General features: G+C 67.5%; 171 protein-coding genes (2 of these 171 only partly in view). 55 read left to right on the plus strand and 116 right to left on the minus strand.

The window, feature by feature from the left end:
- The 6 genes from ACLJPD_RS19150 to ACLJPD_RS19175 all read right to left on the minus strand — a co-directional run.
- Positions 1-1,515, minus strand: partial view of a serine/threonine-protein kinase gene (locus tag ACLJPD_RS19150; RefSeq protein WP_410873750.1) — the 5' portion only. 57 nt of this gene lie to the left of the window's left edge; the window shows 1,515 of its 1,572 coding nt (coding positions 1-1,515); the start codon lies at positions 1,513-1,515; its stop codon lies beyond the left edge, outside the window.
- 131 nt (positions 1,516-1,646) lie between these two features.
- Complete coding sequence (locus tag ACLJPD_RS19155) at positions 1,647-2,081, minus strand: hypothetical protein (RefSeq protein WP_410873752.1); 435 nt, start codon at positions 2,079-2,081, stop codon at positions 1,647-1,649.
- Between the two features lie 50 nt (positions 2,082-2,131).
- On the minus strand, positions 2,132-3,859 hold the full coding sequence (locus tag ACLJPD_RS19160) for a hypothetical protein (protein WP_410873754.1): 1,728 nt from the start codon (positions 3,857-3,859) through the stop codon (positions 2,132-2,134).
- Between the two features lie 27 nt (positions 3,860-3,886).
- Positions 3,887-4,243 (minus strand): hypothetical protein, encoded by a 357-nt coding sequence (locus ACLJPD_RS19165; protein ID WP_410873756.1) that lies wholly within the window; start codon positions 4,241-4,243, stop codon positions 3,887-3,889.
- Positions 4,244-4,353: 110 nt separating this feature from the next.
- The gene (locus tag ACLJPD_RS19170) at positions 4,354-4,662 is read right to left on the minus strand and encodes a DUF6802 family protein (protein ID WP_410873758.1); all 309 of its coding nucleotides are present in this window, start codon (positions 4,660-4,662) and stop codon (positions 4,354-4,356) included.
- A gap of 93 nt (positions 4,663-4,755) precedes the next feature.
- The gene (locus tag ACLJPD_RS19175) at positions 4,756-4,947 is read right to left on the minus strand and encodes a PspC domain-containing protein (RefSeq protein WP_410873759.1); all 192 of its coding nucleotides are present in this window, start codon (positions 4,945-4,947) and stop codon (positions 4,756-4,758) included.
- Between the two features lie 197 nt (positions 4,948-5,144).
- Between ACLJPD_RS19175 and ACLJPD_RS19180 the strand changes: the two genes are divergently transcribed.
- Both ACLJPD_RS19180 and ACLJPD_RS19185 read left to right on the plus strand, forming a co-directional pair.
- Positions 5,145-6,731, plus strand: a complete 1,587-nt coding sequence (locus ACLJPD_RS19180; RefSeq protein WP_410874497.1) for an ABC-F family ATP-binding cassette domain-containing protein — start codon at positions 5,145-5,147, stop codon at positions 6,729-6,731.
- Positions 6,732-6,735: 4 nt separating this feature from the next.
- A complete protein-coding gene (locus ACLJPD_RS19185) occupies positions 6,736-7,158 on the plus strand; it encodes a hypothetical protein (protein ID WP_410873761.1) in 423 nt (140 codons plus the stop codon).
- Here ACLJPD_RS19185 and ACLJPD_RS19190 read toward each other — a convergent pair.
- From ACLJPD_RS19190 to ACLJPD_RS19215, 6 genes are all read right to left on the minus strand, one after another.
- Positions 7,155-7,511, minus strand: coding sequence for a hypothetical protein (locus tag ACLJPD_RS19190; RefSeq protein WP_410873763.1), 357 nt, complete (start codon positions 7,509-7,511; stop codon positions 7,155-7,157). The genes ACLJPD_RS19185 and ACLJPD_RS19190 overlap by 4 nt on opposite strands.
- Positions 7,512-7,645: 134 nt before the next feature.
- A complete protein-coding gene (glmM, locus tag ACLJPD_RS19195; RefSeq protein WP_410873765.1) occupies positions 7,646-8,983 on the minus strand; it encodes a phosphoglucosamine mutase in 1,338 nt (445 codons plus the stop codon).
- 165 nt (positions 8,984-9,148) lie between these two features.
- Complete coding sequence (rpsI, locus tag ACLJPD_RS19200) at positions 9,149-9,673, minus strand: 30S ribosomal protein S9 (RefSeq protein ID WP_410873766.1); 525 nt, start codon at positions 9,671-9,673, stop codon at positions 9,149-9,151.
- Positions 9,670-10,113, minus strand: a complete 444-nt coding sequence (gene rplM, locus ACLJPD_RS19205; protein ID WP_101468214.1) for a 50S ribosomal protein L13 — start codon at positions 10,111-10,113, stop codon at positions 9,670-9,672. Before rplM ends, rpsI begins: the two co-directional genes overlap by 4 nt.
- Before the next feature lie 224 nt (positions 10,114-10,337).
- Entirely contained in the window at positions 10,338-11,693 is a 1,356-nt protein-coding gene (locus ACLJPD_RS19210; RefSeq protein WP_410873768.1) for a hypothetical protein, read from the minus strand.
- Positions 11,694-11,763: 70 nt separating this feature from the next.
- On the minus strand, positions 11,764-14,280 hold the full coding sequence (locus ACLJPD_RS19215) for an FHA domain-containing protein (protein WP_410873769.1): 2,517 nt from the start codon (positions 14,278-14,280) through the stop codon (positions 11,764-11,766).
- Between the two features lie 159 nt (positions 14,281-14,439).
- Here ACLJPD_RS19215 and ACLJPD_RS19220 point away from each other — a divergent pair, with 159 nt between their 5' ends.
- Positions 14,440-15,834, plus strand: coding sequence for a metallopeptidase (locus tag ACLJPD_RS19220; protein WP_410873771.1), 1,395 nt, complete (start codon positions 14,440-14,442; stop codon positions 15,832-15,834).
- Here ACLJPD_RS19220 and ACLJPD_RS19225 read toward each other — a convergent pair.
- A complete protein-coding gene (locus ACLJPD_RS19225) occupies positions 15,831-17,153 on the minus strand; it encodes an FHA domain-containing protein (protein WP_410873773.1) in 1,323 nt (440 codons plus the stop codon). The two genes, ACLJPD_RS19220 and ACLJPD_RS19225, sit on opposite strands and share 4 nt — an antisense overlap.
- Before the next feature lie 143 nt (positions 17,154-17,296).
- Between ACLJPD_RS19225 and ACLJPD_RS19230 the strand changes: the two genes are divergently transcribed.
- The 10 genes from ACLJPD_RS19230 to ACLJPD_RS19275 all read left to right on the plus strand — a co-directional run bounded on the left by ACLJPD_RS19230 (position 17,297) and on the right by ACLJPD_RS19275 (position 30,677).
- Entirely contained in the window at positions 17,297-18,496 is a 1,200-nt protein-coding gene (locus ACLJPD_RS19230) for a hypothetical protein (RefSeq protein WP_410873775.1), read from the plus strand.
- Positions 18,497-18,562: 66 nt separating this feature from the next.
- Entirely contained in the window at positions 18,563-19,759 is a 1,197-nt protein-coding gene (locus ACLJPD_RS19235; protein ID WP_410873777.1) for a hypothetical protein, read from the plus strand.
- Entirely contained in the window at positions 19,756-20,985 is a 1,230-nt protein-coding gene (locus ACLJPD_RS19240) for a hypothetical protein (protein WP_410873778.1), read from the plus strand. The genes ACLJPD_RS19235 and ACLJPD_RS19240 overlap by 4 nt, the downstream gene beginning before the upstream one ends.
- Positions 20,986-21,057: 72 nt before the next feature.
- Positions 21,058-22,584, plus strand: coding sequence for a serine/threonine-protein kinase (locus ACLJPD_RS19245; RefSeq protein WP_410873780.1), 1,527 nt, complete (start codon positions 21,058-21,060; stop codon positions 22,582-22,584).
- Between the two features lie 286 nt (positions 22,585-22,870).
- The gene (locus ACLJPD_RS19250) at positions 22,871-24,103 is read left to right on the plus strand and encodes a hypothetical protein (protein WP_410873781.1); all 1,233 of its coding nucleotides are present in this window, start codon (positions 22,871-22,873) and stop codon (positions 24,101-24,103) included.
- A 10-nt stretch (positions 24,104-24,113) separates the two neighbouring features.
- Positions 24,114-25,340, plus strand: a complete 1,227-nt coding sequence (locus ACLJPD_RS19255) for a hypothetical protein (protein WP_410873782.1) — start codon at positions 24,114-24,116, stop codon at positions 25,338-25,340.
- Between the two features lie 5 nt (positions 25,341-25,345).
- Positions 25,346-26,557 carry a hypothetical protein gene (locus ACLJPD_RS19260; RefSeq protein WP_410873783.1) on the plus strand — a complete coding sequence of 404 codons (1,212 nt, stop codon included), beginning with the start codon at positions 25,346-25,348 and terminating at the stop codon, positions 26,555-26,557.
- Positions 26,558-26,650: 93 nt separating this feature from the next.
- Positions 26,651-28,249, plus strand: a complete 1,599-nt coding sequence (locus tag ACLJPD_RS19265) for a serine/threonine-protein kinase (RefSeq protein WP_410873785.1) — start codon at positions 26,651-26,653, stop codon at positions 28,247-28,249.
- Between the two features lie 100 nt (positions 28,250-28,349).
- Complete coding sequence (locus ACLJPD_RS19270; RefSeq protein ID WP_410873787.1) at positions 28,350-29,492, plus strand: hypothetical protein; 1,143 nt, start codon at positions 28,350-28,352, stop codon at positions 29,490-29,492.
- 3 nt (positions 29,493-29,495) lie between these two features.
- Positions 29,496-30,677 (plus strand): hypothetical protein, encoded by a 1,182-nt coding sequence (locus tag ACLJPD_RS19275; RefSeq protein WP_410873789.1) that lies wholly within the window; start codon positions 29,496-29,498, stop codon positions 30,675-30,677.
- Positions 30,678-30,786: 109 nt separating this feature from the next.
- Here the strand turns inward: ACLJPD_RS19275 and ACLJPD_RS19280 are convergent, their stop codons facing one another.
- The 4 genes from ACLJPD_RS19280 to eccCa (ACLJPD_RS19295) all read right to left on the minus strand — a co-directional run bounded on the left by ACLJPD_RS19280 (position 30,787) and on the right by eccCa (ACLJPD_RS19295) (position 37,080).
- Entirely contained in the window at positions 30,787-31,092 is a 306-nt protein-coding gene (locus ACLJPD_RS19280; protein WP_410873791.1) for a WXG100 family type VII secretion target, read from the minus strand.
- A gap of 42 nt (positions 31,093-31,134) precedes the next feature.
- Positions 31,135-31,458 carry a WXG100 family type VII secretion target gene (locus tag ACLJPD_RS19285; RefSeq protein WP_410873793.1) on the minus strand — a complete coding sequence of 108 codons (324 nt, stop codon included), beginning with the start codon at positions 31,456-31,458 and terminating at the stop codon, positions 31,135-31,137.
- A gap of 118 nt (positions 31,459-31,576) precedes the next feature.
- On the minus strand, positions 31,577-33,043 hold the full coding sequence (locus tag ACLJPD_RS19290) for a type VII secretion-associated protein (protein ID WP_410873795.1): 1,467 nt from the start codon (positions 33,041-33,043) through the stop codon (positions 31,577-31,579).
- A complete protein-coding gene (gene eccCa / locus ACLJPD_RS19295; RefSeq protein ID WP_410873797.1) occupies positions 33,040-37,080 on the minus strand; it encodes a type VII secretion protein EccCa in 4,041 nt (1,346 codons plus the stop codon). Before eccCa (ACLJPD_RS19295) ends, ACLJPD_RS19290 begins: the two co-directional genes overlap by 4 nt.
- A gap of 189 nt (positions 37,081-37,269) precedes the next feature.
- Between eccCa (ACLJPD_RS19295) and eccD (ACLJPD_RS19300) the strand changes: the two genes are divergently transcribed.
- The 3 genes from eccD (ACLJPD_RS19300) (at position 37,270) to ACLJPD_RS19310 (ending at position 40,961) form a co-directional block, all read left to right on the plus strand.
- Positions 37,270-38,736 carry a type VII secretion integral membrane protein EccD gene (eccD, locus tag ACLJPD_RS19300; RefSeq protein WP_410873799.1) on the plus strand — a complete coding sequence of 489 codons (1,467 nt, stop codon included), beginning with the start codon at positions 37,270-37,272 and terminating at the stop codon, positions 38,734-38,736.
- On the plus strand, positions 38,733-40,151 hold the full coding sequence (gene mycP / locus ACLJPD_RS19305; RefSeq protein WP_410873801.1) for a type VII secretion-associated serine protease mycosin: 1,419 nt from the start codon (positions 38,733-38,735) through the stop codon (positions 40,149-40,151). The genes eccD (ACLJPD_RS19300) and mycP (ACLJPD_RS19305) overlap by 4 nt, the downstream gene beginning before the upstream one ends.
- 63 nt (positions 40,152-40,214) lie before the next feature.
- Entirely contained in the window at positions 40,215-40,961 is a 747-nt protein-coding gene (locus ACLJPD_RS19310; protein ID WP_410873803.1) for a potassium channel family protein, read from the plus strand.
- 1 nt (position 40,962) lies between these two features.
- On the opposite strand, the gene eccB (ACLJPD_RS19315) is transcribed toward ACLJPD_RS19310, so the two are convergent.
- Positions 40,963-42,444: a type VII secretion protein EccB gene (gene eccB, locus ACLJPD_RS19315; RefSeq protein ID WP_410873805.1), complete on the minus strand. Its 1,482-nt coding sequence runs from the start codon at positions 42,442-42,444 to the stop codon at positions 40,963-40,965.
- Between the two features lie 113 nt (positions 42,445-42,557).
- On the opposite strand from eccB (ACLJPD_RS19315), the gene eccE (ACLJPD_RS19320) reads away from it, so the two are divergent.
- Entirely contained in the window at positions 42,558-44,201 is a 1,644-nt protein-coding gene (gene eccE, locus ACLJPD_RS19320; RefSeq protein ID WP_410873807.1) for a type VII secretion protein EccE, read from the plus strand.
- Between the two features lie 15 nt (positions 44,202-44,216).
- Here the strand turns inward: eccE (ACLJPD_RS19320) and ACLJPD_RS19325 are convergent, their stop codons facing one another.
- On the minus strand, positions 44,217-44,777 hold the full coding sequence (locus ACLJPD_RS19325; RefSeq protein WP_410873809.1) for an NADPH-dependent FMN reductase: 561 nt from the start codon (positions 44,775-44,777) through the stop codon (positions 44,217-44,219).
- A gap of 84 nt (positions 44,778-44,861) precedes the next feature.
- Between ACLJPD_RS19325 and ACLJPD_RS19330 the strand changes: the two genes are divergently transcribed.
- Entirely contained in the window at positions 44,862-45,863 is a 1,002-nt protein-coding gene (locus ACLJPD_RS19330) for a GAF domain-containing protein (RefSeq protein ID WP_410873811.1), read from the plus strand.
- Here ACLJPD_RS19330 and ACLJPD_RS19335 read toward each other — a convergent pair whose 3' ends face one another.
- Entirely contained in the window at positions 45,864-46,718 is an 855-nt protein-coding gene (locus ACLJPD_RS19335) for an S-methyl-5'-thioadenosine phosphorylase (RefSeq protein WP_410873813.1), read from the minus strand. It lies immediately after the preceding gene.
- Positions 46,719-46,852: 134 nt separating this feature from the next.
- Here ACLJPD_RS19335 and ACLJPD_RS19340 point away from each other — a divergent pair, with 134 nt between their 5' ends.
- Complete coding sequence (locus tag ACLJPD_RS19340) at positions 46,853-47,179, plus strand: metal-sensitive transcriptional regulator (protein WP_410873815.1); 327 nt, start codon at positions 46,853-46,855, stop codon at positions 47,177-47,179.
- 152 nt (positions 47,180-47,331) lie between these two features.
- Complete coding sequence (locus ACLJPD_RS19345; protein ID WP_410873817.1) at positions 47,332-48,708, plus strand: ATP-binding protein; 1,377 nt, start codon at positions 47,332-47,334, stop codon at positions 48,706-48,708.
- 16 nt (positions 48,709-48,724) lie between these two features.
- Here ACLJPD_RS19345 and ACLJPD_RS19350 read toward each other — a convergent pair whose 3' ends face one another.
- From ACLJPD_RS19350 to infA, 10 genes are all read right to left on the minus strand, one after another.
- A complete protein-coding gene (locus ACLJPD_RS19350) occupies positions 48,725-49,648 on the minus strand; it encodes a nitrilase-related carbon-nitrogen hydrolase (protein ID WP_410873819.1) in 924 nt (307 codons plus the stop codon).
- Between the two features lie 114 nt (positions 49,649-49,762).
- Positions 49,763-50,701, minus strand: coding sequence for a helix-turn-helix domain-containing protein (locus ACLJPD_RS19355; protein ID WP_410873821.1), 939 nt, complete (start codon positions 50,699-50,701; stop codon positions 49,763-49,765).
- A gap of 39 nt (positions 50,702-50,740) precedes the next feature.
- The gene (gene truA / locus ACLJPD_RS19360) at positions 50,741-51,553 is read right to left on the minus strand and encodes a tRNA pseudouridine(38-40) synthase TruA (protein ID WP_410874499.1); all 813 of its coding nucleotides are present in this window, start codon (positions 51,551-51,553) and stop codon (positions 50,741-50,743) included.
- Positions 51,554-51,641: 88 nt separating this feature from the next.
- Positions 51,642-52,157, minus strand: coding sequence for a 50S ribosomal protein L17 (gene rplQ / locus ACLJPD_RS19365; RefSeq protein WP_410873822.1), 516 nt, complete (start codon positions 52,155-52,157; stop codon positions 51,642-51,644).
- Positions 52,158-52,178: 21 nt separating this feature from the next.
- Entirely contained in the window at positions 52,179-53,237 is a 1,059-nt protein-coding gene (locus tag ACLJPD_RS19370) for a DNA-directed RNA polymerase subunit alpha (RefSeq protein ID WP_056818293.1), read from the minus strand.
- 90 nt (positions 53,238-53,327) lie between these two features.
- On the minus strand, positions 53,328-53,933 hold the full coding sequence (rpsD, locus tag ACLJPD_RS19375) for a 30S ribosomal protein S4 (RefSeq protein WP_410873824.1): 606 nt from the start codon (positions 53,931-53,933) through the stop codon (positions 53,328-53,330).
- Between the two features lie 24 nt (positions 53,934-53,957).
- Positions 53,958-54,371: a 30S ribosomal protein S11 gene (gene rpsK, locus ACLJPD_RS19380; RefSeq protein ID WP_019045110.1), complete on the minus strand. Its 414-nt coding sequence runs from the start codon at positions 54,369-54,371 to the stop codon at positions 53,958-53,960.
- A gap of 9 nt (positions 54,372-54,380) precedes the next feature.
- On the minus strand, positions 54,381-54,752 hold the full coding sequence (rpsM, locus tag ACLJPD_RS19385) for a 30S ribosomal protein S13 (protein ID WP_266296680.1): 372 nt from the start codon (positions 54,750-54,752) through the stop codon (positions 54,381-54,383).
- 177 nt (positions 54,753-54,929) lie between these two features.
- Positions 54,930-55,043 carry a 50S ribosomal protein L36 gene (rpmJ, locus tag ACLJPD_RS19390; RefSeq protein WP_056818299.1) on the minus strand — a complete coding sequence of 38 codons (114 nt, stop codon included), beginning with the start codon at positions 55,041-55,043 and terminating at the stop codon, positions 54,930-54,932.
- A gap of 176 nt (positions 55,044-55,219) precedes the next feature.
- Complete coding sequence (infA, locus tag ACLJPD_RS19395) at positions 55,220-55,441, minus strand: translation initiation factor IF-1 (RefSeq protein WP_003418601.1); 222 nt, start codon at positions 55,439-55,441, stop codon at positions 55,220-55,222.
- A 363-nt stretch (positions 55,442-55,804) separates the two neighbouring features.
- Between infA and ACLJPD_RS19400 the strand changes: the two genes are divergently transcribed.
- Positions 55,805-59,128: an AAA family ATPase gene (locus ACLJPD_RS19400; protein ID WP_410873826.1), complete on the plus strand. Its 3,324-nt coding sequence runs from the start codon at positions 55,805-55,807 to the stop codon at positions 59,126-59,128.
- A gap of 55 nt (positions 59,129-59,183) precedes the next feature.
- On the opposite strand, the gene ACLJPD_RS19405 is transcribed toward ACLJPD_RS19400, so the two are convergent.
- Positions 59,184-59,684 carry a DUF4254 domain-containing protein gene (locus ACLJPD_RS19405; RefSeq protein ID WP_410873827.1) on the minus strand — a complete coding sequence of 167 codons (501 nt, stop codon included), beginning with the start codon at positions 59,682-59,684 and terminating at the stop codon, positions 59,184-59,186.
- 173 nt (positions 59,685-59,857) lie between these two features.
- Here ACLJPD_RS19405 and ACLJPD_RS19410 point away from each other — a divergent pair, with 173 nt between their 5' ends.
- Together ACLJPD_RS19410 and ACLJPD_RS19415 are read left to right on the plus strand one after the other, a co-directional pair.
- Positions 59,858-60,667, plus strand: a complete 810-nt coding sequence (locus ACLJPD_RS19410) for a GntR family transcriptional regulator (RefSeq protein WP_410873829.1) — start codon at positions 59,858-59,860, stop codon at positions 60,665-60,667.
- Positions 60,664-61,254 (plus strand): GNAT family N-acetyltransferase, encoded by a 591-nt coding sequence (locus ACLJPD_RS19415; protein ID WP_410873831.1) that lies wholly within the window; start codon positions 60,664-60,666, stop codon positions 61,252-61,254. The genes ACLJPD_RS19410 and ACLJPD_RS19415 overlap by 4 nt, the downstream gene beginning before the upstream one ends.
- Here the strand turns inward: ACLJPD_RS19415 and eccCa (ACLJPD_RS19420) are convergent.
- Genes eccCa (ACLJPD_RS19420) through eccD (ACLJPD_RS19430) form a run of 3 tightly spaced genes read right to left on the minus strand, consistent with a single transcriptional unit; the run spans position 61,232 to position 68,237 of the window.
- Positions 61,232-65,341 (minus strand): type VII secretion protein EccCa, encoded by a 4,110-nt coding sequence (eccCa, locus tag ACLJPD_RS19420; RefSeq protein ID WP_410873833.1) that lies wholly within the window; start codon positions 65,339-65,341, stop codon positions 61,232-61,234. The two genes, ACLJPD_RS19415 and eccCa (ACLJPD_RS19420), sit on opposite strands and share 23 nt — an antisense overlap.
- Before the next feature lie 2 nt (positions 65,342-65,343).
- On the minus strand, positions 65,344-66,762 hold the full coding sequence (mycP, locus tag ACLJPD_RS19425) for a type VII secretion-associated serine protease mycosin (RefSeq protein WP_410873835.1): 1,419 nt from the start codon (positions 66,760-66,762) through the stop codon (positions 65,344-65,346).
- Positions 66,762-68,237, minus strand: coding sequence for a type VII secretion integral membrane protein EccD (gene eccD / locus ACLJPD_RS19430; protein WP_410873837.1), 1,476 nt, complete (start codon positions 68,235-68,237; stop codon positions 66,762-66,764). Before eccD (ACLJPD_RS19430) ends, mycP (ACLJPD_RS19425) begins: the two co-directional genes overlap by 1 nt.
- Before the next feature lie 131 nt (positions 68,238-68,368).
- Between eccD (ACLJPD_RS19430) and eccA (ACLJPD_RS19435) the strand changes: the two genes are divergently transcribed.
- Entirely contained in the window at positions 68,369-70,177 is a 1,809-nt protein-coding gene (eccA, locus tag ACLJPD_RS19435) for a type VII secretion AAA-ATPase EccA (protein ID WP_410873839.1), read from the plus strand.
- Positions 70,178-70,217: 40 nt separating this feature from the next.
- Here eccA (ACLJPD_RS19435) and eccB (ACLJPD_RS19440) read toward each other — a convergent pair whose 3' ends face one another.
- Positions 70,218-71,714, minus strand: coding sequence for a type VII secretion protein EccB (gene eccB, locus ACLJPD_RS19440; protein WP_410873840.1), 1,497 nt, complete (start codon positions 71,712-71,714; stop codon positions 70,218-70,220).
- Positions 71,715-71,817: 103 nt separating this feature from the next.
- Here eccB (ACLJPD_RS19440) and eccE (ACLJPD_RS19445) point away from each other — a divergent pair, with 103 nt between their 5' ends.
- Complete coding sequence (gene eccE, locus ACLJPD_RS19445) at positions 71,818-73,512, plus strand: type VII secretion protein EccE (protein WP_410873842.1); 1,695 nt, start codon at positions 71,818-71,820, stop codon at positions 73,510-73,512.
- 63 nt (positions 73,513-73,575) lie between these two features.
- Here eccE (ACLJPD_RS19445) and ACLJPD_RS19450 read toward each other — a convergent pair whose 3' ends face one another.
- The 15 genes from ACLJPD_RS19450 to ACLJPD_RS19520 all read right to left on the minus strand — a co-directional run bounded on the left by ACLJPD_RS19450 (position 73,576) and on the right by ACLJPD_RS19520 (position 87,048).
- Positions 73,576-73,884, minus strand: coding sequence for a hypothetical protein (locus ACLJPD_RS19450; RefSeq protein ID WP_410873844.1), 309 nt, complete (start codon positions 73,882-73,884; stop codon positions 73,576-73,578).
- A gap of 44 nt (positions 73,885-73,928) precedes the next feature.
- Entirely contained in the window at positions 73,929-74,255 is a 327-nt protein-coding gene (locus ACLJPD_RS19455) for a WXG100 family type VII secretion target (protein ID WP_410873845.1), read from the minus strand.
- A 62-nt stretch (positions 74,256-74,317) separates the two neighbouring features.
- Positions 74,318-75,106 carry an ESX secretion-associated protein EspG gene (locus ACLJPD_RS19460; RefSeq protein ID WP_410873847.1) on the minus strand — a complete coding sequence of 263 codons (789 nt, stop codon included), beginning with the start codon at positions 75,104-75,106 and terminating at the stop codon, positions 74,318-74,320.
- 3 nt (positions 75,107-75,109) lie between these two features.
- A complete protein-coding gene (locus tag ACLJPD_RS19465; RefSeq protein ID WP_410873849.1) occupies positions 75,110-76,108 on the minus strand; it encodes a PPE domain-containing protein in 999 nt (332 codons plus the stop codon).
- Entirely contained in the window at positions 76,080-76,376 is a 297-nt protein-coding gene (locus tag ACLJPD_RS19470; protein WP_410873851.1) for a PE family protein, read from the minus strand. Before ACLJPD_RS19470 ends, ACLJPD_RS19465 begins: the two co-directional genes overlap by 29 nt.
- Before the next feature lie 9 nt (positions 76,377-76,385).
- Positions 76,386-77,738, minus strand: coding sequence for a hypothetical protein (locus ACLJPD_RS19475; protein WP_410873853.1), 1,353 nt, complete (start codon positions 77,736-77,738; stop codon positions 76,386-76,388).
- A complete protein-coding gene (locus ACLJPD_RS19480; RefSeq protein ID WP_410873854.1) occupies positions 77,738-78,052 on the minus strand; it encodes a hypothetical protein in 315 nt (104 codons plus the stop codon). The genes ACLJPD_RS19475 and ACLJPD_RS19480 overlap by 1 nt, the downstream gene beginning before the upstream one ends.
- A gap of 150 nt (positions 78,053-78,202) precedes the next feature.
- Entirely contained in the window at positions 78,203-78,598 is a 396-nt protein-coding gene (locus ACLJPD_RS19485; RefSeq protein ID WP_410873856.1) for a YbaB/EbfC family nucleoid-associated protein, read from the minus strand.
- Positions 78,595-78,933: a hypothetical protein gene (locus ACLJPD_RS19490; RefSeq protein ID WP_410873858.1), complete on the minus strand. Its 339-nt coding sequence runs from the start codon at positions 78,931-78,933 to the stop codon at positions 78,595-78,597. The genes ACLJPD_RS19485 and ACLJPD_RS19490 overlap by 4 nt, the downstream gene beginning before the upstream one ends.
- Complete coding sequence (locus ACLJPD_RS19495) at positions 78,930-79,715, minus strand: ESX secretion-associated protein EspG (RefSeq protein ID WP_410873860.1); 786 nt, start codon at positions 79,713-79,715, stop codon at positions 78,930-78,932. The genes ACLJPD_RS19490 and ACLJPD_RS19495 overlap by 4 nt, the downstream gene beginning before the upstream one ends.
- The gene (locus tag ACLJPD_RS19500; RefSeq protein ID WP_410873862.1) at positions 79,712-81,991 is read right to left on the minus strand and encodes a hypothetical protein; all 2,280 of its coding nucleotides are present in this window, start codon (positions 81,989-81,991) and stop codon (positions 79,712-79,714) included. Before ACLJPD_RS19500 ends, ACLJPD_RS19495 begins: the two co-directional genes overlap by 4 nt.
- A gap of 28 nt (positions 81,992-82,019) precedes the next feature.
- The gene (locus ACLJPD_RS19505; protein ID WP_410873864.1) at positions 82,020-83,153 is read right to left on the minus strand and encodes a hypothetical protein; all 1,134 of its coding nucleotides are present in this window, start codon (positions 83,151-83,153) and stop codon (positions 82,020-82,022) included.
- Positions 83,154-83,208: 55 nt separating this feature from the next.
- Positions 83,209-83,988 (minus strand): ESX secretion-associated protein EspG, encoded by a 780-nt coding sequence (locus tag ACLJPD_RS19510; RefSeq protein ID WP_410873866.1) that lies wholly within the window; start codon positions 83,986-83,988, stop codon positions 83,209-83,211.
- A 13-nt stretch (positions 83,989-84,001) separates the two neighbouring features.
- A complete protein-coding gene (locus ACLJPD_RS19515; RefSeq protein WP_410873868.1) occupies positions 84,002-86,704 on the minus strand; it encodes a hypothetical protein in 2,703 nt (900 codons plus the stop codon).
- Between the two features lie 32 nt (positions 86,705-86,736).
- Positions 86,737-87,048: a hypothetical protein gene (locus ACLJPD_RS19520; protein ID WP_410873870.1), complete on the minus strand. Its 312-nt coding sequence runs from the start codon at positions 87,046-87,048 to the stop codon at positions 86,737-86,739.
- Between the two features lie 4,468 nt (positions 87,049-91,516).
- Here ACLJPD_RS19520 and ACLJPD_RS19525 point away from each other — a divergent pair.
- Positions 91,517-91,699, plus strand: a complete 183-nt coding sequence (locus tag ACLJPD_RS19525; RefSeq protein WP_410873872.1) for a hypothetical protein — start codon at positions 91,517-91,519, stop codon at positions 91,697-91,699.
- A gap of 278 nt (positions 91,700-91,977) precedes the next feature.
- Here the strand turns inward: ACLJPD_RS19525 and ACLJPD_RS19530 are convergent, their stop codons facing one another.
- Positions 91,978-92,448: a YbaB/EbfC family DNA-binding protein gene (locus ACLJPD_RS19530; protein WP_410873874.1), complete on the minus strand. Its 471-nt coding sequence runs from the start codon at positions 92,446-92,448 to the stop codon at positions 91,978-91,980.
- A gap of 230 nt (positions 92,449-92,678) precedes the next feature.
- Here ACLJPD_RS19530 and ACLJPD_RS19535 point away from each other — a divergent pair, with 230 nt between their 5' ends.
- Positions 92,679-94,571 (plus strand): non-ribosomal peptide synthetase, encoded by a 1,893-nt coding sequence (locus tag ACLJPD_RS19535; RefSeq protein WP_410873876.1) that lies wholly within the window; start codon positions 92,679-92,681, stop codon positions 94,569-94,571.
- 9 nt (positions 94,572-94,580) lie between these two features.
- On the opposite strand, the gene eccCa (ACLJPD_RS19540) is transcribed toward ACLJPD_RS19535, so the two are convergent.
- From eccCa (ACLJPD_RS19540) to eccD (ACLJPD_RS19550), 3 genes are read right to left on the minus strand one after another with little or no spacing between them, the layout of a single operon-like run.
- Entirely contained in the window at positions 94,581-98,654 is a 4,074-nt protein-coding gene (eccCa, locus tag ACLJPD_RS19540; RefSeq protein ID WP_410873877.1) for a type VII secretion protein EccCa, read from the minus strand.
- Between the two features lie 11 nt (positions 98,655-98,665).
- Complete coding sequence (gene mycP / locus ACLJPD_RS19545) at positions 98,666-100,075, minus strand: type VII secretion-associated serine protease mycosin (RefSeq protein WP_410873879.1); 1,410 nt, start codon at positions 100,073-100,075, stop codon at positions 98,666-98,668.
- Positions 100,072-101,532, minus strand: coding sequence for a type VII secretion integral membrane protein EccD (gene eccD, locus ACLJPD_RS19550; protein WP_410873881.1), 1,461 nt, complete (start codon positions 101,530-101,532; stop codon positions 100,072-100,074). The genes mycP (ACLJPD_RS19545) and eccD (ACLJPD_RS19550) overlap by 4 nt, the downstream gene beginning before the upstream one ends.
- A 158-nt stretch (positions 101,533-101,690) precedes the next feature.
- Here eccD (ACLJPD_RS19550) and eccA (ACLJPD_RS19555) point away from each other — a divergent pair, with 158 nt between their 5' ends.
- Positions 101,691-103,532, plus strand: a complete 1,842-nt coding sequence (eccA, locus tag ACLJPD_RS19555; protein WP_410873883.1) for a type VII secretion AAA-ATPase EccA — start codon at positions 101,691-101,693, stop codon at positions 103,530-103,532.
- 11 nt (positions 103,533-103,543) lie between these two features.
- On the opposite strand, the gene eccB (ACLJPD_RS19560) is transcribed toward eccA (ACLJPD_RS19555), so the two are convergent.
- Positions 103,544-105,052, minus strand: coding sequence for a type VII secretion protein EccB (gene eccB, locus ACLJPD_RS19560; RefSeq protein ID WP_410873885.1), 1,509 nt, complete (start codon positions 105,050-105,052; stop codon positions 103,544-103,546).
- Between the two features lie 105 nt (positions 105,053-105,157).
- Between eccB (ACLJPD_RS19560) and eccE (ACLJPD_RS19565) the strand changes: the two genes are divergently transcribed.
- Positions 105,158-106,909, plus strand: a complete 1,752-nt coding sequence (gene eccE, locus ACLJPD_RS19565) for a type VII secretion protein EccE (RefSeq protein ID WP_410873887.1) — start codon at positions 105,158-105,160, stop codon at positions 106,907-106,909.
- A 230-nt stretch (positions 106,910-107,139) separates the two neighbouring features.
- On the opposite strand, the gene ACLJPD_RS19570 is transcribed toward eccE (ACLJPD_RS19565), so the two are convergent.
- The 15 genes from ACLJPD_RS19570 to ACLJPD_RS19640 form a co-directional block, all read right to left on the minus strand.
- Positions 107,140-107,433: a WXG100 family type VII secretion target gene (locus ACLJPD_RS19570; RefSeq protein WP_410873889.1), complete on the minus strand. Its 294-nt coding sequence runs from the start codon at positions 107,431-107,433 to the stop codon at positions 107,140-107,142.
- Between the two features lie 31 nt (positions 107,434-107,464).
- Complete coding sequence (locus ACLJPD_RS19575; RefSeq protein ID WP_410873891.1) at positions 107,465-107,791, minus strand: WXG100 family type VII secretion target; 327 nt, start codon at positions 107,789-107,791, stop codon at positions 107,465-107,467.
- Between the two features lie 43 nt (positions 107,792-107,834).
- Positions 107,835-108,626 (minus strand): ESX secretion-associated protein EspG, encoded by a 792-nt coding sequence (locus tag ACLJPD_RS19580; protein ID WP_410873893.1) that lies wholly within the window; start codon positions 108,624-108,626, stop codon positions 107,835-107,837.
- Entirely contained in the window at positions 108,623-109,600 is a 978-nt protein-coding gene (locus tag ACLJPD_RS19585; RefSeq protein ID WP_410873895.1) for a PPE domain-containing protein, read from the minus strand. The genes ACLJPD_RS19580 and ACLJPD_RS19585 overlap by 4 nt, the downstream gene beginning before the upstream one ends.
- Positions 109,600-109,902 (minus strand): PE family protein, encoded by a 303-nt coding sequence (locus ACLJPD_RS19590; RefSeq protein ID WP_410873897.1) that lies wholly within the window; start codon positions 109,900-109,902, stop codon positions 109,600-109,602. The genes ACLJPD_RS19585 and ACLJPD_RS19590 overlap by 1 nt, the downstream gene beginning before the upstream one ends.
- Positions 109,903-109,929: 27 nt before the next feature.
- Entirely contained in the window at positions 109,930-111,294 is a 1,365-nt protein-coding gene (locus tag ACLJPD_RS19595; protein WP_410873899.1) for a hypothetical protein, read from the minus strand.
- Positions 111,295-111,296: 2 nt separating this feature from the next.
- Positions 111,297-111,608: a type VII secretion target gene (locus tag ACLJPD_RS19600; RefSeq protein ID WP_410873901.1), complete on the minus strand. Its 312-nt coding sequence runs from the start codon at positions 111,606-111,608 to the stop codon at positions 111,297-111,299.
- A gap of 100 nt (positions 111,609-111,708) precedes the next feature.
- The gene (locus ACLJPD_RS19605) at positions 111,709-112,005 is read right to left on the minus strand and encodes a YbaB/EbfC family nucleoid-associated protein (protein WP_410873903.1); all 297 of its coding nucleotides are present in this window, start codon (positions 112,003-112,005) and stop codon (positions 111,709-111,711) included.
- 24 nt (positions 112,006-112,029) lie between these two features.
- Positions 112,030-112,362, minus strand: coding sequence for a hypothetical protein (locus tag ACLJPD_RS19610; protein WP_410873905.1), 333 nt, complete (start codon positions 112,360-112,362; stop codon positions 112,030-112,032).
- A 29-nt stretch (positions 112,363-112,391) separates the two neighbouring features.
- Positions 112,392-113,174 (minus strand): ESX secretion-associated protein EspG, encoded by a 783-nt coding sequence (locus ACLJPD_RS19615; protein ID WP_410873907.1) that lies wholly within the window; start codon positions 113,172-113,174, stop codon positions 112,392-112,394.
- Positions 113,171-114,940 carry a hypothetical protein gene (locus ACLJPD_RS19620; RefSeq protein WP_410873909.1) on the minus strand — a complete coding sequence of 590 codons (1,770 nt, stop codon included), beginning with the start codon at positions 114,938-114,940 and terminating at the stop codon, positions 113,171-113,173. The genes ACLJPD_RS19615 and ACLJPD_RS19620 overlap by 4 nt, the downstream gene beginning before the upstream one ends.
- Positions 114,941-115,106: 166 nt before the next feature.
- A complete protein-coding gene (locus ACLJPD_RS19625; protein WP_410873911.1) occupies positions 115,107-115,583 on the minus strand; it encodes a YbaB/EbfC family nucleoid-associated protein in 477 nt (158 codons plus the stop codon).
- Between the two features lie 97 nt (positions 115,584-115,680).
- Complete coding sequence (locus tag ACLJPD_RS19630; RefSeq protein WP_410873913.1) at positions 115,681-116,880, minus strand: hypothetical protein; 1,200 nt, start codon at positions 116,878-116,880, stop codon at positions 115,681-115,683.
- A 16-nt stretch (positions 116,881-116,896) separates the two neighbouring features.
- Complete coding sequence (locus tag ACLJPD_RS19635; protein WP_410873915.1) at positions 116,897-117,643, minus strand: hypothetical protein; 747 nt, start codon at positions 117,641-117,643, stop codon at positions 116,897-116,899.
- A gap of 21 nt (positions 117,644-117,664) precedes the next feature.
- Positions 117,665-136,561 carry a hypothetical protein gene (locus ACLJPD_RS19640; protein WP_410873917.1) on the minus strand — a complete coding sequence of 6,299 codons (18,897 nt, stop codon included), beginning with the start codon at positions 136,559-136,561 and terminating at the stop codon, positions 117,665-117,667.
- Between the two features lie 387 nt (positions 136,562-136,948).
- On the opposite strand from ACLJPD_RS19640, the gene ACLJPD_RS19645 reads away from it, so the two are divergent.
- Genes ACLJPD_RS19645 through ACLJPD_RS19655 form a run of 3 tightly spaced genes read left to right on the plus strand, consistent with a single transcriptional unit; the run spans position 136,949 to position 138,280 of the window.
- Positions 136,949-137,332 (plus strand): hypothetical protein, encoded by a 384-nt coding sequence (locus ACLJPD_RS19645; RefSeq protein WP_410873919.1) that lies wholly within the window; start codon positions 136,949-136,951, stop codon positions 137,330-137,332.
- Between the two features lie 19 nt (positions 137,333-137,351).
- The gene (locus ACLJPD_RS19650) at positions 137,352-137,837 is read left to right on the plus strand and encodes a DUF6301 family protein (RefSeq protein ID WP_410873921.1); all 486 of its coding nucleotides are present in this window, start codon (positions 137,352-137,354) and stop codon (positions 137,835-137,837) included.
- Positions 137,834-138,280 carry a TY-Chap domain-containing protein gene (locus ACLJPD_RS19655; protein WP_410873923.1) on the plus strand — a complete coding sequence of 149 codons (447 nt, stop codon included), beginning with the start codon at positions 137,834-137,836 and terminating at the stop codon, positions 138,278-138,280. Before ACLJPD_RS19650 ends, ACLJPD_RS19655 begins: the two co-directional genes overlap by 4 nt.
- Positions 138,281-138,309: 29 nt before the next feature.
- Here the strand turns inward: ACLJPD_RS19655 and ACLJPD_RS19660 are convergent, their stop codons facing one another.
- The 3 genes from ACLJPD_RS19660 to ACLJPD_RS19670 all read right to left on the minus strand — a co-directional run bounded on the left by ACLJPD_RS19660 (position 138,310) and on the right by ACLJPD_RS19670 (position 141,436).
- The gene (locus ACLJPD_RS19660) at positions 138,310-138,627 is read right to left on the minus strand and encodes a hypothetical protein (protein WP_410873925.1); all 318 of its coding nucleotides are present in this window, start codon (positions 138,625-138,627) and stop codon (positions 138,310-138,312) included.
- 116 nt (positions 138,628-138,743) lie between these two features.
- Positions 138,744-139,538 carry an ESX secretion-associated protein EspG gene (locus ACLJPD_RS19665; RefSeq protein ID WP_410873927.1) on the minus strand — a complete coding sequence of 265 codons (795 nt, stop codon included), beginning with the start codon at positions 139,536-139,538 and terminating at the stop codon, positions 138,744-138,746.
- Positions 139,535-141,436, minus strand: coding sequence for a hypothetical protein (locus tag ACLJPD_RS19670; protein WP_410873929.1), 1,902 nt, complete (start codon positions 141,434-141,436; stop codon positions 139,535-139,537). The genes ACLJPD_RS19665 and ACLJPD_RS19670 overlap by 4 nt, the downstream gene beginning before the upstream one ends.
- Before the next feature lie 254 nt (positions 141,437-141,690).
- Here ACLJPD_RS19670 and ACLJPD_RS19675 point away from each other — a divergent pair, with 254 nt between their 5' ends.
- Positions 141,691-143,190, plus strand: coding sequence for a hypothetical protein (locus ACLJPD_RS19675; protein ID WP_410873931.1), 1,500 nt, complete (start codon positions 141,691-141,693; stop codon positions 143,188-143,190).
- 81 nt (positions 143,191-143,271) lie between these two features.
- Entirely contained in the window at positions 143,272-143,715 is a 444-nt protein-coding gene (dtd, locus tag ACLJPD_RS19680) for a D-aminoacyl-tRNA deacylase (protein ID WP_410873933.1), read from the plus strand.
- Positions 143,716-143,801: 86 nt separating this feature from the next.
- Here dtd and map read toward each other — a convergent pair whose 3' ends face one another.
- The 10 genes from map to ACLJPD_RS19730 form a co-directional block, all read right to left on the minus strand.
- The gene (map, locus tag ACLJPD_RS19685; RefSeq protein WP_410873935.1) at positions 143,802-144,599 is read right to left on the minus strand and encodes a type I methionyl aminopeptidase; all 798 of its coding nucleotides are present in this window, start codon (positions 144,597-144,599) and stop codon (positions 143,802-143,804) included.
- Between the two features lie 26 nt (positions 144,600-144,625).
- On the minus strand, positions 144,626-145,171 hold the full coding sequence (locus tag ACLJPD_RS19690; RefSeq protein ID WP_410873937.1) for an adenylate kinase: 546 nt from the start codon (positions 145,169-145,171) through the stop codon (positions 144,626-144,628).
- Complete coding sequence (gene secY / locus ACLJPD_RS19695) at positions 145,168-146,490, minus strand: preprotein translocase subunit SecY (RefSeq protein WP_410873939.1); 1,323 nt, start codon at positions 146,488-146,490, stop codon at positions 145,168-145,170. The genes ACLJPD_RS19690 and secY overlap by 4 nt, the downstream gene beginning before the upstream one ends.
- Positions 146,491-146,654: 164 nt before the next feature.
- Complete coding sequence (gene rplO / locus ACLJPD_RS19700; protein WP_056818375.1) at positions 146,655-147,098, minus strand: 50S ribosomal protein L15; 444 nt, start codon at positions 147,096-147,098, stop codon at positions 146,655-146,657.
- Between the two features lie 2 nt (positions 147,099-147,100).
- Positions 147,101-147,280, minus strand: coding sequence for a 50S ribosomal protein L30 (gene rpmD, locus ACLJPD_RS19705; protein ID WP_056819257.1), 180 nt, complete (start codon positions 147,278-147,280; stop codon positions 147,101-147,103).
- Between the two features lies 1 nt (position 147,281).
- A complete protein-coding gene (gene rpsE / locus ACLJPD_RS19710) occupies positions 147,282-147,947 on the minus strand; it encodes a 30S ribosomal protein S5 (RefSeq protein WP_410873941.1) in 666 nt (221 codons plus the stop codon).
- A 31-nt stretch (positions 147,948-147,978) separates the two neighbouring features.
- A complete protein-coding gene (gene rplR / locus ACLJPD_RS19715; RefSeq protein WP_410873943.1) occupies positions 147,979-148,386 on the minus strand; it encodes a 50S ribosomal protein L18 in 408 nt (135 codons plus the stop codon).
- A gap of 2 nt (positions 148,387-148,388) precedes the next feature.
- Positions 148,389-148,928, minus strand: a complete 540-nt coding sequence (gene rplF, locus ACLJPD_RS19720; RefSeq protein ID WP_410873945.1) for a 50S ribosomal protein L6 — start codon at positions 148,926-148,928, stop codon at positions 148,389-148,391.
- A 15-nt stretch (positions 148,929-148,943) separates the two neighbouring features.
- Entirely contained in the window at positions 148,944-149,342 is a 399-nt protein-coding gene (gene rpsH, locus ACLJPD_RS19725; protein WP_410873947.1) for a 30S ribosomal protein S8, read from the minus strand.
- A gap of 253 nt (positions 149,343-149,595) precedes the next feature.
- On the minus strand, positions 149,596-150,327 hold the full coding sequence (locus ACLJPD_RS19730; RefSeq protein WP_410873949.1) for a YoaK family protein: 732 nt from the start codon (positions 150,325-150,327) through the stop codon (positions 149,596-149,598).
- A gap of 347 nt (positions 150,328-150,674) precedes the next feature.
- Here ACLJPD_RS19730 and ACLJPD_RS19735 point away from each other — a divergent pair, with 347 nt between their 5' ends.
- Positions 150,675-152,234 carry an alpha/beta hydrolase gene (locus ACLJPD_RS19735; RefSeq protein ID WP_410873951.1) on the plus strand — a complete coding sequence of 520 codons (1,560 nt, stop codon included), beginning with the start codon at positions 150,675-150,677 and terminating at the stop codon, positions 152,232-152,234.
- Here ACLJPD_RS19735 and ACLJPD_RS19740 read toward each other — a convergent pair.
- The 7 genes from ACLJPD_RS19740 to ACLJPD_RS19770 all read right to left on the minus strand — a co-directional run bounded on the left by ACLJPD_RS19740 (position 152,227) and on the right by ACLJPD_RS19770 (position 156,727).
- The gene (locus ACLJPD_RS19740) at positions 152,227-152,484 is read right to left on the minus strand and encodes a hypothetical protein (RefSeq protein ID WP_410873953.1); all 258 of its coding nucleotides are present in this window, start codon (positions 152,482-152,484) and stop codon (positions 152,227-152,229) included. The genes ACLJPD_RS19735 and ACLJPD_RS19740 overlap by 8 nt on opposite strands.
- 157 nt (positions 152,485-152,641) lie before the next feature.
- Positions 152,642-152,827 (minus strand): type Z 30S ribosomal protein S14, encoded by a 186-nt coding sequence (locus ACLJPD_RS19745; protein WP_056818387.1) that lies wholly within the window; start codon positions 152,825-152,827, stop codon positions 152,642-152,644.
- Between the two features lie 4 nt (positions 152,828-152,831).
- On the minus strand, positions 152,832-153,395 hold the full coding sequence (gene rplE, locus ACLJPD_RS19750; RefSeq protein WP_056818389.1) for a 50S ribosomal protein L5: 564 nt from the start codon (positions 153,393-153,395) through the stop codon (positions 152,832-152,834).
- Position 153,396: 1 nt separating this feature from the next.
- Positions 153,397-153,714: a 50S ribosomal protein L24 gene (gene rplX, locus ACLJPD_RS19755; protein WP_056818391.1), complete on the minus strand. Its 318-nt coding sequence runs from the start codon at positions 153,712-153,714 to the stop codon at positions 153,397-153,399.
- A 2-nt stretch (positions 153,715-153,716) separates the two neighbouring features.
- Positions 153,717-154,085 carry a 50S ribosomal protein L14 gene (gene rplN, locus ACLJPD_RS19760; RefSeq protein WP_056818394.1) on the minus strand — a complete coding sequence of 123 codons (369 nt, stop codon included), beginning with the start codon at positions 154,083-154,085 and terminating at the stop codon, positions 153,717-153,719.
- 268 nt (positions 154,086-154,353) lie between these two features.
- Positions 154,354-154,683, minus strand: a complete 330-nt coding sequence (locus ACLJPD_RS19765) for a hypothetical protein (protein WP_194825884.1) — start codon at positions 154,681-154,683, stop codon at positions 154,354-154,356.
- Positions 154,684-154,879: 196 nt separating this feature from the next.
- Complete coding sequence (locus tag ACLJPD_RS19770; RefSeq protein ID WP_410873956.1) at positions 154,880-156,727, minus strand: ABC transporter ATP-binding protein/permease; 1,848 nt, start codon at positions 156,725-156,727, stop codon at positions 154,880-154,882.
- A 169-nt stretch (positions 156,728-156,896) separates the two neighbouring features.
- Between ACLJPD_RS19770 and ACLJPD_RS19775 the strand changes: the two genes are divergently transcribed.
- From ACLJPD_RS19775 to ACLJPD_RS19805, 7 genes are all read left to right on the plus strand, one after another.
- Complete coding sequence (locus ACLJPD_RS19775) at positions 156,897-157,874, plus strand: ABC transporter substrate-binding protein (protein ID WP_410873958.1); 978 nt, start codon at positions 156,897-156,899, stop codon at positions 157,872-157,874.
- A 33-nt stretch (positions 157,875-157,907) separates the two neighbouring features.
- Positions 157,908-159,257, plus strand: coding sequence for a SagB family peptide dehydrogenase (locus tag ACLJPD_RS19780; RefSeq protein WP_410873960.1), 1,350 nt, complete (start codon positions 157,908-157,910; stop codon positions 159,255-159,257).
- 770 nt (positions 159,258-160,027) lie between these two features.
- Complete coding sequence (locus ACLJPD_RS19785; RefSeq protein ID WP_410873961.1) at positions 160,028-160,594, plus strand: DUF3558 domain-containing protein; 567 nt, start codon at positions 160,028-160,030, stop codon at positions 160,592-160,594.
- Between the two features lie 16 nt (positions 160,595-160,610).
- Positions 160,611-161,003 carry a hypothetical protein gene (locus ACLJPD_RS19790; protein ID WP_410873963.1) on the plus strand — a complete coding sequence of 131 codons (393 nt, stop codon included), beginning with the start codon at positions 160,611-160,613 and terminating at the stop codon, positions 161,001-161,003.
- Positions 161,004-161,035: 32 nt separating this feature from the next.
- The gene (locus ACLJPD_RS19795; RefSeq protein WP_410873965.1) at positions 161,036-162,397 is read left to right on the plus strand and encodes a PPE domain-containing protein; all 1,362 of its coding nucleotides are present in this window, start codon (positions 161,036-161,038) and stop codon (positions 162,395-162,397) included.
- Positions 162,394-163,176, plus strand: coding sequence for an ESX secretion-associated protein EspG (locus ACLJPD_RS19800; protein WP_410873966.1), 783 nt, complete (start codon positions 162,394-162,396; stop codon positions 163,174-163,176). Before ACLJPD_RS19795 ends, ACLJPD_RS19800 begins: the two co-directional genes overlap by 4 nt.
- A gap of 44 nt (positions 163,177-163,220) precedes the next feature.
- Positions 163,221-164,678 (plus strand): ATP-binding protein, encoded by a 1,458-nt coding sequence (locus ACLJPD_RS19805; protein ID WP_410873967.1) that lies wholly within the window; start codon positions 163,221-163,223, stop codon positions 164,676-164,678.
- 96 nt (positions 164,679-164,774) lie between these two features.
- Here the strand turns inward: ACLJPD_RS19805 and ACLJPD_RS19810 are convergent, their stop codons facing one another.
- Genes ACLJPD_RS19810 through ACLJPD_RS19830 form a run of 5 tightly spaced genes read right to left on the minus strand, consistent with a single transcriptional unit; the run spans position 164,775 to position 180,088 of the window.
- Entirely contained in the window at positions 164,775-169,334 is a 4,560-nt protein-coding gene (locus ACLJPD_RS19810; protein ID WP_410873969.1) for an amino acid adenylation domain-containing protein, read from the minus strand.
- A 55-nt stretch (positions 169,335-169,389) separates the two neighbouring features.
- Positions 169,390-174,618 carry an amino acid adenylation domain-containing protein gene (locus ACLJPD_RS19815; RefSeq protein WP_410873971.1) on the minus strand — a complete coding sequence of 1,743 codons (5,229 nt, stop codon included), beginning with the start codon at positions 174,616-174,618 and terminating at the stop codon, positions 169,390-169,392.
- Positions 174,619-174,631: 13 nt separating this feature from the next.
- Positions 174,632-178,033: an SDR family NAD(P)-dependent oxidoreductase gene (locus tag ACLJPD_RS19820; protein WP_410873973.1), complete on the minus strand. Its 3,402-nt coding sequence runs from the start codon at positions 178,031-178,033 to the stop codon at positions 174,632-174,634.
- Positions 178,026-179,339: a polyketide synthase gene (locus tag ACLJPD_RS19825; protein WP_410873975.1), complete on the minus strand. Its 1,314-nt coding sequence runs from the start codon at positions 179,337-179,339 to the stop codon at positions 178,026-178,028. Before ACLJPD_RS19825 ends, ACLJPD_RS19820 begins: the two co-directional genes overlap by 8 nt.
- A complete protein-coding gene (locus ACLJPD_RS19830; RefSeq protein WP_410873977.1) occupies positions 179,336-180,088 on the minus strand; it encodes a thioesterase II family protein in 753 nt (250 codons plus the stop codon). The genes ACLJPD_RS19825 and ACLJPD_RS19830 overlap by 4 nt, the downstream gene beginning before the upstream one ends.
- 257 nt (positions 180,089-180,345) lie before the next feature.
- Between ACLJPD_RS19830 and ACLJPD_RS19835 the strand changes: the two genes are divergently transcribed.
- Positions 180,346-181,002 carry a GNAT family N-acetyltransferase gene (locus ACLJPD_RS19835; RefSeq protein WP_410873979.1) on the plus strand — a complete coding sequence of 219 codons (657 nt, stop codon included), beginning with the start codon at positions 180,346-180,348 and terminating at the stop codon, positions 181,000-181,002.
- Between the two features lie 63 nt (positions 181,003-181,065).
- Here the strand turns inward: ACLJPD_RS19835 and ACLJPD_RS19840 are convergent, their stop codons facing one another.
- A complete protein-coding gene (locus tag ACLJPD_RS19840; RefSeq protein ID WP_410873981.1) occupies positions 181,066-182,349 on the minus strand; it encodes a SidA/IucD/PvdA family monooxygenase in 1,284 nt (427 codons plus the stop codon).
- A gap of 104 nt (positions 182,350-182,453) precedes the next feature.
- Between ACLJPD_RS19840 and ACLJPD_RS19845 the strand changes: the two genes are divergently transcribed.
- Together ACLJPD_RS19845 and ACLJPD_RS19850 are read left to right on the plus strand one after the other, a co-directional pair.
- Positions 182,454-183,161 (plus strand): siderophore-interacting protein, encoded by a 708-nt coding sequence (locus ACLJPD_RS19845; protein ID WP_410873983.1) that lies wholly within the window; start codon positions 182,454-182,456, stop codon positions 183,159-183,161.
- A 114-nt stretch (positions 183,162-183,275) separates the two neighbouring features.
- Complete coding sequence (locus ACLJPD_RS19850; RefSeq protein WP_410873985.1) at positions 183,276-184,622, plus strand: alpha/beta hydrolase family protein; 1,347 nt, start codon at positions 183,276-183,278, stop codon at positions 184,620-184,622.
- A 40-nt stretch (positions 184,623-184,662) separates the two neighbouring features.
- Here the strand turns inward: ACLJPD_RS19850 and ACLJPD_RS19855 are convergent, their stop codons facing one another.
- Positions 184,663-186,393, minus strand: a complete 1,731-nt coding sequence (locus tag ACLJPD_RS19855; RefSeq protein WP_410873987.1) for an ABC transporter ATP-binding protein — start codon at positions 186,391-186,393, stop codon at positions 184,663-184,665.
- Positions 186,390-188,222 carry an ABC transporter ATP-binding protein gene (locus ACLJPD_RS19860; protein WP_410873989.1) on the minus strand — a complete coding sequence of 611 codons (1,833 nt, stop codon included), beginning with the start codon at positions 188,220-188,222 and terminating at the stop codon, positions 186,390-186,392. Before ACLJPD_RS19860 ends, ACLJPD_RS19855 begins: the two co-directional genes overlap by 4 nt.
- A gap of 408 nt (positions 188,223-188,630) precedes the next feature.
- On the opposite strand from ACLJPD_RS19860, the gene ACLJPD_RS19865 reads away from it, so the two are divergent.
- The 5 genes from ACLJPD_RS19865 (at position 188,631) to ACLJPD_RS19885 (ending at position 194,165) form a co-directional block, all read left to right on the plus strand.
- Positions 188,631-189,206 carry a putative glycolipid-binding domain-containing protein gene (locus tag ACLJPD_RS19865; RefSeq protein ID WP_410873991.1) on the plus strand — a complete coding sequence of 192 codons (576 nt, stop codon included), beginning with the start codon at positions 188,631-188,633 and terminating at the stop codon, positions 189,204-189,206.
- 70 nt (positions 189,207-189,276) lie between these two features.
- Positions 189,277-190,218, plus strand: coding sequence for an RluA family pseudouridine synthase (locus tag ACLJPD_RS19870; protein WP_410873993.1), 942 nt, complete (start codon positions 189,277-189,279; stop codon positions 190,216-190,218).
- Positions 190,219-190,344: 126 nt separating this feature from the next.
- A complete protein-coding gene (locus ACLJPD_RS19875; RefSeq protein ID WP_410873995.1) occupies positions 190,345-191,079 on the plus strand; it encodes a CPBP family intramembrane glutamic endopeptidase in 735 nt (244 codons plus the stop codon).
- 206 nt (positions 191,080-191,285) lie between these two features.
- Positions 191,286-192,122 (plus strand): SDR family oxidoreductase, encoded by an 837-nt coding sequence (locus tag ACLJPD_RS19880; protein WP_410873997.1) that lies wholly within the window; start codon positions 191,286-191,288, stop codon positions 192,120-192,122.
- Positions 192,123-192,257: 135 nt separating this feature from the next.
- On the plus strand, positions 192,258-194,165 hold the full coding sequence (locus ACLJPD_RS19885) for a helix-turn-helix domain-containing protein (protein ID WP_410873999.1): 1,908 nt from the start codon (positions 192,258-192,260) through the stop codon (positions 194,163-194,165).
- 151 nt (positions 194,166-194,316) lie between these two features.
- Here the strand turns inward: ACLJPD_RS19885 and rpsQ are convergent, their stop codons facing one another.
- From rpsQ to rpsJ, 11 genes are read right to left on the minus strand one after another with little or no spacing between them, the layout of a single operon-like run.
- The gene (rpsQ, locus tag ACLJPD_RS19890) at positions 194,317-194,586 is read right to left on the minus strand and encodes a 30S ribosomal protein S17 (protein WP_056818470.1); all 270 of its coding nucleotides are present in this window, start codon (positions 194,584-194,586) and stop codon (positions 194,317-194,319) included.
- A complete protein-coding gene (gene rpmC, locus ACLJPD_RS19895; protein WP_056818473.1) occupies positions 194,583-194,822 on the minus strand; it encodes a 50S ribosomal protein L29 in 240 nt (79 codons plus the stop codon). Before rpmC ends, rpsQ begins: the two co-directional genes overlap by 4 nt.
- Positions 194,822-195,238 (minus strand): 50S ribosomal protein L16, encoded by a 417-nt coding sequence (gene rplP, locus ACLJPD_RS19900; RefSeq protein ID WP_056818475.1) that lies wholly within the window; start codon positions 195,236-195,238, stop codon positions 194,822-194,824. The genes rpmC and rplP overlap by 1 nt, the downstream gene beginning before the upstream one ends.
- A gap of 3 nt (positions 195,239-195,241) precedes the next feature.
- Positions 195,242-196,036, minus strand: a complete 795-nt coding sequence (gene rpsC, locus ACLJPD_RS19905; RefSeq protein WP_062982459.1) for a 30S ribosomal protein S3 — start codon at positions 196,034-196,036, stop codon at positions 195,242-195,244.
- Position 196,037: 1 nt separating this feature from the next.
- Positions 196,038-196,451, minus strand: a complete 414-nt coding sequence (gene rplV, locus ACLJPD_RS19910) for a 50S ribosomal protein L22 (protein ID WP_378903835.1) — start codon at positions 196,449-196,451, stop codon at positions 196,038-196,040.
- Positions 196,448-196,729 (minus strand): 30S ribosomal protein S19, encoded by a 282-nt coding sequence (gene rpsS, locus ACLJPD_RS19915; RefSeq protein WP_056818481.1) that lies wholly within the window; start codon positions 196,727-196,729, stop codon positions 196,448-196,450. The genes rplV and rpsS overlap by 4 nt, the downstream gene beginning before the upstream one ends.
- Positions 196,730-196,743: 14 nt before the next feature.
- On the minus strand, positions 196,744-197,580 hold the full coding sequence (rplB, locus tag ACLJPD_RS19920) for a 50S ribosomal protein L2 (RefSeq protein ID WP_387211617.1): 837 nt from the start codon (positions 197,578-197,580) through the stop codon (positions 196,744-196,746).
- A 32-nt stretch (positions 197,581-197,612) separates the two neighbouring features.
- Positions 197,613-197,918, minus strand: coding sequence for a 50S ribosomal protein L23 (rplW, locus tag ACLJPD_RS19925; protein ID WP_067448314.1), 306 nt, complete (start codon positions 197,916-197,918; stop codon positions 197,613-197,615).
- Positions 197,915-198,589: a 50S ribosomal protein L4 gene (gene rplD, locus ACLJPD_RS19930; protein WP_410874002.1), complete on the minus strand. Its 675-nt coding sequence runs from the start codon at positions 198,587-198,589 to the stop codon at positions 197,915-197,917. Before rplD ends, rplW begins: the two co-directional genes overlap by 4 nt.
- Positions 198,586-199,251 (minus strand): 50S ribosomal protein L3, encoded by a 666-nt coding sequence (gene rplC / locus ACLJPD_RS19935; RefSeq protein WP_266296847.1) that lies wholly within the window; start codon positions 199,249-199,251, stop codon positions 198,586-198,588. Before rplC ends, rplD begins: the two co-directional genes overlap by 4 nt.
- Before the next feature lie 14 nt (positions 199,252-199,265).
- Positions 199,266-199,571, minus strand: coding sequence for a 30S ribosomal protein S10 (gene rpsJ / locus ACLJPD_RS19940; RefSeq protein ID WP_040804197.1), 306 nt, complete (start codon positions 199,569-199,571; stop codon positions 199,266-199,268).
- A gap of 582 nt (positions 199,572-200,153) precedes the next feature.
- Here rpsJ and ACLJPD_RS19945 point away from each other — a divergent pair.
- The 4 genes from ACLJPD_RS19945 (at position 200,154) to ACLJPD_RS19960 (ending at position 203,999) form a co-directional block, all read left to right on the plus strand.
- Complete coding sequence (locus ACLJPD_RS19945; protein ID WP_410874004.1) at positions 200,154-200,630, plus strand: hotdog fold domain-containing protein; 477 nt, start codon at positions 200,154-200,156, stop codon at positions 200,628-200,630.
- Positions 200,631-200,695: 65 nt separating this feature from the next.
- On the plus strand, positions 200,696-201,574 hold the full coding sequence (locus ACLJPD_RS19950) for an ABC transporter ATP-binding protein (protein WP_410874006.1): 879 nt from the start codon (positions 200,696-200,698) through the stop codon (positions 201,572-201,574).
- Complete coding sequence (locus ACLJPD_RS19955; RefSeq protein ID WP_410874008.1) at positions 201,571-202,749, plus strand: ABC transporter permease; 1,179 nt, start codon at positions 201,571-201,573, stop codon at positions 202,747-202,749. The genes ACLJPD_RS19950 and ACLJPD_RS19955 overlap by 4 nt, the downstream gene beginning before the upstream one ends.
- Before the next feature lie 65 nt (positions 202,750-202,814).
- A complete protein-coding gene (locus ACLJPD_RS19960) occupies positions 202,815-203,999 on the plus strand; it encodes a lycopene cyclase family protein (protein WP_410874009.1) in 1,185 nt (394 codons plus the stop codon).
- Between the two features lie 51 nt (positions 204,000-204,050).
- Here the strand turns inward: ACLJPD_RS19960 and ACLJPD_RS19965 are convergent, their stop codons facing one another.
- The 3 genes from ACLJPD_RS19965 to ACLJPD_RS19975 are packed head-to-tail and all read right to left on the minus strand — an operon-like array spanning position 204,051 to position 206,700.
- Entirely contained in the window at positions 204,051-204,893 is an 843-nt protein-coding gene (locus ACLJPD_RS19965; RefSeq protein ID WP_410874011.1) for an ABC transporter permease, read from the minus strand.
- Complete coding sequence (locus ACLJPD_RS19970; protein ID WP_410874013.1) at positions 204,890-205,693, minus strand: ABC transporter permease; 804 nt, start codon at positions 205,691-205,693, stop codon at positions 204,890-204,892. Before ACLJPD_RS19970 ends, ACLJPD_RS19965 begins: the two co-directional genes overlap by 4 nt.
- Positions 205,694-205,698: 5 nt before the next feature.
- Positions 205,699-206,700 carry an ATP-binding cassette domain-containing protein gene (locus tag ACLJPD_RS19975; RefSeq protein ID WP_410874015.1) on the minus strand — a complete coding sequence of 334 codons (1,002 nt, stop codon included), beginning with the start codon at positions 206,698-206,700 and terminating at the stop codon, positions 205,699-205,701.
- 313 nt (positions 206,701-207,013) lie between these two features.
- Between ACLJPD_RS19975 and ACLJPD_RS19980 the strand changes: the two genes are divergently transcribed.
- A complete protein-coding gene (locus tag ACLJPD_RS19980) occupies positions 207,014-208,507 on the plus strand; it encodes an aldehyde dehydrogenase family protein (RefSeq protein ID WP_410874017.1) in 1,494 nt (497 codons plus the stop codon).
- On the opposite strand, the gene ACLJPD_RS19985 is transcribed toward ACLJPD_RS19980, so the two are convergent.
- The 4 genes from ACLJPD_RS19985 to ACLJPD_RS20000 all read right to left on the minus strand — a co-directional run.
- Positions 208,493-209,731, minus strand: coding sequence for a TetR/AcrR family transcriptional regulator (locus tag ACLJPD_RS19985; protein WP_410874018.1), 1,239 nt, complete (start codon positions 209,729-209,731; stop codon positions 208,493-208,495). The genes ACLJPD_RS19980 and ACLJPD_RS19985 overlap by 15 nt on opposite strands.
- Before the next feature lie 143 nt (positions 209,732-209,874).
- Positions 209,875-210,897, minus strand: coding sequence for an alpha/beta hydrolase (locus ACLJPD_RS19990; RefSeq protein WP_410874533.1), 1,023 nt, complete (start codon positions 210,895-210,897; stop codon positions 209,875-209,877).
- A 248-nt stretch (positions 210,898-211,145) separates the two neighbouring features.
- A complete protein-coding gene (locus tag ACLJPD_RS19995) occupies positions 211,146-227,924 on the minus strand; it encodes an amino acid adenylation domain-containing protein (protein ID WP_410874020.1) in 16,779 nt (5,592 codons plus the stop codon).
- A gap of 122 nt (positions 227,925-228,046) precedes the next feature.
- Positions 228,047-230,686: the 3' portion of an amino acid adenylation domain-containing protein gene (locus ACLJPD_RS20000; RefSeq protein WP_410874022.1), read on the minus strand. Its footprint extends 4,911 nt past the window's final position; the window shows 2,640 of its 7,551 coding nt (coding positions 4,912-7,551); its start codon lies off the right edge, out of view — the gene reads right to left on this strand; it ends in the stop codon at positions 228,047-228,049.

Here is a 230,686-nt window from a genome sequence, read left to right on the forward strand (position 1 = left end):
CACCGGGTCTTCAGTCTCGACTCCGAGATTGACCGTGATGGCGTATCGAGACATGTCAGGGTCATCAGGGAACGACGTGGCGTGCAGGGGTGGAGCCCCGCGCAGTGTGGATACTGCGACCGCTACGCTCTGTTGGCACCCCTGATGGGATTCGCGTTTGGTCGACCCCGCGATTTGGATCAGGCTGGCTTGGGCATTCCATGAATCGACATATTCCGAGACGACGTAGACCATCCGGTTTTCTGACGTGCAGCGCACCGAAGTCTTGATCGGCCATGTCGCTTCATGCGCCGCACATGTCGCATCGCGATACCCGGAGCCCAAGGGACTGCCCTCCGCACCGACCAGCCCGGGAAACTTCCCCTCTACGGTCTGCGACTGAGCGCTCTCGGCCTCCCTCGACGTCGCAGCACTATTGACATAGGTGACGATCACGCCGGCCGCACACAGGACGACCCCCGCGAGCGCCGCGGTCCGAAGCAATCGGCGACGTGGCCGAATTGACCTGGACGATTCGTTTGCGGTCTCGGGATCCGCCCTCGACATAGTCACCGGGTCAGGGTCGGACGTTGCGAGACGTGATCGGTGAAGCGATGGTCGCGGGGCCAGAGCTCCTCCGACCGGCACAACCAACGTCGGCTGTACCCGACTCGCCGGAACTGTCGCCCACGCCGCGGCCGCGCTGACACGAGACCCGCTGAACACTCGAGTCACGGCAGCCGCGAACTCGCTGCATGAAGCGAATCTGTTGTCCGGCTCCTTCGACATCGCTTGCCACACCACTGCGTCCAAGCCCACCGGCAGCCCTGACCGCATCGCCGAGATCGACGGCGGAGCAGCGGACATGTGCGCCTGAATCACCGAGACTGGGTTCGTCGCTGCGAATGGAACCGATCCTGTGAGTAGAGCGAATAACGTACAAGCAAGCGAATATTGATCGCAGCGCGGGTCAAGCGCTGATCCCGACAACTGCTCAGGCGCCGCATAAGCCAATGTGGCGGTGAACGATCCGGTCTGCGTGAGCCGGTTCTGATCGAGATGCAACCGCGCGATTCCGAAATCCGCGAGCATCACTCTTTCCGTGTGCTCGGGTTCGGATACGCCGAGCAGTATGTTCGCCGGCTTGACATCTCGATGTAGTACACCGTGACCGTGCGCAAAGTCGAGCGCTGCGGCGACCTCAGAGACGATACGGACAGCCCGTGTCGTCTCTAGCAGACCCAGGGCCCCCGCATCTGTGCCCTGCACGTACTGCATGGCGATCCACGGCCGCCGATCCTCAACGCCTCGGTCGTACACGGCGACAATATTCGGATGATCCAAGCGTGCAGCGAGATCGGCCTCGCGCGCAAACCGCGCTCGGGCTTCCATATCACCGAACATGCTCTCGCCCAGCAGTTTCAGCGCCACCGACCTAGGCAATCTAGGATGCCTGGCAAGATACACGGTCCCCATGCCGCCTCGACCGAGCACGCTCTCCAGTTGGTATCCGGCGACCGATGTGCCCACGGTCATGCCGCCCCCTTCGTCATCCCAGATCGGCGGGTCCATCCTGACGGCCGCCACGTCATCGTGCCCTAGCTCGGCTCTCTCGCCCCAACGCACGGCCGACATTCAATCGACAGTCGGCAGGCGATCGGCCCAGTTCAGTCCAACCAGGTCGAGCGGCGGTAGTACTCGGATTCAGAGTCGAAGTCACCGTCCGACGGGGCGACTGTCGACTGGGCTTGTCGGGCGGCTTTCGCGCGGGCGACCGCCGCCCGAATCTCGGCTTGCTGCAGTTGTTCTGGAGTCCAGCGGGGGTCGGGTTCCACCGTAGTCGGCGGCGGAACCTGTTGGCGCGCTGCGGGTTGAGTCCATTCCTCGCGAGTCGAGGGCTGCACGGCCGGGTCGGGCTGGGCTTCGCTGTCGTCCCTGTCGTCCTGTTCAGCCAGTTCCCGAAGCCGATTGCCCGCTTCGATCGCGAACTCCTCGGCACGGATTGTGGTTTGGCGGTTGATCTCGTCGATCTCCTCCATCAGCACCGCCGACCGACGACGCGCTTCGAAGGCGATCTGTTCAATCTCTGCTGCGTAGTCCACGGTCGATCATTCTCCGGCCGTCGATCGTGGAACGCCAAGTGCCGCCGTTGTCACAAGGGGCCTGCCTCGGACAGGACCGCGCCCGAGTCGCCCGGGTTGCTCGGCTCATGGTCGTCGATGCTCGGGGTGTGCTCGCCATCGGTTTCCTGCTGGGATGAGCGCGGTGCGGCCGGTACCCCGCCGGCACCGGGGCCTGACGACGGAGCGTCATCGCCGGTCCCATCGGTGACAGGCGCGTTGGTCGGATCTGGAGTTTCGGCAGTGGGCGGAGTGGCCCCCTCCGCACCCGGCGCGGATTCGGCAAGGCCCGCTTCGCCTTGTTCGGTGCCGGATTCCGGTGTGCCCGAACCCGACGCGCCGTTGGAATCGTCATCAGTCGCGGCAGGATCGGCAGAACTCGACTCCTGCTCGAGGACCGGCAATCCGTTGTCGTCCAACGTCAGCCGGTATTGCTGGCTGTCGCCGTTGGCGTCGGTGGTCGTCAATGACAACCCGTTCTCGCCGGCCTCGATACTCACCTTGGTGTCGCCGAGCTGGAACGACGCCTCGTGCTCGCCCGACAACAGACTGCTCGCCTGTTCGGTCATCTGCTCGATACCGTCGCTGATCGAGGTGCCCACCGATTCGGCAGCCGAAGTGAGGGTGTCGCCGAGGTCGCCGGTCAACGCACTCGACAAGGTGGTGCCCAACTCGCTGATCGCCGAGGTGAGGGTACTCAGTGCACTGCTTGCGTCCGTGTCGTCATCGGTGCTGGTGTCATCGGTCGTAGTGTCGGTGTCGGTGTCGGTGTCGGTGTCAGGCGTTGCGGTCTTTGCGGGCGACCCAGCCGACGCCGAAGCGTCCTCGGTTTTGGTCGCGGCCGCCGTGGTTCCTCCGCCGTTGCCGTCGGTCTTGCTCCCGCCGGTTGCGGCCGCGCCGTTGTCCTGAGACTTGTCGCCGGTCGCCTTCGACGGGTCCTCGGTCGATTTGGCCGGGTCACCTTCGGGCTTCGTTTCGACCGGCACAGCCCCCGAGGCCATCGGATACTTCGGATCCTCGGGCAGCAACTTTCCCGCCTCGATGATCTTCTGATAGATCGCTTGGACCTTGCCTTTGTATTCCTCGCAGATCTGCACGAATTTGGTCCGCTTGTCAACGTAGTCCGGCCGGAAAATTGTGTTGATCCACTGGTCGCAGAGGTCCTTGGTTGCCTGCTGCGTCCGCTCGGTCGACTGCCCCGCACCGAAAGGCGTCCGAAGGAGCTTCGACCACACGGTCTCGCTGAGTTCGCCGCTGTCACGCGCCGTCAGGATCGCCTCGATATCGCCGTCCGACATACCTGCTACCTCGACCAACCCAGACTCCGGCATCAGACGAAGAATCGCATCGACCTTCGCACTCACGACGGTGGGCAACTCGATCCCGGCTGTGAATATCGCATCGGAGAGCTGCTTGAAGTGCTCGATGTCGTCGTTGGCCTCCTGGATCATCCTCGTCAGCAGATCCGTGCCCTGCGTGCCTGCCTCGCCTTGCCAATTACCTTTCAGCGCAGTCACTGCTTGCCTCTGCACGTCGCGCTGCGCGCCGGCCGCCGCGAGAAGGCCGCTTGTCGCATTCCAGGTTGCGCCGGTGAGCTTTTCCGTGTTCATGCCTTGCTCGGCGTTGTAAATTTCCCCGAACTTCTCGCGCGGCCAACCATCGTCGGTACCGAACGCGCGAATATAGACGGGTGTGAGATGCCAGAAGTAGTTGAGGGCTCTCGCGCCCTTGGTGAGCAGATCATCCACAGCATTGACCATCGCGGAACTCCTTCGCCAGTACTGCGGTCAGCTCGACGGCAGAGCCGCGGCTTTGCCGTTGAGATCGCGCGCGTTGGCGCCGTCGACCTCGGTGAGCGAGATCGCTGCTCCACCGGTGACACCGGCAGTCACCTCGGTGGCAGTGGCCCACACCTTCACCCACGTGACGGTCCGCTGGAGCGCAGCGGCGATGGCCGCGCCCTCGGTTTCATACCCGCGACCTGCCTCGCAGTTCGCCCCGCTCTTGCCGTTCCCCCAAATATTCGCATCGACGGCTCGCCCGGCCGTCCGGAGTTCGGTAACAGTGCCGTTCAGCTCGCCGACTGCCCGCTGTACCGCAGCATTATCCAACGTAAAGCCGCCCGAAGCGTTCACACCGGTCATTCCCCCACCTCCATCGCCGTGTGCGCCGGCCGGCGCCCTACCTAGTCTGACGCGCCCCGAGCCCGACTGGTTCCATCAATCGGCAAATCGGCAACGCGCGGGCGGCTTGCCTACTTCTCCAGATTCCCCTGGTCGGTCTTGCGCCACTCCGACGTGCCGTCCGGATGGCGGTGGTACTCCCAGGCGGCGTAGTCGCCGTCTTCCTCGACGACTGTGACGTGGTCGGCCAGACCGTCGTGGTCGTAGTCGGACCAGATGCTGGTCGAGTCGGTGTCGCCGGTGGAGAGGGAGTCGGCGACGCCGTCCTGGTCCAGGTCGAGGGATGGGTTGTTCAGTTCCACGGCGCCGAGGCCGCCCAGGGATGAGTGGGCGTCGATGTCGGGTAGGCCGAGGCCGGAGAACTCGCCCGAAGTGACCATGACTGCTCCTCCAACGTAAAAACTCGCGGATGACGACGTGGCGGGGTTGGCCACCATCTTGTCATCCGCGAGTGGGAGGCACGGGGTTCGGGGCTACTTCTGGGGGATGAGGATCCACATCGCCAGGTAGATCAGGAACTGCGGGCCGGGGAGCAGGCAGGAGACCACGAAGACCAGGCGGACAACGCTGGGGTTCCAGCCGTAGCGCTCGGCGAGGCCACCGCAGACGCCTGCGATCCACTTGTTGCTGGTCGAACGGGTGATGCGGCGGGCGGGGGCGGTCATGGTGTTGCCTTCCTGTGGAGCGGTGATATCTCCACTGTGCCGCCCGAGGACCCCACCCGCATCGGTCCACAGACCTATCCGCACCCTGATTTCGCCGGGCCCCGACCTCAGGGTCAGACCCCGAGACGGGCACAATTGTCGAGGTGAGCACGACATTGCACGCCAGCGGCCTGTCCGCGGGGCACGCCGAACGGACCCTGTTCGCCGACCTCGATTTCACTCTCGCCCCCGGCGATGTGATCGGGCTGGTCGGGGTGAACGGCGCGGGCAAGTCGACGCTGCTGCGGATGCTGGCCGAGCGCGAGCCGGGCGAGGGCACCATCGCGTTGAGCCCGCCCGACGCGACCGTCGGCTATCTGACGCAGGAACCGGAGCGCGTCGAGGGCGAGACGGTGCTCGAATTCCTTTCGCGCCGAACCGGAGTCGCGCACGCGCAGCAGGTGATGGACGCGGCGGCGGAACGTCTCGGTGATGGTGGCGACGACGATTATTCTCCCGCGCTGGAACATTGGCTGGCGTTGGGCGGCGCGGATCTCGATCAGCGTGCCGAAGAGGTCGCCGCCGACCTTGGCCTCACCAAAGGCTTGGCCAGCGGCCTGGATACTCCGATGACCGGCCTGTCCGGCGGTCAGGCCGCACGCGCGGGTCTGGCCTCGGTGTTGTTGTCGCGCTTCGACATTCTGCTGCTCGACGAGCCGACCAACGACCTCGATCTCGACGGCCTCGACCGGCTGGAACGGTTCGTCACCGGTGTACGAGTACCGCTGATGGTGATCAGCCACGATCGAGAGTTCTTGGCGCGCACCGTCAACAGCGTCCTCGAACTCGATCTGGCGCAGCAGCAAACGGGCTTCTACGACGGCGGCTACGACGCCTACCTCGCCGAACGCGAGATCGCCCGCAAGCACGCCCGCGAGGCCTACGACGAATTCGCCGACACGAAATCGGGTCTGGAGTCGCGTGCGCAGATGCAGCGCAACTGGCTCGAGCACGGCGTGCGCAACGCCCGCCGCAAGGGCAAGAACGACTCCGACAAGATGGGCCGCAAGACCCGCGCGGAATCCACCGAGAAGCAGGCCGCCAAGGCCCGCCAGACCCAGCGCCGGATCGAACGCCTCGACGTGGTCGATGAGCCGCGTAAGGAGTGGGAGCTGCGGATGGAGATCGCCACGGCCCCACGCAGCGGCGCGGTGGTCGCCACCGCCAACAACGCCACGGTCTCGCGCGGTGAGTTCACGCTCGGCCCGATCACCACCCAGATCGACTGGGCCGACCGGATCGTGCTCACCGGCGCCAACGGTTCGGGCAAGTCGACCCTGCTCGGACTGCTGCTCGGCAAGATCGCACCCGATTCCGGTTCCGCCGCACTGGGTTCCGGTGTCGAGATCGGCGAGGTCGACCAGGCCCGCGGGCTGTTCCGCGGCGACGACGCGCTGGCCGACACCTTCGCCGCGGCGATGCCCGACTGGCCCGACGCCGAAGTCCGCACGCTGCTGGCCAAATTCGGCCTGCGCGGGCCGCACGTGACCCGCGCCTGCGACACCCTGTCCCCCGGTGAACGCACCCGCGCCGCACTCGCCCTGCTCCAGGCGCGCGGTGTGAACCTGCTGGTCCTCGACGAACCGACCAACCACCTCGACCTGGCCGCCATCGAACAGCTCGAGCAGGCGGTCGAATCCTTCACCGGCACTTTGATTCTGGTGACACACGATCGCCGAATGCTGGATTCTGTTCGTGCGACCCGTCGTTGGCACATGTCCGGTGGGCTACTCACCGAAGAATAGGCGCATGGACTTATTAGGTATCGATACCCGAATCACCCTGCTCATCAGCGGATTAATCTTTCTGAGCGCGTTGTTGCTCGGGGTCTGGAAATACCACGGCATCCGGGCGCACGGCGCGGCGCACGTCTATGTCGACATCGCGCATCGCGCCGCGCTTATGTATTCCTTCGCGGGAATCCTGCTCGCGGTGTTCACCGAGCTCAGCGCTTGGCCGACGATCGTCAACCTGACCGCCGACCTGGTCGTGCTCGCGTTCTTCGCGGGCGCGATCGCCAGCTACGCCCTGCACGGGCTGCGCCGTGACACCACCAACCAGTTCGACGGGCAGATCCCCACCGAACTACGGCTGTCGATGTATGGGCTGATCGCGGGCGAGATCGGTGGATTCTCGGTGCTGTTCAGTGGTTTCGTCGCCGGGCAGTTCTAGAACGGCTGCACCACGACAGGTTGCGAAGCGCCGAACAGTTCGATATCGGAACCGAATTTCGCCCCGATCAATCCGGCGCCCACGGTGACGCCGAGCACCGCGACCACCGCGATGAGCGAGCGTGAGCGTGGCACCCGTGGCGCCGCGAACGGGCGCGTGCGAGGCGCCTCGGCGACCGGTTCGTATTGGCCGTAGCCTTCGTCGCGAATCGGCACCGTGGGCGAATACCCTTGCGGCACTTCGCGGCACCCCGGTCGTCCACAGGCCCCACCACAGCGGTGCGGCTGGTCGGGTTCGCCGTACTCGTACGGGTACTGCTCCTGGTAGTTGCGGGCAGGCAGCGGCGGAACCATGATCGGCCCCCTTCGAATCGTGCTGCGCGCCGAGATAACCGCCTGCGCCGAGCAGCACACACGCGCCAGGGGCACACAGGGTCCTTACGGCGTATCCCGATTCTAGTTGTACCGAACCCGAACCCGCCAGGTGACTAGACCGCCGCGACCCGCTTCGCCAGATCGTCGGCCAACTGCCGCGCCTGCGCGGGATCGGTGGCCTCCACCATCACCCGCACCAACTGCTCGGTCCCGCTGGGCCGCAACAGAACCCGTCCGGTCTCCCCCAGGATCCGCTCGGCCTCGGCCACCGCGTCGAGCACCTCGGGAGCGGCCGCGACAGCGCCCTTGTCCGACACCGCGACATTGATCAGTACCTGCGGCACCGTGGTCATCACCGAGGCGAGGGCGGCCAGCGAGGACTTGGTCTGCGCCATCCGCGCCATCAATCGCAGACCGGTGAGCACACCGTCGCCGGTGGTTCCGAACCGCGGGAACACCACGTGCCCGGACTGTTCGCCACCGAGGCTGAACCCGCCGCGCCGCAGCTCCTCGAGCACGTACCGATCGCCGACCGCGGCGGTGATCACGGTGATCTCGGCCGCACGCATCGCGATGTGCAGGCCCAGGTTGCTCATCACGGTCGCGACGAGCGTGTTGTCGACCAACTCGCCCGCCTCACGCATCGCCAGCGCGAGCACGGCCATGATCGCGTCACCGTCGACGACAGCACCCGACGCGTCCACCGCGAGGCAACGATCGGCATCACCGTCGAGAGCGATGCCGAGGTCGGCGCCGTGCGCGAGGACCGCGCGCCGCACAGCGTCCAGATGTGTCGAGCCGCAACCGTCATTGATGTTGAGCCCGTTGGGTTCGGCGTTGATCGCGATCACCGTCGCGCCCGCTTCGCGATACACCTGCGGCGCCACTTCGGCACCCGCGCCGTGCGCGCAGTCGACAACGACGGTCAGCGAGGACAGGTCCTGGCTGGTGGATTCGAGCAGATGCTCGACATAGCGTTCGTGGGTGCCCTCGACGGTGTAGTCGCCACGGACCCGGCCGATGCCCGCGCCGGTCGGGCGCACGGTGACGCCTTCGGCGATCAGGGCTTCGATCCGTGCCTCGATGACGTCGTCGAGCTTGTGCCCGCCCGCCGCGAAGATCTTGATGCCGTTGTCGGGCATGGGGTTGTGCGAGGCGGAGATCATCACGCCGAAGCACGCGTCGTACAGACCGGTCAGGTATGCCACGGCCGGGGTGGGCAGCACACCGACGGAGAGGACATCGACGCCGACGGAGGTCAGGCCCGCGGTGACCGCGGCCTCGAGCATCTCGCCGCTGGCGCGCGGATCGCGACCGAGCACCGCTACCGGGCGCTTCCTGCCGCGCGAGAGCACCTGTGCCGCCGCGGCGGCGACGCGCATCGCCAGTTCCGGGCTCAGCGACTCGTTGGCGAGCCCGCGAACACCGTCTGTGCCGAATAGCCGTCCCATAAAAACCCTCTACCAGTCGTAGGTCCCCGAATACAGCACGAGAGCAGGCAACCAGCGGTGCTGGAAGCCTGCCCTCGCACACACGCTCCGCCGATCAGGCTCATCCCCACTCGCGCGGGGAGCATACCTAGCGTATGCGAAAGCCGATGACCGACAGTGCGTAAATCAGCGCTTCGAGTACTGAGGCGCCTTACGGGCCTTCTTCAGGCCGTACTTCTTACGCTCGGTGGCACGCGGGTCACGAGTCAGGAAGCCGGCCTTCTTGAGGGCAGGACGGTCGTCCGGGGTGACCACGATCAGCGCACGGGCGATACCAAGACGCAGGGCGCCTGCCTGACCCGACGGGCCGCCACCGACCAGGCGAGCGAAGATGTCGAAGTTCTCGACACGCTCGACCAGGACCAGCGGGGACTTCACGAGCTGCTGGTGCACCTTGTTCGGGAAGTAATCCTCGATGGTGCGGCCGTTCAGTTCGAACTTGCCGGTGCCGGGCACCATGCGAACGCGAACGACGGCTTCCTTACGACGGCCGACGGTCTGCACCGGGCGGTCGATGGAGAGCGGCTCGAAAGCGAGCTCTTCCTCGACGTACTCGCCGTCGTCGTAGGCTTCGCCGTCTTCGACGATCTCGACTACGACCTCATCGGTGGCGTCGAACTCTTCGGCTGCGAACTCTTCAGGAGCGGTCACTGGGCCACCTGCTTGATCTCGAACGGAACCGGCTGCTGCGCGGCGTGGGGGTGGTTCGGGCCTGCGTAGACCTTCAGCTTGCCCGCGATCGCGTTACCCAGCTTGTTCTTCGGGATCATGCCCTTGACGGCCTTCTCCACCAGACGATCGGGACGGGTCGCCAACACCTCGCCGACAGTGCGCGACTTGAGGCCGCCCGGGTGTCCGCTGTGGTGGTGGATGAGCTTGTCGTTCTTCTTGTTGCCGGAGATGGCAACCTTTTCCGCGTTGATGATGATGACGAAATCGCCACCATCGACGTGGGGTGCGTAGGTCGGCTTGCCCTTGCCGCGCAGCAGGCCAGCGGCCTGCACGGCGAGACGGCCGAGGACTACGTCAGTGGCGTCGATGACGTACCACTTGCGGGTGACGTCACCCGCCTTGGGGCTGTACGTAGGCACAGTGGTTCCCTGTCTGTCGTCGGTGTTGCCGGCCACTGATGTGTGGATCGAGGCTGTCCTGGCGGCCGGTGGAGACCCAGGACATCGAGGAGACGCCGATCCGCGAACGGTTCGACGTTCCACACGCCAACGGGCAACGATACCAGCCACGCATCACCGAGCCACCATCGGGCGATGCCGACGACCACCGACGCCAAGACCACCGCCGATACCGGCCCGTGGTGCTAGATCACTACCGGCGGACCGGGGTCGGTCGCACGCGCGGGGCCGGGAATCAGGTAGCGCAGGGTGTCGATGCCGGGCGTGACGCAGGCGGGATCGTCGACGAGCGAGCCGTCTGCTGTCTCGATGCCCTCGCGCGGGACCGTGTTCGTGTACGGGGTGAACGCGCAGCTCACCGGTTCGGCGGCCGAGGCGACGGCGGGCTCCGGCTGGAAGGCGACCAACGCCAGCGCGCCGACCACAGCCGGGGTGCCGAAGAAGCCCTTCTTCACCTTGCCGAGCAGTTTGCCGCGGCGGTCGTCGTCCTCGGCATCGTCGTGTTCGAGCGCGTGCCGCGGTGCACGAGCGGGTGGACCGGAAGGCGGCGGTTGCGCGGCGGGCGGACCGGCGACGAAGCCGGCGGGCCCGGGCGGTTGCGCTGTCGGCGGTGCCGTGGGTTGCGCACCCCACCCGACCTGCGCGGCGACCGCCTGACCAGGATGTCCGGAGGCCGGATAGTCGTCCTCCTCATCGTCGGGGTCGGGCTCGGTGACCAGCAGATGCGCGGCACCGAGGACCAGCGCGTGCATCGGATGGTCGGCCACGTGCAGCCGCTGGCCGAGGTGATTCTGGAAGGCGAGGCGCAGGGCGTCGTTGAAGCAGACATTGCCCGCGAGCAGCACCGTCGAGGTGTCGGCGCCGATCGAGCGGGCCGCGGCCATCGCCTCGATCACCACGTTGTCGGCCGTGCGGGCGTCGCGCAGCGCCTCGGCGGTGACCGCGACCTCCGTCGATTCGGTCGGCTGCTCGTCGTCGCCGTGCACCGCGACCACCAGCAGCGAGCGCCCGTCGGAGTAGATCCCGGTGGCGCCGACGCCGGTGCGATGCCGCTCACTCGGCGGGGAGACCAGACCGAGAGCGCGCACATAGCCCGAGAGCGCGACACTCTCGGGCAGTGGTTCCACGACCACGTCGAGCTGTTCGACGAGCGCCGCGTAGACGTCGACCTTGTCCTCCGGCCAGCTGTCCGGATACGGCAGCGCGACCAGTTGCGGCTTGCCCTGCAGGTACTTGCCGATCGCGGCCAGTGGGTTGTAGAGCCGGGCCCGGAAGACGAGCTCGGCGGGCCAGGTGGCACCGGCGATCACGATCTGCGGGTGGCCGAGGATGTCGCGCACATCGGCGATCGCCATCCCCAGATCCGGTCGCTGCCGGTCGACACCGGCGGTGTGCAACCTGCCCGCGGCATCGGCGAGCAGGTAGGCGGGCGGGGTGTAGGTGCCCTCGACCTGTACCGGGCGGATCGGGGTCACGCCGCCACCGGCGGCCACGGACACCACGTCCCACCCGAGATGAAGGGCCCCAACTCGAACGGTCACAGGCTCAAGTGTGCCCGGTCGGCGACAGACACGCGCATCTTGCCCGCCGAAATGGTGTTGACCTGGCCGATCATGCCTGTGACTTCTTCAGCCGGAGTCGGCTCCAGGTGATCAGGGCGAGGATCGAGGTGATCACGATGAGCATCGCGATGTCGAGAAGCCAGATGCCGACGGTGTGGTCCCACAGCACATCTTCCTGCGAGCCGAAGACCAGCGTCTTCAGATCGACCGTCGACGCCCCCGCCGCATAACCCCAGCGCGAGGGGAACAGGTACGAGATCTGTTCGAGGCCGACCCGGTCGGTCACCGGAATCAGGCCGCCCGCCATCACCAACTGCACCATGATCATCACCACGAGCATCGGCATGACCTGCTCGTTGGACTTGGCCAGGCTCGACATCAGCAGGCCGAACACCACACAGCACACCGCGGTCATCGCGATATCGAAATACAGCTCGACGCTGCCGTTCGGGATCAGCGCACCGGCGCCCGGGGCCTTCTTGCCGAGGAAGGTGATCCCGATCAGCACCGCCGACTGCAGGAACGCGGTCACGCTGAACACGACGATCTTGGCCATCAGATACGCCGAGGGCAGCAGGCCGACCGCGCGCTCGCGCTGGAAGATCGATCGTTCACCGACCAGGTCGCGCACGCTGAGCGTGGCGCCCATGAAGCACGCGCCGAGGATGAGCACCACCAGCAACTGCTGGGCCTCACCACCGCTTTCCCGCCCGAACGAACCGTCGGGCAGCTGCACCAGCGCGCCCTCCGTGAACCCGTCACTACCCGGCACCACCAGCGACAACGCACCGAGGATGAACGGCAGCACCACCAGGAAGATCAGATATCCACGGTCGGAGAAGATCAACCGCAACTGCCTGCGAGACAAGGTGCTGAACTGCCGCATCGCGCTCGACTGCGGCGGCGCGCCCACGTTGCCGCGGTTCGGCTGCGCGGGCGGCGGTGGCGGCACGTACGCCTGCCTCGACCTATACGCCGCGAAGGCCTGATCAGGATTCGCCGCGACATTGGCGAAGATCTCCGCCCAGTCGCTAGTTCCCATCGCCGCACCGACACCGCCCGGATGACCGGCGAACGCCGTCTTACCGCCGGGCGCCAGCAGCACCACCTGGTCACACATATCCAGGCAGGCCACCGAGTGCGTCACCACGATCACCACGCGACCGGCATCGGCCAGCTCGCGCAACATCTGCATGACCTGCCGATCCAGGGCCGGATCCAGGCCCGAGGTCGGCTCGTCGAGGATCAGCAGCGACGGACCGGTGAGCAGTTCCATCGCCACCGACGCGCGCTTGCGCTGACCACCGGAGAGCCGGTCCACCCTGGTATCGGCGTGCTGGGTGAGCGAAAGCTCTTCCAGCACACCGTCGATCACCTTGCGCCGGTCGACCTTGGTGGTATCCGGCGGCAGCCGCAGCTCGGCCGCGAAGCCGAGCGCCTGGCGCACGGTGAGCTGCCGGTGCAGCACGTCGTCCTGCGGCACCATGCCGATGCGCGAACGCAGCGCCTCGTACTCGGCGTGCAGATTGCGACCCTCGAAGGTCACCACGCCGCCGGAGGGATGGGTATTGCCCGCGATCAACTTCGACAGCGTCGACTTGCCCGCGCCCGACGGCCCGATCAGCGCGGTCAACGTCCCACGCCCGGCCGTCATGTTCACATCGACGAGCAGTTGCTTGTTGTTCTCGACCGTGAACCCGACCCCGTGCACCGACAGTCCCTGCTCGGCGACCGGCTTCTGCCGGTGCGCCAGCGCGCCCTGGGTGACGACGAAGTCGATGTTGCCGATGGTGACGATGTCGCGCTCGCGCAGCACAACGCGCTGCTGGCGGTGACCGTTGACGAAGGTGCCGTTGGCCGACCCGAGGTCCTCGATCACCAACCCCTCGGGCGCGGACATCAGCTTCGCGTGCGCACGCGAGGCCAGCGGATCGTTCACCACGATCTGGTTGTCCGAGGTGCGGCCGATGCTCAGGCCACCGGGCGGAACGCGGTCACCGCGCGCGACCGGTTCGGTCGAGGCGGCCTTGCGGACCGGCGGCAGCATCGACGAGTCGGCGCGGCGGGTCATATTGATGTTGTCCTGCGGCTGCGCGGGCAGTTGCGAGGTGGGCACGTACTGCGGTTGCGGTGGGCGCGACGGCGGCTGGTAGCCGGGGTAGGGCTGCTGCGGACGAGGCTGTTGCTGATGGGGCTGTTGCTGGTGCGGCTGCGAGGGCGGCGCGACCATGGTCGCCGCGTGGCGCACCCCAGGCGCCGCGGGGACCAGGTGCAGCAGCGGCCCGGTGATAGCGTCACCCAGACGCACCTGAGTGGGCCGGTCGATCGACACGGGCTGGTTCAGCCTGCGCGCGTCGACGAACACCCCGTTCGTGCTCCCGTTGTCGGCGAGTACCCAGGCGCCGTTGCTGAATCGCAGAGTCGCGTGCACACGCGAGACCAGCGGACTGTCCACGAACAGGGTGACCTCGGGCGCGCGGCCCATGGTGATCTGCTGACTCGCTTCGAAGACTCGTTCGGTTCCATCATGGCGCACGGTGATGGTCTGCGCCCCCGGTGAAGACATGGAGCGGATACTATGCCATCGCCCGGACATCGGCGGTGCCCCCGAGACGGCTTCATTCGGCGATCCGGCGATCTACCTGCACGTGTATCCGGCTGACCAGGGGGACCGATGCCGAAAGCCCAAGTGTTCATTGCGATTTCCGTGGCGCTATGTGCGTTGATGGGGGTGGGTTGCACGCGGGCGATCGACGGTCACGGGGTCTCGATCTACGACGATCCGTTCCAGGTGGCGGGGCTGCCGACCACCGGCGGGCCGAACGGGCCACGTCCCGGCGTCCCCGATTCGGCGCTCACCGCGTCCAACGGCGACGGTGGCGAGGTGGACACCCTGGCGCTCAACGCGATCGACGACATCCAGTCCTACTGGCAGGCCGGCTTCGGCACCGAATTCCCCGGTGAGACCTTCGACCCGGTCGAGAAACTGATCTCCTGGAACGCGCGCGCGCCCCGCGGCCAGTCGGTCGAATTCTGCTCCGAAACCACCTACCACCTGGTGAATGCCGCCTACTGCCGCAGCGACAACTCCATCGGCTGGGACCGCGAGATGCTGCTGCCGACCATGAGCGAGACCTTCGGCACGATGTCGGTGGTGATGGTGCTCGCCCACGAATACGGCCACGCCATCCAGACCATGGCCAAGATGGTCACCAAGAAGACGCCGGTCCTGGTGAAGGAACAGCAGGCCGACTGCTTCGCGGGCGCGTTCATGCGCCACGTCGCCGAGGGCAAATCTGAGCACTTCACGATCAACACCTCCGACGGCCTGAATTCCGTTCTCGCCGCGACTGTCTCGATTCGCGACTCCGATCCCGACGACCCGGAGAGCGTGCACGGCTCGGCCTTCGAGCGCGTCACCGCCGTGCAGATCGGGTTCACCGACGGACCGCGCGGCTGCAAGGGCATCGATGAGAACGAGATCGACTCACGCCGTGGCAGCCTCCCGCAGAGCTTCTCCGGTGACAGTGGCCGCGGCGAATACCCCGTCTCCAAGGAAAACCTCGTCGAGCTGAGCAAGGCGCTGCAGGCGATCCTGCCGGTGCGGGACGCCCCGACCTATGACTACGCGGGGTCGCGCATCGACTGTAAGGACGGCGCGGTCACCGACCCGGTCACCTACTGCCCCGCCAAGAACACCATCGCCACCAACGTGCCCGGCCTGGCCGAGCGCGGCGCCATCGATACCGACGACGACGGCCCGCTGCCGGTGAAGGTCAGCGGCGACTACAACGGCTACGTGGTGTTCATCTCCCGCTACACCCTCGCCGTACAGCGCAGTCACGGCCAGCAGCTGACCGGCGCGAAGACCGGTCTGCGCGCGGCCTGCCTGTCCGGAGTGGTCACCGGCGCACTCGCCCGATCCGACCGTCCCGTCAGCCAAGGCGACATCCAGCTCTCCGCGGGCGACCTCGACGAAGCGGTCTCGGGTCTGCTCACCGACGGACTGGCCGCCAGCGACGCCGAGGGCAACACGGTCCCCAGCGGATTCTCCCGCGTCGACGCCTTCCGCGCAGGCGTCCTCAACGGCGAAACCACGTGCCTGTCCAGGTATTCCTAGCCGAACGGCGGTGGCGCGGCCGGTTCGTAGCGCAGGACCCGGTTGCCGATCATGACCTCGGTGCCGGGGACGAGCACCATCGGCTGGTTCGGCGTGAGCCGCACCCAGTCGCGATAGCCGGGGTGCCTGCTGCGGGTTCCGTTGGTGGAACCGCGATCGATGAGCTGCACGTCCCAATTCACCAGGTGCACTTCGGCATGCGCGCGTGACATGCCACCGGAGGTGTCGTCGATGCGCAGCGGGATGAGGCCACGCAGGGCGGCTTCGGAGTTCTCCGGGTCGCGCCCGATCACCGCGTCGGCGGCCATCAGGTAGGTCATGCCGTCGTCGAGCACCAGCATGCCGAGCGGCGGGCGGACCACCTCGGCGAGCGCCTGCGTTTGGTCGACCGGCATGCCGCACACCGTGCAGAACGCCGAGCGGGGATCGCTGGGATGCGCACGCGCGCACTTGAATCCCATCACCTTCACCGCGAGCACCGTCGACTTGGCCGTGGTCTCCAACCTGCGCTGCAGGTCGGGATCGGGTTCGGGCGCGGGATTGGTTCCTGCGGTCCGCGTTTCGGCGGTGTGTGGGTCGGCGATGGGGGTGTCGACGGTGCCGTGCGCGGTGCCGGTGACGGCGTCCAGCATCGAGGTCGCGGGCTGCATCCCCGTCGCGGGCCGCTCGGCCGGCCTCGAATCAGGTTGTGGCGCTTGCGGTTCCCGATCGATGCGCGCGGTGGGCAGTGGGGGCCGTCGGGTGTGGCCCACCGGTTCCGCGGTTCGCAGGTGGCTGCGCACGTCGTTGGACCACATCACGGCCCCGCCCGCCTGTGCGATTCCTTCGACCAGCCAACCGATTCCGCGTTCCGGCGGCAGATCCGGGATGCGCCCCTTGGCGTCGTCGACGAACAGCGCGACCGCCTTCGCGGGCTCGGAGGCCACCCGGTCGACGGTGAAAGCCGCGTCACTACCGCGGTAGTACTCCGGCCCCCGCTCATCGGCGAGCACCGCCGTCACCGAACCGTGCAGGAAGATCGCCACGCCACCGTTGTCGGCGGCCGAGAGCACCCCGAAATCGATCGGCACACCGGGCGAGATCTGCTCGGCGTACTTCATCAGCCAGCGGGTCGCCTCGCGCGCCACCACCGAACCCGGGCCCGACGGCGCCTGCTCGTGCGCGTCACGCACCAACTCCGCCAACGATTCCAGCGCGATCGCCGCGGTATCGACGGGCGTGAGCTTGCCCGGCCCGCGATGGGCGACCACGATCACGGCGCCCGCGACCCGCGCGACCGCGTGACTTCCGAGCACCACTTCGACCTGCCGATCCCTCACAGGTATCGGCCTCCACCGGAACCGCACAGCAGGAGGGTCGCCATGCCGTCCAGAGTATGGCAAGCACCCCACATCGGTCCCCCTGGGCGGGTTCGGTCCGGTAACTTCATAGGTGTTGTGGGAGGAACATCGAGGGGTACCTGATGATCGGTTCGACCAGAATTTCCGTCGCGCTCGCCCTGGCCGGGGCCCTCGTCGCCCTCACCGGCTGCGCTGTCAGCGGCACACCCGTCCCAGGCGAACCCGATGTGCGAGGTCTGGAGACCGGGACCTTCGCCACCGATCGGCACACCTATACCGACACCGCGGGCGACAAGGGCGCGCTGGTCGAGGGTGCGCGGATGTCGGCGGCCGTGGTGCCCGCGGTGCGGATCGATCCGTCGCTGTCGCACGGACGCGGCGGGGTGGTCGTGCCCGATGTCGAACGCGCATTGGATTTCGTCGCGAACGTGTCCAGACCTGTTCTGGAGAAACACAAATTCGTCACCGGCTATGTCGCGCTCGGCGCCGACCAGGCCGACCCCGACGGCGAGACCCGTCCCGGCCCCGACGCGACCGCCCTGACCACGGCACTGTTCCGTTTCCCCACCGCGGCCGCCGCCGCCCTCGCCGCGCGCGAACTCGAGGACGTCGACCTGGCCGTCTCCCCTGACAACCGCAAACTCGCCTCCACCGAATACCCCGACGCGTACCTCCATTGGCGCCCCGGCGTGCCGACCATCGGCGCCTTTCTCGCCCACAAAGAGTTCGTGATCTCGCTGTTCATCCAGCGCCCCCGTGCCGACGCGGCCGACCTCACCGCGTGGATCGACACGAACCTCGCCGCCGAACTCGCCCAACTCGCGAAGTTCGACCCCACGCCCACCGCGAAGATCGCCGACCTGCCCGTCGACCCCGCCGGACTGCTGGCCCGCGCCGTCGTCGACGACCGTTCCGCCATGCGGCCCGGCCAGTACACCTTCGCCTCCTACGCCCCAGAACACCTCATCAACAAGGCAGCCGACCTCACCACCCGCCAAAACCTCGTCACCGCAACTGGAGTCGACGCCCACGCGGTCGTCGAAGGCGGCGCCATCACCCGGGTACGCGACCAGTCCGCCGCCCATTCCCTCATGCAAGGCCTCATCGACTCGGCGGGCAACTACGACCCGATCACCGCCCCCGCCGACGTCCCCACCGCGACCTGTCTGAAACTCAACGACAACGGCAACAAGGAAGACGACTACGTCTACCGGTGCTATGTCGCCTACAAGCGCTATCTCGCCATGGTCAGCGCCGACGGCGAGCCCGAGGTCCGCCAGAAGATCACCGCCCAGTACGCCCTGCTGGCCAACAGCCTGTAGGTTCGCCCGGCCCCACTTCCCGAAGGCGGTGACGTAGGATCTCGCCGACAATCGTTTCGGGGAGGAATGATCGCGTTGCGCGTCACGAAAGTCGTCTGCGTCCTGGCGACCACGCTGTTGACCAGTGTCGCCGCCTGCGGTGGTCCCGACGCGATCACCGCCACCGACGCCCCCGTCGACCTCGCCACGCTCGACGTCGGCAATTATCCGACCGAACCCCGCCAGGTCGGCACGGTCGCGAACCTGGACCAGGGCCGATTCATCGAGGCCGAACGCCTCGGTGACTACGTGCCGACGCCCGCCGACATCGATCCGCGGTTCATCCACACCAACCCATCGATCGCCTCTGTCTTCCTCGACGCCGAGGCCTCGCTGGGCAAGATCATGGCCGTCGACCGTTTCGCCGAGGTCGCCCCTGATTTCATCGGCGGTTTCGTGAGCTCGGCCGCGACCGAGCCACAGAATATGGGCATCGACATGGTCAACGCGGTGATGATCTTTCCCGACGCGCAGAAGGCCGCGACCGCCGCCACCGAGCTGGAAAAACTCGATTTCGGCTACGCCCCGAACAATCAGCGCATCGAGATCCCCGGCTACCCCGCGGCGAACGCGCACTGGCAGCCCGACCAGCAGTCGATCGGCTCCTGGTTCGCCACCGGCCATTTGGTGATCTACACCTGGTTCTACGACTATCTGAAGATCTACCTGGAGAAGGTCGACAAACAGGCCCTGCTCGACCTCACCCGCAAGAGCCTCGACACGATCGTCCCCTCTGTCGCGAAGTTCATCCCCACGCCCAGCACCGACCTGACGAGCCTGCAACGCGACCGCGACGGCATGCTCGGCCGCACCGCACCGCGCCCCCGCGAGGATTCGTGGATCAACCCACCCGGCGTCTACGCGGGCCGCACCGCCCGCCACTTCCTCTCCGACCCGGTGAGCACCACGAAAATGATCGACGACTACGGCGTAGACCTCTACGCCAATGACGGCGCCGATGTGTACCGAGCGCGCGATATCGCGGGCGCCAACGGCGTGCGCGACGAACTCGGCGGCCTCACCCGCAAATTCACCGCCTCCGCCCCACCGAAGAATCTGCCGAGTGCCCTGTGCAAGGAATACATCGGTCGGCAAAAGCTCGCGATCCGCTTCTACTGCTCGGTGTCCTACGACCGCTACGCGGCCTACGTCTGGTCGCACCAACTCCTCGACGCACAGCAGCGAATCTCCGCCCAATACGCATTGTTGGTGAACGCGAAATGAGAATCCGCTACGCCATCCTGGCCGCTGCCGTGGCCGCGGTTCTGACCGCGTGCAGCTCCGCGCTGTCGGGCACGCCGGTTCCCGGCGAAACCGACATTCGAGCCCTCGACACCGGCTCCTACCCCATCGAACCGCTCAATGCTCACGACGACGATCCGGTACTGCCCTTCTACGAGATGTACGAGGTAGCGGCGCTGCGCCTGGCCGACTACGTGATCAGCCCGGGCGACATCTCTTCCGAACTGATCTACGGCACCTCCGCGGCCACCGCATGGCGGTCGGTGGTCCCCAGCTGGCTCGGCAGAGGAGCCGGCGATATCGCGGTGCGACACAAGCTCCTCTACGGCTTCGAAGTCGGCGGCGCTTCGATCGACAAAAGCATCACCTCGTTCGACTGGCCGTCGAAGGACCCGAGCAACAAGTTCACCGGCAACACGGTCGTCCTGCAATTCCCCGACTCCCAGCGCGCCACCGCGGCCGCCGAAGAGCTCTACGACGCGGACTTCGGCCTGCAGGAGGGCCGCAATCAGCCGGTCACCCTGCCCGCTCATCCCAACGCCCGCGCGCATTGGCGACCCGACTCCCCCTTTCTGCGCACGTTCATGCCACACGGCTCCTACGTGATCGGGTTGCTCCTCTCAGTGCCGACCCCCGACCGCACGGCACTCACAACCCTCGCCGAATCGGCTTACACCAAGCAGATCGAGGCACTGTCCAGGACGACCCCGCTCACCGAGGAAGAGGTCATCACCCTGCCCTGGGACGCCGACCATCTCCTCATGCGCACCCTGAACCCCGACCAGTCGACCAAACCGGACAGCGTCGGTACCGGCTACCTGCGCACCGGCAAACCCGGCGCCCTCCACTACGCCGCAGGGCGCCTGCTCCCCCGCGACCGCGCTTATGTCGACAAACAACTCACCGCCATGAACGCCGAACAGATCGCCATCGCCGCGGGCACCATCGTGATCCGCACTCCCGACCCCGAATCCGCCGATCGCGCCGTCTCGGAAAAGCTCTTCCCTTGGCAGGTCAGACTAGGCGCTGACCCCGCCCCCAAGGTCCCCGACACCACCTGCGTCGAGAACCGCCCGACAGACTCCGTGAAACGCTTCAGCTGTCTACTCGCCTACAACGAATACGTCGGAATCGTCAGCAGCAGCCAGCTTCTGGACGCCCACCAACGTGCGGCGGCCCAATACGCGATCTTCGCCAACACCAGATAGTCGCCCCATGTCACGCCCAGTATGCTCCGCCGAAACGAGTGTGCGGGGCAACGAACCAGGAGATCGAGAACGATGACGATGAGCCCGGGCACCGTCGTCGGTGGCTACCGAATCATTCGCAAATTGGGTGCGGGCGGCATGGGCTCGGTCTTTCTCGCCGAGCATCCGAGCCTGCCGCGCACCGACGCGATCAAGATCCTCAGCACCGACCTGAGCCTTGATCCCGAGTTCCGGGCACGGTTCCAGCGCGAAGCCAACCTCGCCGCCGGACTCGACCACCCCAACATCGTTTCGGTCTTCAACCGCGGTGAGGAATTCGGCCAGCTGTGGATCGCGATGCAGTTCGTCGAAGGCACCGACGCCGCCGCCGAACTGGCTCGTGACCCACACGCGATGACCCCGTTGCGCGCCCTACGGATCACCACCGAGATCGGCAAGGGCCTGGATTTCGCGCATCGTCGCGGGCTGCTGCATCGCGATGTGAAACCGGCGAACTTCCTGCTGTCCAACGTCTACGGTGACGACGAGCGGGTGTTGCTCACCGATTTCGGCGTGGCGAAATCGGCAGACGATGTTTCCGAACTCACTCAGACCGGCAACTTCCTCGCCACCATCGCCTACGCTCCCCCGGAGCAACTCGCCGGCGGCGCGCTCGACCATCGCGCCGACATCTACAGCCTCGCTTGCGCGTTCTTCAAACTCCTCACCGGCCAGAATCCTTATCCCGCAACGCAACCCGCCATGGTGATGATGGGGCACCTGCACGAGCCGCCACCGCGCGCGACCGCTGTTCGCGCCGGACTGCCGCCCGCGATCGACCAGGTCTTCGCCCGCGCGATGGCGAAGAATCCGCACGAACGGTTCTCGACCTGCAAGGAGTTCACCGACGCAGCCACCGCCGTCCTCGTTCCTGGATCGGCGCCCACCGGCAACTTCACCTCACCGACCTATCCGATCCAGATCCCGCCACAGTGGACGAATCCCGCCGCCGCAGTTAACTCACCGGAAACCGTTAGCGCGCAACGGAATCCGAAGAACAAGCTCATGCTCGTCGTCGGCGCCCTCGTTGCCGTCGTAGCTGTCACCGTCGGCGTCGGTCTCTGGGCCTCGGGCGGCGACACACCACCAACCAACCCCACCACCAGCCCCTCGCAGGCGGCACTGAGCCCACTCGAGCAAGCCCGTGCGGACAATCCGGCCTTCGCCGGTAAAACGATCTTGATGGTCGACGTGGACGCCGACAACAAGGTCGCGACCTACCTCGGCGGCACCCTGCAGACCAAGTTCCTCGAGGACCTCGGTTTCGTCTACAACTTCAACTACACGAAGACCGGCGACGAACCATCACCACGCCCCGTAGCCAACTCGTACGACCGCTTCGACACCCCCGAGGACAGCTATATCCTCGCCGTTCGCAGCGACGCCAAGGCAGGCGGCGGCGGCCTGCTCGGCCTGCCCTTCCAGATCGCCGGCTCCCGCGCGAAAGTCATCCCGATCGACAATCCCCTCGCGGTGACAGCCATCCGCTCCTGGACTTCGAGCTCCGAACAAACCCTGCTCTCCCGGCTGGTCCCCGTGCTGCAGAGCCAAGTGAAATAGGGGGCAGTGCTGCGGTTATGTCAGATAGATCAGGAAATTTCGGACCCCGTATTCCGCGATTTCGGGAAGCTGCGCACGTCGAGCGGGCCGCGCGTCCGGAAGTTGGTTCACCGAATCTGCGGGACTGGATGGTTCCAGGGCAGCGCGCGCTGAAGCCCTCCGCGTAGCGCTGTTCGACGGGATCGCCGAGGTGGGTGTGCGCTACGATGCCCGCGAACCAGATCACCGGGGAAGTGATGGGTCTACGGGCTCATGATCGGATCAAATGTTAGTTGGAGGGGGAGGCGTGAGGCTCAAACGTGGGGTATCGATTACCCGAGTCGCCGCTCAGGCAGCAGTCGCCGCCGTTGTCACTGCCACAGTCGCCGGGTGCGGCGGACAGGTTTCCGGCTCCGCGACTCGGGTCGCGCCGGACACGGTGGATCTCGACTTCGGCAACTACCAGACCAAGCCACGCACAGTCGGCAACGCCAAGAGCATGACCCAGGCGCGCGCGTGGGAAGCCCAGCGGCTCGGCGACTACGTTGCGGTGCCGTTCGAGGTTGACCCGGCGTATGTCCGGGACGCCCGGTTCGAATCGTTCGTCCCGAGCGCGCAGATCGTGCTGAATCGGAAAGGTCTCGGCGGCCTCATCGTCAACGACACCTTCGACGAAGTGGCCGAAGATCTCGTCGCGGGCTGGCTGAACTCGTGGGCCACCGCCCCCAACGCCGAGAACAAGCAGCGCAAGCTCCACCTCTCGGTGCTGATGTTCCCCGACGCGAAGACCGCGGAGTCGGTCGGACCGACACTGGAAAATGACGATTTCACCTTCAACACCGATAACGTCAAGGTACCGATCACCAAGTACCCCACGACATCTGCGCACTGGCGCCCGTCGGTGTCGTCGGTCGGTGCATGGACCGTGCACGACCGCTACGTCATCTTCATGAAGATCGACGATGAGACCAGCGCCCCAGATCTGGGATCCCTCACCAGGCAGGTCGAGCGAGCACTCGAAGTACAGATTCCGCTGCTGGACAAATTCCAGCCGACCCCTTCGGACAAGCTCGAGCACGTACCGCTCGACCCGACCGGCCAGCTCGGCCGGACATTGCCGTCCGACCCGGCGGCTCCGGTACGCGAACAACCCGACGGCTACTCCACCGGCCGAGTCGCGCTCAGCTTGTACAAGGATCCATCGCCCGAGATCCTCTCGGACTTCGCCGAATACGGCACCGAGCTGATCACCTTCGGCGAGACGGTCGTCTTCCGGTCAGCTACTGCCGCCGGCGCGAACGGCATGTACCAAGAAGGAATCACTCCGGACAAGGACATGAAGGAAGTTCAGGCTCCGTCGAAGCTGACCGTGCCGATCAAGTGCTTCGCCAATACCTTCGAGTCGCTGGGCGAGATCAGAACGGCCGACCATATCTGTTTCCTACATATCGACAGATACGTCGTGCAGGTCCGAAACAAGAACCTGCAAGACCTGCACCAGCAGGCGACCGCTCAGTACATTCTGCTCTCAGCCCGATGAGGATCTCGCGATGAAGAACACCCTGCGGCTGACCGCACTGTTCGCCGTCCTGATCGTCGGATCAGGTTGTGCCGGAACAATTTCAGGCCAGGCCAAGCCGGGAACCACGCCGGTGGACATAGCCACGCTCGAGACCGGAGCCCAGGTCACCGAACCCACGCCGTTCATAGAAACGTTTCCCTCTTTCACTTCGGAAAGAATCCGGTTGATCGAGGGTAGGCGACTGCTCAACACCCTCGTCCACCCCAACGACATTCTGCCCTCGTTGTCGGAACTGGGCTACACGAGGATCTTCGCGAACGATACCGCGATGACGAAGACCGGCAGCCTTCCCGCCCAGTTCACCGAGGCCGTCTTCACGAACAATCTGGTAGTCGGCGTCACCGAAACCCGGACGAATGGCAGCGTCCGAGATCTCGAGATGATGCTGGTCGGCGTGCTGCAATTCGCTACTGAGCAGGACGCCGAAAACGCCGCGGCTGCCATGTACCAGGTGGGGTTGGCGGGTGAGCGACCTCGGCATCCGGTGACCGTCCCCGGCTATCCTGCTGCCAACGCTTCCAGCGCAGACGACATGGGTGTCAATGCTTTTCAGCAGCACGGCCCGTTCGTGATCGTCAACTCGGTGGCCAAGGCGACGCCCGATGCGGCAGGGCTGGCAGGCAAAATCACAATGTCGATGGACCTGCAGATCCCCGCGCTGGACGCCTTCAAGGTGATCGCGCCCGACGATCTGATGGACCTGCCACGTGATCCCGACGGCATCGTGCGGCGAACCATGGACAAGTCGCCCGCGGGCGACCCGTACGGGATGAGCTTCTACCAAGAGGATTTCGGCACGTTCATGCCGTCGGGGATGCTGCACTACGAGCGCAACCCGCTCGAGCTCCGCAAGGTGTTCGAGGACACCGGTGTGGACCTGGTCGGACGGCGCTACAGCACTGTGTACCGGACCCGCGACGTCGAGTCCGCGTTCACACTGCAGACAGCCCTGGCGAAGCGGGGCAAGGACGACGGCATTCTCGACCCACCGCCCGGCATTGCCGACGCGCAATGCGTTCGGCTGTCCGAGGCCGACAAGAACCGCAACTTCAACGGATTCTGCGTCCTCGTCTACGGCCGGTACGTCGCGGTGGTGATGTCGATGGGATCGCTGTCCAAGTCGGCGTTGCAGGTCGACCCGACGCTGCAGGAACGAACCGCCGCGCAGTACGCGATTCTCGAGAAGAGCGAGTAGAGAACATGCGAAAACTCCGCGTGAGCGGCGCAGTGGTGGCGCTCGGACTTCTGCTGAGCGCGTGCGGCGAAAGCTCCGATGCCGCGACCCCGCCGACCCCGAAGATAGACATCGCCACCTTGGATTCCGGCAACTATCCGACAACGCCGGTCGACGTGGAATCCACTCGGGTGCCGGCGTCCGGAGCCCTGCGTGAGGCGATCCGCATCGGCGCCGCGACTCCCGCTCCCTTCCAATACGATCCGCGATTCGTCTTCGCGAACGGATTCTCGGGTGGTCGCCACATCACCCCCGCCGATCCACCGTATTTCCCTGGTGCCGGGATCGAGAACAAAGACTTCGAGGCCACGATCCCCGGTCTCGTCGCCGGGTGGGAAAGTTCAGCGGATCGCCGGGACGAGATGAACGCGGGGCGGACGGTCGCGACCATCACCGTCCGTTTCCAGACGACCGATCAGGCCAGACACGCGGCTGTCGAATTGTCCAACCGCGCAACGGGTTCGGCCTACTCGATCCCGAGCTATTCCGACGCGCTGGCCAAGTTGGAGCCCAAGCCCACACCGATGCCGGTGCAGAATCTCCGCGTCTGGCTTCCCCGCGGCGACATGGTCTACTTCATCGAGGTCGCCGACTGGCTGGGTCTGCCTTACGATCCGGCCGCCGACGCTGCTGTCGCCCAGAAATTCTTCGACAAGCAGATCGAGATGCTTCGCTCGTTCACGCCCACGCCCCTGAGCGATATCGACAAACTTCCACTCGATACCGAGGGCTTGCTGAGCCGAACGCTGCCAACCGAAGCCGCGAAGCGTTCCAAGACCAGCACCAGCAGCGCCGCCGTCTACCCCGCGCAGGCCGCTCTGCACCTCGAAGAGCATCCGGCGTCGGCGAGTCCCGCGTATACCGACGCGGGCCTCGACTACGTGGCGTTCGACATAGGGTCGGTGCGTCGCGCACGTGACGAAGCTGCCGCTGCACGCTTCCACGCCTGGCTGGACAGCGAATTCAACAGCGACACAGCCTTTGTCAAGGCCGATGCCCCACCGAATATGCCGACCTTCACCTGCTTCGCCGTCGATCCGAAGTCGTCGAGCTCCATCTCAGAGCCCACCTGCCAAGGAACAATCGGTCGCTATGTCATCGGTGCCTCGGCACGTAGCCTGCAGGACGCACACCAGCGAATCGCTGCCCAGTACAGGCTTTTGAACGGATTCAGCTGATGCCCGCGTGCACGGTGAGGTAACGCAGCACCTGTTAGATTGCCCTGGTCGGCACGTGCACTCCGGGGCGCGCGAAGGATTGAGGAGACGCGAATGGCCTTGCGGCCCGGCGCAATTGTGGGTGGCTATCGAGTGATCAAGGTGCTCGGTGCCGGCGGGATGGGCACCGTCTACCTTGCCCAGAATCCCAGCCTTCCCCGGCGCGACGCCCTCAAGGTGCTCAGCGGCGATCTGTCCACCGACCCCGAGTTCCGCGGGCGTTTCGAGCGCGAAGCCAACCTCGCCGCCGGCTTGGACCATCCCAACATCGTCGCGGTGTACAACCGCGGCGACGAGGACGGCCAGCTGTGGATCGCGATGCAGTACGTCGACGGCACCGATGCCTCAGCCGAGGTGGCCAAAGGCCCATCCGCCATGCCGACACATCGCGCCCTGCGCATCATCGGTGAAGTCGGCAAGGGCCTGGACTACGCGCACCGTCGTGGCCTGCTCCACCGCGATATCAAGCCCGCCAACTTCATGATCGCGGCAGCAGAGGACGGCGACGAGGAACGTGTCCTGCTGACCGACTTCGGTGTCGCCAAGTCCGCCGACGACCGCCAAGAGTTGACCGCCACGGGCAACATCATGGCCACCATCGCCTACGCTCCCCCGGAGCAACTGCTGGGCGGCAAGGTCGACCACCGCGCCGACATCTACAGCCTCGGCTGCTCGCTGTACAAGCTACTCACCGGCCAAAACCCTTACCCCGCAACCGTAACGGCCATGGTCATGATGGGCCACCTCCACGAACCGCCGCCCCGCGTCACCGCAGTGCGCCCCGACCTCCCGCCGGCCATCGACCGCGTCATCGCCAAGGTCATGGCAAAAGACCCGGCGCATCGCTACGCCACCTGCCGCGAGTTCATCCACGACGCACAGGCCGCACTGTTCGGCGCCCCGATGCAAGCACCCGCCTCCCAGAGCTTCCACACCGCATCGAGCATGCCGACGGCCTCCCCCGTCACCGCCGCCACCGATGCGCTCAGGCCTACACAGTGGGGCACCGACCCGAGTCGCCCGGTGGCGGCCTATGTCGGTCCCGGTGGGGGCGTCTCCGAGCAGGACGTCATCACCTCCCGCAACCCCTCCCCCCACCGCAGTCCGAACAGAACCCGGAAGATGTTGCTGTCCGGGCTGATCGGACTCGTCGTCCTGGCGCTCGTCGGCTCCGGCATCTTCATATTGACCAGGCCTGATGGAGGATCCGCCGGTGGTGGAGATCCCATGGCGCAGGCCCGCACCGAACACCCAGAGTTCAGCGGCAAGACTGTCACTGCCTACAACTTCGGCAACTCCAGCCTTTCTGTTGTCCTGAACCCGAGCGACCAGTGGAAGTTCCTACGCGACCTCGATTTCGACTACAACCCTGATTTCAAAGCTGTCGGTGCGGAGGAGAAATCACCGAGGGCGCTGTCGGTCGGCGACTACAACGTCAAGAACAACACTGATGTGGTCATCGTTTTCCGCACCGACAGTCAAGCAGGAAATGGTGGATTCCGTGGTCTGCCCTACTCACTGACAAGCGGAAGCGGCAAGGTCGTCGTCGTCGATGACCCGTCGACCGTCCAGGCTTTCCAGGTATGGAGCAGTCAGTCACAGGCGATTCTCCTGGAGAAAATGGTCCCGGTAATTTCAAAGGCCCTCAAGTAGGACATTCCCGAGCGGCTTAAATGGATGATGGGGGGATTCAATGAAAAAATGGCTTGTGCTCGCGGCTTCCGCAGCCGTAGTAGCGTGCTGCAGTTGTGGCGTGACAATTGCAGGAAACCCACAGCCCGGCGCCACCGCGGTCGATATCACAGAACTGCGTCCCGGACCGTTCAACAGCGAACCTACATCATTTCAGCTGGATACGGGTTACGGAGCGCCAGAGCGGGTTCGACTGATCGAGGCTCGACGATTGCTGAACTACCTCATACTGCCCACGTACGTCGATCCGGACGCCCACAAGCAAGAGTCGACTGGAGTATTTGCCAGCCACCTCGGACTTCCGGTATCCGAGGGAATATTGGACGCCCACAAGCAAGTTATCAAAGACAACGTCAAATTTATTGCCGGTGTCGCGTCTATCCGAAGCAATGGAAGTGCTCGACGCCCCAAGGAAGTCAGCGTCGCGGTCTTGCAATTCGAGTCCGATTCGGAGAGCAGCTGGGCGGCCAAAGAGCTCAACAATATCTCGATGACCGTTGGCGCACGAAATAGTCTTGATATACCTGGGCACCCAAATGCACATTCATCCAGTTCAGAAGGCAACGCGCAGATCGATACTTGGCAGCCACACGGTCCATACGTAGTATTTATCAGTACGAAACAACCCCCAGGGGAGTCCAACACGGCGATTTCGAGAGTAAAGAATTCGCTCGAAGAACAGAATCGCGCACTGGATACGCAGCGACCGATACCGCTGGATGATGTTCTGGACCAGCCTCTCGACCCAGACAATATCGTCAGACGTACGATGGATCGCGAGAGCCGGGACGCCATACCCTCGACCGATGATTTCGGAACGTACCTGCCAGCAGGCATCCTTCACTACCAAAATAATTCGGTAGATGCGCGTAAAGAATTTGAAACGGCCGGCGTGGATTTAGTCGGGCGTCGCGCAAGCACGGTATACCGAACGCGCGATGCTGCAGCAGCATTCGGCTTGCAGGCTTTCCTCACACGCCGAGGCAGGGACGACACACCACTTACGCCACCATTCGGGATTGCGGACGCGCAGTGTGTTCGATTCGATACGTTCGACGATCGAGAGAACAATGCGATATGCGTCGTTGTGCATGGCAGATACGTAGCTGTGGTTTCTGCAAAATCTACGGGTTACTCCCAAATCGATATCGGACTCCAAGAACGCACGGCAGCCCAATTCATCATTCTGGAGAAGTGCGAGTAAGCGATGCGAAGAAGATACGTAGCGATTGCCGCCTCTGCCCTTCTCGCGGTAGGGGCATGCAGCAGCGAACAGGAACCGACTAGATCTTCCGTTGACATCACCAAGCTTGATGCAGGGAACTACCCGACGAAGCCTATTGATGTTGAGGCCCTCCGCGACTCTTCCTCCGGTTCGGTTCGCGAATCCGTCCGCATTGGAAATTCAACTCCTGTGCCATACGAGTACGACAGCAGGCTCGCGTATGGACTCGACTACAACCGAAGCCAAATTATTACACCAGCCGAACCTCCATACCCAGACGAGGTCGGAATCAAAGTTGAGCGAAAAAATTTCACCAATGAATTCCCCGGCCTGGTTGCCGGATGGCGAACACACGCAACCCGACGGTCGAATTCAGGCGAGGGTCGGGGCATAGACACATGGTCGGTTCGCTTTGATACGCCTGAAAATGCCCGAAATGCCGCCGCCAAGATGGCGGGTCTCATCCCCGGCAGTGCACATACGATAGATGGGCACCCTGGTGCACAAACCAAGGTAACGCCAGCAGAGCCAGGGGACATCACGCCGAAGATGCGCTCATGGCTAGCGCACGAAGATATGCTGATTTACCTGCAGATCAGCGATCCAGTCAGCAGGCCATTCGAGATTCCTGATAACGCCGAAATTGTCAAGAAATTCTACGACAAACAAATCGAACGGCTGCGCGGATATTCCCGCACACCTATACAGGAAATTCCCAGAATTCCACTCGATGTAGATGGCCTCCTGAGCCACACGCTCCCAGCCGATAAGGTGACGAGTCGAATCGGCGTCTACCCCACACACGTCGTCGTGTCGCAAGCAGCACTGCCAGTAGCTGCGGCGTCGGCATATGCCGACGCCGGCGTCGACTATATCGTTTCAAGTGGTGCGTTCGTCTATCGCGCCAAAGATGCAGCCGCTGCTGAACGACTCTCCGCTGCTTTCGTCGGCGGAACACTTTCGCCCGAGCTTGTGACTGCTGAGGCCAGCCCGCCGCCACATATGCCGAACGCCAAATGCAACAGCGGTGATCCCAACCGATCCACCCCGCCAAGTTGTAGCTATACAGTGGGCAGATACCTTGTTCGGGTTGGTGGCGCAAACCTGCAAGACGTCTACCAACGCGCCGCGGCCCAGTATCTCCTGCTAGCCGATCTTGGGTGATCGACGTCCGATAGCGGGCGAGCCACCACACTACCCACGATTTCACAACAAACGAGCAAGGGGTGGACTCGACAAATCGTCGAGCCCACCCCTGCCATTCTTTTGCCGACTACTGCGCCAGCATCTGAGCGAGGCGCACGTCGGTGGCGCGCATGCCCTCAGAGCCGGACAGTGTCGTCGCACCGATTTTCTGCAGGCTCCCGTTCAGTGCCAACGAGTCATTCGACCACTTGGTCTGCATGATCGCGAAGGCAGCGGAGCCTTCACCTTCTGACCAGTTGGACTCGATAAAGCGTTGGAATTCGTTCTCGTAGTCCTGGAGAGCAGAGGTGATCTGCTGCGCCTGAGTCTTGAGGCCCGAGCCCGCATCGTCAATCGCGCCGAAGTCATACCTAATCGAACCGATGTCAGCCATTGTGTTCCTTCCGAGTGGTCTTAGGTGTGATGGGGTTCGCGATTACGCGTTTTGCTCGTTCATGTTCAGCTGTGCGCCCTGGATGATCTGCTGAGCATTGTCGAGTTCCGTGTCGTCGATCTGACCAGCAATCTGGGAGACCGTGTCGGACGCGGCGTAAAGCCCCTCGTTCAGCTTCTTGGCGTTCGCCAGGTACTCCTGCATCGAGTTCTGGAAGGCCTGGCCTGCCGCGCCCTGGAACGCCGGGCTGTTGACATCGCTGGCGTGTCCCTCTGCCCGCGTGATCATCCCCTGAATCGCGTCGTGCTTGTCCTTCATACGGCCGGAGAACGCCCGGATCTCGTCAGGAGTTGCGTTGAAACCCATTCTGGCTCCTTCGTGGTCAGTGGACCAGACCCCCCTGCTGGCGATCTGAGCCCTTCATCTGGTTAGACGCACCGACGGTGTGATCGGTTCCGTCATTTTCGGAGAAAATTTCCAGGCTCTACGGCGTGATCGCGACGGATCTCATCACGTCCTCGCACGCAGATCTGACAGTCCCCCATCCTTCTGCTCCATGCTGGCAACCAACGTTGGTCTGGACACCATGGTCGAGTAGGACATACCACCTGACGACGGACCCGTCGCCAGGATGTTCTTGGTAGCCAATCCCCCGGCGCCCGGCGAACACCACGTCACGTTCCGGCGAACCGAACCGTCCGGGTGCTGCCCGATCGATTCGCGAAGTGATGTCCCTTAGCACTTCATCATACCCAGCACCCTCCGCAACAGTGTTGTATGTCACAGTGATTCGGGCGGGCGTAGCCGATGTCGGGGTCAGCGTGGCACGTTCAGGGGTTGGACCTGCGCCGAGCTTCCAGTCTGCTGGGATGTCGAACGCGATGCGCCCCATCACGTGACGTGGCGACGGCTTGGCTGCCCCGGTGGACGGCGGGAGGGAAGTTGCCGATGGGGATGGCGGTATCGGTGTCTTCGACCCTGTGGGCGCGCGATCAACCGATTCGGCTGTTGCCGCGGCGTCTGTGCCGCTGCCGCCGGTTGTGGCTATGACAACGACGCCCACGGTGAGCACAGTGAGGATCACCGCGGCCGCCGCGACAACTTTCGCGGTTCCGATCCACGGGGACGGGGCGGATGCGGCTGCACGATCGCGCAGTGTGCCAACCCAATCCGACTGCCCCTGCGGACCCGTGGGTACAGGTTGGCCGCTCGGGGCGGATGGCGGGTGCAGCAGTGCGGTGAAGGCCACCGATTGCACGGGAGGCGGCTGCGCGCTCCAGGACTCGGTGACGAAGTCACGCAGCAGTTCCAGCAACCGCTCGTCGTGCTGGCCGACGACGATCACCGTCGACGGGCGGTGACCATCGACGGCCTGCCGAATCATCGCGGTCAGGCGATCGATGGTCGCCTCGCCCACTTCGTCTGCGCCCATGGTTGGTTCGTGCTCGCAGGCAGCGAGTTCGACGTGATCCCGGGATCGAGCGATGGCGCTGACCGTGAGATGCAACGGCTCGAGTTCCACCACTGCGATCAGCTCGGATGCCCCTGCGGACTGCCGCAGCGACGCTATGCGCGCGGCAATAGGTTCCAGAACAACAAGATTCGAGTACCGGCCGAGGGAGCGCTCGACCGAGGTGCGTTGCGATGACGACCAGGAGCTGGGATGCGCGACAGTGATCGTCGAGCCCGGACTGACCGAGCCCAAGTCCGCGAACAGCTTGTCGATCACCGCATCCGTGGCGGCAACGAGCGAGACCGGCGCGGGCTCGAACCCGATCCACGCCGATTCGCCCATGGTGACAACGGAAGCCGACGGCTGGTTCGCTCCGACGGCGACACCGACTGCTATCCCACCGTCAACGGGCATCACCGACGGAACGACATCCGAGTGCCGAGTGGCGGTGCGCGCCCACATGCGCGCACCGCTGATCACGACATCGACGTCGCTCACAAGGCCGGCGCCCATGCCAACTGCACGAGATCGACGGCGTTCCTGGTAACCAGGGTGCCTCGGCCGGGCGGCATCGCACTGGCGCGCACGTTGCCGAACAGCTGACCTTCGTCGCGGCTACCGCTCATCACCAGACCGATGCAGCCGACATCCTTCATCCGCGAGATCACCGGCTCGTACATCGCACGGGAGGCGCCACCGGAACGGCGGGCGATGATCAGGTGGAACCCGATGTCCTTCGCGTGCGGAATGAACTCGACCAACGGCGAGAGCGGGTTACCGGAAGGCGTCACAACTAGGTCGTAGTCGTCGATGATCAGGTAGAGCTCGGGGCCCGTCCACCATGAGCGCGCGCGCAGCTCCTGCTGGGTGATGTTGGCGCCGGGCATACGGGACTTCAGGATCCCGACCACCTGCTGGACGAACGGCCCGAGCACTTCCGACGAGGGGGCGTAGCCTGCCAGGTGGTTGCCTTCAACCGTGCCGAGCAGCGTTCGGCGATAGTCGCCCAGGATGATCTTCGCTTGCGCCGGCGTATTGGACTCGACGAGCCCCTGGCAGATACCGCGCAGCAGCGCGGTCTTACCGCATTCACTGTCACCGAAGACCAGGAAGTGCGGCGTTTCAGCGAGATTGAGAGTGACCGGAGCCAATTCGGACTCGTTGACACCGATCGGCACCTGCAAATTCGGGCGCGACAGATCGATCGTCGTGGGCCAGTTGTTCATCGAGCGCAGCAGCGCCGCGCGATCCAGCTCGTCCGGCAGTGTCCGAGTGCCCGGTGCCGGACGGCCCGGCGTACGTTCGGCGAGCAACTCGACAGCGTGCGCGACGCCTGTGGCGATATCGAGTGGGTCGGAACTGCCGTCAACCCGGGGCAGCGCCATCAACATGTGGAGGGCATCCGGCGTGATACCGCGGCCTGGCCGCCCTTGCGGCACGAGCGATGCGAATTTGCGGCCGATCTCGGAATCCATCGGGTCACCGAGACGCAGCTCGATGCGGGTGCCGATCTGATCCTTCAATGCGGGGCGGGCTTCCATCCAGCGCGAGATGCCGATAACGACGTGGACGCCGTACGAAAGTCCTTGCAAGGCAAGGTTTGTGACCTGCTGTTCGAGTGCTTCGTAGTCCTGACGGATGGTGCCGAAACCGTCGATGACGAGGAACGCGTCACCGTAGGGGTCCTCATGAGCGCCAGCGGCAGCCGGACTGCTGTTCGGGTCCATCGCCCGCAAGCGCCGGAATTCGACCATCGACTCGATACCGAGCTGATGGAATCGACGCTCACGCTGACGGACCAGCGACGACATCTCCGCCACCGTTCGGCGCACCTTGTCCGGATCCATCCGACTGGCGACCGAGCCGACGTGCGGCAATCCCTGCAGGCTGGACAATGTTCCACCACCGAAATCGAGGCAATAGAACTGCACTTGTTCAGCCGTGTGAGTCAGCGACATCGCCATCACGAGCGAGCGAAGTGCCGTCGACTTGCCCGACTGCGGCCCTCCGACGATCGCCACGTGGCCACGCGAGCCGGACAGATCGAGCATCAGCGGATCGCGGCGCTGGTCATAGGGCCGGTCGACGATGCCGATGGGCGCACGAAGCGTCGCGGCCGCTGAGTACTCGCCCGTGAGGATCGAGCGTGGGATCAACTGATCCAGAGTCGGCGCCTCATCGAGTGGCGGCAACCAGATCTCGTGGGCCTTGCGAGCCTGGGTGTAGCCCTGGATACGCGAGACCAACATGTTCAGGTTCGACACCTGGTCGTTCTCGTCGCCGACCGGCTCCGGGTCGAACTCGGCCTCGACCGGCAGCGGGACCCGGTCGGCGGTGCGGAAGCCGACGTGGGTGGCGGCGAAAGGTCGGGCGTTGACGTCGATTTCGCCGCCGACGATGCCTGCGCTGGTGACCTCGCGCGCCGATCCACCACCGACATACGGGCCCGATACGTAGGAGGCTTGGAAACGCTGGATCTCGCCCGAGTCGGATTTGAGGTAACCGCCACCGGGGGTGCTTGGCAGGTTGTAGGCGTCGGGGACGCCGAGGACCTGGCGGGATTCGTTGGCGGAGAAGGTTTTCAGGCCGATGCGGTAGGACAGGTGCGATTCCAGGCCCTTGAGCTTGCCTTCCTCGAGACGCTGTGAGGCGAGCAGGAGGTGGACCTGCAGTGAGCGGCCGAGGCGGCCGATCATCACGAACAGTTCGGCGAAATCGGGGTGCTGGGTGAGCAGTTCGGAGAACTCGTCGAGCACGACGAACAGCGCGGGCAGCGGGTCGAGGTCGGCGCCTGCCGCGCGGGCCTTCTCGTATTCGGAGACGTTGGCGAAGTTTCCCGCCTGACGCAGGACTTCCTGGCGGCGGTTCATCTCGCCCGCCAGTGCGTCTTTCATGCGGTCGACGAGGTCGGCTTCGTCTTCGAGGTTGGTGATGACCGCGGCGACGTGCGGGACGCCGTCGAGGCCGAGGAACGTCGCGCCACCCTTGAAGTCGACGAGGACCAGGTTGAGCTGGTCGGGCGAGTGGGTGGCGAGCAGGCTGAGCACCAGGGTGCGCAGGAATTCCGATTTACCGGAACCGGTCGCGCCGATGCACAGGCCGTGCGGGCCCATGCCGTTCTCGGCGGCTTCCTTGATGTCGAGTTCCACCGGGGCACCGTCGGCGCCGATGCCGAACGGCACGCGCAGGCGTTCGCGGCCGTAGCGGGGACGCCAGGCGCTGGCCGGGTTGAAGTTGCCGATATCGCCCAGGCTCATCAGCTGCGACCAGGTGGAGATCGTCTCGGACTCATCGGTCTCGACATCGCTGCTGCGCTGGGTGGCCGCGCGGTAGGGCGCGAGCCTGCGGGCGAGCTGCTGGGCCTGCTCGGCGCTGACGCGGTCGATGGTGGCGAAGCGTTCCTGGTTGCCGGTGGCGCCGCGGCCGAGGCACTCGCCGTCTTCGACGACCATCTTGATGCCGCGCGAAACGGCAAGGCGCGGTGCGTAATTGCACAGGTCGATGATGGTGACACCCTCGTACCCGGACTCGCGCAGCTGGTCGTCCTCGGCCTCGAGCAGGCCACCGTCGACGACGATCACCACGTGCACCATGTTCGGGTTGTTGGGCTGGTTACGCGAGTAGCGCACCCGGTTGCCGAGCAGCGGATGCAGGCCGCTCATCGCCTCGCGGATGGAGCCGTAGAACATGCGCTGGGTGCCGACGCCGTCCTGCACCTCGGGGTGCTGGGTGTGCGGGAGCCACTTGGTCCACTCCCACTCGCGGGCGGTGTCGGGGCCGCAGACCACGGCGACAAGCACCTGGTCGGGCGCTTGGAACATGCACAGCTGCAACAACATCGCGCGCGTCATGTCGCGCGCCTGGGCGCGGTCGCCGTCGAGGGCGACGGTGCCGAAGCCCTTCACCGCGATGGCGGTGGGCAGATCGGGAACCGTGGAGTGCGCACGCACGAAGCGGCGCAGCGAGACCGCGGCGATCGGCTCCAGCTCTTCGACGGGGCCGGTTTCGGGGGCCACCAGCCTGGTCGCCAGGCGCTGGCCGCCGAGGCCGATACGCGCGTGGCAGAAGTCCTTGTCGCCCGAGCGGCGCTCCCACATCCGGCTGGTGCCGGCGAGCATCCAGATCAGGCCGGGCTCGGGGTGGCTCCACTCGACTGCGGCGCGTTGCTGTTTGGCGGTCTCGTCGACATCTTTACGGACCTGATCGAGGTAGCGCAGGTAGTCCTTGCGGTCCTCGTTGGCCTCCGCGGCCTTCGCGCCCTTGCCGCCACCCTGTCCGAACATGGTGACCATCGACATGATCATCATCATCGGGAACATCATCGACATCGGGTTGGACAGCATGCCGCTGCCCTGGGTGAACATCAGCGCCATCATGCCGACCATGCCGACCACCATCACGACGGGCATCAGCTTCATCAGCAGGCTGCCCGGGGTGATCCGCGGGATCTCCGGCGGCGGCTGCAACGTGACCTCGCCGCCCGGTGTACGCGGCATCTCGCGCCGGGCACGGCGCTGGAACCTGACGGTGCTCATGGTCGAAGACCCCCCCTGCTTTGACTACATCGCTCATCTTTCGTCGCGACGGGCTCAGTGTAGAGGTCGCGGCCGACATGTCGTATGGTTCGTCAGGCATTCTGCTGTCCGAACGGTGGGTTCCGCAAACTGTCGATCGTTAAGAGCGGTCGAGCGGAAACACGAGGTAGAGACGGAACTGGGGGAGTTTTGACGCACGCGCGACTCGATCATGTGGAGGAGGACTCCGCGCGCGGCATCGTACGCGCGCCGGACCTCGCCCGAGTAACCATCCTGGCCAAGCACACGCAGGTGGACATGGCTATTCCGGTCGACGTGCCGGTCGCCCTCGTCATTCCCAGCGTGGTCGACATGGTCGCGCAGCACAGCCGTTCGAATGATTTCGACAACGACGGCGAACGCTACGAACCCGCCGAATGGGTGCTCGCGCGCATCGGCCACCCCCCGTTCTCGAACTCGCTGAGCCTGGGCGAACAAGGCGTGCGCGACGGCGAACTCCTCATGCTGGAGAGCGCCTCGCACGCGGCGCCGACGCCGCTGTTCGACGACATCATGTACAACGTCGCGGTCGCCGACGCCGAGCACTACCGCAGCTGGACGCCGAAGACGGCCCGCATCACCGGTTCGGTGCTCGCCGCGGTGACCATGCTGGTCGGTTGCTTCGGCCTGCTGGCAGCGCCGGATGCGTTGCCGTTCTGGGTTTCCGGGTCGCTGGCGCTGTTCGTCGCGATCCTCTGCGTGGTGGCGGGCACGGTGCTCAGCCGCATGTACCGCGACACCTCGGCCGCGCTCGTCCTCGGCGGCTGTGCACTGCCGACCGCGTTGACCGCCGGCTTGCTGCTGGTCCCCGATCATTACGGCGCGGCGCATCTGCTGCTCGGATTCGCGCTGCTCGGCTCCATCGCGGTGCTCGCCTGGCGGGTCACCGGCATCGGGCTTGCGCTGTTCATCGGGGCGGCGACCGTCTCGGTGTTCGGCGTGCCCGCCGCACTGGTGGGATTGCTCACCGATCAGCCGGTCAAGGCGATCGGCGCGGTCGTCGCCGCGCTCGGATTGGCGGGACTCTCACTCTCGCCGCGTGTTTCGATGCTGCTGGCCAAGCTGCCCTTGCCGCCCGTCCCCTCCCCCGGCACCCCGATCGATCCGACCGAGGACGACCCGGACGACCACCGCGCCCTGCCGACCCTCGATGCCTTGCGCGCGCGGTCGGAGCGGGCACGTAACTACCTCGCCGGCCTGGTCAGCGCGACCACACTGGTCACCGTCGTCGGCGCGCTGCTGGCGATCAACGCCGGTGCCGAGGATCCCTACTGGCCCGGCATCTCGCTGGCGCTGGTGTGCGCGGTGGTGCTGATGTTCCGCAGCCGTACCTACGCGGGTGCCGAACAGGCCATCGTGTTGATCGCGGGCGGCTCGTCGATCGTGTTGATCATGCTGGTCGGCGTCGCGCTCGAAATGCGCCAGCCCCTTGTGGTTTTCGGTGCCGCGCTGGTGATGCTGATCTCGGCGCTGGTGATGGGCCTGATCTTGCCGAACCAGTCCGCGACCCCGCCGATGCGCCGGGCCGTCGAACTGCTCGAATACGCGTTCGTCGCCGCGGTGCTGCCGCTGGTGTTCTGGGTCGCCAGTCTCTACTCGCTGGTTCGCGGGCTGTGAGGCTCGGCCTTCGACTGACGGCCGTTGCTCTTGTCGTCGGTCTGAACGCCGGGTTCGGGGTATCCGGCACCGCGCATGCGGACCGGCCGCCTGCGATCGACCCCGGGATGCTGCCCGCCGGTGATCCCGCCGCGCCGCCGGACAAGACCGAAAGAGGTAGCGGCACCAACGGACTGTGCTTCCGTACCCAGGCGAGCACGGCGACTGCGGTGATTCCGCCCAGCCAGCGTTCGCTCGATCTGGAGCGGGCATGGCAATTCTCCCGTGGCGCAGGACAACTCGTCGCCGTGATCGACACCGGCGTGGAACCGCATCCCCGCCTGCCCGACCTGTGGGCGGGTGGCGACTATGTGGCCGCCGGTGGCAACGGCACCGAGGACTGCGATGTGCACGGCACGGTCGTCGCCGGGATCATCGGCGCGACCCAGGTCGAAGGCCAAGGATTCTCCGGGGTCGCGCCCGAGGCCCGCATCCTCAGCATTCGTCAGACCAGCTCGCTCTACCAGTCCGAGGGCGCCGGGCGGAACAAGGGACCCGACGACTTCCCCGAGGGCTACGGCAAAGTCTCCTCGCTCGCAGGCGCGATCCGCCGGGCGGCCGACTTCGGCGCTCGGGTCATCAATATCTCTCTCGTCGCGTGCAACAGCGGTTCCCCGGCCGGTGAGGCGGCGTTCGGCGCGCTCGGCGCGGCCGTGCGGTACGCGGCGTTGGAGAAGGACGTAGTGATCGTCAGCTCGGCGGGTAACTCCGACAATGCTTGCAAGTCAGGCAATCCCGGGCCCGATCCCCTCAAGCCGGCACAGGATCTGTGGAGCACGATCCGCACCTACGTGAACCCCGCCTGGTACGACGAGTACGTGCTGTCGGTCGGCTCGATCGGCGCCAACGGCGCACCGTCGACGTTCACCGTGCCGGGCCCCTGGGTCGGCATCGCCGCACCGGGAGAAGGCATTACCTCGCTCGACGCCAGGACCACCGGTATCTCCGACGGCAAGTACGACAACCAGGGCAAGTACATGGCTTACAGCGGAACAAGTTTCGCGTCGCCGTATGTCGCGGGTGTCGCCGCGCTGGTGCGCGACCGGTTCCCCGATCTGACCGCCAAACAGGTGATCGAACGGTTGCAGGCCACCGCCCACGCACCGGCCGAGGGTTGGAATCCCTATATCGGCTACGGCGCGGTCGATCCCGTCGCGGCGCTGACCAACGAAGTGCCCAAACAACTTCCGCCGAAGCAGGCCAGTCCGGCCCGCAGTCTGCAGCTCCCGGTGCCGGCACCGCCGCCGCCCGCGGACAACACCGCGCGCGATGTGGCCCTGATCGGTTCCGGTGCCATCGGCCTGATCCTGGTGCTCGGAGTGCTGGCGTCGTTCCCGATCCGCCGCAAGTTCGGGATGTCGGCCGACGATCTCTGACCTGCTCGACCACAGAGCAGGGTACGGTCCTGGGGCCGAAGACTCATCGACCCAGGTAGCCGCATGAATACAAGCGAACGCCCACTCACCCGCCGACAACAGTGGGAACGCACGACCAATCTGCCGTTGATCGTGCTCGCGGTGGTGTTCGTCATCATGTACGCGTGGCGGGTGCTCGACACCGACGCGTCACCGCGGCTCGATGCGAGTCTGCTGTGGGCGGATATCGCGATCTGGGCGGTGTTCGCCGTCGACTTCACGGTCAGGTTGTGGTTGTCGGGCGACCGGCCGCGCTTCCTGCGCAAGCACCCACTCGACCTGCTGGTCGTCCTGGTGCCACCGTTTCGCCCGCTGCGCTTGCTCCGCGCTTCCCTGCTCCTGCTCGACGCCCTCAACCGCGCGACGCACCCACGCACCCGGCTGGTGACCTTCGTCGGCACGAGTTCCGTGCTGATCCTGCTGCTGACGAGCCTGGCCTTCTTCGACGCCGAATACGGCGCACCCGACAGCAAGATCGAGTCCTTCGGCGACGCACTGTGGTGGTCGGCGGTCACGGTGACCACCGTCGGCTTCGGCGATGTCTACCCGGTGACCACCGAGGGCCGGTTCGTCTCCCTGATCCTGATGACATTGGGCATCGGCCTGATCTCGTTCGCCATCGGCACCATGACCAGCTGGGTCGTCGAACAACTCAAGACGGTCGATGACGCCGCCGACCGCGCCGAGATCACGCTGCGCGAACTGGTCGACGAGGTCAAAGCCCTGCGGACCGAGGTCGCCGAACTACGTTCGACGAGCCCGCCCGACTGACTCACTTCACTTCGGCGACAGGCTTTTTCGCCGGTGACGGATCCGGCGCGACACCGTCGTGCGCGACCATCGCCTCTTCCCGACCCATCGTCGGCCCACCCGCGAGCAGTCCGACGATCGGCCACGGCGCCGGCTCGGCGGTGACTTCCTCGAGGCCGAGTGCCTTGACCGCATCGGCGTTCTTGATACCGAAACGGACGCCGGTATCAGCGATGTAGAACAGGCTGTCCTTGCGACGACTGTTCGGTTCGATACCGGTGGACTGCACGTAGGCGCCCGAGGCAGGCGGGATGAAGACCGTGTCGGCATTGGGGCCCGCACCGTCGGCCTGCGCGAGATCGACCAACTTCGCCTTGTCCGGGATCGGCAGGTCGATGCCGGTGAGCAAGGTCAGTTCGGCGCGCGCAGTGGCGTCGGCGTTGTCGGTGGCGCCCGCGATCGGCTTCCACGACATGCAGCTGACGGGCTGGTCCTTGGCGGTGATCAGCGTCGGCCGATCACGCGGATAGTCCTGCACCTTCAGCGGATTGCGCAGGATCGGTGCGTAGGTGCGGTCGGTGGTCTGAATGGTGGTGCCGGGCATGGTCGTCGGATAGAAATTACGAATGATCTGGGCGGTCACCGCCGTGATCGGCTGCAGCCCGTCCTGGAGCACCACATAGTTCTGGTTGGACTCGTTGAAGACCTGGACCACGTCACCGATCTTGTGTCCGCTCACGTTGTATGTCGGGATGGCACCGGGGTTGTCGATAGTCGGCGTGATGATCGGCAGCACTTCGGGAATGGCGTTTAGCAGGCCCTCGCTGATCGGACGCGGGGTCACGCCCGTGACTCCGAGCGCGTGGGTGACGGCCGGATCGTCCATTTTCACGCGGGCACGCTTGCCGTCGTAGACGAGGTAAACAGCGTCTTTGCCCTTGACGAGCACGGCCTTGCCCTCGTCTACCTTCGACGCCTTCGCGCCCAGACTCGGGTCACCGGCCAGCACCGACGTGGTCAGATCGGCACTGCCGTCGGCTTTGAGCTGGTCGCACACCGTCCACGTGCGCCCCTTGCCGCCCTTGTCGTACATGATCGACGACGGTGCGCCAGGAATACCGATCAGCTGACCGCGCGGCTTCTTGCCCAGTTCGGATTCCTTGACGATCGCCGCCTTGGACGCCTCACCGGCCGCCAACCGGGCCGAGGCCAGGTTCAGCGCGGGATGCACGACGTTCTCGACGACCACATAGACGCCGCCGGATTCCTTGGCGATCAAGATCTTGCTGTCGCCGATCTTGTCCTGTGGGCGCAGCAGCGCGAGGATGCCGCAACCGGCCAGGACCACCAGGCCGAGCACCAGTCCGACCACGTAGGCACGGGTCTGCGCGCGCATCGGATCGTGCAACATTCGCACATCCCGGCGTACCAGGGCGTGCTCCATCCGGCGCACCAGGAAGCGGTATCCGCTGACCTGCCAGCGCGTGGTGGGTTTTGAAGGCATGGTTCCTCCCCCGAACAGTGCTCTCGTCCGGGCAACACAGTACAGTTCCCGGCAGCAGTTGTTCGCATTCGGCCATCGGCCGATGAGCAATCGGGTACCTGGGGGAGGAACGAATGGCTGAGTTCACCGGCGCGGGACCGCGCCCGCTGTTCGGTCGAATTACGTTGCCGCACCTACTCACCGCGCAGGTCCTCGGCCTGATCGCGGGGATGGTCGCGCTGATCTGCGGGCTCGATCCGCTGCCGTCGCTCGGCATTGCGATCGTGGTGGCACTGGTGCCGCTGATCCCGTTCGGCAAGCGCCCGATCCTCGACTGGATCTCGACGATTCGCCGGTACACCGGCAAGCGCGACTACACCCTCGGCGACACCGTCGACTTCCGTGACACCGACGGCCGCTCACTCGGCCTGTACTGGGACGGCAGTCGCGTGGTCACCGTCGTCGAGGTGCTGGCGCCGCGTGGTGGGCTCACCCGCATCGCCCGCACCGCCGTGCACGCCTCACACCTGTTGCCGCTGCCCGAGTTGGCCGCCTGCCTGCACCAGCACGACATCCTGCTCAGCGGAATCGACATCATCAGCCACGGCCACCGCAGTCGGTCCGGCACGCCGGCGGGCGCGATCTACGAATCGCTGCTCGGCCCGCTGCCCGCGACCGCGCACCGCACGGTGTGGCTCGCGATCAGCTTCGACGCGGTGGCCTGCCCGGACGCCACGGCTCGTCGCGGTGGCGGCACCGACGGCGCATCCCGCTCGGTCACCATCGCCACCCAGCGGATCATGCGCACGCTCGAAGACGCCGATTGCAACGCGCGCATCCTCACCGCGCCGGAGATCCGCAAGGCCGTACAGCAGATCACCGCCGGTCTGGATCCGCGCACGCTGAGCCAGCGGTGGAAGTACGCCGAGATCGGTAACGCCGTGAACATCGGCGCCGCAGTGGATCCCAAACAACTGGGTTCGGATCTGCTCGCACAGCTGTGGGTCGCGCCGTCGCGGGGCACCACGGTGGCCGTGCGGCTGCGTCCCGGTAGCGATGCCGACTCCGTGAGTGTCGGTGCCGCATGGCGATTGACCGCGCGTGAGCTGCCGGAGAAGACCAAGGCCAAGGGCATGGTGTCGATGAGCGGTCGTCATCGCGACGCACTGCTCGCGCACCTGCCGATCGCGGTGCCCGGTGTCGACGACACGATCCCCACCATCGAGTACCCGATCGACGTCATCGGCGCGCTGCATCTGCCGTCGTCGGGTTGTGGGCAGCTGCTCGGCTCCGATGACGAGGGCAACGGCGTCGCCACCAGGATCGTCGGCGCCGGTATCTCCACCGTGTACGTGGCCGGTGAGCTGTATCTGGCCCAGCAGCTGGTGTTCCGCGCGCTCGCTGTCGGCGAGCGGGTGCTGGTTCGCACCGACCGGGCGCAGGCCTGGGAGCAGTTGGTGACCACCGTCGGTAATCCGGAGCGGCTGACCATCGCGGTCGAAACACACCAGTCCGATGCGGGTTTCACCGCGACGGTGGTCGACGGCGTGCTCGCGCCCGCCCCGCACGCCGGTGTCACCACGATCTATCTCACCGGTGATCCGAACGGCTGGCCCGCTTCTCGCCCCGACCTGGAGATCTTCCAGCCGGGCGCGATCGGCAACCGCGTCGTGCTGCGCACGGGAACGACCAGGGTGAACCTCACGCTTGTCTCGATTCCGCGTGAGTCGACCTACATCGGTCAGCCGCGTGGGCAGCGCGCGATGGCCAGCGCCTGACCGGTCGGCTACAGGTCAGCCCGGATAGGGTTCGACAGTGCGGGCGGCACGCAAAGTTGTTCCCCACCAAGCCAATTGGTTCAGCATCCGGTCGCAGGCGTCGATCGCGGCGTCGTCGTCGGTCATGCCGGTCTTGTCGAAGCGGCGCTTGGCCTGGGCGAAGCTCACCGATTCGCGCACCGACACCATGTGCAGTTCCGCGACCACCTGACGCAACTGCTCGACCGCGCGCAACCCGCCGGACAGCCCGCCATAGGACACGAATCCGATCGGCTTGGCCCGCCACTCGTGCTTGGCACTGTCGAGCGCGGTTTTCAGCGAAGCCGGGTACCCGTGGTTGTACTCGGAGGTGACGACGACGAACGCGTCCGCCGCAGCCAACCGAGCCCGAAAAGCCCCGACCTCCGGTGTGTCGGTGAGGTCGACCGGCAGCGCTAGATCACGCAGGTCGAGTACACCCACCGCGAAATCCGGCCGCTCCCCCAGCGCGGTGACCAGCCAGCCTGCCACCACGGGCGCGAATCGCTCGGGCCTGGTGCTGGCGACGATGATCTCCAACCGCAGCGGTGCGTTCATGCCCGCGAGCTTATCGACACCGGAATGCCCCGGTCCCCGAGCCGTCGGCCGACTCGTGCACGATAGGGCTGTCGGGTTTCATTCATGGGGCGCAGGGGGTCGCGCGTGATTGTCGGACGTTGGCAACTGGTGGAGACGCTGGGGACACCACACACTTGGTCGATGCTGACCGCGGGCACCAAGCCGCGCGAGTGGGCGTCGTATCACCGGGCGATTCCCGCCCGGCTGCAACCATTGATCGCGGCGGCGCACGATACGCGCGCACCGGTGGACGAAATGCTGCCGAAATCGCGAAATTCGTGGTCGGAGTTGCGATTTCGAGCCGTGCCGGTGTTGTGGCCGGATTCGCCTCCGCATGCGGTGAAGGTGTGGGTGGGGCCGCAGGTCCCGGACGACGAACTGAGCGTCGCGCCGTTCCAGGTCGACGCACGCCGCCGCATCGTGCGCACCCGACCAGCCGGGCTCGGGCCCCATTTCGGTTCGGCACCAGCCGAATACAGCGGTGCGGAGCCGTTCGAGCGAATCGAGCGTTTCGATCACGGGCTGGAATTCGTTGCCGCGCTGCAGCGTTCGGAACCTCGGAGCCGATGGTCGGGGGTCGCCACCGTGCATTCGAGGATCGGGCCGCGTTCATTGTTGGTGGCCGCGCGTAGCGGCGGCGGCGAGCAGCGGATCGCGTGGCGTGGGGTCGCCGTCGATGTCACCGACAGCGTTGCCCCGCAACGCAAGTCGTTCGAGGCCGCGACGCTCGACTTGCTGCGCGAGTCCCAGCCGGGGCTGTATCTGGTCATCCTCGACACCGCGCAGGTGCGGGCGGTGCGGTGGGTCACCGAGCCGGTGCCGGGGCTGACATGGCGCGGGGTCGACGAGCGGACCGTCCCGCATCCCGACGACCGTTCCAGGATCGCCGCGCTGCGCGCCGAGGTGCTGGCCGGTGCGACACGCGCCGGGCTGAGCGGACTGCGTCTGGCCGCGGACGACGGTGGCTGGCTCACCGTCGACGTCGAGGTGTCTCCGCTGCCGGGGGGCGGCGCGGAGCCTGCCTTCATGCTCGCTCAGCTGCAGGTCACCGCGGCGACGGGGTGATCATGGCAGTTCGAAGGGCAGCGATACTCCGGCGTGCACGCGGCAGCGCTCGCAGGTATCGGTGCCATCGACCGCGGTGACCGCGCGACGCATGAGTTCTTTGAACGGTCCGAGGTTCTTCTTGAACTCGGCGAACACGTCGACCGCGTGCACACCGTCGCCCTCTTCGAGGCCTGCGTCGAGGTCGGTGACGAGAGCGACTGCCGCGTAGCACATTTCGAGTTCACGGGCGAGGACGGCTTCGGGGTGTCCGGTCATATTGACCAGGTCCCAGCCCTGCGCGGCGAACCAGCGACTCTCGGCGCGGGTGGAGAAGCGCGGCCCCTGCACGACCACCATCGTGCCGGAAGGCTCCACCCGAAGATCACCGGCGGACTGCACTGTGTCTACTGCTGAGGGTCCTGCCGCCGCCGGGCCGGCCGCTCGCACCGCTGCGGCGCGCAGATCATCGCAGTAGGGGTCGGCGAAGGAGACGTGTACGCCGCCGCCGTCGAAATAGGTCTGCGGACGACCCGAGGTCCGGTCGACGAGCTGATCCGGCACCGCCACGGTCCCCGGCCCCCAATCGGCGCGCAGGCTGCCGACCGCACACGGCGCGAACACCCGGCGCACCCCGAGCGAACGCAGCGCCCACATGTTCGCCTGGTAGGGCAGGGTGTGCGGCGCGAACTCGTGCTGCTTGCCGTGCCGGGGCAGGAAGGCGACAGCACGGCCGTCGACCTCGCCGATCGCGACCGGCGCACTCGGCGCGCCATACGGTGTGTCGACCTCGACGTGCATCGCGTCGTTGTCGAAGAAGTCATAGAAGCCGCTGCCGCCGATAACGGCGAGTGCGGGCCGGGGAAGCGAACTCATGGACCCGATTCTTCCGCCAGGGCCGACCGCCCGCGGCACCGGGACCAGCCATCTGACAATCGCGGTGCGAAACTGTACCCTAGGGGGGTATTAGTTCGCCAGGCGAGCTACCCAGGCAGGCGAGGAGACCTTCGGTGACCACACCCACCCCCGACACCGCGACCGGCGACGAGCACGCGGGCCACGGCTACATCACCGCCAAGGACGACTACCTCAAGCGACTGCGCCGCATCGAGGGCCAGTCCCGTGGACTCCAGCGGATGGTCGAAGAGGAAAAATACTGCATCGACATCCTCACCCAGGTCTCCGCCATGACCAAAGCGCTGCAGGCCGTCGCGATCGGCCTGCTCGAGGACCACATCTCGCACTGCGTCGTCGACGCCGCGGTGGCCGGTGGGCCCGAGGCCGAAGCCAAGATCAAAGAGGCCACCGACGCGATCGCCCGCCTGGTCAGATCCTGATGTAGTCCCGCCCGTCGGTCCACCGAATGACCAGCCCGAGATTCGCTGTGAGCACAGCGACCATACCGGTTCGGGGGTCTCAACCCGTCTCCGTGTTCTACTGATGGTTGCCAGCAGGATGCTCGTCGACGCATCACCGGGAGGACACGCCCATGTCTGCCGCTTCCGCCGTTCTGTCCGCGCGCTCCGAGGACGGCCGCTCGTTCGTCGTCGACAACGCCGCGAGCGGTCCCTTTTCCGCCGGATCCCTGATCGTGGTCAGTTGCGAAGGGCGCAGGCAGCTCGCACTCGTCGAAGAACGCAGCGCGACGGTGCCGGTCGGGTTGCGCGGCAGATTGATCGGCGAACTCATCGACGGCGGGATCGACATCAGGGCCAGTCATGCCTTCGACGGCGGACAGGTGAGTCCGGCAGACCGTGACCAGGTCGCCGCGCTCCACCACACCACCGGCGCCGAACTCGAGGTCGGCGAGAGCATCTCCGCGCCCGGCGGCCCGGCTCGACTGCTCCCTACCCGCTTCAACCGGCACACGTTCTGGTGCGGGCAGAGCGGCTCGGGCAAGACCTATGCCCTCGGCGTCGTCCTCGAACAATTGATCGCGCATACCGCGCTGCCGATCGTCATCTTCGACCCGAATTCCGACTTCGTACGCATCGGTGAGGTGGTGCCCGGCGCCTCCGGCCCGACAGCGGAAGCTCTGCGCGAGCGCGACATTCGCGTCCTGCGTCCGAAGGCCGAACCACCGGATCGCCTGCGGGCGAAGTTCATCGACATGCCACTGACATCGAAAGCCGCAGTGCTACAACTCGATCCGCTGGCCGACCGGGAAGAGTTCAACGAATTGATCCATCTCTCGGCGGTATTGACCGGCGAGCTCGACGACGTTCTGGCCGACTTGCGCTCCGTCGACACCTCGGCTCGCCGCCGCCTCGCGATGCGAGTGGAGAATCTGGGACTGCTCGACTGGGAGGTGTGGGCAGGCGCCGATCGTGCGGTCACCGAGATCGTCGCCGAGCGCCCGGACGTGACAGTCCTCGATCTCGGCGGATTCGCCACGCCCGCACAGCAACTCGTCGTCGCCCTGTCGCTGCTCGACGATCTGTGGGCCAGACGGGAAGAACGCCGCCCGGTCCTCTTGGTGATCGACGAGGCCCACAACCTCGCCTCGCCCCGACTCGAATCACCGGTGGCCGTCGCCGTGCGCGAACGGTTGATCCAGATCGCCGCCGAGGGCCGCAAATTCGGTCTCTGGCTCCTGCTTTCGACCCAGCGTCCGTCAAAGGTGCATCCGGGCATCATCTCCCAGTGCGACAACCTCGCCCTGATGAAAATGACCTCACCAGCCGACCTCCAGGAACTCGGCACCTACTTCGGATACGCGCCGAGCGGCCTACTCGCCCAGGCACCCTGGTTCCGGCAGGGCGAGGCGCTGCTCGCAGGCGGTTTCGTTCCGACACCCACGCTGGCCAAGGTGCACGCGCGGCTCACCCGTGAAGCGGGCACCGACGTCTCGGTGCCACTGCGATAGGGCCGTGCTTCAACGGTCACGCCGATTCGGCGACTACCGCACGTCCCGGGTCGCGACGGGAGACTCGGCCACTCGAGACCCGCGCGCATTCGCCGAGCCCGGAGCGCGGTGACCGGATGTCGAGGTCGGCGAAGAGCAGGCCCTCCTGTCCCTCGGCAAGTGGGGTGGCCAGTTCCAATCCCCCTGGGCCGAAGATGCGTGAGACGCCACCGCCACCGCGCAGCAGGCGCCGGTCAGGAGTGCGCGCGTCGACCACCTCCCAGCCTGCCACCGGCACGACCGCGACCGGAGCGATGACATGGGTCGAGCCGTCCATCGCGTAACGCACGCTGGCGGCGGTGTCGAGTTCCTTGCCCCACTCCTTGTCCTCGCCGTAGTACACGGTGAAGCCGGGCCAGGCGGCGATGTGAATCTGTTCGCGTTGCTCGTGCATGCGGGCACGCAGGTCGGCACGCAGATGGTCGGTGCCACCGAGGACGCCGATGCGGCCGAGTCCGGTGTCGCGGACCAGCAGGCAGTCGTCGGCAGTGCTGAACACGGTGCGCTCCAGCCCCGTCGGATCGGCCTTGCGCACGACCGCGATCTTGCCGTCGGTGTCGATCAGCGCCTGCGACATGAACACCTCACGGCCGGCGCGCTCGGCGAACCCGATCGCGACGTGAATCCCCTTGCGGCGCGCGGCATAGGCGACCGCCCGCAGTTCCGGCCCGTCGGCGGTGAGTGCGTTCGCGAGATAGCGGGCCAGAAAGTCCCCACCCCAGTCGACCGAATTCAGCCACATCCACCACGGAAAGCCGGGGAGGAAAGTCTCGGGAAAGGCAACCAGCTGCGCATCGCCATCGGCGGCCGCGTCGATGTACCCGATAACCTGTTCGACCCCCGCCGACAAGTTCAACCACTTCGGCTCAGCTTGCACCGCCGCTACGCGTACCTGACTCATCGTGCCCCCTGTCGCTCATCGGAGTAAGTGTCTTCGTTTCACTCTCTCTCAGAATCGCGCAGCACAAACTGTCATTTCGTGCCAGTCAACTGACCATTTGTGCCAACCGCCGGTTCACCGGCACCCGACTGCCGCGGCCAGACGGTACTCGCGAGGGGTCATGCCCGTCTCCTCGCGAAAAGCTCGGAAGAAATGCCGTTCTGACGAAAACCCGGCGGACGCCGCGATCGACGCCGTCGACTTCAGCGAGTCGCCCACCAGCATGGCTTTCGCGCATTCCACCCGCATGCGCCGCAGCACCGCGCTCAGCCCCTCACCCACCTCGTCGAACAGGCGATAGAGGCCACGTCGCGATACCAGGCAGGCCCGGGCGATGGCATCGATGGTCAAGCTCGGATCGGTACATCGCGCACGCATGAAGGCGAGTACCTGCTCCCGGGAAAGCGCCTGTGCGGGTTCACCGGTTGGCAGTTCACCCGCGGCCAGCCGAACCGCGGAGGCGAGCAGGGAGACTCCGTTGTCGGCGAGTACGGCGGCCTGTTCCGGTGCGGCCCGCTGCACCGCGGCCAACTGACGAAAGAACCCGGCCACCACTCCGCCCGCACTGTCGGCGGCCACGGTGACCGCGGTCGGCAGGCGGGCACTCTCGGTACCCATCTGGGTTCGCAACTCCGCCAGCGGAGCCTGGACCACGACCTGCGCCCACGATCCCTCGATGTCCCAGTGATAGGGGCGAGTGGTGTCGTAGAAGACCATCTCGCCCGGACGCACCGCGGCGATCCTGCCGTCCTGATGCAATCGGCCGAATCCCTCGGTCACGATGGAGGCCAGCAGGAACTCACCGTCGGTTCTGGCGATCCCGCGTTTGGTGCGCCGAATGCGCTGTCCGCTCCCGCTGACCGTCGACAGATCGAAGTCGCGTAGTCGGTGTCGCTGGATTCGGCCGTGAAAGGGCTGGTCACGCTGCGCGTCGACCGCCAACGGCACATAACTTTCCGACAGCTTGGACTCCCACTCGGCGAAGTGCTCGCCGCTGCTCGCAGGCAACACCATAGCTATTACCTCACTCCCGATTCGACCCTCTCGGTTCCATCATTCCCCGCAACAACCGCCATCGGCGACTGGAACGGTTCGTGTCTCGCGAGTTTGGACATTTCGGGCGGCCAGGTCGGCGTCGGCGGGGTAGTCGACGGCGATCAGGCTCAGGCCGTGCGCGGGGGCGACCGTGACCGAGCTGGACCGTTCCGTTTCGGCGAGCAGGTTCGTGGTCCATTCGGGGACACGGCGACCTTCGCCGACCGCCAGGACCGCGCCGACGAGGCTGCGGACCATCGACCAGCAGAAGGCATCGGCACTCACGTAGGCGGTGAGCAGATAGCCGTCGCGTTGCCAGTCGAAGCGCTGGAGTTCGCGGATGGTGGTTGCGCCCTCGCGGCGGCGGCAGAAGGCGGCGAAGTTGTGCAGGCCCAACAGGTTTCGTGAGGCGGCACGCATCGCCTCGAGGTCGACGCCGGGCTTGCACGCCACCACACCGCGCGCCTGCAACGGCTGGGCGCCGTAGGGGGCGGTGGTGAGCCGGTAGGCGTAGTGGCGGCGCATCGCGGAGAATCGGGCGTCGAATTCGGGAGGGGCGGTGCGGATTTCGGTGATCCGCACGTCCTTGGGCAGGAACTTGGCCATGCGGTACATCAACTTGTCGGCGTCGAATTCGGACTCCGCGTCGAAGTGCGCGACCTGCCCCTCGGCGTGCACACCCGCGTCGGTGCGCCCGGCGACCGTCAACTGCAGCGGTTCACGCAACACCTTCGACAGCGACTCCTCGAGCACACCCTGCACCGTGCGCAACCCGGGCTGACGCGCCCAGCCGGTGAAATCGGTTCCGTCATAACTGATCCCGAGCCGCACCCGAGTCATCTCGTCCTCCTGAAGTCGCGCAGAAAGAACCGAGCCCGCCACCCACGAAGGGTGACGGGCTCGGCAGAACTCCTGGGAATCAGGCGTCCTTCTTGTCCTCGGTGGCCTCGTCGGCGGCCGGAGCATCAGCCACGGTCTCGTCGGCGACGGTCTCATCGACGACCTCAGCGGCCGGAGCCTCTTCGGTCTTCTGCGAAGCGGCGACACGACGGGCCCGATCGGCCTCGTTGGTCACGGTCTTCTCGCGGACGAGTTCGATGACGGCCATCGGCGCGTTGTCACCCTTACGCGGCAGCGTCTTGGTGATGCGCGTGTAGCCACCTTCGCGACCCTCGAACGAGGGGCCGATGTCGGCGAACAGGACATGGACGACGTCCTTGTTACGGATGTCCTTCATGACCTCACGACGGTCGGCAAGACTGCCGGCCTTCGCCTTGGTGATGATCTTCTCGGCGTAGGGACGCACCGCCTTGGCCTTGGCCTCGGTGGTCGTGATCCGACCGTGCTCGAAAAGCGCCGTGGCCAGGTTGGCGAAGATCGCCTTCTGGTGCGACGCCGAGCCGCCGAACCGGCGGCCCTTCTTGGGCTTGGGCATTGTGGGTTTCTCCTGGGCGTATTAAAGCTGTTCGGTTTCGGCGTAGTCCTGCTCGCCGCCGTCGGTATCACTGAACGTGCCGCTGTCGCTCCACGTTCCGGTGCTCGCGTCGTAACCCACCACGGAGGACGGGTCGAACGACGCCGGGCTGTCCTTGAGCGAGAGGCCGAGCGTGTGCAGCTTGACCTTCACCTCGTCGATGGACTTCTGGCCGAAGTTGCGGATGTCGAGCAGGTCCGACTCGGTGCGGGCAACGAGCTCGCCCACCGTGTGCACACCCTCGCGCTTGAGGCAGTTGTAGGACCGGACGGTGAGGTCCAGGTCCTCGATCGGCAGACCGAACGAGGCGATGTGATCCGCCTCGGCCGGGCTGGGGCCGATCTCGATGCCCTCGGCTTCGACGTTGAGCTCACGGGCCAGGCCGAAGAGCTCGACCAGGGTCTTACCGGCCGAAGCCAGCGCGTCCCGGGCCGTGATGGAGTTCTTGGTCTCCACGTCGAGGATGAGACGGTCGAAGTCGGTGCGCTGCTCGACACGGGTGGCCTCGACCTTGTAGGTCACCTTGAGCACCGGGGAGTAGATCGAATCCACGGGGATCCGGCCGATTTCCGCACCGGTCGCCTTGTTCTGCACGGCGGGCACGTAACCGCGGCCCCGCTCGACGACGAGCTCGATCTCGAGCTTGCCCTTGTCGTTCAGGGTGGCGATGTGCATGTCCGGGTTGTGCACGATGACGCCGGCAGGCGGGACGATGTCACCAGCGGTGACGGTGCCCGGGCCCTGCTTGCGCACGTACATGGTGACCGGCTCGTCCTCTTCGGAGGACACGACCAGGCCCTTGAGGTTCAGGATGATGTCGGTGACATCTTCCTTCACGCCGGGGACGGTGGTGAACTCGTGCAGGACACCGTCGATGCGAATGCTCGTGACCGCAGCCCCCGGGATGGAGGACAGCAGGGTACGACGCAGCGAGTTACCGAGGGTGTAACCGAAGCCCGGCTCGAGGGGTTCGATGGTGAACTTCGAGCGGTTCTCCGCCACAACCTCTTCGGTCAGTGTCGGACGCTGGGAAATCAGCATGGAGATCTACTTCCTGTCAGGGCATCCACTATTTGATGCCTAATCAGTGATTGCGGGGGCCGCCGCGTAGCGACCCCCACCGTTGAGCGATTACTTCGAGTAGTACTCGACGATGAGCTGCTCGGACAGCGGCACATCGATCTGCGCGCGCTCGGGCAGCTGGTGCACCAGGATGCGCAGGCGGCCGGGGACGACCTGCAGCCAACCGGGAACCGGACGGTCGCCGACGGTCTCGCGAGCCACCTGGAACGGCAGCGTCGAGAGCGAGGTCTCCTTGACATCGATGATGTCGTACTGGGAGACCTGGTAGCTGGGGACGTCCACCTTGACACCGTTGACGATGAAGTGACCGTGGCTGACCAGCTGACGGGCCTGACGACGGGTACGAGCCAGACCGGCGCGGTACACGACGTTGTCCAGACGCGACTCGAGCAGACGGAGCAGGTTGTCGCCGGTCTTACCCTTGAGGCGGTTGGCCTCTTCGTAGTAGCGACGGAACTGCTTCTCCATGACGCCGTACGAGAAGCGAGCCTTCTGCTTCTCCTGCAGCTGCATGAGGTACTCGGATTCCTTGATCCGCGCGCGGCCGTGCTGGCCGGGCGGGTAAGGACGACGCTCGAACGCCTGGTCGCCTCCGACGAGGTCGACGCGCAGACGACGCGACTTGCGGGTGATGGGGCCTGTATAACGTGCCATTTTAAGCTTTTTCCTTTCCCGCTGTTAGACGCGACGCCGCTTGGGCGGACGGCAACCGTTGTGCGGCTGCGGAGTGACATCGGAGATCGAGCCCACTTCCAGGCCTGCGGCCTGCAGCGAACGGATCGCGGTCTCGCGGCCCGAACCCGGGCCCTTCACGAACACGTCGACCTTCTTGACGCCGTTCTCCTGCGCCTTGCGGGCAGCGTTCTCGGCAGCGAGCTGCGCGGCGAACGGGGTGCTCTTACGCGAACCCTTGAAACCGACGTGACCCGACGACGCCCACGAGATGACATTGCCCTCGGGGTCGGTGATCGAGACGATGGTGTTGTTGAACGTGCTCTTGATGTGCGCGTGGCCGTGCGGGATGTTCTTCTTATCCCGGCGACGCGACTTCTGAGTCTTCTTCGGGCCAGCGGCCCGGCTCTTCGGAGGCATACGCTATCCCTACTTCTTCTTGCCGGCGACGGTCTTCTTCGGACCCTTGCGCGTACGCGCGTTGGTCTTGGTGCGCTGACCACGAACGGGCAGGCCACGACGGTGGCGGATGCCCTGGTAGCAGCCGATCTCGATCTTGCGACGAATATCGGCCTGCACCTCGCGGCGCAGGTCACCTTCGACCTTGTAGTCCGTGGCCTCGATGAACTCGCGAAGCTTGGCCAGGTCGTCGTCGGTCAGATCCTTGGAGCGCAGGTCCGGGCTGACGCCCGTCTCGGCCAGGATCTGGGTGGCGCGGGTGCGCCCGATTCCGAAAATGTAGGTCAGCGCGATCTCCATGCGCTTTTCGCGCGGGAGATCAACGCCCATCAGACGTGCCATGTGGCAGGTTCCTTAATGGTTTCGGAGGTCTGCTCCCCGTCCGTCCCCCCGTGTACAAAATGGGGGCACCGGCCTCCGTGCCGGTGGATGGCGCGCACACGTGCGTACGCGCTGGAGCTGGGAGTGCTTCTTTCGGTCAGTCCGATCAGACGATCGGTGCCCGGTGGTGAGGCTGGATCAGCCCTGACGCTGCTTGTGGCGCAGGTTGTCGCAGATCACCATGACCCGACCATGACGGCGGATCACCTTGCACTTCTCGCAGATCTTCTTGACGCTCGGATTAACCTTCACGTCAGTCCAATCTTGTATTGGTCCACACAGGTGGTGTGAACACAGTTTTTCCCCAGCCTGAGGACTGGGGAAGTCTGGGGTGCGTCCCGGGCTCATCCCCGCTCGCGCGGGGAGCGTGGCTCGCCGGGACACTGTGCGACGCCGCGCGCCGACAGGGCTCGCGACGTCGGCAGGCATCACTTGTAGCGGTAGACAATCCGGCCGCGTGAGAGGTCGTACGGCGACAGCTCGACGACCACACGGTCTTCCGGGAGGATACGAATGTAGTGCTGCCGCATCTTTCCGCTGATGTGCGCGAGAACCTTGTGACCGTTCTCGAGCTCGATCCGGAACATCGCATTGGGCAGCGGCTCGACAACTCGACCCTCGACCTCGATGGCCCCGTCTTTCTTCGCCATATCCTCCGCGATCCCGGTTACGCTCAACCTGAGTTTTGATTACCGTGCTGTTCACTCGCAACGGCCGACAACGAACGGTCGGCATGCATGCGAACAGTCGGCGCATAGGTGCACCGCCGCTCAAGCTTACCGGGCCTGGCGGCCAGAGGCAAAAGTGCCCCGAACCGTACACCTCGATCAGGCCTCGCGCTGCGCTATCGACGGGCCGACTCTCCCCGATCCGGCAGGCTGACGGCGGGCGTTCCAGGGTCGGTGCCCAGAGTTGAGGCGCCCACCACGTTGTCGTGGTTGTCGCGTAAACTCCACGAGGTCGGATAAGTGGGTCGATCAGAATCGGGGGACCCTGGTGAGCGAGGCGTGCCGGTGAGCCGCAACAACGACAGCCTCCCCATGCTGCCGCCGTGGCTGTCGGAGAGCGACGTCACACAGGTCGGTTACGAGGCTCCGGTCGAGAATCTGCCCCAGGACGACGAGATCGACGAGGCACCCAAACGCCGCCGCTTCATGGGCCGTGGCGACGACGCTCCGCGTAAGGAAAAGGGCAGGCGCCGCCGCAAGGCCGAGGAAGAGGCCGCTCAACAGTCCGCGCCACCCGTCGACCCGCGACGCCCTGCCGAGCCGACGCACCAGTCCAGCTGGGCCACCCCGCCGCCCGCGGACCCGTTGATCCCCGGCCCCTCCCACCGGCAGCACCGCAACGAAGAACAGCCACGCCAGCAGCCCACCTACGAGCAACAGCCCGGCCGCGACTTCCCACAGCCGCCGAGCCGCGAGCAGTCGGCGCCACCGCACGAGCCGTCCCCGCCCCGGCAAACAGGCCGCGATGCGACGCCGCACCAGTTGCCCGGGCAGCCGAGCGCGGGCTGGCAAGCTACGCCGAACCCGCTCGCACCGCCGCCGAACGCGCCGTCGCCGACCGAGGCGACACCGTTGTCGAACGCCCATGGACCGTCCGCGACCCCAGGTCCCGCAGCGAGCGACTCGGGGCCGTGGAACACCGGCCAGTCAGGGGCGGCGGCACTCTCGCCGACGAGCGCCGCACCCACCCATGCGGGGCCGGTACTGCCGGCACCGCCCGCCGAATCGACGGAGCACGGCGCAGGTGCCCTCCCGACGCGCACCCCGGCCCCGCCGTCGAACGGCTTCACCCCGCTCGGCCCGACCCAACAGCGCCCCGACCTCCCCCCACCTCCTCCCCTGCCGGACCCACCCGCCCGGCCGACCCAGGCCCCGCCACGCCTGACCGCTCCGCCACAGTCTGTCGCCCCTGACCGCGACATCGAGCAGCCCGCCGACTCGGTATCGCAGCCGGTGCCGCCCCGCGACGAGCACCGGCAAGCCGCGACCGGCACACCGACCGCGCCTACTCACGATGAGACGGCTTCCTCTCTTCACGAGGTGCCGCAGTCCGACTCCGGATCGCGGCCGATGTCGCCCGACGAGATCGAGCAGGCCGCGCCATCGACGCAGGCAACCGGTGCGCCCGAGTCAGCTTCGGCGACAACCGCCGCGGCCGCCGAGCTGACGGAGTCGCCGTCGACCGGCGCGCGTCATGCGGTCGGCGGATGGTCGATGCCCGACGAGGACGCGCCCGCGACCACTACCCCGCACACCACCGAAACCCCCGCGACCACCGTCGAACCGCAGGCATCCTGGGATCCGTTCGCCGACGGCACGCCCTCGCCGACACCTGCTCTCGCAGCCGAGTCGCCCTCGACGTCGGCGGACTCCACGGGTCCTGACCCGCAACCGGATGCCACGCAGACGGGTCGCCGATCTCCGCACGCCACCGGCGAATCCGCGGCACCGCACGGGTCTCCCTACAGCTCCGGTGAATCCGTCGCTTCGCAGCAGTCCGCGGAGCAGCGATCGCCGTATGCCTCAGGCGAGACCGCACAGCCTTCGACTTACTCTGCGACGCAGTACAACTCGGTTCCCGGCGATCCAACGCCGGTCGCGCCGGTGCATGCGCCGGATGGGCGGACCGAGGTGTTCCGGTCCGACGATCCGCGGCTGCAGGGTCGGGTGCCGGGCGAGGAACACGCGAGCAGGCAGGGTGGCGCGCCCGCGCCGGAGCAGGCACGCGCCGCGCAAACCGGTTACCGCTCGGGCGAATTCGTGCAGGCGGCCGATGCCGTCTCGCCGTATCCGCGTCCCGACGGCACCCCGGCGCAGCATCAACAGCCCGACGGCCTGCCCACCTACGGGCCCGATGGTGTCGCGGTGCGACCAGACGGTGCGGCGCAGCAGCGGCCCGCGGTTGCTCCCACCCAGCACCAGCACCCAGACGGCTCACCGGCACAGCAGTATCAGCCCGACGGCAGCCTGAATCCCCAGTACCGACAGCCGAATCAGGCTGCGCAACAACAGTTCCTACCGAACGGTCCGTCGCAGCCATACCAGCCCGACAGACCTCCTGCGCAACAGCAGCCCCACGGCCCCGGCCAGCAGTACCTGCCCGACGGCACGCCCATACCGCAGCAGCCCAACGGACCGAGCCCGCAGTTTCTGCCCGATGGCACGCCCGCGCCGCAGTATCAGCAGCCGATCGGACCGGGCCCGCAGTTTCTGCCCGACGGCACGCCCATGCCGCAGTATCAGCAGCCCAACGGACCGGGCCCGCAGTACCTGCCCGACGGCACCCCCGCACAGCAGTACCAACAGCCCAACGCAGCACCGCATCAGTACCAGCAGCCGGGCAACTACCAGCAGGGCCAGCAGCCTTATGGTCAACCGGGTTGGGGCGCACAGCCACACGGCTACCAGCCCTCACTCGACAATGTCCCGGTCAAGCGCGCCAAGAAGGCGCCGGGCAGCGGTTGGCGCAAGGCCGTGCACCACGTGTCCGGTGGCGCGATCAACCCCGGCATGTCCGCCGAGGAGCTGCGCCTGCAGGAACTCGTCGCCCGCATCCGCCAACCCGTGCGTGGCGACTACCGCATCGCGGTGCTCTCGCTGAAGGGCGGCGTCGGCAAGACGACCACCACCACCGGTCTCGGCTCGATCTTCGCCTCGATCCGCGGCGACCGGGTCATCGCCGTCGACGCCAACCCCGACTTCGGCACCCTGTCACAACGCGTCGCCATCCAGACTCGCTCGACCGTGCGCGACCTGCTGCTCGACCCGTCGATCCAGCGCTACTCCGACGTGCGCAGGCATACCTCCCAGGGTTCGAGCCGCCTGGAAGTGCTTGCCAGCGAACGTGATCCGGCCGCGTCGGAGGCGTTCAACGACGAGGAATACCGGGCCGTGGCCCGGATCCTGCAGCGCTTCTACAACATCATCCTCACCGACTGCGGCACCGGCCTGATGCACTCGGCAATGAGCGGCGTCCTCGACCTCGCCCACTCCCTGGTGCTGATCTCCTCGGCCGCCATCGACGGCGCCCGCAGCGCCGCCGCTACCCTGGACTGGCTGTCCCTGCACGGCCACGACCACCTGGTCCGCAACGCGGTGGTCGTCATCAACCTCCCCCGCGAGGGCTCACCCAACGTCGGCATCCAGCAGCTGCGCGAGTATTTCCTCTCCCGCTGCCGGGCGGTGCACATCATCCCCTTCGACGAACACCTCTCCGAGGGCGCCGAAATCGACCTGCACCGCCTACACAAGGGCACCAAGCGCGCCTATGTCGAACTGGCCGCCACGGTGGCCGACGAGTTCGGCGCACAGCATCACCGCCTCGGCTGACACGCACCACGCCCACGAGTGCACAACGCGGGCGTGGTGAGCGCGTCGAGCTGAGTCACCACGCGGGCAAACGTCTGCGCCCGGCCACTACGTCACGGACCAGATCGTCGTAGGCGTCGGCCAGTTCGGCCAGGTGGTGCCACGCGCAGTGCAACATCTCGTCGTGGGCGGCCAACGTCATCAGGGCGTGGTGCGCACGCACCGATGCCTCGGCCATGCGGTCGATCACCGCGCCGACGGTCTCGGTGTGCAGCGTCGCGCCGAGCCGGTGCTGCGGTACCGCACGCAGCACCCAGTCGTCGATCGCCAGCACCAGTTCACCACGGCGACAATCGATTTCGCGCAGTACTTCCGGGTCGGTGTCGACCCGTCCGCCGCGCCCGACCACCCGTTTCTCGTGCAGCACGGCCAGGTCGCGCGCGAACCACAGCAGCGGTCCGCCGACCACCCGATGCCCACGACACGCCCGGACGAGAATGTCGGAGAGGGGTAACAAACCAGTAGCGGGCGGCAGCCCGGCGGTATCGACACTTCGTACAGTGTCGGGGAAAGCCATTACAACTGTAGAACTCTCCGAACCAGCCACGTTGCCTCGCCGTCATCGCCGCAGAGCACCGGATCAGGACGTTCATTACAATAAACCTCGCAAGCTACCTGTCAAGCATTACTCGGCCGTAGGTAACCGATACGAGTACACTTCGTTACCTGCACGACCTACCGAGGAGCATGATGGCGGACGGTCCGACCTATCTCCGGATCGCGAACCTTCTCCGTGAGGAGATCCGCGCGGGCACATGGAAACCGGGCGACCGGCTGCCGAGCCACTCCGAGCTCGCCGATCAGATGAGGGTCTCGATCACCACCTCACGCAACGCGATTCAGGTGCTCGTGGCTGAAAATTTGGTCTACACAGCGACTTCCCGCGGGACCATCGTGCGCAACCAGGAAGTCCTGGAGTCGGTGGTCACCGACCATATCCGGCGCGATCGGCCCAAGTCGGCACACGACATCTTCGAAGAGATCGCGCGCTCGGCCAACCGTGAACCGTCCAAGCAATTCAGCACCAGGATGGAACCGGCGAACACCGAGGTCGCGCGCTGGCTCGGGGTCGCCACCGATTCCTGGGTGCTCGCCCGCACCGTGGTGCAGTACCTGGACAACGAACCGTGGTCGTGGGAGGTGAGTTTCTACCCCCGCGACCTGGCCGAAGCCGCGGGCATCGACTCCCCCCATGACATTCCCGAGGGCACCACCCGCCGCCTGGCCGACCGCGGCTACGGCGAAACCGCCCACCGCGACACCGTGCTGGCCCGCGCCGCCACCGCCGAAGAAGCGGCGGTACTCGGCGTCGCCACCGGCACCGTCCTGCTCGACCACCTGCGCATCGGCGCCAACCACGAACGGGTCACCCGGGCGACCCGGCACCGTTCCCAGGCGGGCCGCAACCGGCTGGCCTACCAACTCGGCGACACGACAGGTACCGACGTGATCGCCCGTACCCTCGGCATCGCACCCGGGCCTGCCGTCGCCTTGACATGACGGTGGGCATCCGGCCGGCGACCCTGGGTGACCTGCCGCTGATCTGTCGGCTGCGTGTGCAACGCACCGCGTGGCTGACCATCCGAGGCTCCGATCAGTGGACGGTCGCGGGCCGCGGCCGTCCGATCGAGATCTTCGCCGCCGCTGTCGGCACGGCACTGGACCGGGGCGAGACCTGGATCGCCGAGTTCGAGGGCGAACCGGCAGGCACCATCACCGTCAACCACCGGGCAGACCCTGACCTCTGGTCGTGCTGGGAGCTGGCCGAATCGGTCATCGTGCACTTCATGATCGTCGACCTGCGTTTCGCGGGCCGTCAGGTGGGTCAGCGGATGCTCGCGCACGCCGCCGCGCTGGCCGTGCGCGAACACCGCGACTGGGTCCGCCTCGACGCGTGGACCGGCAACCACGAACTCCATGACTATTACCGACGCGAAGGGTTCACCCTCGCCCGTGTCGCGGGGTCGATCGGCCCGTCGTGCGCGCTGTTCGAACGGCACACCGACAGCTGGTTACTCGACGCGGAGGCGGTGCCCGCCCTCGGCCGCCGCGACAAGGCGCCGGTCACAGCGGAGGCAGGTAGCTGACCTGCACCATCTGGTTCTCGCCTGACCGCGAGACCAGCGTGCCCCGGCCGGGTGCCAGCTTGCCCGAACGCACGTCGCCGAGCAGTTTGCCCTCGTCCTTGGGCGCCGACATGAGCAGCGCGTCGACCGACAGGTCCTTGAGCATCCCGAGAACCTTGTCGAACAGCGCCCTCGACGCGCCGCCGGAGCGGCGGACCACCACCAGGTGCAGCCCGATGTCGCGGGCCTGCGGCAGGAATGGCAGCAGCGGCTCGAGCGGGTTGCCACCGCCGGTGACCACCATGTCGTAATCGTCGACCACGACGTAGATCTCGGGACCGGTCCACCAGTCGCGATCGCGCAACTGCTTGGGCGTGATGTCGGGGCCGGGGATGCGCCGGGTGAGGTAGGCGGCGACCTCTTGGATCATCGGCACCGCGGTCTGCGCCGAGGTCGAGTACCCGGACAGCTGTTCACCTTCGATGATGCCGAGCATTGTCCGGCGGTAGTCGAGCAGGATGACCCTGGCCTCCTCGGCATTGGAGTTCTCGGTGACGCCGAGGACGATATTGCGCAGCAGTGTGGTCTTGCCGCATTCCACGTCGGCGAAGGCCATCAGATGCGGCTGGCTGCCGAAATCCAGCACGATCGGGGCGAGTTCGTGCTCCCCCAGACCGATCACGGCGTGTGTCTTGTCGCCGACGATGCCGCGGGCCGCGGCTTCGGCGAGCACTTGCTCGCGCGGGATCTCCAACGGCAGCATCCGGACCGCCGGGGCCTTGCGGCTGCCGTACAGCTCGGTGAACTGTCTGCGGGCCAGCGCGATTCCCTCGGGCAGGGTCATCGGGTCGGAGCTCGAATCCAGTCGCGGTAGGGCCATGAGCAGGTGCAGCTTGTCCGCGGTCAAGCCGCGGCCGGGCCGTCCCGTCGGCACCAGGATCGCAGTGCGTCGGTCCATCTCGGAGTCACCGGGATCGCCGAGGCGCAGTTCCAGCCGGGTACCGATGAGGTCTTTCACCGCGGGGCGGATCTCGGGCCAGCGGGTGGCGGCGATCATCAGGTGAATGCCGTAGGACAGGCCCTGGGAGGCCAGCGCGGTGAACGCGGGTTCGAGGCCCTCGTATTCCGCGCGGATGGTCTGCCAGCCGTCGACGACCAGGAAGACATCACCGAATGTGTCCTCCGACAACGGATCCGCTGCCCGCTCGGCGGGAGTCGCCTGTGCCAGTGCGGCTTTGCGGCGACGGAACTCCTGGATCGATTCGATGCCGAGCTCGCGGAAACGCTCCTCCCGCCTGGCCAGCAGGGTGACCATCTCGGCGAGCGTACGGCGGATCCGGTCGACCTCCATGCGGCCCGCGACCGAACCGACGTGCGGGAGGTCGGCGATGCTGGTCAGGGTGCCGCCGCCGAAGTCGAGGCAGTAGAACTGGACCTCTTCGGGTGTGTGGGTCGCCGCGGCGGCCATGATGACGGAGCGCAGCGCGGTGGATTTGCCCGACTGGGGACCGCCGACCACAGCGAGGTTGCCCTGGGCGCCGGACAGGTCGACGACCAGCACATCGCGACGCTGCTCGTAGGGCTTGTCGATGACACCGATCGACATGATCAGCTGTCCGTTCTGATTGCTCGCCGCGCGCCAGTCGGGATCGGGCAACAGCATGTCGATCGACGGCGATTCGTCGAGCGGGGCCAGCCAGACCTCGTGGGCGGGGCGACCGTGTCCGCGCAACCGGTCGACGACCACGGAGAGCAGAGTCTGGCGGCCGTCACCGACCGTCGCGGCGGTGTCGTCGGCTTCGTCGAGTGCCGCGGCTTCGGGGGAACCGGGCGGCGGCGGCAGGGCGGGCAGCTCGCGCCGCGCCGGCGCCGCGGGTCCGCCCGCCTCGGTGGTCTCCGCTATCGCCGGTGCCGTGGTCTGCACAGGGGACGCGGTGAAGATCACCGGTGTCTCCTCGGCCGGACCGCTGCCCGAGGTACGCGCCGTGCGGCCGGAGCTCGGCGAGGTGTAGGGGCCCGAGACGTAGCAGGCGTTGAAGCGCAGCGGGTCGTCGGCGTCGCTTTTGAGGTAGCCCGCGCCGGGTGCGCTCGGCAGGTGGTAGGCGTCGGTGATGCCGAGTACCGCACGCGATTCGTTGGCCGAGAACGTCCGCAGACCGATCCGGTAGGACAGGTGCGAGTCCAGCCCGCGCAGCTTGTTCTCCTCCAGGCGCTGGGAGGCCAGCAGCAGATGCACCCGCAGGGAGCGGCCCAGACGCCCGATCATGACGAACAGATCGGCGAAATCCGGTTTCTGCGACAGCAATTCGGAGAACTCGTCGACCACGACGAACAGCGCGGGCAGCGGGTCGAGCGGCGCGCCTGCCGCCCGCGCCCGCTCGTACTCGGTGACGTTGGCGAAGTTGCCCGCCGAGCGCAACAGTTCCTGGCGCCGGGTCATCTCGCCGGAGAGCGCGTCTTTCATACGGTCGACGAGGGAGAGTTCCTCTTCCAGGTTGGTGATCACCGCGGCGACATGGGCCAGCGACTCCAGACCGAGGAAGGTCGCGCCGCCCTTGAAGTCGACCAGCACCATGTTGAGCTGATCCGGGGAGTGCGTGGTGACCATCGAGAGCACCAGGGTCCGCAGGAACTCGGACTTACCCGATCCCGTCGCACCGATGCACAGCCCGTGCGGGCCCATCCCGTTCTCCGCCGACTCCTTGATATCGATCTCCACCGGTGTCCCGTCGGGAGTGATACCGATCGGCACCCGCAGGCGCTCACGATCACTGCGCGGGCGCCAGACCGTCGCGGGGTCGATCTGCGCGGCGTCGGGGATCTTGAACAGGTCCATCAGTCCCGGCACCGCACGGGATTCGTCACCGAGGCTGACGATCTGCGCGGCGGTGGCGAGCCGATACCGGGCCAGCGCCCGTGCCAACGTCGTGGCCTCGGCCAGCATCACGGTATCCGTTGCGGCGAATTTCTCTACTCCCGCAGGCGATTTCGCGGCAACCATGCCGTCGACGCACACCAGTTGCAGGCCACGGCGCACGGCCAGCCCGGTCTGCGGTGCGGTGAGGTCGATGACGGTGACCGAGTCGAGTCCGGCGTCGCCGACGATGCGCTCGGTGCCGCCGACGAATCCGTCATCGATGATCACCAGCAGGTGCAACCTGCCCGCGGTGGGCTGGGCGTTGCGCATGAAGCGACCGCGTTCGAGCAGTTCCCCGGCCATCGTGGTCTCCAGCTCGGCCAGCGACCGGTACGTCATCCGCACCGGACCGACACCGTCGAAGGCCGTCGGATGCGCCACGTGCGGAAGCCATTTCACCCACGACCAGTTCGGGTGATCGGGGTCGGCGCAGATGACGGCCACCGCGACCTGGTCCGGGCCGTGGAAGGTCACGAACTCCAGCAGCATGGCGCGGGTGAGCATCCGGGTCTGCTCGATGTCACCTTCGATATTGATGGCGGGGAAGGCGCGCAGCGAGATCGAGGTCGGCAGGCCGTGCACCACCGAGTGGGTGCGCACGAATCGGCGCAGCGCCACGGTCGACACCGGTTCGAGGTCTTCGACCGGGCCGGTCTCGGGCCGCGCGAGTTTGGTCGCCAGCCGATGGCTGCCGACGCCGACGCGCACATGCCCGAAGTCGGGATCGTTGGGCCTGCGTTCCCACATTCGCCGTGTGCCGACGACCGAGGCAAGGTCGGCCGGGTCGGGATGACTCCAGATCAGCGATTGCCGCTGCGCCAGGCTGGTTTTGCGAACCTCGCCGCGGGTCTGGCCGAGGTAGCGGAAGTAGTCCTTGCGCTCTTCGTCGATCTCGGCGGCCTTCTTGGGACCGCCCGTGCCACGCATCGACAGCATCATGCCGAACATCGACAGCAGCATCATGACCGGGAACATCAGCATCAGCGGGTTGGCGAGCAGGTTGCGGCCCACCATCACCATCATCGCCAGCATGCCGATCATCGCGACCACCATCACCACCGGCAGCAATCGCATCAGCAGGCTCGGCGGCACCGGACGCTGGACCTCCGGCGGCGCGCTCAGCGCCACCTCGCCGCCGGGAGCCCGGGGCGGGGCGATCCGCGGACGCCGGACGAAACCTTCGGTGCGCATGTCTACCGTCCTTCTGGCACAGCGGGGTCCGCGAGATCGTCGGATTCGGTGTCCTCGCGGCGCAACATGATCGACACGCCGTAGCCGATGGCCAGCGCCGCCAGCAGGGTGCCGGAGCCGACGATCGCGACCAGGCGCGGCAGCGGATCAGGTCCGGGCTCTGGTGCCGGGGCAGGCACGCTCCGGGGAACGGAGATATCGTCACCGGCGGTGGTCAGGGTCGCGGTCAGCGCGGCGACCGGGTCGATCAGGCCGTAACCCACGCGGTCGTCGCGGCCGGTGCCCGGGTTGTGCGCGGTGCGCTGGATGCGCTCGATCACCTGGGCCGCGCTCAGTTCCGGGAACCGCGCGCGGACCAGCGCCGCCAGACCGGAGACGTAGGCGGCCGAGAAACTGGTTCCGTCCACCGACATCATGCCGCGGGCGCCCCGCAGCGCGTCGACCAGTCCGGTACCGCCGGGTCTGCTGTCCAGGGAGACGATGCCGCGTCCGGGGGCGGCGATGCCGACCCACGGACCATGGATCGAGAACGGCGAGACCGAGCCGTCGGCTTCGGTGGCGGCCACCGTCAGCACGTACGGGGAGAACCAGGCCGGGCTCACCACGAGTCGCACGTTGTCCCAACCGGACAGTTCGTTCTGGGCCGCGCAGACCGACTGGTCGAGGTTGCCCGCGGCGGCGATGACGACCACATTCTGCTCGGCGGCGTACTTCACGGCCGCGCCGAGCGCGCCGTCTGCCGCACCCGCGCCGGGCGCCGAGCACGACACCTCGGAGATGTTGATGACGGTCGCGCCCTGCTCGACCGCGCGGAGCACGGCCGCGGCCATGGTGAGCACATTGCCGTAGCCGCCCGCGGCGACCTTGCCCGGTTCGGCACGACCACGGTCGTTCTCGGCGTCGAACTGGAGGCTGAGCTGACGGATCGCGAGAATCTGCGCGTCGGGGGCTACCCCGGCGAAGCCGTCGCCGGGGTCGGCGCGGCCGGCGATGAGGCCGGCGACCAGGGTGCCGTGGCCGTCGCAGTCCACGGTGCCGTCACCACCCGCCTCGACGAAGTCGCCGCCGGGGCGGACATCCAGGCGCGGGTGGCGGTTCACCCCGGTGTCGATCACCGCGACGAGTTGGCCGGCGCCCCTGCTGAATTGCCAGGCGGCTGGCAGGTTGAGCAACTGCTGTGGCAGCGGCGCGTCCTTGGGCTTCTGGCCGATCAGCGACGGCTCGACGCACAGCGCGCGCTGCACGGTCGGCTCTGGTGGTCCGCCGCCCGCGTTCACCGCACGCGCCGTGCCGAGCGCCGCGTCATCGATGGCAGGTGGCGCGAGCGCGGACACCGGTGCCGGGTTCGCGAGGGTCCACGCGCCGAGCACGGCGACCGCGGCGAGGACGCCGCGCAGACGGGCGGGTTGCGTCGCTGCCATCAGAAGGTGAGGTTGCGGGCTGCCGAATAGAGGTCGAGCACCCACAGCGCCAGCGGCACGATCACGATGATCAGCAGATATTCGAACAGCTCGACAGCTCGTCGCGACACCGGTGAGACCTCGGTGTGCGGACCGATCACGCCGAAGCCGACCGCGGCGAAACCCGCAACGAGCACCAGGCCGGCGCCCATCAGATACTGGTCCGGTCGGGCGAACGCCATTCCGGTGATCAGCGCGAAACCGGTGAGGATGCCCGCGCCGATCAGCGCCGAGGCCTGGACCATGTCGGCGTAGGCACGGCCGCGCAGGCACAGCACCACCGCGACGATGGCGACGAGCACCGTGTTCTGCCACCGGCGGTCGCCGAACGGATCGGCGGCGACCACCGCGCCGGCCGCGGTGAGGATCGCGGCGGCCATTTGCAGACCGGACTGGAACTGGTTGGCCGCGCGGGCCCGCTGTTCGAGACCGGCCGCCGAGGGCAGCGCGGTCGCGCCGATCGCGCCGATGTCCTCGATGGTCGGGCGCGGCTCGTGATCGGCCGGATCGATGGCGGCACCGGCGGTGGGCACCGGCGGCACCGGCAGGGCGGCCGCGCCGACCGCCAACCGAGGCGCCATGGTGATCAGGATCAGCCCGGCCAGCAGCACCCCGACTGCGAGATCGGGGACCGCGAAGCCCCAGATCATCCGGACCGTCGCCGCGACCGCGAGCACCGCCGCGATGGGCACCACCGCCGCGGTCACCAGCGCGCCCGCCTTGGCTCCGGCGTAGATCACCAGCGCGGTGGCGAGGGTGGCGACCGCGCCGAACAGCAGATGCGGCGCCCCGAGTTCACCGGGAGTGAACAGCGCCGCGCTGGTGCCGAGCAGCAGAGTTCCGTAGAGCCCGACCACGATCACGATCAGCCGCTGCTCCGGATAACGGCGACCGGCGAGCATCGAGGCACCCCCGGCGAGCAGCCCGGCCACGAGTGGGAGCAGCCCACTGAGGACGCCGGTGCCCTTGTGCACCAGCAGCAGACTCAGCGTGGCCAGTACCGCGACCAGGCCTGCGCCCAGACCCATCGCCCGCGCCGAATGCGTTGACCAGCCGCGCATTTCGTCGGCACTGAGCCGCGCGACCGCGTCGATCACGTCGTCGAACAGGGCGGGCAGTTCCATGGCGGTCACCGAGCGCAACACCAGCAGCTCACCGTCATAGATCTCGGCCTCGGCCAGGCTCTGATGCAGCGGGATCGGGTCGCGGCCGAGCTTGGCCAGGGTCCAGTGCACGGTGACCGGAGAACTGCCCTCGTCGGTCTCGGTCAGATCGGGATCACGCGAGTCGATCAACCGCACCACGTCGGCGATATAGGCGGAGACCGGGACTGTCGCGGGCAACCCCATATCGAGTTGCGTGTTTCCACCGATGACCGAAACTCGACACAAATTGGGATCGACGGCCACAGCGCCGTTGTTCGACGATTCCGTCACGAGTTGCAGAACTCCTACTGATCGCGCTGTCGCGTTATCGCAACGGGCACAGCGTAACTGATAATCGGCAACGTGGCAGCGGCTAAACTGCGGCATCGACAAGCGTTATTCTTTTTAAGGGGTCCTGCCGCATGACCGGTAATCGCCAAGCACAGCGCGCCTTCGACGCCGGTGTCCTGTCCCTCGGCGTCGCGGTCGACGGACAGGAATCAGTGCGCGATCTGGAGTACGCGCAAATGGCCTTCCAGCGGGCCACCGAGTGGGACGCCGACATGTGCGACGCCTGGCTCGGCCGCGCCGCCGCGGGCGAGGTCACCGCCGAAGTGATCTTCAACACTTTTCGGACCAGCACCACCACCCTGTTCCGTGAGCAACGCAGGCTCGGCCTGCCCGCACGCGCGCTGGCGGGCCGGTTCCTGCTCGGCCAGTACGTCGACTACCCGCTGGCCGGTTACGTCGAGATCTGGCTCGCGCAGGCTGCCCAGCTGATCGGCAACGGTGACTACGACGAAGCCGAACGAGTCCTCGACGAACTCGATCGATACCGGGCGGACAAGCCGACCGACCACAACGAGGAGCGCGTGTGCGCCTATACCCGTGGGGTACTGCACTACACGACGCAGCGCTGGTCGGACGTGATGTCGGTGCTGGCAGGATCGGCTGACTGGAAGGACAAGTACCTGGCCGCGGGCGCCAACGTGATGGTCGGGACCGCGTGCGCGCAACTCGGCTTGTTCGGTGAGGCGATCAAGCGGCTCGAAGCCGCCGAGAACGGCCCGATCGCGGCGGCGGCGACCACCGCCCGCTTCTGCCGCGGCCTGTGTCTGCGCGAGACCGGTGAAGAGGACGCTGCCAGGGCGCTGTTCGAGAAGGCCTTCTCGGAGGCGCCGGACTTCGAAGCCAACGCCTCGGCCATGCGCAGCCCGAAATTTCGGATCACCGTGACGTCAAAGGAACTCATCGACGCGCGGACCGACCGCTGGGATCCGGCCTCGGCGCCGACCGCCGAACAGGTCGAGAGCGCCGAGTGGGGTGACCGGGCCAAGGAGTTGCTGGCGACCGCGCGCGCGGAGCTCGACCAGCAGATCGGCCTGGCCGCGGTGAAGACGCAGGTGGCGAAACTCCAGGCGAGCGCGCAATTGGCGGCGATTCGCGCGGAGAAAGGAATGTCGAGCGCGCCGCGTGGTCAACACCTCGCGTTCACCGGCCCGCCAGGAACTGGTAAGACAACAATTGCCCGCGTGGTGGCAAAAATTTACTGCGGGTTGGGTTTGTTGAAATCTGACAGACTTATCGAGGCGAAACGTGCTGACTTCGTCGGGCAACATTTGGGCAGCACCGCGATCAAAACAAACGCATTGATCGATTCCGCGATGGACGGTGTGCTTTTCATCGACGAGGCGTACACACTCATCCAGACCGGACTGTCCGGCGGCGACGCCTTCGGCCGCGAGGCCGTGGACACCCTGCTGGCCAGGATGGAGAACGATCGCGACCGGCTGATCGTGATCATCGCGGGTTACGACGGTGAGATCGAGCGGTTCCTGGCCGCCAACGACGGCCTGGCCTCCCGCTTCGCCAAGCGAGTGAAGTTCGACTCCTACACCCCGGTCGAGCTCGGGCAGATCGGCGAGTTCATCGCGCGCAAGCGTGATTCGCAGGTCTCGGAACAGGCGCTGGCCCGGTTGATCGAGGCCTGCGAGGTGCTCTACGCGCGGGACGTGGTCGACAGCGGCGGTGCGCGGCACCGTGCGATCGACCTGGCAGGCAACGGCCGCTTCATCCGCAACATCATCGAAGCCGCCGAGGAAGAACGCGAATTCCGTTTGGCCACCGACGAATCCATCGATCTGGCCGAGGTGGACGAAGAGGTGCTGATGCGCATCGAGGTCGCCGACATGGACGCCGCGCTGCGCGCGGTACTGGCCACCCTGCGCTGACGGGTGCGCGAAGCGGCCCCGCCCGGCGATCGGGGACTGGTCAGTTGCCCGCCGTGACCGGTCGCGCGCACTCCCCGGCGCGCCGGGCTGTGTCGGGACACTGCGGCAGATTGTCGTGACTGGTCAGCGCGTCCTGCAACGCCAGCACGGGGCCCGGAGCGACCGCGTCGATGAGCGACTTGGGCACCGGCTTGGGTTCCGCGGGCAGACCGAGCGCCTGCGCGGTGGCCATATCCGGAATGCCGAAGCGAATTCCGGTGTCCGCCAGATAGAACATCGCGCCCGCGGCGTTCGTGCCGGGCGTGGACGCCACCGAACGGACGAACTCACCGGTGCCCGGCCGGACGTAGACCGCGTCGACCCGGTCGCCGACACCGTCGGCGGTGGCGGGCAGCACCGGTGTCGCGTCCTTCGACAGCGGGAGCCTGCGCCCGGCTGAGAGCAGCGTCGTTGGCGAACCATCGTGGTTCGCCCGCACCCAGCTGAGGCATAAGACCGGCTCGTCCGACGCCGAGCTGAGCGCCGGAGTCTGTTCGGGGAACTGCCGCACCGGCAGGTCGTCGACCACCGGCATGCCGAGGATGCGGTCCGGCGGCACCGAACGGATATCGGTCATCCCTTGCGAGTTGGCGTTGCGGATGATCTCCGCGGCGAAGGTACTCACCGGCTGCACGCCACCGGCGAGCACCACATAGAGCTTGTCGGCGTCGACCGCCCTGACTCTGATCAGTCCGCCGATCGGGATGTCGGCGAGCCCGCCGGGTCCCGGCTCGCCGAGCCGGTCGATCCGCGGTGCGCGCAGCGGTGGCACCGGCTCGACGGCGTTGAGCAGCGCCGCGCTGATCGGGGCAGCCTGCTGATCGGACAGCTCCATGGTCCGCAGCAGCACCGCGTCCTTCGGATCGAGTTCGGCGCGCTTGCCCTGGTAGAGCAGATAGGTGCGACCGGAATTGGTCACCAACCGCGCTCGATCGGACGGCAGTGGCCGCGCGCGGTCCTCGGTGGTGTCCAGTTCGCCCGCGATCATCGTCGTGTAGACCCCGGTGGCACCGGCGGCGCTACCGGTCGCCGAGAGCGGCACCGTGTCACACAGCGCCCACCGCGCCGTGTCGTTGTCGCCCGAGCCCGGCGTCGCGCCGGGTGCGCCGGGGATTCCGAGTAGCGGACCACGACGCAAGGTCAGTTTGCTGTCCTTGACAGTGGCGGGCGCGGCGGTCGAACCGGTGATCAGCCGCGCCGAGGCGAGGTTCAGGACGGGGTGCAGGGTGCCGTCGACCACGACGTACAGCGCGCCGGAGTCCTTGCCCACCACGATCTTCGAATCACCGATCGCCCCCTGTGGTTTCAGGAAGGCGAGGATGACCGCGCCCGCGATCACCAGCACCCCGAGCACGATGCCGACGATCAGCGACCGAGCGTGCGAGCGCATCGGATCGTGCAGCATCCGCACATCCCAGCGAACCAGTGCGTGTTCGTACCGTTTGAGCAGGAACTGATGACCGTTGACTTGGGCCCGGGTCGTTATCTGCGCGGGCACACATGCCTCCGAAATCGCTTGAATTGCACCGATATCGCGACCGCCTGCGGTCACCGACGAACATAGAGTAGCGACCACGCCGAGTTCGGTCCATGATGAGCGCATGAGCACCACGGCGGTTTCCGAGAACGCGGCGACCGCACCGCGTCTGCATTCCACACAGTTCTGGTTCTTTCGCCTGATGCCACTGAGCCGCACCGTCCCCGTAGTCGTGCTGGCGACGGTAAGTGCGCTGGTAACAAGGGTTTTCACGCCGACATGGTGGGCTCCGGTACTGGCCGCGATCGTGGTGTCCGCGCTGGCCCTCACGCCGCGCCGCGGTGTCAATATCGCCGGCTATCTCGGACGGAAATTCACTGTCGCCCGACAGAAATTCAGGAATGGTTCGCTAGCCGTTAACAATTCGCCGTTCGATGTTCCATTACCCGACGGCGGCAGTTGTGGAATGCGCTGGGACGGTGCGCGATTGATCACAATTCTGCGTATCGAAGCACAACCGCGCACCGTGATACGCCTGAGCCCGGACGGCCTGCTCGGCGACGACAGGCTGCCGCTGGCCGAGATCGCGCGCTGCCTGAACCAGTTCGACATCGAACTGGCCTCGATCGACATCATCTGCGCCGGGTCGCGCAGCGGGGGGAAGGGTGCGGTGGCCCGCACCTATGAGAGCGTCCTCGGCCCGCTGCCCGCGGTGGCCCATCGCACCGTGTGGGTGGTGTTGCGGCTGGACCCGCTGACCAACGCCGACGCGGTGCGCAGGCGCGGTGGCGGCCCGACCGGTGCGCTGCGCGTGGCCACGGTCGCCACCAGGCGGGTCGCCAACCGGCTCGCCGCCCGCGGGCTCTCGGCCGCGGTACTCACCGCCACCGAGATGAGCCAGACGGTGAGTCAGTTGACCCACGGAGCACCGCTGGACGCTTTCACCGAGAGCCCGGGCAGCGTCGAACACGACGGCCTGCACCACACCACCTACCGGGTCACTCCGGAAGGGTTGGGCACCAAGGGAATAGCCGAGATCTGGTCGACCCCCACGGTGTCGACCACCATCACCGTGCGGATGCAGCGGGCGCCCGCGCCGCAGGCGACCGACAACGGTCAGGTCGCGGTCAGCGCGACGGCGCGGTTCACCACCAGGCAGGCCGTCGTCCTGCCCGATTCGCCCGGTCTGCGCCCGCTGACCGGTAGTCAACGACGCGCCATGATGTTCGGGATGCCCGCGGCCGTCGGGGTACCGACACTGCCGCTGGAACAGTATCTCGGCCAACCCGACGCCCTGCACGACATCCCGTTGCCGATCGCGGGCTGCGGCCAGCTGATCGGCGCCGATGCCGCCGGGATGGGGGTGGCGCTGCCGCTGATGGGACGCCACGTCCGCCGGGTCGAGATCATCGGGTCACTGCTGGTGGCCAAACAGGTGATCCTGCGCGCCATCGCCCTCGACGCCAGCGTGCTGGTGCACACCACTCGCCACGACGAGTGGAAACCGATGCTCGCCTTCATCGACGAGCCGCAGGCCCTGACCTTGGCCGCCTGGTCGGCGGGTTCCCAGCAGGCGAGCTCCCACCGGTTCGCCACCATGGTCGTCTTCGACGAGATCGCCCCCACCGGACACTATTCCGATACCACCGTGGTGCTGTTGCGTTCGGCCGACAGCGAGGCGGGCGACTTCGACCCCGACATCACCCTCATCGAGGATCTCGACACCGCCAACCTCGTCACCGTGCGCACCGCGTCGGACGAGACCAGCGTGCACATGGTCGCCACCCCGGAGGAACTTCGCTACGTCGGCGCGCAGTAGCGGCCACCGACGCGAAACGGCCCGTTCGATCCGGCGGATCGAACGGGCCGTCGCTTCCTCGCCTCAGCCGCCGAAGCCGGCCGAAACTTTGCCGTCAGCCTGGAAGGCGTTGATCAGGGCCTGCTGGACGGCCTTCGACAGCGCGTCCATGGTGCCGATGGTGCTCTCGGGATCGGCGCCGACATCGGAGCCGAACTCCATATCCCACTTGGCCTTGACATTGGCGAACGAGGCGAAACCCTCGTTGCCTTCCCAGGCGACCGAGAGGCGCTTGGCGGCGCCCTGCAGATTGCCCGACTCGGTCAGCAGCGCGGTACGGTGCGCGGCCAGTTCGTCGGAGAGGGTCTGGAGCGCACCCTTGTCGTACAGCATGAGAAGTCCTTTCGTGGGCCGACCCCGTTGGGGCGGCGCGGGTATCAGAGGTTGGTGTGTCCGCCGCCGGCACCGGCGGAGGTGACCAGGTCCGAGTTGCTGGCGTCGAGGTTGACGTAGGTGGTGTTGCCCTCGCCCACGAGCACGGCGAGCTCGTCGAGGATGGCGTTGAGGCGGGTGGACTCGCCTTCCCAGGTCGCCACGGCCTTCTGGCAGGCGCCGCTGGCGTCACCCTGCCAACCGGAGCGCGAGGCCTCCAGCGAGGTGTTGACCCGGCCGATGATCGCCTTGATCGCGCTCACCGAGTCGGACATGTCGCTCTGCGCTTGCGCGGTGAGCTGATCATCATTATTGACTTGCTGTCCGGTCATCGGACATCCTCATTTCTCTATCGAGTGACTGCAGATGGTGGCTGGTTGACACCGGAGCGGAGCTAGGGCATCCACCCCCCGCCGGGCAACGTCTGGACCAACGCCGAGATCGCTTGTGCGACACGATGGTCGGATCCCGGCGTGAAAGTGGTCCATACCCGGAGGTCCGGCGCGGCGTTCGGACTCGCCGCGATCCGGCCACGGGCGGTGTCGTACACCGCCACGGCGCCGGAAGATCGGGTGGTCTGCCCCGCGTCGTAGGCGTAGGCGACGATCTCGGCGTGGGCGTGGCACTGCGCCATCGCCATACCGAATGCGACAGCCCCGCGCTCCTCGACGCCGATGTGGTGCGGCACCGCCGCGTAGTCGGTACTGGCTCGCGCGGCATCGACCCGGCGGGCGAGGTCCTCGGCGAGCCCGCTGAAATTGGCCACCTCGGCAGGCGCGCACTCGCCGAGCACGGCGAGGACAGGCTGGGCCAGCCCGGCGCCCGCGCCGTCGCACCATGTCGTGGCGACCTCGATCCGGTCCCCGACGCGCACCGCGACCGCGTGCGCGGCACCACGGCGAGTCAGACAGACTCGGCGCGGGCCGTCCTCTGTGACGATCCGGGCGGCGAGCTCGCGTTCGGGTCTGGCCAGCACGCGCAGGGCCGCAGCCAGTTCGGCGTCGACATCGCCGTAGTCGTCCACCAGTTCGCGCGACCGCAGCTCGGCCAGCGCCGACTCGCGCGCCGCGGCGAAGGACTCGAACGAATCCTGGTGTGGTCCGATGCCGAGGACCAGCGGCATGGTCTGGATGTCGAGCAACGCGCACAGTGCGAGGACGCTGTCGTCGGTCAGCACGGTCATGGGCTACTCCGCCGGAATTCCGGTGGCCGAGGCGGTGGGTTGCGGACCGCCGAGCACCGCGGGGACCGCGGTGATGCCCGCGTCCAGCTCGAGCGCGGCTCCCGCATCGAGTTCCGCCGCGCCCGCGCTCGGTGTGTGCTCGTCCTCCCCCGCTGCCGCGGCACCCGCGAGAGCGGCCGGGGGCAACAACTGGCCGACCCCGCCGCTGACCGACGTCGTCGGCGCCTGCGTCGCGACCACGAGCTCGGGGCCGGTGCGGACCGGCACGACCGCGCGCACACGCGCACCGGCGAGCACTCGCGGCACCACCGACGGCACCACCATCGGCGGCGACGAGATCGGTGACGGCCCGCGCAGCGGACTCGAATCCGGTGCTACCGCGGTCTGTTCAGCGGCGAGGGCCGCGGGCGAGGCGAGCACGGGCGGCGCGCTGTGCTGCCAGGGCGCGGCGAGCGGTTCGGTGGCCGACTCGTAGGTGCGCATGACCCGTGCGGCGGTGGTCTTGGCCACGTCGTTGTCGGCGTCGACCTCAGCGATATTGCCGACCAGCGGCCCGCCCAGCGACGTACCGACGGCCTGCAGGGTTCGCAGTGCGTCGTGCAGTGCGGCGATCTCGGCGATGTGCGGCATGGCCAGCCGGGCCACTTCGAAGGACGCGGCGTGGAAAGCGGTGTGCTCCGCGTTGCGGGTGGCCGCGGCCGCGATATCGGTCAACCAGGTCCGCATCGCCGAAAGCCGTTCCACCACATCGTCACTGGTGTCGGACTGCCAATGCCCGCGGATACCGGCGATGATCCGGTCGTACTCACCGACCGCCGCGCCGAAACTCGCGGCCAGCCCGGTCCACGCCGCGGCCGCTTCGACCAGCGGGACCGAACCGGGCCCACCGGTCAGGTCACGGGCCAGCTGATCGGTGGGTCTGGCTTCCCAGACCACACCGGTGAATCCGGGTGTCGGTGGTTCGATCATCGAATCACGACGCAGCGCCCAGGTCGGCGGCATTGCCCTGGTCCATCGCCGCCAGCTCGCGCGCCTGGGTCCGCAGCGTCGCGGCCAGTCGGCGCAGCTCGAGCACACCGTCACCGGCCGAGAAGCCGAAGTCCTCGGCGACCGCGCGCAGCGTCTGCGCCGCCTGCTGGGACACTTCGTCGAGACCGGGTGCGGCCACCGGCAGGGCGGGCTGATGCGCCTGCAGATCGGTTTCCAGCCGACCGGCGAGCTGATCGAGCTCCGCGGCGACACGGACTGCTTCGACGGGATCGAATCGCATGACGAACTCCTAGAGGGTGAGTGCCTTGTCCGGGGAATCCGGGTCGATGTCAGGGGCGACTGTGCTGTTCTCGGTCACTCCGACGACCGGTACCGCGATACCGGTGATCGCGCCGACCACCTCGTTGCCGTGCTCAGCGGTCACCAGGTCGGTGCGCAGGCTCGCAGCGCCATCGGTGGCCACTCGCGCCGCGCCCGCCGCGCCCATCGGCCCCGGCGCCATCGGCACCATGCCCGGGGTCGACGTGGTGGTCGTGGCGACCGGGCCTGCCGACCCGACGGTGGTGCCACCGCCGAGCGCGGCCGCGGCCCTGGCCTCCTGCAACGGTGCAGGCGTGGATGCCACGGCGCCGCCGCCGCTCGGTGTCGCGCCGAGCACCGGAGCTGACGTGGCCACCGCGGCCACCGGCAGCGCCACCGCGGCCGACGGGTCGGCGGTGGTCGGCGTCGACGACTCGATGACATCCTGCGCCACCTGGACACCGGTCGTGCCGACCGACATCAGCGTCTGCACCAATTGCACTGCCTGCGAGACGTATTGGGACGGATCGAGCCCGCCCGCCGCGGTCGTCGCCGACGTGGTCAGCGACCGTGCGGTGTCCACCGACGCGCCCGCCGACATCGGCGCCGCGACGGTGTCGGCGACCATCGTGCTCGACCGCGCCACCCCCGACGGGACCTCGGTGACCTCCACCTTCCGGCCGTCGGCGGTCATCTCGGCGCTGTGCGCGGTGAGTTCGACACGGGTGCGCCCGATCACCGCGAGCACCTGAGCCGTCGTCTGGGCCGTGGACGCCGCGACGAACGCCTGCCCCGGCGGGGTCGCGAGGAAGACACTCGAGGCCGCAAGGGTGGCGAGATAGTTCGCGATGATCGCGGTCACCTCGGTGTAGCCGGTGAACACGCTGGCCGCCGCGGCCGCGTGGTCGGCGTTCATCTTGGTGCCCTGCGCGGCCACCTCGGTGGTATCGATCGCGGCCGAGGTGGCCTTCTGCGCGGCCGAGGTCGCGCCGGCGCCCTCCCACAGCGACATCGCCGTCTCGATCGCGGTTGTTCCCAGCTGCGTCACCTGCTGCAGTACCGAGACCACCTGGGTGAGCACTTCGCTCGGGTCGAGTCCCGAGCCAACGGCGGGGATCCCGGTGCCGAAACTGCCGGCCAGGTCGGTCATCGGCTTGATCAAGGCACCCAGATCGAGAACCGGCAGCGGTGGCAGCTCGGGTAGCGGCACCGGCGGGGGAAGCTGTGGGAGGCCGGGCAGTCCGAGCGTGCTCAGCACCTCGGCCACCGGCCGGTCCACGACCGCGCCCAGCGCGCTGTCGCGCAGCAAGGAGACGATCGAGGGGTCAAGCGGCGCGCTCATCACGCGTTCCCGATAGTGCCCAGGGTCTCGGCGCTGGCCAGGTCGGTCGCGGCGTAGTGGGTGGCACTGTCGACCGCGGCGAGCGCGGTGCCCGCGTGCACGGCGGCCACTTCGGCGACCGAGCTCAGGTGGCTGGCCTGCGCGCCCGCGTAACTGGCCAGGAAGTCCTGCCCGATCAGCCCGAACACCGGCACCGAGGCGGCGATCACGGCGAGCTGGTCGACCGTGCCCGCCGCCAGCGTCTTCGCCGCCAGCGCCGCGGAGGCGGCGCCGTACTGCAGGATGGCTTCGGGGTTTGCTATCAGATCTGCCATGAAAACCTCTGCATGAAAGCCTGTTCGGCGCAACCACCGAAAACGGTTGAGTGACTCCGTTATTGGACCAAGTCACGGCGGAGATTGGCACGCCAGCAGGTTAAGAAGATCGGTCGCAGCGATGAACAACCAGTACCGCTCGCTGAGACGTTACGAATTCTGCTGACTGTCAAGCACTTTCGCATCAGGCGACGAGTTGAACTCGGTCACCAGATCACCGAAACGCGCATAGGCCACCGCGGTGGCGCGCCGCACCGTATCGACCACCGCTGTGTCGAACTGCTCCGGGGTCCAGCGTTGCACCGCAGAGGTGAGCACCAGGTCGAGCAGCGCGCCGTTACCGTCGACTGTCACTGTGACGACGCCGTCGGGGCTCGATTCGCGCACCCGGATCGCCGCGAGTTGCTCACCGAGCGCGTGCATCCGGTCCACCCGCCGCTGGGCCGTGGCCACCAATTCGTCCATCAGCGCCTCGGCCAGCGCCCCTGGCGAATTCGCGTAGCCCGCCAGGTGTGGCGGCAGCGAAGGACCGCCGGGCCCGGTCACAGTGCACGCAGCCAGGACTGCGGCTCGACGTCGTAGTCCTGCTCGTCGAGGAGCTCACGGCGCTCGACCTCGGCTGCGGTCGGCAGCCCGGTCAAGGCCAGCAGATCCGAACTCACCCCGGCCGCCGCCAGCTTCGCGCGCTGCCGCGCCCCCGCCCGATCGGCCGCCTGCCTGCACAGCCTGACCACCTCGGCGGCCAGATCCGCTGGTTCCCTACGCAATTCGGCCGGTTCGACCCGCACCCGCACCGGCATGCCCGTTTCCGTCGTCGCCACGGTGACAGCGCCGGAACGCGACGTCACCACCGTTGTCGACATGTTGTCGAGTTCACTCACAGTCGTTCATCCTTGATCGCTCGTATCACAGTGATGAGTTCGGCGTTGATCGCCGCGATCACGCCCTGCCGATCGGCCGCGGCCACCGTGACCGGCGGCCCCGCGGTGACCACATGGCGGCCGTCGTCGGGCAGATCGCGCCATTGCAGCCACCGCACGGACCGGCCCTTCGGGCCGAAACGTGAAATGCCCTGGGCGATTTCGATCACCCCGACGCGCTCCGGTGTCGTGTTCACGAACCGGCGGGCCCGCACCTCGGGGGTTTCGTCGTAGCCGTCCCACAGCCGCGAGGTCACCTCCCACTCGTCCGCCGGGTCGCTGGCCCCCTCGTCTGGCAGGGTGAACGCGCCGCCACGACCCGCGGCGGCCGCGGGGAGCGCGTCGGCGACCAGATCCGCCAGTCGCACCGCGTCGCATTCGGTCAGGGTGAACCCGGCGCTGTGGTCCACGGTCCGGCCGGGAAGCTGGGTCAGCAGATAGCCTCTGGACTCACGCCGCGCGGCGAGCAACCGGATGCTCGCCGCGGGATTCGCCGGATCGCGGCCATCGACCCCGCGCACCCGGAGCACGATGTCGGGGCGCGCGATGTCGGCCAGGGCCGCGTCCAGTGCCGGATCTGGCTCGGCGAGCACCTGGTCGAGCATTCGCACCCGCGCCCGCTGGAAATCGTCCTCGTAGGCGATGTCGGTGGTGAAGACGAAGGGGTGCGGGAGCGAGTCCTCGCGTAGTCGCTGCCACCGCACCACGAATTCGAGATCGGGGAAGCTCCAGCGCGGGGTCATCGTTCCACGACCGGCCGGACCACGGCGGGAGCGTCGCCGATGGCGTCGTCCAGGTGGTCGGTGGATTCGAGGAAGGTGGCCCGGCGATGCTGGTTGCCGCCCTGTCCACCCGCTCCGGCGCCGGCGCCGGCCGCACCGGCGGCACCGGGCGGGCCGGGTGTGGCCATCGGGTTCGCGCCGCCGTCGACGGTGGAACCGAACTGGATGCCCGCGCCGACCGGCGCCACGGCCGCCACCCGGGGAAGTAGGGGTGACGATGCCAAGGCGTCGTGGGTGATCGGTCCGGCCAGACTGGCACCACCACCACCGCCGCCGCTACCACCGCCCGCGCCGGCCAGCAGGGATTCGATATCGAGGGGACTCCCGCCACCGGTGCCGCCGAGACCCGGAATCTTGTCCAGCCCGGCCAGACCGAGCAGCTCCTGCTGTTCTTCAGGGGTGAGCGCGCCGGTCAGTTCGGTGAAGGTCTCCTGTAGCTGGGTCCACCCGTCCTGTGCCGCGGTCAGCAGTTCCTTGATCATCGAGGGCAGGTCGGTGCTCTGCCCTGTGCTCTCCGGGGTCATCGTCGACGAACTGCCCGCCAGGTCCGACCCGGCGGACGCGGACAGCGGCTCGAGCTCGCGCGAGGTGGTCGAGCCAGGACTGCCTGCGGTCTTCTCACCGGTCGAACCGCCGTCGACAACCGGCGCGGCCCTGTTCGACATCGCGCCGTCGATTTCCTCGGCACTGCCCGATTCGACCCCGAGGCAGGAGCTTTCCTGAGCCAGCCCCTCGATGGCGGCGTCACCGGCGAACAGTTCGGAGGTGGCCTCGGAACTGCCCAGGACGGACTGACCATCGTCCTGCCCGCCGGTGGTGGCAGCAGCGCCCCGGACGGGTGAACCCGCGCCGGACTCGTCGCCGGGTCGATGACCGCCGGACCCACCGCCGGCTCCCCGGCCGCCGGACCCGCCACCATGACTACCGGACCCACCACCAGACCCTTGACCACCGGACCCGCCACCAGCACCTTGACCACCGGACCCACCACCGGATCCCCCGCCACCGAACCCACCACCGGATCCCTGACCACCCGGCTCACCACCGGTCCCCTGACCACCGGACCGACTACCGGATCCCCCGCCACCGGACCCACCACCAGAGCCCTGACCACCGAACTCGTCGCCGGTCGCGGCGAACACGGCCGGTGTGACAACGGGCTTCGGCTCACCGGATGTGCTGTCGCCGTTGATGATCACGCTCGATGGCAACTGCGGGTACGCAGTCTGGATGCCGCCGAAAGCACCATCGGCGGCGGGCAACGTCGGCACGTGCGTCGAGGACAGCGTCAACCCGGTGAGATAGGTGTTGCGGAAGTTCTGCCGATAGATCGGCAGGTCGTTCGTACTCGCGGGGGGAACGGCGGAGACCGTGTCTGCCGGGTTCGTCGCTGTCGGCGGCATCGACCGCTGCGTCGAATCCAGCCAGCCCGCCGTGAACCGCACCAACTCACCGACCCCGCGCACCCCGGCCGACAACCGCGGCACCGCGAGCGCATATGCCTTGACCGCCTGCACCGCGACCTCTTTGCCAGGACCGGTCCACTGCTCGACAGTCACCGTGTCGACGCGGTCGACGAAATCGGCGAAGACTCCCTCGAGTTCACCCGCCGTCCACAGCCATCCCCCTGACTGGTCGGCGAGGGTGGCGACCACCTGGTTCACCCTGATGTAGTTGCCCACCTCCCACAGCGCCGACCAGCTCATCCCGTCGGCGCTCTCGCCGGCGATCGCCGTCGAGTCGACAGCCTGCGAGCCACTCAGCGAGTCGGGCAGAGCCACCGTGGTCGGCACGACCGGCGGTGGGGTGTGCGCCGGGTAGTCGTCGAACACCGTCTTGCCCGGTGGATCGCGCTGGATCCCGTCGAGCAGATCGGCGTTGAAGCCGTCCATGTCACCGTAGGCCTTACCGGCCGCGACGAATGTGTCGATCATGTCGGTGAGAATCGACTTGTGGTCGGCCAGAATGCCGTCCAGCTCGGTCGCCTTCCGGCCGAACTTCGTGCCGAGCGCCACGCCGGAGCCCAGACCCGACACCGGTTTGCCCGTCCCGAGACTCACCAGATGCTCGCGAAGACCATTGATGCCCTGGATGACCAGCGAGGCGGCGGCCGCGAGATCGCGGGCCACCGACGGCTCGAATCGCAGTGGGTCGACCGACCCCGCCGGATGCGAGCGGGCATACTCGCTCAGGCTCGACCAGGGACTTCCGGTGAACGTCGGCTCGTCGGTGCTCATGGTCACGCTCCTGGTAGAAGTGCGGCGATCACGGTTCGACGATCGCCGCACCGGACATGGTCAGCTGGTGCATCGCGGAATCGATATCGGCGTCCGCGCCGAACACCGCCAGCACATGCCCGCGGGTGAGGGCGCCCTCATAGGCCGCGACGAGCAGATCGGCCACATGATCGGCGGCCAGGCTGCCGGGACCGGCGCCGATCAGACCGCGGACCACCAGCTCGGCCGCGTCGTCGCTCCAGATACCGGGCATCGCTTCGTCGATCCGGTCGGTTTCGCTCCCGGCACCGCGATACCACCGGTCCTCCAGCCACCAGTAGCAGAACGAGACCATTCCGGTGGCCGCTCGGGCGTTGAGCACCTGATCGGTCACCCAGGCCGGCGCGCCCGCGTACACCGGCGGTAGCTCGGATCCGTTCCGGTAGGCGGCACGTAACGCGTCCGCCTCCCACACACCGCCGGACAGCACCGCCCGCGCGCGCGGCAGCAGATACAGCGTCGCGCCGGATCGCTGCGCACCCTCGAACCAGCCGAAGGACGGCATGATCCGGGGACCCCACTCCGAGCGCACCGCGACGAAGGCCGCCGACAGCACGGTCCAGCGCACCCAGATCGCGGGCAGCTCGGGCAGCTCGTCGTGCGTCGCCACCGCCGCTGTCCCGCTCTCACGATCCGCCCTTGCCCGCTCGGCCGCGACGGCGGGTGAGCGCGTCTGCCGATCATCGTGGAACAGATAGGCGGACAACCACATCGGCAGCTCGCGGCGCGGATACTCGGCCAGGTCGGCCAGATAGGCCTCGGGAGCGAACAGCTGGTCGTCGGGGAACGGGTCATCGCCGTAGTCGTAGTCGACCTCGAGTTCGCCCTCGGTGTCGAGCCGCATCAGCAGTCGCCACCACGGCCCGTCTCCGGCATCGGCCGAGACCACCCGTTGCTCGGCGGCCAGCGCCAGCACATCCTCGGGCACCGAGGCCTGCAACACCTGTTCCTCGGCATCGACGTAGTTGACCTGCCCACCGCCGAGCGCGACGGTCATCGTGAAGACCGCCGACAGCTCCTGCCATCCCGGCGGGCCCATCTCGCCCAGCGCCCGCGCGATGCGGATCACGAGCTCGCGCGCCCGTTCCTCGGACGTGGACTCCGGGACGCTCGGCGCGCTCATCGCCGGTCTTCCGTTCGCATCGGCATCGCGGGCCGACCGCACCGCAGTTCGTCCATCAATGATCCACTTCGTGGAAGTCGTCCATGCGCTCGAGAATTCGCTCGATCTCGCCGTCGACCCATTCCGACAGACCCGCGCCCGACATACCCACCGCGGTCGGTGCCGCGTGATGCAGCTCCATCACATACCGACCGTCACCGGGCAGGTCGCGCCACAACCTGCCGCCGCGGGTGATGCCGCGCGGGCCGTACATCGATCTGCCCTGCACCACCTGCACCACGCCGGTCGACTCGGCCGGGATCGCCAGAAACCGCGCGCTGGGAAACCCACGGGACTCCTCGTCCGCGACCAGCGAGCCGAAGCCGAAGCCGGCCGACTCCGGCTCCAGCTCGATGGCGATCGGTCCGCGCAAACCCGCGACCGCGGCGGGCATATGCGCCATGACCGCATCACCGAGACCTCGCGGATCACAGGTGGAAATCGTGAAACCGCCTGCGTGGTCGAGAGTCCGGCCCGGTTTCTGCACGGCCACATAGGCGCGCGAACCCCGTCGGCCCGCATGGACAAGGGTCCACTTCTCCGGATTGTCGAAATCCGCGTCGTCCCACGCCTGCGCACCGACCACGACGGTCGGCGCGGCGAGAGTGTCGATGATGATCTCCAGATCGCGGTCCATCCGCCGGGCCAGGTCCTGCCTCGTAGCCAGGCAGGCCCGCTCGAATTCTTCGAGCTCGCGGATATCGCTGGTGAAGGTGAACGGGGTCGGCAGTTCACCGCCCACATACTGATCACACAGCACCTTGAACTCGAGATCGGTGAAGTTCCAGGTGCTCACCGCCGTACTCCCGTCATGGCTCGATCACCGGTTTGACCCGAAACGGCGTGTCGCCCAAGGCTTCTTCCATCCAATCGGTCGAGGTCAGGAATCTCGGCCTGCGATGCCCACCGGCCGCACCACCCGCACCCGCGCCCGCACCCGGCGAACCGGCCGCGCCGGGGGTGCCCGGCTGACCATAAGGACTCGAGCCCGTCGCCGCGCCCATGGCCGTACTGGAGGCATCGCCCGCGGTGGTCGCGGATGCGAACAGGTTCGTGTGCCGGGGCTCGGCGAGTAGCTGCGCCGGCTCGACGCCACCGCCACCACCGCCGCCACCGCCACCGGCATCGCCGCCACCGGCACCGCCGCCACCGGCCATGCTGGGGTCGAGACCGGCGGCGATATCAGCCAGCCCTTCCATGCCAGGGATCTTGCTCAGCCCGTCCAGCTGGGTCGCCAAGCTCTCGGCGGCCGCGGGGTCGAGCACACCGGACAGGAAATTGCCGAAGGCCTCGAATCCGGTGCCGATGAGTTCACCGATCTTCGAGATCAGGTCGGAGCCACCGGAAGTCGCGAGATCGAGCAGATTGCTCCCGTTCTCACCCAGTACAGCCTCGAGGCCACCGGCCTCGGCGATGCCGGGCAACAGTTCACCCAGCGCCGCGGACTGTTCCTCGGTCAGTGTCGGCAGCAGTTCACCCAGCTGCGCGACCTGATCCGAACTCAGCGTCGGCAACAACTCGCTCAGCGAACTCAGCGCCTCGGGACTGAGATCCTGGAACAGTTCGCCGAGCGCGGCGGTCTGCTCCGGGGTCAGGTTCGACAGCACGTCGCCGAGGGCGGTGGCCTGCTCGGGGGTCAAGCTCGGGAGCAGGTCGGTCAGCGCGGCGCCTTGCTCCGGACTCAAGCCAGGAATCAGCTCGTCGAGCGAGGGTGCGCTGCCGTCGGTGTCGGTATCGCCGCCGCCGCCGATGATGTCGTCGATGATGTCCTGCATCGACGGTGGTTTCGTGCCCTTCGAACCCGAACCCGAACCCGAACCTGAACCTGATCCCGAGCCCGAGCCCGAGCCCGATCCTGAGCCGAGGCCGGAGGGAATTGCGCTGCCGCCCTGAGGGATCGGGGAATCAGCGTTCGAGGTGTCGCCGGTTTCGCCGCCGGCTTGGCCGAGCAGTTCCGAGAGGCTGGGAACTGGGCTGCTCCCACCGGTTCCGCCACCGGTTTCGCCGCCACCGGTTCCGCCACCACCGGTTTCGCCACCACCGGTTCCGCCACCCGTGCCGCCACCGGTTCCACCGCCGGAACCGAGTATGTCGTCGAGACTGGGAATTGGGTTATTGGATCCGCCACCCGTGCCACCACCCGTGCCACCACCGGTTCCACCACCACCGGTTTCGCCACCACCGGTTCCGCCACCCGTGCCGCCACCCGTGCCGCCACCGGTTCCACCGCCGGAACCGAGTATGTCGTCGAGACTGGGAATTGGGTTATTGGATCCGCCACCCGTGCCACCACCGGTTCCACCACCGGTTCCGCTACCACCGGTTTCGCCACCACCCGTGCCGCCACCACCGGTTCCGCCACCTGTGCCACCACCAGTTCCACCACCACCGGTGCCGCCACCGCCGGTTCCACCACCACCGGTGCCGCCACCGCCCGTGCCGCCACCACCAGTTCCGCCACCGCCGGTTCCACCACCGCCGGCATCTTGTTTGGTAGGAATCTCGATCGTCGGGATCGTCGACTGGGTCCGCTTGATTCCCTCCGCGTAGTACTTGTTGAAACGGTCGCGGTACTTGCCGGTCTGGTCCTTACACGCGTACTTCTTCGGCGAGTCCGGGGCGGGCATCTCGTTCTTGGTGACCGTCAACCACTGACTGGTATAGAGCAGGCTGCTGCCCGTGGTCTTCGTCGCGGCGACCAGGTCAACCGTGCTGTTCTTGTACTTTTCCACCGCATTCGCGGCTGCCTCCGACGAAGCACCCCGCCAAGAGGTCTTCAGGTTGTTTATCTGGGTCGCGTATGTCTGGAGATGATGCTCGATCTTGCCCGCGAGCCACAGCCAGTGGGAATGCATTTCGTAGGCCTGCGTCGGCATGATCGACTGCCCGAACGCCTTCAGGTCGTCGAAGTGCAGACTGTCCGCGTTCTCGATCGTGATGTTGACCGTATCGGTCTTGCCGCCATATCCCTGCACTGCCTGGGGAAAGGTCGGCATGGTGTAGGAGAAATCTGAATATCCGCCGCCGGCCCTGGACTCGTCGCCGATGTCGAACTTTTCGAACTCCTCTTCGTCACCACCGGTTCTCGTGACATCCGGCGCACCGGTGGACGCAGGCGGGTTGAGATTCACCTTGACATCTTTGACCTTGGTCAACGTATCGAAATTGACCTTGCTGCTGTTCTCGGCTGCCGCGAACGCCTTGCCGGCTGCGACGAACGTATCGTACTGATCCTCGACGATATCCACGTGATTGCGCAGCGAATCATAGAGCGCTTGGCCGTGCGCACTGTAGACCTTCGCCAGCTCACGGCTCGACGCCAGATTACTGAACGCGCCGACGGAATTCAGACGCTGTTCGTAGACGATATCCGCGAGACGGTCCAGGTCCGCGATCAACTGGGCCGCGGCCTTGGTGGCCGCGACAACGTCGGTATCCTGGAACTGGAGCTGCCCGCTGTTGGCAGCACCGAGAATCGGTCCCCAGGCAGTCACGGGCGCCGGCGCGGTCATCGCTTATGCTCCTGCGTCATTCGGTCCACCGGTCACTCTTTCTCGTCGGAGGCGATCATGAGTAGGGCTGCCTGCACCTGGCCATCAGCGAAACCGACTGCCCCTGATGCCAAGGCGTCACCGCTTTCGAGAAGGCTCTTGCGCGTCACCTTGTAGCCCTTCGTCCCACCGGCGAACTTGCCGCCGAAAGAGTCGTTCCCCCAAGGGAAATTGGTCGTATCGGATTCCAGTGCGAGCGCACCACGAAGTTTGGTGACTATTCGCTTGAGCTCCGCCGCGGCATCGACAGTGATGGCCGACGCTCGCTTCAGCTCGTAAGGGTCGACTTCGATACGTTCCGCCATCGGACTACGGCCTCACTATCAGTGCTATCGGATTCATGTCAGATTGAAAGGTTTGTCCACACCGCCACCGGGCGGAGCCCCCGCGGCGGCCCCGGGATCCGGCTGAGCCTGCGCCCCGTCCGCAACACCCGGCTCCACCACCACCGCACCGCCAGGCTGCCAGTCATGCTTATCCGCCAAATCGGTTGGCGCGGTGTACGCCGGCGGAAAAACAAAGGGCATCGGATACCACTTGGCCCGAGTCTTGGCCCTCATGTCCTTACCGTCACCGAACCCTGGTGAGAGCACGACGTTGTGCCCCCTCCTCAGATCGAACACGGTAAAGGTGTCCGAGTTCACACCAGGAGGTCGTGGCGTCACACCAACGGGAGGCGCCGGGGTATTCGGACCACCAACAGGAGGCGCAGGCGGAGTACCCGCACCATCAGTGCCGACCGGCGGAGCACCCGACCCATCAGTACCGACCGGCGGAGCACCCGCACCATCAGTACCGACCGGCGGAGCACCCGACCCATCAGTACCGACCGGCGGAGCACCCGCACCATCAGTACCGACCGGCGGAGCACCCGACCCATCAGTACCGACCGGCGGTGCACCCGACCCATCAGTACCGACCGGCGGTGCACCCGACCCATCGGTTCCGACCGGCGGAGTACCCGCACCGTCGGTGCCGACCGGCGGAGTACCCGCACCGTCGGTGCCGACCGGCGGTGCACCCGACCCATCAGTACCGACCGGCGGTGCACCCGACCCATCGGTTCCGACCGGCGGAGTACCCGCACCGTCGGTGCCGACCGGCGGTGCACCGGACCCGTCGGTGCCGACCGGCGGTGCACTCGACCCATCGGTGCCGACCGGCGGTGCACCCGCACCATCGGTGCCGACCGGCGGAGTACCCGCACCATCGGTGCCAACCGGCGGAGTACCGGACCCATCGGTGCCGACCGGCGGTGCACTCGACCCATCGGTGCCGACCGGCGGTGCACCCGCACCATCGGTGCCGACCGGCGGTGCACCGGACCCATCGGTGCCGACCGGCGGAGTACCGGACCCATCGGTGCCGACCGGCGGGGTACCCGCCCCGTCGGTGCCAACCGGCGGAGTACCGGACCCGTCGGTGCCGACCGGCGGTGCACCGGACCCATCGGTGCCGACCGGCGGTGCACCCGCACCATCGGTGCCGACCGGCGGAGTACCGGACCCGTCGGTGCCGACCGGAGGGGTACCCGCCCCGTCGGTGCCGACCGGCGGAGTACCGGACCCATCGGTGCCGACCGGAGGGGTACCCGCCCCGTCGGTGCCAACCGGCGGAGTACTCGACCCATCGGTGCCGACCGGCGGTGCACCGGACCCATCGGTGCCGACCGGCGGAGTACTCGACCCATCGGTGCCGACCGGCGGTGCACCCGCCCCGTCGGTGCCAACCGGCGGAGTACCGGACCCATCGGTGCCGACCGGCGGAGTACCCGCCCCATCGGTGCCAACCGGAGGGGTACCCGCCCCGTCGGTGCCAACCGGCGGTGCACCCGCACCATCGGTGCCGACCGGCGGAGTACCCGCACCATCGGTGCCGACCGGCGGTGCACCCGCCCCGTCGGTGCCAACCGGCGGAGTACCGGACCCATCGGTGCCGACCGGCGGAGTACCGGACCCATCGGTGCCGACCGGCGGCGCACCCGCACCATCAGTACCGACCGGCGGCGCACCCGCACCATCAGTACCGACCGGCGGCGCACCCGCACCATCAGTACCGACCGGCGGTGCACCCGCACCATCGGTGCCGACCGGCGGAGTACCCGCACCATCAGTACCGACCGGCGGCGCACCCGCACCATCAGTACCGACCGGCGGCGCACCCGCACCATCAATACCAACCGGCGGAGCACCCGCACCATCGGTACCGACCGGAGGCGCAGGCGGAGTACTCGACCCGTCAGTGCTCGGGCTCGTCACGCCACGGGTGTTCGTTCCACCAGCGCTCGTCCCACCGCCGACACTCTTCCCAGCACCGGTGCCTGTTCCACCGCCGGTACTCGAACCGCCGCCGGTGTTCGGCGCCCCACCGGTGCTCGGGGTACTCAGCGCCCCACCAGTACTCGGGCTCGGGGTACTCGGCACGCCGACAGGGGAGGGGGTACTCGACCGATCACCGCCGACAGGAGGCGGATCAGTGCCGACGCGAGGCGGCGCACCCACACCATCAGTACCAACCGGAGGAGTACTCGACCCGTCGGTACCGACCGGAGGCGTGCTCGCCCCATCGGTACCAACCGGGGGCACACCCGCACCATCGGTACCGACCGGAGGAGTACCCGCACCATCGGTACCAACGGGCGGAGTACTCGACCCATCGGTGCCGACCGGCGGTGCACCCGCACCGTCGGTGCCAATCGGCGGTGCACCCGCACCATCGGTTCCAACCGGAGAAGTACTCGCCCCGTCGGTGCCGACCGGCGGTGCACCCGCACCATCGGTGCCAACCGGCGGCGCACCCGCACCATCGGTTCCAACCGGAGAAGTACTCGCCCCGTCGGTGCCGACCGGGGGCGCACCCGCACCATCGGTGCCAACCGACGGCGCACCCGCACCATCGGTACCAACCGGCGGCGTACTCGCCCCATTGGTACCAACCGGCGGAGCACCCGCCCCATCGGTGCCGACCGGGGGCGCACTCGACCCGTCGGTGCCGACCGGAGGTGCACCCGCACCATCAGTACCAACGGGCGGAGTACTCGACCCATCGGTACCAACCGGCGGTGCACCCGCACCGTCGGTGCCGACCGGCGGTGCACCCGCACCATCAGTACCGACCGGCGGTGCACCCGCACCATCGGTACCGACCGGAGGTGCACCCGCACCATCCGTGCCAACCGGCGGTGCACCCGCACCATCAGTACCAACGGGCGGAGTACTCGACCCATCGGTACCGACCGGAGGTGCACCCGCACCATCCGTGCCAACCGGCGGCGCACCCGCACCACCGGTACCGACCGGCGGTGCACCCGCACCATCAGTACCAACCGGAGGTGCACCCGCACCATCGGTACCAACCGGAGGTGCACCCGCACCATCCGTGCCAACCGGCGGCGCACCCGCACCATCGGTACCAACGGGCGGAGTACTCGACCCATCGGTACCGACCGGAGGTGCACCCGCACCATCGGTACCGACCGGGGGTGCACCCGCACCATCCGTGCCAACCGGGGGCGCACCCGCACCATCGGTACCGACCGGCGGTGCACCCGCACCATCGGTACCAACCGGAGGTGCACCCGCACCATCCGTGCCAACCGGCGGAGCACCCGCACCATCCGTGCCAACCGGCGGAGCACCCGCACCATCAGTACCAACGGGCGGAGTACTCGACCCATCGGTACCAACCGGAGGTGCACCCGCACCATCCGTGCCAACCGGGGGCGCACCCGCACCATCGGTGCCGACCGGCGGTGCACCCGCACCATCGGTACCAACCGGAGGTGCACCCGCACCATCCGTGCCGACCGGAGGTGCACCCGCACCATCCGTGCCAACCGGCGGAGCACCCCCACCATCAACACCAACCGGCGGGGCACCCCCACCATCAACACCAACCGGCGGAGCACCCACCCCACCAGTGCCGACGGGAGGCGGCGCGGAACCAGTGGTCAGGCCTGCAGTGACCACTGGAACTCCAGGGCCGGGGGTGAGTGGGATGCCTGCACCTGTGGCGGGGGTCGGGGTGCCGCCACCGAACATGTCACGCACTTTGTTGAAGCCCAGGCTGGTGGTTGTTCCCTTGTGCCAGACGTTCGTCCGGACTTCACCGCTCGATATCGGTGTGAATCGGTGGGAGATACCTCGCGCACCACCGACCATCGCACCACGCGCGACAGCACCGGTCCACCCATGGGGCGAGGCCATGGAAGTGAGATCTCCGGTGACCATAGCGGCGCCGAGATTGCTGAACACGTTGCTTACCGCGCCGGAGGCGCCACCGATCACCGCACCGTGTACGAACATGCCCGTGCGGAAAGGTGCGTTGCCCAGATTGCCGAGGCCGGTCGGTTGACGCCATGGAAAATGCTTGTCGACCTTGGGGAAGATGAGCTTGTTGGAACCATGGCCGAGCACACGGGCGAATTCGCGACCGAAAGGAGTAGAGACCGCCGCACCCATCACCGATGCGCCGAACTCCTTTCCGTTGAACTTCCGGCGCTTCCCCTGCCCCATCTGACCGACCTGGATAGAGGCGTTGATACCGCCGGCGACGAGCACCGCCTCACCGATCTTGATCGTGTATACCGAGAGGCCCCTCGAGGACGGCAGCGTATTCTTCCAGCCGGGACTGGCGATCTTGGACTTCCAGTCGAGAATCCAGTACTTAGATGTCCGGGTTCCGTTCGCCACACCTGCGGTCAACGAATCGGCGTGGTGAATGAATTTGATCTTCGACAGTTGCTTTTGGATACCGCCCTGGAGGGTGTCCTCGATGACCCGCAGAATCGATCGAGTCGTAGTGATGGCCGCGGCCTCGACAGCAGGCGCTGTCGGCGGGAACACCCACGCCCAGATGATCTCCAGCAGCAGCCAGATCAACGAAATGATGATGTTCAGCTTTGCCGCTTGGAGTTCGGTGCCCATGTCGAAGGTGGTGTCGGACAGGCCCTTGTAGAGATCGGACAGCGCCTTGATCGACTGCTCCCCCACCAGGAACTTGTCGAACATCAGGCCGATCTGGTCCGCACCCTCCCCGGCGGTGTAGGCCCCCATCGCCGCGGTCTTCGCGGACTCGAACTGGCCGATCGCCGTGACGAGTTCGGTGCTGGCCGCCTCCCAGGCACGGGAGACATCCCACATCTTGTCTTCGTCGCCGTCAGGCCACGAGGCGCCGGCGATCCAACCGAGCCAACGCAGCTCCGGCGGCAGATACAGGGTCATGGGGTGGCCGACTCAATCGTTGTCGGAGACCATAGAGCGCGAGCCGGTTCCAGGATCGGAACCCGCTGGGGCTGCGTCGTATTCGCGCATCCCCTTCGGTGCCGGTGGCTCGACCGGCATCCGCGAGCCGAGGTCGGGGGCGCCGTCGATCAGGTCCGACAACTTCGGCAGCGCGGCCTTGCGCTCACGCAGCGGCGCGAGCAGTTTCTCGCTGAGCGAGCCGACCTCGGTCGCGGCCTTCTGCACAGCCTCGGTCATGCCCTCGGCGATCTCCTCGTAGCTGAGTTCGGCGATATCGTCGGCGAAGACCGTCTGGATCAGCAGACCATCGGCGTTGACGGTCACCGTGATCCGCTCTTCGCAGGCAGTGCCGGTGGCGGTCAGCCTCGACCGTTTCAACTGAATCTCGGCGATGCCGCGCATCTGCTCTCCGAGCCCGTCCAGCATTGTCATCATGTCGGCACGTAGGCGCTCGTTGACCATCGCAAGACCTCCAGACTTCGTTGATCAAGAACACCGCATCACAGTGAATCCGACATGGCGCGAAAGGAAACTGCGCGGAACGAGCAGACCGATACCCCTTGTCGCAGTGTGGAATCGAGCGTCTCCATGCCCGTCGCCGGAAGGCCGGTGGCATCGAATGTCAGCCGCGCGTCATCCCCGATTCACCTTCCCGGTTCCCCTCGGTCGCCCGTTGAGGCGAGCCTGATCCGATGTCCGGCACCCTGGTCGATCTGCTGACCGCGTTGCACGCCAGCGAGCGAACCATCACCTTCGACACCGGGAAGACGCTCGCGCACCGCGACGTGCCCGCCGCGGCAGGTGACATCGCGCTGCGTCTGCGCGAACTCGGTGCGGGCCCCGGCGACGTCGTCGGCCTGCTCATGCCTACCTGCCCGGCCTGGGTCACCGGGTTCTTCGGCGCGATCAGCACGGGCGCGGCGGTGACGGGCCTGCCGCTGCCACCGATCGCTCCCGCGGCCGCTGTCGCACAGTTGGCCACGATCGTGCAGACCGGCGAGGTGCGGTATCTGCTCACCGCGGGAATCGGCACCGAGGTGGGAAAGGCTCTGGCCGAACGGATTCCGACGCTGCGGGTCATCGACCTCGACACCCCCACTTCGCACTCCGGCAGTTGTCCGCCCGCGGTCACTGTCGCGCCGGACGCGCTCGCGGTGGTGCAGTTCAGTTCCGGAAGCACCGCGCGCCCCAAGGGCGTTCGGTTGACCCACGCCCAATTCCTGTACGGGGTGGCGGCACTGGTGGACCACGCCGAGGTCACCACCGATGACGTTCTCGTGCAGTGGGTTCCGCTGTTCCACGATATGGGTCTGGTCTCTCTGATGACCTCCCTGCTCGTCCCCTACGACGCGCACCTGTTCAGCGCCAAGACCTTCATCACCGACACCGCCGACCTGCTCCGCTACATCGCACAGGTAGGCGGCTCGATAGTCTGCGGGCCGAACTTCTCCTTCGACCGATTCCTCGGCGCGGCCGCCGAAGCTTTCGGCGCCGACACCACCGACGCGCCCCTGGCTCGCTGGCGGCTGGCCATCAACGGGGCCGAGCAGGTTCGTCCGCACACCGTTCGCGAATTCGCCCGTGTCTTCGGGCCACTCGGCGTGCCGGTCTCGACGATGTCTCCCTGCTACGGCATGGCCGAAGCGACGCTGGCCGTCACCATCCCCCGTCCGGGCTGCGTGCCCCGGGTGCTGACCGTCGACCGGAACGCGCTGGTGCCGGGACAGCCGTATCGGGTCGTGGCCGCCGATGCGCCGAACGCTCGGGAGATCGTCGGCGTCGGTGTGCCTGTCCCCGGTATCTCGCTACGGATCGCCGATATCGACGGCACGGTGCTGCCCGACGGCTGTGTGGGTGAGATCCACATCCACGGCCCCGCGGTGACCTCGGGGTACCTCGGCGCGGACGGGTCGCAGATCGTCGACGGCTGGCTGCGCACCGGCGATCTCGGGCTGATCGAGTCCGGCGAACTCGTGATCGTCGGCCGGGTCAAGGAGATGATCATCGTCGCCGGCCGGAATTTCTTTCCCGACGATGTCGAGGAGGCGGCCCGCACGACTGCCGGGGTCTACAAGGGGCACTGCGTCGCGGTCGCGGACAGTGCCGCCGAACGCATGATCGTCGTCGCGGAGTCCGAGGCCAGGCCCGGCTCCGCGGCGGCCGACGCGGTGATCACGCAGATCCGGCGCGCGGTGTCGGGCACGTTGGCCCTGTCCGCGGTGACGGTGCTGCTCGTCGCGCCGAAGTCGTTGCCGCGCACCACCAGTGGGAAATGGCAGCGCGCGCTGATCGCCGAGCACGTCCGTCGCGAGCTGGCCGACCGCAGGCCCGCCGAGATCACCCGGGTGCTGCGCGCGGAACTGGCGCGCCGGTTCGCCTGCCGGGTCGACGACATCGATCTCGCCGCGCCGATCACCGAACTACCCGGTGCGGACTCGGTGCTCGTGCTCGAGACGCTGGTGGCCTGCGAACGACGCTGGCGGGTCCGGCTCGATGAGGACGCGCTCGCCCACGTCCACACCGGCGCCGACCTGCGCGACCTGTTCCTCCACGCGCTCGGCTCCAGCGCGGTGGCGCCGGGCTGAGCCGGCCTGTCAGATCGGGGGGAGATCGGCGATCTGCACCAACTCGACACCTCGACTGCGGGAGACGAGAGTGCCGCGCCCGGGCGGCATCTTGCTCGGCCGCACGTCACCGATGATCTTGCCTTCGTCGCGGGCACCGCTCATCACCAGCGTCTGCACCGACAGATTCTTCATCGCACCGAGGATCGGATCGTAGAGCGCGCGCGAGACGCCGCCGATGCGCCGGGTGACGACCAGGTGCATGCCGATATCGCGGGCCTGCGGCAGGAATTCGATCAGCGGTGCGAACGGATTGCTCGAACCGGTGGCGACCATGTCGTAGTCGTCGACGATGATGTAGATCTCGGGGCCGGTCCACCAGCTCCGTTCACGCAGTTCCTGCGGGGTGATGTCGGCGCCGGGGATGCGCTTGGCCAGATAGGTCGCGACCTCCTGGATCATCTTCGCGCAGGTCTGCGAGGAGGTCGAGTAGCCGGCCAGTTGGTCGCCCTCGATCGCGCCGAGCATGGTCCGGCGGTAGTCGATCATGATCATCCTGGCTTCGGTCACTGTGGAGCTCTCGGCGATCCCGGCGACAATATTGCGCAGCAGTGTCGTCTTTCCGCATTCCACGTCGGCGAAGGCCATGAAGTGCGGTTCGGCGGCGAAATCCAGGACCAGCGGCTGCAGTTCGGATTCTCCGAGTCCGACCGCGATCTTGGTGGCGCCGAGTTCCAGCCCGGCCTCGCGCGCGGCGGCGAGCAACTGTTCGCGGGGGAACCGCAAGGGCAGCATGCGCACCTCGGGGGCCCGCCTGCGATTGCTGTGGAGTTCGGCCAGACCTTCCTTGGCGCTGGCGACGCCCTCGGCCAGGTTCGACGGATCGGAGTCGGAATTCAGGGTGGGCAACGCGATCAGCATGTGCAGCTGCTGCGGGGTCATGCCGCGGCCAGGTCGGCCGACCGGCACCTGGTGCGCGGTGCGCCTGCCCATCTCCGAGTCGCCGGGGTCACCGAGGCGCAACTCGAGCCTGGTACCGATCTGGTCCTTGACCACCGGCCGGATCTCGGCCCAGCGGGAAGCGCCGATGATCACATGGACGCCGTACGAGAGTCCTTGCGCAGCAATGGCATTGATCTGCGGTTCCAGCACGTCGAACTCTTCGCGCACCGCGGCCCAGCCGTCAACCACCAGGAACACGTCGCCGAAGTGATCGGCGGCCAGCGGGTCGTCGTCGGGTGCGGTGGAGCCGTTGATGCGGCGCGCTTCCTGGGTGGCGAACTTGCGGCGGCGGAACTCGACCATGGACTCGATACCGAGTGCGGCGAAGCGCTCCTCGCGCTGACGCATCAGGCTGGTCAGTTCGGCGACGGTGCGGCGCACCCGGTCACTGTCGAGCCGCCCGGCCACCGAGCCGACATGCGGGACGCCGACCAGACCGGTCATCGACCCACCGCCGAAGTCCAGGCAGTAGAACTGCACCTGTTCGGGAGTGTGGGTCGCGGCGGCGGCGATGATGATGGTGCGCAGCGTGGTCGATTTGCCCGACTGCGGACCGCCGACAACCGCGACATTGCCCTGCGCGCCCGCGAGATTGATGGTCAGCACATCGCGGCGCTGCTCGTAGGGCTTGTCGATGACACCGATCGGCATCCACAGCTGACCGTGCCGGTTGACCGGCGAGCGCCAGTCCGGGTCGGGCAGCAGCATGTCGGTGGTGGGCGACTCCTCCAGCGGCGGCAACCACACCTCGTGCGCGGGTCTGCCGTGCCCGGTCAGTCGGTGGACCACCACGTCGAGAAGGCTGTCCGGCACGCCTTCCTCCACGGGCGCGCCGGCCGGGGGCGGCGGCGGTGGCAGCTCCGGCAGACCGGGTAGCGCGGACTCGGTCCGCGCCTCGAGGTCGGGCTCGACGTGCGCGGCCTCGACCGGCGCTGCGGTGAAGACCGTCATCCGCTGACCACGCACCGGTGTTCCGTCGTCACCGGTCAGCGTGCCCGCGGGCGCCACATACGGTCCGGAGACGTAGCTGGCGTTGAACCGGAGTGGTTCGGAGGCATCACTTTTCAGGTAGCCCGCGCCGGGCACGCTGGGCAGGTGATAGGCGTCGGTGATACCGAGCACCGCGCGCGATTCGTTGGCCGAGAAGGTGCGCAGACCGATCCGGTAGGACAGGTGCGACTCCAGACCGCGCAGCTTGTTCTCCTCGAGGCGCTGCGAGGCCAGCAGCAGGTGCACGTGCAGCGAACGGCCGAGGCGGCCGATCATCACGAACAGTTCGGCGAAATCGGGTTTCTGCGAGAGCAATTCGGAGAACTCGTCGACCACCACGAACAGCGCGGGTAGCGGATCGAGCGGAACGCCCGCGGCTCTGGCCTTCTCGTAGTCGGTGACGTTGGCGTAGTTGCCCGAGGAGCGCAGCAGCTCCTGGCGGCGGTTCATCTCACCGGCCAGCGCGTCCTTCATGCGGTCGACCAGCGAGAGCTCGTCCTCGAGGTTGGTGATCACGGCCGCGACGTGCGGCAGCGAGTCGAGACCGAGGAAGGTCGCACCACCCTTGAAGTCGACGAGCACCAGGTTGAGCGCGTCCGGCGAATGCGTGGTGACCAGCGAAAGCACCAGTGTGCGAAGGAATTCCGACTTGCCGGAACCGGTGGCGCCGATGCACAGGCCGTGCGGACCCATGCCGTTCTCGGCCGATTCCTTGATGTCGATCTCGACCGGCGTGCCGTCCGGGGTGATACCGATCGGCACCCGCAGTCGCTCACGCGCGGTGCGCGGACGCCAGACCCTCGCCGGGTCGATCTGGGCGGCGTCGGGAATGCGCAACAGTGCCATCAGGCCGGGGTCGCTGGTGGTGCCCTCCCCCAGGCTGACGATCTGCGCGGCGGTGGCGAGCCGGTAGCGGGCGAGCGAGCGGGCGAACGCCGCCGCCTCGGCCGGGCTGACCTCGTCGGCCGTGGCGAACCGTTCCACCCCGGCGGCACTGCGCGCCGACACCGCACCGTCGGCGACGACCAGTTGCAGGCCGCGGCGCGCCGCGAGTCCGTTCTCGGGCGCGGTCAGATCGAGGACGGTCACCGAGTCGAGGCCGGACTCGCTGATGGTGCGTTCGTTGCCGCTGATGTAGCCGTCATCGATCACCACCACCAGGTGCAGCCTGCCCTGGGTCGGCTGCGGATTGCGCATGAACCGGCCGCGTTCCATCAGCTCGGTCTGCAGCGCCGACTCGAGCTCACCGAGCGAGGTGTAGATCATCCGCGCCGAGCCGAGTCCGTCGCGCGCCGACGGATGCTGCACGTGCGGAAGCCATTTCGCCCAGGCCCAGTGGGTGTCGGGGTCGGCGCAGACGATGGCGACGACGAGATTGTCCGGTCCGTGGAACGTGGTCAGCTCCATCAGCATGGCCCGTACCAGTTCACGGCCCTCGTCGAGGTCACCGCCGATATTGATGGCGGGGAACGCGCGCAGCGAGACCGCGGTCGGTAGTTCGTGCACCACCGAATGCGTGCGAACGAAACGACGCAGCGCCACCGTCGACACCGGCTCCAGATCTTCGAGCGGACCGGTCTCGGGCCTGGCCAGCTTGGTGGCGAGGCGGTGGCTGCCGACCCCGACCCGCACATGCCCGAAGTCGGGGTCGTTGGGGCGGCGCTCCCACATCCGCCTGCTGCCGATCAGCGAGGGCAGATCGGCCGGTTCGGGATGACTCCAGCCGAGGGTCTCGAGCTGTTTGGTGCCGGTGGTGCGCACATCCTTGCGCACCTGGTCGAGATACCGGAAGTAGTCCTTGCGTTCCTCGTTGAGCTCGACGGCGCGCTTGGGGCCGCCGCCGCGCATGCCCGCCATCATGCCGACCATCGACATGAGCATCATCATCGGGAACATCATCATCATCGGATTGGCCAGCAGATTGCGGCCCATCGTGACCATCATCGCGATCATGCCGACCACCGCGACCACCATGATGACGGGCATCAGCTTCATCATCAGCGGCGACGGGATGGCGCGCTGGATCTCGGGCGGCGGGGTGAGCGAGACTTCACCGCCCGGTGCGCGCGGCGGCGCGATCCGGGGGCGACGGACGAAACCTTCGGTTGCCATCGATCCCTCTACTACTCGAATTCCTGGTTCAGGTCGGCACTGCGTCGGCGGAACGGAAAGCCGAACGCGGCGCCGATTCCCAAGGTGGTCAACAAGATCAGCGAACCGGCGATCGCGACCTGCCGCGGTCGTGCGTCGGGTTCGGGCGCCGCGTACGGTTCGGCGATCGGGTGGCCGACGTCGGCGCCCTCGCTCGGCGGCTCAGCGGACAGTGGCGCGGTGAGCGCCGCGGGCGGGTCGATCAGACCCGCGCCGATGGCGTCGTCGCGGCCGCGACCCGGGGCGTGCGCGGTGCGGGTGATCCGATCCATCACCTGCTGCGCGGACAGTTCCGGATAGCGAGACCGGATCAGCGCGGCCAACCCCGCGACATACGGTGCGGCAAAACTGGTTCCGTCGATCGGCTGCACGCCCTCCATCGTCTGCACGCCGTCGACGAGCCCGGTGCCGCCGGGCTTGCTGTCCAGCGACACGATATTGCGGCCGATGGCGGCGGCCCCGACCCACGGCCCACGCAGCGACAGCGCCGAGGGTTGGCCGTTGACGTCGACCGAGGCGACCGACAGAACATACGGAGCGAACCAGGCCGGCGACGGGACCGTGGTCACCGAACCCCAGCCGGTGCCCTCGTTCTGGTTCTCACACGGCCCGCCCTGCTCCACATTGCCCGCCGCCGCCACGACCACCACATCGCGGTCGTAGGCGTACTTCACCGCGGCGCCGAGCGCAGCGTCCGCGGTATTGGAACCGGCCGCGGTGCACGCCACTTCGGAGATGTTGATCACGGTGGCGCCCATGTCCACCGCGCGGACGACCGCGCCGGCGAGGGTGAGCACACTGCCGTAGCCGTCGCTGCGCAGCGCACCGTCCTCCTTGACCGCGCCCTGCCGGTCCTTGCGATCGTAGGCGAGGCTGAGCTGGCGGATGGCCAGGATCTCCGCGTCCGGGGCGACGCCGACGAACGCGTCGTCGGGCGACGGCCGGGCGGCGATGATGCCCGCCACCAAGGTGCCGTGGCCGTCGCAGTCGACGGTGCCGTCGGAATCGCTCACGTAGTCACCGCCTGCCTGCAGTGCGGGCAGCCGTGGATGCCGGTTGACACCGGTATCGATCACGGCCACCTTCTGCCCGGCCCCCCGGCTGAACTGCCACGCCGAGGGCAGATCCAGGACCTGCTGCGACATCGGCGGTTCGACCGGCGCGCTACCGCGCAGCACCGGTTCGGCACACAGTTCACGCTGTTCGGTCGGTTCGAGCGGAGCCGGTCTACCGCTCAGCGCCACCGCGGCGTCGAGCGCACCGGGATCGATCCGTGGCGGGGCGACCGCGCTCGCGGGCATCGGGAAACCGGCGACCGCGCCGAGCACGGTCGCCGCACAGGTGAGCCGCAGCAGCGCGCGCCGCATGGCTGCGCCGGTCATATGTTGCGAGCGGTCGAGTACACATCCATCACCCACAGTGCGAGCGGGATCATCGTGATGATCAACAGGTACTCGAAGATCTCGATCATCCGCCTCGTCACCGGGGTCACTTCGACATGAGGTCCGATGACGCCGAACCCGGCGACACCACCCGCGGTCGCCAACAACAGTGCTATCGCGAGGAATTCGAGCGAATCATGTCCGAGGCCGAGCCCGGTCAGCAGCGCGAGCAGGGTGAGCGCGCCCGCGGTGATCAACGTGGCCGCCTGCACCAGATCGGCGTAGGAGCGCCCCCGCAGACACAGCACGATCCCCGCGACCGTCGCGAGGGCGACACCGCCGGAATGGAACGAGCCGAACGGGTCGGCCGCGCCGACGGCGCCGATCAGCGCGGCCAGCGCGCAGGCCACGACCAGACCGGTCTGGATCTGATTCGCAACCCGAGCGCGTTCGCCGAGCCCGGCCGCCGAAGGCAGCGCGATCGCACCGACCGCGCCGATACCCTCGATGGTCGGGCGCTGTTCGTGATCGGCGGGGTCGATCGCCCCGCCCGCGGTGGGCACCGGCGGAATCGGCAGCCTGGCCGTCACCGCGGCCAGGCGTGGCACCGACGACAGCAGGATGACGGCCGCGACGAGTACGCCGGCGAACAGCTTGGCCAGCCCCGGATGCCAGATCAGGTAGATCGCACCGGTCACCGCGCCGAACACGCTGACCGTGATCGCGGCAGCGAACAATCCCGCCCCGATTCCGGTTACCCGATACCCGACCACCGCGGCGACCAGCAGCACCACGCTGCCGAGCAACAGACTGCCCGCACCCAGCTGTCCTGGCACCACCAGTGCGCCACCGCCGGCCAACAGCAGCAGCGCGTCCAGCGAAAGCCAGTGCGCAGTAATCGAATCCGCGAACTTTCGCGCGGCGATCCCGGCCGCGGCCGACGTGACGACGCCGGTGCCGAGCAGCGCGAACGCGGGGGCGAGCGGATCGGTGTCGATGCGCGAGACGACCAGCAGCGCGAGCGCCGCGATGATCGAGACGGTCGCCAGCACCAGCCCGGTCCAGCGGGCCGCGGATCCGGACCAACCACGGAACTCGCCTGCGGTGAGCCGGGATACGGCGTCGATGACGTCGTCGAACAGCGCGGGCGACTCTTTGCGGGTCACCGGGCTCAGTACCAGCAGCTCACCGTCGTAGACCTCGGCCTCGGTGAGCGTGCGACTCGGCGCGAGGGGGTCCTGGCCGAGTCGCGCCAGCGTCCAGTGCTGGGCGCGGACCGGGGCGGAGTCCTCGTCGCCCTCCGGCAGGCGTGGATTCCGCGAGCGGATCAGCGCCACCAGGTCGCCGATGAATCCGGCGATCGGAACCGTTGCGGGCAAACCGATGTCGAGCTGCGTATCACCCCCGATCACTGAAACTCGGCATAGTTCCGGCTCATTGCCTAACAACGTCGACACCAGTGATGAACTCTCAGTCGTAGCTGACTACTTCCGTTGCGACCACACGGCAGCGTTACCTAATCTAACGGACATGGCAAACCGGCGCGATCGAAGTCGTCGCCGCCGGATTGAACACCAGCTGTCCATCAGAGGAAGATTTCGGGGTCCGACACCATATGCCAGACATTCGCCAGGCTCAGCGCGCCTTCGACGCGGGAGTCCTCTCGCTCGGTCTGTCCATCGACGGTCAGGAGTCCGCGCGTGACCAGGAGTACGCGAAGCTGGCCTTCCAGCGCGCGACGGAATGGGATTCGTCGATGTGTGACGCGTGGCTCGGCCGCGCCGCCGCCGGCGAGGTGACCAAGGAGGTGCTGTTCAATCTGCATCGCACCAGCCTTGATTCGCTCGGCCGCGAGCAGCGCCGGATCGGCCTCGCGCCGCGGGCCATGGCCGGACGCTTCCTGCCCGGCCTCTACATCGACTACCCGTTGTCCGGGCTCACCGAGATCTGGCTGGCCTGGGCATCGCAGCTGATCGCCGATACCGACTACGACCAGGCCGAGCAGGTGCTCGACGAGCTGGCGAAGCTGCGCGCGGGCCGCCCCGACGACCCCGACAAGCAGATCGACGATCGGATCAGCTCCTACATCCGCGGCATCCTGCACTACAACACCCAGCGTTGGCCGGAGGTGATGACCGTGCTGGCCGGTTCGGAGAGCTGGAAGGACCCGTACCTGGCCACCGGCGCGAACGTGATGGTCGGCACCGCGTGCGCGCAGCTGGGGTTGTTCGGGGAGGCGATCCGGCGGATGGAACAGGCTGAGGCGGGCCCGATTCCGTCGGCGAAGTTCACCGCCATGTACAACCGTGGCCTGTGCCTGCGGGAATCGGGCAACGAGGCCGAGGCCCAGAAGCTGTTCGAGCAGGTCTACTCGCAGCTGCCCGACTTCACCGCCAATACGACGGCGATGCGCGACCGCACCTTCCGGATCGTGGTCACCAGCCGCGAGGTGATCGACGCGCGCACCGACAAGTGGGACCCCGACTCGGCGCCGACGTTGGCCTCGATGAACGAGGCCGCCGCCGAGGACCGCGCCAAAACCGTACTCGCAGAAGCACGCGCGCAACTCGACAAGCAGGTCGGTCTCGCCTCGGTGAAGAACCAGGTGGCCAAGTTGCAGTCCTCGGCGCAGCTGGCCAAGATCCGGGCGGGTAAGGGCCTGTCGAGTCAGTCCCGTGGCCAGCACCTGGCTTTCACCGGTCCGCCCGGTACCGGCAAGACGACCATCGCACGGGTGGTCGCCAAGATCTATTGCGGTGTCGGATTGTTGAAGACGGACAAGGTGGTCGAGGCCAAGCGGGTCGACTTCGTGAGCCAGAACCTCGGCGGCACGGCGATCAAGTCCGAGAAGCTGATCGACAGCGCGATGGACGGCGTGCTGTTCATCGATGAGGCCTACACCCTGATCCAGACCGGACTCTCGGGTGGTGACGCGTTCGGCCGCGAGGCGGTGGACACGTTGCTGGCGCGGATGGAGAACGACCGCGATCGGCTGGTGGTGATCATCGCCGGGTACGACGGCGAGATCGACCGGCTGCTCGCCGCCAACGACGGCTTGGCCTCCCGCTTCGCCAAGCGTCTGCAGTTCCCGTCCTACACGGCCGTCGAGCTCGGGCAGATCGGCGAAATCGTGGCGAACAGCCGGGATTCGCAACTGTCCCCGGAGTCGCTGGCCACGCTGATCGAGACCTGCGAGTACCTCTACAACCTGGAGAGCACCGATCAGAGCGGGCAGCCGCGTCGCGGTGTCGACCTGGCCGGTAACGGCCGCTTCATCCGCAATGTGATCGAGTCGGCGGAGGAGGAACGCGAGTTCCGGCTCGCCAATACCGACGGGCTCGATCTGACCGAGGTCGACGACGACGTGCTGATGCGCATCGAGGAATCGGACATGCGGACCGCGCTCGCCGGGATCGTGGCCACCCTCAATATCGGACAGATCCCGAACCTGAGCTGAGCCCGCTTCGGCTATTTGCTCGCCGTCGGCAGTGAATCGTAGCTGGTCAGTGCATCTTTCGCGGACAGCGTCGGGCCGGGCACGAGTTTACCGATGATCGACCACGGTGCGAGCCTCGGCTTGTCACCGAGGCCGAGCACCGCGGCGGTCGCGGTGTCGGGGATGCCGTAGCGAATTCCGTTGTCGGCCACATAGAACAGCGATTCGCGCCGCAAGCTGCCGGGCTCGACCCCGGTGACCTGGACGTATTCGCCGGTGCTCGGCGCCAGGTACACCGCGTCCATCCGGTCACCCGAACCGTCGGCGGTCGAGAGTTTCACCGGCTTGGCCGAACCGGCCAGCGGCAGTTTCGTTCCGGCGAGCAACGTCACGGTGGCGCGTTCGGCGGGCCCGTCCACCGACTCCCCCTGCACGGTGGCCTCGCCGGGATCCTTGGCCCAGTTCACGCAGGCCACGGGGGCGTCCTCGGCGGACAGCAGGCGCGGCTTGTGCTCGGGGAAACCATCGATCGGCAGGGTGTGCAGGATCGGCATCCGGTCGAGCACATCCGGTGCCAGCTCGGCGATCTCGCGCATGCCACGCGAATCGGCGTTGCGCAACAGATCGGCGGTGAACTCCGAGACGCGCTGCACGCCGTCGGCCAACACCACGTACATCGTCTCCTGGCCCGCTGCCTCGACGCCGGTCACCGCGATGATGCCGCCGATCGGCACGTTCGACAGCTTGCCCGGCCCCGGTTCGCCCGCGCGCTCGATGGTCGGCACGGTCAGCGACGGGGCCTGGGTGGTCGCGCCGAGCACCGCGCTGCCGATCGGGCGGACCCGCTGACCGGTCAGGCCGAGGGTGCGGGCGAGCACCGAGTTGTTCGGGTCGACCTCGGCCCTGGTCCCGCGGTACACGAGGAAGGTCTTGTCGCCGTGGCGCATCAACATGGCGTCGTCCGCGCCGATGGCACCGATCCGGTCACCGGTCTCGGGCTTGCCGATGATGGTGGTGGTCAGGCCCCCGCTTGCCCCGGACGCGCTGCCGACGGCCGAGAGCTGGGTGGTCTCGCACAATGTCCAGTTCGAGCTCGACCCCTGCTTGGAACCGGGCATCGCCGCCGGGGCGCCGGGAATGCCGAGCAGCGGCCCGCGCGGCAGCGACCCGAGCTTGTCGTCCTTCACCGATTTCGGCGCCTGCGCGTCGCCGGCGATGAGCCGGGCCGAAGCCAGATTGAGGACCGGGTGGAGGGTCTTCTCGCCCTCCTTGGCCTCGACGACCACGTACATGGCGCCGCTCTGCTTCCCGGTGACGATCAGTGCGTCACCGATCGCGCCCTGTGGTCTGAGAAAGCCGAGGATCGCCGCGCCCGCCACGACGATCAGTCCGAGCACCGCGCCGACCATCATCGACCGGCTCTGCGACTTCATCGGGTCGTGCAACATGCGCACATCACGGCGGACCAGTGCGTGATCGAGCCTGCGTAGCAGAAAGCGATAACCATTGACCTGGGCTTTGGTTGTCAGCTGTGCCGGCACAGGTACTCCATTGCTGAGTTGATCACCGTCTCGTCGGACACGGTACCGTAAATCCGAACTTGTCCTTCACCACGATTCGACGTATGCCAAGCAGGGACAACGATTTTGAACAACGATGTGAACGCCGGGGAAACCGGCAGCGCACAGATCTACGACACCTTGCGTGATCCGGAATTCTGGTTGTTCCGGATGTATCCGCTGCGTGCGTGTGTGCCCACCGCGGTACTCGCGGCGACCGTGGCCTGGATCGTGCTGGCGACGACCGATTCGGTCTACGGCGCGATCGGCGGCGCCGCGGCGGTGCTCGTGATCGGACTCGTGCCGATCCGGCGCAGGCCGCCTGCGGTGCGGATCGGGGACTGGTCGGCCCGCCGCCTGCGCGGCCGCGCCGACACCCTCGATCGGGCACCCGCGTTCGACGTGCCGCTGCCCGAGGGCGGCGCCTGCGGGGTGCGCTGGGACGGTGATCTGCTGCTCACCATGCTGCGGATCGATCCGCCGCCGGACACCCTCACCCTGCTGCGCCGCGGCTCGCTGAGTGCCGACCAGTTGTTGCCGCTCACCGAAGTGGCGCGCTGCCTCGAGCAGTTCGATGTGGGGTTGGTGAGCATCGATGTGATCTCCACCGGAGCGCGCACCGCGGGCACCGGCGCGGCCGCGTACCTCTACAACCGGATTCTCGGCCCGCTGCCCGCCATCGCGCACCGCACCTGCTGGCTCGTACTGCGCCTTGACCCCGTGGCCAACGCGACAGCGGTGGACAAGCGCGGCGGTGGTGCCACCGGTGCGCTGCGCACGATGATCATCGCCACCCGCCGGGTCGCGAACAGGTTGGCTACCCATGACATAGACGCCGCGGTACTCACCGCGACCGAGATGAACAGCGCGCTGCGCGAACTGTCCTACGGCTTCGACCCGCTGCGGCTGACCGAGTCGGCACACGGCCTCGAGTCGGAGTTCGGTAGGCACCTGACCCACTACCAGCTCACCGCTCCGATGATCGGCACCAACGGGCTGGCCGAGATCTGGTCGCTGCCGACGCTGTCGACCACCGTCACGCTGCGCCTGCATCCCGGTGCGGGCCGGATCGGCCGCGCGGACGACAAGGCGGGGACCGTCGTGCTCAACGCGGTCGTGCGCTTCGACTCGGCGCAGCCCTACGAGAAGGCCCCGATCGCCGGTCTGCGCGAGCTCCCCGGCAGCCAGCGCCGAATCCTGCTCGACACCTTGCCCATCGGTGCCGCCGATGCGCTCGGTGGCCGCGACGGCTACCGCGGCACCCTCACCGCGCTCACCGACATCGCCGTGCCGACGACCGGCTGCGGCCAGCTGATCGGCGCCGACGAACGCGGCCAGGGCATCGCGGTCCCGCTGATCGGCGCGGGCACGCGCCATGTGGATGTGATCGGCAACCTCGACCTCGCCCAGCAGGTGATCCTGCGGGCCACCGCACTCGGCGCCCATGCCGTCGTCCACACCTCGCGCCCGCAGGCGTGGCAGTCGATGGTCGCCAACTTGGCTACCCCCCAACTACTTTCGATCGCGCCACGCGCCGCGGGCGCGACCCCGTCGGCACCGCTCGGACCGCCCCCCGTACCCGCGGCTCCGTACCCGACCACGACCGTCCTGGTATTCGACGGCATCGCCCCCACGACCCACCTCGGCGGCGCGACCTTCATCGAAATCCGTACCACCGAACGTGATCCGGACGCCCTGCAACCCGACGTCACCCTCATCCAGGACCCCTACGCCCCGAACCGGATCACGGTCCGAACCAGTGCGGGCAGCGCCACGGTGTCGATGGTGACTACCCCGGACGAAATGCACTACATCGGCGAATCACTAGCCGCACGCTGAATTCCGAAGCATCACACCGACTTCGGGCACCCCCCGAACCCACGCCCCCCACAACCCGGCCCCGCACGGGCCGACCTCGAGGAGGCCTACGCCCGCGCAGCGGGCGTAGCGGCCCGGCCGCCCGAAAAACGGGGCGGGACAAAGTGCCGAAGGCACGAGTCCCGCCCCGTTTTTCGGGCGGCCCCACAGGGGCCGCGCTCGAGCGCGCCAGCGCTCCAATAACTCAGCTCCTAGAAATCAGCGAAGCCGTCGCCGACCTTGCCGTCGGCATCGAGTGCGCGGTTGAGCGCGGCCTCGACCTGAGCGGCCAGCCTGTCGAGCTTGTCGAGGGTGTCGGTCAGCTCGGTGGTGACGTTCTTGTGCGCGGTGTCGAAGTTGCTGATCGCATTGTCACCCTGCAGGTTGTTCCGGAAATCCGAAGCAGCGCCCTCGAGTTCGTCGATCTCGCCCTTCATCTTCCCGCCGTAGGTCTGCAGGTCGCTGTACAGCTCGTTCATCGCCGCGGGATCGTAAAGAATGGTCATGAGCTCAATTCCTGTTCGTTCTGATTCGCGGTCAGAGAGTGGTGAGGTTGCCGCCGCCGCCGGCGCCGCCGCCGGACAGGCCGCCGCCGTCCATGTTGACGAGGGTGGACTTACCGGAGTTGACCGCGTCGGTCAGCCGGTCGAACTTCTTGTTCAGTGCGTCGGCCTCTTCGTGCCAGGCCTGGGCGACCTTCACGAATTCGTTGGAAGCGTCACCCTTCCAGCCGCGGAGCACGGCCTGGGCCGCGTCGTCGATCTGGCCGACCGATGTGCGGAGGTTGTTGATGGTGCCTTCGAGCTTGGAGACGACGCCGTCTACGCCGCCGGCTTCTACACCTACTGGTCCCTGAGGGGGCATGTGCCGAACCTTTCCTACTTGATGGTTGAAAACGAGAGATGGCTCAATCTGGTCGCCACCCCCCACCGGGAAGCCCCTCGAGGAGCGCACCGACCGCCTGGGTGAGGCGGTGATCGGTGCCCGGCGTGATGGTGGACCACACCTGCCCGTCGGGCGCCGTCATCGGCGCTACGACGATCCGGCCGCGCGCGGTGTCGTACACCGCGACCGCGCCAGGGGCTCGGGTGGTCAGCCCGTCGTGGTGGACTACGGCGACGATCTCGATGTAGCCATGGCAGGTGCCGAAGGCCGCGCCGAGGACGGTCGCCTGGTGCGCGTCGATACCGAGCGCATACATCGCGTCCACGTACTGAGAAGTTGTTTCGGCGGCGTCGAGGCGCGCGGCGAGCTCGTCGGCCGCGACGCTGACCGCGGCTACCTCGGCGGGCGCGCAGGTCGGCAGCGCGGCGAGCAGCAGGCGGGCGAGTTCACGGGCCGATCCGTCGATGGGGTCGGTGGCGATCTCGAAGGTCTCGCCGGTGCGCACCGCGCTGGCGTGGCCGGAACCGCGGCGGGCCAGACAGATTCGTCGTCGGCCGTCGTCGCCGTAGCCGCGGGCGACGAGTTCGGCGTCGGGTTGGGCCAGGGTGTGCAGCGCGCCTGCCAGGTCGGGTTCGACATCGCCGTAGGTGTCGAAGATGCCGGTGGCGGTGAGTTCGGCGACCGCGGCGTCGCGGGCCGCGCGCCAGGCGTCGAAGGTGTCCTGTTGCGGGCCGACGGCGAGCACCAGTGGCAGGGTCTGCACACCGAGCCGGTCGGCGACCGCGAGCAGCGCGTCGTTGGTGAGCGTGGTCACGGCCGTCCCTCCGCGGTGGCGGTGCCGCTGGTCTGCGCGGCGGCGCGTTCGGCCACCCCGAGCACCGCGGGCGCGGCCTGGATCTCGCCTTCGGCGACCAGCTGGTCGGACTCCTCGTAGGCGATGCCGGCGCGCGGGAAGCGGGCGGAGTCCTGGCCCCCGCCCTGCGCCATCGCGCCGGGGACAAGCGGCGCGGACTGACCGGCGGGGGTGGTGGTGACCGGCGCCGACTGCGTCGTGGCACCCACCGCGGCGGTGGACTGCACGAAAGTGGGTGCACGGTAGGCGGTTTGGACGGGCGCCGGCATAGACGGCAACATGCCGAACCCGATCGCGCCGATCCCCGGCATCGCCCCGGCACTCGGTGTCGGTGACGCGCTCTGGCCCGACTTCTCGCCGGTCAGCGCGGCTTCCGGGGCGATCGACGGTGGCGGCGCGTGCAACCACGGCGTCGCCAGCGGTTCGGTGGCCGCCTCGTAGCTGCGCATCACCCGGGAGGCAACGGCTTTGGCCACGTCGGCATCGGCGTCGGTTTGCGCCGCGATCGCCTTGATCGGCGCGCCGAGCACGGCACCGACCTGTTCCAGCGCCTGCTGCATCGCCGTGATGGCGGCGATATCGGCCGTATCGGGCATGGCGATGGCCGCCACCTCGTAGGCGAGGACCTGAGCCTGCATCCTGGCCGCGTTGGCGGTCGCGGCCGCCGCGGTCTCGAGCAACCACTCGCGCAGCGTCGAGATCCGTTCCCACACAAGCTCGCTGCTCCCGGACTTCCAGGATCCGCGCAAGCTCTGCAGCACCTGCTCGTAGTCGAGCACGGCCGCGCCGAAGGCCGCCGCGAGCCGCGTCCAGGCGGCGGCCGCGTCGGCCATCGGCATCGGTCCGGCACCGGTGGTGAGGTCGGTGGCGAGCTTGTCCGGCTCGCGCGCCTCCCACACCACTCCGGTGAAGCCGGGCTGCGGTGGTTCGATCATTATCCGTTGAAACCGGTGGTGTTGTCGGTTTCCATCTGGTCGAACTCGTTGACCTGCGCGCGCAGCGTGGCGGCCAACTTGTTCATTTCGTGCGCACCCGCCTCGGCGCCGGTCAGGTAGTCGTCGGCGACGCCGTTGGCCGTGTTCGCGGCGCGCACCGATACCTCCTCGGTGCCGGCCGGAGCGACGTGCAGCGCCGGAGCGACCGCCGTCAGCTCGGTGGTGAGCCGGTCGGCGATGCCGTCCAGCGCTGCCGCGGCTTTGCTCGCCGCGGCCGAATCGAATTCGAAGGTGTTACTCATTGCTGCCCCTGTCGTGGTCGTACCGCGTCACAGTGAGAGTTCTTTGTCCGGTGGTGCATCGGGGATCACCTGTTCGGTGGCACCGACGACCGGGGTCACCACCCCAGCGATCGCGCCGACGACTTCGTCGCCGTGGTTTCCGGTGACCAGTTGCGAGTGCACCTCCTCGTTGCCGCCGCCCTCCGCCGCGCGCGCCATCGGCATGCCCGCACCGGCGCCACCCATCGGCATCATTCCCGGCGACGAACCGCCCGCCGATGCCGTGGTCGTGTTCGCGCCGCCGGAGGTGGTGCCGCCCGCGCTGCCTGCCGCGCCGGTGGCACCGACCGTGGAGAGGCCGCTGCTGCGGCCACCCTGCCACGGACTCAGCGGCGATGATGCCGCGGCAGCGCCGCCGATCGCGCCGACCCCACCGATCGCGCCACCGCCACCGCCGCCACCTGCGGCAGCCAACTCCTCGGCGGATTCCGCACCCGTCGCGGAGATCTCGGTTCCGGCTGTCGTCGAGTCACCGGTCGTGCTCGTCGACAGCGAACTCACTTGTCCGGCAAGCGAACCGAGCGAGGAGACCGCAGTGCTCGCGGTACTGATCAACGGCGTGATCAGGCTCATCAGCTGGCTCAGCGACTCACTGCTCGCGTCGACGCCGGACGGCGCGTTGGTCACCGGGACCTTCTCCCCCGCCTGCGCCATCTCGCCGCTGCGGGCCACCATCTCGGCCTTGGTCTCGGCCGTGATCGCCAAGCCCTCGGCCATCGCCTCCATGGTCGCCGCGATCAGCACCGCCTGACCACCTGGCGTCACCGCGTAGAGCGGAGCGAGCGCCAGCGTGGCCGAGTAGCGGGCGATCACCGCGGACAGTTTGGCGCCACCGACCGCGACGTTGCCCGCCGCGTGCGCGAGCACGCCCTTCTCCTGGGTGCTCTGTGTGGCGAGCTTGGCGCCGTCGGCCTGCGCCGCGGTCGCCTTGGTCGTCGCCTCCGCCGCGGCGGCGCTCTGCCACAGCTGCATCACCGTCTGCAGCGCGGTCGAGCCGAGCGACATCACCGTTTCCAGTACCGAGGTGATATTCGTCAGCGCCTCAGCGGGATTGGTCGAAGTGCCGGTGCCCGAGGTCGTGCTGGTGCCACCGAGCGCACCGGTACCGAACGCGGAGGCCAGTTCGGTGAGTGGCTGCATCAGCGCCGTCAGGTCGATCGTCGGCAGCGCGGGCATCTCCGGCAGCTGGATGAACTCCGGCAGCTGCGGCAGCTGGGGCAACCCCATCGAGCTGAGCACCTGACTCACCGGCTGGTCGAGCATCGGCGCCAGCGAACTGCCACGCAGCAGCTCGAGCACAGTCGGATCGACCGACGTTGCCGCACCGGCCGAATCTCCCCCTGGATACGTCATCGCTACTGATCGACCGCCGAGAGGCCCAGCGTGGACGCCCCGTCGGCACCCTCATAGGTAGCGGCCGCCTGGGTAGCGGTCAACGCGGTGCCCGCGTGCACCGCGGCCAGCTCGGCCATCGAGGTGAGGTGGTTGGCCTGCGCGTAGGCGAACGACATCAGGAACTCCTGACCGATCAGGCCGAACACGGGCACCGCGACGGCCATCGTGGCAGCCTGGTCGACCGCGCCCGCCTGGGCGACCCCCGCCGCCATCGTGGCCGAGGCACCCGCGTACGCACGCACTGCATCCGGAACTACCGCAACGTGATTCATCGCTATCGTCCAATCTCGAAACAGTTCATGGTGTTTCGCTATTTTATCTACCCGTCGAAAACCGGCGCCACACTTATCGGCGGTGAAGATCAGTCGGGTCTCACATTCCGGTTCGGTTGTAGGCCGTCACCAGCTCGGCTCGTTCGCCGAACGCACGGTGCGCGGCAGTCTGTGCGGTCTGGGTCAGCACCCGCTCGAAATCCTCCGGTGACAGCTTCGCGATCGCCCTCGTGAACGCCAAGCCGACCAGGGCGCCCGCGCCGTCGACGGTCGCCGTCACCGCGCCGTCGGGCGAAGTCTCCTGCGCCCGAATGCTGTTGGTGGCGTCGGTCAGGTCCTGCAGCCGATAGAGCTGGCCCTGCACCTTCGCGATCAGCTCGTCCATGGTCTCGACCATCGCCTTGCCCTCCCTGTCCGCTCACTAGACCGACCGCAACCAGCTGTCCGGTTCGGTGTCGTATTCCTGCTCCTCGACGATCTCCGCCGCCGCGACCTCGGCCTCGGTCGGCAGTCCCGTCGCGGCCAGCAGCGCCGGGTCGAACCCCGCCTCCGCCAACTGGTTACGCCGCGCCAGACCCGCTCGCTTGGCCGACTTCTGGCACAACCGCAGGATCTCGGCGGCCAGCTCGTCCGGGTCGCGGCGCACCTGCTCGCGATCCACCGTGATCCCCACCGGCAGTCCCTGTTCGGTGGTACGCACCACGATCGCCCCGGTCACCGACGCCGCACTGAACTCAGTCGGAAACTCGTCCACGACTCCCCTCCCGTCAGGTGAGAACATCACTACGCCCGATCATCTCTGATGGCTCTGACAACTTCCGCGATCTGGGTGTTGATCAGCGAAACCACCCGCTTGCGATCGGCGCCGACGGCCACCGGCGGCGTGCCGGGCACCAGCACATAGCGACCGTCGTCGGTCAGGTCGCGCCAGCCGAGTCGCAAGCGCACGACGCCGCGCGGTCCGAATCGCGACCAGCCCTGCTCGATGTCGATGAAGCCGTCGCGGTCGAGCGGCGCCTGCTGGAAAGTCAACGTTCGCACCGCGGCGTCGTCGTCGTAGTGCTGAACCAACGAGCGGCCGTAGGAGTGATCGAGCTGGTCGGCGGCCGGTTCGTCGAGACGGATCTCCTGGCCGCGCCCTGCCTCGGCCTGCGGCAGCTGGTCGGCGACGACGTCACCGAGGGTCAGCGCACCGTGCCGGGTGATCACGAATCCGTCCGCGTGGTACAGAGTTCGACCGGGACGCTGGCGCACGAGATAGCCCACTTCGCCTTTGCGGACAGCGAGCATGCGCACCGAGAACGCGGGATCGGTGAGTCGCTCGCCGCCGCCGTACCCGCGCACGATCACTCGGATATCGGGCTGGGTGAGCACGTCGATGATCTCGTCGAGCTCGTGCCCCCAGCGCTGCTTGATCGTCAACCAGTCCTGCTTCAGCGCGAACTCCGCCTCGTCGGCGGAGCGCGGCTCGCTGGTGTGCACGAACGGCTCCGGCATGTACTCGGCTTCGACACCGGACCACAGCGCATCGAACTCGTCGCCGGTGAATTCCCAGGTGGGCGTCACTGTTCCACCACCGGTCGCGCGACGATCGGCGCGTCACCGAGCGCCTCGTCCAGGTGGGTGGTCGAGTCGAGGTAGTCGGCCCGCTTGTGTTCCTTCTCCTGGCCCTGACCACCGGCGCCCGCGCCACCCATCGGCATACCACCCATCGGCATACCGCCCATCGGTGAACCGGCCGCCGACGCCGCGACGCCCGCGCGGAACCCCTCGACACCCGTGGGGACCGAAGCTCGGGGGAACAGCTTGGATGCGCTGTCCAGACTCGGCGAGAGCGGGCCGCGGCCCCCACCGGCGCCACCGCCACCCGCGCCCGAGCCACCGCCGCCACCGCCCTTGCCTGCCGCGCTGAGTGCCTTCTTGGCCTGGTCCTGGAGCGAACCGAGCGCGCTGGAGGTCGGAATACCCGCCAGGGAGCTCAGTTCCGAGGCGGAGGGCACCTGCCCCAAGGCCGACTGCGCGGCGGAACTCGCCTGCTCGAGCCCCGACTGCAAGGCCGAAGTCAGCTGTTCCGTCCCCGACTGCAAGTCCGACGGCACCAGATTCTCTCCCGGCGATCCGGTGTCGGTCTCGCCTGCGCCGGTCTGGTCCGTGCCGGTCTGGCCTGGACCGGTCTTCCCTGGACCGGTCTCGCCTGGCTTCTGGTCCTCCAGCCCGCCTATCGCGCGCAGGAATTCTCCGGAGGGCTTGCCGGTCCCAGTCCCAGTCCCAGTCCCCGTGCCCGTCCCGGTCCCCGTGCCGGTGCCGGTCCCAGTGCCGGTCCCGGGTCCGGTGCCAGATGTCGGCGAGGTCGGCTCGGGCAGCGTGGCGATATGGCTTGTGGTGCTGTTGACTCCGGGAACATAGAAGTTCCACATGACCTGGCGCCCATTCTTGGCGCAGGCCTCCTTGTCCGCCTGCGCCTGCGTGCCGTTGGGATCGGAGTAGCAGCGAGGCAACATGAGTGCCGTCGCGAGTTTCGTCTTGGTGGAATAGAGCCAGGAAACGGAATACTCCAGGCCGGACTTCACCTGGTTCACCTGATCGACCAGCACACCGTTGGCCTCGTGGTAGGCCGACATCGCCGACATGGCCTTCGTCGCGCCGCCCGGGCTGGTCCAGCTCTTCTTGCTGGCTTGCACCTGGGTGTTCAGCTCGTCGAAGCCCGATTTCAGCGATGACCCGAGCGTGCCCCAGAAGACCGCGTTGTGCGCCAGATTGCCGGGCGCGCTCTCGATGGACGCCCGGATCGTCTGCAACTCGTTATAGGTGTACCCGTTCGGACTCTCGGCCTTCATCCCCGCGGGATCGAACATGCCACCGTCGGCCAGGATCTTCGGGAGATTGACCGCGCCCGCCTGGTCCGGCAGGAGCCCGGTGGTCGGCGGCGGTGGCGGCAGCTTCATCCCGCCGGACTTGCTCTGCTCGATCTCGGTCCGCAGTGCGTCCAGGTCCACCTTGCTGTCGGACTCGGCGCCCTTGTAGTGCCTTGCCGCGTCCAGAAAAGTGTTGCCGACGTCGTCGAGCACCGTTTCGTGCTTGCCGAGCACCTTTTTCAGCTCTGCGGCCTTGGCTTCGAATTGCCGTGAGAGCTGCTTACCCGACTCGAGCGAGGAGAAGTCGACCAGGTTGGCGACGACGTCGACCGACTGCCTGACCGTGTTGACCCAGTATCGAGCGTTGGTCACCGCCTCGACCAGTTTGGGCAGCGCCGAAGGTTCGAGCATCAAGGTGCCGCCGCCGGCCGCCGAACGTAGACCTGACCACTGCTGTTCCGCGGATGGTCCCGCCATGAAGTCGACCCTCCCTGTCCGTACCGGTATCGCCTCGCGCCCCGCCCGGCACCGCTACCACGACCCCGCCGATTCACACGGCTTGCTAACGATTCTACGGTCTGTCAGATGAATTCCGCATGTACAGAAGCGATCTCGTTGGTGGCGATGGCTGAACCATCTCCGATTACCAGCCCGCGTCGGTAGCCGGACGGGCCGGATCACGGGATCCGTCTTCGTCGCTGGTTGAGAGTCGTTCTCGAGCAGGCGAATTAGGGGGTTCCAGCGATGCCTCCACCGGCTGTGGAATGGCGAAACCGTCCATGTCCTCGACCAATTCGGAGATCTTCGGCAGGCGGGCTCGTTCGCTCTGGATCGGCGCCATCAGCGCCTGCGTCTTGCGGGCCACCTCGGCCGCGGCCTGCTGCGCGGCCTCGGTGACAGCCTTCGCGATCTCGGTATAGGTGAGGTGGTCGACATCGGGGGTGAACTTCGTCTCGATGACCTTGTAGTCGGCGTTGACCGTCACCGTGACCCGTTTGCGCACAGTGGCACTGGCCACGATCTTGGCGCGGTCCTGCTGCACCTGCGCGATCGCGCGCATCTGGGTCTGGACAGTCTCGAGGATGTCCGCCATCTGTGCCTTGGCATGCTCGTTGGCCATACCCGTTTCCCTCCGACTTACGAACCGAAGCTCCCAGCCCGTCGGTTAGCGAGCACATCACACCTGCCACAACCACGCAACAGCACTACCCCGCCCGTCACGTCGCGATGCCCACGGTGTGGGTGCCGAGCGAACCGGCGAGATTCAGCTGGAACCAGGCGGAATCGACGTTGTAGACATCAGCGGGAAAGACGCGGGTGAACGCCTCCCTTGCCACAGCCGCACGCTCGGCGGCCGCGACCAGACCGGGAACCGTCTCCTTCTGCGCCTGCCCCGCTTTCGCGCCGAGCAGGCCGGTCAGCACGTCGACGACGGTCCTGGAGTCCCACATGCCGGGGACGGCGGGACTGAGCGCGTCGGCGCCCGCCGACTGGCCGCGGTACCAGCGGCCACCCTCCCACCAGTAGCAGAAGGTCAGCAGACCGTTCTCGGCGCGGCGGTTGATCACCGGCTCGGCGACCCAGTCGGGGGCGCCGAGGTAGAACTGCGGCATCGGGAGGTCTTTGTTGTAGACGGCGTCGAGTTCCGGTGCGTCCCATACCCCGCCGGAGAGCACCGCACGATCGCCGGGGAGCAGGCACAGGGTGGAGCCGCTGTGCTTCGAGCCCTCGAAGACGTGGAAGGCCGGTGTCACGCGCGGGCCCCACTTGGAGCCCACCGCGACGAACGCGGCCGCGATCAGCGCCCACCGCCGGGCCAGCAGATCGAGCGGCGGGAATTCCACGTCCGGCGCCGACCCGATCGCGCTGCGGCCCGCCGCGGTATCGGCGCGCGCCTGCTCGGCCGCGGCCAGCGGGGAGCGGATCTGCCGGTTGCCGTGGCCGACGTAGGCGGCCAGCCAGATCGGCAGCCGATCGCGCGGATAGATCTCGATATCGGTGCGGTACACCGTCGGTGGGAACAGCTGATCGTCCGGGAACGGTTCGTCGCCGTAGTCGTATTCGACGTTCATCCGGCCGGCGTTGCTCAGGGTGAGCAGGTAGCGCCACCACGGCCCGTCGCCCATCGAGGCGGAAAGGTGCCGGTGCTCACGCAGCAGATCCAGCAGTTCCGGGCTCGGGAACACCCGGGCGAACCGATCCTGCTCGTCGTGGAACACGACCATCGACACCTCGGCCGCCGCCGTCATCGCGAACGAGGCCTCGACCTTGGTCCAGCCCGGCGGACCCAGCGCCGCCAGCGTTTTCGCGATGCGAAGGCTCAGCGCGGTGGCCCGATCCGTGATCCCGTCGTCTTCGACAACCACCCTGGTGAGGGTGAATCCGACATCGGGATCCCCGGCCAGCTCGTCAGCCACTGCGCACTCCTTCTGCCTAATCCTGGTTCTCGCCGTACCGCGCGGTCACGGTACCGGTCTCGTCCCATTCGGTCCGGGTGAGCAGCGCGCCGTCGGGGGCGAAAACGGTTTCTTCCTTGCGAATTCCGGTGGGGAACCACTCACACCAGCGGCCCACCGCGTGCCGATCGGCGTAATCGCCGGTGTAGCGCGGGGTTCCGTCGAGGAACCAGCCGCGCGTCGGCCCGTCGGGGTAACCGTCGGTATAGGTGGACAGCTCGGTGATCGGGCTGCTCGGCGCCGGGCGAAGGAACTGCTGACCGGTGAACGGCTCGCCGCGGTAGTACATGCGGCCTTCCCCGTCGTCCCAGCGCACTGCGGGATCGTCGGCCGCGACGGCATCGGCGGCGATGCCCTTGCGGGTGCGCTCGTCCTCGAATTCGATCAGCTCGCCCGCCTCGTTCCAGCGCGAGTGGGTGAGCAAGGTGCCCTCGATGTCGTAGACGTCCTCGAGGCGGCGGGAACCGTCGGGGTACCACTCCTGCCAGGTGCCGACGGGCCGGTTGCGGTAGAACTCGCCGTTGTAGCGCATGGTGCCGTCGGGGTACCAGCCCGTCCAGTCGCCGTCGCGCTCGCCGTCGTCGTAGCTCCAGTACTCGCGCCAGGTGCCGTCGGGACGGGTCTGGGTCACCGCGCCGCTGTAGGGCTCACCCCGATACGACAACCTGCCGGTCGCGTCGATCGCCACCTCCGGGTCGCTGCGTTCGATCGGATCCTCACTCACCCGCACACCTCTCCGATCGCCTCAGACTCGGTCGCTGAAGATTGTCATCCGGCGTGCCGGATCGGCAACCACGTTACGGATCAGCAGGCCGAGGTCCAGTTCCGGCGGGAGCGAAGGGTAGATCAGCTCACCCATCGGCCTGCCGCCGACCGCGACCGTGAACCGTGTCATCCGCTGCCGCGACCACTCCAAGCCGATGTGCGCGCCATCGGTGATATCGACCGGCTGCGTGCCGACCTGCACCACCAGCCGGTCGGCGAGGCGGTAGAAGATCACCGTCACGCCACCGAGATCGGCGTACAAGCCATCGGCGCCGAGCTGACCCGGCGGCGCGGGCCGCAAGGCACCGGACCGCGGATCGAACTCGGCCAGTACACCACTGCCGTACGGCCGGACGAGCAGCACGATTCGCTCGGTCGGCGACTGATACTCCGGCCGATAGGGCCTGCGGGTATCATCCTGCCCACCGGCGGGCGGCATCACCGGCGGCGGATACATCGGGGCACCACCGTGCGGATTACCGGTACCCGGCTGCTGCCAACCGGGTTGTCCATAGCCCGGTGGATACGGCTGACCGTTCCCCGGAGGGTAGGGCTGACCATTGCCCGGCGAGTACGGCTGACCGTTCCCCGGCGAGTACGGCTGACCGTTCCCCGGCGAGTACGGCTGACCGTTCCCCGGCGAGTACGGCTGACCATTGCCCGGTGGGTAGGGCTGACCGCTGCCCGGCGGATACGGCTGACCGTTACCCGGCGGCTGGGTCACCCACGGTGGGAGTGGTGGCATGCCGTGTCCACTACCCGGCGGAGTCGGCTGAATCGGCCACGACGGCACCGTCGGCTCATTCGGCGGCGGATCCGTCGGTGACGGCTCGCTAGGCGTCTGTTCCGGCGGGCCCGGCGGCACAGGCGGGAACGGTATCTGTGGCGGCAGAGGCGGATTCGTCAGCCCAGGCGGTAGCGGCGGATCCGTCGGCAACGGCGGAACCGGCGGATCCGTCGGCTGTGGAGGCACCGGCGGGTACGGGGGTTCGGGGATCTCCGGCGGGCAGGGAGGTTCGGGGATCTCCGGCGGGCGCGGAGGTTCGGGGATCTCCGGCGGGCGTGGCGGATTCTGCGGCGGGCACGGCTGCTCCGGGGGAAGCGGCGGGAGTGGCGGTCGCGGGGGCTCCGGCGGTTTCTGGGGTTCCGGCGTCAATTCCAGTGGCGGAACCGGCCATTCGACAGCGTCGAACACCGGCACCTCGAGCTCCACCTCGTACTCGTGCGGCGGATGCGGAATATGCGACCGCAAGGCCGACCCCGGCAGTTCCCGACGCACACCAGGCTGATCCCCCTCCGGCGACCGCGGCGACAGCCCCGGCCCACCTGGATCGAACCCCTTGTCCGGATCACCATCACGATCCACATCCGAGTCATCGGACTTGTCCGGATCGCCACCATCGACGTCCACATCCGCGCCGACGGGACGCCGCGCCCCTTCGCCGGGCTCCAATCCATCTCGATCGGATTCACCAGGTTTGCGCGATTCATCCGCACCGACAACAGGATCCGAGTCTGCCGAAGGACGACGCAGCGACCCATCACCCGGTTCCGTCCCAGGCGCACCTGAGCCCTCGGCGTCGAGCTCAGCCGAAGGACGCTGACTCCCCTCGCCGGACCGCGGATCCTGCGAGATACCAGGGTCCCCCGGATCAGTAACCGGGTTCAGCACGACCGGAATTCCGTTGTCGCCGTTGACTTCCGGACCAGCGGGCAATTCCGGGCGCGCCGGCGCACCCGGCACGACGGGTGTCGACGGACCAGGTCGCGACGCACCATTCGGATCCGACCCTGGCACGCCATCGGACTGTCCGGCATCCAGAGCGGTCGTATCCGCACCACCGATCTCGGGATCGGTCACGAACGGCTCGTTGAACAGCGCCCGCAATCGGGCGATATCGGCGGCCCGTCGGCGAATCTCCTCGCGGATCTGCTCGTGCACCACGGCGAGTTTGTCCAGGGTGAGGCGTTCGTGCTTGTCGATGCGGCCGTCGCGGAACCAGTCGTAGACCTTCGCGACCTTCGCGTCGTCGGCGTCGGTGAGGTCGGCGCCGAGCAGGCGGGCGTGATCGCGACCCGGGCCGGGGACAGCGTCTTCGGGCGCGGCAGGCCGTGGCGACCGGTCGCTGAGATCGTCGGCGCCCACTTCGCGCAGGAAGTCCAGGGCATCGCGCGGATGGACCGGTGGGTCGTCGCCGATCGCCCTCGGGTCGGCGTCCGGGTTGTAGACCAGGTTCTCGGCGTAGGGGTCGATCTTCGCCAGCGCTCGCACGTAATCGGCTAGCGGGCCGGTGAGGTCGTCCAGGTCGCCGCGCGCGGCCCGGTTCGACACCGCCTCGGCCAGCGCGACGGCATCCAACGGCAGCCCACCACGTGGCAACCCGAGGTGCGGCGCGAGCGCGTCGCGAGCGGCATCGACGGCGGTCGGGTCGAGCGCACGCAGCAGCTTCGCGTACTCGGTGAGGTCGTCGGCCCGCTGCCGGTGCAGTTCCACCCTGGTCGCGGGATCGGCGAGGCGATCGGCGACCAATTGCGGGCTGAGGTCGCCCGCGTCGACACCGACCCGCAGCGCCAACGCGCTCCGTGCGTTGTGGAGCGCGTTGAAGTTGTCGACCGCGTCGACGCTGAGCGCGTAGTCGACCAGACCCTCGAGCTGCCTGGCCCGCAGCTGATTGGCCCGGTCCAGTTCGGCGAGCAGATCGTTGAGCTGCTCGGGCGACAGGTTCGACGGATCATCGATCCCGAGCCTGCGCGCCACCTCGGCGACCTCGGCGCGTAGCTCCGCCAGCGAACGCGGCTCCGGGACAGCCTGATTCGCCGCATCAGCGACAACGGGCAGGTTCGCCTCCGGGGCGGTGTGGCGGGCGGGCACCTCGACCATCCGCCACGGTCCGCTGCCGTCGCGGACCATGGTCGCGTCGACGGTGCGACCGTCCAGCTCGCCACGCAGGTGCCGCACTTGTGGCGCATCGACTTCCCTGACCCGCACGCGCCCTTGGTCATCGACCCCGACGATCCTGATCTGGATGTCGACCTCACCACGATTGAGCCGGTCGATGAAGGCGGCATCGGCCTCGGCGAGTGCCCGCGCCAACGCGGCTTCGTGTCCCACGCCGGTGTCGACGATCGCGATCGTGCCGTTCCCTGGATCGAGAACGAGCCGGTCGCCGGCATCGCTGTCGGTGAAATCGGCTATCCGCCGGGCGAATTCATCGAGCACCCCGACGTTGCTGTCGAGCTGATCCCGGAGCTTCGCGATCTCGGCGTCGAGATTGTCGACCAGTGCCGCGAGGTCGGCGCCCGCGAGATGCGCCCACGTGGACCGCTCGTCACGCAGCCCCGCGCGACGCAGCGCGTCGTCGAAGATCTTGCGCGCGTCCTCGGCGTGGATGGTCGGTGAGCCACCGTCGTCGCTCAGATCGGGCCAGACGTCGACCCATTCGCCACCGTTGTTCACCCCGCGCCAGTTCAGCATGTCGAAGCTGAACTTCTCGCCCCTGGCCGCGACGACTTCCTTGAGGTAGGCGCCCAGCGGGTCCTTGCTGAAGAAGTTGGCGGGCCGGAACGGGATGTCGGCGTGCTCGGCGTTGAAGAACCGCGCTGCGGCTTCCAGCGCCTGGATGACACCGTCGCGGCGCAGCAGCCGGTATTGCGCCTCGGCGAGTGCGTTGCGCAGACCCTCTTCGCTGAAATCGGTGATCCGCATGCCGAGTTCACGGGCGAGCGCGTCGAGCACGGTGGCGTCGGCGATGCGCTGATTCACGGCGTCGACCACGTCGTGCAGCCATGGCGGCAGCGGCTCGGCGGGCTCGAGCGCCTGTTCCGGTTTGCCGGTGAGCTGTTGTCGCTCATCGCTTTCCGGGGCTTTCTCGGATGCTCTGGCGGCCAGCTCTTCCGGGGTCAGGCTCTCCGGTTCGAGCAGATGCTCGAGGCCCGCATCGCGCAATTCCTGTTCGATCTGGCGACGTAGCTCCGGATCGGCGTCGGAGATCCACGGTTTGTACTCGGTGCCATCGAGATTGCGCAGCGGCAGGAACTCGCCCGCCTGATCGGCGATCCGCGCGGACAGGTGTTTGAGGATGGGCACCAGCTCGCGCTTGCGCCACATCTCGATGCTCTCTTTGAGGATGCGCACCGGGTTGAACTTGAGCTGCAGCTGGTCGTACTCGCCACCGGGTGCGTTGGGTGTCGAGTCCTTCACCGAGGTCAGCGGCAGCCCGGCATCGTGTCCCAGCACCGACAGGCCCGCACTGTCGAGGCTCGACCCCGATGGGTACTTCGGGGTCTCCCCGAGGAACGGCCGGTTGACGATCCGGTCCCAGAGCCTGCGCAGCCAGTTCTTCTTCGGTGTCTCGACCGCCTTCTCGGTGGCGGGTGCCCGCGGGGTCGGCTCGGGCGCTGCCACGGGTTCCAGATGCCAGGCGTCGGGCCCGTCCTCGACCCGCCGCACCAGTGTCCGGTCCCCCTCGACGTCGACGGAGAGCATCCGGTCGTCGAGCTCGGTGCGTGCCAGCCGGTCCAGGTGCGCGAGATCGGCGGCATCGCGGGCCACCGAGGCACGCGAGCGGGCGATGTCGTCGGCCGCGCGGACAAGACCCGGATCGCCGGACAGACCCAGCCGGGCGGCCCATCGCCGCGCGACGGCCTCGCGCACCGCCCGCTGCCGCGGATCGGTGGCGTCCTCGGTATGCCGCACCGCCGAGGCGAACGCCTCGACCGCACCCGCCCGCAACAACTGCCGGTAACGCGCCGCGTCGAGCGAACCGAGATCGGTCAGGTCGACGCCGAACCTGGCGGCGAGCCGGTCGAGCGCCTGCTGCGCGGGTTCCATCCGCGGCCCACCCGGCTGCGCACCATCGTCGGGCGGCAGCACCGCGGACGGACGCAGCGGCTGCGCCTGCGGTGCAGGTTCCGGCTCCGCGCCGAGACCGGGCCGCGAGCCGTCGTCGAGTCCGGCCCGGCGCAGGTCATCGACGATGTCCGTGCGCACCTCGGGGTCACCTTCGACCCGCCAGTGCTCGAGCCCGTCCTGCAGCTGGTCGAGATCGAGCGGGGCGTAATCCTCGGGGTACCGCATCGGCGCACCCAGCTCGGCGTCGGGATCCAGTGCGCTGTCGAGGAAGCCACGGGCCCGCGCCATGTCGGCGATCTCGGCCAGCGCGCCAAGCGGATCGCGCTGGCCGGTGAGGGCCTCACCCAGACCGAACGCGTCGGCGAGCCTGCGCACCCACTCGGCCTGCTCTGGGGTCAGCGGCGGCGCGTCGGTATGGACCGACGGCGGCAGATCGCTGAGATCCCGCAGGAATCGGCGCACGTCATCGAGGAGATCGCTGTGCTGCTGGGCGCGGGTCGGCGGGTCGGCGGGCGTGCCGCTGTCCGGCTGAACCAGATCGGCGTCGCCGGGCACCGCGAGCTCGGCGGGCGGCTTCGGTAGTCCGGAGTCCAGCTGCGACGAACTCTTCGACGGCTCTTCGGGTTCCGGGCTAGGCGCGGTAGGCGGATGCGCAGGCGGCTTCGAGGGCGGGCCACCGGGCGCGGGACCAAGAGCGGGCGGATCGCCGGATTCGTCGTCGCCACGCGATCGGTCGGCACCGTCGCGCGATCCCTCGGCGCCGGTCGACCGTGAGCTCGCCGGGTCATCGCCGGTCGCCGCGGAATCAAGAGCGGCAGGCGGGCGACGCGGCCCCGCATCCTCGCTGGGCGCACCGGGATCGGCGTTCTCCGACCGCACGCCGTTCGAATCGACGGGAGGAGTTCTGTTGTCACCGTTGGCTTCCGGACCAGCTGGCAATCCCGGACGTCCAGGTGCGGTCGGCAGAGTGGGGGTGCCAGGTGGCGACGACCCGTCCGGGTTCGATGTGGACGGTCCATCGAGTGCCGGCCTGTAAGACCCGCCGATCTCGGGGTCGGTGACGAACGGCTCGTTGAGCAACTCGCGCAGCCTGGCGATATCGGCGGCCCGCTGCCGGATCTCGTTGCGGATGTCCTCGTGCACCTGCGCGAGCTGTTCGAGGGTGAGGCGTTCGTGCTTGTCGATGCGACCGTCGCGGAACCACTGGTAGACCTGGGCGACCCGCTGGTCGTCGGCGTCGGTCAGGTCGACGCCGAGCAGGCGGGCGTGATCGCGGCTCGGACCCGGAATCGTGTCCTCGGGCGCTGGTGGCAGCGGCGACCGGTCGCTGAGATCGTCGGCGCCCACTTCGCGCAGGAAGTCGAGGGCGTCGCGATCGTGCACCGGCGGGTCGTCGCCGACGGCGCGCGGATCGGCCGCCGTGTTGTAGACCAGGTCCTCGGCATACGGGTCGACCTCGGCGAGCGCGCGCACATAGTCCGCGAGCGGCCCGGTGAGATCGTCGAGCTCGCCGCGCGCGGCCCGGTTGGATATGGCCTCGGCCAACGCGGCCGCGTCCAGCCCCAGCCCACCGCGCGGCAACCCGAGATGTGGGGCGAGCGCGTCGCGCGCGGCATCGACGGCGGTCGGGTCGAGCGCGCGCAGCAGCTTCGCGTACTCGGTGAGGTTCGTCGACCGCTGACGATGCAGCTCCACCCGGGTCGTGGGATCGGCGAGCCCGCGGGCGATCACCTCCGGCGTGAGCGCCTCCGGGGTGACGCCGAACCGCAACGCCAGCGCGCTGCGCGCCTTGTGCAGCGCGTTGAAGTTGTCGATCGCGTCGGCGCTGCGCGCGTAGTCGACCAGGCCCTCGACCTGCCTGGCCCGCACCTGATTGGCGCGTTCCTGCTCGGCGAGCAGCGTGTCGAGCTGCTCCGCGGACAGGTTCGACGGATCGTCGATACCGAGCCGCTGCGCCACCTCGGCCAGATCGGCACGCACCTCGGCCAGCGAACGTGATTGCGGGACAGGCTGATTCGTGTCGTGTGGCACGGCGGGTAGGTTGGCGTCGGGCTCGGCGCCCTTGGGCGGCAGCTCGACCATTCGCCATGGACCGGCACCGTCGCGCACTGTCGTCGCGTCCACCGGGTGCCCATCGACCTCGGTGCGCAGGTACCGCACCTCGGGCGCGTCGACCTCGAGCAGGTGCACGCGGCCGTTCGCGTCGATCCCGACCACCCGGATCTCGATGTCGATCTCGCCACGGTTGAGCCGGTCGATGAAGTCCGCGTCGGCCTCGGCGAGCGCGCGGGCCAGGGCAGTCTCGTGCCCGGCGCCGGTGTCGACGATCGCGATCTTGCCGTTCTCGGTGTCGACGACGAGCCGATCGCCGGTGTCGCTGTCGTTGAAATCGGCTATCCGCCGGGCGAACTCGCCGAGCACACCGATGTTGTCGTCGAGTTGCGCACGGAGCGCGGCGAGTTCGGCGTCGAGGTTGTTGACCAGTGCCTCGAGATCGGCGCCCGCGAGGTGCGCCCAGGTGGACCTTTCGTCACGCAGCCCGGCGCGGCGCAGGGCGTCGTCGAAGATCTTGCGCGCGTCCTCGGCGAGAACCGTCGAGTCGTTGCCGTCGTCGGCGAGGTCGGTCCAGGGGTTGGGCAGCTCGCCGCCGTTGTTCACCCCGCGCCAGTTCAGCATCTGCAAGCTGAACTGGTCGCCCCTGGCCGCGACGAATTCCTTGAGGTACGCGCCCAGCGGGTCGTTGCTGTGGAAGTTTGCGGGCCGGAACGGGATGTCGGCGTGTTCGGCGTTGAAGAACCGTGCGGCCGCTTCCAGCGCCTGGATCACCCCGTCGCGACGCAACAGCCGGTACTCGGCCTCGGCGATCGCCTTGCGCAGCCCCTCCTCGCTGTAATCGGTGAGCCGCACCCCGAGTTCGTTGGCCAGCGCCTCGAGTACGGTGGCGTCTGCGATGCGTCCGTTGACCGCGTCGACCACCTCCCGCAGCCACGGCGGCAGCGGCTCGGCGACGGGGGTAACTTCCTCCCCTTTACTCGAAATCTGCACCGGCTCATCGGATTCCGGGAGTTGCTTCGACTCGGCCGCGGCCAATTCCGCGGGCGTCAAGCTCTCGGGTTCGAGCAGATGCCTCAGACCCGCGTCACGCAGGTCCTGTTCGATCTGACGACGCAGCTCCGGATCGGCATCGGAGATCCACGGCTTGTACTCGCTGTCGTCGAGGTTGCGCAGTGGCAGGAACTCGCCGGCCTGATCGGCGATTCGCGAGGACAGGTGCTTGAGAATCGGCACCAGCTCGCGGTTCTGCCACATGAGCACACCCTCTTTGAGGATGCGTGCCGGGTTGAACTTGAGCTGAAGCTGGTCGTACTCGCCGCCGGGCGCGTTGGGCGTCGAATCCTTCGTCGTGGTCAGCGGCAGCCCGGCGCCGTGGCCGAGCACCGACTGACCGGCACCATCGATACTCGATCCCGACGGATACTTCGGGTTCTCGCCGTAGTGACCACGATTGACGACCCGGTCCCAGAGCTTGCGCAGCCAGTTCTTCTTCGGTGCCACCTCGACCGCCTTGTCCGCGGTCGGTCTGAACGGCGCCGGTTCGATGCGCGCGAGTGGTTCGAGATGCCAGGCATCTGGCCCGTCGGCCACCAGCCGCACCAGGATCTTCTCGCCCTCGATGTCCATCGACAGCACGCGGTCATCGAGATCGTTGCGCAGCAACTGATCCAGATGCGCCATGTCATCGGCGTCGCGCGTCACCCCCGTCCGCAATCGGTTGATGTCGTCGGCGGCGCGGACGAGACCGGGGTCGGCGGGCAGTCCGAGCCGGGCGGCCCAGCGCCGGGCGATGGCCTCGCGCAGCGCCCGCTGTTGCGGATCGGTGGCGGCCTCGGCATGCCGGACCGCGGCGGCGAACGCCTCGACCGCACCAGCCCGCAACAACTGGCGGTACCGCGCGGCATCGAGGGAACCCGAATCGGTGGGGTCCACGCCGAACCTGGCGGCCAGGCGATCCAGTGCCTGCTGCGCGGGCTCGACCCGCGGGCTGCCGGGCTGGCGCACACCGTCTTCCGGCGGCAGTATCGAGGACGGCTGCACCGGCGTGGCCTGTGGGTTCGGCTCCGGTTCGGTGCCGAGCGCGGGGCGGGCGTCGTCGTCGAGTCCGGCCAGCCGCAGTTCCTCGGCCATCTCGGCCCGCACCTGCGGATCGCCCTCGACCCGCCACTGGTCGAGGCCGTCCTGCAACTCGTCGACGTCGAGCGGTTCGTAGTCGTCCGGATACCGCATGGGCTTGCCGAGTTCGGCGTCGGGATCCAGTGCGCTGTCGAGGAATCCGCGCGCCCGCGCCATATCGGCGATCTCGGCCAGCGCCCCGAGCGGATCACGCTGACCGGTGAGCGCGTCACCGAGACCGAGGGCTTCGGCGAGCCTGCGGACCTGCTCGGCCTGCGCCGACGTGAGCGGTGGCGTGTCGACGGTTGTCGAGGGCGGTAGATCGCTCAGTTCCTGCAAGAACTGGTGGACGTCGTTGAGGAAATCCCTGCGTTGGTACGCGCGATCGGGTGCGTCGCCGACGTCGACACCATCGGTGACCGGCTGATCCAGCGCGGCGTCGCCGGGCACGGCCAGTTCGGCGGGTGCCTTCGGCGGGCCGGAGTCCAGCGGCGACGAATTCTGCGCGGGCTCTTCGGGTTCCGGGCTCGGCGCCATCGGCGGACGCGACGGCGGCTTGGACGGCGGCCCGCCGGGTGCCGTCTGTGCTGGGGGCGGATCCCCCGAATCGTCGTCCCCGTCGCGGGAACCGTCGTTGTCGCGTGAACCGCCCTCTGCGCGCGCACCGTTGACGCCCTCGCCTGTCGACCCGTCTCCACGGTTCTGCGTCGAGGCCCCACCCTGCCGTTCGACCGCGGCGGCGAACCTGGCGGCCATTTCCGCACGGGCGGCATCGAATTCCTGCTGCGCCCGCAGATACGACTCGAGTGCCTGCGCGTCGGCCAATGCTTCGGCGTCGAGCTCGTCCGGCCGTGTCTGCGCGGCCTGGGCGAGTTCGGCACGCAGCGCGTCGAACCGCTGCTGCGCGGCGAGATAGGACTCGAGCGCGGCCAGGTCGGCGGCGCGCACCGCGAAATCCGCCTCGGAGTCGTTGCCACGCCGCGCGGCGGCCTCCGCGTCCCTGGCCGCCAACTCCTCGAATCGGGTCGCGATCTCGGCCTGCGCGGCGTCGAAATCCCGCTGGGCGCGCAGGTACGACTCCAACGCGGCCAGATCCGCGTCGACACCGTCGAGATCACGTAACGCCTCGTCCAGCCCGGCATCGGCTCGGTCGCCGCGGCGCTCGTCGGCCTGGTCGTGCAGCTTGTTCTGGCGTTCGACGGCGTCGTCGATCATCGCCAGCGGATCGACCGGCTCGCCCGGTCCGACCAGGTCGTCCAGCGAGGGCATCGGTTCGGCCAGTTCGTCGGCGACCTCGTCCAGCTTGCGCATGGCCTGGTCGAGCTTCGCATCGGCTCGATTGTCGAGGTCGGCACCGCGTTCGGGCGGAACCTCGGCATCTGGTCGACCCGAATCCGGTTGCGGGCCAACGGGTCGCGGTCCACCATCCGGCTCGACGCCAGCCGGCCCGGCGGGCAACCCGCGCCGCGCCTCGGGCAGCTCGTCTGGCCACGGGCCCGGGTGCTCCCTGGCCGGAGAGCCCGGCGCGGGCGGCAGGTCCGCCACCGGCCGGTAGAACTCGTCGGTGAGCGCCTTCAGCTGCTCGAGCTGCTCGGTCCTGAGACGGATCTCCGCGCGGATGGCCGCGATCTCGGCGGCCAGCTCCGCCGGGCTCAGGCCCTCGTGGTTCTCGATCTTGCCGTCACGGTAGGCCTCGTAGATCTCGACGAACTTCGCGTCGTCGGCGGTGGACACATCCACTCCGACCAAACGCGCCCAGTCCCGATTCGGCTGTGGCCGTGGATCATTCGGGTCGACCGGCTCGTCCGAGCCATAGGCGCGGGCGAGGTTGTCGGCGACCTGGGCGGCGAAATCGACCGGGTGCGCACCGGGCTCGGCGGCAGCGACTACATCGCGCAGGCCGTGGATCGCATCGCGGTCATAGATGTGGGGGTCGCCGGTGGTGCGCGGGTCCGCCGCTCTGGTGCCCGCGGGGTGGTCGGTGTAGGGGTCGATTCGCAGCAGCGCGTCGGCATAGGCGGCCAGCGCCGTTCGAGCGTGATCACCCGCGCCGAGCCGATGCATCCGTGTGACGAGCTTGCGCAGTTTGGCCGGGTCGACGCCGGTGTCGGCCGGGCCGACCTTCGACCGGCCAGTGAGTGGGTCGGTCTTGCTGACCTTCGGTCGCAGTGCCTCCGGGTTACCTGGGCTCAGTGCCTCGATCAACGCTTCCTGCGCCGCCCTGACCGCGGCCTCGTTGACGTTGCGCAGCTGCTGGGAGTACCCGGCGGTCTTGCTCGGGTCGCGCTGCTGCCCGTCGAGCAGATCCTCGAACTGCTGCTGGCGTGTGCCGCGCCGCTGCTTCGGGTCGGTCAGTGCCTCGGCGATCCGCCTCGGCGTGAGCTCGCCCTCCGGGATGCCGAGCCGCGTCGCCAGCTGACCGCGCGCATCGCCGACCAGGTTGAAGGTCTCGATGTCGGCCATCGTGCGGGCGTAGTCGGACAGTGCCTCCGCCTGCCCGGCGCGCACCGCGTTGTCCAGGTGCAGTGCGCGCACTGTGGCATCGATGTTGTCCGGGTGCAGCGCGGTGGGCCCGAGGTTCAGTTGCCGTGCCAGATCAACGATCTCGCGCACCATGTCGGCCCGGTCGCGCGGAGCGGGCGGCGGTTCCGGCGTCGGCTGGACCGGCCGCCACTGGCCGTCCTCGTCGCGCATCATCGTCACCTGTAGTTCGGCGCCGTCTATGGTGCGCCGGATGTGCTGCACCTCCGGGGTCGCCACCGGGTCGAGGAACTGCCTGCCCGCGCCGTCGGCGTGCACGGCCCGGAAGTCAGGGCGCAGCACCCCGTTGTCGATGTCGATCGCCAGCTCCGGGTTGTCCCGCAGCGCGCGGGCCAGCGCCTCCTCGCGACCGAGCGCACCGTCGACGACCAGCAACCGGTCCGGCCCACCGTCGGCGTCGGGCACCCGCGCGACCTGATCACCGTAGGTCCTGCCCACCGGTTCGGCCCCGTCGCCCTGCAAAATCGGCTGCGCGGCGGCGATGAAATCGGCGAGGTTCTGCGCCCGCTGCCGCGCCGCGTCCCGCAGTTCGCCCAGCGTCGGATCCATCCGGTCGCCCGACAGATCGCTCAGATCACGGCCGAACATCGATGCCCAGCCGGACAATTCGTCACGCAGCTGGTCGCGACGCAGCGCGTGTTCGAAGAACTCCCGCGCCCGCGCCTCGTCCCGGCCCGGCTCCCGATCGTCGGAGAAACTCGCCCATTCGGGCAGCCGATCCGCGCCGTTGCCGACCCGGTCGTAGTCGCGCAGCGAGGTGACACCCTCGAAGGCGACGATCAGGTCGCGCAGGAACCTACCCAGCGGGTCGTTGTCGAGGAAGCTGACCTCCCGCGAGAACGGCACCGGGCGTGGCGTACTGGTGTCACCCCAGTGGCTGCGCCGCGGTTCGGGGGCACCCGGTTCGTCGTCGAACTCGTCGTAGTCCTCACGCGGTTCGTCCGAGTCGATCGCACGCCGCTGGTCCGGTTCCGGCAGCGTGCGCCCGTCGGGCGCCTGCGCGGGGTCGGCGGGATGATCGGCGCGCCGGTACGGGCGGGTCTGTTCCTCGTCGGCTCGCCGCGCCGCGTCGGCCAGGCCCTCGATCGCGCCGATCTCGCGCAACAGCCGGTGGGTCTGCCGGTCGATCGCCTGGCGGATCTCCGCGGGCCCGTCACCACGGAGGTGGATGCCGAGACGGTCCGCCATCTCGGTCAGCGTCTCGCCCTCCGCCGGCGGCCCCGACTGCTCCGGGCTGGAATCCACGGGCGGGATCGTCGCGTCCTCCATCGCCCGCGCCTCGTCGGTGTCGATGAGCCCGTTGAATTCCAGATCGTCGATCAGATCCTGGCGCAGCTGCGGATCGCGGGCGTTGTCGAACAGTTCCCGCAGGATGCCACGGACCTCGTCGGCATCCATCCGGTTGGCCCGCAGCTCGCTGACCACGGTGTCGCGCACCGCATTCGGGTCGGCATCGGAGATCCACGGCCGGTACTCGGTGCCGTCGGGGAAGTACACCGGTCGGTAATCGCCCGCCGAATCCGCCTCGCGCCCCAGCAATCCGCCGATGACCGGAATGTGCTCACGGTTGTGATACCAGGTGAGGCCCTCGCGGCCGATCCGCGCCACATTCAGCGCGGGATCGCCGGGCCCCGGCGGCGGTGCGCTCATCACCGGACCATCCACCGGCGGCGGTGCGGGCTGCGCCGGTGTCGGCGCCGGATCGGAGATCAGTTGCGCCGCACCGGTCACGCCGTCGCGCATCGCGGTCTGGCCACGGTGATCGAGGTTGGATCCGGAAGGGTACTTGAGGTTCAGGCCTTGATAGCCGGCATTGAGATCATCGACCAGCTTCCGCAGCGCATTCCGGTTGTCGACTTCGGGAATATCAGCGTTGTTGCGCGCGGGCGCATTCTGCGTGGCCTCGTCGCCGTCGTTGCGCGCGACCACCCACTCTCCGTCGGCCAGCCGGACATGTAGTGCGACGACCTCCCCGTCGTCCCCGAGCTCGATCCGCACCTCACGTTCCGGCGGCTCGGGCTCGGCGAAATCGGGCTCAGGCCGCGTGGATTCGTCGTCGTCGCCCATCCAGTCGGTGCTGTCGTCATCGGTGTCCGGCCGGCCCGGCGGATCCACGTTGTCGTCGGGCACATCCATGTAGTCGGTGGTGACGTCGTTGCCCGCGGGCCGATCGATCGTGGCGGGATCGGTGTCGAAGGGCAACGGGACGTCGGCGAGCAGGTCGACGCCGTCGCGGTCGAACAGCAGCTCGGTGACGGTGACCTTCCCCTCGGCATCGGCGTGCACCAGCCGATACTCGACCCGAAGGGTGCCGTCCTCCATGGCCGCGCGCAGCTGGGCCACCGCGTCGCGGATCGCCCGGCCTTGCGGACTGTCGGGGTCGATGCCACGTTCGAGCATCTGCTCGGGCGTCTCGTTGAGCAAGCGCACGAGGTTGCGGTCCTTGTTCAGGATGTGGCGCAGGTATTCCGGTGAACCCTGTTCGGCGCTGATGACTTTGGAGCCACCGAGCGTCGACCCGACACCCTTCGCCTCGACGATCAACAGTGTCGGTCCCGAGTCCCCGTCCGCACGCGGGACGAACGACGCGATATCGAGCACGCCCGCCCCGTCGAACGCGCCCTCGAAGGGCGAGAGCTTCACCGCGCCCGGCCGGGCATCCGGATCGAGGGCGTAGTCGAGACCGGCCAGCTCACCGAGCTTCTTGGAGACCTCGACCATGTCGCGTCCGAGGTCGTTGTAGTCGGTGGCGACGTCCTGCAGGTCGTCGAGCAGCTCGAGCTTGCGGGTCCGTTCCTGCTCGCTCAGCGTGGTGTCGGCGCGCAGTTCCTGACGTAGTCCCTTGATCTTCTCCGACAGCGCCTTTGGTGCGAGTTCGTGCTTGTCCGTCAGCCCGAACTCTTTCATGAGCTTGCCGAGCTCTTTGCCGGTGTTGTCCCGCTCGGTCTGCAGTGCGAGACGCCGATCGGAGGCCTCGCTCAGCTCCGCCGCGCGATCCGGGTCCCGCATCTCGTGCGGCTCCGAATCGCCCTTCTGCGCGCGATGCTGGTATTCGCCGCCGGTGAGGTGGTCCTTGACGAACCCGCCGGAGTCGTACAGCCGGAAGTCGACATTGCGTTTGGTGCCGGGCGGATCGTCGTTGTGATGCCAGGTGCCGTCCGGGTCACGGAAGCTGTCCGGCCGGTCGCCGGGCCGATGCAGATTCCCGTCGTCCCCACGTTCCATGCCGGGCGGCACCGGATCGTCGTCGCCCATGAAGTCGATCTCCGCCGGGTATTCAGGTGAGACCAACCGGGGTTCGGTGGGATTGCCGTCCCTGGCCGCCTGTTCGAGATCGGCATGGCGCAACGGCTCGACCTTGGGGGCGCCTTCTTTGATGATGTGGCCCGCGGTGCTCTCCGTGCCCTGCACCACCCGCGTGCAGTTGGCACAGCAGGGTGCTTCTACGCCACCGCTGGGGACGAACGGTGAGTTGAGAATGGTGGCCAGGCCGTCGAAATCGGTCGGCAGCTGATCGTCCGGCCCGCGCTGCTGGTTGAGCAGTTCCCGGTCGTGCAGGGCGGCGTTGGTGCCGCGCACCTCGGCATGGCCCAGCGGGTTGTCCACATGCGGGAAGTGTGGAGGCTCACCGCCGTCGCGGTAAACGACGGCGGGGTCCTGGTAGCGGGCGACGTTGTCGTGCAGCGTCGGATGCAGGTCGCTGGGGTGGATGCGCTGCTCGGCGGTGCCATTGGCGGCTTCGTAGACGCGACCGGTCAGGCGGTCGATGGTGATGGACGTGACGTGTCCCCGCCGCTTTCCGGGCAGCCGCTCGGCTTCGGCCTTCGCCAAGCGCTTGGCAGGCGAATTGCCTGCTTCGGCTTCGGCCTTGTCGGCGGCCAGGAAATTGTCGAGGTCGGTCTTGGCCGCCGCTGCCTGATCCTTGGCGTCCGCGACGCCGGCCTCCGCGCGCCGCACCCCGTCCGCGGCTTGCTCGGCGGCGCGGTCGAGCGCGTCGGCGTCCTCGGCGCCGCGGCTGCGTGCGTCCGCGGCGGCCTCGACAGCGCGGGTGTGTGCTGCCTGGGCACCCTTGAGGGCCATCGCGGCGTCGCGCACCGCCCGACCCTTGTCGGACTTCGCGGTTTCCAGTGCCTTCTGCTGTGCCTTGTGCTGCTCATAGTCGGCGACCAGGGCCGCGTCCGGTGTGGCCGCGGCGACGAACGCCTGGCCACGCTCTTCACTGAGCCAGTGGGAGAACTCGTCGATCGGTTTATCGCCGACATGGGTGATCCGGGGCGGATCGCCCGCGGTCCGCACCTCCGGGTTGTTCGGATCCAGCGCGCCGAGCACATGCGCATCCACACCAGGCGTCCGGCTGAACGGCGCGTTGGCGGTCCCTGTCACCGGTTCGAGATACGACATCGCGGTCCGAACGGGCGGTGGGTCCTGGCCGCTCATGAAGTCGACGAGCTCGCGATCCAGTGGTGGACCGTCACCGTCGAGCGGGTCACGAGTATCGACCGGATCGGAATCCGTTCTCGGCGGCGTTGTTTCGCCGGGGGTCGTCGCGGACTCCGGGCTGAACGTGCGCCACTTGCCACCGCGATCGACCACCGGATCGGAGCCCGGCTCCCGCCGCACACCGACTCGATCGGTCGGTGCGGTGACATCGACACCGAGCTGGTCGGCGATGTACTGCGCCCAGCCCTTGCTGTTGCCCGCGCCACAGGAAATCAACCGGACAGGGGTTCCCGGAACGTAATTCGGGTTGCCGCGGATCGCGTCGACGATGTCGCGCGGGTGGACCGCGTCCCCGTTGCCCGGCGTCACCGAACCGTCGCGTCGTCCGTGCACGACCACGTCGTGGGAACCGTTGTTTCGGACGTTCTCGCTCACGCGGTGTGTGCGGGCGTCCTCACCGATGGCCGTGCCGGTCGGATGGTGGACAACGCCTTGACCATTGGGCAGGCGGGTGTCGTACACCGGGCCGCTGTCGTTGTCGTCGGGCCGCGGCTGCCTGCGGTCGTCCCCGCCGTCGGCGCGATCACGCGGCCCGGCGGTGTCGTCGGTGCCCGCTCGGCCGGGGCGGTTCGCTTCCGGTCCCGACCGCGCGGGGCTCGCTCCCTGGTCGGCCCCGACGATCGGCACCACCGGCGCAATCTCGGCCAGCGGATCGGCTTCGGACCTGACTTCGGAATCCCGTGAGCGAACCGGCTCGGCGGTGACGTCGGACTCGCCGGAACGCACCGGCGGCGCCTCGCCGGGCGAGGCCTGCAATCCCCGCAAGGGCGTCTCGGCGAGGCCCGCTCCCCGCTGTTCGCCCACGTCGGCGCGGCTTTCACCGTCGGGACGGCTCGTCGACGCACCGGAATCCTCGCCGTTCCTCGTCGGATCGGCCACCGCGGACTCGTCGACTGCCGGGCTGTCGGTCCTGACTTCCGGTGTGCCGGAACGGATGTCGGAGCCGACTCCCGCCCCGTCCGGCACGCCGGACCGAACTTCCGGCGCACCGGGACGCGCCGACTGCGACCCCTGGTTCGGCGTCGACTGCTGGCCCGGTGTCGACTGCTGTCCGGGGGTCGATTGTGTTGGCGCAGAAGTTGATTGGGTCGGCGTCGCAGCGGGTTGGCTGGTTGTCGGCGTCGCCGCCTGCCCGGTGACCGGTGCCTGCCCGGTCGCGCCGGGCGACGGTCCCGCCGTCGCCGCGGGCCCGGCACCCACCACACCCGCGGCGACCGGCGCCCCGGCCTGCGTGGTCGTGTCCCGGTTGGTCGCCTGAGTGTCGTTGCCCTGCGTGACCGGCTGGCCACTCGCCTGCGCGTCGGTGCGCGTACCCTCGCCGACGCTCGCGCCATCGGCCTGCTCGGCCTCGCCCGCCCGCGATTTGTCCTGACCGGAATCCGTCTGCGCCGCAGGGCTTTCCCCTTCGGCACGGGTACCGCCGTCCTGTTCGGCGCGGGGACCGCCGTCCTGGCGACCGCCGTCACCGCCTTGCGCTTCGCCGCCCTGCGCCTCGGGCCTCGACTCCTGCCGCCCCGCACCCTCGCCGCCATCGGCCGAGGACTGCCGGTCGTCACCGGACTGCTGATTCGCCTGTCCCTCATCGGAATTCGTCGGTCCTTGGGCTTCGCCCTCGGGCGACTGCGCGCTACCGGCGGGGCGCACCGACTGACTGTCGTCACCGGCACCTGCCCGCGACTCATCCGAACCCTCGCCACCCATGGTGTCGTCGCCGGCACCAGCCCGCACACCGTCGTCACCACCCGCCCCGGTCGCGTCGTCGTCGGCACCGGCCCGATTTTCTCCCCCACCACCGGGACGGTTGGACGACCCGTCGCCGCCGGCGCCGTCGCTCTGCCCGAACGTTCCGAGGTCGTAGCCGGGACCCATGGCATCGCGAATCTGCGAGCTGAAGCTGGGCCGCTCGAACAGACCTGGCTTCATCGCCGACCACGCGGAATTCGCCCCGGCCTTGTTCAGGCCCGAAAGTCCGCCGTTGGTAGCACCCGCACTCCACATGAGCGGGTCGGACGCCGCGGTTTTCAGGTTGTTCCAGGCCTGGTCCCAGCCCTGGGTGACGCCCTCGTACCCGAACTGGCCCAGCATGCCGCCGCCCGCGCCTGCCAGACCGGCACCGGTGCCGGTGATCGCACCCTTGAGCCACGGCGACATCCCGTCGCCGAGCCGCTTACCGAGGAAATTGCCGAACGGACCGGCCGCCAGGCCACCGGCGGCGGAACTCACCGCGGCCGCCTTCACCTGGTTCCAGTCGACCTCCTTGCGGTGGCCCTGATCCACCTGCCACTGCTGCGCACCGAGTTCCTGCAGTGTGCCCAGCGTTGTGTCGATCGCCACGTGCTGGGCGGCGAACTTCAGGACCCTGGTGATCACCGCCTTCGCGCCGTGGCGCAGGATCGCCGCCAGCACGCGTCCGAAGATTCCCCGCGCGATGATGCGGGTCACGCCGATCGCGGCCGCCTGCACCGCGGGCGCGGTCGGCGGAAACACCCACGCCGCAGCGATTTCCAGCGCCAGCAAGCCCAGCGACGACAGGAACATGATCTTGGTGTATTCGATCTCGGTGCCGGTCTGATAGACCGAATCGCCGAGGATGTCGAACAGTTCGGCCAGCTTGGTCACCGACTGGTCGCCGCGGGCCATCCCCTCGAAGGCCTTGAGCATCTCATCGACGCCCTCGCCCTGCGGATATGCCTTGAACGCAGCATCTTTGGCGGCATCGACGTCGTCGACCAGGCCGCGAAGACTGTCTGCGGCCGCGCGCCAGTCCTCGGCCATGGCCCACATCTCGTCTTCATTGCCCTCCGGCCACTCCATGCCGGCAAGAATCGAGAGCCAATGCAGCCCAGAGGGGAGATCGATCATGGAGCGCTACGTCACCAACTCGAGTCCGTGAACGTCGCCATCGCCCCTCATCCCTCAATAGTGATGCCCGGTCGAGCACACCACAACTCGTTCACCGCCGCAACAACTGTGTCAGGCACCGGCGAAGCCGCGGTGACGACAAAATGAACGCCGGACGGCCGAAACCGACCCCGCGCCGCCCTCGTCGACCTGCCCGCGCGGGCGACTTGACGACCAGCCGGTCCGGGCGAAGGATCGGGGTCGGCGGCTCGCCGAAGTGCAGGCGAGCGGCGGGCATCCGCGCCGACAAGCACGGGCGCCCGGCACAGCCTCCGGGAAATCGAGAACGGGACGCACGCAATGGAATTGAAGCCGGTGGCGATGTACCGCGAGATGTACGAGCGCGGGCACGACGAACTGCCCTCGGTATTCGACGCGCCCACCGGCACCGTCGAGGGCGACCGCGACCGGATTCTGAACTACATGCGCAAGGTCCGCGCCATCTTCGACGTCATGGGCGAATCCCCTGACCTGTTCACCAGAGACGCCGACATCGAGGGCGGCCCCTCCCTGTACTCCGACGGCGTCTGGATCTGGCGCGAGGACTCGCTGCGGTACCTCGCTGAGCAGCCCCTCACCCTGCCCGCCGAGTTCGTCGAGCGCGTGCGCTCCTTCGACTACACCCCACAGTCCTTCGACACCCGCGATCCCGCCTTCGACGCGGCGTTCCTGGCGTATTTCTGACCATGAGGGAAGGCACCGAATGACGAACTGGCACGCGATGCCCGCCGACGAAGCAGGCGAGCTGGCGGGCGCACTGCACGCACTCGACTGGTCGTGGGCCCTCGATGACGCCCCGGCCGTCGTCGAGAAGTTCGGTTGGCACACCATCTCCAGCCGACCGCGCCGGATCATGCTCGACATCGGGTTCGGCCCGGACAGCGGCACGATCCGCGCCAAGAACGGCCAGGTCACCGGGATCGAACTGCAACTAACGGACTTTGCCGACGCGGGCGAGAACGCCGAGGTCTCCGCGGCTTTCGACAGCATCGCCGCAGCCGTCTCCGCCAAACTCGGCGAGCCGACCGCGCGCGTGGCCGGTCCGCCCCCGCAGTACCGGTGGGCCGGGGCCGAGGCCACGATCCTGCTCGAACGCTCCGCCGCCTCGGTGTGGCTGTATCTGGTCACCAATGCGCGACTGGCCGCCGACGATCGCAATATCGCGCTCGACGAGCAGGGCCTGCTGTGACCGACTGGGCCGAGTTCGCCCGTGGGCTCGCCGCCGAACTCGCGGCCGCACCCGAGACCACGGTGCTGGTGATCGGCGAATCGGCGGCACCGGGCGCACGACGTTTCGCCCAGTTCCGCAAGACCGGCGACGCGGTGTCCGCCGAACTCACCGGCGACGAATGGCTCGAGCCCACCTTCCGCCCCGACCACGACGGCACATGGGCCATCACCGAGGCTGGCTGGCGCGCTCCCGACGAAGCTCATATGGGCAACTGGTGGATCGAATTCCCCTGGCCGGTAGCCACCGACGACTACCAGCGGCTCGCCGCGATCACCGTTGTCGGACTCCGCGACGGCTTCGGCATCGACTCCCCGCTGACGCTGGTCTACCAGGGGTGGGTCGAGCAGGCCGGAAACAGCGACCTGCATCTGCCCGGCCTCGGCATCCCCGACGCGAGTTGACCGACTTCCGAACCCCGAGCTGGGAACAGCTACGTCAGTCCGTCGCGGTTGCCCTTTTCCATCTTGTCGATGTAATCGGCGCTCTCGGTCTGGCCGTCGGCGAAATCGCCCATGGACTTGGCCATGGTCTTCACGTTGTCGCTGGTGTTGGTCCAGGAGGAGTCGTAACCGTCGTTGCCGCCGGGGCCGTCGTTGAAGCTCTTACCGAGTTTGTCGTTGCCCCAGACATTTCCGCGACCGTTGAGCGAGGCGTTCAGTGTGTTGATGATGCCGGTGAGTTGGGTGCCGACACTGCGCGACTTGCCCGCCGCGGTCCGAAAGTCATCGGCGTCGTATTCGAATGTCATCGCGCTCATCCCTCCACAAGTGATGCCTGTCGAGCACATCACAACTCATGTGCGTGCGCAACAGCCTCGCACGATGGGACGAACCGCGGATGACCCCGCTGTGAACGGCGGGTTCCCTAAGCGCTTGCCTCCCAGTGCGATTCCACGCGCGACATCATGCGCTCGATGGAAACATTGATCTTCGCGGTCAGGTCCGACCGTGACATCGGGGTAGCGATGGGGTTCTCGCTGGGAAGCTCGATGCCGTAGCGCCCGTCGTCGGGTAGGTCGCGCCACACCACGATGTCGCGATGCATGCCGCGTGAGCCGAACATGGACTGATTCTGCAGGATATTGATGGTTCCGGTGCGGTCGGCGGGACGGTTGAAGAACTCGGTGCTGCGCTCGACGATCGAGGTGTCGGCTGCCTCGAAGAACATCGAGGACCGCTGCCCGTACTCGTCACCGGTGCCCGCGTCGGCGGCGAGCGGGATCAACCCGCCGACGCCGGCACCGGTGACGGGCATCAGGTCGACGATGGCGTCGGCCAGACCGTGGGGTCCGATGTCGACGATCGTGTAACCACCACTGTGCGTCGGGGTTTCACCCGGCAGCTGGTTGATCAGATAGCCGTTGGCGCCGGCCCTGGCTGCCCTGGCCTTGAGCCACTGCTCGGCGTTGTCACGCGCGCTGTCCTGCCAACCTCGCAGCCGCACATACACTTCCGGCCGCTCCAGGACGTCGAAGACCGAACGAAGCGTCGGGTCGACGGTGTGCTGCAGCCGCTGCCAGACCTGGTACTTCTCCTGCTCGTAGTCCTCGTGCAGGCGAGTCCTGGACTGGAAGGTCAGCGGGCGCGGTAGGTCGGTGCCGACGAATCGCTGCCACAGCACCCGGAATTCGATATCGGTGAGTTCCCATTTCTGCGTCACGCCGGTGTCTCCGGCCGCGCGTGCGCGAGCGTGTCGGTGCTGAGGACTTCCACGGACTCGACCGGCTCTTCGATGATCTGGGCAGGCGCTTCGGTCGCCAACGACTCGGCGAACAGGCCGGTGAGCGGGGTGACGATCTCGTCCAAGCCCGCCAGATTGGAGAAATCAGGCAGCGAGGCCCGCGGGAACTCCTCACCCTCAGCCGTCTCGGTACTCTCCCCCGGCTCGCTCGCCCCGTCGACAACCGCAGTCGCGGTGTCGATGCCGAGCAACTCCGCCAGCGGCAGGAGGGCGGGGTTGTCCGCGATCAACTGCTTGATCTCGGGCGACTGCGACAGCAGTTCGGTCAGGTCGGGGAATTGCCCGAACAGGTTGCCGAGTTGGGTGAAATCGGGCAGGCCCGGTGTGGTGCCGGTCCCGCTGGTGTCGGCGGATATCTGCTGCAGCGCTGTGGCCAGCGACGGCAGCGCCTGAGTGAGCGAGGAGACCGCTGACGTGACCGCCGACATCACCGAGGAAAGAATGCTGGAAAGGTCGCCCGAGCCGGACCCGCTCGAACCCGCCGAGGACCCGGTCGAACCCGCCGATCCGGTCGAACCCGCGGTCTGGCCGTTCGTACCCTGCTGCGAACCGTTGTTGCCGGCCTGCTCGAGCGCCGCTGCTGCCTGCTGGGCGGCTTGCTGGGCTGCCTGCTGTTTGGCCACGTCGGGCGCCACTGGCTGCTGCTGGCCGCCGCCTCCGGTGTTGCCGCCACCACCGGAATTTCCACCACCACCGGAATTGCTGCCACCGCTGTTGTTATTTCCGGCGTTATTGTTGTTGTTGTTGTTATTGTTGTTATTGTTGTTGTTATTGTCAGGCACCTTCACCGGCCCCTTCGGTGCAGCAGGCTCCGCCGCCGCCGGGAACAGTTTCTCGGTGTTCATCACACCGTTGACGTAATGGCGCTCGTACCGATCGCGATTCTCCTGCAGATCGTCGTCGCACTTGTCTTCGGTCTCGATCGGCATCGACACCTTGGTCGCGTACAGCCAGTTCGCCGTGTACTCGAGATTCTGCTGCATCATCGTGAAGGAATCGCTGGCCACCATCGCCGACTTGCCGAATGTGGTGATCGCGGCCAAGGCGGCCTCGCCGCCCTGGCTCTCCCACCGGTCGCCGGTGATCTCACCTAGCTTCTGCTCGAGGTTGTAGGCGGCGCCGTGCACGGCGTGGGCCATCGCCTCCCAGATCGGTGCGTCGTTGGCCACCTCCTGCCAGGAGATCCGCTGACCGAGGTCGTACATATCGCGCCAGGACATATTGTCCGCGGCGCGGACAGGAATCCGCACGCCGCCCGATTCCGCCGTGGCGGTGCCCACGTGTTTGGGCACGTTCGCGGTCTCGATGTCGTAGTTGTGCTTCTCCATCTTGATTTCCATGCCCGTGCCCTGCTGAATATTGACATCGACTTCCCAGTGGGCCGGGTAGTAGCCGCCGGCCTGGGAGACCTCTCCCTTCAGGTCCTTGGCACCGGGCGAGGAATTCACATTCTTCAGATCGCCCTTGAGCGCGGCGATGTTGTCGCCCGAACCCTTGTCGGTCTCGGTGTACGACTCGCCCGCGGCCTTGAACATGGAGACAAGGTCTTCGAGTGAGTCGATATAGCGCCCGAGCAGGTCCTTGGCCTGGGTGGCCTCGGAGATGAACTTGGTCCGCAGCGGCGGCCCGGCATCGACTTGGCTGCCGCCCAGCTTTGACTCGTCGTAGTTGTTGAGGTCGTGGTCGCGGAACAGATTCTGGCATCCCCTGAACACCTCGATCGCCTGACTGCACGCCTTGGCGGCCTCGAGCGCGGCTCCCGTTTCGACCTTGATCTTCGCTTTGCCCGCCAGCCCCTCGAAGGGAGAATCGCCCACGCCAACCGCTCCTCGCAGCACCCCACCGCCGACCCTCGCAGTCGACCCGATCGCCTCGCATTCTAGTGAGCGACGCGAAATATGCACAGTCCCACGGAAACACCGATCTGGTTCTGGGTGAACACCCGGGTTCCGCCGACGATCACACAGCCCTCGCCGATCTGTGACAAACTCGAACGACCACCAGCGGCCGCGTAGCAGCCGTGCCCGAACGATGGATGAGGCCCAGGATTGACGTCGCGATGGAACCGCTCATGACCGACCTGAGCGACCTCGAACGGCGCGTCGCAGCCAATCGCGCCAATACCCGTAGCCAGCACGCCGACGACTACCTGCGCTTGGCCGGTTCGTTGACCGAACTGGCCCAGGGTCTGCTGGCGACCAGGGACGATCCCTCGGATCGCGATCGCACTGCCGAGGCGTTGGAGCCCGCGCAGGAAGCGGTGGCGATCCGGCTGCACTGGCTCGTCGGAGGGTACGTCTCCTACGAGTACGCGGGCGCACTGCAGGACGCGTTGCGGCAGTTCGAACAGGCGACGCGGTTGGTCGGGCATCGACAGCTCGCGACCAACACCATTCGCAGCGCCTGCTCGGCGTATCGGCAGGTCGCGCAGGACTATCCCGATGTTTCGGCCATGTGCGCCGACGGGTTGTCCAAGTGTGGCGTGTGGTTGATGCGGCTCGATCACGACGCGGCGGTTGCCGCGAGCGAGTCGGCGGTACGGATTCGGGCGGGGATGTACGCGCGTACGTCCGAGCAGCCCGGCAAGTACTTGGCGAGCCTGAGCAGCCTGTTGCGCACCTTGATGGTGGGCCGGTCGCGAAAGCAGGCCATCGCGAGCTATCGCGCGTTGTATTCCGAAGTGACCACGACAGCGAGTACCGCGAAACTGCGCGAAACTCGGGTCGAGGAACTCGATCTCACGGTCAAGACCACGCAGGCACTGGTGAAGCTGGGTGCGCACACCCTCGAACGCGCGGGGCGGCTGACCCAGCAGCAGATCCTGTACCAGTCGGGTGGCGACCTGGCCACCATTGACGAGATCAACTGGCGGCTGGCACTGGTCGGTCTCAAACCCCTTGCGGCAGGGGCGATGCCGGAGCCGCCGTCGCGGCCGGTGGAGATCTCGGCGACGTACGGCGCGATCGCCGTACGTTGTTCGGCGCCGGACGGGCTCGAGCAGGTGCGGGCCGCGATCGTCGCCGCGTTCGCCCAGGACGGGGTCGAACCGGTGGACGCGGGCAGGTTCGCGGGTGTGCACGAGAAGCACTGGGGCGTCAAAGAACCCAAGACCAATCTCGATACGCAGCTCGGTGCCGATGTCGTGCTGGTCGAGAAGTCTTCCGGCAGTTGGGTTTCGGTGAAGAGCCTTAACTGGGAGATCGGCGCGCTCGGCAAACATCCACTAGCCGTTGCTCTTTCGGCGAAGTGGCCGGTACTGACCGTCGCCACCATCGAGAAGATCTCCTACGAACTGTGCCTCTACGACAACGGCGTCGCCACCCAGTACGCCGCACTCGGCAGACCGGCCGGTCAGGCACCACTCGACACCCCGCTGGCCCCGCTGGATTTCGCGACGCTGGCCGACTACGGCGCCGACTACGCCTCCGAAACCCAGGTAAGAGCCGCTTTCGGCAACGCCGAGATGTTCGCCAAGGTCACCGAACTCCCTGGCGCGGGCATCCGCCAGTCCGCGGAGAAGGCCCCGCTCACCGACTACGGCCCGAATATCCTCTTCTTCGGCAAGAACTGACCCGTCACGGCTTCGTCTGTCAGGCCGGAATGAGCCGCCCGGAATACCGCCGAGCGCGGTCACCCGGCATGATCGGTGGCTGTGCGAGTACTGCTGCAGCGTGTGACCAGTGCCCAGGTGAGCGTGGACGATCAGGTCGTGGGACGCATCGACCCGGCGGCGACAGGTGTCCCCCACGGGCTACTCGCCCTTGTCGGCGCCACCCACACCGACACCGAGGCCATCGCCAAAGCCTTGGCTGACAAGACATATCGCCTGCGCATCCTCGACGGTGAACGCTCCGCCGCCGATCTCGACGCCCCCATCCTGGTGGTCAGCCAGTTCACCCTCTACGCGAACACCGCCAAGGGCCGCCGCCCCTCCTGGAACGCCGCCGCCCCCGGCTCCCTCGCCGAGCCCCTCGTCGACACCTTCACCGAAACCCTGCGCGAACTTGGCGCCACCGTCGCCACGGGAAAGTTCGGCGCCCACATGCGGATCGAACTCACCAACGACGGCCCGGTGACAGTTCTCCTCGAAAGCTGACCACGCTTACAGATTCAGGTGCAGCCGAAGCGCGCGATCAAGATCCGCGGCGAGCGTGGCGGTCAACCGCCCGACTACTGGGGAAACTACTCCGGGCGCAGCGTGAGGATGCGCGGGCCGTCTTCGGTGACAGCGACGCTGTGCTCCCAATGGGCCGCCCGCGACCCGTCGGTGGTGACCACGGTCCAGTCGTCATCGAGGGTCTTGGTGTCGGTGGTGCCGAGAGTCAACATCGGCTCGATCGCCAACACCGAACCGACCACCAGGCGCGGGCCCTTGCCGGGCGCGCCTTCGTTGGGCAGGAACGGATCCATGTGCATCTCGCGGCCGATGGCGTGGCCACCGTAACCGTCGACGATGCCGTACTGGCGACCGTGCGCCTGCTCGGCCGCACGAGTGCCCAGCTCGATGGCGTGCGAGACATCGGTGAGCCGGTTGCCCGGTTGCATCGCCGCGATGCCGGTCTCCATCGAGAGCCTGGTCGCCTCGCTCAGCAGCTGATCGGCCTCGATGATGGTGCCGATACCGAACGTCCACGCCGAGTCGCCGTGCCAGCCGTCGAGGATGGCGCCGCAGTCGATGGAGACGAGATCGCCCTCGACGAGAATGTCGCTCGCCGAGGGGATCCCATGGACCACACGGTCGTTGACCGAAGAACAGATCGAGCCGGGGAAGCCGTGATAACCCTTGAACGACGGGACGGCGCCCGCGTCACGGATCGTCGCCTCGGCGACCTGGTCGAGCTCCAGCGTCGAAACGCCCGGCTTGGCCGCCGCGCGAACGGCGACCAGCGTCCGTCCGACGATCGCGCCCGCTGCCTGCATGGCATCGAGCTCGCCCGCCGAACGGAACGGCACGACCTTCTTCTTACGGTTGAAGACCATCCGGCCTCAGTACTCCGATCCGCTGATTACTGACCGAGCGCCGCGAGCGCCCGGCCGTTGACCTCATCGACTTCGCCGATGCCGTCGACGGTCACCACGAGACCGTCGTAGTGCTTGAGCAGCGGCTCGGTCTCCTCACGGTAGACCCGCAGCCGGTTGCGGATGACGTCCTCGGTGTCGTCGGCGCGCCCACGGGCGAGCATGCGCTCGACCACGGTGTCCTCGGCGACCACGAAGCACAGCACGGCGTCGAGCGTGGCGCCGTTGTGCTCGAGGATCTTCTTCAACGCGTCGGCCTGGTCGACCGTGCGGGGGTAACCGTCGAGCACGAAACCGTTCGCGGCATCGGGCTCGCCGACGCGGGCCTCGACCATCCGGTTGGTCACGTCGCTGGGGACGAGGTCGCCCGCGTCCATGTACTTCTGTGCCTCACGACCGAGGGCGGTCTGCTGGCTGATGTTCGCGCGGAACAGGTCTCCGGTGGAGATGTGCGGAACGCCCAGCTTCTCTGACAGCAGGACGGCCTGAGTACCTTTGCCGGCACCCGGCGGACCGAGCAGAACAACTCTCACTTGAGGAACCCTTCGTAATTTCGATTCATCAGCTGGCTCTCGATCTGCTTGACCGTGTCGAGACCCACGCTGACCATGATGAGCACCGCGGCACCGCCGAAGGCCATGTTCGCCGACTGGCCCGTACTGCCCGCACCGAGGAACAGGCTCGGGAGCACGGTGACCGCACCGAGGTAGATCGAGCCAGGCAGGGTAATGCGGCTCAGCACAAAATTCAGGTAGTCAGCGGTCGGCTTACCAGGACGATAGCCAGGGATGAAGCCACCGAACTTCTTCATCTCGTCGGCGCGTTCCTCCGGGTTGAAGGTGATCGCGACGTAGAAGTAAGTGAAGAACACGATCAAGCCGAAGTAGATGGCGATGTAGACCGGGTTGGTCGGGTCGACCAGATACTTCTGGATGATCTCCTGCCACCAACTCGGATCCGTCGTGGTGGTCGAGGAGGTGAGCTGCGCGACCAGGTTGGGCAGGTAGAGCAGCGAGGACGCGAAGATCACCGGGATGACACCGGCCTGGTTGACCTTCAGCGGCAGATAGGTGGACGAACCGCCGTACATCTTCCGGCCGACGACGCGCTTGGCGTACTGGACCGGAATCCGGCGCTGACCCTGCTCGACGAAGATCACCGCGACGATGATCGCCAGCACGGCGGCGCACACCAGGCCGAAGACCAGGCCACCGCGAGAGTCCAGAATGGCCTTGCCGTCGAGCGGGATACGCGCGGAGATACCGGCGAAGATGAGCAGCGACATGCCGTTACCGACACCGCGCTCGGTGATCTGCTCGCCGAACCACATGACCAAGCAGGCACCGGCCGTCATCACCAGGACGATGATGACCATGCCGAAGATGCTGGTATCGGCGAGAATCGGCTCGTTACAGCCTTGCAGCAGCTGACCGCGCGCGGCGAGCGCGACGAGACCCGTGGCCTGCAGCACCGCCAAGGCGACGGACAGATACCGGGTGTACTGCGTCATCTTGGTCTGGCCGGATTGGCCTTCCTTGCGCAGTTCCTCGAACCGCGGGATGACGACGGTGAGCAGCTGGATGATGATGCTCGCGGTGATGTACGGCATGATGCCGATCGCGAACACCGAAAGCTGCAGTAGCGCACCACCGGAGAAAAGGTTGATGAGCTGGTAGATACCGGCGGATTCGCCACCGGAAACCAGCTTCACGCACTCCTGGACGTTTTGGTAGTCGACACCGGGGGACGGCAGCGCGGCACCCAACCGGTACAGCGCGATCAACCCCAGCGTGAAGAGAATCTTCCGCCGTAAGTCCGGAGTCCGGAAGGCCGATACGAAGGCGGAAAGCACAAATCCTCCTGGCGAACGACATGGTCATGCCATGCGACTGGACCACTGGACAGCATGTGGAATCGTCAGCCGATGACGAGCTTGGCAGACAACACTTGGAACTCTAACAGTGACACCGGACGAGCTCGCGACTCGTCCGGTGTCAGCTGCTGACTACAGTACCGTCAGGCCAGTTCGGTGACAGTGCCACCGGCTGCGGTGATCTTCTCCTTGGCGGAGCCGGTCACCTTGTCGGCGGTCACCTGGATGGCGACACCGATCTCGCCGTCGCCGAGAACCTTGACGAGCTCGTTCTTGCGAACGGCGCCCGCCTCGACGAGCTCGGCCTTGCCGATGGTGCCGCCCTGCGGGAACAGCTCAGCGATGCGGCCAACGTTGACGACCTGGTACTCGACCCGGAAGCGGTTGGTGAAGCCGCGAAGCTTCGGCAGACGCATGTGCAGCGGCATCTGGCCACCCTCGAACGCCGCGGGGACGTTCTTGCGTGCCTTGGTGCCCTTGGTACCGCGACCGGCGGTCTTACCCTTGGAACCCTCACCGCGACCCACACGGGTCTTCTCGGTCTTGGAGCCAGGGGCTGGACGCAGGTGGTGCAATTTGATGGTCATGTCTAGACCTCCTCAACTGTTACGAGGTGGCGCACGACATTGATCAGACCGCGGTTCTGAGCGTTGTCCTCACGAACCACCGACTGGCGGATCTTCCGCAGACCAAGCGTCCGCAGGCTGTCGCGCTGGTTCGACTTGGCACCGATCGTGCTCTTGATCTGAGTTACCTTGAGATCAGCCATGTCAGGCTCCCTGTCCTGCACGCGCACGCAGCATGCCCGCCGGAGCGACATCCTCGATCGGCAGACCGCGACGTGCGGCAACCTCTTCGGGACGCTGGAGCATCTTGAGCGCGGCAACCGTCGCGTGAACGACGTTGATCGCATTGTCGCTACCGAGCGACTTCGACAGAATGTCGTGGATACCGGCACATTCGAGCACGGCACGGCACGCACCACCGGCGATCACACCGGTACCGGGCGAAGCCGGACGCAGCATGACCACACCGGCCGCCGCCTCACCCTGAACCGGGTGGACGATGGTCGAGCCGATCATCGGGACGCGGAAGAAGCTCTTACGAGCCTCCTCGACACCCTTCTGGATGGCCGCGGGAACTTCCTTGGCCTTGCCGTAGCCGACGCCGACCAGACCGTTGCCGTCACCGACGATCACGAGGGCGGTGAAGCTGAAGCGACGACCACCCTTCACGACCTTGGAGACACGGTTGATCGCGACGACGCGCTCGAGCTGGTTCTTCTCGGCCGCGTTACCGCCACGGTCGTTGCCACCGCGACGATCGCCACCGCCACGACGGTTGCCCTCGGGGCCACCGGCGTTGCTGTTGCTGTTGTTGTTGCTGTTCGGTCCGGCGGGTCCGCCGCCGCCATCGCGCCGCTGACGTCCCGGCATCAGACGTTCCCTTCGTTCGCAAATTCAGTCATCAGAACTTCAGCCCACCTTCACGAGCGGCATCGGCCAGCGCCGCGATACGGCCGTGGTAGTCGTGACCACCACGGTCGAACACGACCGCCTCGATACCGGCAGCCTTGGCACGCTCGGCGATCAGCTGACCGACCTTCGCGCCCCTGGCGGACTTGTCACCTTCGAGCGCACGCACGTCGGCCTCGATCGAGGAAGCGGCGGCAATGGTCTTGCCCACCGAATCGTCGATCAGCTGAGCGTGCAGGTGGCGCGCGGAGCGGTTGACCACCAGGCGCGGACGCGCGGTGGTGCCTTCGACCTTCTTACGAAGACGGAAGTGACGGCGGGTCTTCGACAGGCGACGCTTCGTGGAAGCGTCCTTGCCCAGCGGAATCCGCTTCGCCTTCTGGTTAGCAGTTTGCGCCATGATCACTTACCCGTCTTTCCGACCTTGCGGCGAACGACCTCGCCGGCGTAGCGGATGCCCTTGCCCTTGTACGGGTCGGGCTTACGCAGTCCGTGGATGACAGCGGAGATCTGACCGACCGCCTGCTTGTCGATGCCGGACACTGAGAACTTGGTGGGCGATTCCACCGCGAAAGTGATGCCAGCCGGGGCCGTGATCGGCACCGGGTGGCTGTAACCGAGGGCGAACTCGAGGTTCGAACCCTTGGCCTGAACGCGGTAACCGACGCCGAAGATTTCCATCTTCTTCTCGTAGCCCTTGGTGACACCCTCGATCATGTTGGCGATCAGGGTGCGGGAAAGGCCGTGCAGCGAACGGTTCGCGCGCTCGTCGTTGGGACGAGCAACCTCGAGCTCATTACCTTCACCCTTGGTGATGGTGATGGGCTCGGCCACGGTGTGGGAAAGGGTGCCCTTTGGCCCCTTGACCGTGACAACCTGGCCGTCGATTGCGACGTCGACGCCGGCCGGAATCTCGATGGGCTTCTTACCAATACGCGACATTAGTCCTGACCTCCCTTACCAGACGTAGGCGAGGACTTCGCCCCCGACGCCCTGCTTGGCCGCCTGACGGTCGGTGAGCAGACCGGTCGACGTGGAAATGATCGCCACGCCGAGGCCGCCGAGGACCTTGGGCAGGTTGGTGGACTTCGCGTACACACGCAGACCCGGCTTCGAGACGCGACGCAGGCCCTGCAGGCTGCGCTCACGGCTGGGGCCGTACTTCAGATCGACGACGATGGCCTTGCCAACGGTCGCGTCTTCGGTGCGGTAATCGGAGATGTAGCCCTCACGCTTGAGGATCTCGGCGATGTTCACCTTGATCTTCGAGTGGGGAGCCTTCACCTGATCGTGGTACGCCGAGTTGGCGTTGCGCAGACGCGTCAAGAAGTCTGCGATCGGATCAGTCATGGTCATGGTTAGACCTCGACACCTTTCTCGCTGCGGTTCCCATGCAACATCTCCCGCGTTCGCACGCGGATGATCGTGGGCCTACAACAATTCGGCTGGTCCGGTCGGCACTTACCGACCGGATGAGTTCTCTTGCGAGCTCTCGGCGCCTGGGGGTCCACTCACGCTGAACGTAGAGCGGACACAGATCTGCCCAGGCAACCGGTCTAGTGTAGGCAATGCCGTGGTCAGGACCAAACCCGGGGTGCGGCGACTTCGGTCACGCGGCGGTGTGGTCCGCCTTGGCGCCCGCCTTGAAGGTGATCAGGATCGCCGCGGCCGAGACGCCGGTGGCGACGATCAACATCATCTCACCACCCACCACCGTGCTCATCAATCCGCCGAGCAGGGCGCCGACCGCGAAGGCACCGTACTGCATCCCGTAGCCGAGCCAATCGCGCGAGCTACCCCCACTGACGTGGCTTTCGATGCCCTGGCTCAGTTTCACGACCGTTCCGGTGGCATAGCTGAGCGGAACGCTGGTCTCGCCGTTCTTGACGAACGCGGTGTTGAGCGCGCCCACCGCGAAGGCGACGAACGAGATCGGGATGAATCCCAGTTCCGATCCGCCGGTGCGGTCGAGGGCGAAGTCGACGATCGCCGCCACGGCGAGCGCCACGGTGGTGACCACCGACGCTCCGTAGTGGCCGCTGCGCCACAGCCGCCGCCGGAGCAACGAGGCGACGAACACGCCGAGCCCGAAGGAAAAGAGCAGCGCGATGGCACCGGTGGCCAGCAATTTATCGTTGTCGAACCAGCCGAGAACGGCGCGCTCGGTATTACCGGTCATAAATGTCACGAAATAACCGGCGGAATGCGTATAAGCTGCCGCGCCGATAAATCCCGCCAATATCGAAAGAAATGCGACCATCGGCATCGCACCCGCGGGAATCCCACGTAGGGGCGCCCGGTGGGCCACGTCACGCGGCTTGTTCGCTGTGGTCAGAGTCACGATCTCACATCCTCTGCATTTGTCCGGCAAGGGATCGACACTGACGCCCATCTACATGCTGCATTATCACGTACACCCCGTACAGTAGCGACGAAATAAATAGCCGACCAGTACGGAGATCACATTCTCGGGAAAGACACAGGAAAATGAGGTGCCGGTAATGCTGCAGTAACCGAACAATTCGTCATGAATTCCGAATTCCGCCGTGCGAAGACCGCGGGCGACCTGCGACGACACTGCCCGCACATCGAATTGTGTTGGATACCAACCACTTTGCGTTCGTAAGCGCTGCTCACGAGTGTGGTAACTTCGCGAGGTTCGTCGGATCTGCGCAGGAGGCTCGGCCGTTGTTCTCCCACCGTGCGTGCCGCCGGGGCTCGGCCTCTCTGCTCGCCGTACTGCTCTGGACAGGCGCGCTCATCGCACCCGTGCACGCGTCGGCCGATCCCTACGTCGACCAGCTCGCCGAGGCCGCCGCCACCCCGACGCTGGCATGGGAATCCTGCGCGGACGGGTTCGAATGCGCACTGGCCCAGGTGCCGATGGACTACAACAGCCCGCAGGCCGCGCAGATCGACCTTGCTGTCATCAAACTGCCCGCATCCGATCCCGCACGTCGTATCGGCTCGTTGTTCGTCAACTTCGGTGGACCGGGTCCGTCCGGCGTGGATCGACTCCGTGAGCGGGCCCGCTGGCAGTGGTTGTTCTCCGACGAACTGCGCGCCCGCTTCGATCTGGTCTCCTGGGATCCGCGTTCGGTCTCGCGCAGCGCGGGCACGCAGTGTTTCGCCGACGCGGCCGAGCAGGCCGGCTACCTCGGCTCGTTCCCCGGGACGCCCACCGAACCGCACGACGAACCCGCCTTCTTCGCCGCCTCCGCCGACATCGCCGACCGCTGCGCCCGCAACGCGGGCCCGATCCTGCACCACGCCTCTACCGCCAATACCGCCCGCGACCTGGACCTACTCCGCCGTGCGGTCGGCGATGAAGCCATGACCTTCCACGGCATCTCCTACGGCACCCAGGTCGGCGCGGTCTACGCCAACATGTTCCCCGGCCGGGTCCGCGCGATGGCGTTCGACGGTTCCCTCGACTTCGAGGGCAATGTGAACGGCCACGGCGCCGACGGCGCGAACCTGCCGCTCGACACCCGCCAAGGCGTGGCCGCGGGCATCGCCGAAACCTTCGACACTTTCCTGCGCGACTGCTCCGCCGCCGGTCCACGCTGCGCGTTCGCCACGGGCGACCCGAAACTCAAATGGATCGCGCTGGCCGAACGCGCCCGCCTCGCCCCGATCACGGTCGACGGAACCCCATGGACGTTCTCCCAGATAGTCAGCACCGCAGGCAGCCTTTCCCGCCCTGACACCTATTCCGACCTGGCGATTTTCCTCCAGAACCTGTTCGACGCGGCGACGGTCCTGCCCACCCGAGATCCCGACGCGCTCTTCTCGCGCGAGCACACAGCCAACCGCGTCGAGGCCTTCTACACGATCCAATGTTCCGACAGCACCGTCCCCACGGACCCCGCCGTCTACAGCCGAGTGGCGGCAGCCGAAGACCTCCAGTCCCGCTACTTCGGCCGAACCGCCGTCTTCAACGCCGCCCCCTGTGCCTTCTGGCAGGCCGAGGACCGAGACCGCTACACGGGCCCGTGGAACCGCGAAACCGCCGCCCCGATCCTCGTCCTCAACAGCCGCTACGACCCGGCCACCCCACTACACGGCGCCAAAGCCGGTGCGGCCCAACTGAACCGAGCCCAGGTAGTCGTCATCGAGGGCTCGGGCCACAGCTCCATGTACGTCCAGAGCACCTGCGCCGAACACCTCAAACGCGACTACCTGTTCACCGCCCAACTCCCACCGGCAGGCATCAGCTGCGGAATCGACCGCTCCCCGTTCAGCTGAACATGCAGAGCAGGTCGTAGAGCGGCGGCTTGTCCACGCTGCCCGTGGAGAACAACAACTGCGCGATCGGCGAACAGATCAACTGCGTCTCCGACGACCCCGATCCACCCCCGGACCCGGAACCGCCGCTGGGGGCGGCGGATGCGACAGCAGGCGCCCCGAGGAGCGCGACGGAAAGAACAGCGACTGCGGCGAACTTCTTCATGCGCCAAGAGAACACACCGGTAGCCGGTTTCGGAGTGAAATGCATACATTTCATCCCAACCTCGTGACAGTCCACAGCTTGGGGCAATTCACCCACCTACGGGTCAACAACTGAACGCGCAAAGGCACGGACTCCCGTCGGAAGTCCGTGCCCTGCTTCGATATTCGCCTAGGCGGCAGATGCGCTCACGAGGAGCGCGAGCTCACCAGGAGCTCTTGTGCACGCCCGGGAGCTCACCGCGGTGCGCCATTTCGCGGACGCAGATACGGCACAGGCCGAACTTGCGGTAGACCGCGTGCGGGCGACCGCAACGCTGGCAGCGGGTGTAGGCGCGAACCGCGAACTTCGGCTTCGCCTCGGCCTTGATGCGCAGTGCTTTCTTAGCCATGTGCTCAGTTCTCCTTGAACGGGAAGCCGAGGTGCTTCAGCAGCGCGCGGCCTTCTTCGTTGTTGGTCGCCGTGGTGACAACCGTGATGTCCATACCGCGCGGGCGGTCGATGGAATCCACGTCGATCTCATGGAACATCGACTGCTCGCTGAGGCCGAACGTGTAGTTGCCGTTGCCGTCGAACTGCTTCGGCGACAGGCCGCGGAAGTCGCGGATACGGGGCAGTGCGATGGACACGAGACGGTCCAGGAACTCCCACATACGGTCGCCACGAAGGGTGACCTTCGCGCCGATCGGCATGCCTTCACGCAGCTTGAACTGCGCGATCGACTTGGTGGCCTTACGGATTTCGGGCTTCTGGCCGGTGATCAGCTCGAGGTCCTTGACGGCACCGTTGATCAGCTTCGCGTCACGGGCGGCGTCGCCGACACCCATGTTCACGACGACCTTGACGACGCCAGGGATCTGCATCACGTTGGCGTACTCGAACTCGCCGTTGAGCGCGTCCTTGATCTCGGCGCGGTAGCGCGCCTTCAGCCGGGGCTGAGTCTGCTCAGAGGTGGTCATGTCAGATGTCCTTCCCGTTTTTACGGGAGATCCGGACGCGCTTGCCGGACTCTTCGTCGGTGCGGTAGCCGACGCGAGTCGGGTTACCGTCGGAGTCGACGACCATCACGTTGGAAACCTGGATGGGGGCTTCCTGGGTGACGATGCCACCCGAGGACGCGCCACGCTGGTTCGCGGAATCCGCGACGTGCTTCTTGATGCGGTTCACGCCTTCGACGAGAACCTTGCCGGTCGCCGGGAAAGCCTGAATGACCTTGCCCTTGGCGCCCTTGTCCTTGCCCGAAATGACGAGCACGGTGTCACCCTTGTGCACCTTCATAGTCAGAGCACCTCCGGGGCCAGCGAAACGATCTTCATGAAGCGCTTGTCACGCAGCTCGCGGCCGACCGGGCCGAAGATGCGGGTGCCACGAGGATCGTTGTCCGGCTTGATCAGCACGGCAGCGTTCTCGTCGAACTTGATGTAGGAGCCGTCCGGACGACGACGCTCCTTGGTGGTGCGAACGACGACAGCCTTGACGACGTCGCCCTTCTTCACGTTGGCGCCGGGGATGGCGTCCTTCACGGTGGCGACGATGATGTCACCGATACCGGCATAGCGACGCGACGAGCCACCGAGCACGCGGATGCAAAGGATTTCCTTCGCTCCGGTGTTGTCGGCGACGCGCAGTCGCGACTCCTGCTGAATCACTTCAGCACCTCCTGGACCTGGATGTATACGTACGCCGGATTGCCGACCCGACGCACATGGTCAGTCACCCTCCGGACGCGCGCCTGCCAGCGGAAATACCTTCCACTGGGGGTTCACTGCCGGATTGCGAGGGCATAGCTCCCGCAGGCAACCGTTCTAGTGTAGGTGAAGCTCCGGGACGATCCCAACCGGGGTGCCAAGGCCGACCCGTTCACAGCCGACTCACTCGACGCACGGGTGAGCCGGGGTAACGAGTGCCGAACCGCGGTCAGCCGCCGCCGGACTCATCGTCGATCTCGGCCAAGAGATACTGCCCGGGCACGAACTCCGATTCGGTCGGCGACTTGCCATCGGTGCTGGTAATCCAGGCGAGATCGATATACGCGTGATCGGACAGCCCATCCAAGGCCGCGAGTGAGATTTCGGCCGTACCGCCGCCCGGCATCGGGACCGACCCCCGGAAGCCGCCGAACTGCTCTCGCCACTGCGCGAGGGTTCGCCCACCCGGCCGATCAGGCATCTCCCGCAGCACCTTCTCGTCGTAGTGCACGACACTCGCGACTATCCAGATTTTCGCCACGACATCCCCCTCGGTCACCGTGCCAGCAATCCTACCGACCCGATACAGACCAAACAGTTCGAAGGGCCTGGGTGCCGACGGTGATGATCTGAACGCGGGCAGCGGACCTGCGAACCGGCGACGGGTAGCTCGGGCAGCGCCTCCTGACGACAGCGGCCGAGCGAGGCCCGATCAGGGCTTCGCTCGGCCGCTACTCGACCAGGTCGAGGTTGTATCAGCCCGCTACCGGTGCCAGTTCCCACGGACCGTCACCCGTGAGGGTGAGGACTTGGGTGTGGTGCTGGTCGACGGTGCTGCGGTGGGCCACCGAGACCACGATGGTGTCCGGAGCCTCGGTGCGGATCAGTTTGTAGAGGGAGTATTCCAGGCCCTCGTCGACGGCGGAGGTGGCCTCGTCGAGGAAGACCACCTTGGGCCGGACCAGCAGGATGCGAGCGAAGGCCAAACGCTGCTGCTCACCCGGGGACAGGATTTTCGCCCAGTCGTCCTCTTCGTCGAGGCGGTCAACGAGATGGCCGAGGTGGACCTTGGCGAGGACCTCGCGCAGCCTGTCGTCACTGACGTCCTCGGACTTGGCCGGGTATTCGACCGCGGTCCGCAGATCCCCGAGCGGGAGATAGGGGAGCTGGGACAGGAACAACGTCTCAGTGCCCGCGGGGCGGCTGATCTCACCGTCGCTGTACGGCCACATCTGCGCGAGCGCGCGCAGCAACGTGGTCTTCCCGGTACCCGAGGCACCCTTGACGACCAACGCGTCACTGGGGACCAGCCGCAGATTCAGGTCGTCGATGAGCACTTCACCGTCGGGCTTGCGGACATCGACCTTGTCGAGGCGCACGGCGTCGTCCAGGTCGACGGCGGCGAGCTTGGGGAGGGCACGGGATTCCTTGCTGGCGAGCAGCAGACCGTCGAGACGGATGAGGGAGGCTCGATACTCGGCGAAGTCGTCGTAGGACTCACGGAAGAACGACAGGGAGTCCTGGATTTCCCTGAAGGCCGTAGCCGTCTGATTCATTCCACCCAGGGTGATCGAGCCACTGAAGAAGCGCGGCGCCTGGATGAGATACGGGAAGAGATAGGCGGATTGGCTGACGACGAAGTTCCAACCCGTGAACTTGATGTACCGGTAGATGTAGGCCCACTGGACCCGGATCACCTCGGCGAATCGGCTGAGCAGGTTGGTCCGTTCGACGCCCTGACCCCGGTAGAACGCGATGCTCTCCGCCGCGTCACGCACCCGCACCAGCGCGTAACGGAAATCGGCGGTGGTCCGTTCTCGCAGGAAGTTGATCCGGATCAGCGGGTGGCCGATCCAGAAGGCGATCACGGTGGACACCAGGACATAGGTCATCACGATGACCAGCGCGGCCCGGGGAATGGTGACGCCGAGAAGGGTCATCGGCCCCGACAGATCCCACAGGACCTTGGTGAAGGACACAACCGAGACGACGGCCGTCACCGCGCCGAGTGCCAGTGCGCGGGACTGCGCGGTGAACGTGTCGGTATCGGCCTGGATTCGCTGGTCGGGGTTGTCGATCGTGTTGTCGATGAACCGGGCCCGGTAGAAGGCGCGGCCCTCCATCCAGTCGCCGGTGACGCGCTCGGTCAACCACACCCGCCAGCGGATGTCGAAGGCCAGTTTGGCGTACAGGTACACCAACTCTTTGACCGTCCAGATGGTGATCAACAGAGTGAACAGCTTCGCGGAGTTCCAGAACCCGGTCTTGGCGTCCGAGAGTGACGCGTCGTCACCGGAGTTCAACGCGGAGGCGGCGAGCTGGAACGAGGCGAACATGTCGTTGCCCCAGTAGCTGAGCAGCACGCTCAATCGGACAGTCAGCAGGGCCATGAACAGCAGTGCCGCGATGAAAAGCCAAGTGCGCCAGGCTCCGGGGCCACGGAAGTAATCACCGCTGACGTACCAGAACTGGCGACCCCACTTCGTCAGCCTGAGCAACAGTGCGGCGATCACCACGAATGCCACTGCGGTGATGAGGAAGGCGATCCCGAGCCATTTCAGACTCTCGAACCACTCGACGCTCCAGTCTCTAGACGTCTCCACGCACGCTTCCCATCCCACGAAGGCCGAAATTCGGCGCAGTCTAACCCGGCGTCAGCGCCCGCGCCCGACATGCGGCACGCGCCTTCGACCATCGAGTAACCACCGAAAAGTGACGTAGGTTAGCCTAGGCTGATTTACGCTGGAACTTGCTCTACGGAGGGTGCACCCCATGACGACTGTTCGGACTTCGCGCGGCTGGCGACGCGCGGCGCTGACCGCGCTCGCCGGTGCCCTCGCCTTCGGTGTCGTCGCCTGCGGTTCCACCGATGAGGAGTCCACCGCGGGCGAAGCGGTGACCATCACCCACGCCCGCGGCGAGACCACCGTCCCCGGCACCCCGAAGAAGATCGTCGCCCTCGGTAACCAGTGGCTCGACAGCTCTCTCGCCCTCGGCGTGGTGCCCGTCGGCTATATCGACAACGTCTCCGCCGTCTCCAAGAGCACCCCGCCGTGGACGCCGGAGTCCCTGAAGCAGGCCACCGCGCTCAACACCACCGGCAGTATCGCCGAGCAGGTCGCGGCGCTGGAGCCGGATCTGATTCTGGCCGACCCGTTCATCGCGGATCAGAAGACCTACGGCGACCTGTCCAAGGTCGCCCCGACCCTGCCCGCGCTCACCAAGGACGCTGTCACCCCGTGGCAGGACCAGATCACCGCGCTGGGCAAGGTGCTGCACAAGGAGTCCGACGCGAGCGCGGTGATCAAGAAGGTCGAAGACAAGGTCGCCGCCATCGTCACCGCCAACCCCGGCCTGAAGGGCAAGACCTTCGCCAGCACCTGGCTCGCGAGCCCCGCGCAGCTGATGGTGCTCACCGACCCCAACGACGGTTCGGCCAAGGTGTTCACCGCGCTCGGCATGGGCATCCCGGCCAACCTCACCGCCCTGCCCGCCAATCAGGGCCGCCTGGCCTTGTCGCCGGAGCGGGTCGACGAGCTCACCGCCGACCTGCTGCTGGCCGGCTACTCCCCCGGCCTCGACGAGAAGTACCGGCAGCTGCCGGGTTACGCCGATCTGCCGTCGGTGCGCAAGGGTTCGGTCGTGTTCCTGACCACGCAGGAGATCAGCGCGATCAACCAGCCGAGCGCCCTGTCGGTGCCGTACATGCTGGACAAGCTGGAGCCCGCGTTCGCCGCTGCTTCGAAATAGGCCCAAATCCGTTCGACCCAGCAAGGATTCGCCGTGCTCGCCTCCGCATACCCCGCCCAGACCCGATTCGCGCTGCGCGCCGGTGTCACCTGCCTGACGACTCCCGCGGGCGCGGTGCTGCTGAACCCGCCGCGCAACGAGAAGCTCACCGGTCTGGGCGCGGGTGCGTTGCAGGCGCTGAAAACCCTGAACCAGGGCCCGGCGACAGCGGCGGAAATGGCGACCGCGGCGGCGGGCGACGACATCACCGCCCTGATGCGCAAGCTCACCGACGGCGGCTGGCTCTCGGTGACGGTCCGCGACGGCGGCCGCGACCTCTACAGCATCCGCCCCTTCGCCGACCCGGCCCCACGCCCCGAGGTGGCCCTGCCCACCTGGTCGGCGACACTGTCGAAATTCGCCGTCCTGCATCGCGACAACCAGGGCTTCGTCCTCGAACACCCGCGGTCCTGGTGTGACCTGCGCATCCACGACCCGCGACTGCTTGCCCTGCTCGACGGCCCCCTCGCCGCCGACTCCCCGGTCCCCGCCGCCGTGAAAACCCAGTTCATGGCCGACCTGCAGTGGTGCGGCTTCCTGGTCGACGGCGACGAGGAAGAACGCGAGTTCACCACCCGCTCCTGGAACACCCCCGACCTGTGGTTCCACCGCCGCAGCACCCTCGGCGCCCGGACGATCACCTGGGACGACTTCGGCCCCACCCGCTGGGCCGACGGCCAGTTCCCCGAATTGCCCGCGCGCCGTGCGACATTCGACGGTGCCCCGACCGCCCTCGCGAAGCCCGACCTGGTGTCGCTGCGCGTCGACGACCCGAGCCTGGCCGCCACCATCGAAGACCGCGTCTCCACCCGCGCCTTCGACGACGCCACCCCCATCACCTCGGTTCAATTGGGCGAGTTGCTGTTCCGCACCGCCCGCACCCGCGAAGACGGCTCCCGTCCCTACCCCTCCGGCGGCGAGGCCTACGAACTCGAGATCTACCCCGTGGTGCGCAACGTCGCAGGCCTGGAAAACGGCATGTACCACTACGATTCGGCCGACCACGCCCTGCGCCAGGTAGCCCCCGCCGAATCCCCCGCCGTCCAGAAGCTCCTGAAATCCACCTCCGCAACCCTGGCAGGCGGCGCCCAACCCCAAGTCCTGCTACTGGTTTCGGCCCGCGCGGGCCGCGTCATGTGGAGCTACGAACAGGTCGCCTACGCCAACATCCTCAAACACGTAGGCGTCCTCATGCAGACCGTCTACCTCACCGCCACCGCCATGAACCTCGGCGTCGTCGCCCAGGGCTTCAGCGACACCTCCGCCTTCGCGTCGGCCACCGGCCTCGACGAACTCGAAGAGTGCAACGTCGGCAGCATCATCGTGGGCTCCCCCGCCCGCTGACCCGCGCCTGACGGTTTCGCCCGAGCGCGCCGGGTGCCCCAGCGATCGCCTGGGCACCCGTTCACACGGAAGTCCCTGGCCAGAGCGGGAACTCGTTAGTTGCTAGTGCGAGCGGGAGTGTGTAGCGTCACACAAACAAGAACGGCCGCCCGGCGAGTTGGCGCTCACCGAACGGCCTGGGTACGAAACAGTCAGTAGCTGTTCGCACCGTAGGGTGAAATCCTACATGCAACGGCTCGACGCTCCATGCGTCGGGCTTTCGTCGTTTCAGGGGTGAACTCTGCCCTGACGACGGGCTGTCTGTGTCGTGTCCTGGGCCTGGCCGCTCCTGTCGGTCGTTATCGGAGAGCCCGACCGAGGGACAGACAACCCTGACACCCAGCCTCCTGCGAGCACCTTCGTCGTGCGCCTCGCACGTACGCACCTGGTCGGTTCGGGAGTGCACACCTTCGACCGGGTCCAACATCGCCACACGCCGAAACAGGCGTGGGGCCAATCGTGTTGGCCGAGGACGCAAATCGGGGTTCGGTGCGGGGAAGCGGGCAGGGATGGTTACGACACCGGCACCCCTGGGTGCTCCATTCGGTCCAACACAGCGCGGGCGCACGGACGAGCCGAGGTGCGGTGCGGCTACACCGCCGCGGGCACTACTTGGCTCACCCAGCACCAGCTGGTAACGATTGCTTGTGATGGGATGGAACCGATCAGCTTCGGGGTGCGTCTAAGTTGATGTAGGCGGGTTGCTGCCGTGTCGACCAGGTAGGAGTGCTGTGCGAAGCGTTGTGGTGATGCGGGCTGTGGTCTGTGGTGTGGTCGGGGCGGCTGTGCTTGCGGGGTGTGGGGGGACTGAGGACGGGTCGGCTGGGCCTACGACTACGGTGCGGGATCCGGACAGTATCGAGGTGTTCAATCCGTGTCGGGGGGCGTTGTCGGATGAGGTTCTGCGCGAGGTAGGCCTCGATCCGGCGACCAAGGGCATCACGACAGACCCGCCGACGGGGGTGTCTGCATGGCGTATCTGCGGGTGGCTACCACTCGACGACAGGTATGGATCCGGTAAGCGGCGCGTGAGCGTCTTCTCTACCAGCCACACGCTCGACGAAGCCCGGAAGAAGGACAGCGCGGTCGTCATCCGCGATACCACTGTGAATGGGCGGTCCGGTCTCATCTCGAAGGAGAAGGAGGATCCCGATGCCTGTATCGCGTCCTTCGAGGCTGAGCAAGGCATGTTCGAGGTCCGGACGTCGTGGTTGAGCACCGAAGGTCCGCGGGTCGGCGACGTATGCGTCATGGCGGAGCAGTATGCGACCGCTCTCGAACCGCATCTGCCGAAGTAAGTATCAGGGAGGGAACATGACTCAGGATCACGCCACCTATTGGCGAGACATGAAGGCACAGGCGATCAGCGGCGAGTTCAAGATCGATGAAGACCTCGGCCAAGCGATCGCGGACGTCGTCAGCAAGTACATCTCGGACCTGGAGATCCAAAAGGATGACGCGGGGAACCTCAACCGCATGTCCGGCTGGGGCAGCCTCCCCTCAGCCGACACAATCCGCGCCAAGTACGAAGCCAAAGCAGTGGCCGGGGGTGGCGGCGATCCCGACGACTCCGCGGTGAAACGCCTGGACCAGCACATCGCCATCGCCCGCGACCAGCGCGACACCTTCCTCGCTGCCATCGGCAAACTACAAGCTGTCGACCAGCAGACTGCGGGCGCTCTCGGCGCGACGGGGGCGAGCATCTGATGGGGTTCTGGGATCCTCTCGAAACGATAGGCATGACCGTTTTCCACGTGGGAACGCTCGGCGGCTTCAAGATCTTGGACAACCACGACCAGTCCAGTAACGCTGACGACGACCGCAGCCAGCTCGACAATGACGGCAAGCAGGCGTGGGAGGGCGATCGCAGCATCATCGGCGACGAGATGTCGAGGTTGCTGGCCGGCACAGCGGTGACCATGGAGGGACAGAAAGTCTCTCCCGAGGCATTCAGCACGTGGTCGCATCAGCAGATCTGGGATGCGTTGCGCGGCAAGGACGGTCAGTCCGGTGTCGATGCCGGCCAGATCAATGCCAGCGCGGACGCGTGGCGGCGCCTGACTACGGGAACCGAGACCGCGGTCAACAACTATCGGACGAGCTTCGAGCGCGTGCTGTCCGAGAAATGGTCGGGCGCATCCGGAAACTCGGCGATCGACGGGGTGAAGAGTTATACCGCCGAAGCCGCGAAGCTGCCCACCACGTTCCAGATGGTCGCCAACGGCATCGACTACATGGAAGGTGTTCTCGGACAGGCGAAGATCGCCATTCCGAAGCCGGAGGAAGTCTCCGACTTCGACGAGTTCATCGGTAGCATTCCGGGCAATGGCGTGGTCAAAGCAGCAAAGCATCGCGCCAACGAGGCCGAAGAGGACGCCAGGCTCTTCATGATCGGCACCTACCAGCCCGGCTCGATCACCGTCGACAAACAGACTCCGATCCTGCCCCTCCCCCACAACAACATCGGCGACCCGGGTGGCGTCCCCGATACCGGAGGCAACGGCAACAACGGGGGCTCCAACGGCAACAACAACGGCAATAACGGCGGGACCCCGTCAACAGATCTCGCTGGCACACAACAGGATCCGACAACAGCTGAGCCACAGACGACCGACCCCGGCGACGACCAGAGCGACGACGGCACCGGCGACGATTCCACCGACCCCAGCGCCACCGACCCCAGCGCCACTGACCCAGCGGCCACCACGCCTGCCGCGACCACACCTGCCGGAACCGGCACCCCGACCCCGACCACACCCGGCGGCGGTTCACCCGGATCACCCGGATCAGGTTCGCCGGGCTCTGGCTCACCCGGATCAGGTACGCCGAGCGCGGCCACACCAGGTGCCGCCGTGCCGGGCACTCCAGGCGGTGCGGGCGCGGCCGCAGGGGCGGCAGGTAACCGCGCGGGAGCTGGCAGCGCCGCTGGTGGTAGGGGCATGAGTGGTATGCCCGGCATGATGGGCGGCGGCCGTGGCGGCGGCAAAGGCGAAGACGAGGACGAGCACGCCATTCCGGACTACCTCATCCAGGATCGCGAAGACGAACTCATCGGTCTGCTTCCGCCGGCTCTTCCGACGGGTGGGGTGATCGGCGGGTGAGCTGGACCCAGGCGCCCGCCGTCGCGGATCGACACACGAGCTGGCAGCTCGACCCACACGCGTTCGCGGTCGGGTTCGAAGCCCATGGTCGTGACCGCCTGCCGTACCCGCTGACCTTCCGACCCGAGTTCGCCGAAACCCACGAGATCCACCAGGAGCGGCGCGAGGCGGCCTTCGCCAGACTGCGACAGGCCTACGACGACGGTCTGCACAAGGTATTTCGTGCTCTGCTCGAGCCAGAGGTCCGCGTCGAGATCGAGGGTTTGCACGGACCTGGCCAGTCCGAGGCCGTCCGCGTATATGCCGGAATCATCGAGGACCACGCGGCCTTGGCGTTCCAAGCATCAGGACTCACTCGCGAGCAAGGCGGAGATATCGCCTTGAGCATTGTGCCGCTGGCCGACTTGTCCGCCACCATCGTCGCGAAACTGCCTCGCGCACAAGGTGGTTCGACACCACGCTTCGAAGGCAGACGCAGCGACCTCGACGCACCCACCTACGCCCGCCACCCCACCCGCCTGTCCCCCGTCGAACAGACGCAACGATTCTTCCGCCGCCCCCGAACCGGCACCGGCGAGATCACCGTCTACCCCGGCTTCCAGGTGGACTCGCGCCCCACCACCGACGGCAAAGCCTTTCTCTGGCTGGACTATCCGAACGACGGCCGCTACCTCATCCAGCACCACGACACCGACAACTTCACCGTCATCCCCGGCCCACCCACCGAACTCCAACACCGCCTGGCCAACCACATCGCGATATTCACCGAACGTCGATAGTTGCACGTCAGCGCCGACAACACCCATATATGGAGGTATCATCGATGTTACTATCATCAATGATACTAAGAGGTGCGATGGACTTCGTCGGGCGATGGCGCGAACTGCACTCTCTGGACGGCGCCCTGTCCGGCGTCCGTTCCGCGATCGGAACCTCGAAACCGGGGTGTTGCCTGATCCTTCGCGGCCGCCGCCGCATCGGTAAGTCTGCCTTGATCGAGGAGTTCACTCAGCGCAGTGGTGTGCCAAATGTGTTCTACACCAGTGAGATCGGACTCGGAACCGACCCGCTGAAAGAGTTCTCGGACACGGTCGCACATTCCTCACTGCCCGCTGCCGAGATCTTCGACGAGGCCTTGCCGGCCAACTGGACCGCGGCCCTGCGACAGCTCGCCGGCATTCTGCCCGACGACGAGCCGAGCATCGTCGTTCTCGACGAGTTGCCGTATCTGATGGATGAGTCCGGCGCGTTCGAGAGTGTCTTGCAGCGCGCATGGGACCGCGAACTGTGCCGCAAACCGGTTCTGTTGATCCTGATCGGTTCCGATCTCGCCATGATGGCCGCGCTCACGTCGTATGGCCGCCCGTTTCATCAGCGCGGCACCGAGATGCGCTTGGGTCCGCTCAACCCTGCCGATGTCGCGGCGATGACCGGCTCCGATGCCGCCGCAGCCTTCGATGCCACCCTGATCACGGGCGGTTTGCCCATCATCTGCGCACGATGGCGCGCAGGCGAGGACGTGTGGGAGTTCTTGATGAGAGAACTCGCCGACCCGGTCAGCCCGCTGATCGTCTCCGCGCAGTTGTCCCTGGCGGCCGAATTTCCCGATCAGACGTTGGCACGGCAGGTCTTGTCTGCGATAGGCAGCGGCGAACGAACCTTCACCAATATCGCCCGTGCCGCCGGCGGTCTTGCCGGCACGAGTCTCACCCGCGCACTGAATCTCTTGGTAGACAAGGGAATCGTGGCCGCGGAGCTACCGATCAGCCTGACCCCGTCGAAGGAACGCCGTTACCGGATCACCGACTCCTACCTACGGTTCTGGCTCGCCTTTCTCGGTCCCTACCTCCCAGAACTGGATCGCCTGCGCGGCGACCTGACCGTGGATCGGATCCGCCGCGGCTGGACAAGTTGGCGCGGCCGTGCGGTGGAACCTCTGATCCGCGACTCCCTCGCCCGACTCCTCCCAGCCAAAGGTATCCCCGCTGTCGCCGCGCTCGGCGGGTATTGGACTCGTACCAACGACGTAGAGATCGACATCGTTGGCGCCGACCGGGAACCCGTCGCCAAGGAGTTGGCCTTTCTCGGTTCCATCAAATGGCTCGAGAACTCCCCCTTCGACATCCATGACCTCACCGCACTGCAGAACCACCGCCTCCGGCTGACTGATGGACCTGTCCCCTTGATCGCCGTCAGCCGCTCCGGCGTCTCCACCGACCACCTCGCCGCCACCTTCAGCCCCACCGACCTGATTGCGGCGTGGCGACCGCCGTCTATCTGAGCTGCGCCGATGCCGCATCCACACATGGGTGCAGCCGGCGCGTCGTTGCTGGGTCAATCGCAGGCGGGGATCGGCTCGGTCCCCTCGATGGTCCGCCTACCCGTCCACTACGTCGGCGAGAGTGATGACCGCCTGCTCCCAGAGTTCGGCGAAGCGCGCGGCCTTGGCTTCGGTGAACAGGGACGCGCTCCAGCGGAAGTTGGTGGTCAGGGCTGGGCCATCGGGGGTGGTGCCGATGCCTGCGATGACGTCTATCGCATAGCGCAGGGGAAGGTCGGGTTCGGGGTCGAGGGGTAGGGCTTGGTCGTGTTCGCCGACCAGGAGGGACCAGGGGTCGGACTCGTTGCCGCTGAGGTCGATTCGGCCGAGATAGTTGAATTCGACCTGGGGTTCGGCGGCGGTGCGAAGTTCCGCGGCGCGGTTAACGTAGCGGAGGAGGCCGTAGTCCAGGCCCTGGTTGGGGATTTCGCGCAGGTGGGACGAGACCGAGTCGAGCAGAGTGCGAGCAGCAGCTGGGTTCGCTTGTGCACGTGCGACATCCACCGCATCGTCACCGACGCCGAGGCGGACGGGGAAGACGCTGGTGAACCAGCCGAGGGTGTTGGCGGTGTCGGTGCCGAGGGTGTCGTCGGCGCGACCGTGCCCTTCCATCGCGATCAATGCGCCTGCGGCGGGGTTGTTTCCGTTGTCGGCGTGCAGTGAGGCCATGGTCATGGTGAGGGCGGTGAGGAGGAACTCGCGGACACCCTCGTCCTTGCCGACGCGGGCGAGGAGGCGTTCGGTGACCGCGACCGGGGTCGCTACCGTGCTGACGCGCAGGCTGGACCAGGTGTCGGTGGCCGGTGCGGGGTGGCGGGTGCCGAGCGCGGCATCGGGCTCGCGGACCTGGGTGGCCCAGTAGTCACGCTGGGCGAGAACTTCCGGTTCGGAAGCGCGCTCCCACAGGGACTCGGACCACTGCCGGTAGGAGGTGAACTCGGGCAACATCTTCGGTGCTACGCCTGCTTGGACCTGCTGCCAGGCGGCGGCCAGGGCGTCGAGCATGATGTGCCAGGACACGACATCGACAGCGAGGTGGTGCACGGCGAGCAACAGGATGTCGCCGGCAACCGATTCGGAATCAGCGGCCGAGAACCACACCGCGCGCACCATGTCGCCCGTGCGCGGATCGATCGCGTCGTTGGCGATCCGCGCAAATTCGGTGATGGCCGTGCTCAGTTCGGCGCCGGCTAGTCCGCTGGGCGCCTCGATGACGAGGTCGGCGGCGTTCACCACGCCAGGCGCCCGGGTGACCATGCACGGCCCGTCGGTGGTGTCGGTGAGGACCGCGCGCAGGGTGTCGTGCGCGTCGAGCAAGGCTTGGAGGGTGGCTTCCAGTGCCGCGCGGTCGATCCCGGCCGGCAGGCGCAGCAGTGCGGTTTGGGTGAAGCGGCGGTAGTTGCCGTATTCGTACATCCAGGAGACGACCGGTAGCGGCGGGACCACACCGTAGGCGTCGGCGCCGGATTGCGCCGCAGCGGCCGGTGCGTCGTCGACTGCGGCCGCCAGTTCGCGAATTGTCGGGCAGGCCAGCACCATTCGCGGGTTGAGGGCCAGGCCGCGGCGACGGGCCTTGTTGACCAGGGAAATCGCCACGATGGAGTCGACGCCCAGTTCGTAGAAGTCGGCGTCGATGCCGGGGGCACGGCCGTCGAAGATTTCGGCGAAGAGCTCGCTCAGCGCGATCTCGGTGGGGGTCTCGGCGGCGGCGTTGCTGTCGGCAGCCGAAAGCGACTGCTCGGCGAGCTCGTTCAGCGCATGACTGTCCAGTTTGCCGTTGACGTTCACCGGCAGCTGATCCATGACGACGATGCGCGCGGGAATCATGTACGCGGGCAAGCGCTGTGCGAGATCGGCGCGCACCCGGCTGACGATCACCGCACGACCGGCTTTGCCGACTACGAAGCCGACCAGCGACGCGCCACCGGCTCGGCGCACCACGGTCACTGCGGCGGTGTCGATGTCGGCGGAGCGGCGCAGCGCGGTCTCGATCTCGCCGACCTCGATGCGATAGCCACGCACCTTCACCTGGGCATCGGCGCGGCCGAGGTAGCCGAAGCGACCGCCGGGGAGCCTGCGTACGAGGTCGCCGGTGCGGTACATGCGCTCGCCGGGGCGGGTGGGGTCGGCGACGAAACGGTCCGCGGTGATGGCGGGCTTGCCGAGGTAGCCGCGGGCCAGCTGCACACCGGACAGGTACAGCTCGCCGACGATGCCCAGCGGAACCGGGCGCAGCTGGGAGTCGAGGACGTAGCCGACCATGCCGCCGTTGGCGGTGCCGATCGTGGGAATTTCCGAGGTGGCGACGGGCGCGACCACGGCTTCGACGGTGGTTTCGGTGGGGCCGTAGCAGTTGTACACAGCCGTGCCGGGGAGCGCACGCAGTCGCGCCCACAGGGCGGTGTCGATGGCCTCGCCGCCGAGGGCGAGCACCGACAGCGCGCGATCGAGCAGGCCCGCCGCCGCCAGCTGGGCGAGCATCGACGGGGTCGTGTCGATCATGTCGATGTCGAATTCGGCCATCCCCGAGACGATTCGGTGCGCGTCACGCATTTCGTCGGCGTCGAACAGGTGCAGGGCCTGGCCGGCGAAGAAGCCGACCATGGGCTGCCAGGAGGCGTCGAAGCCGAGCGACCAGGCGTGGGCGATCCGCAGGGGTCGGCCGAGCTTGGCCATCGCCGGGCGGTAGAAACGCTCCAGGTGATCGGCGAAATACCCGCTCAGCGCGGCATTGGTGCCGACAACGCCCTTGGGTTCGCCGGTCGAGCCGGAGGTGAAGATGATGTAGGCGCTGTGATCGAGTTCGCGACGCACGACGGGGGCTTGTGCGGGCCGGGCCGCGATCCGCGCTACGACCGCGGGCTCATCGAGCGCCAACACCGGCACCGACCCTTGATCGCCCTCGGAGACGAATCCGTCGAGCAGCGTCCGATCCTTGTCCAGGACGACGGCGAGGGTCGGGTTCGACTGGTGCAGAATCGATTCGATCCTAGCGGCAGGGAGCGTGATGTCGACCGGGACGTAGGCGGCGCCCGCGGCGAACGTCGCCAAGATGGCGATAATCGAACGAGGACTACGCGGGAGCATCAGGGCGACAATGGTTTCCGGCCCGACGCCGTGGGTGACGAACTCGTCCGCCATTCGGCAGGCCTCGGCGTGCAGCGCGCGGTAGGTGAAAACCTCGCCGGCGGTGGTGGTGAGGGCGATCGCGTCCGGGGTCGCGGCGGTCTGCTGCGCGAACAGCTCCCAGGGAGTGGCAGTCGGAGCCGGGGTGATATCCGTTGCGGCGCCCAGGAGTTCGGCGTGCTCGGCGGGAGTGAGCAGGTCGATCGCCTCGGGGGTCGCGGTGGCGTCGAGGGTCGGCAGGGTGCGCAGGATGGTGAGCATGCGGGCGCCGAGGTCGGCGGGGTCGAGGTGGCCGAGGAGGGCGGGGATCGCTTCGACCAGGACGAGTAGTTCGCCCTCGCTCAGGTGCGAGACGACCGTGAGCGGGTAGTGGGCGAGGCTTTCCATCTCGATCGGGCGGAACCGAGCACCGTCGGGGGCGGTGACCGTCTGGATGGCGTCGTCGATGGGGGCGTTCTCGAAGACGAACAGGGTGTCGAACAGGGCGCCGTGGCCCGCCGCGCGCTGCAGGGTCGACAGACTGAGATAACCGATGTCGCGCATGGTGGCCGAATCACGTTGCAGGCGGGCGCATTGCGCGACGACCGGCTCGGCGGGATCGAGGCGATGCACCACCGGGACAGTGTTGATGAACAGGCCGACCATGCCTTCGACGCCGGTCAGCTTTTCCGGGCGACCGGAGATGGTGGTGCCGTAGACGACGTCGCGACGATCGGTGATGCGGCTCAGCAGCAGCGTCCAGGCGAACTGAACGGCCGTATTGAGCGTCATGCCGTTGGCGCGCGCCCACTGTTGAAGCTGCTCGGTCTCCGTCGCGGACAATCGGAGTCGCGTGGTCTGGGGCACACCGGTGCCACCGGTGCCGTCGGCCAGCACCAGCGGCGCGCTGACCTGCCGCAGATACTCGGCCCACCGGCGGGCAGCGGCGTCGTGGTCCTGGGCGCCGAGCCAGCCGATGTAGTCCCGGTAGGGACGCGGCGCGGGCAACCCGTCGAGGGTGCCGCCCGCCCGGTAGACGGCGAGCAGCTCGGTGAAGAACACCGCGACCGCCCAGCCGTCCATGAGGATGTGGTGCGCGGTCAGGATCATCCGCCTGCGCGGCTCCGGCGCGTCGGTGACGTCGAGCAGCAGCACGCGCAGCGCGGGACCACGGCTCAACACGAACGGCACGCGGCGCTCGGATTCGGCGATCGAGTCGAATTCCGTTGACTGCGCGTCACGTTCGGTCCACGGCAGCTCCGCGCGCGACGGAATGATCTGCACCGGTGTCGGCACATCGGTATCCCAGAACGCGGCACGCAGGTTCGGGTGACGATCCAGCATGGCCTGGGCACTGCGGCGCAGCAGGTCGGTGTCGAGCGGGCCGTCGATATCGACCACGAATTGCATCGTGTACAGGTCGATCTCGGTGCCCGTGAGCCGGGAGAGCGAGAACAGCCCCTCCTGCAGCGGGCTCAGCGCGAGTACGTCTTCGATCTGCGGCGCACTCATGCTGCGTCCTCTCCTAGCTGCTCGGTATTGCTGTGACGGAGCCGCCCCGAGCCGCTCATCCCTGAGCCGACCAGGCTGCCGTCAGCGCGGACAACGCGTCGGCCTCCAGGCCGGATGCGCTCATCGGCGCGTGCGAAACCTGTTCGGGCTCTTCGGTCTTCGCCACACCGGCGGCCGCGTCGACGGCGGCGGCCAGTTCGGTGATCGTGGCGCACTCGAACACCAGCTGCGGGGTCAGCGCCAGTCCGAGTTCCGCGGCACGGGCCGACCACTGGATGGAGATGACGCTGTCGCCGCCGATGGCGAAGAAGTTGTCCTCGCCGGTGACGTCGTCGGTCTCCAGCAGTTCCTCGATCAGGGTGATGAGGGTGCGCTCGGTGTCGGAGTCGGTCGCCGCGACGGCGGCGACGGCGCTCGCGGCGACGGGGGCGGGGGCGGGCGCGGCGAGTAGGCGCTCGAGGTCCGCGGCGGGCAGCACGCGCAGGTCGGCGACGGACAGGTCGGGAGTCTCGGCGTAGGCCCGCAGCGTGGCGGCGAGCGCGTCGGCGATCAGCGTGGCCGTGGCGGGGTCGTACAGATCGGCGTTGACGACGACGCGCACGTCCATGCCGCCGTCGGCGGTCACGTTCAGGCTCAGATTCAGGTCGAGGAAGGAGACGTCGAAGTCGGCGGGCAGCACGGTGACGGTGCTCTCGCCCGAGGTCGCGAACGGGAGCGTGGTGGGTGCCCAGTCGGCGCCACGGAAGTGGATCATGCTTTGGAACAACGGGTTTCGAGAGCGTGAGCGACGCGGGTTGAGCGCTTCGACCAGGCGCTCGATCGGGAGCTCCTGGTGGGCGTTGGCGTCGAGCACCACATCGCGCGCCCGAATCACGGTGTCGCGCAGAGTCGGTGCGTTCGACAGGTCGTTGCGCAGCACGACCATATTGGCGAACAGCCCGATCAGGGTGGTCGTCGCCGGATCGGTGCGCGCCGCGACGGGAGTGCCGAGGGTGATGTCGGTGCCACCGCCGAGCGTGTGGAGCAAGGTGGCGACCGCGGCCTGGCACACCATGAATTCGGTGGCGCCACTGCGGATCGCGAGCGATTCGAGCCCAGAGCGAACGGCGCCGGGCAACGAGAAGTTCACCACTTCCCCGCGTTTGCCGAGCACCGGCGGACGCTGCCGATCGTGGGCGACCGCGATCTCCTCGGGGACCTCCGCGAGCGCGGCCCGCCAGTAGTCGATCTGGTCGGTAGCGAACGCGCTCGGCGCGGCCGGATCGAACAGTTCACGCTGCCACAGCGCGTAATCGGCGAACTGGACCGGCAGCGGCGCCCAACTCGGGGCGGCGCCAACCTCGCTGCGAGCCCAGTACGCGGTGGTGAGGTCGTCGAGCAGCACGCCGAAGGACGCGTGGTCGGCGACGATGTGGTGCACCAGCAGCGAGAGCACATGGGTGTCGGCGGCGAGCACGAGCAGTTCGGCGCGGATCAGCGGCTCACCGTCGAGAGTGAAGTGGTAGTCGGCGATCTCGGCGAGTGCGGCGGTGAGATCGTCGGACGCGACCTCGCGCACCGGCAGCGGGACCGGAGCGGCGGGGTGCACCACCTGGTAGGGCACGCCATCGTGTTCGGGGAAGGTGGTGCGCAGCGACTCGTGCCGGGCGACCACGTCATCGAGCGCGGCACGCAGGGCCCCTATGTCGAGGACGCCGTCGAAGCGCAGGGCCAACGGCAGGTTGCCGACCGAACCGGCACCCTCCATCCGGTACTGGAACCACATCGCCAGCTGTGAATACGACAGCGGAACACGCTCGCCACGCGGGCGCCCGCCGATCGCGGGGCGACTGGAACGCCCCGGTCCTGCGGCTACCGGGGCCGAAGTGTCCGCAGTCTCGGTTCCCTCGGTCTCAGTGGGTGCGGTCGCGGTGTTCGTGGTCGGGCTCTCGGGGGCGGCGGGGGCGTCATCGAAATCGTTGTCGACCGCGTCGAGGTCGATATCGAACTCCGCGAGGAAGCGGGCGACCAGATTGGCGGCCAGTGCGGCGGGGGTCGGGCTGTCGAAGACGACGCGGACGTCGAGTTCGATGCCGAATTCGGCGCGGACCTGGGCCACCAGGCGGGCCGCGAGCAGGGAGTGGCCGCCGAGTTCGAAGAAGGAGTCCTCCGCGCTAACCTCGTCGCGGTCGAACAGCGCGCCGAACAGGGCGCAGACCTTGCGTTCGGTGGCGGTGGCCGGGGCGCGGTGGGTGCGCACGACGGCGGGGGTCGCGGCGGGCAGGGCGCGCTTGTCGAGCTTGCCGTTGACGGTCAGCGGGATTTCTGGGATCACCGCGAAAGCGCTGGGCACCATGAATTCCGGCAGGGCAGACGCGGCGAATGCGTGGACCTGTTCGAGGTCGACGGTCTCCTCGGCGGGCACCACGTACGCGGCGAGCATCGCGCCGATCGCGGGGTCCTCGGTCACCACGACGACGCAGTGGGCGACGGCGGGATGCGCGGCGATCGCGGCTTCGACCTCGCCGAGTTCGATGCGGAAACCACGCACCTTCACCTGCTCGTCGGCCCGACCGACGAACTCCAGCTCACCGAAACTGTTGCGGCGCACCAGGTCTCCGGAGCGGTACATACGCGCACCGGCGGCGGCGCTGCCGGTGGGCGCGGCCACCGCGCCTTGCACAGCTCCGGCAGCCGAGCCTTCGACGGTTGTGTCGGCGGACCCGAGCGCCACCGTGGCCGCGAAGGGGTCGGCGACGAATCGCTCGGCGCTGAGCCCGGCGCGATCGAGATAGCCGCGGGCGAGCTGGTCGCCACCCAGGTAGAGCTCGCCGACGACACCGTCGGGCACCAACTGCAGGGCTTCGTCCAGGACATAGGTGTAGACGTTGCGGTTGGGGAGGCCGATCGGCACCACGCCGGTACCCTGCGGACCCGCGACCGGCATGTGAGTGGAGCACACCACGGCTTCGGTCGGTCCGTAGTGGTTGCGCAGTTCGGCGTCGAGGGTGTTGGCGAAGCGGTCGGCGACCTCGCCGGGCAAAGCCTCACCGCCGACGGGGATCTGGCGCAGCGACTGCCATTCGCTGATCTCGGGCAGCAGCAGGAACGTGCTCAGCATCGACGGGACCATGTGCAGCACGGTCACCTGGCGACGGCTGATGAGGTCGGCGACGTAGCGGATGTCGCGGAAAGCGTTGGGCTTGGGCACGATCAGTTGGGCGCCGACGGTCAGTGTGATCGCGATGTCGACCAGGGACGCGTCGAAGCTCACCGACGACGACTGCATCAGCCGGTCGGCGGAGGTCATGTTCCAGTCGGCGGTGAAGCAGACGATGTGCTCGGCGATCGCGTTGTGCGGCACCGGAACACCCTTGGGCTTGCCGGTGGAGCCGGAGGTGTAGATGACGTAGGCGAGGTTCGACGGACGCAGCGGACGCAGCCGTTCGGCGTCGGTGGGTGCCGTCGCGGGCAGCTCGTTCGCCAGCTCCTCGGCGGCGGCCAATTCGACTGCGCCCAGCAACAATCGGGGCTCGGCGTCCTCGACCAGGAACTCGATGCGGTCGTCCGGGTAGGCCGGGTCGATCGGCAGGTACGCGCCACCGGCCTTCAGCACCGCGAGCACGGCGACGATGAACTCGACCGAGGTGCCGAGGCGCAGGCCGACGATGTCTTCGGGGCCGATGCCCTGCCCGATCAGCCAGTGCGCCAACCGATTCGCGCGAGCGTGCAGCTGTGCGTAGGTCAGATCTATGTCGTCGGAAGCGAGCGCGATCGCGTCCGGAGTGGCGGTGGCTGCCGATTCCAGCAGGGCGACAAGGGTTGTCGCGGGCTCGTCGACGAGCAGGCCGTGCGAACGGTCGAGCAGCGCGGCACGGTCGGCGCCGCCGAGCATGTCGAGGTCGGCGAGCCTGCGTCGCGGGTCACGCAACGCGCTGTCGAGGAGTCGGCCGAAGTGCTCGAGCAGCTGGTCGATGAGGGCGTCGGCGAGCACGTCGGTCTGGTATTCGGCTTCCACGATCGCGGTGCCGTCGGCCTCGAGCACCACGGCGAAGGCCAGCGGCACCTGCGCGCTCGCCGCGCCGAGTTCGAGCTGGGTCGACGTGACGCCGTCGATGGCGAAACCGTCGGCGCTCTTGCGCACGCTGAAACCGAGGCGGACGAGTTGATCCATGCCGTCGCGGCCTGCGACGCGGTCCGGATTCGCTTCGCGGACAACACGATCGATACCGACACCACGGCGGGCGAAGGCATCGGCGCAGGTGTCACGGACACCGGCGACCAGGGTGGCGAAATCGTCGCGGCCACCGATGCCCGCGCGCAGCAACAGCGTATTGCCGAAGTAACCGATGAGCTGTTCGGTGCCGACGGGGCGGTCCGTCACCGGGATGGAGACCAGGAAGTCGTCGGCGGCGGTGTAGCGGTGCACGAGGGCGTCGAAGCCTGCCAGCAGCACCATGAACGGGGTCGCGGCCTGCTCGCGCGCGAACTGCTCGGTGCGGGTGACGAGGTCGGCCGGGAGGCGGTGGGTGCGGCGCCGGGCGTGCCTGCCCGGGCGTGCCGAGGCGGAGCCGGGGAGCTCGAGCGGTTCGGGCAGCGGGCGCAGGGCTTCACGCCAGTAGGCGACGTCGGCGTCGGCGGGCTCGGCGGTGGGGGCGATCGCGGCGAACTGCACCGTGTCCGAGGCGGGAGTGCGGGTGCCGAGCCGGTAGGCGGCGTTGAGTTCGGCGAAGAAGATGGCCCAGGAGTCGTCGTCCCAGCAGATGTGGTGGATGGTGAACAGCACGACGTGCTCGTCGGCACCCGTGCGGATCAGTGTGGCGCGCAGCGGGAGTTCGGTGCCGAGGGCGAAGGGGCGGGCGAAGTCGCGCTGGGCCAGCACCTCCACACGCAGGTCACGGTCGGACTCGTCGCGCTCGGTCACGTCGTGGGTCGCCCACTCGGCCCGTGCGTCGGCGGCGAACACCTGGAACGGCGTGCCCTCGGCATCCGCACCGTAGGTGGTGCGCAGGATGTCGTGGCGGGCGACCACCGAGTCGAACGCGGCGTGCAGGCGGTCGGGATCGAGCGGGCCGGTGAGGCGGTAGGCGACACAGATATTGAGGGCGGTGTCGTCGGTGTCGCGGGTCTGCAGGAACCACATGCGGCGCTGGCCGGGGGTGAGCGGGCGCCGCTCCCCCGCCGGAATTCGCGGTACAGCGGCGGGTTCGGCGCTCACGACGGACATGCCGCGTTCGCGCAGCTTCTGCTGGAGCAGCAGTTTGCGGCGTTCCGCGACGGACAGGGTGGCTTCGGTGTCAGACATGTTCTTCGGCCCCTCAGCCCTGGTTGGTGTTCTGTGCCATGAGCAGCACGACGTCGTCGAGCGATGCGCCGCCGAGAATCGCCGCGACCGGCAGGTCGCGATCCAGCTCCGCCTTCACGCGCTTACGGAAGTCCAAGGCCTGCAGGGAGTCCAGGCCGAGCGCGACCAATGGCATGGTGGCGTCGATGGATTCGGCGCTGTCGCCGCCGATCACCTTGAGCAGTTCGGTGCGCATGCGCAGGTCGAGTGGGACGCCGTCGGGCGAACCGGTTTCGGGCGAACCCGGCAGGGCATCGGAACGCCCGGACGAGGTCGCCGACCCCGATCGGACCGCAATGCCCGCACCCGACTGCGTGCCGGAACCATCTGCACTGCTTGAACTGTCCGTCCGCACCCCGGCGGTTTCGAGACCGGTAAGTATGCTGGCCTGCCCGAACGCTCCGAGCACCTCGCGAAGGAAGTCCCAGTCAGCGGCGATGATCATGCCGTCGCGAACCGGCAAGGCGAGCCCGGCTTCGATCGCGTCGGCGGGCACCATCGGGAACACACCTGCCTCTTCGACCCGGGCGAACCCCGCGTCGTCGAGCGGACCGGCCACGCTCCACAGCCCCCACTGCAGGCTCGCGGCGGCGATGCCACGGGCGCGCAGCCTGCGGGCCGCCACGTCGAGCATGCGGTTGGTCACCGCGTACATGACCTGTCCGCGCCCGCCCAGCGTCGCCGCCATCGACGAGCACAGCAGCACACGGCAGTCCACGGTCAGCGCGACCGCGTCGACCAGGTTGTCCAGGCCACGCAGCTTCGCGGCGGCGGCGGTGCGCACGGCGTCGTCGGTGATCTGGTCGAGTTCGGCGTCCACGTAGTTGACCGCGGCATGGATCACGAGATCCACAGGGCGGTCGGCGATCTCGACACCGAAGGCGGCTACCGCGTCGGGGTCGCTGACATCGCAGGACCGCACCGCGATCTCGGTCGCCCCGATGCCACGCAGGCGAGCCAATTCCGGGGCGAGAGCCTCGGTTTCGCCGCTGCGACTCAGCAGCGTGATCCGTCCCGCGCCCGTGCGTGCCAAATGATCGGCGAACCGCAGACCCAGCTGACCGGTACCGCCGACGATCACCACATGATCGAGATCTGTGCCGAGCGAACCGGTTTCACTGGTCGCATCGACGACAAGGCGCTTCACGAACAGCTTGCCCGCCCGCAACGCCAGCTCCGCCTCACCGTTGGAGTGCACCGCACCGACGATCTTGGCGGCCTGCGCGGACGCGGATTCGTTCGCGGCGAGATCGAGATGCCGGAAGCGGATTCCCGGGTGTTCGATGCCGACACTGCGGAATCCGGCGCTGACGCCCGACTGGAACAGTCCGGGAATCGGGTCATCGTCGCGCACCGCCTCGCCACCGACGGTGAGCAGCCAGCACTCCCCGCCTGGTCGCAGCGCGGACAGCGCCGTGGCCCAAGCGCGTTCGGCATAGAACGAGGTCAGCGCTGCTATCGCGCCGGAACTGCCGTCGTCGAGGCTGGGTGGCAGCAGGACGATCACGGCATCAGCCGCGAGTTCGCCACGGGCACTGACGAGCGCCGCCGACTCGGTCGCCGCCACACCCGGCCCCTGCTCGCCGACGATGCGCAGACGCGGCGCGGAGTTCTCAGCACCGTTTCTCTGCACGCCGTGGTGGGGCGCCGACGAATCCGGTGCTTCGGTCGCCGCGGCGGCGAGCTCGCGCGGGCCGACTGCCCGCGCATCGGCGCCGTGCCGGTCGGCCGCGGTCACGAGAGCGGCGGCCAGGTCGGAGCATTCGCCGGTGTGGTCGACGATGAGCAGGCTGCGCGGCGCGGTCAGGGAGCGGCGCTGCAGCGGCGTCCACTGTTCCACCAGCCGTTGGGGTTTCGGGGTGGTGACCGCGAGCTCGGCCGGAGTTTCGTTGGCGCCCAGCGGGGCCCACAGTCGCTTGGGGTTGGTGATGGTGTGGGGGAAGTCGCGCAGCGGGAGGGTGACGGTGTCGTCGACGCGCAGTGCGTCCCAGCGGTAGTCGCTGTCGAGTACGGCGACCTGGGCGAGATTGCGGGTGAACTCGGACAGCCCGGTCGCGGTGCGCAGCGAGGTGCCAAGGACCCGGAAATCGCGCGCGGGCAGGCCGGGACGGTTCGGGACCAAGCTGAGGTTTTCCTGGATAGCCAGCTGCAGCACAGGGTGTTCGGCGACCTCGATCAACAGGTCGACGCCGTCACTGCCCGCGCTGACCACGGCCCGGTCGAACCGGACGCGGTTGCGCAGGTTCCAGAACCAGTACTCCTCCTGCTTGAGGTCGGGCGTGATCTTCTCGCCGAGAGTCGCGCCATAGCAGTCGATCTCGGACGCGAGGAAGTTCGGCGCGCTCATCTCGTCGCCGAGGAAGCCTTCGAAGTCGGCCCGCACCTCGGCGACGATGGAGGTGTGCGCCGGGAAGGCGACCCGGATCTCCCGCGCGAACTGGCCGCGCGCGGTGGCCGCGGCCACCAGATCGACAACGGCGCCGCGCTCACCGGAAATGGCGATGATGTGCGGCGAGTTGACGACCGCGAGTTCGGCCCAGCCCGAGTGCCGCGCCATCAGCGCTTCCACACTCTCGCGGTCCATCCCGAAGACCGCCATCGAATAGCCGCGCGGGGACAGCCGGTCCGCGAGCAGGGCACGATGGGTCACCGCGAGCACCGAATCACGCAGCGTCATCACACCGGAGACCGCGCCCGCGGCCAGCTCGCCCTGGCTGTGGCCGATGGTCGCGTGCGGATCGACACCCGCCGCTCGCCACAGCGCCGCCAGGCCCGTCATGTGGAACATCAACGCGGGCTGCACTTCCCACACCGTGTCCTCGTACTGCCCCTCGTGGCCGAGCAGATAGTGCAGCGGCTGGGAATGTCCGAAACGTTCGGCGTGGATGGCGGCGCACTCGTCGACGACCGCGCGGTACGCGGTCGACAGCTCGTAGAACGTCGCGCCCATACCGGGCCGCTGACTGCCCTGACCGGGAAAGACGAAGCCGATCCGCCGCGCGCTCGCGGGTACGTCGCCGTGCACGACGAGCGCGTGCTCCGAACCCGTCGCGATCGCGTCGAGCACGGACAACAGCTCATCAGCGGCCCGCGTCGGCGAGACTTCGTCCGCGACAGTCACTGACGCGGCGTTGCCCACAGGCGATGCCACGTCGGCCACCGTTGCCCGCGCTAGCGCCGGCGAAGCAAGGATCAGCGCACGGCGGCGACGGGGAACACGAGTGCGGAACAGCATGTCCGCCAGCCGTTCCGGAGTCACTTCGGGGTGCGTAGTCACGTAATCACGCAGCGCGGCAGCCTCGGCGCGTAGTCCGTCGACACTGTCGGAGGACAGCAGGACGGGAACCCTGCCGTCCGGCAAGCGGTACTCAGCCATGATCGATTTCCTCCAGCACCGGCAGGCCGACGATGGCGTGCGCGTTGGTTCCCGCGACTCCGAACGACGAGACCGCGGCGTAGCGCAGGCCGTCCGCGCGCGGTGCCCAGTCGGTCAGTTCGGCGGCGAGCCGCAAACTGGTTGTGTCCCAGTCGATATCGGTGGTCGGGCGGTCGGCCCACAGGCTCGGTGCGATCGTGCCGTGCACGCCGCACAGCAGCACCTTGATCAGCCCGAGCATCCCCGAAGCCGCCTGGGCGTGGCCGGTGTTGGACTTCACCGAACCGAGCAGCGGACCGTCGGCGCGGTCGAGGTTGCCGTAAGTGGCTGCCAGCGCCGTCAATTCGAGTGGGTCGCCGACAGCGGTGCCGGTGCCGTGACCTTCGATCAGGCCGATGTCGTCGGCACTGATCCCGGCCGCAGCGACCGTGTCCTCGATTAACCGCTGCTGCGCGCTTGAGCTGGGTACCGCGATCGGGGCGCCGGAACCGTTGTGGTTGACCCGCGAACCGAGGAGCTGCCCGTAGATCCGGTGGCCGAGGGCCTTCGCCCGCGATTCCCGTTCCAGCACGATGACTCCCGCGCCTTCGGCCCACAGGGTGCCGGTCGGGTCGGCGGCGTAGGAACGGCAATGGCCATCGGTGGCCAGGGCATTGTTCTTGGAGAACTCGTAGAACGCGCCGGGCGAACCCATCACGCACACCCCACCGGCCAGCGCCCACTCGCACTCGCCCGCGCGGATCGCCGAAGCGGCCTGATGCACCGCGGTCAGCGACGACGCGCACGCGGTATCCACGCTGATCGACGGACCGACCAGGCCGAGCCCGTGCGAGATCCGCCCGGCCACCGCACCGAGCGCGGTGCCGGTCGCGCGATAACCGCTGTACTCGTTCACCGACCCCGCCCGTGGTCCGTACTCGACCGTCGAAACGCCCATCCACACACCGGCCGAATCACCGTCCAGCGCACCGGGATTGATACCGGCGTGCTCGAGCGCCCGCCACGCCACCCGCATGGCCACCCGCTGCTGCGGATCCATCGCCACCGCCTCGCGCGGGGTGATGCCGAAGAACTGCGCGTCGAACTCGGTCGCGCCGTCGAGGAAGCCGCCCGCATCGCGGACCGGTGCCCAGCCGTCGAGCCTGCCGAGGGCGAACAGTTCGTCGAGCGGCCAGTCCCGGTCACGCGGGAACGGCCCGATCAGCTCACGCCCGGCCGCCAGCGCGGACCAGAACGCGGGCAGGGTGTCGACACCGCCGGGCGCTTCGACACCCATCCCGACGATCACAATGGGATCGGAATTCATCGCGCGAGCGCCTGGCCGACGAGCGCTTCGGCGATGCCGTCAATGTTCTCGTCGAGGTAGAAGTGGCCACCCTCGAACAGGGTGACCTCGATCTCGGCGGTGGTGCTCTGGTCCCAGCCGTACAGGTCGCGCGGGCCGACGAACGGGTCGTCGTCGCCACCGAGCACCAGCACGGGCGTCGTGACGCGCACCTCGGGGCCGCACGAATACGCGTCGAAGGCACGGTAATCGGCCTTGAGAACGGGCAGCGCCATCCGCATCACCTCACGGCTGGCCAGCACGTCGATGCCGGTGCCGTTGAGTGCGGCCATGTGGTCGAGCAATTCGTCGTCCTCGGTGGGATGGCCGGGCAGCTCGGCGATCCGGTGCGGTGCGGCGGCCGCGGAGACCACCAGCAAACGCACGGACAACCCCGCGGCTTCGGCCAAACGGACGAACTCGAACGCGATGATGGAGCCCATGCTGTGCCCGAAAACCGTCAGCGGTGCGCCGGTGTTGTGCGCGGAGTCGCGGAAGGCTTCGAAAGCGCCTGCGGCCAGCTCGGGCAGGGTTTCCGCCGCGGCTTCGCGGGCGCGGTCCTGACGGCCGGGGTACTGCACGATCGTGGTGTCGAAATCAGCGGCCATACGCTTGGCGAACACCCGATAGGCCGATGCACCCGCGCCCGCGTGCGGGAAGACGATCAGCGGCGGTAGGGAATCGGTCCTGGGGGCCTGAAATTGCCTGATCCAGCCGAGTTCTCGTGCCATGTCGCTCTCCCTCACACCGGTCACGCAAAGCCGCGCGGCCGTTTCGCACTGTCCAACGCCGCGCTCGCGCACGGGCCCACCCGGCGCAGTCGTCCGGGACCGGGGCGAATCCTGTTGCACCCGAATCCGACCCGTTCGCCAGACGGCCCGGCTATTACCGGGCGATCGGTCGGGCAACAGTAACACCCGGCCATTAGTATAGGCTAGCCTTACCAGTTGAGGTGACCAAGGTAACGATTGAACGGAGCACCGAGCAGATGAACCCCGCCGGGACCCCCACCGCGCTGCCCCGCGAGCAGACCGACCTGCCCGCCGAAACGGCCGCGGCCCCCGCGCCCGTGCTGCCCGTCTTCGCGGCACCTTTCAGCCTGCGCCTTGCCGATCCCGACGGCACCGACCCCGAGCTGCTCGCCGAATGGATGACCCGCCCGCACCTGCTCGAGACGTGGGAACAGGACTGGGACGCGCAACGGCGGCGCGAGAACTTCCGCGCCCAGCTGGCCGGAACCTATTCCCGCCCTTGCATCCTCAGCCTCGACTTCGCCGTACTCGGCGAGCCCGAACTCGGCGTGCGCGATATCGCCTACCTGGAGTTCTACCGCGCCGCCAAGGACGAGATCGGCCGCTTCTACGACAGCGATCCCAGCGACATCGGTTTCCACATCGCCACCGCCGACACCGCGGTGATCGGCAAGGGCATCATGTCGGCGTGGATCTCCACCATGGTGACCGCGGTCTTCGCTGCCGACCCGCACTGCCGCCGCGTCATGGGCGACCCCGATCACCGCAACGTGGCGATCGCCCGCAGCCTGACCAAGGCAGGTTTCCAGCTGGTCGGCGAAATCGATGTGCGACCGGACCGTCGCATCGCGCTGTACGCCGCGTCTCGCATGCCGGCGGACCTTCCCGCCTGATTCACCGGCGTAATCGTCCGATTCGCCGCACGGATCGGACGACTACGCCGGCTGTCGAATCGCTCAGCGACTCGCGGCGGCTCGCTCGACCCCGGCGCGCGCCCGCGCGGGCTGCGTCTGGAGCACCCGGTCCGAAAGCTCACCCAGGCAGCTGAGATTCGGGAACCCCGGCCCCTGCGCCATCGCGGCCATATTCGGCAGGTAGAGCTTCCCGGCGAGCCCGCCGACAGCCAGGTCGTAGCCGATCGACGATTCGATCCGCGTCTGCGTGAGCGCCCCGCCGACGGCGAGTTCGAGTTGGTCGGCGGTCCGCTGGTCGAACAGATCGAGGAACCACAGCGGCTGACCACCGGTCGCGTCGACCACCAGGTCGAAATTGTGCACCTGGTCCGCGCGCAACTCGTTGCTCAGCGTCAAGGCCAGCGACTCCCCCTGCGGCGCGATCTTGGTGACCCGTCCCTGCAGGTGATGAACACGGTTGTCGCCCAGCAGACTTTCCTGCACGCGCACCGAGAACACCCCGCGGTCGGTTCGCCGGATCACGTCGCGGCGCTCCTGAACGCTCAGTGCCGCCCACTTCACCGGATCGCTGAACAGCGAGTTCTCGAAGAAGCTCTCGCCACGGGTGTAGAGGGTCGCCAGCGGGGAGATCACCGAGATGGTGAGCATCTCGTGCCGGACCAGCTCGTCCAGCGCCGAACCGCCGGTCTCGCCGCCGCCGATCACCGCGGCGCGCGAGGCGGCGGGCAGGGTGCGTCTGCCTGCCCTGTCCCAGAATTCAGCGATGCTGAGCACGCGCGGATGGTCGAGGAGGGCACGACTGCTGCGGCCGGGGCCGGTGATCATCAGGCCGTCGGCGGTCAGTTCGCTGCGCGCGCCGTCGGCGTCGACCACGTCGACCTGCCACTGCGCGCCGTCGCCGTGACTGATCCGGTCCACGCGACCGAGCACCAGCTCGAGGTCGATGGATTTCGCGACCCACTGCAGATACTTGGCCCAGACGTGGTGCTGCGGACTCGGTCTGCCGCGGTCGATCCACTCGGCGTAGGTGCCGTGTTCGATCAGGAACGTGGTCCAGCTGAAGGCCGCCATCGCGTGGTCGATGTCGCGGTTGCGGCCGCGCGCCCAGGTGGAGTGGTAGGGGAAGCCGATGTCCTTCTCGGGGCTGGTGCCGAGGCGGTGCTGTCCGTCGGTCCAGCCGCCGGTGGGCAGCCAGTTCCCGCCGACGGCGTGCGCCTCCACCACGACAACGCGCGGAGCGGCCATGCCGAGCGAGCGCAGAACGTGCGATTTAGCCGCCACCGCAAGGGCTTTCGGCCCCGCGCCGACTACCAGGAGGGTTTCCACCGGTTCGTTCTCCACTCTCTCGTACTCAGCCCAATATTTGCATAGGCTTACCTTATTTAACCACCGAAGCGGACAAACAAGTGTCGTTAGGCTAACCTAACGACATGGGTAAGGGATTGAACGGTCTGATAACCAAGGCCTGGGGCGGCGCCGACTATCGACTGACGGTGACCTCTAACGAGCAGGTCACCGAAAAGTTCGTCCGCATCGGATTCACCGCCGGTGGTCTGCTCGCCGACCACCCGGTGCACCCGACCCAGTGGATCCGCCTGTGGATTCCCGACGCGACCAGCGACAAGCTGCACCACCGCGGCTTCACCCTGGTCGACCAGAACCCCGCCGACGACACCGTGAGCATCGACTTCGCCCTGCACGACGGCCCCGCCGCCGACTGGGCGCGGCGCGCGAAGCCGGGCGACCCGCTCGATGCCACCGTGCTCGGCTCGGACTTCCAGCTCCCCGAGCAGACGCCGAGCGAATACGTCATCTTCGGCGACACCGCCTCCTTGCCCGCCATCAACTCGCTGCTCGATTCCATCGGTGACACCCCCGCGCGCGTCTGGCTGGAATGGCAGCACGAGTCGGACCAGACCATCCCGGTCCACAACAAGCCCCACCACACCCTCACCTGGTTGCAGCGCGTCGACGACGGCCGCCTGCTGCGCGAGGCCGCCCAGGAAATCACCTGCCCGGCAGACGCCTTCGCCTGGGTGGCGTGCTGCGGCAACACCACCCGCTCGATCGTGAAAACCCTCAAAACTCAGCACGCCCTGCCCAAGACCGCGATCAAGTCGCAGGCCTACTGGAAATGAGGTCATCCTCCGGGATGACCCGCAACGCACCCTGATGCCGATGCGGGCATCGTCGATCCTCGGCAAGCTGGTCGGATAGTCGCCCTCCGGGCTGACCAGATCGAATCGAGAGCCGTGTCCGTCATCGATGCCGTGTTGTTGATTTCCACCGTCGCGTTCGCGATCTCACTGGTCGCGGCGCCCCGGTTCGGCAGGCGGGCGGCGCCGTTCGCATTACCGCTGCTGATCATCGCGAGCCTGGCGCTGTGGGCGCTCGAGGGCTACTGGCACTGGTGGCCGCTCTACCTGCTGATCGCGGTGATGTTCGCGTTCGTGATGACCGATGCCGCGGGCACCCGCCGCAGGGTGGCGTTCCGGGTGGGGATCGGGGTGCTCACGGCCGTGGCGATTGCGCCGTGGGCATTGCCACCGCAGCCGGAACTACCCGAACCCACCGGGCCCTACGCCGTCGGATCGGAGATCTTCCGCTGGGTCGATGAGCAGCGACCGGAGCCGATGACAGCAGCCGATGATCGGCGCAATGTCGTTGTCCAGGCGTGGTACCCGACGGAGGTGGAGTCCGGTCGGCAGTGGGTATATCTCGACGGGCGTGGCCGGTTGCCCGCACGGGTGGCCGGAATTCCGGGATTCCTGCTGTCGGACCTCCTCGTCGAAACCCATGCCACGGCAGACGTTCCGATCTCGGCAGCGAAGGATCGCTGGCCCGTCGTGCTGTTCTCCCCCGGCTACGGCGCACCGCGCGCCTTCTACACCGGCCTGATCGCCGACCTGGCGAGCCGCGGTTTCGTTGTCCTCGCCGTCGATCACCCCTACGAATCCGCGGTGACCGAGCTCGCCGACGGCACCATCGCCACCACCGTCGAGAACATCTCGGCCGACGACCCCGACGGCACCGAGTACATGACCGAGCGACTCGAAACCCGCACGGCCGACCTGCGATTCGTGCTCGATCAACTCGCCCGCCCGGATCAGCTCGGTGTGCTCGCCGACCGAGTCGACCTCGGAAACCTGACCGCGGCAGGCCATTCCCTCGGGGGCGCCACCGCGCTATCCGCGCTGTCTATGGACCACAGGCTCACCGCCGCGGCCAATATCGACGGCACGCTCTACGGCGCGCTGCCCGAGCGCTCACTGACCCGACCGGTCCTGCTGATCGAGAGCGACAGAGCCGAGACCGGACACTCCCAGCGCTATCTCGATGGCAATCGCAGCCTGCTGGAACGGCTGCTGGCGCCGGGGTTTCGGTACGAGATCAGCAAGGCCGATCACTACAGCTTCACGGACGTGCCCCAATTCCTGGCTGCCCCAGTCCGTTTCCTCGTCACGCACCTGGTCGGCGGATCTCGGGGCGCGGCGGACACCCAACGCCTGACCAACGACATCCTCACGCCGTTTCTCCTCGGCAGACACAGCGAGATCGCGAACCATCCGGGAGTCGCGGGCGGACCAGTTCCGCGATAAGCCGCGGGCCGGGTGGCGCGGACACCACCCGGCACCGGTTTTATACAGGCTCCAGGCGCCAGCCGCTGGCTCGTTCGCGCTCGTTCCAGAAGGCTGCGTAGCGACCGTTCTGGGCTAGAAGCTCCGCGTGCGTGCCGCGTTCGGAGATGCGACCCTTTTCCAGGAACAGGATCTGGTCGGCGTGGGCGATTGTCGAAAGGCGGTGCGCGACGACGAGAACCGTTTTGTCCCTGGTGAGTTCATGGATGCCACGGACCACGACGGCTTCGCTGTGCGGGTCGAGCGCGCTGGTCGCCTCGTCGAGCAGGACGATGGGAGCGTCCTTGAGCAGGGCGCGGGCGATCGAAACCCGTTGACGCTCACCACCGGACAGCGAGGTGCCGCCTTCACCGACGGTGGTGTCGAAACCGTCGGGCAGGCGCTCGACGATCTCGTCGACCCTGGCTGCTTCGGCCGCGCGGCGCAGGTCGTCGTCGCCTGCGTCGGGCTTGCCGATGCGGATGTTGTCGGCGACCGAGCGGTTGAACAGGTAGACGTTCTGGAAGACCAGGGCGAGCTGGTCGAGCAGGGTGTCCGAAGGCTGTCGGCGCACATCGTGTTCGCCGACCGACACCACGCCGGAGTTCACGTCGTAGAAGCGGGCGGCGAGGCGGAGCAGGGTGGTCTTGCCCGAGCCGCTGGGTCCGACGATGGCGGTGGTGGTGCCCGCCGGGACGGTGAAGGTCAGGTCGGACAGGACCGGTTCGCCGGAGCGGTAGCCGAAACTCACTTCGTCGAAGACCACCGCGGGGGCACCGGGCGTGACCGGCTCGGTAGGACTCGGCAACGGCGATTCGGCCAGCAGGTCGGTGATGCGATCCGCGGCCGCGGCGGCCGAGCGCAGGGCGGTGCCGAGCTGAGCCGCCTGGTTGACCGGTTCGATGAAGCGCGCGCTCACCGCGATGAGCGCGATCGCCGCGGCGGCCGAGACCGAGCCGTCGGTCACCTGCACGACCGCGATGTAGGCCAGGACCAGGAACACGGCCTGGACGAACAGCGCGAACACGATCAGGCCTGGCACCGTCGCGACCATCATCTTCAGCACCGCCGAACGTTGCTGCACCAGTGCCGAATCCAGCTTCTTGTTGCCGGCTCCGACGGCACCGAAGGCCCGCAGCACCGGCTGCGCCTGCGCGAATTCGACTACCCGCGAATCGGCTTCGGCCGCGGCGGTGTGCAGGCGCGCGTCGGCGCCGGTGTAGGCGCGGTTCGCGAGATTGTTGACCAGGTAGAGCACCGGCGCGGCGAGCAACATCGCCACTCCGATCCGCCAGTCGATGAACAGCATCCCGATCGCGACGACCAGCGGCACGATGATGCCGGTGAGCACCTTGGTGAGCAGATAGGCGATCAGGCCCTGCATCTCCCGCACCTGCTCGACCATCACCCGCGAGAGCGGGCCCGCGTCGCGATCTTCGAACCAGCCCAGCGGCAGAGCGTTCAGTTGATCGCCGAGGCGGGTCTGCAGACCACGCTGCATGCCGAGTCCGATCCGCAGCCCGATCACGGCCTGCAGGAAACCGAAGACGACCACACCGGCCACGGCGACCGTCATCCCGAGCGCCCACAGCCAGGCGCCGCTCAGATCGTCGCCGAACAGCGCTTCCAGTACCGGGACCAACAGCAGGTAGGCGATCGCCTGGAACAGCGCCTGGAGCACGATCACCGTGAGCAGGCGCGGGATCAGCGGGGCGAACTCGTCGGGGACGAGGCGGAAAACCTTGCGAATCATCGTGTTTCCTCCACGAGGGCGAGCGTGCCGAGCGCGGCTTCGTTGATCTCCCAGAGCCGCTGGTACAGCCCGCCCGCGGCGCGCAACTCGGGGTGTGTGCCCTGTTCGACGATGGCGCCGTTGTCCAACACCAGGATTCGGTCCACGCCGGTGATGGTGTGCAGGCGATGCGCGATCACCAGGACCGTGCGTCCCGCCACCAAGGCGGCCAGGGCGTCCTGGACCGCGGCTTCGGATTCGGGGTCGGCGAAGGCGGTGGCCTCGTCGAGAACCAGGACCGGGGTGTCGGCCAGCAGTGCTCTCGCGATCGAAAGACGCTGTGCCTCACCACCGGACAGGGTGGCATCGACACCGATCTCGGAGTCGTAACCGCGGGGCAACGCCAGGATCCGATCGTGGATCTGGGCAGCCATGGTCGCGCGCTCGATGGCTTCGGTATCGGCCTCGGGACTGGCCAGCAGGAGATTCTCGCGAATCGAACCGCGGATCAGGCGGACATCCTGAAAGACGAATCCGACAGTGCGATACAACTGTTCGCTGGTGAATTCGCGAATGTCGCGGCCGTCGATGGTGATTCGGCCCGCGCCGACGTCGTAGAAGCGGGGCAGCAGTTTCGCCAGTGTCGATTTGCCGGAACCACTCGGGCCGACCAACGCGGTGATCGTGCCGGGGGTCAGTTCGAGGTCGATGCCGCGCAGCACGTCATGGCCGGTGCGATAGGCGAATTCGACGCCTTCGAAGCGGACGATCCCGGTCTGGGTGGTGGCCTCGGTCTCGACCGTTTCCAGTTCCGGTGTCTGCATCAGCTCGTGCAGACGCAGGGCCGCGGCACCACCGGCACGCAGGGCCTGCGAACCGTAACCGAGGCCGAGCAGCGAACTGCCGATACCCAGCCCGACCAGCAGGAACGGCAACAGGTCAAGGGGATCTACCCAGCCGAGGCCGACCCCGGCGAGCCCGCCGAGCACCACCACCAGCATGACGAACACCGGCATCACCACAATGTCGGAGGCCGACTGCACGCGAATGATCGGCATCTTCATCCGATGTGCGGCCTGGACCTGGCCGTCGACCGCATCCTGGAACTCCTTGTGCGCCTTGCCCGCCTGACCGAACGCGCGCACCACCTGGATGCCGTCGACGAACTCGATGGTCGCCTCGGCGGTGCGGCGCTCCCAGCGGGTGTAGACGGCGAGCCGGTCACGACCGTCGCGGTCCATGATCTTGCCGAACAGGACGAAGTAGGCGATCAGCGGAATCAGCAGCACCAGGGTGAGCCGCCAGTCGACGGTGAACAGGTAGCCGAGGGTGACCAGCGGGACCACCAGCGCGCCGACGAACTCGAGGCGCGCGTGCGCGACCAGGTAGTGCAGGGCCTCGACGTCGTCGCGCAGGTAGTTCTTCACCTCGCCAGAGCTGCGCTCGCCGAACCAGCCGAGCGGCACGCGGGTGAGCTTGCTCGCGAGCAGTCGGCGCAGGGAGAGTTGGTAACCGGCATCGACGGCGTGTGACCATGTCAGCGCGACGGCTTGCAGCAGTGCCCGCGCTACCAGCACGATCACGGCCGCGCCGAACAGCCACCACACCCGGTCGGTGTCGACCGGGGTGTTCAGCAGTTCACGACAGGCCGCCACGATCAGCAGGAACGGGACCACCGAGCAGACCGACGCGACGGCCACGATCAGGCTCGCCACCGTGAGCATGCCCGATACCGGTGCCAGAATCTCCTTGCGCGCCAGCGCTTCCCGCTGCTTCTGCGCTTTCGCTGCCGCCTTGGGCAGCCGGTTCCCCGACTCCACCCCCGGCGGCGGCGCTACCTGCACCGTCATATCGTTCTCGCCTCTCGACCTGTCCGCGGCAACTCCGCCAAGGGTAGGTTAGCCTAAGTTGAACGGTTGTGGCCTGCCGGGGAAGGTTGTGTGAATTACCAGGCAACCCATCGGCAATTCGTATTTCCGGGCGTAATTTCCTCCCTACCTCTTGATCTCTTTCAGCGGTGGGAGAACGAAAATGTTTGTCACGTCAATCATTTCAGCGATAGCCGATTGCCATTCCGATCCCGGAAAGCTGTCGCCCGACCAGGCACATCGGGCAATGCAGATACATCTCGAATGCAGCGTCGACCTGTGCCGGGTACGACGGCGCGCGCGTCAGGTTCTCGTCGAAGCGAAACTGATGGTGCTCGATCAGCGCGCCGGTTAACGATTGAGAAGTCGAATTCAGGGAATGCGTTTCGCATGTTCACTCCCCTGCCATCTTCGGCCGCGTGGTTACATCGAGACGCGCGTACCGGATTCGAGGTGACGTATTTTCGCGACGACGCGCGCGGCGTTCTCGTCGAAGGGTGTGCGACAGCGGTCGAGGACGGGATCACCTGGGCGATCGACTATCGGCTGCGGCTCGACGGGAGTTGGCATACGCGGTCGGCACAGATCGTCGGGCGATATCCCGAGGGCAGACGAACGGTGACGGTGCAGTCCGACGGGTTGGGGCGCTGGCAGATCGACGGCACGCCCGCGCCCGAGCTCGACGGGTGCCTCGATATCGACCTCGAGGCTTCGGCGTTCACCAATGCCCTGCCGGTGCATCGCCTCGGGCTGGCTGTCGGTGACGCCGCCGACGCGCCCGCCGCCTATGTGCGAGCCGCCGACCTCACGGCGGCTCGATTACCGCAGCACTATCGCCGGATCGTTGACGGAGCCTGTCAGCGCTACGACTACAGCTCTCCCGACTTCGACTTCCGCGCCACCCTGGACTACGACGAATCGGGTCTGATCATCGACTATCCGGGACTGGCGACGCGCACCGCCTGACTGCCGCTCGCCAGCGGGCTAGAGGGGGCCGCGAGCACCCGGCGCCCATCAGCCGACAACACTGTTTCTCATGCGACGTAGGCAGCAGCCGCCGCTGCCGAAACGGCACGGCCTCGATCCCGCTCGACTCCGACTCCCCGAGGACGGGCAGTGGGCGACCGTGCGCGACCACCTCGTCGAGCGGTTGCCGCGGGTGGACCCGGCCCGGATCGACGCGATGCTGGTGGCGGGCGAGATCGTGGATCTGGCTGGTCCGCTGGCACCGGACGCGCCGTTCGTGCCGGGCAGTGCCGTGTGGTTTCACCGCGATCTGCCGATCGAGACCGAGGTGCCGTTCGAGATCGGCATCGTGCACCGCGACGACGACATTCTCGTGATCGACAAACCGCACTTCCTGGCGACGATCCCGCGTGGTCAGCACATCCTGCAGACCGCACTCGTCCGGCTACGCACCGACCTCGAACTCCCCGACCTGATCCCCGCGCACCGACTCGACCGAGTCACCGCCGGCCTGCTGCTTTTCGTGGTGAATCCGGCGCGCCGCGGGGCCTATCAGACGATGTTCCACCGCAAGACCGTGCGCAAGGAGTACGAGGCCATCGCGCCCTACGACCCAGCGCTCGAGCTGCCGCGGACCGTGCGCAGCCGGATCATCAAGGAGAAGCAGGTGCTCGCCGCGTTCGAGGTGGACGGCGAGCCCAATGCCGAGACCGAGGTCGAGTTGGTCGAGCACCGCGACGGGCTCGGGCGCTACCGCCTTCGCCCGCACACCGGGCGAACCCATCAGCTGCGGCTGCACATGAACGGGCTCGGCGTGCCGATTCTCGGCGACGATTTCTATCCGGTGATCACCGATAAGCCGGTCGACGATTACACGCGACCGCTGCAATTGCTGGCGGCTTCGCTCGAATTCACGGATCCGATCAGCGGTGTACCGCGACGGTTCGAGACGCGACGCGCACTACAGGCGTGGACCGATATGGCCGGATGGTCCGGATCGACTGTCGAGTAACTCACAGCGCGGCGAATCCTGTCGATCTTGATGGCCTGATTCCATGCCGCTCAACGCGGGGTCGGCGGGTTGTCCCGCATTCACCTGACCGTTTTCCTTTCGTGATATTTCCGTACACTCGGTCGGGTGCCCGTACCCGCCATCGCCGATTCCCGGCCGAAGCTGCATGCCTACCTCGATATCGCGGTGGTTGTCGTCGTGCTGGCAGGCACCAATCTGATCGCGCACTTCACGACGGCCTTGGCCAATATCGTCATCGTGCCCATCGCGGCGATCGCGCTGCTGGCACTGATGCGCAAGCGGGGGCTCGGCTGGGCGGAACTCGGGCTCTCGCCCAGGCACTGGAAGCGCGGGACGGTGTACGCGCTCGGCGCGGTGGGGATCGTGTTGACCGCGGTCGCGATCGGCGCTCTACTGCCGATCACCAGGCCGTTCTTCCTCGCCGATCGGTACGCGACGATCTCCGGCGCGCTGATCGCCTCGATGATCGTCATCCCGCTCCAAACAGTGATCCCCGAAGAACTCGCGTTCCGTGGCGTACTACACGGCACCCTCGATCGGGTCCTCGGCGTCCGCGGACTCTTCGCCGCCGGTTCGCTGATGTTCGGCCTCTGGCACATCGCGTCCTCCTTCGGCCTGACTTCCGGCAACAAGGGACTGTCGAGCATCGTCGGCGGCGGGCTCCTCGGCCAACTCGCCGGAATCACCCTCGCGGTCGCCGCCACCGCCGCCGCGGGCGTCGTCTTCACCTGGCTGCGCCGCCGCAGTGGCAGCCTGCTCGCGCCCATCGCTCTGCACTGGTCGCTCAACGGAGCGGGCGCACTCGCGGCCGCCATCGTGTGGCACACCGCCCTGCGCTGACGTCGACCGAAGCTGGGTAGTCGATAACCACCTTCTCGGCCGCAGTGTTGTGCGATATCCGAACGCCGCCGGTTCCTGGTGGTCAAGTGTCCAGAAGTTTGCCGCTACAGCTATCGCCGCATCGTGCGGCCTGGAATACTGACCACGATTTCTGGCATGACAACATGCCAGATCAAGCGGTTTCCACCGAGAGGGCATTTTCCCCCATGAAACGTACGCACACCGGACGGGTTGTCGCGGTGACCGGCGGGGCCGCTGGGATCGGGCTGGAGATCGCGCGGCAGTTCGCGGTCGCGGGGGCTCGGGTATGCCTGGGAGATCTGTCGGGGAGTGCGGCGCGCGAAGCCGCGGCGGGGTTGCCCGGAACTGTGCACGGTTGCGAGCTCGATGTGACCGATGAGCGATCGTTTCACGACTTTCTCGCCGTCACCGAGGCGATCCTCGGGCCGATCGATGTGCTCGTCAACAATGCCGGGGTGATGTGGGTCGGGCCGTTCGACGACGAACCAGACAGCGCGACGGCGCGGATGCTCGCGGTGAACCTGCACGGGGTGATCCGTGGGGTGCGGCTGACCGCGCCCGCGATGCGGACACGCGGGCGTGGGCACATCGTCAGCATCGCCTCGATCGCGTCCAAGGTCTCCCCCGCCGGTGAAGCGACCTATGCCGCGACCAAACACGGGGTGCTGGGTTACCTGACCGCGGTGCGTGAGGAATTGCGTGGCAGCGGTGTGCATGTGACGGCGATCATGCCGGGGGTGGTCGATACCGAGCTGGCGGCCGGAACCGCAACGGGCGCAGCACAATTGTTGCAGCCGAGCGATGTCGCCGCGGCGGTGCTCGACGCTGTCGCACGGCCACGGTTCGAGGTGACATTGCCCGCCCATCTCGGCCCGGTGCTCGGCCTGACCGGTGCGCTGCCACTGTGGTTGCGCGACATCGTGTTGCGGCGAACCGTGCCGAATCAAGTTGCGGCGGTGGCCGGGTCGTCGAAACGCGCGTCCTATGAAAAGCGGCTGCTCCGCGGCGATACCGATTCCTGAATCCCGGCGTGTCGCCGCCGGGGATTCGGCGGAATCGTCTCGTTGTCGTTGACCGGGGCACGGTCGGCGTTTACGCTCTCTGGCAATCACACATATGTTCGATAGTCCATATGTTCGAGTGACGGAAGGCGCGGTATGTCCGACGATCGGTTGAGCGAGAGCGCCGCCATCGCGCCGAACACCGAGATCACGGCGCTCGCCCAGCAGGTCGCGACGGCCCGCGACAAACTCCCGCTGCAACACGACACCGCCCTCTACGACGCACTCTCCGACGACGAGATCCGCGCCGAACGCGAACTGGCCGAATGGATTCGGGCCCAGCGCCGCAAACAGCGGCGCCGCGCCATCGCCGACGAACTCGCCGCCGACCAGCGCGACCGACGCACCGGCACCCTCATCCGCCGCACCGACGAAGCCGACGCGCGCTGGCATCGCAAGGCGCTGGCCGCGCGGCGCCGGGTGTCCAGTGCCGACGCCCGGCTCGCGCAGCTCTATCGGCGGGCGGAGTGGTCCTCGCGGGCGCTGATCGGCGTTGTCATCCTCGGGATGGTGTGGGCGGGCGTCAACGTGCAGCACAACCTCGTGCCAAGCGGTGACATGAGCGACCCGCTCTACTGGCTCAGCTTCGGCATCGAGGCGATGATCTCGATCCCGATCATCGTCATCATGATCGCCGCGACCACCGCCGCCCGCTGGGGCCGCGAACTCGACCGCGGCAAGGTCCTGTTGTTCGAACTCGCCCTGCTCGGCACCACCGTCGCCCTCAACGCGGGGCCCCACCTGGCCTCCGGATCCTTCGGCCGCGCAGCCGAATTCGCCATCGCCCCGGTGATGGTCGGCGTGGTGATCTGGCTGCATGCCTGGGTGTCGGCGCGGTACGCGATGTTGATCGAGAGCGCGTCGGTCGAATTGCCCGGAGACTCGGGGTATGCCCATGCCGAACGGCTCGTTTCGACCGCGTTTCCGCGGCAGGCGGCCGGTTCGCTCGGTGACGACAGGCAAGCGCTCGCGCACACAGTGATGAACGGCGTTGCGCCAGAGCTCCGATCGCCGCTGCGTGATGCGGCTGTCGTCGGCTCACCCGCTCCGCATGCCGCCGAGTCGCAGGACACCCGGTCCTCCGCGATGCCCGACAAGGGCTCTCTCGCAGCCGAAACGGATCGCGAGACGATCGCGTCGGCCGAGCAGACGATCACCGCGGATCGCGAGGCGGTCGAATCGCCTGTCCGGCCGGTCGTCCCGGAGCCAGTGGTCCTCGATACCCCGACACCGAGCGCTGAACCTCTCGTCGCCGAAGCCGAAATCATCGCGGCAACGGCCACCGAGCGCGCCTACCCGCACGGCCTGCGCCGCCCCTCCACCGACAAGCCCAACGCCCCCGGCACCCTCGAGCTGATCCACAAGGCCGCGGCCGACCACCGCCGCAACGGCACCGAGCACTCGGCCCGGACGACCAACGGCGCCGCCCCCAGCTTGCGCCGAATACCGGTCACCACCGTCGCCCATGCCACCGCGGGCGACGCCACCGGTACCGACCCGGTTCCCGAGGCGACGATGCACGCCGGCACCGTCGCCCGTGACCCTGATGGCGACACCTCGGCACCCACCGATCCGGTAGCGGTGCACAACGATCCACAGCCAGCCGTCGCAGCGCCGGCGCAGCTGGTCCTGCCCGCCGAACCCGCGGAGCAGTTGGTCCTGCAAACAGAACCAGAGCCGACGCCTGAGCCCGACCCCATCCCCGTCGTCGACCAACTCCCGGAACCGACCCCCGATCCGGTCGACCTCGACGAAGCCGACGAAGATCTCCCCGACGACTTCAACTTCGACGAAGACACCGAAGTCCGGGCCCTGGCTCGCAAGATCGCCCACCGCAGCCCCCTGCGCCTGACCCTCGACCAGATCGAGGAGATCCTCGAGCTCACCGACCAGTCCTGGTCGGCCCGCAGCATCGGCAGCGAAGTCGGCGTCCCGAGCAGCACCGTCACCAACATCGTCGAATTCGCCCACAAGATCCGCCAGCCCTACGCCTTCACCGGCTGACTCAGCAGACACAGCGAAGGCCCGCCCCGGAACATCGGGAGCGGGCCTTCTGCGATGCGACGACGACGGGTCGTCCAACGACGAAGGCCCGCTTCCCCATCGGGGAAACGGGCCTTCGAAGAAACGATCTCGATGGATCGAGGAGGGAGGCTTACTTGGCCTTCTCCAGGACCTCGACCAGACGCCAGCGCTTGGTGGCCGACAGCGGACGGGTCTCCATCAGCTGAACGTGGTCGCCGACGTGGGCGATCTCGTTCTCGTCATGCGCCTTCACCTTGGAGGTGGTGCGAATGATCTTGCCGTAGAGCTTGTGCCGGTGACGGTCTTCCAGCTCGACGACGATCGTCTTGTTCATCTTGTCGGAGACAACATAGCCGCTGCGTACCTTGCGGCTGTTGCGCTCTTCGGTGTTCTCGCTCATGCCGCATCTCCCTTGCCAGCGGGTGCCGTGGCCAGGCCGAGCTCGCGCTCGCGCATGACCGTGTAGATGCGCGCGATCTCGTGGCGGACGACGCGCAGACGACGGTTGTTGTCGAGCTGACCCGTTGCCATCTGGAAGCGCAGATTGAACAGCTCTTCCTTCGACTCACGCAGGCGGGCGACGAGCTCCTCTTCGTTGAGCTCGCGGAGCTCTGCGGCCGGTGTTTCGGTAGCCATCAGAACTGCTCCTCCCTGGTCACGATCCTGCATTTCATCGGGAGCTTGTGCATCGCGCGGCGCAGGGCCTCACGAGCGGTCTCCTCGTTGGGGTAAGACATCTCGAACATGACCCGACCGGGCTTCACGTTCGCGACCCACCACTCCGGCGAACCCTTACCGGAACCCATGCGGGTTTCGGCCGGCTTCTTCGTGAGCGGACGGTCGGGGTAGATGTTGATCCAGATCTTGCCGCCACGCTTGATGTGGCGGGTCATTGCGATACGCGCCGACTCGATCTGACGGTTGGTGACGTAGGCGGGCTCGAGAGCCTGGATGCCGTACTCACCGAAGGCCACCGCGGTGCCGCCCTTGGCCATGCCAGAGCGACCGGGGTGGTGCTGCTTGCGGTGCTTGACCCTACGGGGCATCAGCATGCGTCAGCCCTCCTTGTTCTCTGCCGGAGCCTCCGCCACTGCAGTGGCGGCGCGACCGACCTCGGTGCTGGTCGCAGTGGTGCCAGTGGCACCGGACCGACGAGGACGGCTCGGACGCTCGCGACGCTGGCGATCCGGAGCAGCGGCGGCGGCGGTCACTTCACGACGACCACCGACGATGTCGCCCTTGTAGATCCAGACCTTGACGCCGATGCGACCGAAGGTGGTCTTGGCCTCGTAGAGGCCGTAGTCGATGTCCGCACGCAGCGTGTGCAGCGGAACGCGACCTTCACGGTAGAACTCCGAGCGCGACATTTCGGCGCCACCGAGGCGGCCCGAGCACTGCACACGGATGCCCTTGACGTTCGGCGAACGCATGGCCGACTGAATGGCCTTACGCATCGCACGACGGAACGCCACACGGTTGGACAGCTGCTCGGCCACACCCTGAGCAACCAGCTGCGCATCCGATTCGGGGTTCTTGACCTCGAGGATGTTGAGCTGAACCTGCTTCTTGGTGAGCTTCTCCAGCTCGGAGCGGATGCGATCGGCTTCCGCTCCACGACGACCGATCACGATGCCGGGACGCGCGGTGAAGATATCCACACGGACGCGATCACGGGTGCGCTCGATCTCGACCTTCGAGATGCCTGCCCGCTCCATGCCAGTGGCGAGGAGCTTGCGGATCTGAACGTCTTCCTTCACGTATTCCGCGTACTGCTTGTCCGCGTACCAACGCGACTTCCAGTCGGTGGTGATACCGAGGCGGAAGCCATGGGGGTTAATTTTCTGTCCCATGTTACTTTGCCCCTCCCTTCCGGCGGCTACGAGTGGCAGCGCCGGTGGTGGGCACGCTCTCGACCTCGATGGTGATGTGGCTGGTGCGCTTACGAATCCGGAACGCACGGCCCTGGGCCCGCGGCTGGAAACGCTTCATGGTGGCGCCCTCGTCGACAAAAGCAGTCGAGATGACCAGGGTGGCCGGGTTGAGGCCGAGGTTGTTCTCGGCGTTCGCCGCGGCCGAAGCCACGACCTTGGCCACGGGCTCGCTGGCAGCCTGCGGTGCGAACCGCAGGATGGCCAGCGCGTCCTCGACGCGCTTGCCGCGGACCAGGTCCACGACGCGACGGGCCTTCATCGGGGTGACCCGAACGTGCTTGGCGGTGGCGCGCGCAGTCGGGTTCTGAACCGTATCTGTATTGGTTTCAGTCATCGCCGCTTGCTCTTCCGGTCGTCCTTGACGTGGCTCTTGAACGTCCTGGTCGGCGCGAATTCACCGAGCTTGTGGCCGACCATGTTGTCCGAGATGAACACCGGGACGTGCTTGCGACCGTCGTGGACGGCGAAAGTGTGTCCGATGAAATCGGGGATGATGGTCGAGCGACGCGACCAGGTCTTGATGACCTGCTTCGTGCCCTTTTCGTTCTGCACGTCCACCTTCGCGAGGAGGTGGTCGTCGACGAACGGGCCCTTCTTGAGGCTGCGTGGCATTTCTTACCTCCTCCTTAGCGCTTCTTGCCGGTCTTACGACGGCGAACGATGAGCTTGTCACTCGGGCGGTTGGGCTTGCGGGTACGGCCTTCAGGCTGACCCCACGGGGAGACCGGGTGGCGACCACCGGAGGTCTTACCCTCACCACCACCGTGCGGGTGGTCGACCGGGTTCATGACGACACCACGGACGGTGGGACGACGGCCCTTCCAGCGCATACGGCCGGCCTTGCCCCAGTTGATGTTCGACTGCTCGGCGTTGCCGACCTCGCCGACGGTGGCGCGGCAGCGCACGTCGACACGGCGGATTTCACCCGACGGCATACGAAGGGTCGCGTACGGCCCTTCCTTGCCAAGCAGCTGAATGCTCATTCCAGCGGAACGAGCCATCTTGGCGCCACCGCCCGGACGCAGCTCCACGTTGTGAATCGTGGTACCGGTCGGGATGTTGCGCAGCGGCAGGTTGTTACCCGGCTTGATGTCGGCCGTGGGGCCGGACTCGATCGGGCTGCCCTGCTTGATGCCCTTCGGCGCGATGATGTAGCGCTTCTCGCCGTCGGCAAAGTGCAGCAGTGCGATGTTGGCGGTGCGGTTGGGGTCGTACTCGATGTGAGCGACCTTGGCCGGGATGCCGTCCTTGTCCAGCCGACGGAAGTCGATCAGACGGTAGGCACGCTTGTGACCGCCACCGCGGTGACGCGTGGTGATGCGACCGTGCGCGTTACGACCACCGGTTTTGGTGAGCGGGCGCAGCAGCGACTTCTCCGGCGTCGACCGGGTGATCTCGGCGAAGTCCGAGACGCTGGAGCCACGACGGCCCGGCGTAGTCGGCTTGTATTTACGGATTGCCATGAGTTCTTCTCGCTTTCTGGAGTCCCAGGCGCTTACGCGACCGGTCCTCCGAAGATCTCGATGGGCTTGCTATCGGCCGAGAGGGTCACGAGTGCGCGCTTGGTGTCCTTGCGCTTTCCGTAACCGAATTTGGTCCGCTTGCGCTTGCCCTGACGGTTGGCGGTATTGACGCTGGTGACCTTGACGCCGAAAACCTTCTCGACGGCGATCTTGATCTGCGTCTTGTTCGAGTCCGGGTGCACCAGGAAGGTGTAAGTGCCTTCCTCGATCAGCCCATAGGACTTCTCCGAGATGACCGGTGCGAGCAGGATGTCGCGGGGGTCGGCGATGGTGCTCACTTGCTCTCCTCCTGGGCCGCCTCGGCGGGACCGTGAACGAAAGCGTTCAGGGCCTCGACGCTGAACACCACGTCGTCGCTGTTGAGCACGTCGTAGGTGTTGAGCTGATCCGGGGCGATCGGCAGCACGTTCTGCAGGTTCGCCACGCTCTTCCACGCGGCGACGTCCTCGCGGCCGACGACGACCAGGAACTTCTTGCGGCCCGAGAGCTCGGCCAGGAAGTCCTTGGCGATCTTGGTCGAGGGGTTCTGACCCGAGACCAGTTCGGTGATCACGTGGATGCGCTCGTTACGGGCCCGATCGGAGAGGGCACCGCGCAGGGCGGCGGCCTTCATCTTCTTGGGGGTCCGCTGGCTGTAGTCACGCGGCTGCGGGCCGTGGACGACGCCACCGCCTGCGAACTGCGGCGCACGGGTCGAGCCCTGACGGGCGCGGCCGGTGCCCTTCTGGCGGTACGGCTTCTTGCCACCACCGCGCACCTCGCCACGAGTCTTCGTGGAGTGGGTGCCCTGGCGAGCGGCGGCCAGCTGAGCGATGACGACCTGGTGCATCAGCGCGACGTTGGCGGTCACGTCGAAGATCTCCGAGGGGAGGTCGACGGTGCCTTCGGTCTTGCCGCCTGCAGCCTTAACGGTCAGCGTCAGATTGGCCTTCTTTTCGAGGCTGGTCATGCGTGCGCACCACCCTTCACGGCGCTCTTGACGATCACGATGTTGCCCTTGCGGCCGGGGATAGCACCCTTGACCAGGAGCAAACCGTTCTCGGCGTCGACCTTGTGAACCGAGAGGTTCTGCGTGGTGACGCGGTCGTTACCCATACGACCCGACATGCGCATGCCCTTGAACACGCGGCCGGGAGTGGCACAGCCACCGATGGAACCCGGGCGACGGTGCACAGCCTGCGCACCGTGCGAGGCGCCCTGGCCCTTGAAGCCGTGACGCTTCATGGTGCCGGCGAAGCCCTTGCCCTTGCTGATTCCGGTCACGTCGACGTAGGTGCCCTCTTCGAAGACATCAGCCGAGAGTTCCTGGCCGATCTCGAAGGTGGAGGCATCCGCGACGCGGATCTCGGTGACGTGGCGGCGCGGGGTGACACCGGCTTTGGCGAACTGGCCGGAAGTCGGCTTGTTCACCTTGCGCGGGTCGATGGCGCCGAAAGCGATCTGCACGGCCGAATAGCCGTCGCGCTCCACGGTACGAATCTGGGTGACCACGTTAGGGCCCGCCTTGATGACGGTGACCGGGACTACGCGGTTCTTCTCGTCGAAGACCTGGGTCATGCCGAGCTTGGTGCCCAGGATTCCGGCCTGGGGCCGATTCTTGTTGTCAGTCATGTCTCGAGTCCCCGTCACTGAATGTTGACGTCGACGCTGGCCGGCAGGTCGATGCGCATCAGCGCGTCAACCGTCTTCGGCGTCGGGTCGAGGATGTCGATGAGGCGTTTGTGCGTGCGCATCTCGAAGTGTTCGCGCGAGTCCTTGTACTTGTGCGGCGAACGGATGACGCAGTAGATGTTCTTCTCGGTCGGCAACGGCACAGGCCCGACCACACGGGCGCCGGTGCGGGTCACCGTTTCCACGATCTTGCGCGCTGACGCGTCGATCGCCTCGTGGTCATAGGCCTTGAGCCTGATGCGGATCTTTTGTCCCGCCACGCTAAGTGTCCTTTTCTCCGCTTTCCTTCGTGGTCACAGGAGCTAGCTCCCGCACCACCCTCAATTTGCACAGCCCGAACACAAGAAAGACGCCTCAGCGTGGTTTCCCACTAAAGACCCGCAACCAGGGCGCGCCAAAAGGCACTACCTGATCCTCGCCGCTGTTCATCTGTCATGGTTCTCCGGTCCACGCGGTCGGGCGTGTCGCCCTAACTCTTATTCTCCGACCCGGGTCAGTTGCTCACCATGGGCCGGAAGTGCGTGGTTCCGAACGTATCCACACCGGCGAACCGGCGAGATACAAACTACTGCTCCCCCTACTCAGGTCGTCCGCTCCGAGGGAGTCGGTCAATCCTGCGCAAGGCAACCCGAACAGTATGCACCATGCCGACGACGTCCTTCAAATCGGGGGTCATGAGGTATCGATCACGCCCTCGTAGGGGCTTCCACCTCGACCGCACCGCCGGCTGGGCTGTACCGAGCAATGGTAGCTGGCTCGTCGCCCCACCTGGGCACCGGAGGGTTGGCACCTGCCCCCCCGGCGGGCTACCGGACAACTTACTTTTGAGTAAGATAGTGCGCATGACACAGGAAACCGCGACCTACCGCGGCTGGAAGAAGCTGCCCGACAATCGCATCGGGCACGCACTGTTCTCGCTCGGCATGGTCGCCCGGGTCCCCTACTTCGGCACCGTGCTCCCCCAGGTGATTCGCCTGGAACCCGGCGTCTGCGAGGTGACCTCGCCGAAGTGGTTCGGCATCAACAACCACCTCGGCACCTTCCACGCGATCGCCGCGTGCAACCTCGCCGAGGTGGCGATGGGCATGCTCAGCGAAGCCACCGTCCCCACCACCCATCGCTGGATCCCCAAGTCGATGAACGTCCGATACCTGGCCAAGGCCGAATCCGGCCTGCGGGCGGTGGCGAAGCTCGACCAGATCCCCGACTTCGCCGCGATCACCACGGGCCAGGAACTGACGGTTCCCGTGTCGATCTACGACAAGGACGGCATCGAGGTCGTCCACGCCGACATCACCACGTGGGTATCGCCGCGTTGATTCCGGCCGGGTAACCCGTCGCATCGGTACGGTTGTGGGCAGTCATTCCGAGGATGGGGAGTCCGATGCTGGAAGTCGCCCAACTGACGCGGCGGTTCGGGGACAACGTCGCTGTCGACAGTGTGTCGTTCGCTGTGCTGCCCGGTGCGTTGACCGGCTTCGTCGGCGGGAACGGAGCGGGCAAGACCACCACGATGCGAATGATCATGGGGGTCTTGGCCGTTCAGTCCGGCGAGGTCCGGTGGGACGGGCGGCCGGTGACCGAGCTGGATCGCCGCTCCTTCGGGTACATGCCAGAGGAGCGGGGGCTCTATCCCAAGCAACCGGTGCTCGATCAGCTCGTGTACCTGGCGCGCTTGCGTGGGCTGCCCGCCGACGAGGCGAAGGCGCGTGCCGAGAGCCTGCTGGAGCGGTTCGATCTGGGCGCGCGCGGCAAGGACAAGCTCGAATCGTTGTCGCTGGGCAATCAGCAGCGCGTGCAGATCGCGGCGGCGGTGATCGCGCAACCCACGGCGCTGATCCTGGACGAGCCGTTCTCCGGCCTCGATCCGCTCGCCGTGGATTCGATGGTGGAGTTGCTGCGTGAGTACGCCGATCAAGGTGTGCCGGTGCTGTTCTCCTCACATCAGCTGGATCTGGTCGAGCGGCTGTGCGATCAGCTGGTGGTGCTCGCCGCGGGCCGGGTGGTCGGGCAGGGCTCGGTCGACGAGCTGCGGTCGAGCGGTGGCTCGCGATACCGGCTGGTGCTCGACGGTGATGCGGGGTGGTTGCGGGAGTACCCGAGGATTCGTGTGGTCGAGAGTGCCGGGCCTGGCGTGTTGTTCGAGGTCGACGGCGCGGGCACCGATGGGGTGCTGAAGGAGGCGCTGTCGCGGGGGTCGGTGCGGGAGTTCGCCGAGGTGCGGCCGACGGTCGCCGAGATCTATCGGGAGGTCACGAAGTGAGCGGTCAGCGGGATGTGTGGCGGATCGTCGCGGCCAGGGAGATCGTGGTGAAGCTGCGCGATCGCAATTTCGTCGTCTCGACCGTGGTGACGATCGTGGCGATCATCGCGTCGCTGGCCGTCAGCGGATTCCTCAGTAGCAGGCCCGACAAGGTCGACGTGGCGATCGTCGGTTCGGACACCTCGGTCGTGGTCGACACGGCGAACAGCCTGGCCGCGGACGCGGACACCGACACCACCTTCACTGCGCGACCGGTCGCCGACCGGGCCGCGGTCGAGCAGCTGGTGCGCGAGGACGCGGTCGACGTCGGCCTGGTCCCCGCCGAGCCCACCGGGTGGCAGCTGATCGGGAAGACCGCCGAGGACGACAACGCCACCACCTACATCACCGCCGCCGCGCAGCAGATCGCTTTGCAACGCAATGCCGCCGCCGCGGGCGTCTCGCTCGAGGAACTCGGCCGCGGCGCGACGGTGACCTACGCCCTGCTCGAGCAGGGCGCGGTCGACCCCGGCCTGAGCAAGATCGTCTCGTTCGTCTTCGCGTTCCTCTTCTATCTGGCGTCGGTGCTGTTCGGTATGTCGATCGCGCAGAGCGTGGTCGAGGAGAAGCAGAACCGGATCGTGGAGATTCTGGCCAGTGCGATGCCGTTGCGGCAGTTGCTGATCGGCAAGGTCGCGGGCAATGCGGTGCTGGCGTTCTGCCAGCTTGCGCTGTTCGTCGGTGCCGGGTTGGCCGGTTTGGCGGTGACCGGCAAGGCTGCTCAGCTCGGCCAGATCGCCGGGGCCGCGGGCTGGTTCATCGTGTTCTTCCTCGTGGGCTTCCTCGCACTGGCCAGCCTCTGGGCTGTCGCGGGCTCGTTGGCCACCCGCAGCGAAGACCTCCAGTCCACCGCCACTCCCCTCTCGATGCTCATTATGATCGTGCTGTTCGCGGGCATCTTCCTCACCGGCACCGCCCGCGTGATCGCCTCCTACGTCCCGATCATGTCCATCGTCGCCATGCCGGGCCGCCTGGCCGAGGGCACCGCCGCCTGGTGGGAGCCCTTCATCGCACTGGCCGTGATGGCAGTGGCCACCTACGCCATCGTCGTCATCGCCGAGAGGATCTACCGGCGCTCCCTCATGCAGACCCAGGGCCGCTTGACGATGCGCCAAGCTCTGGCACTGGAGGACTAGCTCGAGGTGAGGACCGCATCACAGGGTCCTTGCGCGGTGACCGGTGCTGCGGATTGAATGCGGGCGTGAGCGTTGCGCGGGACTTCGATATCTGTGTGGTCGGGCTCGGCCCGACCGGGCGGGGGTTGGCGCATCGCGCGGCGGTAGCGGGGTTGCGCGTCGCGGCGGTCGATCCGCGGCCTGAGCGGCTGTTTCCGCCGACGTTCTCCTGCTGGGTGGACGAGCTGCCCGCGTGGCTGCCGGAGAGTGCGATCGCGCAGCGGATCGCGGCGCCGACGGTCTGGACCAAGGGCGAGCATCGGATCGAGCGGCCCTATTGCGTGCTCTCCAAGGCCGGTTTGCACGCGGCGTTGGCGTTGGACGACGCGACGGTTTTCGCGGACCGGGCGCGGCGGGTGGACGCGCACGAGGTGGAGCTCGCGGACGGGACGCTGATCTCGGCGGAGGCCGTGTTCGATACCCGGGGACTGCCGACACTGGGCAAGCGCAGGGCCGCGTCGGCGCACGGGATCTTCGTCGATGCCGAGACCGCGGCGCCGATGGTGACGGACGGCGAAGGGCTGCTGCTGGATTGGCGGCCGGAGAACGGGGCCGGTCCGGACGAGCCGCCGTCGTTCCTCTACGCGGTGCCGCTCGGGGACGGGACGGTGATCTTCGAGGAAACCAGTCTCGGGTTACGTGGCGGGATGCCGCAGCACGAGTTGCGCAGGCGCACGCTGACCAGGCTCGCGGCCCACGGCATCCGGCTCACCGGCAACGAACCGCACGAGGCCGCCCACTATCCGCTGGATCAGCGGCCACCGAAGAAGGGCACTGCTGTCGCGGTGCCGTTCGGTTCGCGCGGCGGGATGATGCACCCCTGCACCGGGTACAGCGTGGCCGACTCACTCGCGCTGACCGATACCGCCGTCGCCGCGGTACAGCGAGGCGAGAACCCGATCGCAGCACTCTGGCCGTGGCAGGCCAGGGCCGTGTACTGGATGCGGATGCGCGGGCTGTGGGGTCTGGGCCGACTCACCACCGCCCAGTCCATCGCCATGTTCGACGCCTTCTTCACCGAATCCGAACGCGGCCAACGCGCGCTGCTCTCGGCGCACGACGACTACACCGCCCTGGGCGCGGTCCTGTTCAACACCGTGGCCCACACCTGGCCGTTCCGCTGGCGCTACGACCTCGTCGGCTGGACCAACCGCGACCGCTGGCTCGACTACCCCTTCGCGCCCGCCGACGCCGACTCACCTCGTCGATAACGCACTGATCGCCGCCACGACAGTTCGTGGCGGCGATCAGAATGCGGGGTCTCAGGACGACTCGGCGGCCTTCTTGTAGCCGACGATCGCCGGGTAGGCGAAGACCGCGACCATCCCCACCGTCCAGGCGACGGTCTTGAGCAGCGGTTCAGCGACCGGCCCACCGTAGGACAGCCCCTTCATCGCATCGATCGCGCAGCTCATCGGCTGATTCGCGACCACATCCTGCAGCCAGGTGGGATACGCGAAGACCGGAACGAAGCCGGTGTTGAAGAACATCAGCAGGGTGTTGAGGATGCCGATCAGGCTGATCAGCATCACGCCCTCGGTGATCGTGGCCAGCGCGGTCACCATCACCGCGAATCCGATGCCGAACAGCACCGGAACCAGCACCAGCGCGATATTGGCGAGCGGGTCCTCCATGAACAGGAACCCCAGCGGCACGGCGACGAGCAGCACGATCACCGTGGTGATCAGAATGCGCAGCATCTCGGCGAGCAGCCGCCCGGTCAGCAGCGAAGCCTTGTTCAGCGGCATCGTGTAGAACCGGCTGAGCAGCCCCGATGCCTTCTCCCGCTTGAACCCGAGCGCACTCACCACCGCGCCGGTCATGGCCGCGACCAGCGTCAGCAGCGCGGCCTGGCCGTAGATGCTCGGCGCGCCGGTGGCCGCGGTGATCGAGTCACCGAGCACGATGCGGAACATCAGCAGGGTCACCGCCGGGTAGGCGATGGTCTGGATGGTCGTCGACGGGTCGCGCAACCACACCATCAGCAGACGTTTGGTCTGGATGAGGCTGTGGGTGAACCACACCGACACCGAACTCTCCGGCTTGGCGTGCACCACCGGGAGCTCGGCCGCGGTCTCGACGGCGGCACTGTCGATTGTTGTCATGATCGCCTCACACTCGCCCACACGGCCAGTGGGAGGAAGAAGATGCTGAGCCCGCCGAGCCATGCCAGCGATACCCACGTGCCTGCCCAGCTCAGGTGACCCGCGGCCATATCGCTGAGGGTCTGGGCGAACTGGGAGATCGGCTGGTTGCGCGCGAACGGCCGCACCCAGGCCGGGAAGCTGGCCTCGGGCACGAACCCGGTCGACATCATGCCGAAGATCAGAATCGGCAGGGTGAGGGCCTGGCTGAGCGCTTCGGGGTTCTTGGTGAGGCTGCCGAGCGCGTCGGCGCCGAGCGTGAGCACCACGCCGACGGCCAGCGCGAACCCGCAGAACGCGAGCGCCTGCAACCACCCGCCGGTGAACCGGAAGCCGATCACATACCCGTAGCCGACGGTCGCGATCAGCGAGACGATCGACCGCACCATCCCCGCGCAGATGCGCGACAGGAGCGGAACCAGCGAACCGATCGGCATCGTCTGGAGTCGAGTACTCAACCCGGTGAGCGCCTCGAAAGCCGCGAGCTGCGCGTTCGACATCATCGTCATGGCCATCGTCTGCAGCACGACGATCGGCATCACGTACTGCGCGTAGTCGATGCCCTGGACCTGCATCACGTACCGCAAGGGCAGGTAGAAGGCCACGGTGACCACGAGCGGGGTGAGCACCGCGACGATCAGCTCGCCCTTGGTGGCCATGGTGTGCACGATGCGCCCGGTCAGCGCGCGCCACTGCGCGAAACTGCTCGGGCGCACAGCGGGAAGCTCGGCGAACAACGTGTTCGCCGCGGGGGTGGACACGCTCACTAGTGGCCGCCCGAGTGACCGGTGATCGACAGGAACACGTCGTCGAGCGAGGGGCGGCGCAGGGCGATGTCGGCCAGGTCGATGCCGGCGGCGTCGAGCCTGCGCAGTGCCTCGGCGAGGGTGGCGGCGCCGTCGGGCGCGGGGATCGACACCTTGTCGGCACCGTCGATCTCGGCGGCGACCGCGGCCGGGACCAGGTCACCGAGGGCCTTGACGGTCTGCGGGATGCGACTCGGATCGAGCGGAACGATCTCGCAGAAGCTGCCACCGGTCTTGGCTTTGAGCTCGTCGGCGGTGCCTTCGGCGATGACGGTGCCCTTGTCGATGACGATGATGTTGTCGCTGAGCACGTCGGCTTCTTCGAGGTACTGGGTGGTGAGCAACACGGTGATGCCCTGGTTCTTGAGCGCGGTCACCAGGTCCCACACGCCCTGCCTGCTGCGCGGGTCGAGGCCGGTGGTCGGCTCGTCGAGGAACACCACCTCGGGCCGAACGACCAGGCCGCAGGCGATGTCGACCCGGCGACGCATGCCGCCGGAGTAGTTGCGCACGGCCCGCTTACCCGCGCTGACCAGGTCGAACTCTTCCAGGAGCACCTCGGCGCGCTTGCGTGCGGCCGACTTGGGCAGGCCCATCAGTCGACCGAACAGCTCGAGGTTCTCCCGACCGGTCAGGTTCTCGTCGAGCGCGGCGTACTGGCCGGTCATCATGATCGAGCGACGCACAGCCGCGGCGTCGGTGAGCACGTCGTGCCCGGCGACAACGGCAGTGCCGGAGTCGGGACGCAGCAGCGTCGACAAGACCTTGACCATGGTGGTCTTGCCTGCCCCGTTGGGTCCGAGGATGCCCAGCACACTGGCCTTTTCGGCCTGGAAACTGATGCCCTGCAAAGCGTGCACGTCACCGAACGACTTGCGCACGTCGGACACCACCACCGCGGGTTCACTGTCGCTCGACGCGACGCCACCTGCGGGCGAATCCACTGAGATCGAACTCGGCATCAACTCTCCACCATCGGCCGGGTGCGCACGGCCCTGAACGAGACGAGCGCACGCGGAAAAATTCTTCCCGGTAAGTGATCCATACCGTTCGGCGCGATGTTACCGGTCCGACGGTTTCCCCGGCCCGGTCTGCGTTGACGTGCCCGGTTTATCGGGGCTTCGGGGTGTCGCGTGCCACACGTGGGCAGCGCAAGGGCAGTGCTCTGACCCTTGTCGGCCGGGCCTGGCACCCATACGCTGACCATCGGGGAAACACTCGTCTCACCGGCCCGCACGCGGGCGTGTTCGATCTTGTGGGGAGGTGACCATGGAAATGGCTTCTGCTGCCGTACCGACAGGTCGGTCCGATGTGCTCACGTCGTTCGATCCGCGCACCGGCGAACAGTTGGCGCAGTATCCCGTGCAGGGCACCGCCGAGGTCACCCGTGCGGTACGCACCGCCCGCGCCACCCAGAACTGGTGGGGTGAGCTGGATTTCGGTGAGCGCAAGCATCTGCTGCTCGACTGGCGTCGCCAGATCGCCCGCAACGCAGGCGAATTGGTGGAGCTGCTGCGCAGCGAGACCGGCAAGCCGGAGGCCGACGCCACCCTGGAAGTGATGCTGGCGGTGGAGAATCTGGACTGGGCCGCCCGCAATGCCGAGCGCACGCTTGGCCGAAAACGCCTGTCCACCGGCTGGTTCACCCGCAATCAGCACGCCTCGGTCGGCTATCTGCCACTCGGGGTGATCGGGGTGCTCGGCGCGTGGAACAACCCGGTTTTCACGCCGATGGGTTCGATCGCCTACGCCATGGCCGCCGGTAACGCGGTGGTGTTCAATCCGCACGGGCTCAGCACCGGTGTCGGCATCTGGCTGGCCGACAGCTGGGCCGCGGTGTCGCCCGAACAGCCTGTGCTGCAAGCGGTTACCGGGAATTGGCGGACCGCGACCGCCCTGTGCAAGGCCGAGGTGGACAAGATCGCCTACGCCGGACCGGAAGCGGGCGGACGCGAGGTGATCGCGCTGTGTGCCCAGTCGCTGACGCCGGTGGTGGTGGAGAACAGCGGCAAGGGCTCCATGATCGTGCACGTCGACGCGGTGCTCGACGCGGCCGCGGAGGCGGCGGTGTTCGGCGCGATGGCCAATGCCGGGCAGAACTCCTCGGGCATCCAGCGCTGCTATGTCGCCGATTCGGTGTTCGACGACTTCCTAGCCAAAGTGGCAGAGCGGGCGGCGAAGCTGCGTCCCGGCGCCGACAACCGCGCCTCCTACGGGCCGATGATCAATGCCACCCAGGTCGACGTGGTGCGCAGACAGGTCCGCGACGCGCTCGCGCACGGTGGGCACGCGGTACTGGGCGGCCTCGATTCGTTCCGCGACCCTTATGTGGAGCCGATCGTGCTGGCCGAGGTTCCCGAGGAGAGCATCGCGATCACGGGCGAAGGGATCGGCCCGGTGCTCGTGGTGAACCGGGTCACCGACCTGGCCGACGCTGTTACCCGGGTCAATGCGGCGGGCAACGGTATCGCCGTCACCATTTTCACCCTCGATATCCCGAGCGCGGAATTCATCGCCGAACAGCTCAAGGTGGGGGTGGTGACAGTGAATTCGTCGACCGCCTTCACCGGCATTCCCGCTCTGCCGTTCGGCGGTGTCGGCGAATACGGACAGGGGCACAGCCACGGTCAGCAGGGTCTGCACGAATACAGCCGCACGATGTCGATCGCCCGCAGGCGCTACCGTGGCCCCGTCCGACTATCGACCTTCGACCGTCGACCAGGGCATTTGCAGGCGGCGAAAGCGCTGTTCCGCTTACGTCGCGGGTGACCGGCCGCTGCCCAACAGCACCGCGTCGGTCAGCGCGGCGAGGCGGGCCAGCTGTTCGGGGCGCGAGTCGAAGCGCAGCAACCGGCCGACATCGATGATCTGGCCGACGGCGGCGTGCACGCGGAAGCGGGCCTCGATCGGGTCGCCGTCGAGCAGATTGGCCCATTCGAGGATGTTCTGCCGCTGGATGGCGCGCAGGCGATGCTGCTCGGCCTGCGGCAGGTTGCTGAACTCGGCGTAGTAGACCGGCATGATCTCGGGCGTCGCGAAGGTGAGGCGGGCGTGCTGGTCGGCGATGCGGCGGGCGGCGTCGGCGCGGTCCTCGCCCTCGGCCAGTGCCTCGCCGATGGCGACCGCGAGCCGGTCGGCGGTGCGATGGAAGGCGGCGGCGAGCAGGTCGGCCTTGCTGTCGAAGTGGCGGTACACGCTAGAGGCGTTGATGCCGACGGCGGCGCCGATCTCCTCGATGCCCGATTCGTGATAGCCGTTGCGGCCGAACATCCGGATCGCCTCGGTGAGCAGCTGTTCGCGTTTCGAGGTGACCGGCAGGCCTCTGGTCTGTTTGTCCGGCTCGACCTCGGCCGGGGCCGGTGGGAGCTCGGCGCGCACGATCGCCCATGCCATCTCGAGCTGCACCGCGAGCATGCGGCCGTGCGAGAGTGTGGTGCGGTGCGCGGCGATGCTGGCCAGCGAACTCAGCGCGCCGACCGCGAGCAGGACGCCGTCGTCCGCGCTCAACTCCGGCCGGACCTCGACGATCCGCGCGGCGACGTTCGCCTCGAGTTCGCGATAGAACGCTCGGATGCGTACCCGGTCCTCGCGCTCGAGGTAGCGGCGTTCCCAGCGGTAGAGCCCGGCCTCGCGGCGGATGTCGATATTGCGTTCGGCGACGGCGGTGAGCAGCGCGTCGAGCCTGGCTTCAGGGCTCAGCGACGGGTCGTCGGCCGCGGCGGCGACGTCGCGCAAACCCCGAGCGCCCTCCTCGGCGGCGGCGACGAGCAGCGCGTATTTGTTGGCGAAATGCCGGTACAGCGCCGGTCCCGAGATGCCGACCTCGGCGGCGATCTCGTCCACCCCGACCGGGTAGTAGCCGCGTGCGCTGAACGCACGGGCGGCGGCCCGCATGATCTGCATCTTGCGGTCCTTCGGCCTGCGGCGCACGACGCGGGCAGGTGCGGTCGTCGGCTCGCCGGCCTGTTCGGCCTCACTGCGATCGGCGACCATGCACTCACTTTCCGTTGCGCGAACCGGGTTGGTCCAGTCAACCTAAGTTAACCACAATTCGCAAACGTCGAGGGCAGGTCGCGGAAATGGAACCGCCTCGGCAGCGACGTGCTCGCTACCGAGGCGGTTCGAGAAAACCGGTGTTACAGGCCGAGCCCGCGGGCCAGGGTCGGCCACGACAGCTTCAGTTCGTCCTTCCAGTAGCCCCACGAGTGGGTGCCGCTGGGGCGGAAGTTGAAGGTGGCCGGGATACCCAACTCGTTGAGCCGGTTGGCCAGGTTGCGCGTGCAGAAGTTGGTGCCCGCCTCGATGACGCCACCGATCACGATCTGGTTGGCCAGGCCGTAGGCGCCGGGCAGCGCGTACGGGCCGTCGAGGGTGTCGTACGGGCCGGGCAGGCCGTTGCCGGTGGAGACGTAGAGATCCACGCCGCGCAAACCTTCGGCATTCACGTACGGATCGTTCTCGACCCACTCCGCCGAGCCCTGCGGACCCCACATGTTCATCGTGTCGCCGCCGCCCCAGGTCTCGACCGTGAGCTTCACGAACTCCGAACCGACGGGGTCGGAGGTCTGCGCGCAACCGCTGTACGCCGCGGCGGCCTTGTACAGGCCGGGCTTGGCGATCGGCAGCGCGAGCACGGTGGTGCCCGAGGTGGACAGGCCCGCGATGGCGTTCACACCGTTGGTGCCGAGTGCGCCGTCGACCAGCGGGGGCAGCTCCTCGGTGAAGAAGGTCTTCCACTTGTTGCGACCGACGACCGGGTCATCGGCGATCCAGTCGGTGTAGTAGCTCCATGCGCCACCGATCGGCTGGATGACGTTGACGTTCTTGTCGCTGAGGAACTCGAGCGCATCGGTCTTGGCCACCCACGACGCCGAATCCTCGCCGCCGCCCGCACCATTGAGCAGGTACAGGGTGGGGCGCGGGACCGAGGCGTCGGCGGGACGCTGCACGTCGACGATGATGTTGGAATCCATGGCCGCGGAGTACACGTGCAGCCGGAGACTGCGCGAATCCTTCACTTCGGCCTTGACGATCTTGGAGCCGTCCTCGGAGACCGGGTTGGCGAGCAGGCTCTTGGAATCGATGATCGGGTCAGCGGATGCCGGGCTCGTGCCGATGCCGGACATCAGTCCCGCCGCCACTGCCGTTGCCGCGATCATCGCCGCGGCTCTGGAGCCACGACGCCGGGTGGGCCGACGCATCAATTTCGCACCTTCGCTTCGTCTCGAATTCCGATTCGGTCCGTGCTCCCAACAGGGCACGAAGTTGCAACATGCCAGACCCTACGGGTTATCCGGTAGTTACAACAGGGGTAAATCGTTACAACAGCGCGGTCACATCATGCCTCACCGGCATCGTTGATGTCATCACGCCCCGGCGTACAAGTCACCACGCTCCGGCGTAAAAGTCACCGCGCCCCCGCCGCGCGGTCACCGGCATCCAGCAGTTCCGCGAGTCGCGGACCGATCTCGGCCAGTGCCTGTGGCGAGGTCATCTGATCATGCACCACCGCGACCGGTCGATCACGCACCGCGCCGTCGACATACGGAGCCCAATTGGCCGCCGCCGCCTCGTGTCCGAGCGCGCTGAAGTATTCGAGCCTGCCGCGGAACACCGCGGGCCGGTGCTCGGCGATCAGCTCGGCCGAGCGCACCGCGCTGCGATAGATCCGGCGCACTCGTTCCGGGGTGAGCACGGCCATGTTGGCGGGGATGATCGCGTGCAGTGCGGCCAGCGCGTCCTCGCTGAGTTCACGCACTCCCGCGGCGGGCAGCGCGGCGCTGATGTCGACACCGAGTTCGGCGAGCGCGTCGCGGACCGCGGTGTGGAAATCGGGGACATCGATATCGGGATGCGAATCCAGCATCGCCAGCAACGACACCTGCTCCCCCGCCGCCTGCAATTCGGTGGCGACCGCATGGGCGAGCACACCGCCGAGCGACCAGCCCATCAGCCGGTACGGCCCGTGCGGCTGCTGGGTCCTGATCTCGGTCGCGTAGCGGCGCGCCATCTCGGCGAGCGTGCCAGGCAGGTAGCCCGCCTCGCTCAAGGCGGGCGACTGCACGCCGAAGATCGGGCGACGGGCCGGAATGTATTGCGCCAGACCCGCATAGCACCAGGACAGCCCGTACATCGGGTGGATGCAGAACAGCGCTCCGCCTGCCTCGGTGCCGTGCGGTACGCGGTTGCGGATGGCGAGCAGGACGCCGAGTGCGTCGTCGGATTCCAGGTCGGAGGTGAGGTCGTAGTCGCCTGCGGCGGACTGGGTGGCGTCGATGCGGTCGGCCAGGGCGGCGACGGTGGCATCGGTGAAGAACCACTGCACCCGCACCTCGGCGCCGACCCTGGTGCGCAAGCGGCTGATGGCCTTGGTGGCGATCAGGGAGTTGCCGCCGAGTTCGAAGAAGTCGTCGTCGAGGCCGACCTTGCCCGCACCGAGCACCTCCGCGTACACCTCGGCGACGGCGCGCTGCAACGGCGTGGTCGGCGGGCGGTAGGCGCGGGTGGTGAAGGCGGGGACGGGCAGGGCGTTGCGGTCGAGCTTGCCGCTGGCGTTGAGCGGCAACGAATTCAGAGTCACCAAGGTCGCCGGAACCATGTAGGACGGGAGCGCGGCCCGCGCGTGGGCGAGCAGAGCCGCGTCATCGAACACGGCAGTGGTGGCACTGCTCGGTGTCTCGGCCGGTACCAGGTAGCCGACCAGACGATCGCCCGTCGGGCCGTGGACCAGCGCGACAGCAGCGTGCCGGACGCTGTGATGGTCACGCAGGACCGCCTCGACTTCGCCTAGTTCGATGCGCTGCCCGCGCAGCTTCACCTGGAAGTCGCTGCGGCCCAGGTATTCCAGGGTCTCGTCGGCGGTCCAGCGCACGATGTCGCCGGTGCGATAGAGCCTGCCACCCCCGGGATGGGCGACGAAGCGTTCGGCCGTGAGGGTGGGAGCGCCGAGGTAGCCGCGGGCCAACTGCACGCCTTCCAGGTACAGCTCTCCTGCGGCGCCGAGCGGAACCGGTCGCAAGTGGCGATCGAGCACGTGGACGCGAGTGTTGGCGACCGGTGTGCCGATCGGAATACCCACGGCGGCAACTGCTTCGACCTCCACCGCGGTCACCACGGTGGCTTCGGCGGGCCCGTACCAGTTCACCAGCGTCGCCGTGGGCAGCACCTGAGCGAACCGGCGAGCCGTCGCAGACGACAGCGCCTCGCCCGCGGCGAATACCTTTCGCAGCGACGGGAATTCGCCGACGCTGCGCTCGGCGAGGAAAGCATCCAGCATGGACGGCACGAAATGCACGGTGGTGACGGCACGTTCGGCGATCACAGACGCCAGGTAGGCGGGGTCACGGTGACCGTCGGGGGCGGCGATCACCACGGTGGCGCCGGTGTGCAACGGCCACAACAACTCCCAGGTGGAGATATCGAAGGTGACCGGGGTCTTGTGCAGGACCACGTCGCCGGGGCCGTGCGGGTAGGTGCGCTGCGCCCAGCGGAACTGGTTGACCAGCTGACCGTGGGTCAGCATGACGCCCTTGGGCTTTCCGGTGGACCCGGAGGTGTGGATGACGTAGGCGAGATTTCCCGCCTTCGGCAGCGCGATATCCGCTGCTTCGCCACCGAGATCCGCTATGTCGACGACCGGGATGTCCGAGGTGGTCGTGAAACCGGCGGCGGCCAGGACGCAGATCGGCGCGGCCGCGGCCAGCACCCGCTCGGTCCGTTCGGCCGGATGGTCCGGGTCGACCGGCACGTACGCCGCACCGGCCCGCAGCACCGCGTAGATCGCGGTCACCAGGTCGATTCCGCGCCGCATCGCGACCGCGACGAGCTTCTCCGGTCCGGCGCCCCGTGCGCGAAGCGCGGTGGCCACCTTTCGGACGCGTTCGTCGAATTCCGCGTAGGTGTAGGCGGTTTCACCGTCGACCAGTGCGGTGGCGTGCGGTGTGCGCGTGACCTGCGCGTCGAACAGCGACAGCAGGGTCGCCTCGTCGAGCAGTTCGGGCGCATCGGTGGCATTGATCGCCGCCAGGGTCGCGCGTTCCTCCGCGAGCAGTACATCGATCTCGGCGATCCTGGCCTGCGGGGTGGCGGTGAATCGCGCGAGCAACATCGAAAAGCGTTGCGCCATGGCATGTGCGGTGTCCTCACCGAACACATCGCGCAGGTACTTCACCGATACCCGCAGCTGCCCATCGGCGACCACCTGCACGGTCAGCGGGTAGTGCGTGCCGTTGGCGGCGTCCATCCCGGTGACCGCGGCCGACCCCGACGCGGCCTGCGCGAGCGCCTCGCGGTCGACCGGGAACGACTCGAAGACGACGAGCGAATCGAACAGCGAGTCGATGCCCGCGATCTCCTGGATCTCACCGAGACCCAGGTAGTGGTGATCGAGCAGCGCGGCCTGCTCGTCCTGCAGCCTGCGCAGCAGTTCGGCGACGGTATCGCCGGGATGCAACCGCACCCGGACGGGAATCGCGTTGAGGAACAGCCCGACCATCCGCTCCACACCGTCGAGCTCGGCGGGCCTGCCGGAGACGGTGGCGCCGAACACCACGTCGTCACGATCCACCAGCCGTGCGATGAGCAGCCCCCATGCCGCCTGGACCACGGTGTTCACCGTGACACCGAGGCTCGCGGCCAGCTCGCTCAGCGCCGTGGTGTCGGCGGTCGAGAGCGCGAAGCCGGTTTCGCCTGTGCCCGTGGCGATCTCGCGCCCCTGATCGACGGGGGCGAGCGGCGTCGGCTCGGCCAGGCCGGTGAGCGCGGTGCGCCAGGCGGCCCTGGCGGCTTCGAGATCCTGGTCGACGAGCCAGGCCAGGTAGTCGCGATAGGGCGCGACCTTCGGCAGGCGCCTGCTGCGACCGCCGACCATGTACGCGGTGAGCAGTTCCTGCAGCAGCAGCGGCGTCGACCAGCCGTCGATCAGGATGTGATGGCTGGTCACGAGCAGGTGCGCGGTCTGCGCCGTGCGCACCAGGGTGAAGCGCAGCAGCGGGGCGGCGGCCATGTCGAAGTGTGCGGCCAGGTCGGCGGCGCGAATGCGCTGGTAGGCGGCGGCGTCTGCGTCGATGACCTGCCACGGCACGTCGATGTCGTCGAGCACCACCTGCAGCGGGGTGCCCGCGGCGTCGGTGGCGAAGGCGACGCGCAGGTTGTCGTGCCGGTCGAGGACGGCTTGTGCCGCCTCGTGTAGTCGCTCGTCGTCCACGGCCGGGTCGAGGTCGAGGACGAACTGGGTGATGTAGGGATCGACCGAGTTCTCCGCGAGCAGGGCGTGGAACAACATGCCCGACTGCAGCGGGGTCACCGGCCACACGTCGCTGAGCAGCGGGTAGCGGCGGACCAGGCGTGTCAGTTCGGTCTGTCCCAGGCGCACCAGCGGGAAGTCCGACGGTGTGAAGCCGCCGGCACCTGGCCGCAATCCGTGTTCGGCGAGGCCGCCGAGTGCGCGGATCCAGTGTTCGGCGAAGGCTTTGACGGCGTCCGCGGTGAGAACGGCGGTGCCATAGTCGAATCGGGCGACCAAGCCGTCGACGGTGGCGTCGACGGTGAGTACCAGCGCGAGATCGTCGGCGGCGACGTCGGTGTGGACGCGCGCCGGGCGCAGGTCGCGCAGACGCACCGCGAAGCGGCCGCGGTCCAGGGTGCGGACGCTGTCGGAGGTCTCGGTGTCGAGGTAGCGGAGCAGTCCGAAACCGGCGCCGTGGGCGGGGACCGCGCGGCGCAATTCCTTGATCTGCGCCAGTGCCATGCCCGCAGCCGGACCGCCGACGAGCGCGTCGGCCACATCGATCCCGTCCAGCCGCAGAGCGAGCGGGTAGTCGGTGGTGAACCCGCCGACCACGTTCTCGGCATCGGGTCGGCCGAGCAGGCGCTGGTCGGCGCGCAGTCGCACCACCGTGCCGATCGCCCGCGCCGCGACGGTGTCGGCCGCGGTGTGCAGGGCCAGCGCGGCGGCGGTGACCAGCACCTCTTCGACGGTGGCGCGGTAGGCCTCGGCGACCGTACGCACCGCGGTGGTGCCCTCGCCGGTGATGCTCAGCGAGACCCGGTTGCGCTGGCCCAGATCGACGGATTCGCCTGCCCTGGAACGGATCGCGCGGTGCCAGTACGCACGTTCGGTGCGCGCGGCTGCGGTGGCCGGGTAGGCGGCGAGGCGGCGTACCAGGTCGCCGAGTCCGGCATCGGGGGCGGCGGGGGCGGCGTGGCGGCCGCGGCTCCATGCCGAGGTCAGCTGGTCGATCACCGCGCGCCATGAACTCGCGTCCAGGACAAGGGCATTCGCGACGACGATCAGCGTCGCCGAGCCTTCGGCGTCGCCGGTGAGGATGAAGTGGATGTTGCGGCCCTCGTCCGGGTCGAGGGCGGCGGCCGCGGCGGCGACGATGTCGTCGATGGGCAGCGAGGACTCACCGTCTTCGGTGTCGAGCCTGCGGAAGGCGCCGCCGATGCGTTCGTCGGGCGGCGGGATGCGCAGGACCGGAGTGTCGCCGGTGCGGTCGAGCAGCGCCCACAGCATCGGGTGCTGGTTCATCACCGCGGCCGCGACGGCGGCGACGGACTCGTCCGGGCACTCGGCCGGTACCTCGAGCAGCACCGCACGCGGCTCGACCGCGGCCTCCCCCACTTCGATGAGCTGGGCGGCGGTCGCGGTGAGCGGGAGCGAGTCGGACGGCGCGCTCGGTTCGACGGTCACGTCGGCGCGTTCGGCGAGCGCGACGACGGTGCGCGCGTCGAACAGATCGCGCGGGCGCAGGACCACGCCGGCCGAGCCTGCCCGCGACACCACCTGGATGGCGGTGATGCTGTCGCCGCCGAGGGCGAAGAAATCGTCGTCCAGCCCCACCCGATCGCGGCCGAGGACATCGGCGATCACCCGCGCGATGGTCATCTCGGCGGCGGTGTGTGGCGGCCGGTATTCGCTGCGGACGGCGACCGGGTCCGGCAGCGCGCGACGGTCCAGCTTGCCGACGGGGGTCAGCGGGATCTCGTCGAGGACGATGATCGCGGCGGGCACCATGTAGCCGGGCAGCCGCTGTGCGGCACGCGCGGTGAGTTCGGCGGTGTCGAGGTACCGATCCGGTTCGGCCGTGACGTAGGACACCAGCATGGTCGAGCCGGTGCCGTTGTCGCGGCCGAGCGTGGCGACCCAGGCGACGCCGGGTGCGGCGGCCAGCACGGCGTCGATCTCGCCGAGCTCGATGCGCAGACCACGAATCTTGACCTGGAAGTCGTTGCGGCCCACGAACTCCAGGACATCACCGCGCCGACGAACGAGGTCACCGGTGCGATAGAGGCGAGCGAGGTCGGTGGCGAAGGGGTCCGCGATGAAGCGCGACGCGGTCAGCGCGGGGCGCTGGTGGTAGCCGCGGGCGAGTTGGATGCCGCCGAGGTAGAGCTCACCGGTGACGCCTTCGGGGACCGGGCGTAGGCGTTCGTCGAGGATCAGCGCGCGGATGCCGCGGATCGGGCCGCCCATGTGAACGGGGCCGCCGGGGTGCAGTGCGTCGCTGATGGTGGTCATGATGGTGGTTTCGGTGGGGCCGTAACCATTGTGGAAGTGCCGTTGGGGCAGCGTGTTCCAGCGGGCGGCCAGGTCGGCGGGCACGTGCTCGCCGCCGACGATCAGGGCGCGTAGTCCGGGGACACCGTCGGGATCCAAGGTGGCAAGGACCGAGGGGGTCAGGAAGGTGTGGGTGACGCCCTCGGTGCGGATCAGTTCGGCGAGTTCGGTGCCGCCGACGAACCCGGCGGGCGCCACCACGAGGGTGCCCGCGCCACCGACGGCGAGCAGCAGTTCCAGCATGGACGCGTCGAACGACGGTGAGGCGAAAGCCAGTGCGCGCGTCGCGGAGTCGAGGTTGTAGCGCTGCTTCTGCTCGGCACAGAAGTTGGCGAGTCCGGCGTGGGTCACGACAACGCCCTTGGGCAGGCCGGTCGAGCCGGAGGTGTAGATCATGTACGCGGCATTGCCGGTGTTCGGCGGTGCCAGCAGTTCGATCTCGCGCAGGCTCACGGTCGCGCACACGGCGACCTCGGCGGTGAACGCCCGATCGTCGAGCGCGACCCAGCTGCCGTCGCCGGGCAGTGTGGGCAGCCCGGCGAGTTCGGCGGCGAGGGTGATGCCGAAGACCGCGCCCGAGTCGGTGACCATGTGGCTGATCCGCTCGGCGGGATATGCGGGGTCGATCGGCACGATCACCGCGCCGGTGCGCGCGATCGCCCAGACCGCGAGCACCGATTCCACCGAGCGCCGAATAGCCACGGCGACAGCGACTTCCGGACCAGCGCCGCGCGCGATAAGTCCCCGGGCCAGCTGGTTGGCAGCGGCGTCGAGTTCGGTGTAAGTGAATCCGCGACCGTCGCCGCGCAGCGCGATGCCGGTCGGATTGGCGCGCACCGCGTCGTCCATCAATTGGGCCAGGGTGCGCGCGGGCTCGGCCGCCGGGCCCGCGAAGGTGGTGTGCGCGCGGAGCTCAGCGGGGTCGAGCAGGGCGATATCGCCGACGGCGAGGTCGGGGTCGGCGGCCACCGCGGCGAGCAGACGGGCGAACCGCGCACCGAAGCTACGCACTGTCTTCGCGTCGAACAAATCTGTGGCATAGGTGAATTCGGCGTGCATGCCGCCGTTGTCCTGCTGCTCGCGCACGGTGAGCAACAGGTCGAACTTGGCCTCGGCGGTGCGGGCATCCAGCGCGCCCACCGAGATTCCCGGCAGTTCGAAGGCGACCGGGGCGAGGTTCTCGAACGACAGCGCCACCTGGAACAGCGGATGCCTGCCCGCCGACCTCGCGGGCTGGATCGCGTCGACCACCCGCTCGAACGGAATATCCGCGTGGGCGAAGGCGCGCAGATCGGTGTCGCGGGTCTGCGTCAGCAGTGCGGTGAACGGCGCGCTCTCGGTGATCCGGCTCCGCAGCACCAAGGTGTTGACGAACATGCCGACCAGATCGTCGAGCTCACGGGCGCCGCGGCCCGCGATCGGGGTGCCGATGGCGATGTCATCGGTGCCGCTGAGCCTGGCGAGCAGCACCGCGAGCGCGGCCTGCACGACCATGAACACCGTGACCCCCTGCGCGCGGGCCAGCCCGGCGAGTTCGGCATGCAGTGCGGCGTCGATCTCGAAGGTGCTGGTAGCGCCTGCGAACGACTGCACCGCCGGGCGCGGGCGGTCGGCGGGCAGCGCGATTTCCTCGGGCAGTCCGGCGAGTTCGTCACGCCAGTAGGCCAGCTGGGTCGCGGCGGTGGAGGTGGGGTCCGCTTCGTCGCCGAGCGAATCTCGTTGCCACACCGCGTAGTCGGCGTATTGCAGCGGCAGTGGCGACCACGCGGGCGGTGCGCCCGCGGTGCGCGCGGTGTAGGCCAGGACGAGGTCGCGGGTGAGCGGGCCCATCGAGAAACCGTCGGCGCTGATGTGGTGCGCGACGAACACGAGGACGTGGTCATCGGCGCCGAGGCGCAGCAGGCGGAGTCGGACCGGCGGCTCGGCGGTGACGTCGAAACCGGTGGCGACGGTCTGTCGCACCTCGTCGGCGAGGTTGTCGTCGGTGACCGGTACCGGGGTCAGATCGAGGTGCATCGCGTCGGGCGCGAGCACATCCTGGAACGGCACGTCCCCACGCGCCGGATAGCGGGTGCGCAGTACCTCGTGGCGGGCGAACAGGTCGGCCACCGCGAGGCTGAGGGCGGGCAGGTCGAGGGCGCCGGTGAGGCGGATCGCGGCCGGGATGTTGTAGACACTCGCGTCGGGGTCGAGGCGGTTGAGCAGCCACATCCGCTGCTGGGCCAGCGACAACGGCACTCGCTGCGGGCGCGGGCCGGCGAGCAGGCGCGGCGCGGTGGCATCGTCGGCCCGGTGCACGCGCAGGGCGAGATCGGCCACCGTTGGTGCCTCGAACAGCAACCGGACGCCGACCACGCGGTCGAGCGCGGACCCGATCCGAGCCGCGGCCCTGGTGGCGAGGAGCGAGTTGCCGCCCAGTGCGAAGAAGTCATCGTCGGCGCCGACCGAGCCGACACCGAGGATGTCGCCGTAGACCTCCGCGACCACCTGTTCGGTGGGCGTAGCGGGCGCGCGGAAGGTGGCCGCCTCGAATACCGGCGCAGGCAGTGCTTTTCGATCCAGCTTGCCGTTGACCGTGTAGGGCAGTTCGTCGAGAACCACGAAGGCGTCGGGCACCAGATAGGTCGGCAGCTTGCCCGCGAGCACCGACTTCACCTGCCCCACATCGAGATCGCCGACAACGTAGGCGACCAGCCGATCACCGAAGTGCGCGTCGGTGCGTACGAGCACGGCGGCCTGCGTCACGTCGGGCAGCCCGAGCAGCACAGCTTCGACCTCACCGGGCTCGACCCGGAACCCGCGGACCTTCACCTGGAAGTCGCTGCGGCCCAGATAGATCAGCTCGCCACCCGAAGCGCCACCGTCCGTCACCGGTGTGCGGGCGACGAGGTCGCCGGTGCGGTACATGCGGGCGCCGGGCTCGAAGGGGTCGGCCACGAAGCGTTCGGCGGTCAGCGCCGCCTTGCGCAGGTAGCCGCGAGCGAGCTGGATGCCGCCGAGGTAGAGATCGCCCCTGATACCGGGGGCGACGGGGTGCAGGCGCTCGTCGAGGACGTAGACGCGACTGTTCCATTCGGGGGCGCCGATCGGGACGGTCAGCACGTCGGCCGTCGTCACGCGATGGTCGGTGATCGAGACGGCCGCCTCGGTGGGGCCGTACAGGTTGTCGATCCGGGTGTCGGGCAGGGCCCGCAGCAGGCGCTGGGCCAGCGCGGCAGGCAGCGACTCGCCGATGGCGAGGATGCTGGTCAGCGGTCGGCGACTGCGCGATGCGGCGGGTTCGGTGCCGATCGCCGGCTGCGAGCGCGACTCCCAGTAGCCAGAGAGTGCGTCGAGCAAGGACGGCACCGCGGTCAGCGTGGTCACGCCCGCGTCCGCGATGAGGTTGTCCAGGTAGGCGGGGTCGCGGTGGCCGTCGGGGGCGGCGATCACCAGGCGACCACCGCAGACGGCGGCGGACCAGAACTCCCAGACCGACAGGTCGAAGGTGGCGGGGGTCTTCAGCAGGAAGGCATCATCGGCACCGGTGCCGAATTCTCCTCGCAGCCACTGCAACTGGTTGATCACGGCCGCGTGCGGTACCGCCACACCCTTCGGACGACCCGTGGAGCCGGAGGTGAAGATGACGTAGGCGGTGTTCTCCGGGTGCAGCGGTGCACGACGGTCGGCGTCGGTGACCGGGCGTGGATCGGCGGAGGCGATCACGGGGTGGTCGACCCGGACCAGCGGCGCGGCGTCGGTACGGAAACCGTTGGTGAGCACGCAGATCGGGGCGGCGGTGTGGAGGATGTAGTCGGTGCGATCGGCGGGCTGGTCGGGGTCGATGGGTACGTAGGCACCGCCCGACCTGGTCACCGCGTACATGGCGACCACGAGATCGATCGACCGCGGCAGGGCGAGCGCGACCAGCGATTCCGGGCCGACACCGATCGAGATCAGGTGGCGCGCGAGCTTGTTCACCCGCGACTCGAACTCGGCGTAGGTGAGTTCGAGGCGGCCCTCTGGCAGATCCGCGACGAGCGCGACGGCTTCGGGGCGGGCAACCAGCGGCAGGTCGGCGAGCGTGCCGGCGGGGACTGCGAGATCCGCTGCTCCGCTGACGATTTCGGAGACCCGCTCGTCATCCGTACGCAGGTCGACATCGCCGACCACCACGGAGGGTTCGCGCACGACCGCGTCGAGCAACAAGCCGAGGCGGTCGGCGAAAGCCCGCACCGTCGCGGCGTCGAAGAGATCGGTGGCGTAGGTGAAGAAGCCCTCGATGCCGGTGGGTGCGCCGTCCGCGTCGTAGCCGTCGCCGACGATCAGGTGCAGATCGAATTGCGACACAGCGAGTTCCGCGGAAACCGGCGCGATCCGCAGACCCGGCAGTTCCCATTCGGCACGGTCCACGTTCTGGAACGAAAGACCCACCTGGAACAGCGGATGACGTGCGGTGGAGCGCGGCGGATCGAGCACCTCGACGAGGCGTTCGAACGGGATATCAGCGGCGGCGAACGCGGCCAGATCGCTGGTGCGCGCCGCGGCGAGCAGATCGGCGAAAGTGGCGCCACCGTCGTAGCGGGTGCGCAGCACGACGGTGTTGACGAACATCCCGATCAGATCGTCGAGTTCACGCTCACCACGCCCGGCGACGGGAGTACCCACCGCCACGTCCGTGGCGCCCGACAGCCTGGCCAGCAGTACGGCGAAAGCGGTGTGCAACACCATGAACACGGTCGCACCACTCGCGCGTGCGATCCGCGCCAGGGCGGCGTGGGTGTCGGCATCGATGCGCACCGGCACCCGCCCACCCGCGAGTGAGGCGACGGCGGGACGCGGGTAGTCGGCGGGCAGTTCCAGCAGATCCGGCAGGTCGGCGAGTTCGGAACGCCAGAACGAGAGTTGCTCGGCGGCAGCCGAATCCGTGTCGTCCTCGGCACCGAGCCGGTCCAACTGCCACAGGGCGTAGTCGGCGTATTGCACCGGCAGTGGCGCCCACTCCGTGGCATGCCCGGCCGCCCGGGCGAGGTAGGCGGTGGTCACATCGCGCACGAGCGGGGCCATCGAGGAGGCGTCAGCGGCGATGTGGTGCACCACCACGGCGAGCACGTGCTCCGCGGGCGCGTCCGGCCCGCTCCCGGTGATGTCGAACAACCGGACCCGTAGCGGAACCTCGGTGGTCACATCGAACGCGGTCGACGCGAGCGCCGCCACCTGTTCGATCAGTCCGGTCCCAGCGGCTGTCGCGTCAGCGAGGTCGCCCGGTACACCTGGGTCGACACGGTGCACGGCGAGGCCGAGGTCCACCTCGTCGACCGGCAGGATCCGCTGGATCGGGCCGTGGGGAGTGTCCGGGTAGATCGTGCGCAGGACCTCGTGGCGAGCCAGCACGTCACGCAGGGCAACAGTGAGGGCCGCGACGTCGAGGGCGCCGGTCAGGCGGAGGGCGAAGGGGAGGTTGTAGGCGGCGGCTCCGTCGTCGGCGCCCTGGTCGAAGCGGTTGAGGAACCACATGCGGCGCTGAGCGGGCGAGAGTGGCAGCTCGGCGGGGCGGGGCAGGGCGCCGAGGCCGCTGGTCGGCTCGGCGGGCGAATCGGGATCGAGGGCGGCGGCGAGCCCGGCGACGGTCGGGGATTCGAAGAGGGTGCGCACGGCCACCCGACCGCCGGTGGCGGCGCCGAGGCGGGCGACCAGGCGGGTGGCGATCAGGGAGTTACCGCCGAGGGCGAAGAAGTCGTCGTCGGCGCCGATGTCGGTGCGGCCCAGCACTTCCCCGAACAGTCCGGCGACGAGGCGCTCCTGCGCGGTGCCCGGCGCGCGGAAGGCCCGTGTGGTGAAGGTCGGTGCCGGGAGCGCCTTGCGGTCGAGCTTGCCGCTGGGGTTGAGCGGCAACGCGTCGAGCACGGTAATCGAGGCCGGAACCATGTAGGCCGGAAGGGTTTTCGACACCATCGCCTGTAGTCGGTCGGGCTGTGCGGCGTGCCCGGGTGTCGGCACCACGTAGGCGACCAACTGGTCACCCAGCTCGGTCGAGGCGACCAATGCCACTGCCTGGCTGACGGTTTCGTGCGCCAACAGCGCGGTCTCGATCTCGCCGAGCTCGATCCGCTGACCACGGAACTTCACCTGGAAGTCGATGCGCCCCAGGTAGTCCAGTCGATGGGGTGCGTTCGCGCCGGGCCGCCGCCACACCACCAGGTCACCGGTGCGATACATCCGCGCGCCCGCCGGTCCGCTATCGGCAGCGAACGGGTCGGCGACGAAGCGATCGGCAGTCAGGCCGGGTCGCGCGACATACCCACGGGCGAGCTGATCGCCCGCGAGATACAGCTCACCCGCGATACCGGGCGGCACCGGTCGCAACCGCTCGTCGAGTACATAGACCCGAGAGTTCCACTGCGGCAAGCCGATCGGTACGGAGCGTTCACCCGGTCGAGCAGGCCAGTAGGTCACCGAGACGGCCGCCTCGGTGGGGCCGTACAGGTTGTGCAACCTGGCCGAGCTGACCGCGGCCATGGCGTCGACCGTCTCGGCGGGCAGCGCCTCCCCGATCACGAAGACCTCGCGCAGCGACTCCAGACCAGCGTGATGGGCTGCCTGGGCGGCGAACATCGTGAGCATCGACGGAACGAAATCGGTGACGGTGACCCTGTGCCGCGCGATCAGGTCGATCAGGTAGGCGGGGTCGCGATGTCCGTCCGGGGTGGCGAGCACCAGTTTCGCGCCGACGCGCAGCGGCATGAAGTAGCCCCACAGCGACACGTCGAAGGTGGTCGCGGTCTTCTGCAGGTATACATCACCCAGTACCAGTGGGTATTTCGCCAGCATCCACACCAGCTGGTTGCCGATCGCCGCGTGCGAGATCGCGACACCCTTGGGCTTGCCGGTGGAACCCGAGGTGAAGATGACGTAGGCCGGGTTGTCCGGGTGTAGCGGTGCGCGCAGTTCCGACGGCAGCACCGGATCACCCGGTACGCCGGTGAAATCCAGTTCGTCGAGCAGCAGCAACGAGATATCGTCCGCAACCGCGACAGCGTCGGTGCGGGTGCTCAGCACACAGGCGGGGCGCGCGGTGTCGAGGATGTAGGCGATGCGCTCGGCCGGATGATCCGGGTCGAGCGGCAGATAGGCGCCACCCGCTGTGAGCACGGCGTACATGCCGATCACCAATTCGGGCGAGCGCCGGACAGCCAGTCCGACCAGACTTTCCGGGCCGACCCCCTGCTCGATCAGCACCCGCGCGAGCGAATTCACGCGTTCATCGAACTGCCGATAGGTCAGCTCGGTGTCCTCGTAGACCAGCGCGGTGGCATCCGGATGCATCTGCACCGCACGGCGATACGCCTCGAGAATCGGCTCCGGCGCCACCGGGTGGCCGGTGTCGTTCCAGCTCACCAGGGTCTGCTCGCGCTCGGCCTCGGTGAGCAGATCGATCTCGCCGACAGCGGTATCGGCATCGGTAGCAACGGCGTCGAGCAGACGGGTGAACCGGGCGGCCAGTGTCTCGATGGTGTCGGCGTCGAACAGATCGGTGGCGTAGTTGAACGACGCGGCCATCGGTTCGGTCGGATCGGCGCCGGGCACGATGGTGAGCTGCAAGTCGAAACGCGCTACCGCACCACCGAATTCGACCGGCGCAGCGTCCAGGCCGGGCAGGCGCAAGCTCGGCAGGTCGAGGTTCTGGAAGAACAGCGCCACCTGGAACAGCGGGTGATGCGCCTGCGAGCGCACCGGGTCGAGCAGTTCGACCAGCCGCTCGAACGGCAGATCCGCGTGGGCGAAGGCCGCGAGGTCGGCGCGCTTGGTCGCGCGCAGCAGTTCGGCGAAGCTCGCGCGCGGGTCGAGGTGCGAGCGCAGGACCAGCGTGTTGACGAACATGCCGATCAGATCGTCGAGTTCACGGGCACCGCGCCCGGCCACGGGGGTACCGATGGCGATGTCGTCGGTGTGTGCGACCCGACCGAGCAATACCGCGAAAGCCGCGTGCACGACCATGAATTCGGAGGTGCCGCTGCGCTGTGCCAGCGCCGCCAGCGCGGTGTGCACCGATGCCGGGATCTGGAACCCGAATTCGGCACCGCGGCCGGTGAACACGGGCGGTCGGGGCCGATCGGTGGGCAGATCGAGCCGGTCGGGAAGTCCCGCCAAAGCAGTACGCCAGTGCGAAATCTGGGCGGCGGCAACCGAATCCGGGTCGTCTTCGGCACCGAGCAGTTCACGATGCCACAGCGTGTAGTCGGCGTACTGCACCGGCAGCGGCTGCCACCTGGGTCGCGAACGGTTGCGGCGAGCGAGGTAGGCGCCGAGTAGATCGCGCAGCAGCGGTGCCACCGAGGCGCCGTCGGCGGTGATGTGGTGCAGGGCCACCGCGAGCACATGATCGCGCGGGCCGAGCTCGGCCAGGGCCACCCGGAACGGCACACCCGCGGCGACGTCGAACCCGGTGCTCGCGAATTCCGCCAGCCACAGCGGCAAGTCGTCCTCGGTGAGCGAGTCGACCAGCACATCGGGTACCGCATCGGCCATCGGCAGGACGACCTGGTGGCCGACACCGTCGACCACCGCGCCCGCATCGTCGGCACGCGACCCTCGCTCGGCCGCATCGGCGTTGTAGACCGGGTACCAGGTACGCAGGGATTCGTGCCGACCCACCAGATCCGACAGCGCGGCATACAGCGCGCGCGCGTCGAACGGTCCGGACAGGCGGAGGGCGAACGGGATCGTCTCGGCCGTGGAACTCGGATCGAACTGGTTGAGGAACCACATCCGCTGCTGCGCGGGCGAGAGCGGGATCAGCTCGGGACGTTCTCGTGGCACCAACGGGGCGTGACCGCCCGCGCCCTTCAACGGTTCGAGCAGCGCGGCAAGCCCCGCGACAGTGGGACTTTCGAAGAGATGACCAGCGGGCACCCGCGCCGAGAGCTCCGCCCCGAGGCGGGCCGCGGCCTGCGTGGCGAGCAGCGAATTCCCGCCGAGCGCGAAGAAGTCGTCATCGGCGCCGACGGGGTTCTCCGGGGACAGCAGCTCGGTGAATATCTGCGCCACAAGCTCTTCCATCGCACCCGTCGGCGCACGGAACTCTTCGGCGCGCAGGGTGGGAGCGGGCAGTGCGGCCCGATCGAGCTTGCCGACGGGCGTCAACGGGATCGTGTCGAGCACGGTCAGCGCGGTGGGCACCATGTGTGCGGGCAGACCCGCCTTGGCGTGCGCGAACAACGCCTCGGTGTCGATCACCGCACCGGGGGCCGCATGCACGTAGGCGGCGAGAATCGTGGTGCCGTTGTCGAGCTCATGGCCGAGGGTCACCGCGAAGTCGACGGCGTCGTGCGCGGTGAGCACGGTGTCGATCTCACCCAGCTCGATCCGGAACCCACGCACCTTCACCTGGAAGTCGTTGCGACCAACGAACTCGATCGCACCGTCCGGGCGCCTGCGCACCAGGTCACCGGTGCGGTACATCCGACCGTCGGTCCCGGCGAAGGGATCGACCACGAAGCGCGACGCCGTCAGACCCGGCTGCCGGTGATAGCCACGCGCCAGCCCGTTGCCCGCGATGTACAGCTCGCCGATCATGCCGTCGGGCACCCGAACCAGGCGCTCGTCGAGCACGTACTCGGTCACCCCGCGCAGCGGCGCCCCGATGTTCATCGTGTCGCCGACCACCAGCGGCGCGCTGATATTGGTCACGATGGTGGTCTCGGTCGGCCCGTAGCAGTCGTGGAACCGACGCGAATCGCCTGCCCAGCGTCGGATCAGATCCGGCGGGCACGCCTCGCCTCCGGTGGTGACCACGGCCAGTGCGTCGAGCCCGGCCGGATCGAGCGAGGCCAGCGCGGCCGTGGTGATGAACATGTGGGTGACGGCTTCGCGGCGCAGCACCTCGGCCAGCTCGGCGCCGCCGAGAATGCCCGCGGGCACCAGCACCATCGTGGCCCCGGCACCCACCGCCATCAGCAGTTCCAGCACCGCGCCGTCGAACGAGGGCGACGCGAAATGCATTGTGCGCGAAGATGGTTCGATCCCGTAGTGCGCGCGCTGTTCGGCGCAGTATCCGGCCAGCCCGGAATGCGTCACCACCACGCCCTTTGGCAGGCCCGTGGAGCCGGAGGTGTATACCACGTAGGCGGGGTGCTGCAGCCGCAGCGGACGCACCCGGTCGGCGAAGGTCACCGGGTCGCCCGCGTGATCGTCGGTGGCGCGGCGCACGCGCTCGTCGTCGAGACACATCCACTCGAGCCCACCGGGCAACCGATCCACCGCGGCACCGACCGCGACACCGAGCACCGCGCCGGAATCGGCCAGCATGTGGCTCACCCGGGCAGCCGGATAGTTCGGGTCGACCGGCAGGAACGCCGCGCCCGCCTTGGTCACCGCCCACATCGCCAGCACCGATTCCGGCGACCGTGGAATGCCGACGGCCACCACGTCCTCGGGGCCGACGCCGCGGGCGATCAGCAGCCGCGCCAGCCGGTTGGAACGTTCGTCGAGCTCGGCATAGGTCCACCGCACCGGCGCGGACACGCCGTCGTCCCACGACAGCGCGAGGCCACCGGGGTTGGATTCCACCGCCACGGACAGCAGTTGCGGCAGCGACTTTCCGCGCTGCCGGGCACGGGCGCCGGACGCCCGGTTCGCCCGGGTCACGACAGGTCCGTCCGATCGACGGAGTCGACTTGCCGTTGCCCGGTCATGCACACCTCATACCGATCTCGACGCACACCGGCACGGACGCGCACCGCGCGCGGACCAGCCAGTGAACGTGTCACCTATCCATCCATCCCGACCACCGTGCGCCGCTCGTGCGGCTGCCCGGCGTTGCCGATCATCTCACTGAGCGCGACAATCCTCGCACCGGTCCCGTCGCCGGGTTCGGCCACGGCCGACTCGGTGAACACGTGGCTCACCTCGTCGGCACCCCCCTGGTCTGCCCCCATCACCAGCGTCGCGCCCGCGATCGCGGCCGAGACGATCTCGAGCACACCCGCCACCGAATCCGGCCTGCCCGCCGCTCGCGTGCGCGATTCGAAGGTGAGCCCGGCGCGCTGGGCGACCTGCTCGGCCGCGGTCGCCAACTCGTCATAGCTCAGCGTGCGGCCACCGCCGACGAAGGCCACGTCGTCGCCGCGCAGGGCGCGGGTGCGGTGGGCGTAGCCGATCGGGCGCGGCGATTCCGCGGCCAGTTCGGCGTGCAGCGCAGGGTCGGCCAGGTCGTACCAGTCCAGGCCGTCCGGTGCGTCGAGGATGTCGATGGTCAGGCCGAGTTTCACCTCGAGGTTGCCCGGCAGGTCCGCGTCCATCGTCATCAGCGGCACCACCGCGGCACCGGCCTTGAGCACCGCCCAGGTCGCGATCGCCGCGTCCACCCCGCGGTCGAGGCGAACCGCGACTCCCGTGCCCGGCCCGGCCCCGCGGGCGATCAGCGAGCGCGCCAGTTGCGACGAGCGGGCGTCGAACTCGGCGTAGGCCAGCACGTCATCGCCCAGGTCGAGGGCGGGCGCGTCCGGGTCCTCCTCCACGGCGGAGGCCAGTTCCTGAGCCAGCGCGGCACCGTTGGCCGATGGCGCGGGGGCGTAGTCCGCCGCCGTCAGCGCGCGTTCGCGTTCGCCCGCGTCACGCAGGTCGATATCGCCGACGCGCACCGTGGGATCGGCGGCGACCGCGGTGACGATCTCGGTGAGTCCGCGCGCGAAGGCCGCCACGGTGTGCTCGTCGAAAAGGTCAGTGGCGTAGGTGAAGACGACGCCGATCTCGTCCGGTTCACCGGTGGCGGACAGGCGCGGTTCGATGTTGACCTGCAGGTCGAACTTGGCGGGCCGGGCCGCGAGATCCACCGCTTCGATGGTGAGGCCGGGCAGGCGGAGCACAGGGGTCTCGTTGTTGTGGAACGAGAGCACCACCTGGAACAGCGGGTTGTGCGAAACCACGCCGGTCGAGGCCACCTCCTCGACGACCCGCTCGAACGGCAGGTCGGCGTTGGCGAACGCGGCGAGGCCGACTTCGCGTGCGGCGCTGACCAATTCGTCGAATCCGCGGTGCGGGTCGACTTCGGTGCGCAGGGTCAGGGTATTGACGAACATGCCGACCAGGTCGTCGAGTTCGGGTTCGCCACGGCCGGCGATCGGGGTGCCGATCGCGATATCGGTGCTGCCGGAGATCCGGGCGAGCAGCACCGCCAGTGCCGCGTGCACGACCATGAACAGCGACGCGTTGTGGCTGCGGGCGAGTTCGGCGAGGCGGACGTGCACGTCGGCGGGCAGGGAGGTGCTCACGTCGGCCCCGCGCAGCGAGGCGTGCGCGGGACGCGGGTGGTCGTGCGGCAGTTCGACCGTCCCGGACCGGCCTGCCAGCGTCTGCCGCCAGAATTCCAGCTGCCTTGCCGCGGTTGAATTCTCGTCGGATTCCGAGCCGAGTACCACCCGCTGCCACAGCGCGTAGTCGGCGTACTGCACCGGCAGCGGCGCCCAAGCGGGCGAGCGGCCTTCGACGCGGGCCCGGTAGGCGATCACGAGGTCGCGGGCCAGCGGCGCGAGGGAGGCACCGTCGGCGATGATGTGCTGCACCACCACGGCGAGCACGTACTCTTCCTCGGCGAGCGGATCGTCGGCGGGCGAGGTGAACAGCCCGGCGCGCAAGGGAACTCGCTCGGCGACGTCGAAACCGCCTGCGAGCAAGCGCATTACCCGATCGCGCGGGTCATCGCACTCCTCGAGCGCGAGACCGGTGGGCAGCACCGCGCTGACGGGCAGGATCTCCTGGTACGGAACAGCATCGGCATCGTCGGCCGGGAAGCGGGTACGCAGCGCTTCGTGCCGTTCGAGCACATCGGCGACGGCGTAACGCAGGGCCGAGGTGTCGAGTGCGCCGCGCAGTCGCAGGACCAACGGGATGTTGTATGCCGGTGAGTCGGGGTCGATGCGGTTGAGCAACCACATCCGCTGCTGCGCGGGCGAGAGCGGAATCACGCCGCGATCCTGCGCCGGGATCAGCGGCGGTCGTGGCGCCGCCACCGAACCGGGGCGCACCCGGGCGGCGAGCGAACCGACGGTCGGCGCCTCGAACAGGTCGCGCACCACCAGGTCGGTACTGAGCGCCTGGTCGATGCGGGCGATGGCCCTGGTGGCCAGCAGCGAGTTGCCGCCGCGGTCGAAGAAGTTGTCGTCGAGACCGACCTCGGGCACGCCGAGCAGGGTCGCGAACACCTCGGCGACGCTGAGTTCGATGGGGGTGGTCGGGGCGCGGAAGGTGGTGGCCGCGGTGAACTCCGGCGCGGGCAGTGCGGCCCGGTCGAGTTTGCCGTTGGTGGTCATCGGCAGTTCCGGCACCACCACCACGGCGTCGGGAACCATGTAGCCGGTGAGGAATTCGCCGACGGCGGCACGCACGTCCACCGGGTCGAGCGTTGTGGA

The organism is Nocardia sp. A7 (assembly GCF_046549215.1).
Taxonomy (GTDB): domain Bacteria; phylum Actinomycetota; class Actinomycetes; order Mycobacteriales; family Mycobacteriaceae; genus Nocardia.

What these genes read in the sequence shown, in the direction of transcription:
- ACLJPD_RS19530 (WP_410873874.1), bottom strand. Translation starts at nt 92,448, where the DNA reads ATGGTCAACGAGCGCCTACGTGCCGACATGATGACAATGCTGGACGGG.
- ACLJPD_RS19590 (WP_410873897.1), bottom strand. Translation starts at nt 109,902, where the DNA reads ATGAGTAACACCTTCGAATTCGATTCGGCCGCGGCGAGCAAAGCCGCG.
- rplQ (WP_410873822.1), bottom strand. Translation starts at nt 52,157, where the DNA reads ATGCCCAAGCCCAAGAAGGGCCGCCGGTTCGGCGGCTCGGCGTCGCAC.
- ACLJPD_RS19480 (WP_410873854.1), bottom strand. Translation starts at nt 78,052, where the DNA reads ATGGCAGATCTGATAGCAAACCCCGAAGCCATCCTGCAGTACGGCGCC.
- ACLJPD_RS19585 (WP_410873895.1), bottom strand. Translation starts at nt 109,600, where the DNA reads ATGATCGAACCACCGCAGCCCGGCTTCACCGGAGTGGTGTGGGAGGCG.
- ACLJPD_RS19275 (WP_410873789.1), top strand. Translation starts at nt 29,496, where the DNA reads ATGCGAAGAAGATACGTAGCGATTGCCGCCTCTGCCCTTCTCGCGGTA.
- ACLJPD_RS19240 (WP_410873778.1), top strand. Translation starts at nt 19,756, where the DNA reads ATGAGAATCCGCTACGCCATCCTGGCCGCTGCCGTGGCCGCGGTTCTG.
- mycP (WP_410873879.1), bottom strand. Translation starts at nt 100,075, where the DNA reads ATGACCGGCGCAGCCATGCGGCGCGCGCTGCTGCGGCTCACCTGTGCG.
- ACLJPD_RS19170 (WP_410873758.1), bottom strand. Translation starts at nt 4,662, where the DNA reads ATGGTCACTTCGGGCGAGTTCTCCGGCCTCGGCCTACCCGACATCGAC.
- ACLJPD_RS19370 (WP_056818293.1), bottom strand. Translation starts at nt 53,237, where the DNA reads ATGCTGATTTCCCAGCGTCCGACACTGACCGAAGAGGTTGTGGCGGAG.
- ACLJPD_RS19415 (WP_410873831.1), top strand. Translation starts at nt 60,664, where the DNA reads ATGACGGTGGGCATCCGGCCGGCGACCCTGGGTGACCTGCCGCTGATC.
- ACLJPD_RS19475 (WP_410873853.1), bottom strand. Translation starts at nt 77,738, where the DNA reads ATGAGCGCGCCGCTTGACCCCTCGATCGTCTCCTTGCTGCGCGACAGC.
- ACLJPD_RS19215 (WP_410873769.1), bottom strand. Translation starts at nt 14,280, where the DNA reads ATGTCTTCACCGGGGGCGCAGACCATCACCGTGCGCCATGATGGAACC.
- ACLJPD_RS19455 (WP_410873845.1), bottom strand. Translation starts at nt 74,255, where the DNA reads ATGACCGGACAGCAAGTCAATAATGATGATCAGCTCACCGCGCAAGCG.
- ACLJPD_RS19675 (WP_410873931.1), top strand. Translation starts at nt 141,691, where the DNA reads ATGACCGACCTGAGCGACCTCGAACGGCGCGTCGCAGCCAATCGCGCC.
- ACLJPD_RS19160 (WP_410873754.1), bottom strand. Translation starts at nt 3,859, where the DNA reads ATGGTCAATGCTGTGGATGATCTGCTCACCAAGGGCGCGAGAGCCCTC.
- ACLJPD_RS19185 (WP_410873761.1), top strand. Translation starts at nt 6,736, where the DNA reads ATGGACTTATTAGGTATCGATACCCGAATCACCCTGCTCATCAGCGGA.
- ACLJPD_RS19795 (WP_410873965.1), top strand. Translation starts at nt 161,036, where the DNA reads ATGACCGTTTTCCACGTGGGAACGCTCGGCGGCTTCAAGATCTTGGAC.
- ACLJPD_RS19950 (WP_410874006.1), top strand. Translation starts at nt 200,696, where the DNA reads ATGCTGGAAGTCGCCCAACTGACGCGGCGGTTCGGGGACAACGTCGCT.
- ACLJPD_RS19830 (WP_410873977.1), bottom strand. Translation starts at nt 180,088, where the DNA reads ATGGCACGAGAACTCGGCTGGATCAGGCAATTTCAGGCCCCCAGGACC.
- ACLJPD_RS19825 (WP_410873975.1), bottom strand. Translation starts at nt 179,339, where the DNA reads ATGAATTCCGATCCCATTGTGATCGTCGGGATGGGTGTCGAAGCGCCC.
- eccE (WP_410873842.1), top strand. Translation starts at nt 71,818, where the DNA reads ATGAGCACCACGGCGGTTTCCGAGAACGCGGCGACCGCACCGCGTCTG.
- ACLJPD_RS19625 (WP_410873911.1), bottom strand. Translation starts at nt 115,583, where the DNA reads ATGGCCAACGAGCATGCCAAGGCACAGATGGCGGACATCCTCGAGACT.
- rplB (WP_387211617.1), bottom strand. Translation starts at nt 197,580, where the DNA reads ATGGCAATCCGTAAATACAAGCCGACTACGCCGGGCCGTCGTGGCTCC.
- ACLJPD_RS19810 (WP_410873969.1), bottom strand. Translation starts at nt 169,334, where the DNA reads ATGAGTGCGCCGCAGATCGAAGACGTACTCGCGCTGAGCCCGCTGCAG.
- ACLJPD_RS19345 (WP_410873817.1), top strand. Translation starts at nt 47,332, where the DNA reads ATGTCTGCCGCTTCCGCCGTTCTGTCCGCGCGCTCCGAGGACGGCCGC.
- ACLJPD_RS19885 (WP_410873999.1), top strand. Translation starts at nt 192,258, where the DNA reads ATGTCCGACGATCGGTTGAGCGAGAGCGCCGCCATCGCGCCGAACACC.
- rplF (WP_410873945.1), bottom strand. Translation starts at nt 148,928, where the DNA reads ATGTCGCGTATTGGTAAGAAGCCCATCGAGATTCCGGCCGGCGTCGAC.
- ACLJPD_RS19595 (WP_410873899.1), bottom strand. Translation starts at nt 111,294, where the DNA reads ATGACGTATCCAGGGGGAGATTCGGCCGGTGCGGCAACGTCGGTCGAT.
- ACLJPD_RS19285 (WP_410873793.1), bottom strand. Translation starts at nt 31,458, where the DNA reads ATGGGTTTCAACGCAACTCCTGACGAGATCCGGGCGTTCTCCGGCCGT.
- ACLJPD_RS19260 (WP_410873783.1), top strand. Translation starts at nt 25,346, where the DNA reads ATGCGAAAACTCCGCGTGAGCGGCGCAGTGGTGGCGCTCGGACTTCTG.
- rplC (WP_266296847.1), bottom strand. Translation starts at nt 199,251, where the DNA reads ATGACTGACAACAAGAATCGGCCCCAGGCCGGAATCCTGGGCACCAAG.
- ACLJPD_RS19230 (WP_410873775.1), top strand. Translation starts at nt 17,297, where the DNA reads ATGATCGGTTCGACCAGAATTTCCGTCGCGCTCGCCCTGGCCGGGGCC.
- ACLJPD_RS19775 (WP_410873958.1), top strand. Translation starts at nt 156,897, where the DNA reads ATGACGACTGTTCGGACTTCGCGCGGCTGGCGACGCGCGGCGCTGACC.
- ACLJPD_RS19660 (WP_410873925.1), bottom strand. Translation starts at nt 138,627, where the DNA reads ATGACATTCGAATACGACGCCGATGACTTTCGGACCGCGGCGGGCAAG.
- ACLJPD_RS19410 (WP_410873829.1), top strand. Translation starts at nt 59,858, where the DNA reads ATGGCGGACGGTCCGACCTATCTCCGGATCGCGAACCTTCTCCGTGAG.
- ACLJPD_RS19350 (WP_410873819.1), bottom strand. Translation starts at nt 49,648, where the DNA reads ATGAGTCAGGTACGCGTAGCGGCGGTGCAAGCTGAGCCGAAGTGGTTG.
- ACLJPD_RS19220 (WP_410873771.1), top strand. Translation starts at nt 14,440, where the DNA reads ATGGGGGTGGGTTGCACGCGGGCGATCGACGGTCACGGGGTCTCGATC.
- eccCa (WP_410873797.1), bottom strand. Translation starts at nt 37,080, where the DNA reads ATGAGCACCGTCAGGTTCCAGCGCCGTGCCCGGCGCGAGATGCCGCGT.
- ACLJPD_RS19740 (WP_410873953.1), bottom strand. Translation starts at nt 152,484, where the DNA reads ATGCATTTCACTCCGAAACCGGCTACCGGTGTGTTCTCTTGGCGCATG.
- ACLJPD_RS19820 (WP_410873973.1), bottom strand. Translation starts at nt 178,033, where the DNA reads ATGGCTGAGTACCGCTTGCCGGACGGCAGGGTTCCCGTCCTGCTGTCC.
- ACLJPD_RS19325 (WP_410873809.1), bottom strand. Translation starts at nt 44,777, where the DNA reads ATGAACGCACCGCTGCGGTTGGAGATCATCGTCGCCAGCACCAGGCCC.
- ACLJPD_RS19265 (WP_410873785.1), top strand. Translation starts at nt 26,651, where the DNA reads ATGGCCTTGCGGCCCGGCGCAATTGTGGGTGGCTATCGAGTGATCAAG.
- ACLJPD_RS19405 (WP_410873827.1), bottom strand. Translation starts at nt 59,684, where the DNA reads ATGGCTTTCCCCGACACTGTACGAAGTGTCGATACCGCCGGGCTGCCG.
- rplX (WP_056818391.1), bottom strand. Translation starts at nt 153,714, where the DNA reads ATGAAGGTGCACAAGGGTGACACCGTGCTCGTCATTTCGGGCAAGGAC.
- ACLJPD_RS19605 (WP_410873903.1), bottom strand. Translation starts at nt 112,005, where the DNA reads ATGGTCGAGACCATGGACGAGCTGATCGCGAAGGTGCAGGGCCAGCTC.
- rplO (WP_056818375.1), bottom strand. Translation starts at nt 147,098, where the DNA reads ATGACCATCAAATTGCACCACCTGCGTCCAGCCCCTGGCTCCAAGACC.
- rpsC (WP_062982459.1), bottom strand. Translation starts at nt 196,036, where the DNA reads ATGGGACAGAAAATTAACCCCCATGGCTTCCGCCTCGGTATCACCACC.
- rpsD (WP_410873824.1), bottom strand. Translation starts at nt 53,933, where the DNA reads ATGGCACGTTATACAGGCCCCATCACCCGCAAGTCGCGTCGTCTGCGC.
- rplR (WP_410873943.1), bottom strand. Translation starts at nt 148,386, where the DNA reads ATGGCGCAAACTGCTAACCAGAAGGCGAAGCGGATTCCGCTGGGCAAG.
- ACLJPD_RS19865 (WP_410873991.1), top strand. Translation starts at nt 188,631, where the DNA reads ATGTTCACTCCCCTGCCATCTTCGGCCGCGTGGTTACATCGAGACGCG.
- ACLJPD_RS19525 (WP_410873872.1), top strand. Translation starts at nt 91,517, where the DNA reads ATGACCCGCAGAATCGATCGAGTCGTAGTGATGGCCGCGGCCTCGACA.
- ACLJPD_RS19985 (WP_410874018.1), bottom strand. Translation starts at nt 209,731, where the DNA reads ATGGTCGCCGATCGCAGTGAGGCCGAACAGGCCGGCGAGCCGACGACC.
- rplD (WP_410874002.1), bottom strand. Translation starts at nt 198,589, where the DNA reads ATGACCAGCCTCGAAAAGAAGGCCAATCTGACGCTGACCGTTAAGGCT.
- ACLJPD_RS19535 (WP_410873876.1), top strand. Translation starts at nt 92,679, where the DNA reads ATGTCCGGCACCCTGGTCGATCTGCTGACCGCGTTGCACGCCAGCGAG.
- ACLJPD_RS19990 (WP_410874533.1), bottom strand. Translation starts at nt 210,897, where the DNA reads ATGATCGCGGCAACGGCAGTGGCGGCGGGACTGATGTCCGGCATCGGC.
- ACLJPD_RS19310 (WP_410873803.1), top strand. Translation starts at nt 40,215, where the DNA reads ATGAATACAAGCGAACGCCCACTCACCCGCCGACAACAGTGGGAACGC.
- ACLJPD_RS19815 (WP_410873971.1), bottom strand. Translation starts at nt 174,618, where the DNA reads ATGTCTGACACCGAAGCCACCCTGTCCGTCGCGGAACGCCGCAAACTG.
- rpsK (WP_019045110.1), bottom strand. Translation starts at nt 54,371, where the DNA reads ATGCCTCCGAAGAGCCGGGCCGCTGGCCCGAAGAAGACTCAGAAGTCG.
- ACLJPD_RS19945 (WP_410874004.1), top strand. Translation starts at nt 200,154, where the DNA reads ATGACACAGGAAACCGCGACCTACCGCGGCTGGAAGAAGCTGCCCGAC.
- rpsH (WP_410873947.1), bottom strand. Translation starts at nt 149,342, where the DNA reads ATGACCATGACTGATCCGATCGCAGACTTCTTGACGCGTCTGCGCAAC.
- ACLJPD_RS19505 (WP_410873864.1), bottom strand. Translation starts at nt 83,153, where the DNA reads ATGAGCGCGCCGAGCGTCCCGGAGTCCACGTCCGAGGAACGGGCGCGC.
- ACLJPD_RS19495 (WP_410873860.1), bottom strand. Translation starts at nt 79,715, where the DNA reads ATGACCCCGCGCTGGAGCTTCCCCGATCTCGAATTCGTGGTGCGGTGG.
- ACLJPD_RS19575 (WP_410873891.1), bottom strand. Translation starts at nt 107,791, where the DNA reads ATGCCCCCTCAGGGACCAGTAGGTGTAGAAGCCGGCGGCGTAGACGGC.
- ACLJPD_RS19650 (WP_410873921.1), top strand. Translation starts at nt 137,352, where the DNA reads ATGACGAACTGGCACGCGATGCCCGCCGACGAAGCAGGCGAGCTGGCG.
- rpsQ (WP_056818470.1), bottom strand. Translation starts at nt 194,586, where the DNA reads ATGAGCGAGAACACCGAAGAGCGCAACAGCCGCAAGGTACGCAGCGGC.
- rplV (WP_378903835.1), bottom strand. Translation starts at nt 196,451, where the DNA reads ATGACTGAAACCAATACAGATACGGTTCAGAACCCGACTGCGCGCGCC.
- rpsM (WP_266296680.1), bottom strand. Translation starts at nt 54,752, where the DNA reads ATGGCACGTCTGATGGGCGTTGATCTCCCGCGCGAAAAGCGCATGGAG.
- ACLJPD_RS19255 (WP_410873782.1), top strand. Translation starts at nt 24,114, where the DNA reads ATGAAGAACACCCTGCGGCTGACCGCACTGTTCGCCGTCCTGATCGTC.
- ACLJPD_RS19645 (WP_410873919.1), top strand. Translation starts at nt 136,949, where the DNA reads ATGGAATTGAAGCCGGTGGCGATGTACCGCGAGATGTACGAGCGCGGG.
- ACLJPD_RS19975 (WP_410874015.1), bottom strand. Translation starts at nt 206,700, where the DNA reads ATGCCGAGTTCGATCTCAGTGGATTCGCCCGCAGGTGGCGTCGCGTCG.
- map (WP_410873935.1), bottom strand. Translation starts at nt 144,599, where the DNA reads ATGGTCTTCAACCGTAAGAAGAAGGTCGTGCCGTTCCGTTCGGCGGGC.
- ACLJPD_RS19745 (WP_056818387.1), bottom strand. Translation starts at nt 152,827, where the DNA reads ATGGCTAAGAAAGCACTGCGCATCAAGGCCGAGGCGAAGCCGAAGTTC.
- rpmD (WP_056819257.1), bottom strand. Translation starts at nt 147,280, where the DNA reads ATGGCTGATCTCAAGGTAACTCAGATCAAGAGCACGATCGGTGCCAAG.
- ACLJPD_RS19355 (WP_410873821.1), bottom strand. Translation starts at nt 50,701, where the DNA reads ATGGTGTTGCCTGCGAGCAGCGGCGAGCACTTCGCCGAGTGGGAGTCC.
- ACLJPD_RS19620 (WP_410873909.1), bottom strand. Translation starts at nt 114,940, where the DNA reads ATGGCGGGACCATCCGCGGAACAGCAGTGGTCAGGTCTACGTTCGGCG.
- ACLJPD_RS19880 (WP_410873997.1), top strand. Translation starts at nt 191,286, where the DNA reads ATGAAACGTACGCACACCGGACGGGTTGTCGCGGTGACCGGCGGGGCC.
- ACLJPD_RS19520 (WP_410873870.1), bottom strand. Translation starts at nt 87,048, where the DNA reads ATGGCGGAACGTATCGAAGTCGACCCTTACGAGCTGAAGCGAGCGTCG.
- ACLJPD_RS19790 (WP_410873963.1), top strand. Translation starts at nt 160,611, where the DNA reads ATGACTCAGGATCACGCCACCTATTGGCGAGACATGAAGGCACAGGCG.
- ACLJPD_RS19165 (WP_410873756.1), bottom strand. Translation starts at nt 4,243, where the DNA reads ATGACCGGTGTGAACGCTTCGGGCGGCTTTACGTTGGATAATGCTGCG.
- ACLJPD_RS19980 (WP_410874017.1), top strand. Translation starts at nt 207,014, where the DNA reads ATGGCTTCTGCTGCCGTACCGACAGGTCGGTCCGATGTGCTCACGTCG.
- ACLJPD_RS19805 (WP_410873967.1), top strand. Translation starts at nt 163,221, where the DNA reads ATGTTACTATCATCAATGATACTAAGAGGTGCGATGGACTTCGTCGGG.
- ACLJPD_RS19175 (WP_410873759.1), bottom strand. Translation starts at nt 4,947, where the DNA reads ATGACCGCCCCCGCCCGCCGCATCACCCGTTCGACCAGCAACAAGTGG.
- rpsS (WP_056818481.1), bottom strand. Translation starts at nt 196,729, where the DNA reads ATGCCACGCAGCCTCAAGAAGGGCCCGTTCGTCGACGACCACCTCCTC.
- ACLJPD_RS19465 (WP_410873849.1), bottom strand. Translation starts at nt 76,108, where the DNA reads ATGCCGCCGACCTGGGCGCTGCGTCGTGATTCGATGATCGAACCACCG.
- infA (WP_003418601.1), bottom strand. Translation starts at nt 55,441, where the DNA reads ATGGCGAAGAAAGACGGGGCCATCGAGGTCGAGGGTCGAGTTGTCGAG.
- eccCa (WP_410873877.1), bottom strand. Translation starts at nt 98,654, where the DNA reads ATGGCAACCGAAGGTTTCGTCCGTCGCCCCCGGATCGCGCCGCCGCGC.
- ACLJPD_RS19245 (WP_410873780.1), top strand. Translation starts at nt 21,058, where the DNA reads ATGACGATGAGCCCGGGCACCGTCGTCGGTGGCTACCGAATCATTCGC.
- ACLJPD_RS19570 (WP_410873889.1), bottom strand. Translation starts at nt 107,433, where the DNA reads ATGACCATTCTTTACGATCCCGCGGCGATGAACGAGCTGTACAGCGAC.
- ACLJPD_RS19235 (WP_410873777.1), top strand. Translation starts at nt 18,563, where the DNA reads ATGATCGCGTTGCGCGTCACGAAAGTCGTCTGCGTCCTGGCGACCACG.
- eccCa (WP_410873833.1), bottom strand. Translation starts at nt 65,341, where the DNA reads ATGCGCACCGAAGGTTTCGTCCGGCGTCCGCGGATCGCCCCGCCCCGG.
- mycP (WP_410873835.1), bottom strand. Translation starts at nt 66,762, where the DNA reads ATGGCAGCGACGCAACCCGCCCGTCTGCGCGGCGTCCTCGCCGCGGTC.
- ACLJPD_RS19860 (WP_410873989.1), bottom strand. Translation starts at nt 188,222, where the DNA reads ATGACGGTGCAGGTAGCGCCGCCGCCGGGGGTGGAGTCGGGGAACCGG.
- ACLJPD_RS19450 (WP_410873844.1), bottom strand. Translation starts at nt 73,884, where the DNA reads ATGCTGTACGACAAGGGTGCGCTCCAGACCCTCTCCGACGAACTGGCC.
- ACLJPD_RS19470 (WP_410873851.1), bottom strand. Translation starts at nt 76,376, where the DNA reads ATGCGATTCGATCCCGTCGAAGCAGTCCGTGTCGCCGCGGAGCTCGAT.
- ACLJPD_RS19280 (WP_410873791.1), bottom strand. Translation starts at nt 31,092, where the DNA reads ATGGCTGACATCGGTTCGATTAGGTATGACTTCGGCGCGATTGACGAT.
- ACLJPD_RS19190 (WP_410873763.1), bottom strand. Translation starts at nt 7,511, where the DNA reads ATGGTTCCGCCGCTGCCTGCCCGCAACTACCAGGAGCAGTACCCGTAC.
- ACLJPD_RS19335 (WP_410873813.1), bottom strand. Translation starts at nt 46,718, where the DNA reads ATGAGTTCGCTTCCCCGGCCCGCACTCGCCGTTATCGGCGGCAGCGGC.
- ACLJPD_RS19600 (WP_410873901.1), bottom strand. Translation starts at nt 111,608, where the DNA reads ATGAATCACGTTGCGGTAGTTCCGGATGCAGTGCGTGCGTACGCGGGT.
- ACLJPD_RS19870 (WP_410873993.1), top strand. Translation starts at nt 189,277, where the DNA reads ATGCGACGTAGGCAGCAGCCGCCGCTGCCGAAACGGCACGGCCTCGAT.
- ACLJPD_RS19640 (WP_410873917.1), bottom strand. Translation starts at nt 136,561, where the DNA reads ATGGAGTGGCCGGAGGGCAATGAAGACGAGATGTGGGCCATGGCCGAG.
- rplE (WP_056818389.1), bottom strand. Translation starts at nt 153,395, where the DNA reads ATGACCACCTCTGAGCAGACTCAGCCCCGGCTGAAGGCGCGCTACCGC.
- rpmC (WP_056818473.1), bottom strand. Translation starts at nt 194,822, where the DNA reads ATGGCTACCGAAACACCGGCCGCAGAGCTCCGCGAGCTCAACGAAGAG.
- ACLJPD_RS19460 (WP_410873847.1), bottom strand. Translation starts at nt 75,106, where the DNA reads ATGACCGTGCTGACCGACGACAGCGTCCTCGCACTGTGCGCGTTGCTC.
- ACLJPD_RS19500 (WP_410873862.1), bottom strand. Translation starts at nt 81,991, where the DNA reads ATGAGCACCGACGAGCCGACGTTCACCGGAAGTCCCTGGTCGAGCCTG.
- ACLJPD_RS19855 (WP_410873987.1), bottom strand. Translation starts at nt 186,393, where the DNA reads ATGATTCGCAAGGTTTTCCGCCTCGTCCCCGACGAGTTCGCCCCGCTG.
- ACLJPD_RS19835 (WP_410873979.1), top strand. Translation starts at nt 180,346, where the DNA reads ATGAACCCCGCCGGGACCCCCACCGCGCTGCCCCGCGAGCAGACCGAC.
- eccE (WP_410873807.1), top strand. Translation starts at nt 42,558, where the DNA reads ATGGCTGAGTTCACCGGCGCGGGACCGCGCCCGCTGTTCGGTCGAATT.
- glmM (WP_410873765.1), bottom strand. Translation starts at nt 8,983, where the DNA reads ATGGGACGGCTATTCGGCACAGACGGTGTTCGCGGGCTCGCCAACGAG.
- eccB (WP_410873805.1), bottom strand. Translation starts at nt 42,444, where the DNA reads ATGCCTTCAAAACCCACCACGCGCTGGCAGGTCAGCGGATACCGCTTC.
- ACLJPD_RS19845 (WP_410873983.1), top strand. Translation starts at nt 182,454, where the DNA reads ATGGGTAAGGGATTGAACGGTCTGATAACCAAGGCCTGGGGCGGCGCC.
- rplP (WP_056818475.1), bottom strand. Translation starts at nt 195,238, where the DNA reads ATGCTGATGCCCCGTAGGGTCAAGCACCGCAAGCAGCACCACCCCGGT.
- eccA (WP_410873839.1), top strand. Translation starts at nt 68,369, where the DNA reads ATGACCGGTAATCGCCAAGCACAGCGCGCCTTCGACGCCGGTGTCCTG.
- rpsE (WP_410873941.1), bottom strand. Translation starts at nt 147,947, where the DNA reads ATGCCGGGACGTCAGCGGCGCGATGGCGGCGGCGGACCCGCCGGACCG.
- ACLJPD_RS19515 (WP_410873868.1), bottom strand. Translation starts at nt 86,704, where the DNA reads ATGACCGCGCCGGCGCCCGTGACTGCCTGGGGACCGATTCTCGGTGCT.
- ACLJPD_RS19965 (WP_410874011.1), bottom strand. Translation starts at nt 204,893, where the DNA reads ATGACAACAATCGACAGTGCCGCCGTCGAGACCGCGGCCGAGCTCCCG.
- ACLJPD_RS19330 (WP_410873811.1), top strand. Translation starts at nt 44,862, where the DNA reads ATGGGGCGCAGGGGGTCGCGCGTGATTGTCGGACGTTGGCAACTGGTG.
- eccA (WP_410873883.1), top strand. Translation starts at nt 101,691, where the DNA reads ATGCCAGACATTCGCCAGGCTCAGCGCGCCTTCGACGCGGGAGTCCTC.